Below are 229,888 nucleotides of genomic sequence, written 5' to 3'. Positions count from 1 at the left end.
AGACCAGTCCACCCAGGACAATTCGGAGTCCTGGCAGTACACGTTGTTGTTGCCCTGCTGGGTGCGGCCGATCTCGTCACCGTGGGCCAGCATCGGCGTGCCCTGCGACAGGAAGAGCGTCGCCAGGATGTTGCGCTGTTGCCGGGCACGCAGGGCGTTGATCTCGGGATCGTCCGTCGGGCCCTCGACGCCACAGTTCCAGGATCGGTTGTGGCTCTCGCCGTCGCGGTTGTCCTCACCGTTGGCCATGTTGTGTTTCTCGTTGTACGACACCAGGTCGCGCAGCGTGAAGCCGTCGTGGGCGATGACGAAGTTGATGCTCGCGAGTGGCCGCCGGCCGGTCGCCGCGTAGAGGTCCGACGACCCGGTGAGCCGGGAGGCGAACTCGCCCAGCGTCGACGGCTCGCCGCGCCAGTAGTCGCGCACCGTGTCGCGGTACTTCCCGTTCCACTCGGTCCACAACGGCGGGAAGTTGCCGACCTGATAACCGCCCTCGCCGATGTCCCACGGCTCGGCGATCAGCTTGACCTGGCTCACGACCGGATCCTGTTGCACCAGATCGAAGAACGCCGAGAGGCGGTCGACGTCGTGGAGTTCGCGGGCCAGCGTGGAGGCGAGGTCGAAGCGGAATCCGTCGACGTGCATCTCCAGGATCCAGTAGCGCAGCGAGTCCATGATCAGCTGCAGCGTGTGCGGATGCCGGCCGTTGAGGCTGTTGCCGGTACCCGTGTAGTCCATGTACATCTCGGGCTCGCCGTCGACGAGGCGGTAGTAGGCCGCGTTGTCGATGCCGCGGAAGCAGACCGTCGGACCCAGGTGGTTGCCCTCGGCGGTGTGGTTGTAGACCACGTCGAGGATGACCTCGATGCCCGCGTTGTGGAATTCGCGGACCATCGCCTTGAACTCGGTGACCGCGCTGGCGGGTTGATCCGGGGTCGACGAGTACTCGATGTGCGGCGCGAGGAATCCGAAGGTGTTGTATCCCCAGTAGTTTCGCAACCCCTGGTCGCGGAGGGTGAAATCCTGCATGAACTGGTGGACCGGCATCAGTTCGATCGCGGTGACACCCAGCGACTTCAGGTGATCGATGATCACCGGATGGCAGAGGCCCGCGTAGGTGCCGCGTAGGTTCTCGGGCACGCCGGGATGGGTGGCGGTCATGCCCTTGACGTGGGCCTCGTAGATGACCGTCTGGTGGTAGGGGCGATTGGGCGAGCGGTCGTTCTGCCAGTCGAAATACGGGTTGATGACCACCGAGACCATCGTGTGCCCGAGCGAGTCGAGCCCGGGCATCGGGTGCTCGGGAGCGGGCGGGTTCTCCGGAAGAGGTTCGAGTTCAACCGTTTCCGCATCGTCGGTGGCCTCGGCGACCTCGCCGTCGGTGGCCTCGGGTGCGGCCTCGTCCTCTGCCGCGTCGACCTCCGAAGCGTCGGCGTCCGCCACAGGTTCCTCGGTGGGGTCCTCGGGCGGGCCCTCCGCGTCGTCGGGCGTCGGCAGGGGGTAGGAGAACAGTGAGGCGTCACCGTCGAAGTCGCCGTGGAAAGCCTTGCCGTACGGGTCGAGAAGCAGCTTGCTCGGGTCGCATCGCAGTCCGCGGGAGGGGTCGTAGGGGCCGTGCACGCGGAAGCCGTAGAACTGTCCCGGCACCACGTTCGGCAGGTAGCAGTGCCAGCAGTAGCCGTCGACCTCTTCGAGACGGATGCGACGTTCCTTGCCGTCCCGGTCGATGAGGCACAGCTCGACGGCTTCGGCGACCTCGGAGAACAGCGAGAAGTTGGTTCCCGCACCGTCGTAGGTCGCCCCGAGCGGGTACGGGGTGCCCGGCCACACCGGGATCGGTGCGGGTTCGGGTTCGACGAGTGCGTCGGCCTGGACCGGGTCGTCCGGCATGGGGAGCGGCGGGGTGTCGCTCGTACCCGGATCCGGTTGTTCACCCGCGGTTGGCGAAGCGGTACTGCCCACCTTCGGAGACGACGTCATGGGTTGACCCTAGTCGTGTTGTGTCAGGTGGTCATCTCGGAGAGCGAAACGTCCGCCCGGAGCGGCCGGTCCGCCCGGCGGCTTATACGCGACACCGGAAGGAATGTGAAAGACGCAGGTCACGGCACCTGCGGGCCGGTCCAGGGCAGTTGGGCCTCCATCTGCCGGCCGAGCTCGTCGGTGAGACTCCGGACAAACGTGGCCGAGAGGTGATGGGGGTCCTTGTAGACGGTGATGTTGCCGATGATCGCCGGGCAGAAGTCGTCGGTGCAGATGCCGTTCGACATGTCCAGCGGGTGGAAGTCGGGGCGGGTGGCGGCGAGCTCGAGCGCCGGGTCCTCGGGTGCGAGGACGGCGGCACGTCGCGAACCGCAGCTCTCCGCGTCGCCGCCGTCGGCGAGGCAGATGGGCGTGTCGATGGTGCCCTTGCCGTTCTTCGGCCACGGCGTGTCCCGCATGCCGAACACCGGGACGCCGGCACCGAGGAAGCGATCGAAGATCGGGGTGTAGTCCGGCGGCACCCAGTCGCCGGGTTGGTAGTCGCGCGGTCGCGTCGAGTTGGTGAACACCGCGTCGGGTTTGTCGGCGATGACCTGTTCGATGACACGCTGGCCCCAGTCGTAACACTCGGGGTAGGGGACGCCGCGCTGTTTGGGGACCTCGTTGGTCGACAGCGGACAACCCATCTTCAGGTAGGTCTTGACCTTGAACCCGTTGCGCTTGCCGAGGGTGTCGAGCGCGGAGATCCACATCTCCGCGTGCGAGCCGCCGGCCAGTGCGATCGTGCGGGTGGCGTTCGGGTCGCCGTACACACCGACATGGATCTCGTTGTCGGTGAAGTCGCTCATGTATCCGTCGGTGGAGGTCTCCGGGTAGTCCTGGATGACTTCCAGCGCCGACGGTTGGGGATCGAGGGCGGGGACCGGCCACCCGTCGAGCAGGGCACGCGCACCCGGGTACGACCGCGGGTCGAGGTTCTTGGTGTCGACGACGATGTTGTCGACGTGGTTCTCCCACACCTTGATGGCGACGCCGGCCACCACGCTGCCGAGCAGCAGGATCGCCGTCACCACCGACGTGTAGGACAGCCACCGCGACCGTCCCGCGCGGTTGCCCCGGGGGAGGGCCGCCCGGTCACCGCCGCGGAGCGGGTCCTCGATGTAGCGCTTGGTGAGCCAGGCGAGACCGATCGACACCCCGAGGATGCCGACTCCCTCGAGGAAGTTCGCGTGGTTCTTGTCCCGCCAGGTGAGGTAGAAGATCAGCAGGGGCCAGTGCCACAGGTACAGCGAGTAGGCGATGGTGCCCAGCCACACCGGCCAGGTACTCGCCAGCATGCGGTTGGCGGCCGGCATCCCGTCCGGGGCGGCATGCGAACCGCGCGGCGCCTTCTGCAATGCGGTCGCGCCCGCCCAGATGATGATCAGCGTCGCCCCGACCGGAACGAGTGCCATCGGGCCCGGGTACTCGGCGACGCCGTCGATCCAGAACCCGCAGCTGACGATCAGCGCGAGGGCCGCGACGGTGGCGACGTTGCGCAGCCAGTTGGGGACGCGGAGGCTCGGCAGCCAGATCGCCAGCAGCCCACCGGCCAGCGGCTCCCACAGCCGCGAGAGCGTGGAGTAGTAGTTGTACGGCTGGTTGATGGCCATGCCGCGATGTGCCCACCAGAACGATCCCAGCGCGACCACGAAGACCGCGGCGCCGACCAGGAATCTGATGACCCGCGGGTCGGCGAACGGGCGCGCGAAGTGTGCGAGCAGCTTGAGGACGCCGGCGAACGCCAGGGCGACGAGCAGGGTCAGCAGGAAGAACTGTCCCTGCATCGACATCGACCAGATGTGCTGCAGGGGACTGTTGGCCGAACTCGCGGCCAGGTAGTCCTGGGAGTTCAGAGCCAGGTACCAGTTCTGGTAGTAGAGGGCGCTGGCCACGACCTCGTTGCCGATGTTGGCCCAGCGGGTCTGCGGCAGGACCACGACGGTGAGCACCGTGACCGCGAGGAGCACGGTGATCAGTGCGGGCAGCAGTCGCTTCAGTAGTCGCTTCAGTCGCGGCCACGGATCGAGGGTGTCGCGGAAGGTGACGTTCGGCTTCTGCGCGTAGATCGCATGCCGGAGGAGCGAACCGAGGAAGAAGTATCCCGACAGGGTGAGGAAGACGTCGACGCCGCCGGAGACCTTCCCGAACCACACGTGGAAACAGGCCACGAGGGTGATCGCGATGCCGCGCAGTCCGTCGAGGTCGGTGCGGTAGGCAGGGGTCGTCGGCGTCGAGGGGGCCGACTCCGGCGCCACTACTCGAGTCGTCGATGCCACAGAGAAGTCTTTCGGGTCGGGAACGGTTTCGGCCGGGTAGCAATGTACCCGCAGAAGCTGTGAATTCCTGAGTCGTGACGGTCGCGACACCCGGTGGAGTTGGTCACGGGGCGCAGGAATGTCAGCGACGCGCTCGGGTGCGGGCCCCGTCGAGGATGATCGTCAGTCCGTCGACGAACTCGCCGGTGAAGTCGCGGCCCGACGGTTCGATGACGCCGAGGCGTTCCATCTGTGCGCGGGTCTGTTCCTCGATGGTCAGGCCGATGACGAGCTGACAGATCGCGACGCCGGCGGCCTCCGCGTCACGCAGCGAGAGCCCGCCGGAATGTCCGGCCGCGACGATGTCTGCGGCGATGGCCTTGGTGGACAGGCCGCTGGCCCAGCTCGACGACACGACCTCGGCGCTGTCGGGCACCTCCAGCAGGGCCGCGCGCATCCCGGTGGCGAGCAGCCGCAGCCGCTCGTCCCACCGCAGATCGGCGGCGGGGATCGTCACCGCGCCCAGGATGTCGTCGGCCAGAGCGGCCAGCAGGGTCTGCTTGTTGGGGAAATGCCAGTACAGGGCGTTGGGGCGGACCCCGAGCTCCGTGGCGAGCCGGCGCATCGACAGGTCGGCCAGGCTGTGCTCGCGCAGGATGTCGCGGGCGGCGCGGAGGACGTCGGTGCGGCTGTTGCTCACGCGGTCAGCGTAGTGACCCCGATCGGGGCGCCCGCCGTGAGCCACCTGTACACCGTCCAGGCATTACCTGTACGGTGTTCAGGAATCCTGGACGGTGTCCAGGCGATCCGGGGGAGAGCAGGAGGAGCGCGCCGTGGACCAGGCCGAGATCAGCCGTGTCGACGCCGAGCACATCTGGCATCCCTACGGGGCGCTGCCCGCGACGACCGAACCCCTGGTGGTCGCGTCGGCGTCGGGGGTTCACCTGGAGCTGGCCGACGGACGATCGGTGGTCGACGGCATGAGTTCGTGGTGGGCCGCGATCCACGGTTACCGGCACCCGCGCCTCGACGCCGCGGCCGCCGTCCAGATGGGGCGCATGTCGCATGTCATGTTCGGTGGCCTCACCCACGAACCCGCCGCGCGGCTCGCGCAACTCCTCGTCGAACTCACCCCCGAACCGTTGCAGAAGGTGTTCTTCTGCGATTCGGGATCGGTCTCGGTCGAGGTCGCGGCGAAGATGGCATTGCAGTACTGGCGGAGCCGCGGGGAGACGCAGCGCACCCGTCTGCTGACCTGGCGCGGTGGCTACCACGGGGACACCTTCACCCCGATGAGCGTCTGCGACCCCGACGGCGGCATGCACGCGATGTGGTCGGCGGTGCTCGCACGGCAGGTCTTCGTCGACGCACCTCCGGCCGACTTCCGACCGGAGTACGTGGCCACCCTGGAGGACGCGGTCCGCGAGCACCGCGACGAGCTCGCCGCCGTCATCGTCGAACCGGTCGTCCAGGGCGCCGGCGGTATGCGCTTCCACGACCCTGCATATCTGTCCGCCCTGCGCGACATCTGCGACCGTCACGGCGTCCTGCTGATCTTCGACGAGATCGCCACCGGCTTCGGCCGGACCGGAACCCTCTTCGCCGCCGACGCCGCGCGGGTCGCCCCCGACATCATGTGTGTCGGCAAGGCGCTCACCGGCGGATACATGACGCTCGCGGCGACACTCTGCACGTCCCATCTCGCCGAGGTCATCAGCGCGGGGGAGGCCGGCGGACTCGCCCACGGCCCGACGTTCATGGCCAACCCGCTCGCCTGCGCGGTGGCCGTCGCCGCGATCGAGCTGCTGCTGGAGACGCCCTGGGCCGAGCGCGTGGCGGAGATCGGTGCGGGCCTCGCCGAGGGGCTGGCGCCGTTGCGGGACCTCGACGGCATTGTCGACGTCCGCGTACACGGTGCGATCGGCGTCGTCGAACTCGACCGTCCCGTCGACATGCCGGCGGCCACCGCGGCCGCGATCGACGCCGGCGCGTGGCTGCGGCCCTTCCGCAACCTCGTCTACACGATGCCGCCGTTCATCTGCACGCCCGAGGACGTCGCGACGATCGTCCGCGGAATCTCCGCAGCCGTGCGTGCCACGCTCGGCGAAACATCCTCTGCATCTTCCGAACTCGTGGGGGCGCGATCATGACGATCACCTCGGGACAGCCGGTGGCCGGCCAGGATGCCACCTCGGGTGAGGTCGGACTCGCCTGGCTCGCCCGTGCCGCACGTGATCGTGCCGAGGCCGGCCTGCATCGCGAGCCGCATGTCCGACGAGTCGGTGCCGACGCCGTCAATCTCGGCTCGAACGACTACCTCGGACTGTCGACGCACCCCGACGTCATCGCCGGTGCGCAGGCCGCGGCCGCGCAGTGGGGTGGCGGGTCGACGGCGTCGAGGCTCGTCGTCGGCACCACCGCGGCCCATGTCGACCTCGAGAACGAACTGGCCGATTTCCTTGGTTTTCCTGCAGCACTAACCTTTTCGTCTGGCTATCTCGCCAACGTCGGTGCGGTGACCGCACTCGCCGGACGCGGCGATTTGATTGTCAGTGACACCGGGTCGCATGCGTCGCTGATCGACGGGTGCCGCCTGTCTCGGGCACGCGTGGTGGTCGTCGACCGCGGCGATCACGAGGCAGTACGGGCCGCGCTTGCCGCGCGCACCGAGGAACGTGCTCTCGTGGTCACCGACTCGGTGTACAGCATCGACGGTGAGCCGGCCCCGGTCGCCGACCTGTACGCCGCGGCCCGCGCGCACGGTGCGGTGCTGCTCGTCGATGAGGCCCACGCCGTCGGCGTTCGCGGTCCCGGTGGACGCGGGCTCGTTGCCGAACAGGGACTTTCCGGTGCGCCGGATCTGGTGGTCACCACGGTCTTGTCCAAGTCCTTCGGGGCGCAGGGTGGGGTGGTCCTCGGACCGGAGATCCTCCGGTCGCACCTGATCGACTGCGCGCGCCCGTTCATCTTCGACACCGGACTGAATCCGGCGGCGGTCGGCGCGGCTCGTGCCGCACTACGAGTACTGCGGGCCTACCCCGCGCTGCCGGACCGGTTGCGGGACAACGCTCGCCACCTGGCGCGCGCTTGCGGCGTCGACGAGCCTGCCGCCGCCGTCATCTCGATCATCGTCGGCGATCCGCAGCGAGCCGTCGACGCGGCCGCGGCCTGCCGTGATCGCGGAGTCCTAGTCGGGTGCTTCCGCCCGCCGTCGGTCCCGCCGGGCACATCCCGCCTGCGGATCACCGTCCGCGCCGACCTCGACGCCGCGACTCTCGACCACGTCGCCGAGGTCGTCGACGCCGCGCTACGTGAGGTGGGTGCCCGATGAACGCACAGCCATCTCCGGCCCGAGGTCGCGTCCTTGCCGTCACCGGTACCTCGACCGACGTCGGCAAGACGGTCGTCACCGCCGCCCTCGCCGCTGCGGGACGCATGGACACCGTCGCCATCTGCAAACCCGTCCAAACCGGCATCGCCCCAACCGAACCCGGCGACCTCGCCGAAGTCGTGCGCCTGGCGGGGGACGTGAGTGCGGTCGAGTCCTATCGCTACCCCGAGCCGCTCGCACCGGACACCGCGGCGCGGCGTGCGGGTATGCCGCTCGCCGATCCGTCGGTGATCGTGCGCGCGGTCGACGACCTCGCGGCCACCCACGACCTCACCCTCGTCGAAGGGGCAGGTGGGGTCCTGGTGCGGCTGGGGGAGTCCGCGACGATCCTCGACATCGCCGCCGAGACCCTCGTGCCCGACACAGGCGACGGCGTCGTCATCGTCGTGGCTCCCGGCCTCGGTGCCCTCAACCACGCCGAGCTGACCGTGAATGCGGTGCGCGCACGGGGACTCCGGCCGGCGGGGCTCGTGATCGGCTGGTGGCCGGAGGAGCCCGACCTCGCCATGCGCTGCAACCGATCCGACCTGCCGCGGATCACCGGTGTCCCGGTGGTGGGTGTGCTGCCCGCCGGGGCTGCCTCCCTCGATCCCGCGGAGTTCCGTCGAACCGCCCCGACGTGGTTCGACCCCCACTGGCTGGCCGGATCACTCACCAGTCGTCCGGCCTCGTTCGCCCACACCCCGTAGCTCGATCCAGCCCGCCCGAACCGATTCCAGTACAAGGAGTTCAGCCCCGTGACACAGGCAACCGTCGACACCGCCCACGACGCACAGACGTCCGACGACATCCTCGCCATCGCCCGCGAACAGGTACTCGAGCGTGGTGAACCGCTCGACCGTGAGCAGGTCCTGGCCGTGCTGCGCCTGGACGACGATCGCCTGACCGAGCTGCTTCAGCTCGCCCACGACGTGCGCATGAAGTGGTGCGGTCCGGAGGTCGAGGTCGAGGGCATCATCTCGTTGAAGACCGGTGGCTGCCCGGAGGACTGTCACTTCTGCTCGCAGTCGGGACTTTTCGCCTCGCCGGTGCGCAGCGCCTGGATCGACATCCCGTCGCTGGTGGAGGCCGCCAAGCAGACCGCCAAGACCGGTGCGACCGAGTTCTGCATCGTCGCCGCCGTCCGTGGCCCCGACGAGCGTCTGCTGAGCCAGGTCGCCGCCGGCATCGAGGCGATCCGCAACGAGGTCGACATCCAGATCGCCTGCAGCCTCGGGATGCTCACCCAGGAGCAGGTCGACCAGCTCCGCGACATGGGTGTGCACCGCTACAACCACAACCTCGAGACCGCGCGCAGTCACTTCCCGAACGTCGTCACGACGCATACGTGGGAGGAGCGTTGGGACACGCTGCGCATGGTGCGCGAAGCGGGCATGGAGGTGTGCTGCGGCGGCATCCTCGGCATGGGGGAGAGCCTCGAGCAGCGCGCCGAGTTCGCCGCCGACCTGGCCGCACTCGAGCCCGACGAGGTACCGCTGAACTTTCTCAACCCCCGCCCGGGTACGCCCTTCGGTGACCTCGAGGTGCTCCCGGCGTCCGAGGCACTCAAGTCGGTGGCCGCCTTCCGCCTCGCCCTGCCGCGCACCATCCTGCGCTTCGCCGGCGGTCGCGAGATCACCCTGGGCGACCTCGGGGCCAAGCAGGGCATCCTCGGCGGCATCAATGCCGTCATCGTCGGCAACTACCTGACGACGCTCGGCCGGCCTGCGGAGGACGACCTCGACCTCCTCAGCGATCTGTCGATGCCGATCAAGTCGCTCAACGACACGATCTGACCTCTCCGCCACTCCCGACATCCCCAGACGATCGGTAGCGTGTTCTCTCATGATCGACACCGTCCCGGGGCCGCTCGCCGAACCGTGCAGGTTCGGCGTGTACACCGGCCTCGAACTGGAACTGCAGGCACCCGACGCCATCCCGCCGGCCGCGCGACTGGGGCTTGAACCGCCGCGTTTCTGCGGACAGTGCGGACGTCGCATGGTCGTGCAGGTCCGTCCCGACGGCTGGAGCGCACGATGCTCCCGCCACGGGACGGTCGACTCGGCCGAACTGGGTCGTCGGTGAGCGGTCCGGTGTCCGGACGGCGTCCCGCCCGGCCGGTCACGACCCTGCTCACCGTGACCGCGGTGGTGATCGTGCTCGGCGGGGTCGCCGGCGGGATCTGGGCGCTGGTTACGCCGCCGACCACCGGCGTCGTCCTGAAGGGTCTGACTCGCGACGGCATCTCGACCGATTTCGACGGTGTCGGTGCCTTCGCGCTGATCATGTTCACCTACGGCGGCATCGCCGCACTGGTCGCGTGGGCTGCGGCGCGGCCGTGGCGAGGCGTCACCGGTTTCCTGGTGCCGGCCGCCGGCACGGTGGCCGGCTCCGCGCTCGGCGCGCAGGTCGGAATGTGGCTGGCGGGCTTCCGGTTCGACGATGACCTCGCCGGACTTCCGCTGGAGTCGGTCTACCGCGTGGTGCCCGAACTCTGGCTCGACGGCGGTACACGCGCCGGACACAGCGCGCCCTGGACGCTGCTCATCTGCGCGCCGTTCGCGTGTGCGCTCGTCTACCTGGTCTGCGTCTTGTCCTCACGTACAGCAGATCTCGGCGTCGGGGATCTCGACGACGAGCACCCCGCCGACGATCCTCCCGGGTCGGCGGTCACATCGGCGGACGCAGCGTCGCGAACTCATCTGTGACGCGTAACTCGTTGTCGGCGAAGGCATAGAGCGCCGGCGGCCGCCCGCCGGACCGGCCCGTCTTGCCGACGGTACCGGTGGACACCACCACGGCGCGTCGGCTCAGGATGCGCAGCAGGTTGGTCGTATCCACCGGGTAACCGAGTGCGGCGCAATAGATCTCCGACAGCTCCGACATCGGGAACTGCTTCGGTGCCAGCGCGAAAGCGATGTTGGTGTAGGAGAGTTTGGCCGCCAGTCGATGCCGGGCGGTGTCGATGATCTCGGCGTGGTCGAAGGCCACCGGCGGCAACGCGTCGACGGCGAACCAGGCCGCCCCCTCGGGCAGGGTCACCGGGCTGTCCGAGCGGACGAGACCCATGTAGGTCGACGCGATCGTGCGGACTCCGGGAACGCGTGCCGGATCGGAGAAGACCGACAGTTGCTCGAGGTGAGCGATGTCGCGGACGTCCATCGTGTCGGCGACGAGGCGTCGCGCGACGACCGACAACGTCTCGTCGCCGGCGACATCGCCGCCCGGCAGTGACCAGCGGCCGGGTTCGGTGGCGGTGCGGGAGAGCAGGACGCAGAGCGCGGCGTGGACGTCGCAGCCGTCCGCGGAAGGCGGGGTGCGGACCTGGAAGACGACGCTGAGGACCTCGACCCGTAGACCGGTCGCGTTGTCCGACGCTTGTGAGCCGTCGGAACTGGAGGGATCGGACCCGGCGGCTGGCATGGCGTCGATTGTATGGCCCCCGACGCCGCGTGATCAGCGAACCTTCGACGTCAACACGCGTGCCGCGCCGTCGGTGACCGCGATGGTGTGTTCGCTGTGCGCACCGCGAGAGCCGTCGAACGATCGGATCGTCCAGCCGTCGGCGTCGAACTTGATGCGGTCGGTGCCGAGCGTGAACCAGGGTTCGAGCGCCAGTGTCAGCCCGGGCCGCAGTTTCATTCCGCGACCGGCCTTGCCGATGTTCGCCACATGCGGGTCCTCGTGCATGGTGCGCCCGAGGCCGTGGCCGCCGAACTCCGTGTTGACGCGGTATCCGTAGGACTTGGCGACGGTTCCGATCGCGGCGGAGATGTCGCCGAGCCGGGCGTCGGGGCGGGCGGCGTCGATGGCCGCCGCCAGGGCCTCCTCGGTCGCCCGGACGAGACGCTGATCCTCCGGGCGGGGTGTGCCGACGATGACGCTGCGGGCGGAATCGGCGACCCAGCCGTCGATCGAGACCGCGATGTCCATGGACAGCAGGTCGCCGTCGGCCAGGACGTAGTCGTGGGGGAGGCCGTGCAGGACCGCATCGTTCACCGACAGGCAGATGACGTTGCGGAAGGGGCCGTGGCCGAACGAGGGCGAGTAGTCCCAGTAGCAGGACTTCGCGCCGCGATCGGCGATGAGGTCGCGGGCGCGCTGCTCGAGGTCGAGGAGATTGACGCCGACGTCGGCCCGTTCCGCGAGGTCGGCGAGCAGGTCCGCGATGAACGCGCCGGTCACCGCCATGGCGTCGACCTCGGACGGTGACTTCAGCTCGACCATTCTCGTTGTCCCTTCGCTGACGATGGCGGTACGCGGTATAGAAATACCGGACTCTCGGTATATGTATACCGCATCGGTTAGGATCGTGGGCATGGTCCGCAACCCGTTGACGCCGGAACAGATCGACGCCGGCCGCCGTCTGGGCGCCCGGCTGCGCGAACTCCGCGGCGCCCGTCCCCTCGGTGAGGTGGCCGTGAGCGCGGGGATCTCCCCGGAGACGCTGCGCAAGATCGAGACGGGCCGCATGCCGACGCCCGCGTTCGCCACCATCGCCGCGCTCGCTCGGTCGCTGAACACCTCGCTCGACGACCTGGCGGCGGTGCATGACGACACCGTCCTCGACGCCGAGGTGGCGCGCGCCGGGTGACGCCGCGTCCGTCGGGCCTCACCTACGCGGAGGTCGGTGCGACCGCCGGAGAGCTGCCGGCGGGTTATCACCATCTGCGGCGATCGCGCGTGATCGGTGCGGGCGAGGGATGTTTCACCACCGCCGCAGACCGAATCCTGAACTGGGACATGCACCGTCGCGCCGGGATCGGCGTCGACGCCTCCACTCCTGCTGCCGAGGTCGGTGCCACGGTGTCGATGCGTCTGGGCGTGGGCCCCGTGCGGATCTCTGCCGCGTGTCGGGTCATCGAGGTGATCGATTCGGGGCCGATCGATTCGGGGGCTGAGCGCGGCTTCGCCTACGGGACCCTGCCCGGTCACCCGGAGATCGGGGAGGAGCGGTTCTGGGTTCAGCGACTCCCGGACGACTCCGTGGTCGCGCACATCGTCGCGTTCTCGAGACCGGGCCGCTGGTTCACGCGACTCGGTGGCCCGATCGGGCGGGTGGCGCAGTCGCGGATCGCCGAGCGGTACCTCGACGCCCTGATGTGCTCCTGACCGGTCGGCCTGCTCTGGCGCGAGGGACGACGGGAATGAACCGGGTGTGGTGAATGTTACGATGCATAGCGTTTTCGACCATGAGTCGAAAACCTGCTTCGGACACACGGCCCGTGCTCCGGGGACACCGATGACCCGGTGGTGGTAGACGCCCGCCGGGACAGCCAGAGGAGTGGCAATGAGCATCACCAGTGATCGCCCGGCGGCCGTGGCCGCCCCCGGGCTCCTCGATGCCGAATGGTTCGACGCACCGGGCGGCTACGCCGGCGTCGAACCGACTCAGGAGTGGGCGGACGAGGTCCGGCGCCTCGCTCGTGCCCGCAATGCGACGCTGCTCGCGCACAACTACCAGCTTCCCGCCATCCAGGACGTCGCCGATCACGTCGGTGACTCCCTTGCCCTGTCGCGCATCGCGGCCGAGGTGGACTCCGACGAGATCATCTTCTGCGGTGTCCACTTCATGGCGGAGACAGCCAAGATCCTCAGCCCTGAGAAGCGGGTACTCATCCCCGACGAGCGTGCCGGCTGCTCGCTGGCCGACTCGATCACCGCCGACGAACTGCGCGCCTGGAAGGCCGAGTTCCCGGAGGCGGTCGTCGTCTCGTATGTGAACACCACCGCCGAGGTGAAGGGTCTGACCGACATCTGCTGCACCTCGTCGAACGCCGTCGACGTCGTCGCCTCGATCGACCCGGACCGCGACGTGCTGTTCCTCCCGGACCAGTTCCTCGGTGCGCACGTCAAGCGGGAGACCGGCCGGGACAACATCCACATCTGGGCGGGCGAGTGCCACGTGCACGCCGGCATCAACGGTGACGAGCTGGCCGACCAGGCCGCGTCGCACCCCGATGCAGACCTGTTCATCCACCCCGAATGCGGCTGCGCCACTTCGGCTCTCTATCTGGCAGGTGAGGGTGCCGTGCCCGAGGATCGCGTGAAGATCCTCTCGACCGGCGGCATGCTCGACGCCGCGCGGGAGACCGGCGCCAAGCAGGTTCTCGTCGCCACCGAGATCGGCATGCTGCACCAGCTCCGCAAGGCCGCACCGGGGGTCGACTTCCAGGCCGTGAACGACCGCGCGTCGTGCCCCTACATGAAGATGATCACCCCTTCCGCACTGCTGCGCTGCCTGCGTGAGGGCCGCGACGAGGTATTCGTCGACGTCGACGTCGCGGAGAAGGCTCGCAAGAGCGTCGAGCGGATGATCGCGATCGGTAACCCGGGGTCGGGCGAGTGACCGGAAGCTCTGCGGTGAGTGAGGGTTTCATCGGTCAGGCTTCGGTCGGCGGTGCACTGGATCTGGTCGTCGACGATGAGATCCGTGCGCTGATCCGAACCGCACTCGACGAGGATCTGCGGTACGGCCCCGACGTCACCACCACGTCGACGGTCCCCGCCGGCGCTGTCGTCGACGCCGCGATCGTCAGCCGTGCACATGGCGTGATCGCCGGTGTGCCGGTGGTGGTCGCGGTGTTCGACGAGGTCATCGGTCCGGGCAACTTCGAGGTGACCGACGCCGTCGCAGACGGCAGCGTCGTCGAACCCGGCGATGTCGTCCTGCGCGTCCACGCTCCGACGGCCGCACTCCTGACGGCCGAACGCACCGCGCTGAACCTGATCTGCCATCTGTCCGGGATCGCGACCGCGACCCGGGCGTGGGTCGACGCGGTCTCCGGCACATCCGCGCAGATTCGTGACTCCCGTAAGACGCTCCCCGGCCTGCGACTGCTGCAGAAGTATGCGGTCCGCGCAGGTGGGGGAGTCAACCACCGCATGGGTCTCGGCGACGCCGCACTGATCAAGGACAACCACGTCGTCGCCGCCGGTTCCGTCGCAGCGGCGCTGGAAGCGGTTCGCGCCGCGGCTCCGGGCCTTCCCGTCGAGGTCGAGGTCGACTCCCTGTCCCAGCTGGACGAGGTCCTGCCGCTCGAGCCGCAGCTCGTGCTGCTCGACAACTTCGAGCCGTGGGAAACCCAGATGGCCGTGCAGCGACGCAACACCAGGTCACCGCAGACCAAGCTGGAGAGCTCCGGTGGTCTGACGCTCGACGTTGCCGAGGACTACGCCCGCACGGGCGTCGACTACCTGGCCGTCGGTGCACTCACCCATTCGGTCACGGTGCTCGACCTCGGGCTGGACATCCCCGCGCCGTAGTCTGACGACGTCAGTCCGCGGCGTCATAGGCCTCACTGAGCCACCGGCGGACCTCCAGGTGGTGCATCCACACGCGCGGTGAGGGGTGCGCGACTTCCTTGAAGCGGGCAGAGTCGATGCGGTGCGGAAGGGCGATCGACAACACCGCTGGTACTTCGGATCGCAGGTACAGGCCGGGACGCCACACGAAGGCGAAACCGGTCCGACGTCGAAAGTTGACTTGGCTCTTCGTAACTCGGACGGTGATGTCGTCTCCCAGTTCATGAATGGCGTCCTCGACCGCACGGTGGATCGACAGGCCCACCGGCGAGCCTGCAAAGAAGTCCTCGACCTTGTGCGGGGTGTCCATGGTCATTCTGGCTCCAGAATCGCACGGAATCCTCGACGACGGTCCACCACCTTCTTCACGACCGCGATTCTCACCGGTGCGGGTAGGCGGCGGCGAGGAGTATCGAGGCGAGGGTGGCTTCGGCGTCGGAGGCGTTGCGGAGGTCGATGATCTGGCGCATCTGGAGGCGTGGGGTATCGCCGGACTCCGGTTCGGGTCCGTGGATCTCGTTGCGTACCTGTTTGAGTTGTTCGTTGAATCGGCGGGGGATGTCAGGTCGGCGGTTGATGCGTTCGGGGTTGGGTGGTGCGCCGGGTTCGGCGTTCAACCGCCAGGCGCAGCGGCCTTCGTCGGGGCCTTCACGGACCATGCGGGTGGTGTAGCCGCCGGGTTCATTGCTGACCATGCGATTGTGTTTCGGGCACGCCGGTGCGAGGTCGGTGATGTCGGTGAGTCCACCGAGACCCCAATCCAGTTGCGCGTGGTGCATTTCCACGTGCGCGGCGGATATGCCGCAGTCGGGGGTGGAACAGACCTCGCCGTCGGGTCGGGCGAAGGACACGAGACGTTGTTCACGGGTGGCCAACCTCTTGCCGCGTCCGAAGTAGAGCGGGATTGCGGTGGCGTCTTTGAACACCGCCAGCCAGGGCTGGGTGTCGGCGGCCATGTTGACGAGGTCGGTGATCGGGATCAGGGTGCCGGTCGCGGTGGTGGCGAACCCGGCTTCGCGTCGTAGGTCGTTGAGATCGGCTTTGATGATCAGCTGGATGGGTAACCCGCGGTGGCTCTTACCCAGGAGTCCGTCGTCGAACACGGCTTTCAGGAGTGCGTTGAGGGCGTCGTGGTTGAGCTGGGCGGGGGTGCGGTCGTCGCGTGCGGCTGCGGCTTCGACCGCCTCGGGGTCGGCGTCCTCGATGGAACCGTGGGGGGAGTCGGGGTCGTCGGGGTTGTTCATGCCGGGTTTGGCCCAGACGGCGAGCAGCATGGTGATGCGGGCGAGGAGTTCGGGGGTGAGGTTGGCGGTCATCTTGGCGGTGCCGTCGGCGCGTTGCCGGTTGACCGACAGATTGCGGCGACGTTTGCGGTCGGTGTCGTCGGTCAGTGTGCCGTCTGGGTCGAGGTGGGCCAGCAGTCGTGCACCGAGGGCGGTGATGTCGGCGGGGGTGTGGTCGACGGCGATCTCGGCCATCTGTCGTTCGGCGGCGACCTTCACGTCGTGGTCGGTGGCGTGTGGGATCTGGTCGAGGACGTCGAGTACTGCCCGGACGTGGGAGGTGCTGACCTTGCCGTCGGCCAATGCCTCTGCCAGAGCGGGGCGTTCGGGTTCGAGTGGTTCGCCGGTCGGGCTGAGGTGGGTGGCGGTCGCGTGGCGTTGTTTGGTGCGGCGCATGGGGTCGGCCACACGTAGGCGGTGGGTCATGAACTGGGTGATGCTGCGGTGGCCGGTCTTGTGGGGTAGGTCGCGGTCGGCGATCTCGATGATCTGTCGGTCGCCGGCGAAAGTGAGTCGGGCGATGGCGCGTTCGGTTCCGGCGGCGACGTCGATGAGTTCGGCATCGGAGCACTGTGTCAGATCGACGGCCTGGAGTTCGGTGGTGAGCCGGTGCAGTTCCTGCACGAGCTCGGAGGCGCGGGCCGACGGAGTGCCGTCGGTGGTCGAGATTTCGGTCAAGACGGTCACCCCCCGATGCCGTGTGCGAATGTATATTCGACTGTACCCGGAATCATGCTGCGGTGCAACGCTTATCGAAAGCAGGTAGATGGCCCACGTTTGTCGGAGGTGTGTGCTATCGGGTCTCCCTCGGCGGGCTGGGTATCGGCGAACCTCGCAACGAAAATTGGCTCTTACGGTATACGGGTAGGGGGTATATAGTCGGTCGCATGAGTGCTACAGCGACCCATCCCGCGCACGACACGGGTACGCACGAAGGTCACCAGCACGCTGGTGGCGAACACGGCGGTCACGCCGACCACGTCGGCCGGTTCCGCCGACTGTTCTGGATCATGGTGGTACTGGCCATCCCGACGGTGGCGTTCAACGAGATGTTCGCCCACCTGATCGGATACTCGCTGCCTCACCACGGGTGGGTCTTGTGGATCTCGCCGGTACTTGGCACGGTCATCTACTTCTGGGGCGGCCGGCCGTTCCTCGCCGGTGCGGTCGGGGAGATCCGGTCCCGCCGGCCGGGGATGATGCTGCTCATCGGGTTGGCCATCACTGTCGCATTCGTGGCGTCGTGGGGCGCGAGTCTGGGGTTGTTGTCCGGTGAGCTGAACTTCTGGTGGGAGCTGGCGCTCCTTGTCGCGATCATGCTCCTGGGACATTGGGTCGAGATGCGTGCGCTGGCCCAGACGACATCGGCCATCGACTCGCTGGCGGCCTTGCTGCCCGATGAGGCGGAGAAGGTCGACGGCGCCGGAACGGTCACCGTCGCCGTCTCCGAGCTGGAGGTGGGCGACGTAGTACTGGTTCGGCCGGGTGCATCGATCCCGGCCGACGGTGACGTCGTCGACGGTACGGCGGATGTGGACGAGTCGATGATCACCGGTGAGTCGCGCCCGGTACGACGATCGGTCGGGGATCGCGTGATCGCCGGGACCGTCGCCACCGATTCCGCGGTTCGTGTCCGGGTCACCGCGATCGGTGATGACACCGCGCTGGCCGGGATCGAACGGCTCGTCGCCCGAGCGCAGGCGTCGACGTCGCGTGCCCAACGTCTTGCCGACCGCGCCGCCGGGTGGCTCTTCTGGTTTGCCCTCGCCGCGGCAGCTGTCACGGCAGTCGTCTGGACCTCGGTGGGAATGCCTGACTCCGCGGTGGTCCGGGTGATCACTGTCCTCGTCATCGCCTGCCCGCACGCTCTCGGTCTTGCCATCCCGTTGGTGGTTTCGATCGCGACGGAGCGCGCGGCGCGAGGGGGAGTGCTGATCTCCGACCGGCTCGCCCTCGAGACCATGCGGTCGGTCGACGCCGTCCTCTTCGACAAGACCGGGACGCTGACCCGTGGAGCTCCGACGGTCCGTTCCGTCGAACCAGCGGGCGGCCGCACGGCGGACGAGGTCCTGGTGCTGGCCGCGTCGGCCGAGGCGGACAGCGAGCATCCACTCGCCGTCGCAATAGTCGAGGCCGCCCGGGGGCGGGGACTGGAGGTGCCGGCGGCGCAGGACTTCACCTCCTCACCGGCGGTGGGTGTCTCGGCGAGAGTGGACGGAGTGCACATTGCGGTGGGCGGGCCGAGGTTGCTCGACAGCCAGGGTGTTGCAGAGCTGTCGATCGCGGGCACCTGGCGCGATGAGGGCGCGATCATCCTGCACGTCGTCGCCGACGGTGAGGTCGTCGGAGCGCTGGCGTTGACCGATGAGGTGCGACCGGAGTCGCGCGAAGCGATCGACGGCCTTCGGCGCCGTGGGGTCGAAGCGGTGATGGTCACCGGAGACGCGCGAGCGGTGGCCGAGGATGTGGCTCGCGAGCTGCGGATCGACCGCGTCTACGCAGGTGTCCGGCCAGAGGACAAGGCCGACAAGGTGGCCGAGCTGCAGCGCGAGGGTAAGCGGGTCGCGATGGTCGGTGACGGGGTGAATGATGCGCCGGCGCTCGCGCAGGCGGACGTCGGGATCGCCATCGGCGCCGGTACCGACGTCGCCATCGCCTCCGCGGGCGTGATCCTGGCGTCCTCGGACCCGCGGTCGGTGCTCTCGGTGATCGAGTTGTCGCGGGCGAGCTACCGGAAGATGGTGCAGAACCTGTGGTGGGCGGCCGGGTACAACCTGATCTCCGTTCCACTCGCGGCCGGTGTGTTGGCGCCGATCGGATTCGTGTTGCCGATGAGCGTCGGCGCGATCCTGATGTCGGTGTCGACGGTGGTCGTCGCGCTCAACGCCCAGTTACTCCGTCGGCTCGATCTGTCCCCCGATCGGCAAGCGTCACGGTGACTGCGATCGGGTGACCTGACGCCTGGTCTGCCCGAGGGCTCGGACCCGCTGTCTCCCGGCGGTTCCGGGCCGTCGCCGTGTCTGCGGAGGGCCTCTCAAGGTTCGTGATCGAGAACGGCTACGTCACGCTGGTGATCTCACTCACACAGGATCATTTGTCCAGCATGGCCCTACCTGCGATGTTATCTGAAATACACTGCACCACAACATGTTTCAGTTTCCTATATGAAACAGGGTTCTACGGGTCTTGAAAGTATTCTCTGGGATTCTTTGAAATCGTCCCGTAATAGTCGAATTTTCATATCTACTGCTAAGTAACAACAATGTGAAAAGGGGGGTCGAAAGACCCTCTCCGTCCGCACCTGTTGTTCCGTCTCCCCAACGATGTGAAGATTTGTGACATCCCCTCATGAAATACTCTTCCTCTGCGCGTAAGCCCCGACACGCGTGCGACAGAACCGGCAAAGCGTCTCAGTTCGTCGGTTTTCGATCTGCTCGTCAATGGGCAATTGGTCTGGGTGGAATAGCGCTCACTGCGAGTGTCGCGGCAACCGCATTCGGAGGGGCTGGTGCCGGCGTCGCCGCTCCGCCTCCGACGGTTTCGACCTTCAATCTCTTCATTCCCGGGACCTGGGAAACGGATGCGGCCGCTGACCCGACCCACGCCACCGGAGCGCTGGCGGGGGTGGCCGACTCGATCTCGCGGACGCATGGCGACTCGGCGACCATCTACTTCCTGCCTTACATGGCGCGGGCCTTCGACAACGGGCGGACGTACGGGGACAGCAAGGCCACCGCGATCGCGAACGCGTCGAAGGTCCTCGCCGACCGGGCGGAAGAGTAACGGAACCGCTGGTCAGAAGACCGTCGGCCCGAAGCCGCGCGGCATCGGGATCGCCGACCCGCGACCCGAGGGGATGGGGAAGCTGTCCGGGAAGGTCACGAGCATCTGTGCACCCTCCGACCTCTACTGCTCCATCGACAAGCGGCGCCATCCCGTCCTGGGCAAGATCGGCACCGTCCTCAGTGAGGGGCGGAGGAGGTGGCGGACGCCGTCGAGACCGCCATCGACGTCGTCGGCGCGATCGCCAGGATCGACTATGCCGGTCTGGGTGCGGACATCGGTCGATTGCCGCAGCTCATCGGGGTGGGAGACCTTCGCTCCGCCCATAAGGTCGCGGGGCGTGTGAACACGCAGTTGCGCCCATTCGTGAAGCTCGCGGACACGGTGGACTACGCGAAGACCGCCCGCATCCTCGACCTCATCCCGGATCAGACGGGTCTCGCCAAGGTCGGCGCCTCGATCTGCCGCGTACTCGATCGGGTGGACATCGAACGTAGCGCGGACCTGGTCGGGGAGGTTCAGGAGCTGACCTGGACGGCGGCAGGATCGGTGGGGGCACGAGTCGGTGCGGCATCGATCCCGGACACCGAGGTCTCGGCCGAGGAGGTTCTGGAGCTGGGGAAAGAACTCGCCTCGCTGGTCGCGGACACGACCGTCGATGCCTCTGACGACGAGGACGCGGGCGAGGGGAAGAACTCCGGGGTGTTGTCCGAACTGATCTCGCCCGAGTTCAGGGAGCTCGGCAAGGAGCTGGCCAGGATCGTCACGAAGCAGGCCATCACCGACCCGGCGTCGCTGATCCGCGACGCCGTCACGGCGAAGGACTTCTACTCCGGGAGCTCGCACACCGACTACGCGAAGCTCGTCGTGGATGAAGTGGGTCGGAGTGCGATCGCGTGGCTGGGCGTCTGGCTGGCAGACACCATCAACAAGGCCGGCTCGAAGGTGGAAGGTGACCCGGACTAGGCCGCTGCCGACGTGTGCCAATAACTGTTGTCGAATACCAATGACCATTGTCGTAAATTTCGGGACATTAACGATCTTGGTCGAATGTCCATTTGGATCTGTAGTTCAAACGGCCGACAGATACGACACGGATGTAATCAGAATTCTGGAACAAATGACCTAGAGGTGGTGAGTCACTTCACACGGCTAATCTCGAAAAACAGGTAACAAAAAATCCGAAACAATCTAAATTACTCGTGAGTAGCAATGAGCTACGCCCCCGCAGAATGATGGACGGAAGATGACCAACAACCAGACCCCCACCAGCGCCCCCCTGACCGACGAAGAGCGCAACCGCAAGAGCCGCAAGCGCAAGGCCATCCTCGCCTCCGGTGCAGTCCTCGGCGTTGGCGCTGTGGTCACCCTCGCCGCGTGGAACGACACCGTGTTCGGTTCCGGAACATTCGGTATCGGCGAGAGCGCTTGGAACGTGCAGGCCAGTACCGTGTCGGATACGGAGGGGTTCGCGGAGTATGCGGACAGCGCCGCCCCCGGCGTCATCTCGTTCCCAGTGGTCGCGGGTGTGAACCCGGTCAACCTGATGCCCGGGCAGACCACCAAGGGCAGCTTCTGGCTCAAAGAGACCAAGGGCAAGATGGACGCCGACATCACCATCCAGGCTCCTGCGAACGCGACCAACACTCTTGCCCAGGCGCTCTACGTGACCATCAAGGACGGGTCCACCACCCTGGTGAACAACCAGCAGCTGAGTAGCAGCGGCGTCGCAACGACATTCCGGGTCACCAAGAACACGGCCAAGAAGATCGACTTCGAGGTGACGTTGCCGGCCAGCGCCAATCCCAACAACATCCTCGACACGAGTGTCACCCCGCGCTGGGAGATGAGGGCACAGAGCGTCGACAACCCGTGAGTCGTCCTCGATCCGGCGGCAAAGCCTCCTTCCCATCCCCGGGCGCCGCCGGATCGAGGGTTCACGCGACCCGCAGAGTTGTGCTGCCTGCCAACCGAATCCGCACCCCTAGACCTCAGAGAGACGGCGCGATGACGACGACCTCGAGTCCCTGCACCGACCGACCCGACGCGAATGGGTCCGGCATTCGGGATTCGTGGACGGTGACCGCACCGATGAGCGTCGTGGCACCTGCCCCGCGGGTGGTCTGGACGTCGGCTCCGGCGGGCCACGTTCCGGCGTCGGAGGCCCCGACCCTGCCGATTCCGATCGTGCCGTCACCGCCGGCTGTGGACTCGGCTACTGCCGAACCGGCGCCCGTCGAATCGCACGTGGCGACGCCGGCGACGCGGTCGCTGGGCAGTCGGCTCGTCGACTGGGGGCTGAACATCCTCGCAGTGTTCGGCGTGATGTGTATTGCGCTGACAGTCCTCGCCTTCGTGGGCAACTACACGATCATCATGTTCAAGACAGGTTCGATGGATCCCACCATCCCGCAAGGATCCATCGCTGTCGTGCACGAGATCCCTGCGACCGAGGTGAAGGTCGGAGATGTCATCACCGTCGACCGTGGGATCGGTCTGAAGCCGATCACTCATCGGGCGATCGCGGTGAAGCAACTCGGCGGCGGCGAGGCCCTCATCGAGATGCAGGGCGATGCCAATCCGAACCCCGACCCGGAGCCCTACCGCGTGAGCCAGGTGCGCAAAGTCGTCTGGCATGCACCGGGTCTCGCAAAGCAGATCGTCTGGTTGTCGAATCCGTACGTTCTCGGGGCCATCACCCTCGGTGCGGCACTCCTCGTCCTCTGGGCGTTCTGGCCGAAGTCGACGACCGGTCGCCGCCGGGACGAGCACAACGAACCCTCTCGTTCTTGAACCCAGTTCCTCCGCAACTCATAGAGATACACGGCAAGCATGAACCTCACCAAGCGCAGCAAGATCCTGATCGCCGTCATCGGCATGATTGCGGTACTCGGCGTGGTCGCGCAGGCGACCGGCGTGCTCGCGGCGTGGAATGACAAGGTCTGGGGGAGTTCCACATTCCGTCTCGCTCCGGCCACTGACGGGTACGCCCGTTCGATCACCGCGCACACAAAGAACCAGCGGTTGATCAGCGGTGACACATGGGACGCCACGACTGCCACGCATACGTTTGCCAACCCGGGGACCACGGTGACCCCCGGTGCAACCACCTTCACCTCCAGGTACAGCGGGAGTGGCTTCTTCGGTGTGGGCATGGTCGCTGCGCGAGGGCGGTCGGAGGCGACGCTGACCCGCACCGCCGGCAACATTTCGGCATCCGCGACCTCAACGGCGCGGGACCTGAGGGCGTCCCCCACGCCGAACTGGTTGAATCCGTTCAGCTCGACCGTGTCGGTCCTGGACACGAAGGAGAACATCTACACGGCTGCGGTCAACTGCACTTCATCGAACTACGGCGAAACGGTCACACCCACGGCCACAGCTCCGACCGGCGGTGACATCTATATCGGCATCGGCTCAAACAACAATTACGCAATGCCCCCGCCGAACGGGTCGAGGTCCTTCACCGACAACGCGGTGGGGTACCGGGTAGAGGGGACGTTCCGCAGCATCGTTGCCACTACCGCGAAGACCGCTCTGTCGACGCTGATCCTGGACCTCGATATCCAGAACCTCTTGTGGCCGCACTCGACCGTCTGGACCGTCAGTATCCAGTTCGTCCGCGCCGAATGTGGTATCGGGGTTGCGCTTCCGGATGCAGGATCTTCTGTCCAGGCTGCGGGCGCGGCACGGATGGCGGCACGCCTCGCGCCGTCCTCGGAGAGCGCCACGCCGTCGGAGTCCGCGGAGAGTTCGGCCGCCGAGAGCTCCGAGAGTTCGGAATCGGAGTCCTCGAGCTCCGAGAGTTCCGAGAACTCCGAGAGTTCCGAGTCCGAGAGCTCCTCGTCCGGAAGCTCTTCCGAGAGCGAAGCCGCCGAAACCCCGGCGCTGAAGCAAGGTCCGACGACCCCGACCGACGTCGACGTCGGGGAGCAGTTCCCGGTGATCGCCACCGATGGCACCGACCTCGGTACGGCGACGATCCAGAAGGTCGGGTCCACCGCTCCCTCGGACGGTGCACGGGCGACAGTTGCGGTGAAGATGGCGGTGACCACGTCGGACACCGGGGGTGACGGCCGGTTGTCGTCGATCGCCTGGGATGACTTCGCCCCGATGGTCGGGGGAGTGCAACAGGCGTCAGGGCAGGCGACAACCGAGGGAGCGCAATTGCCGGATCAGCTGGCGCCGGGGCAGACCTACACCGGTTGGGTGGCGTTCACCGCGCCGAGCGCCGCCGGTAAGGCGATGTGGAAGCCCGCGGGCACAGCCGGATTCACGTTCGTCCTGCCGGACCCGGAGGTGCTGGTGACCTCGACGACGACGTCCGCACCCGCACCCGTCGCGAACGCGCCGGAGACCAGCGAACCGGAAGCGGCCCCGACCGACGACGCGCCCGCGGACGAGGCGCCTGCAGTCGAGGCCGAGGACTCCGACCCGGTGCCCACTCCCGAGAAGAAGAGCCGGTCGCGATCGAGTTCGGACGAGTCCTCGGCGGACTCCTCCGCGGACGACGAGTAACCGGTCTCTCGTCGTCAGGAGTCCTGCGTCAACCCGGCGAGAACGCTTGCGAGATAGTCGTCTTCGGCCTCGTTGCCGGGCAGCTCGAGCGCGCGACGGTAGGCGGCCGCTGCGCCGTCGTGATCGTCGAGTTCCGCGAGTGTCAGTGCCCGCGCCACATGGAACGGGCGATACCGGTCGAGCGAGGGGTTCGACGCCAACCGGTTGAGCATCTCGATCCCGCGTGACGGTCCGAACGCCCGTCCGACGGAGACGGCCCGGCCGATCCGCACGACCGGGCCGGGATCGTGCGCTTCCAACAGGCGGTAGAGAACCGCGATCTGCGCCCAGTCGGTGTCATCGGCGGTCCGCGCCTCCGCATGAACCGCGGCGATCGCTGCCTGGATCGTGTAGGCACCCGCGTCACGTTGTGCAGCAGCGGATTCGGCGAGTGCGGTGCCCTCTCTCACCATTGCCGTGACCCAGAGGGTCCGGTCCTGGTCGGACAGTGGGATCGGCCGGCCGTCGGGGTCCACCCGTGCGGGCCGCCGAGATTCGGTGAGCAACAGCAGAGCGAGCAGCCCGGCGGTCTCGGCGCAGGGGAGCAGGACATACAGAGTCCGCGCCAGCGCGATGGCCTCGGCGGTGATGTCGTCGCGGATGTGTGAGCTACCCGTCGACCGTGCGTAACCCTCCGAATACACCAGGTACACAACACGTAGGACGCCCCCGAGGCGGTCCGGTAGGTCGTCGGCACGCGGCGGATGGAACGGCACGCCGAGTGCCTTGATCCGCTTCTTCGCGCGCACGAGTCGCTGCTGTGCGGTCGGAACCGGGATCAGGAGTGCGTGCGCGACCTCGGGTGTGGTCAGCCCGGCGACGAACCGCAACATGAGCGCGATCCGGTCCTCGATCCGCAGAACCGGGTGGGTGCACGCGAAGTACATGCCGAGGCGTTCGTCGGGCAATGCCGGATGCGTGATGTCGGCGGGGTCGCCGAAGTCCGCCGGAACGGGCGCGCGGTCCGAATCGGTCTGCAGCTGCCCGAGTTTCCCGGCGAGGACGTTCTCCCGCCGCAGTTCGTCGAGCACCCGACGTTTCGCGGTCGTCGTGAGCCACGCCTCTGGTGACTCGGGGCCACCTGTCTGCGGCCAGGTGACCAGGGCCTGCGCCAGAGCGTCCTGCAGGGCGTCCTCGGCGCGATCGAGATCACCGAATCGTCTGGTGAGGGTGGCGATGACACGAGTGCGGATGCCGCGATCGATCGTGGCAACCGCTCGACGGGCCACGAGAGGCGCGCCCGCCGAGCGGTCCGGTGTTCCGGTCACGGCTCAGTACGGCGCGAGCGGCCGGATCTCCACGTGCCCACCCGGTGCCGAACCGGGACTACGGCGAGCCCACTCGATCGCCTCGTCGATGTCGGCGACGTCGATGACGTAGACGCCGCCGACGAACTCGCGAACCTCGGCGAACGGACCCGACGACGCCACGACGCGCTCGCCCGTGCCATTCGTGTGCACGACGGCGCGTTCGTCCTCGAGAGCGAAAGAGCTGACCACGACGCCGGCTTCGGTGATCTCCTGGTCGAACGCGAAGAACTCCTCGGGCGTCGCTCCGCCTTCTTCGCCGCATGCCGGGTCGTCGACGTGTCCCATGAGCAGCAGTGCGTATTTCATCGTTCCTCCAGTCATCTGCCGCCGGACCGGAGTGGTCCGACACCATGGTGACGTACGGGCGGACGCGATATCGACAGCCGCCGGAACTTCTCGTCGGAAACGAAAAATGGGAGGCCCGAAACTCGGACCTCCCACTCATCGGGGTGGATGACGGGACTCGAACCCGCGACAGCCAGGATCACAACCTGGTGCTCTACCAACTGAACTACATCCACCATCGGCATCCGACACCCGGGCTTTCGCGCCTGGTCTCAGAGCCAAGAACACTCTAGCGGGTAGATGCCGCAGAACTCCAATCGATTATCTGACCTGCGTTTTCAGGCGGGCCCGAGATCCTTGACGATGTTCGCGAGCGCATCGACGTCGGGGCCGGGAGCCGGCACGAAGGCGGCTGCACGGTAATAACGGAGCTCGCGGATCGATTCACGGATGTCGGCGAGGGCACGATGGGCGAGGCCCTTGTCGGGCTGGCCGAAGTACACCTTCGGGAACCAGCGGCGGCACAGTTCCTTGATCGAACTGACGTCGACCATCCGATAGTGCAGGTAGGCGTCGAGTTCGGGCATGTCGCGGGCGATGAAGCCGCGGTCGGTGGCGATCGAGTTGCCGGCCAGCGGGACGGCACCGGGCGACGTCACGTGCTTGCGGATGTAGTCGAGCACCATCTTCTCGGCCTCGGCGAGGGTGACGGTGGACGCGCGTACCTCTTCGGTGAGACCGGAATCGGCATGCATCTTGGTCACGACGTCGGGCATCGACGCGAGAGCCGCGTCGTCGGCGTGGATGACGACGTCGACGCCGTCACCCAGGATGTTGAGGTCACCGTCGGTGACCAGGGCCGCGATCTCGATCAACTTGTCCGACTCGAGTCGGAGGCCGGTCATCTCGCAATCGATCCACACCAGTTTGTCCTGCACCCGACAACCTTAGCCAACCGTCACGACGAGCCCGCGTCAGACGGAGAACAGGGGCACCTCGCGGGCTATTGTGTCCCTCGTGACCGAAGCCCTCAGCCCTGCTCAGACCATCGCCGCCGGCTACGCCTTCACCTCCACCTCGCTCGAACTGGGGACGGTGTCGGTGGACGGTCAGGTCGACGCGACCGCCTCGGTGCGCATCCCGCTCGCGATGATGAATCGGCACGGCCTCGTCGCCGGTGCCACGGGCACCGGCAAGACCAAGACCCTGCAATTGCTGGCCGAACAGCTCTCCGCCAATGGTGTGCCGGTGGTGATGGCCGACATCAAGGGAGACCTGTCGGGGCTGAGCCGCGAGGGCGTCAGCAACGACAAGATCGTCGAACGCGCACAGCAGACCGGCGATTCCTGGCAGCCCGCCTCTCATCCCGTCGAGTTCGTCTCGCTCGGTGACACCGGCATCGGCGTGCCCATCCGCGCCACCATCACATCCTTCGGCCCGATCCTGCTCTCCAAGGTGTTGGGCCTCAACGACACCCAGGAATCGACCCTCGGACTGATCTTCCACTGGGCGGACAAAAAGGGTCTGCCGCTGCTCGACCTGAAGGACTTACGGTCGGTGATCGCCTTCCTCACCGGCGACGAGGGCAAGGAAGAGCTCAAGAACATCGGCGGGGTCTCGCGCCAGACCGCGGGCGTGATCCTGCGTTCCCTGACCAATCTCGAGGCCGACGGCGGCGACACGTTCTTCGGTGAGCCCGAGGTCGAGCCCGCCGACCTCATCCGCCTCGCCGCCGACGGTCGCGGCATCATCACGCTCTTCGAGCTCGGCGCCCAGGCCGCCCGGCCTGCTCTGTTCTCCACTTTCCTGATGTGGATTCTGGCCGACCTCTTCGAGTTCCTGCCCGAGGTCGGCGATGTCGACAAGCCGAAGCTGGTCTTCATCTTCGACGAGTCGCATCTGCTGTTCGACGACGCGTCGAAGGCGTTCATCGACCAGGTCGTGCAGACGGTCAAGCTGATCCGCTCGAAGGGTGTGGGCGTCTTCTTCTGCTCGCAGCTGCCCACCGACATCCCCAACGAGGTGCTGTCGCAGCTCGGCGCCCGCATCCAGCATGCGTTGCGTGCCTTCACACCTGACGATCAGAAGGCGCTGAAGAAGACGGTCAAGACGTACCCGGTGTCGGAGATCTACAAGCTCGAGCAGGTCCTCACCTCGCTGGGCACCGGTGAGGCCGTGGTGACGGTGCTGTCGGAGAAGGGTGCGCCGACCCCGGTCGCCTGGACGGTCGTGCGTCCGCCGCGTTCGTCGATGGATGTCATCGGGGCGGAGGCGATCACCGCCGCCGCCGAGGCGAGTCCGCTGTATGCGAAGTACGGGCAGTCGATCGACCGCGAGTCGGCCTACGAGATGCTCGCCGCCAACATGCTGTCGCCCGGCGAATCCGCCGACGCGCCCGCACCGGCTCCGGTTCCCGTCCCGGCTCCGAAACGTAGTCCGGCACCGAAGCCCGTCCCCGAGGAGCCGGGCATCATCACCGAGGTGCTGACCAGCAAGCCGGTGCAGAGCTTCCTGCGGTCGGCGGCCAGCGCCGCGGGACGCGAGTTCAGTCGCGCGATCTTCGGTACGGGGCGGCGTCGGAAGCGGTGAGAAGTGTTCGGCGCCGGGCTACTCGGCGCTGAACTTTCGGTAGAACCCGCCGACGATCGGCGCGACGACGGCGCGCGGGGTGTACCCGCCGGCCACCGACATGGCCTTGGACAGGGTTCCGGGGACGACACGCATCTTGTTGTGCGCCAGGGCATCCAGACTCATCTCGGCGACCTTCGCGGATGAATGCCAGAGGAAGTCGGGGACGACCTTGTCCACGATCGACGCCTCGTCGGGCGACGGTGTGTGGGTGCGGACCGGGCCGGGAGCCAGAAGTGTGACGTGGACGCCCTGTGCCGAGACCTCACCGCGCAGCGATTCGCTGAACGTGTTGACGAAGGCCTTCGACGCGGCATAGGTGGCGTTGTTCGGGATCGGCATGTTGCCGGCTGCCGACCCCACCATGAGGATGCCGCCGGAACCGCGCTTCACCATCTGGGGGAGCACAGCGAGGGTCAGGTCGTGAACGGCGTTGACGTTCAGGAGGACCTGGGACTTCTCGTAGTCGGCGTCGAGTTCGGCGACGGGGCCGAAGGTGGCGATGCCGGCGTTGTTACAGAGGATCGAGATCTCGCGTCCGGCGAACTCGGCGGCAAGGACCTCGACCTTGGTCGGGTCGGACAGGTCGACCGCGCGGACCTCGACCGCGACCCGATGGGCGGCCCGCAGTTCGCCGGCGAGCTCTTCGAGGAGCTCACCGCGACGGGCGACGAGGACGACCGAGTGGCCACGGGCGGCCAGCGCCCGGGCGAGCTCGCGACCGATACCGGAGGAGGCCCCGGTGACGACGGCGCGGGCGTTTTCTGAAGGCGGCGGTACCGGCATGGGAGCAATCGTAGCGGCCGCTGCGGCCCGGCCCGAGAAGAGCCGGAGCGCAGCGACAGCTGGGTCGAGAGGTCAGTCGATACCGGCGGCGACCTCGGTGCCCTGCCGGATCGCGCGCTTGGCGTCGAGTTCGCCCGCGTAGTCGGCGCCACCGATCACGTGGGTGGTGACACCGGCGAGGGTCAGCGGATCGATGAGATCGCGTACCGATTCCTGGCCCGCGCAGATGACCACGTTGTCGACCTCGAGGACCCGGGTCTCCGTCACGTTGCCCTCGTCGTCGCGGAAGCTGAGGTGCAGACCCTGGTCGTCGATCTTGTCGTAGGTCGCGCCACTGATCTGCTCGACGCCCTTCATCTTCATCGTGGCGCGGTGCACCCAGCCGGTCGTCTTGCCGAGCGACTTGCCCTGCTTACCGGACTTGCGCTGCACCATGTAGACCTGACGCACCGGCGGCAGGGGGCGGGGCTTGGTGACGAAACCGGGCTTCTCCGGATCGTCGGTGACGCCCCACTCCTGTTCCCATTCCTTCAGATTCAGCGTCGGCGACTCGTCGGTGGTGAGAAACTCGCTGATGTCGAAGCCGATACCTCCGGCACCGATGACGGCGACCCGCTTGCCGATCTCGCGATGACCGAGGACGGCGTCGGCGTACGACATCGCCATCGGGTGGTCGACGCCGGGGAAGCTCGGGATGCGCGGCACGACACCGGTGGCGACGATGACGTCGTCGAACTTCTCTGCGATGAGCGTGTCGGCGTCGACCCGGGTGTTGAGTCGGACGTCGACGCCGAGGACCTCGAGCTTGCGGGTGAAGTAGCGGATCGTCTCGTTGAACTCCTCCTTGCCCGGGATGCGGGCGGCGATGGAGAACTGGCCGCCGATGGACTTGCCACCTTCGAACAGCGTCACCTTGTGGCCGCGTTCGGCACTCGAGACGGCAGCCGACAGGCCGGCCGGACCGGCACCGACGACGGCGACCCGCTTGGCCTTGCGCGTCGGGCTGAGGATCAGCGTGGTCTCGCGTCCCGCACGCGGGTTCACCAGGCACGACACCTTCTTACCGACGAAGGCGTGGTCGAGGCAGGCCTGGTTGCAGCCGATGCAGGTGTTGATCTCGTCGGCGCGACCCGCGCGGGCCTTGTTGGCCAGGTGGGGATCGGCGAGGAACGGACGGGCCATCTGGATGGCGTCGACGCGGCCGTTGGTGAGGATCTCCTCGGCGAACTCCGCGGTGTTGATGCGGTTGGCGGCGATCAGCGGGATCGACACCTCGTCGCGGAGACGCTCGGTGAACTTCACGAAGGCGCCGCGGGGGACCGAGGTCACGATCGTGGGGACCTGGGCCTCGTGCCAGCCGATGTCGGTGTTGATCGCATCGACGCCGTGCTCCTCGGCCTTGCGTGCCATCAGGGCGATCTCGTCCCAGGTCTGGCCCTTGCGGATCAGGTCGGCGACGGACTGACGCAGGATGATCGGAAAGTCGCGGGGAACCTGACGGCGGATCTCCTTGATGACCTCGACGAGGAAACGCTGCCGGTTCTCGGTGTTGCCGCCCCACTTGTCGGTGCGGTCATTGGTGTGCGGGCACAGGAACTGGTTGATCAGATACCCCTCGCCGCCCATGATCTCGATGGCGTCGTACCCGGCCTTGCGTGCCAGCTTCGCCGACTGGCCGAAGGTCTTGATGACGTGCCAGATGATCGGCTCGGTCATCCGCAGGTGCTTGAACGGATGGATCGGCGACGGATCCTTGCCCGGAGCGACCTTGAACGGGGTGTACCCGTAACGGCCGGCGTGGATGAGCTGCATGGCGATCTTGCCGCCCTCGTCGTGCACGGCCTTGGTGACGCGCTGATGTCGCTTCCAGTCGAGGGCGTTGGTCATCTTGCCGCCGGCGAAGGCGAGCAGGCCGGTGCGGCTGGTGCCGAAACCGCCCGTGATGATCAGTCCCGCACCGCCTTTCGCGCGCTCGGCGAAGTACGCGGCGAGCTTGTCGGTGTCCCAGAGGCGATCCTCGAGACCTGTGTGCATCGACCCCATCACCAGACGGTTCTCGATGGTCATGCCGCCGATCTGCAGCGGCGTGAACAGGTGCGGGTAATGCGGGTTGGGTTGTGCCGTGTGGGCTGACATGGCGCGACCTTTCATCTCGGTGTCGTGGTGACGCTGTGTGCGTGCAATGCTCTGTCTGGGTGGTGGTTCCGTGCCGTCACGGGTGTCGCTGGTTCATCCCGGCGAGTTCGCGTTCGAGTGCGGGAATGACCTCGTCGCACCACTCGATGTAGCCCTCCTCCTGCCGGATGCCGCCGCGCAGCACGAGGTACTGGTGGAGCTTGCGGCCGGTCAGGGTGTCGGGCTCGGGGTAGTAGTCCGCCTGGAATCCCTTGAACAACGTCAGTTGTGCGACGTGCTCGTCGCGGTGGGCCTTGAGCTCGCCGATGATGGCGGCGAGGTCGCCGAACTCGGCGGCGCGGAGTTTGACGCCGATGTCGCTGCGGAGTGCCTGCCGTGGTGTGGGGCTCATCGCCCACTGCGCCAGCGCATCTCGGCCCGAGTCGGAGATGGTGTAGACCTTCTTGTCCGGGCGGCCGTCCTGGCTGATCGACTCGACACTCACCAGGCCGTCGTCGAGGAGCTTCTTGAGCGTCCGATAGATCTGCTGGTGGGTGGCCGACCAGAAGTAACCGATCGACCGGTCGAATTGCTGACCGATCTCGTAACCCGTGCCGGGTCGCTCCGCCAGCGACACCAGAATCGCATGTTCGAGCGCCATGTGAGCACGCTAACACCGCAACAGGGCACTATGCAACAAGGTGCTTATGAGTCTTGTTGCATATGCGCCGAGTGAGCACCGGGGTAAGGGGAGCGGGCAAGCCGTGAGTGCCGCAAACTGTTGCGCATGACTGAACCGGGGACGAGATCCCAGAACCTGCTGTCGTGGAAGCTCACGACGAACACCGTGGTGGCACCGGAGGAACGGCTGACCTGGCCGCGGACTGTGAGCATCGGTTTGCAGCATGTGGTCGCGATGTTCGGCGCGACCTTCCTGGTGCCGGTCCTCACCGGGTTCCCGCCGTCGACGACCCTGCTGTTCTCGGGTATCGGCACCATCCTGTTCCTGCTGATCACCCGTAACCGTCTCCCCAGCTATCTGGGCTCGAGTTTCGCGATCATCGCGCCGGTGACGGCGGCGGTCGCCTCCGACGGGGCATCGTCGGCGCTCGGTGGCCTGGTCGCGGTCGGTGCGCTGCTCGTCATCATCGGTCTGATCAGTCATTTCGCCGGCGTGAAGTGGATCGAGACGCTGATGCCGCCGGTGGTGACCGGTGCGATCGTGGCACTGATCGGCCTGAACCTGGCCCCGGCCGCGAAGAACAACTTCGTCGCGGACCCCGTCCTCGCGACCATCGTTCTGGTCCTGCTCGTCGCCTCGGCGGTGCTGTTCCGCGGGCTGCTCGGTCGTCTGGCGATCTTCCTCAGCGTCGCGTTCGGCTATGTGCTGGCGCTCGTCCTCGACTGGATCGACTCCGACAACGACTACATCGACACCTCCGGTATCGCCGACGCCGCGTGGGTCGGCCTGCCCGACTTCCAGACCCCGACCTTCGATCTCGGTGTCCTGCCGCTGTTCCTTCCCGTCGTCCTGGTCCTCGTCGTCGAGAACATCGGTCACGTGAAGTCGGTCGCGATGATGACCGGCAGGGACTACGACGACACGATGGGCCGCGCGCTCGCTGCGGACGGTCTGGCGACGATGCTCGCCGGCAGCGGTGGCGGTTCGGCGACGACCACGTACGCCGAGAACATCGGCGTGATGTCGGCGACCAAGGTCTACTCGACCGCGGCCTACTGGGTGGCCGGTGCGGCCGCGATCCTGCTCGGCCTGTCGCCGAAGATCGGTGCGGTGATCGCCGCCATACCGCCGGGCGTCCTCGGCGGGGTCACGACAGCCCTCTACGGCCTCGTCGGCATCATCGGCGTGCAGATCTGGGTCAGCAACAAGGTCGACTTCTCCAAGCCGATCAACCAGTTCACCGCCGCGATCCCGCTCATCATCGGCATCGCCGACTACACCTGGCAGATCGGCGATCTCGTGTTCGCCGGTATCTCGCTGGGCTCGGTTGCCGCCCTGGTCATCTACCACTCGATGCGGATCATCGGTGGCTGGCGCGGGACGGTGGTTCCCGACAAGTCCTGAACAGGTCGGTCGTCACCACGGGAGTTTCAGCGGGATGTCGGGGATGGGGCCTGGTAGGTCCACATCTCCGTCGGCGCGGTCGTTGAGCAGATACAGCCCCCACAGGGGTGCCGGTGCGCCGAGCGGTGGTGGCGGGAGTTCGGGGACATCGGGTTTGCGCGCGACGTACAGGTCGGGTTGCTGACCGGTGATGACCTTCACCATGTTCCGGAAGGCCGTCGAGTGCGGGTCGTCCCAGTAGCCGCCGTGGGTCTTGATCCCGCTGTCGTAGGTGCGTCCGTCGATCTGGACCGTACCGGTGTCGAGACGCGTCACCCCGGGTGCGGAGTCGGGGTCGGAGCCATGCGGGTTCCCGGGTAGGGACTGCGCGTAGTGGATCGGGTCGCCGGGAAATGTCAGCGAGTACCGTTCGACGCCGCCGGGGTGCGTTAGATCGTGCACCCCGGTGTCGGCCGACGACGCGTAGATGACGCGGTCCGGAGTCAGGCCCAGCTGCTCGGCGGTGCCGACCACCACCCCGCCATAGGAGTGGCCGATGTAGGTGGTGCTCGCGCCGGGTGCGTGGCGGGCGATCTCGGCGTCGAGTTCGGTTCCGAACAGCTCGAGCCGCGCGGCCATGGCGCCGGCGAAGGCCGGACTCGTGGCCGCGCGGAGATCCGGAGGCAGATCGCCGTCGAGGTAGAGGAACACCGGGCCGTTGGTCTGGTCGGCGAGTTCGGCTGCGGCGCGGCGGTTGTCGCCGCCGGCGGTGTCGATGGTGGTGCCGGTTCCCGGTACATAGGTGGCGGCATTCCTGGTGCCTGGACGCAGCGTGCCGATCATCTCGACGACGCGTCCCTGCCGTGTGTTCACGAAGGTCACGAACTGCCGCTCGCGCCCGTCGCCGGGCGTCAGCATCTCCCGCAGCGTCCGGGCACGACGACCCTCGCTCCGGCCGGCCTGGATCTCGTCGACCAGGGCGTTGCGGATGTTGATCTCGTTGGCTTGGATGCGAAGGTCGAAGGGAACGCCTGGAAGGTTGCCCAGCACATGCGGATTCGCCTGGATGAGGCGTCGTATGTCGTCGGGTGCCATCTGTTCGAGGATGTCGCGGACCTGGCCGGGAGTGAGTGACTCGAGCACTCGGACGGCAGCGTCGGCGTCCAAGGGGCGATTCCCGGGAAGCGTCACATCGGGTTGTCCGTCGACCATTGACGCGAGGTCGGTCGCGAGCCCGTCGAGTCGCGAGCCGTAGCGTTCGTCGAGACCGTCGACGGCGGCCAGACCGGACTCGATCGAGCCGCTGAACTCGGCGGCCGCCGTGACCCGGCCGGGATCGGGGTGGGTGACCGTGCCGTCGTCGGCGACGCGAAAACCTGCGCCGGTTGCGGCGTCGACGAGACGCAACACGTGCTCGCGCGCATATGCGAGGTCGGTCCCGGCGTCGGATGCTTCGTCGGCGACCATCTGCAGCGCGTTGCGGACCTCGCCGGCGTGGTCGTGCTCCTGCCGGATACGGTCGTGTGCGGCGGCACGGGTGCGTCCACGCCACGAGTCGGATGACTCGAATGCCGTCCGGGCGCGGTCGATTCCGGTGTCGAGAGATTCGGCCGCGGTCGATGCGGCCGATCCCGCGTCGGCGAAGGACTGCGGATTCCAGGCGCGCAGCGCCGAGATCGTAGGGCGCATCAGCGGTCCCGCAGTGCTTCGAACGTCGCGGCAGCTCGGGCGTCCGCCGAGGTCGTCGTCGCTTCGAAGGTGGCCAGGATCTCGCTCATCGCGATGAGGCGGTCGCCGATCGACTCGACGGCGCGACCGGCAGGTCCGGCGGTGTCGCGGAGTGCACGGGCCACCCGACTCGATGAGCCCCGGGCGTCGCCGAGGGTCGCGGTATCGATCGCGTGGATGGCGATGCCATTGGCGCGCCACGACCTGACGACCGCCTCGATCTCGTCCGGCGAAACCCCGAAAACATCCTTCTCCGAGTCGTTTCCGCGATCAGATCGGGGAAACCACTGGGGGACGAGCGGAACGGGTGAGGGGATGGGGAACGGGAATGGCATGATCCTCCGTGACTCTTCGAGGACTGCGACCACCCGGAGAGGTGGCGCGATTCTTGGACGCGCCGCGCGCCTCGCCGGTTCCGAAAACCGCTTCTCCGCGACCACGCGCGGGGGCTACGTTGGGGGCACTCGACAGGACAGGGGAGCCGCCGATGCCGCAACAGGCTTGGCATACGAGGGCGGAACGGCCCGACGACGTCGCGTGTGTCCACGAGATCAATGCGGACGCCTTTCCCACGTCGGAGGAAGCCGAGCTGGTCGACGCGCTCCGCGCCGACCCGGCCTGGCTCGACGGGCTCTCCATCGTTTCCGTCGATGCCGACGATCGCCCGGTTGGTTTCGCGCTGCTGACACGCTGTCACGTCGACGATGCCCCCGCGTTGTGCCTCGCACCGTGTGCCGTGGCCACCGCATACCAGCGGACCGGAGCGGGTTCGGCCGCGATCATCGCCGCCCTCGACGCGGCGCGCGACATGGGGGAGAGCACCGTCGTCGTGCTGGGCCACCCCGACTACTACCCGCGCTTCGGTTTCCGACGAGCCGTCGACCATGGCATCCGGCTCAGCATCGAGGTGCCCGAAGAGGCGTTGATGGTGCTCAGCCTCGACGGCACCGACGTCCCGTCCGGGACGGTGCGCTACGCGGCGCCGTTCGGCATCTGATGCCGTAAGTGACGGTGCCCCCGGCAGGACTCGAACCTGCGACCTAGGGATTAGAAGGCCCTTGCTCTATCCACCTGAGCTACGGAGGCGTGCTCGGCGCGCTCGTGGCACAAGGACACGGGGCGCCGGGCACATGGAGTTTACGACATGCCCTCGAGCTCGCCGCGGATGTGCCCCAGACCACGGCGGTACCAGGTCGGAGGGTGTGGCGTCGGCCCCCGGACCTACAGTTGAGGAATGACCCGCACGTCGACGTCCGCCTCGCCGGATCAGAATCGCGACGCGATGAACGAACCGCGCGGCGTCGTCACCGCGGTCCTCTGGGCGTCGGGATGGCTCGCCGCGATCGTCGCCATCGCCGTCACCGCCATCTCCGCGTCCACTGCGCTCAAGCTGACCGGCGTCCCCGACCCCGGGCCGCTCACCACCTACGGTCTGCCGACCCTGACCGCGATCGGTGAGTTCGCGGCCGCGATCGCGCTGGGCTGCGCGGTGTTCGCCGCCTTCTTCGTGCCGCCGCAGTCCGACAACGTGCTCGACGTCGGCGGCTATCGCGCCATCCGGATCGCGGCGTCGTCGGCGCTGGTGTGGTCGGTGTGCGCGCTTCTGCTGATGCCGCTGTCGGCGTCGGAGGTCAGCGGATCGCCGCTGTCGGAGGCGATCAAACCGGCCAACCTGATCAACGCATACGGTCAGGTCGCCGAGGTGCGCACCTGGTTCTGGACGGCGGTGTTCGCGCTGGTCGCGGCGATCATCGCGCGGACGATCCTCAAGTGGGGGCCGACCGTCGCGGTCATCGCGTTTACGATCTTCAGCCTGATGCCGTCGGCACTGGCCGGGCACTCGTCGTCGGGCGGTAACCACGACATCGCCACCAACAGCCTCATCCTGCACCTGATCGGCGCGACCCTGTGGCTCGGCGGGCTCGCCGCGGTGGTCGTCTACGCGCTCGCGTCCGGGCGGTGGCGGGGACTGGCGGTCCGACGCTTCTCGCGCGTCGCGTTCTGGTGCATCATCGTCGTCGGCCTCAGCGGCGTGATCAACGCCGCCGTGCGCGTGCCCCTCGATCAGCTCTTCTCCGACACCTACGGGCGCCTCGTTGTGGCGAAGGTGGCGGCACTCGTCGTCCTCGGTGCGCTCGGTGCGTGGCACCGGCGAGTGACCATCGCCCAGCTCGAGTCGGAGGAGCGGCCGTCGCTGTTCGTGCGCTTCGGGCTTGTCGAGCTGGCCGTGTTCGCGGCCACCTTCGGTCTGGCGGTCGGCCTGAGCCGGACCCCGCCGCCGGCCCTCGACACCGCGAACGTCTCACCGGTCGAGAACGCCATCGGCTACGACATCGACGGTCCGCCGACCTTCGTCCGGTTCTTCACCGACTGGCGATTCGACCTGATCTTCGGTCTTGCCGCCATCGTCCTGGCCGCCGTGTACATCCGCGGCGTCGTGCGACTGAAGCGACGCGGCGACGACTGGCCGATCGGCCGCACCTTCGCGTGGCTTCTCGGATGTCTGCTGCTGCTCCTGGCGACCTCGTCGGGTCTCGGCCGGTATGCACCGGCGATGTTCAGCGTCCACATGATCGCCCACATGCTGATGTCGATGATGATCCCGGTCCTTCTGGTCCTGGGTGGTCCGGTGACGCTGGCGCTGCGCGCCCTCCCGCCGTCGGGCCGCGGCAACCCTCCCGGACCCCGCGAGTGGATTCAGGCGGGTGTGCACTCGGGGCCGTCGCGCTTCCTGACGCACCCGCTGATCGCGGCCATCATGTTCGTCGGCAGCTTCTACATCCTCTATCTCGGCGGGCTGTACGAGTCGGTGGTCGAGTACCACGCGGCTCACCTGCTGATGAACCTGCACTTCCTGCTCAGCGGATACCTGTTCTACTGGCTCGTCATCGGCATCGACCCCGCACCACGACAGGTCAAACCGGTCGCCAAACTCGGCATCGTCCTCGGGTCGCTGCCGTTCCACGCCTTCTTCGGCGTGGCACTGATGATGACCACGGCCGTCATCGCCGAGAACTACTACCGCGGACTCAATCTGCCGTGGACCTACAACCTGTTCGACGACCAGCGCGCCGGCGGCGGAATCGCCTGGGCGGCAGGCGAGATCCCGCTCGTCGTCATCATGCTGGCCCTGCTGGTCCAATGGCAGCGCAGCGACACCCGGCAGGCGAAGCGCTACGACCGCAACGCGGTCCGCGACCACGACGCCGAACTCGAGAACTACAACGACATGCTCAAGGAGCTCAACAAACGCGGCTGAGTTGCAACGGAACTCAGCTCGATCCGGTCGACACCGTGCAGACGGACGCCCCGGCCTGGACCAGCGCGGCGACGTGAAGCGGGTCGAATCCCGCGTCGGCGGCGGTCTGCGCGGTCGACACGGTCAGCTCCGGCGGGCAGCGCAGGGTCGTCACGATGTCGCGTGAGGCCGCGAGTTCGTCGACGATCGCCACATTGAGTTCGTTGATCGCCGCCCGGACCGGACCGAGATCCGGTGTCGCGGGTGGGGCCGTCTGCCCGGGTAGGCGCCACTGGGCGAACAGCCTGCGTTGTACCGTCTTGCTCGCCTCGATCTGATCGCGGAACACACCGCGAACGTAGCCGGGGTCGAGGTCCCGGTCGAGAGCGAGCTGCGACACGGTGTCGAGGACGACCTGTTCACGCGCGGGATCGTCGATGGCGGCGCCGGATGCCCACTTGGACGCGGCCACCGCGTCGGCCAGTGCGAGGCGACCGGCGATCGCGTCGGTCAGACCCGACATCGCCGGGGCCGGTGCCGCCGCGGACAGGGGTGGCGCGACCAGCATCGTGGCCGCCGCGATCAGACCGGTCAGGAACACTCGCATCCGCATTCCGCGATCCTATGGGCGGAACGCCAGGGGTACCCGCGATCTGTGGGTAATCCGTGGAGAGTTCTCCACAGCCCGATCATGTCCCCGTCTCCGGCGTATGTCGGGGGAGATGCTGATGCGGCCACACTTCCCGTGGCCGACACCAGTAGGAGACGACCATGTTTGAGACGTACACGACCGTCATCGGAACCGTTGTGTCCGAGCCCCGCCGACGCCAGACCACCACCGGCGAGGACGTGATCTCGTTCCGCGTGGCCTGCACCTCGCGCCGCATCGACAAGCGCAGCGGCGAGTGGGTGGACGGACCGACGCTGTATCTGACGGTGAGCTGCTGGCGCCGACTCCTCGCCGGCGTCGGCCTCGCCATCGCGAAGGGCCGGCCCGTCATGGCGCACGGTCAGATCAAGACCAACGAGTATCCGACGGCCGACGGCTCGCGCCGCTCCGATCTCGAGATGACCGCCGTCGCAGTGGGACTCGACCTGAGTCGCTGCATCGTCACCTACCGTGGCACGCCGTCGTCGGAGCGAGACATCGCGGCCGCCTTGCCGGTCGCCGCCGCGGAGAAGGCGGAAACCCAGACGGCTGCGTGAGTTTCACGCCGTCCGGTTGCGGACCAGTCGCCAGTGGTTGCGCCCGTCGGCGCGCCGGTAGGAGAGCTCGTCGAGGATCTGGATGGCGATGGCCAGTCCGCGACCGCGCTCGGCGAAGTCGTCGGGCAGGCTCACCGCGTCGAGGTCGACGCGGGCCGGATGACCGTCGTCGCTGTAACGGCCCTCGATCCGGTCCGCCGCGACCTCGAGTTCGAGCCGCATGGCCACCCGGCTGCCGTCACGGGCGTGTTCGACGATGTTCGAGCCGATCTCGGCCAGCGCGAGCTCGAACTGCATTGCGTCCATGTCGTCGACCGGGCAGTCGCGCAACAGATCTGCGAGCAGCTCGTGAATGTGCTCGAGGGTGGCGTCCGACGTGACCTCCTCGAGAACACGCGTCCCGGTGTTCTCGGTCATGAGGGTGGCCTCTCGGATCTCACTCGGCACCGTACGCGGCGTCCGCGGACTCGTGCACCCGCAACACGCGATTGAGGTTGGTCAGTTCCAGGACGGTGACGACCTGCTCGGTGGGGGCCGCGATCCGGAGATCGCCACCCGCCTGGCGTGCGACCTTCAGTCCGGAGACGAGCGCACCCAGCCCGGACGAGTCGATGAAATCGGTGCCGGATAGGTCGACGACGATCCGGGTCGTCCCGGCCCCGACGAGTTCGTGCAACTGATCGCGCAGCCTGGGTGCGGCGATCATGTTGAGCCGTCCGTCCGGCGTGATCGCCACGGCATCACCGGCGACGGGGCGAGTCGAGTATGTCGTCATCATGGCCTTTCTGGACGGGCGGGGTTGTCGCCGGTGGGCGAGTCTTCTGCCGTGTCGTCGTGACCGCGGTAGCGGACCGCCATGATGACGACGCTCAGGATCACCAGATCGAACAGTACCCAGAACAGGTTGACGCCCACGCCCAGAACAGAGATCGCGCCCCGCCACAACTGCACGATGCCGATGACCGATGCCACGACGAGGAGGACCATCGCGGCGAGCTGCGGGCGGACGAGATGCCACGGCAGCGCGTCCTGGGACTGTTTCGTCTTCGGCGTGACCGCGAATCCGAGTGGCCGGTTCAGGTAGACGTTGCGGAACGCGGTGGTGCAGGCCCGGATCCAGACCGGGAACAATGCGAGACTGTACTGTTGGCCCCGCCAGGTCGGGGTTCCTCTCGCCACGACGAGGAACAACACCTGGTTGATCACCAGGAACGGGATGAGGCGGAGGAAGAAGTCCCAGCTGTAGGCCTGCACCGGGAGAACCCCCAGCACGAGATACACCACCGGGGCGGCGATGTAGGCGATCGCCGCGAAACCGGCCAGGTAGCTCCACATCGTCGCCCAGTACATGAGTCGCTGGGCTACGGTCAGCCCCTTCTGGACCAGCGGGTTCTCCCGCAGCATCACCTGGATGGTGCCCTGAGCCCACCGAAGGCGTTGGGTGAGCATCGTTTTCAGGTCCTCGGGAGCGAGCCCGTAGGCGAGGTTCTCGTGGTGGTATGCCGAATTCCACCCCAGGGCGTGCAGCCGCATGCAGGTGGCCATGTCCTCGGTGACCGAGATCGTCGCGAGCGGCAACATCGGTTGCGCCTCATCGGATCTGCCGACATCGACCGCCGCGACCAGGGCACGGATCGACTCGATGGCGCCGAGTGGGGACCATTCGCGATCGGCCAGAACCGCCAGAGCATCGAAGTCGAGTGCCCCGGCACCGGTTTCCTGCTCGCTGAACTCGGTGAGGGCCTCGATGGCCTCGAGGTCGGCACGCATCGCCTCGACATCGGCGTCGACGAGTCCGCGGGCGGCCTCGTCGACCCACGCCTGGAATCGGTAGGTGATATCGGCCAGCGGTGCCCGATCCTTCAGCTGCTTCCGTGCCTCGGTGACCGCGGCGTCCACCCGGTCGAGCGCGGCGAGTGCCGGAGGGTTGTCGCGGACACGTCGTCGGGTCTTTCGGAGCACGGTCCGCGCGGTCCGCAGGGCGCGGTCGACGCCGTCCTCAACGGCGGTGACGTACTGGGTGATCCCGAGCTGCATCAGTGCTTCACGACGCAGGACCGCGTTCGAGCCGCAGAAGAATGCGGCGTTCCAGCCGTCCTTCCCCTGCTGGATCGGCCCGTAGAAGAGCGGTGCCTGCGATCCCAGCGGGTCCGAGGGTGGCACGTTGACGAAGTACTGCGGGGTCTGGACCACGGCCATCTTCTCGTCGTGGAAGTAACCGAGCGTGCGGTCGAGGATCTGCGGTTCGGGGACCTGATCGGCGTCGAGGATGAGGATGAACTCGCCCTCGGTCTGCATGAGCGCGTTGTTCAGGTTGCCGGCCTTGGCATGTCGTGGCTTGTCCAGCCAGTTCGACGACCGGGTCAGGTAACCCAGGCCGGCCTTGCGCGCGCACTCGGCGAGTTCGGCGCGGTCACCGTCGTCGAGGATCCAGGTGGTGTGCGGGTAGGTGATGGCCTTCGCGGCGAGCGCGGTCTTCATCACGAGGTCGATCGGTTCGTTGTAGGTGGTGATGAAGACATCGACCGTGGCGCCTGCGGGCGGCGGCGGGGGTTCGGGGCGGTGCTGCAGTTTCCACATGGTGAGCCCGAACAGCAGCGAGTCGATGAGGCTGTAGGTCTCGGCGACGACCAGCGGGACGGCGATCCACCACGCCTCCCAGTTCACCGATGCCAGCCAGCGCCACACGATGTAGTTGAGGCCGAGCACTGCTGCCACGACGATGAGCAGCCGTAACCACGGCGACGGGGCGGTGCGGGCGAGGGTGGCCTTCTCGATGCTCTCGCTCATCCGGCATCGTCCCGCCGGATCGCGACGAGTGTGACGTCGTCTACGGGTGGGAGACTGGCCACCAGTTCCTCGACCTTCGTCCGCACTGCGGCGGGAGTGCTTGTGCCGCAGAGCATTCGGAGGAGGTCGAGTGCGTCCCCGCCGGCGACGAGGTCGAGGAGGCCGTCCGAGGCGATCACGAGCATGTCGCCGGGGCCGAGATCGATTGCGGCCGAACGCCAGGTGTCCTCCGGCAGGATTCCGATGGGGAGTCCGCCGCCGTGTAGGACGGTGCAGTGGCCGTCAGCGCGGCGCACGGTGGCCAGCCCGTGGCCACCGTCGACGTAGTCGACGTGACCGTCCCGGGTGCGCAGCCGGGCGTGGAACAGGGTCGCGAAGGTTTCCGTGCCGGCGAAGTCCTCGGCGAGCTGACCGGCCACCGTACCCACGACCTCGCCGAGATCATGGTCTGCGCTCTCACCACCGGTGGCGTCGAAAGCCCGTGAGGCAGCACGCATCGCCGACCGCACGGTGGCGGTGAGGATCGCCGCCCCCAGACCTTTGCCCATGACGTCGGCGACGGTGAACACCAGTCCGTCGTGGCAGGGGTAGTGGTCGTAGAAGTCGCCGCCCACGGCGAACGCGGGGAGGCACATCGTCTCGATGGAGTAGCCGGGCACGATACCGAGCGGTGGGGGGAGCAACTGGCGTTGCACCTTCGCGGCGCGTTCGAGATCGTCGGAGTTCTCGATCTCGCGTTGCGCCCAGGCCGCCAGCTCGCGGAACGCGGCCAACTGGTCGGCGGTCAGCTGCCGCGGCCGGGTGTCGTAGACGCAGAAGGTGCCCACCGGGTGACCGCCCGGACCGTACAACGGATACCCGGCGTAGAAACGGATTCCGCCCTCCCCGCTGATCTGAGGTATCTCGGCGAAGAACGGGATCGTCGACACGTCCTCGATGACGAGCGCCGGGTCGGCAGGGCGCGTGTAGGCCCGCGCGACCGTCACCTGGCACACGGTCTGCTCGCGTGGCTGGTTCTGCAGTTCGATGCCGTCGACCGCCTTGAACCATTGCCGATCCCGGTCGAGGAGGGACACCGTCGACATCGGTACGCCGAACACCGCTTTGGCCATGCGGGTGATCTGCGCGAACCGGTCCTCGGGGGCGGAGTCGAGCAGGTTGAGCTGCTCCACCGCTCGGAGACGTGCTTCCTCGACGTCGGGGGCGATCAGCGCTTGCGTCTCATCCACCGTGACCCGACCCGGACGTTCCGACTCGGCTTCCGTCACCGCTCGACTCCTATCACCGCAACCCCACTTCTTCGAGTGCACGTGCCATCGCCCGGCCTGCCTCCGGCGAGCTGTTCAGACCCCAGTCCGATTCCTTGTCGTGGTCGAACCAGACGAAACCCGTGACCCCGTCGGCCTTGTCGAGGTAGTCGACGAGATCTGCGATCCAGTCGGCCTTGGACCCGCCCGCCTCGGCCGAACCGACCTCGGTGACGAGAATCGGCTTGTCCGGCGCGAGTTCGCGCAGCTGGTCGAGGGAGGACCCGAAGAGCTCGTTCGGCGACGTCCATCGGTGGCCGGGTACCGAGCCCCAGTTGTAACCGTCGATGCCGAGGACATCGACGTAGTCGGCGCCGGGGTACCAGCGGGACAGCGGAACGTCCGAGATCGGGACGTTCGGCGCCCACACCCACTTCACGTTCACCGCGTTCTTCGACGCAAAAAGGTCGTGGACGTGCCGCCACGCCGCGACGTACAGCTCGGGCGGCGTCCCACCCGCGGGACTCCACGGGTACCAGTCGCCGTTGGGTTCGTGGGCGAACCTCAGATAGACGGTCGAACCCCAGGCGACGAGCTCGTCGGCCCAGCGGTACAGGTAGTCGTCGTGCGTTCCGGCAACGATCGAGGACATCGAGAAGGCGGCGCGATCGTAGGTGCCGTCGCCGAGATGCCGCCAGGGTTCCCAGGTGACGATCGGCTCGGCCCCCGCGCCGATCACCGCGTTCAGCGCCGCGATCGGTGGGATGGCGGTGAAGTCCTCGAAGAACAGATTGATGGTCGGAGAGACCCCGGTCAGCGCGGTGACGCCGGCGACCTCCGCGGGCTCGAGCGGGCCGCTCGGTGTCGTGACCCCGAATCTCAAACATGGGCCGGCCGGACCGTACAGCGGTGAGATGGTTGGAGGACAATGCCGGGGCTCGGCCGCACAGGCGCCGACAGCACCCATCGACGTGACGATCACGCCCACGACCACCGTCACCACTGTCCACCTACCCACCGAGCGCATGACACTCCCATCGCGCCAACCCAGCGCCGCACTTGTGCTCGCCCGGCGCCGCAACTCACACCCCGTCGTCGGCCCTCGCCGACGCGAACCATTCTCGCGACAAACCGCGCGTCGCGCGCGGCATCCGCCCAATTGCGTGGCCGGTACCGGGCGGACCGGGTCACCGGGCGACGGGCCCGCCGGGGCCGACCACTAGGCTGGGACCCATGTATGCGCACCGACCGTGCGTGCGCCAGAGCATCTGAATTGCTGACATCCACCCGGCATCGAGCAGGTCCGAAGGAGTTTTCACGTGGCTGAGTTCATCTACACCATGAAAAAGGTGCGCAAGGCGCACGGCGACAAGGTCATCCTCGACGACGTCACCATGTCCTTCTATCCGGGCGCCAAGATCGGCGTCGTCGGCCCCAACGGTGCCGGTAAGTCGTCGATCCTGAAGATCATGGCCGGCCTCGACCAGCCGTCGAACGGCGAAGCCTTCCTCGACCCCGAGGCGACCGTCGGCATCCTGCTCCAGGAGCCGCCCCTCAACGAGGAGAAGACGGTCAAGGAGAACGTCGAAGAGGGCATGGGCGAGATCAAGGTGAAGCTCGACCGCTTCAACGAGATCGCCGAACTGCTCGCCACCGACTACTCCGACGAGCTGATGGAGGAGATGGGCAAGCTCCAGGAAGACCTGGACAACGCCGACGCCTGGGACCTCGACTCGCAGCTCGAGCAGGCCATGGACGCGCTGCGCTGCCCGCCCGCCGACTCACCGGTCACGCACCTCTCCGGTGGTGAGCGCCGCCGCGTCGCACTGTGCAAGCTGCTGCTGCAGAAGCCCGACCTGCTGCTCCTCGACGAGCCCACCAACCACCTCGACGCCGAGTCGGTGCTGTGGCTCGAGCAGTTCCTCGCGAGCTACCCGGGCGCCGTCCTGGCCGTGACCCACGACCGGTACTTCCTCGATCACGTCGCGCAGTGGATCTGTGAGGTCGACCGCGGCAAGCTGCACCCCTACGAGGGCAACTACTCCACCTACCTGGAGAAGAAGGCCGAGCGTCTCGAGGTCCAGGGCAAGAAGGACCAGAAGCTGCAGCGCCGCCTGAAGGAAGAGCTCGCGTGGGTTCGTTCCGGTTCCAAGGCCCGTCAGACCAAGAACAAGGCTCGCCTGTCCCGTTACGAGGAGATGGTGGCCGAGGCCGAGAAGACGCGGAAGCTCGATTTCGAGGAGATCCAGATCCCGACGCCACCGCGCCTCGGCGATGTGGTGGTCGAGGTCTCCCACCTCGACAAGGGCTTCGAGGGCCGCGTCCTCATCAAGGACCTGTCCTTCACGCTGCCGCGTAACGGCATCGTCGGTGTCATCGGCCCCAACGGTGTCGGTAAGACGACGCTGTTCAAGACCATCGTCGGCCTCGAGGCACCCGATTCGGGCACCGTGAAGGTCGGCGAGACGGTCAAGCTGAGCTACGTCGACCAGACGCGCGCCAACATCGACCCCAAGAAGAACGTCTGGGAGGTCGTCTCCGACGGACTCGACTTCATCGAGGTCGGCCAGAACGAGATGCCGTCGCGCGCCTACGTCAGTGCCTTCGGCTTCAAGGGGCCGGATCAGCAGAAGAAGGCGGAGGTCCTCTCCGGTGGTGAGCGCAACCGCCTGAACCTCGCGCTCACATTGAAGGAGGGCGGCAACCTCATCCTGCTCGACGAGCCGACCAACGACCTCGACGTCGAGACCCTGGGATCGCTGGAGAACGCGCTCGAGAACTTCCCCGGCTGTGCCGTGGTCATCAGCCACGACCGCTGGTTCCTCGACCGCACCTGTACCCACATCCTGGCGTGGGAGGGCAACGTCGAAGAGGGCAAGTGGTTCTGGTTCGAGGGCAACTTCGAGGCGTATGAGGCGAACAAGGTCGAGCGTCTCGGCGCCGACGCGGCACGTCCGCACCGGGTGACCCACCGCAAACTCACCCGCGATTAATACCGACCCCGTCCGGCGCGGGTGACTAGCATCGGCGATGTGACGTCACTCGTGCCGGACGCGGTGAACCACTACTTCAGGTCCCGGGCCGAAGGCTCGGGGACGGACAGCGCCGCCGAGCAGGTGGTGCGTCATCTTGACGTCGCGACCCGGCGGGATCCCGGACAGGCACTGGTCGAGGTCGTCGACGACGACGGCGGCGCGGTCGAGATCGTCGTCGTCAACGACGACATGCCGATGCTCGTGGAGGCGGTTCTGGCGACCGTTGAGGCACACGACCTATCCATCGAGCGCATGGACCATCCGGTCATGCCGGTGCAACGCGACACCGACGGCGGGCTCGAGGCGATCGACGACGTCCCCGGTGCCGCCTGGGAGTCCTGGATCTTCGTCGGCGGGCTCGCCGGACATCCCGGCGTCGATCCAGAGGCGCTCCGATCGGACCTCCTCGAGGTCGTGTTCCGGGTGGGCGACGTCGACCACGACGCCGCCCGGATGCGGTCGCTGATGACGTCGTGTGCGGCCGACCTGGCGGTAATGCCGGTGCGTGAGTCGACAGGCATGCGCAACACCGACCGGCACGAGTACGCCGAACTCCTCGAATGGTTCGCCGGGAACCACTTCCATCCCCTCGGATACACCCGGGTGGGTACCGACGGCGCCGGTGACGGTGACGAGCGGCTGGGGGTCTGGCGCACCGGCTCCATCACCCGGGACTTCCCGTCGGTGACCACGCAGCCACTGCTCCCGCGAGCGAGTCGGGTCTTCGTCGCCACCGGCATCCAGCGGTCGAATTTCCCGGTGCTGCTGCAGGTTCCCGCCTTCGACGCGCACGGCAACCACGACGGTGAGCACCGGTTCCTCGGCACCATGACCTCTTCCGGTCTGCACCAGACAGTGCTCGACGTCCCGGTGTTGCGCACCAAGGTGCACGACGTGCTCGCGCGCGTCGGCGTCGACGAGGACTCCTTCGCCGGACAGTCCATGATCGAGCTGCTGCAGAACTATCCGGTGGTGGAGATGTTCGCCTCCACCACCGACGAGCTCGCCCGTCGTGTCACCGAGATGCTCGACGCGGTCGCGACCCGGTCGTTGCGCCTGTTCGTGCGTACCAGTCTCGACGGCAAGACCGCGGTCGCCCTCATCTACCTGCCCCGGGACCGCTACAACACCCAGAATCGACTCGCCCTCGAACGTGCCTTGATGGATGAATTGAAGGGCAGCGCACTGGAATACACGGCCCGTGTGAGTGAGATGCCGCTCGCGCTCCTGCAGGTGCTGGTGTGTATCGAGCCGGGCGCCGCATCCGAACTCGGCTCGGTGGACACCGGATCACCCGCGCACGCACGGATGCAGGCGGCGCTCGCGGCGGCGATCCGAGGATGGGACGAGCGTGTCCGGGAACTCGCCGTGAACCTCGGCGACCGTTCCGGATCGGTCTCGGGTGGACCGGAACTCCTTCTGCGGCAACTGCCCTCACTCTCCGACGACTACAAGGAACTCCGCGAACCCCAGGACGCCCTCGCGGACCTGATCCACGTCGTCTCCCTCGAGCCGGGCGCGTTGGCGGTGACCCTCGACGCCATCGAGCAGCGCGGGCCGGGCGACCACCACAGCTGGCGGTTCACCCTCTACCTGTGCGGGGAGTCGGCGACCCTCACCGATGTCCTGCCGGTGCTGCACAGTCTCGGCCTCGATGTTCTCGAAGAACATCCGTACGAGATCCGGCGGTCCGACGACACCGTCTGCTGGGCCTACGAGTTCATCGTGCAGCTCGCCGCCGGGATGTCGGTGGACCTCGACCATGCCGACGACCTCGAGGAGCGCTTCACCGAGGCGTTCCGTCAGATCTGGCTCGCCGCAGCGGAAGTCGACGACTACAACGAGCTGATCATCCGGTGCGGACTGGACTGGCGGTCGGCGGCGATGCTGCGCGCCTACGGGCAGTACCTGAGGCAGTGCGGATTCTCTTACAGCACCGCCCATGTCGCGAATGTGCTGGGCCGTCATCTGCAGATCACGCGCGGGCTGGTCGAACTGTTCGTGACCTCCTTCGACCCGGCCGCCTCCGACCCCGAACGGCGCGAGCGGGTGAGCGCACAACTCCGGGCCGACATCGGCACGGTGCTGAGTCTCGACGCCGATCGCATCGTGTCGGCCTTCGCCGCGGTCATGACCGCGACGTCACGGACCAACTACTTCGTCACGACCGGTGAACGGGATCTCGAGCACCGCCCGGTCATCTCGTTCAAGCTCCGGCCTCGCGATATCCCGCAGACCCCCGAACCCCGTCCGTTGCACGAGATCTTCGTGTACTCGCCCCGTGTGGAGGGCGTCCATCTGCGGTTCGGCGCAGTGGCACGCGGCGGGCTGCGCTGGTCGGACCGCAAGGAGGATTTCCGCACCGAGGTCCTCGGTCTGGTGAAGGCACAGGCCGTCAAGAACGCCGTCATCGTCCCCCTCGGCGCGAAGGGCGGCTTCGTCGTCAAGCGTCCGCCGGCGCCGACCGGGGACACCGCTGCCGACCGGGATGCGCAGCGCGAGGAGGGGATCGCCTGCTACCGGCAGTTCATCTCCGGTCTGCTGGACATCACCGACAACATCGACCGCTCGACCGGGGAGGTCATCCCGGCGCGGGGTGTGGTCCGGCTCGACGAGGACGACACCTACCTGGTCGTGGCGGCCGACAAGGGCACCGCGGCGTTCTCCGACATCGCCAACGAGGTGTCACAGTCCTACGGTTTCTGGCTCGGTGACGCGTTCGCCTCGGGCGGCTCGGCCGGATACGACCACAAGGCCATGGGCATCACCGCACGCGGTGCCTGGGAGTCGGTCAAACGGCATTTCCGGGAGATGGGCGTCGACACCCAGTCGCAGGACTTCACCGTCGTCGGGATCGGCGACATGAGCGGGGACGTGTTCGGCAACGGGATGCTGCTCAGCGAGCACATCCGGCTCGTCGCCGCCTTCGACCACCGGCACATCTTCGTCGACCCGGACCCCGTCGCCGACCGGTCCTACCTCGAACGCCGCCGCCTGTTCGAGGTGCCGCGATCGTCGTGGGCCGACTACGACACCGATCTGATCGGTGAGGGCGGAGGGGTGTGGTCGCGGGACCGCAAGTCGATCCCCGTCAGCGCGGAGATGGCGGCAGCGCTCGGTATCGCGGAGGGCGTCGACGAACTCTCGCCGCCCGAACTGATCCGAGCGATCTTGCTCGCGCCCGTCGACCTGCTCTGGAACGGCGGCATCGGAACATACATCAAGGCGTCGACGGAGAACCACGGGGACGTCGGCGACAAGTCGAATGACGCGATCCGCGTCGACGGTGATCAGGTGCGTGCCAAGGTGATCGGGGAGGGCGGCAACCTCGGCGTCACCGAACGGGGGCGGATCGAGTTCGATCTCGCGGGTGGCCGGATCAACACCGACGCACTCGACAACTCGGCCGGAGTCGACTGTTCCGACCACGAGGTCAACATCAAGATCCTGCTCGACTCCGCGGTGTCGGGCGGTGCGCTGGAGACCGACGACCGGGACCCGTTGCTCGAGTCGATGACCGATGACGTCGCCGATCTCGTTCTCGCCGACAACATCTCACAGAACTCCGAGTTGGGCTTCTGCCGCACCTTCGAACTCACGCGCGTGGAGGTCCACGCCCGGATGCTCGACCAGCTGTCACGCGAACGCGGCGTCGACCTCAGACTGGAAGCCCTCCCGCAGGCACGCGAACTCCGCAAGCGGTTCGACGGTGAGTTGCAGCGCGGGCTGACCTCACCGGAGTTCGCGACCCTGATGGCGCACGTCAAACTCGAGGCGAAGTCGGACCTGCTGGCCAGTGACCTCCCCGACAACGACGTGTTCGCCGCACGCGTGGCCCGCTACTTCCCGGAGGCCCTGCGCGAGACGTACCGCGAGCAGATCAACTCCCACCGGCTACGCCGCCAGATCGTCACGACGACCCTCGTCAACGACGTCATCGATCACGCCGGGATGACGCATCTGTTCCGGTTGAGCGAGGGCACCGGGTGCACCACCGAAGAAGGTGTCCGCGCCTACGTCGTGTCCAACGAGATCTTCGGCATGAGCGACGTCTTCGAGAGCATCCGGCACGCACCGGCACCGGCCGAGGTCGTCGACGGAATGATGCTCTACGCCCGACGCCTGCTGTTCCGGGCGTCGCGGTGGCTGCTCGCGTTCCGTCCCCAGCCACTCGCCATGGCCGCCGAGATCACCCGCTACTCCGATCGGGTCACCCGGCTGTCCGCGGCCGTCGACGGCTGGCTGGGGGAGAGCTCCGCGAAAGACATCTCCGACCGGGTACACGCGTACGTCGACGAGGGGGTCCCCGACGACCTCGCCCGGACGGTGGCCGTCAGCCTCCACCGGTTCTGCCTGCTCGACATCATCGATGCCGCCGAGATCTCCGACCGCGACCCCGAGGAGGTCGGCGACCTCTACTTCGCGGTGATGGAGCACTTCGGACTCGAGGAACTGCTGACGGCGGTGTCGAACCTGGACTACGGCGACCGCTGGCACGCGCTCGCCCGGCTGGCGCTGCGCGACGACATGCACGGCGCGCTACGGGCGCTCACCCTCAAGATCCTCGAGGTCAGCGAACCCGACGAGTCGAGCGACGAGAAGATCGCCGAATGGGAGTCCTCCCAGTCGAACCGGCTCAGCCGCGTGCGCAGCGTCCTCGGAGAGATCGAGGAGACCGGGACCCTCGACCTCGCGACGCTGTCGGTCGCCGCGCGACAGCTCCGCAGTGTCATCCGCTGAATCCCTTTCGGCCCCTGATCCGTTTCGGCCCCTGATCCGTTTCGGCCACGCCGACCCGATGCCCGGGCCTAGCCTGGGCACATGACGCGCACGGCACCGCGAATCTGCCCACTCTGCGAGGCAACCTGCGGGTTGTCCCTCGTCGTCGACACCCACGGCGGCCCGATCGAGGAACACGCCGAGGCGGACGGGCATTTGCGTGAACACGTGACCGGTGCCCGCGGCGACGCCGACGACGTGTTCAGCCACGGCTACATCTGTCCGAAGGGGGCGAGCTTCCCTCAGCTCGACAACGATCCCGACCGTCTCGAACGTCCACTGGTCACACGGGACGGACGGTTCGTCGAGGTCGGCTGGGACGAGGCGCTCGACGAAGCCGTCACCCGTCTGCGCGCGGTCATCGACACCCACGGCGGATCGTCGGTCGGTTTCTATCTCGGCAACCCGTCGGCGCACACCATCGCGGGCACCATGTACGCGCCGCTGCTCGCGCGTGCGATCGGAACCCGCAACGTGTTCAGCGCCGGCACCCTCGACCAGATGCCCAAGCAGGCGGCGTCGGGATACCTCTTCGGTCACGCCGGGACCTTTGCCGTCCCCGACCTCGACCGCACCGATCACCTGGTGATCATCGGCGCGAATCCCGTTGTCTCCAACGGGAGCATGGCCACCGCCGCTAACTTCCCCGGCAAGCTGAACGCCCTCCGGCATCGCGGCGGGCGGCTCACGGTCATCGACCCGGCGCGTACCCGCACCGCCCGGCTCGCCGACACCCACCTCGCGCCACGGCCGGGAACCGATGCCGCGTTGCTGGCCGCCATCGTCACCTGCCTGTTCGACGAGGGACTGGTCGCCGACGACCTCGGCGGTATCGCGACCCACGTGCAGGGCGTCGACGAATTGCGCAGGGAGATAGGTGATCTCACGCCCGAGCGGGTGGCGCCGTACTGCGATGTCCCGGCCGAGGACATCCGCGGGCTCGCCCGTGCGATCGCGTCGGCACCGTCGGCGGCGGTCTACGGCCGTCTGGGTACCACCGTCGTCGAGTTCGGCACCCTCGGTAGCTGGCTCATCGACGTCGTGAACGTCCTCACCGGCAACCTCGATCGGCCGGGCGGAGTGATGTTCCCGACGGCGCCGACCGCCCCCGCACCGCGTCCGGCACGCCCGGGCCGGGGTTTCCGGACCGGCCGCTGGCGCAGCCGGGTGTCGGGACATCCGGAGGTCGCGGGGGAGTTGCCCGCCGTCGCGATGGCCGAAGAGTTCGAGACACCCGGCGAGGGGCAGTTGCGGGCACTGGTCACGGTCGCGGGCAACCCCGTCCTGTCGGCACCCAACGGCGGCCGCCTGGCCGCCGCACTCGACGCCGCCGACGTCGTCGTGTGCGTCGACCCGTATCTGAACGAGACCACCCGGCACGCCGATGTCATCCTGCCGCCCCCACGTCCGTCCCAGAGTCCGCACTTCGACGCGATCCTCAACAACCTCGCCGTGCGGGCGAACGCCCGCTATTCGCCGCGGGTGCTGCCGCTTCCCGACGGTCGGCCCGACGAGATCGACATCGTGTGTCGCCTGATCCTCGGTCTGTCCGGGGCGGGCATCGACGCCGATACGGGCCTGGTCGACGAGCAGGTCATCGCCGCGACCTTGTCCAAGGAGGTGACCGACCCGCATTCGTCTGTCGCCGGCCGGGACGTCGAGACGCTGGTGGCGATGCTGCCCGATGCGCCGGGCCATCAGCGCCGCCTGGACATGATGCTGCGTCTCGGCGCCTACGGTGACGGTTTCGGTGCGCGGGAGGGCCTCACGTTCGCCGATGTCCTGGCAGCCCCGCACGGCATCGACCTGGGTCCGATGTGCCCGCGTCTGCCCGGCGTGCTCCGTACCGCGTCGGGGAAGGTCGAGTTGGCGCCGGATCCGCTGATCGGGGACCTCGCCCGGCTGCGCGCCGCGGTCCACGCCGAACATGCGACAGGCGATCCGTCGCTCCTCCTCGTGGGGCGCCGGCACCTGCGGTCCAACAACAGCTGGATGCACAACCTGCCCGCACTCACCGGCGGCACCAATCGGTGCACCCTGCAGATGCACCCGGACGACGCCGCGCGGCTCGGCATCGACGGCGTCGCGACGATCCGCGGAGCGGGCGGGTCACTGACCGTCCCCGTGGAGATCACCTCCGACATCAAGCCGGGCGTCGCGTCGGTGCCGCACGGCTGGGGTCACGACGACGCGGAGACCCGACTCTCCGTGGCGGCCGCCGAACCCGGGGTCAACGTGAACATCCTCAACGACGGGACACGGATCGACCCGCTCTCGGGGACAGTCGTCCTCAACGGCCTGCGGGTCGTGGTCGGCCCCGCCTGAGCCCGTGCGGTCGTCGCCCGTCCGGAGCGCCGGGGCCCGTCGTGCGTAGGGTTGACTCCGCGGCGCCCGGCGTCGTACCAGCAGATCCGTATCGACAGGGGATGGAACGCACGTGCTCAACGAGGACTCGGGGACCGCGACGGCCGACGGCTACGTGGTGAAGGTCCCGGTGCGATGGTCGGACATGGACGTCTATCAGCACATCAACCACGCCCGGATGGTCACGCTGCTCGAAGAGGCGCGCATCCCGTGGCTGTTCCTCGACGGCCGGCCCACCGCGCCGCTGCGGGACGGCTGCCTGGTGGCCGACCTGCACGTGAAATACCAGGCCCAGCTGCGGCACTCGGAGGGCCCGATCGAGGTCACCATGTACGTCCAGCGGCTGCGTGCCGTCGACTTCACCGTCGGGTACGAGGTCCGCGCGGCCGGGACGGATCCCGCGGCGAAACCGGCGGTCGTCGCCAGCACCCAGCTCGTCGCCTTCGACGTCGCCGGGCAGCGCATCGCACGACTCACCCCGGAGCAGAAGGACTACCTGAACTCCTTCCGCCGCGGCGACGAGACGTCGACGAAGCAGCGCTGATGGAACGGTTCATCCAGATCGCGGAGTCCGATCGCTCCAACGCGTCGGCGTTTCTCGCCCATGCCCAGCGGCTCGACGACGCCGCGGTCGTGCGCGTCGTGGCGCGTCCCGACGGACTCGTCGCGCTCTGGACCCACACAGGGTTCGAGGTGCTCGCGACCCGCGCGGTCTCCGGACGGGTGGCGCCTGCCGACATCGTCTGCGACGCCGCGTCGCTGCACTCCGCGCTGGCCGCGTCTTCCGCAGGCGCACAGATCGATCCCGGGTTCTCCCTCGACTCTGCCTGGCGCGGTGCACTTCCCGCATCCGCCGGTTATCGCCACGTCGACGACGTGCCCGCGCGCAGCATCGTCGGCCTGGCGCGCAACGGTGCCCGCGTGGCGCGCGAGGAGGGAAGTGCTCACGGACCGGCCACCGGCGTGCTCGACCAGGACGTGCTGGAGGTCTCGACCGAGGACGGCGCGCTGCGCGCGGCCGTCACCATGCGGTCGCTCTTCGCCCTCACCGGAATGGGTTTCATCCGCGACCGCGACGGGCGCGCGGTCACCGAGGGCTCGCCGGTCGAGGACATCGACGCTGCCGAACCCGTCCGGATCCGCTTGTCGGCGGCCTGGATTCGGGTCGACGCCCGGTACGGCTCGGTGTACCAGCGGCGCCACCGCGATCTGTCGGTGACGGTTCTCTAGATGTACTGCCCAGGGACGTTGGTCAAGCGGCTGAAGGGAACGTTCCGGCCGATGGCGGAGTGTTGCCGGTGGTGATTGTAGGTGTGCAACCATCCTGGCAACGCTGCGCGTCGGGCTTGTTCGGACCGGTAGTGCCGGGCGAAAGCCCATTCGGCGGCCATGGTCCGGTGGAACCGTTCGATCTTGCCGTTGGTTTGCGGCCGGTAGGGGCGTGTGTACTTCGCCGTGACTCCGAGCTCGGTGCAGGTGCGCTTCCACAACGCTGAGCGGTAGCAGCCACCGTTGTCGGACAAGACTCGTTCGACAGTGACGCCGCGGGCCGCGAACCAGCCCACGGCTCGCTGAAGGACTCCGGCTGCGGTGACAGCGGTTTCGTCGTCATGGATCTCGGCATAGGCGACGCGAGAGTGATCGTCGATGACGGTGTGCACGAAGGCATGTCCGAGTAGTTCGTTGTGGTGCTTGCTCCGGCGGGTTCCCGGCGTGGCCTGCCGATTCTTGCGTCCTTTGGCGCGTCCGACGAACCGCCAGCCGCCACCGACGGGGATGTTGCCGAGTTTCTTGACGTCGACGTGGATCATCGAGCCCGGATGAGGGTGCTCGTAGCGGCGGATCACTTCCCCAGTGCGGATGTCGATGTGGGAGAGCCGGTTGAGCCGGCATCGGACCAGCACCGCGTGCACGGTCGAGGCCGGCATCGACAGTCGGGAGCCGATCGCCTGGGGTGAGAGGCGCTGACGCCACCGCAGGGCCACGATCTTGCGTTTGATCGGCTCGGGGGTGCGGTTCGGACTGCGATGAGGACGACTCGAGCGGTCGTACATGCCCTCTGGGCCCATCTCGACATAGCGAGTGGCCCAGCGTTTGGCGGTCGGCCACGAAACGTTGAAGTGTTCGGCTGCCCTGACGATGGGCCAGCCGTCATCGACGATGCGACGGGCCAGCAGTAGTCGGCCCTTGGGGGTCAAAGGTGCGTTAGCGTGAACCACGAAGGTCTCCCGGTTGTGAAGTGTGTGTCGTAGCAGCTCCACTTCACGACGGGAGACCTTCGCTGTTCAACGACCCACTACCGCGTGTCGTCGCAATCCCTCAACCAACCTGCCTGGGCAGTACATCTAGACCAGCCAGGCGGCGGCGTCGGGCGGCAGCATGCCGTCGGCCAGCGGCGAGCTGATCAGCAGGAGTTCGCCCGGCGGCAGCGGAACCGGGACCTCGCCCGCGTTCAGCGCGCAGATCAGGAAGCCCTCCGACCGCCGGAATGCCAGGCAGCCCTCGGGTGCTTCGTACCAGTCGATCGAGTCACCGGCGAATTCCGGGCGGTCGTAACGCAATTCGATGGCCGCCCGGTACAGCGACAGCATCGAGCCCACGTCCTCGAGTTGCGCCTCGGCGGTCAGCGATCGCCACGACTCCGGCATCGGCAACCAGGTGTCGGCCGACGTGCTGAAACCGAACGGCGGCTCGGTGCCCTGCCAGGGCAGCGGAACCCGGCATCCGTCGCGGCCGCGTTCGGTGTGACCCGACCGCTCCCACACCGGATCCTGGAGGACCTCCTCGGGCAGGTCGTCGACGTTGGGCAGGCCGAGTTCGGAACCGTTGTAGAGAAAGATCGAACCAGGCAGGGCCATTTCGACGACGAGCATCGCCCGCGCACGGCGCGTCCCGCGTGCGAGGTCGAGATCACCGGTCGCGGGGTCGACGGGGGCGTACCGCGTCACCTCTCGTTCGACGTCATGGTTAGACAGCGTCCACGTGGGCGTCCCGGACACCGACAGGACCGCGTCGAGAGAGTTCTCGATGGCCTCCCGGATCGCCTCGGGTTTGAAGGGAGCCTTGGCGAGTCGGAAGTTGAAACCCAGATGCAGTTCGTCGGGGCGCAGGTACTCGGCGAACCTCTCGTTGTCGTTCACCCAGATCTCGCCGACGTTCGCGGCGCCCGGGTACTCGTCGAGGACCTTGCGGATCTTGCGGTGGATGTCGTGCACCGCATAGTTGTTGAACCGCGGATCGTCGTCGTCGTTGGAGAGCAGAGCGGTGTTGGTCAGGTCCATGTCGGGCAGGTCGGCGGGCTTGGCCATCCCGTGCGCGACGTCGATCCGGAAACCGTCGACGCCGCGATCCAGCCAGAACCGCAGTGTCTTCTCGAGATCGTCGAAGACCTCGGGGTTCTCCCAGTTCAGGTCGGGCTGCTCGGCGGCGAAGATGTGGAGGTACCACTGGCCGGGGCTGCCGTCGGCCTCGGTGACACGGGTCCACGACGGTCCGCCGAAGATGCTGTGCCAGTTGTTCGGTGGCTCGTCGCCGTTCTCGCCGCGCCCGTCCCGGAAGATGTACCGTTCGCGCTCCGGACTACCCGGGCCCGCGGCGAGAGCGGCCCGGAACCACTCGTGCTGATCGCTGGTGTGATTGGGGACGAGGTCCATCGTCACCCGGATGTCGCGTGCGTGGGCCTCGGCGATGAGGGCGTCGAAGGTGGCGAGATCGCCGAAGAGCGGGTCGATGTCGCGCGGATCGGCGACGTCGTAACCGTGGTCGGCCATCGGGGAGGTCATGATCGGGCTGAGCCAGATCGCGTCGATGCCCAGCAGTTCGAGATATCCGAGCTTGCCGATGACACCGGCGAGATCGCCGACGCCGTCGCCGTTCGCGTCGCAGAACGACCGCGGGTAGATCTGGTAGAAGACCGCGGACTTCCACCAGGTGGTGTCGGTCGGGTCCAGCTGCGGCACCACGACGGACGCCGGTTCGTCTCGTGCGGCGGCGGTTTCGGCGCCCGGATCGTATTCGGCGCCCGGATCGAGTTCGGCATCTGCCTCGGCCTCGATGGCCTCGTCGTCGAGGGCATCCGGATCGGTTGTCGCGGATTCGATCTCGGGGGTGTCTCCCGACAAGTCACTCACGTTGCCCTCGGTACCCGTGGTCTCCGGTACGTCGGTGTGTGCGCCGTCGGTCTGACCCCCGTCAGATGGCTCGGCGGGGACAACACCTGGTGTCTCATCGCTCACCGTGGTCATTCTGCCCTACCTGAGTTTTCGGCGAGAAATCCTGGTCAATCGGCGAGTCGTGGGCGTGTCGAAACTGCGGGTGGCGAAAGGCGGAAGGTTTGCGCGGCTCTCAGATCGGCGAGTTCATCATCGACTGCGCGGCCATCTCCATGTAGTCGACGAGTGCCTGGCGGTGTGGCGGGTCCAGGGTCTCGTCGTCGATCGAGGCGATCGCGGTGTGCATGCAGCGCAGCCAGGCGTCGCGCTCGATCGGGCCGACGCGGTAGGGGTTGTGGCGCATGCGCAGTCTCGGATGGCCGCGCTCGTCGGAGTAGGTCCGCGGACCGCCCCAGTACTGCTCGAGGAACATCCGCAGCCGTCGCTCGGCGGGGCCGAGATCCTCCTCGGGGTACAGCGGGCGGAGCACCTCGTCCTTCGCCACCTCGGTGTAGAAGACCTCGGTGAGCCGTCGGAACGTCTCCGCGCCGCCGATCTCCTCGTAGAAGCTCCGCGGGGCCGGGTCGGGGGAGTTGCCGGATTCGCCAGTCACAGCCGCCATTGTCCCTACGACCGAGGGGCGCCTCAACGTCGCGTGCCGCCGGCGGGGCCCTGCCGAGGTGCCGTGCAGCGGGTTTTCCCTGCACGAGGTCGGCGTCCGTGGTGAACTTGTGCAGGTCAACCAGTTCGAGCAGGGCCGGCGGGAGGTCGAATGACGCACCGGTCACACCACCAGACGGGCGAGGTGACGAGACTGCACGGCGGTGCGGCCTCGCCGGCGGCCGGGTCGCGGTCGTGGACACGCCGCCGGGTGCTGCTGCTCAATGCCACCTACGAGCCGCTGAGCGCGGTCACCATCCGCCGCGCCGTCGTCCTGATCCTGCGTGGACGCGCCGACATGGTCCACGCCGACGAGTCCGGGGGAGCGTTCCACTCGGCCGCGACGGCGGTGCCGGTGCCGACGGTGATCCGGCTGCGGAACTACGTGCGGGTTCCGTACCGCGCGTCCGTGCCGATGACCCGGGCGGCGCTGATGCACCGCGACCGGTTCCGCTGCGGGTACTGCCGCAAGCCCGCCACCACCATCGACCACGTCGTGCCGCGCAGCCGGGGCGGGGCCCACAACTGGGAGAACTGCGTCGCCTGCTGCGCGTCGTGCAATCACCGCAAGGCCGACCGGCTGATCACCGAGTTGGGTTGGACGCTGCGGAACCGGCCGGTCGCCCCGAAAGGCCGGCACTGGGGGCTCATCGCCGCCGTCAAGGACATCGATCCGGCCTGGATGCAGTACATCGACGCGGGCGCCGCGTGAGGCGCCGGAAGGCGCCGCGAAATGTCCTTCGGAAGGCCGCTCGGCGACCGTCTACGACGCGCTGTAGGGGTCGCTGCACCGGTCGGTGTGATGTGGGCTAGATTGATCAACGATGACCTGTGCCGACAACCGGCCTGGTCCGGCGCGACCATCGAAAGGGTGACATGGACAGCCTGATCGTCCCCATCGGAGTGCCAGTCACGATCGTGACGGTGCTCTTTGTCGTGCTCTGCGTTGTCGCGATGGTGTTCTCCGGCGGGGTCAAGTACCCGGAGGTCAAGGAGTACACCCTCGATCAGCAATGGGAGCATGCTCCGCTTCTCTTCAGTGCCACCGACATCGAACCGATGGCACTTCCGCGGCACGCGGAACCCGGCGACGTTGATGGGAGCTCGGCAAGTGGCAAGTGGTGAGGTTTCGCACGCGAACGTGAGTGCAGAGGTCGCGGCCCGCTCGGCCGCCGAACTTCCGCTGGGCACCGTGATCACCAACAGCGGACGCATCTCGGCGGCCCGCTACCCGGGTGACGCCCCGACGACGCCGCCCTTCAGCAAGAAGGATCTGATCGCTCTCGACGACACCCTGAAGGCCGCGAGCGAGAAGGCTCTCGTGCGTTTCTCGGTCTACATCGGCGATCTCGACGGTGACCTCGACGCGAGCGCCCGTGCCGTCCTGGCGAAGGCTCCCGAGCCTGCCCACGGCACGCTGATCGCGGTGTCGCCGAACACGCGCGACGTCGTCATCGTCTCCGGCAGCGAGGTGTCGAGTCGTGTCAACGACCGTGTCGCCGCGCTCGGTGTGACCGCTGCGGTCACCGGTTTCCGTCAGGGCAACCTGATCGACGGCCTCATCGCGTCGCTGCGCGTGATGGCGACCGCTGCCGCCGCAGGTTAGTCCCGCAGACCACGAAGAAGGCCGCCCCACCTGCCGGTGGGGCGGCCTCTTTCGTGTTCGCGGAAGGCCGGGCCTGCTCAGGACCGCGGGGCAGAGCCCTCGAGCACCTTCTCGTGTGCCCCGGTCCCGGCCGACTCGAGCTCGTCGTCGACCATGTTGGACTCGTCGAACGGAATGCGACCCGCCAGCACCTCGTCGACCTGGTGCTTGTCCACCGTCTTGGTCCAGGAACCGACCAGCAGCGTCGCCACCGCATTGCCGGAGAAGTTGGTGACCGCACGCGCCTCGGACATGAACCGGTCGATACCGACGATCACTCCCACACCCTCGAGCATGTCCGGCCGGTGCGCCTGGAGACCGGCGGCGAGGGTCGCCAGTCCGGCGCCGCTGACGCCGGCGGCGCCCTTCGACGCGATGATCATGAACGCGAGCAGACCGATCTGCTCGCCGACCGAGAGCGGGTCGCCCATCGCATCGGCGATGAAGATCGACGCCATCGTCAGGTAGATGGCGGTGCCGTCGAGGTTGAACGAGTACCCGGTCGGCACCACGACACCGACGGTCGTCTTCTCGACGCCGAGGTGTTCCATCTTGGCAATGAGCCGCGGCAGGGCCGACTCCGACGACGACGTCGCGAAGATCAGCAGGTACTCGCGGGCCAGATACCGCACGAGCCGGAATATCGAGACCCCGGCGATCGTCCGGAGCAGGACCCCGAGCACTCCGAACACGAAGACCAGGCAGGTGAGGTAGAAGGCGAGCATCAGGGTCAGAAGCTGTTGCACGGCAGCCCAACCGGTCTGGCCCACGACGTTCGCGATGGCGCCGAACGCGCCGATCGGCGCGACCCACAGGACCATGGTCAGCACCTTGAAGACCAGCTTCTGGAAGTAGGAGACCGCGGTCAGGATCGGCTCGCCGGTGCGTCCCATCGCCTGGATCGCGAAGCCGACCAGGAGTGCGACGAACAACGCCTGCAGCACACTGCCGTCGGTGAGGGCCGAGAGCATCGACTCCGGGATGATCCCCTGGATGAAGTCCATGGTTCCGCCCGACTCGTGCGCCTCCTTCGCGAGTTCCTCACCCTTGCCCGACATCGACGAGATGTTCAGCCCCTCGCCGGGCTGGATGAGGTTGCCGACGACCAGACCGATTGCCAGCGCGACCGTCGACATGATGAGGAAGTAGACGAACGCGAGACCGCCGACCTTGCCGACCGTCGCGGCCTTGCGGACCGATCCGATGCCCAGCACGATCGTGCAGAAGATGACCGGGGCGATCATCATCTTGATGAGGCTGACGAACATGGTGCCCAGGACACCGAGTTCCTTGCCGACCTCGGGTGCCACGAGACCGACGACCACGCCGGCGACCACCGCGATGATGACCGCGATGTACAGCCAGTGCGTGCGGTCGCGCTTGGCCCGTGGGGCCTCGACCGCCTCGTCACCGGCCTTGGGATCTGCGTTCATCGGCGGTTCTCTCCTCGTATACCGGGAACATGGGTGGTCAGGATTGTGAACCGACGTGGTGATGACCGTCACGATTCTGTTCATTACGTTCACCGAGGCCGGGGGAATAGCCCGATATGGGGCTTTGCCGAGAACGAACGTCGGAAGACGAGGCTCGAAAGACAGATGAAAGGCCGAGCATGCGGTGGTATCCGCGGACGCTGGCCGGCCAGGTGGCGGCGCTCGCGCTGACCGTGGTGACGGTGGTGGTCGTGGCGGGCAGTGTGCTCGCGGCGATCGACGCCCGGGTCGACGGGGACCGGGCCGCCCGCGACGAGGTCACCGCGGTGGCGGTCAGCCTCGCGCAGGCGCCCTCGACGGTGTCCGCACTCACCTCGCCGGACCCGAGCGCGATTCTTCAGCCGGTCACCGACCGGATCCGGCGGGAGACGGGCATCGCCTTCATCACCGTGCTGGGTCCCGACCGGACGCGCTATACCCACACCGACCCGTACCTGATCGGGGCGCTCTATATCGGCAGCATCGATGCTGCGCTCCGTGGCGAGACGATCACCGAGACCTACACGGGCACCCTCGGTCCGTCCATCCGGACGATCACGCCGGTCCGGGGCCCCGACGGCCGGATCATCGGCATGGTGGCAGCCGGTATCACCCAGCGGTCCCTGACGTCGACCTGGCGCGGGGAGCTCCCTCGGATCGCCGTCACCGCCGTTGCGGCCCTGCTGACCGCGGCCGCCGGGGTCTGGTGGATCCGGCGACGACTGTTGCGGCAGACCGGCGGCCTGGCCCCGGGCGACCTGCGACTGATGTACGACCACCACGACGCGGTGCTCCACGCGATCCGCGAGGGACTGATCGTCGTCGAGGCCGGCCGGCCGGCCGGCGCTGGTCAATGCCGAGGCGCAACGTCTGCTGGGCATCGGAACAGACACGCCCGCAGGCGATCTGCCGGACTTCCTGACCCGCGGCGACGGGGTGTCCGACGAGTTGCACGCCGAGGGCGGACGGGTGTTGCTGGTCAGTCGGTCGCCGGTGTCCGGACGACGCGGCTCGTCGGTCGTCACGATCCGCGACCGGACCGAACTGGCCGAGGCGATGGGAGAGTTGGATTCGATGACCCGATTCGCCGAGGCGCTCCGCTCCCAGGCGCACGAGTCGGCGAACCGGCTCCACACCCTGGTCGCACTGGTGGAGATGGGGCGGTCGGAAGAGGCGGTCCGACTGGCGACCACCGAACTCGAACTGTCCCAACACCTCATCGACCGGATGACCCAGGCGGTCGCCGAACCGGCGCTGGTCGCGTTGCTCCTGGGTAAGAGTGCGCAGGCGGCCGAACGGGGAATCGCATTCTCGCTCACCGAGGATTCGCAGTTGAGTGACGACGCCACCCAGATCCTGTCACCGCGCGAGCTGATCACCGTCGCGGGGAACCTCGTCGACAACGCCCTCGATGCCTGCGATCCGGGCGACCCGTGGGTGGAGGTCGGGGTCGTCGGGGACCACGAGGCGCTCGAGATCGTCGTCGCCGACAGCGGACCCGGGATGGACGACGAACTGTTCGGCCGCGCGACTGCGCGCGGTTACTCCACCAAATCCGGTGGCGACGACGCCGGACGCGGACTGGGTCTGGCCCTCGTCGCGCAAGTGGTCTCCCGGCACCACGGGTCGTTGATCGCCCAGAACACCTACGGTTCGGTGGTCACTGTGCGCATCCGGGCGGTGTCGTCAGAGGCGGGGAGACCCGATGATCCGCGTACTGATCGTCGAGGACGAACCGGTGATCGCCGAGGCGCACCGCGACTACCTCGCGCGCATCGGCGGATTCGAGATCGTGGGCGCGGTCACCACCGCGCAGGAGGCGTTACGCGCCGCGCGGGCACACGGCGTCGACCTGGTGCTGCTCGACCTCGGTCTGCCCGACGCCCGCGGCACCGACCTCGCCTCCGCGCTCTCCGGGGTGCGCCCGGCCCCGGACGTCATCGCCATCACCGCGCAACGCGACCTGCCGACCGTGCGCGACGCGATGTCGCGCGGGGTGCTGCTCTACTTGCTCAAACCGTTCACGTTCGCGGCCTTCCGCGAGAAGATCGAGCAGTACCTGCGGTACCGGGAGGCGTTGACCGGCGAGGCGGAGGCGGTCAGCCAGCGCGACGTCGACCGAGCACTGGCCGAGTTGCGTTCCGGCGACTTCCGGCGGTCGGCGAAGAAGGGTTCCGCACCGCAGACCGAGGATGCGGTGTGCCGGGCCGTGCGGGACAGCGCCGACGGGCTCACCGCGTCGGAAGTCGCTCGCGCACTGGGATCTTCGCGGGTCACCGCATGGCGCTACCTGGAACGACTCGCCGACGACGGCGTCCTCGACCGCGACACCCAGTACGGTTCGGCGGGACGGCCACAGGTGCGGTATCGGTGGAGGCGGGCCCGTCGGTGACCGCCATCGGTACGCGGAGATGGCGCTGGTACTGGACAGACGGCGTAGACTGAAACTCATCGGGCTGCACGCCGAGGGAATCACCGTTGGCGGCCCCGGTCACTTCGGCCGCATCCAGACGGCGACCGAGTCAGGCGAATGCCATGATCACCACCACTCGAATTCTCGACTCGCTTCCGCGCAGCCGCCTCTTCGGGCACATACGCGACTATCACCGCGCCCGACCGGGTCACTCATCGAGGCCTCAGACCATCGTGAGCGGAATCCAAGAGCAGGATTCGCGCGATGTGCCGGGCGACCTCCTCGCCGAATGGGATGTCCAGTTCCATCCCGCGACCAGCGCCGAAACGAACGAAGCGAACGAAGTCGTCGGTGACGTCCTCGCTTGCCGGACCCTCCGGCGGGCCCGCCATTCACGGACCGAGGTTCTCGATGCCGACTCGCACCCGGTGATTCTGCTCGCCACAGATGTTCTCAAGGTCCGTGCCGGGGACGTCTGGGAAAAGGTGACGAGCACTGTCGAGGGTGGCGGAACCCTGTCAGATGTCCTGTTCGAAAACCAGAGACGGGAACCCTGATGTCCACACGCCTCGATCTGCCTCCCATTGCCCGCCGGCTCAACGAGCGACTTCTCGCGCGCTCCCGGGCCGGCCGAACCGATGACGACACCGCGGCCATGGTCGGTGACCTGCGTTCTCTGATCGTCGACGCGGTGACCGAGCTGGAGAATGACATGATCATCAGCAATAACCGATCTCGCAGTGCCGCAACGCAATCGACTGATTCTGCGGTCCCCTCCGACTCGTCGGGAGCCGGAACAACCCGGCGGTCCCGGAACCGAGAAGAGAGCTGATGTCGTGACAGTCATCATCGGAGTCATCATCCTGGTCGCCGCGGTGATCGCGACGGCGGCCGGATTTCTCGCCAACAACGGCAGCGCGAACGGCCTCGCACCTGACAGCTTCGCCGTCTTCGGCTACCACGTGAGTAGCAGGGCATGAACGCGCCGACCACGCACCCGCCTCGCCAGTTGCGGTTGCGGCTCAAGCCGGCCGATTCGGTCCGGGGGTCGGTCGATGGCGCGTGGTGGCCGCGATCCCGGGACCTGGCAACGGAACTCCCGGATATCGCGCAAGCACTCGACACCCGGTTGCCGCGGCTCGAACGGGTGGGCTACCGGATCGCCGACTGGGATGCCGCGCCGGACCGGAAGATTGCGGTCGACGGCCGGTCGGTGCACTTGGAGGGCTTCACCACGTGGCCGCCCGGGGTCGTTCGATTCTCTTGTCCGAGTGGGACACTCACGCTTGCCGTACTCGGTCCTGACACTGACTCGGATGCAGCGCACGAGACGATGATGCGTGCCGCCGAGCGGACCAACACCCAGTCGGCGGAGACTCTCATCGCGTCGGCGGCCGCTGTCGACGGACACCGGACCGGTCACGCCCCACCGGCGTGGGACACCCACGAGAAGCCTGCACCGATCGGCTGATCGGGCGCAGACTCGAGGTGAGCCGATGGGGCGGAGCCGGTCGCTAGATCTCAGCCCTGCGCGTCGAACTCGCGTGCCCGCAGCGAACGTGCCACGCCGTCACGGCCTTCGGAGATCAGCCGCTTGAGGGCAGGCGGATGATCACCCGCGACGAACTCCTCGGCGAGGTCGAGGGCCTGCTGCGTCATCGCCCAGCTCGGGTAGAGGCCGATGACGACGGTCTGGGCGACCTCGCTCGAACGGCGTGCCCACACCTCGGGGATCGCCTCGAAGTACTTCTCGACGTAGGGCTCGAGCAGCTCGCCCTGGCCGGGACGCGCAAAGCCCTCGATCATGGTGCGGGTGTAGATGTTCGACAGCGAATCGTCGTCGATCGCCTGCGACCACGTGTCGGCCTTGGCCTCGGGGAGCGGTCGCGACGAACGTGCCGCGGCGGCCTGCCGGGTGCCGGTGGCGGTGTTGTCGCGCTGGGCCTCGGCGTCGATGGTCGGGGTCGAAACCGCGTCGGCATCTATCGCACCGGCGGTCGCCAACGCGCGCACCAGCTTCCAGCGCAGGTCGGTGTCGACGGCCAGGCCGCCCAGACCCTGCTCGGCCGGGTCCCCTCCATCGAGAAGTGCCCGTGCCACGTCGATCTGGTCGTCGTTGAGCTTGCCGGCCAGCCAGGTGTTGACGAAGGCGAGCTGGTGGTCGGAGCCCGCATCGGCGCCCCGGGCGAGTTCCAGCAGGCGCGCGCTGAACGCGGGCCCGCCGGTCGAGGACACCCAGGTGGGGTCGGCGTAGGACTCGATCGCGGTGGTCGCCTGCATCAGAACACGCTGCACCACACCGATCTCGGTCTCCGACGCGATCCCGCGCTGCACGAGTTCGACGAAGTCGCGGGCACGCATCTCGGCCTGACGGGTCATCTCCCAGGCCGCCGACCACACGAGGGTGCGCGGCATGGAGTCGGTGATGTCGCCGATGCGGGCGGTCGCGGTCGCCAGCGACTCGGGGTCGATGCGGATCGACGCGTAGGTGAGGTCACCGTCGTTGAGCAGCACCAGGTCTCCGCGGTGCACGCCGACGAGTCCGGGCACGTCGGTGCGCTCACCCTCGACGTCGAGTTCCACGCTGTGGGTCTGTTCGATGGCACCGGAACCGTTGTCGGCGTAGATGCCGACGCGGAGCCGGTGCACGCGGGTCTCGCCGGCGCCCGGCGCGGCGCCGTCCTGGACGATGGTGAACCGGGTGAACGCCCCGGACTCGTCGACCTCGAAGTCGGGGCGCATGACGTTGATGCCGGTGGTGCGCAGCCACTGGTCGCCCCAGTCCGACAGATCACGACCGGACGACTTCTCCAGTGCGCCCAGCAGATCGGAGAACGTCGCGTTGCCGAACTTGTGGGCGGCGAAGTAGTCGCGCAGACCCGCGAGGAAATCGTCCACACCGACATAGGCGACGAGCTGTTTGAGCACCGAGGCGCCCTTGGCGTAGGTGATGCCGTCGAAGTTGACCTCGACGGCGGCGATGTCGGGGATGTCCGCGGCGACCGGGTGGGTCGAGGGCAGCTGATCCTGCCGGTACGCCCAGGACTTCTCGACGTTGGCGAACGTCGTCCAGGCGTTGGTGTACTCGGTGGCCTCGGACTGGCAGAGAACCGAGGCGAAGGTGGCGAAGGACTCGTTGAGCCACAGGTCATCCCACCACTGCATGGTGACGAGGTCGCCGAACCACATGTGCGCCATCTCGTGCAGCACGGTCTCGGCGCGACGCTCATAGAGGTACTTGGTGACGCGCGACCGGAAGACATAGTCCTCCAGGAAGGTCACCGCGCCGGCGTTCTCCATCGCGCCCGCGTTGAACTCGGGCACGAACAGCTGGTCGTACTTACCGAAGGCGTAGGGGATGCCGAAGTTCTTGTGGTAGAAGGCAAATCCCTGCTTGGTCTCGGTGAAGAGCCGATCGGCGTCCATGTGCTCGGCCAGCGAGGCGCGGCAGTAGATGCCCAGGGGGATGTCGCCGTGGTCGTCGGAGTAGACGTCGGTCCACTCGGCGTACGGCCCGGCGATCAGCGCGACGAGATAGGTGCTCATCGGCGCGGTCTCGCGGAAGCGATGGACACCCGGCTCGGCGGCGGCGGTCTCGACGTGTGCCGCGTTGGAGATGACCTTCCAGTCCTCCGGCGCCGTGACCGTGAGCGTGTAGGTGGCCTTGAGGTCGGGCTGGTCGAAGCAGGCGAACATGCGCTTGGCGTCGGCGGTTTCGAACTGCGAGTACAGGTACACCGATTCGTCGGACTGGTCGACGAAACGGTGCAGTCCCTCACCGGTGTTCGAATAGGCGCAGTCGGCCACCACGGTGAGGGTGTTCTCCGCTGCCAGCCCGGGCAGGGTGATGCCGACGGATTCGTCGAAGCCGGAGACGTCGAGGTCGACGCCGTTGAGCGTCGCCGAGTGCAGCGTCGGCGCGACGAGGTCGATGAAGGTCTCGGCGCCCTCGGTCGCGGTGAACGTGACCGTCGTGGTGGATCGGAACGTCTCGGTGCCGGAGGCGCCCTTCCCGGCGGTGCCGGGCGCACCGTTCCCGTCGGTGAGGTCGAGTTCGATCTGGTAGTTCGACACGTCGACGATCGCGGCGCGTTCGCGGGCCTGGTCTCTGGTGAGGTTCGGGGCAGTCACGCAGGCCAGCTTATCGAGAAGGGCGGTGCTCAGCCGTCCGACAGCAGATCGGCGGGCTGCAGGATCGCTGTCGCGAGGGCGGCGAGCGCTGCGGAGATCCCCGGTCGTGCGCGCAGTTCCGGCACTTGCACGACGTCGCCGGACACCCCGATGAACGCGCGGGTGAGACCTGCGGCGTCGCTCTCGGACAGCTCGGGCGACCGGGCGCGGATGGCGACGGCCCATTCGGCGATGTACGCGCGCTGGGCGGCACGCAGCGCATTCTGGTCGGCCTCGGGCAGGTAGACGAGGTCGCGGGTGAAGATGGGGATGATCCGTCCGTGCACACCCAGCGATTGCCGCACGTGCAGGGAGATGAGCACGTCGAGGGCATCGCGGGGCTCGACGCCGTCGAGGGCGTGGGTCGTGAGGAAGAGAATGCCTTCGAAGGCGCGGACCAGGATCGCTCGCAAGACCTCGGTCTTGCCGGGGATCTGTTGGTAGAAGGTGGCCACCGAGATGTCGGCCGCCCGCGCGATGTCGTCGATCCGGACGTCGTGGAATCCCCGCTCGGCGAACAGGTCGGTGGCCGCGTCGAGGATGCGCTCGTGCCGATCGGCGGGGCGCCGGGTGGCCGGCGCCGGCGGTGAGGCATCGGGTCCGGGCGCTGGCAGTTCGCCGTCGACGATCGACCGGGCGACGGCCCGCTGGATCTGCATCACGTGCGCCGGCGGCATCGTCCCGCGGATCACCGAGGTGTTGGAGTACAGGCTCAGGACGGCGAATCCGAGCAGACGGGCGTCGACGGCGGGCAGGTCGGGTCTCACAGCGGCGACCTTGTCGGCGATGTAGTCGCTGAACTTCGCGAAATAGACCCGCATGTCGGCGAGCTGGGCGGGGTGCAGGTGCCGTTGCTCGCGGCGCCAGAGGATCGACACGTCGTGGTTGGCGGTCTGGTCGCCGAGGCGATCGAGGAACCGCCACAGCTGGGCCTGCGGCGTCTCGCCGTACTCGTCGGCCTCGCGGACGAGTTCGTCCACCAGGTCGACCTGGGTCAGCAGCGCCTGTACGAGGATGTCGTGCTTGCCGGGGAAGTGGCGGTACACCGCGGGCCCGGTGAGACCGACCGCGGCACCGATCTGTTCGATGCTGACGTTGCGGTACCCGGCCTCCTGGAACAGGGTCGTCGCCGCCCGGACGATCTGCTCGGCCCGGAGGCCCCTGGGGTTCGCCCGCCCGCCCGCCGGACCGGGACCGGAGTCCGGATCGTGCGGCGTCGACGGCATGGACGTTTCCTTCCCGGGAACGGTGGCGGATCCGAGCGGTGACCCTTCCAACGAACGGTAACCGGATCCGGCGCAGAATTTCGCCGCTCACATGACAAACCGGGAACAGGCAGGCCCGTGCCGATGTCGAGCACGGTTGACAGTGCCGCCGGTACGGTCGAGATCGATCACCACTTCTGAGAGGACGTCGACGATGTCAGAGCAGGGCCAGTCCACCACCGATCGGGTCGACTTCTGGTTCGATCCGCTCTGCCCGTGGTGCTGGATCACCTCCCGGTGGATCCTCGAGGCCGAGAAGGTCCGGCCGATCGAAGTCAACTTCCACGTCATGAGCCTGGCTGTCCTCAACGAGGGCAAGGACATCCCCGACGAGTACCGCGAGGCACTGAAGAACGCGTGGCGTCCGGTCCGGGTGATCGCCGCCGCGGCTGCGGAGAAGGGCGACGAGATCCTCGCACCGCTCTACGCCGCGATGGGCACCCGCATCCACAACGAGGGGATCGAGGACTTCGACGCGGTCATCGCGGGCGCGCTCGCCGAACTCGGGCTCGACGCCTCGCTGGCGGAGGCCGCCGACTCCGAGGAGTTCGACGAGGCCGTCCGAAAGAGCCACCACGAGGGCATGGACAAGGTCGGCGACGACGTCGGCACCCCGACGATCCACGTGAACGGTGTCGCCTTCTTCGGCCCGGTGCTGTCGCGCATCCCGCGCGGCGAGGACGCCGGCAAGGTCTGGGACGGCGCGCTCGCACTCGCGTCCTACCCGCACTTCTACGAGCTCAAGCGCAGCCGCACCGAGGAACCCCAGTTCGACTGAACCACAGTCTGATTCGCCTCCCGCGAAGCCGCTGCGTCGAACCTCCGCTCAGAACCTGGGCGGGGGTTCGATGCCGTTCGGGAGCGAACCGGGCGGGACCGTCGCCGGGTGCGCCGGTGGTGGCACGGCCACGACGTTGCCGCTGCCGATGTCGCGCACGATCTGGCGCGGCCGCAGCAGCATCGCGCCGGCCCGGGTCCGGTTGCGGAGCGCGGCCGCGCGCCAGGTGAGGACCGGGTGGGTCGAGATCGCGTTCACCAGGTGCACGAAGAACCCGCGTTCGTGGGTGGCGCGGTCGGCGAACTCGTCGAAGTCGACCGCGGACAGCATGTACTTGCCGGCGGCCAGGACGCCGATCGCGCCCGGAGCGCCCGCCGGCTTCGCGTAGTAGCCGTAGTTGTCGGCGGTGTACTCCTGCGCTCGTGAGAGTGCGCTGCCGAGCAGGGGGATGCTGGTACCGAGGACCGTCGCCAGCTGACGCCAGTACGACGTGTGACCGGCCGCGATGTGCCCGACCTCGTGGCCGATGATGAACTCCAGGGCCTCGGGACTGCGAGCGGCGCCGCCGACCTCGAACAGGTCGGAGTAGACGACGACGAACCGCCGGAATCCGTGGCCGGAGGCGAAGGCATTGATCTGCCCGTTCCCGAGTACGACGTAGGCGTCGGGTACGTACTCCAGTCCGTAGCGGGCGGCGGCCTCGACCAGCATCCGGTAACCGTCCGGGAACTGGGTGGGCGTCATCTGCACGCCGTTCACGCGCGGCGTCGCATAGGTGAGACCGCGGATCACGAACAACACCAACGGAAATGCCAAGGCGGCCAACAGGATCTGGTCCAACATGCCGAGGGCGACGAGGACCACGATCGCCGCGTATCCCACCGTCGTGGTGAGGATGACGAGGACGAGGACGGGGATCTCCCACGGATGCAGCTGCGGGCGTGCGGCGAAACGAGCAGCGCGAAGCCAGCGTCGTGACGGGTCGGGAGGTGTCTCCGGGAGCGGGTCGGCGACCCCGGGCACGTTCGGGATCGGGTTCGGCAACGCTCGGGGGATGGGCGCAGGCGTGTCCACGCCCTCAATCTATAGTGGCGCCATGCGTGTCTATCTCGGTGCCGACCATGCCGGATTCGAACTCAAGAACCAGATCGCCGACCATCTGAAGGCGAACGGACACGAGGTGGTGGACTGTGGCGCCCACGTCTACGACGCCCTCGACGACTATCCGGCATTCTGCATCGACGCCGCGGCCCGGACCGTCGCGGATCCCGGCAGCCTGGGCATCGTCCTCGGCGGCAGCGGCAACGGCGAGCAGATCGCCGCGAACAAGGTGCCCGGTGCCCGCTGCGCCCTGGCCTGGAGCGTCGAGACCGCGCAGCTCGCGCGCCAGCACAACAACGCACAACTGATCGGCATCGGCGGCCGCATGCACTCCACCGAGGAAGCCCTGGCCATCGTCGACGCCTTCCTGGCCACCGAGTGGTCGGATGAGCCGCGCCACCAGCGCCGCATCGACATCCTCGCCGAGTACGAGCGCACCGGCGTGGCCCCCGAGGTCCCGCAGCCGCCGGCCTGATCGGTGCCCGAAGGTCACACACTGCACCGGCTCGCCCGCCGGCAACAGCGACTCTTCGGCGGCCGCCGGGTCCGGGTGACCAGCCCCCAGGGACGGTTCGCCGACGGTGCGGCCGCCGTGGACGGGATGACCTTCCACGCCGCGGAGGCGTGGGGTAAACATCTGCTCCACCGCTATCGCGACGGTCGTACCGAGCAGATGGTGCACATCCACCTCGGCCTCTACGGCGCCTTCACCGAACTGACGGCGCCGCTGCCCGAGCCCGTCGGACAGGTCAGGCTGCGTATCGAAACCGAGGACACCGGCACTGACCTGCGCGGACCGACGGCGTGTGAGATCTACCACCCCGTCGACCTCGACGCGCTGATCGCCCGTCTGGGTCCCGACCCCCTCCGCCGCGACGCCGACCCGGAGCGCGCCTGGGCGGCGATGTCCCGGTCCTCGCGTCCGATCGGCGCGCTGCTGATGGACCAGAAGGTCATCGCGGGCATCGGGAACGTGTATCGCGCCGAGGTCCTCTTCCGTGCCGGAATCGACCCCATGCGGCCCGGAAAACGCCTTCTCCGAACCGAATTCGACGAGATGTGGCTCGACCTGGTGGCACTGATGAAGGTCGGTGTGCGCCGCGGACGGATCCATGTGATCCGTCCCGAGGACGACCACGGGGCGCCGGCGTATGCCGCGAACCGTCCGCGGACCTATGTCTACCGCCGGGCGGGAGAGCCGTGTCGGATCTGTGGCACCCCGGTCCTGCTCGCCGAACTCGAGGCCCGGAAGCTCTACTGGTGTCCGGTTTGCCAGGAGTGACGATCCCCTCAATTGATGTATGGATAGGCGAACCTCAGTAACATCGCGGTAGTTCGGGATGCATGGCATCCGCGTCGCAATCTGTGGGGGTAGCGTGTCGATCGCCGAGGAAGCCCGTCTCCATGCCGGTCTGATCTCGCGCGGGGAGGTGTCGCCGCTGAAGGACGTGCCGTTCCACGGTGCATCCGACGCGCCGATCACCCGACGCGTCCTCACCGGCGGTGATCTGTTCCCCGAGGCCGAGAAGCGCGTCGTCGCTCACGAGATGCGAGCCGTCTCGGCCGCGACCCGGGACTACTGTGAACCCCACGTGCACGACTGCCCCGAAATCAACATCCTGCTCTCGCTCGACCACCTGGTCTATGAGATCACCCTGGGCGACGAGTCGTACGTGGTGGAGGCGCCGGCGAGCATCTACATCCCGGCCGGCCTGACCCACAGCGCGAACGTGATCGAGGGGAGCGGTTTCTTCATCGCGATCATCGAAACCGCGGACTACGTCGCCAAGCCGCCGCCCGGCGCCACCTTCTGACGTCCGTTCGTCGCGAGCTCCCGCCGCCGATCTCAGCGAACCCACAGCGTCGTCTGACGTCCGCTCACATGTGCGGTCGTCACGATGGATGAGGTGTACAGCGACGAGCAGGCCCTGCACGACGTCCTCGGCGACGCCGACCAGCCGGAGATCACTGTCCTCGTGGTCGGCGGAACCGGTGAGTCGTACCCGGGTGATGTCCGCACCGAGGTGACCGGACTCCTCGCGGGGGTGGCCGACGAACTCGACGATCGATTCTCCAGTCGCTGGGTCGCCTATCCGGCCAGTTACGGCCCGGCGCCCCATCCCGGTGGCATGAGCTTCGCCGACAGTGTCGCGATCGGCGCCCGGCGGTTGTCCGAGCTGCTCGAGCGGACCACGGGGCCGGTGGCGTTGCTGGGATATTCGCAAGGAGCCGTGGTGATCCGGGCGGCGCTAGCCGAGCTGGGGACACGCCGTCATCACGTCGTCGGGCGAGTACTGGGCGTCGGACTCGTCGCTGACCCGCACCAGCCGGCGGGCGTCATACCCGGTTGTGACGGATGGGGTGTCGCGGGTCCCGGTGAACAGCTACCGACAGGCCTGCCCGTGGTGTGGGTGGGCGCTCCCGACGACATGATCTGCAACGCGCGTGCCGATTCCCTCGTCCGCGACATCGCCGACCTGACACGGGCGATGACGTTCGCTGCGCTGGGTCGTTGGGGAGGCAGTGCATTCGGGGTGCTGCGCCGCAACGCCTTCCAGAACGCCCGCCGCACCGCGGTGCGCCCGTCGCAGTGGCGGCGAGACGTCCACCGACTCGCATCGGCGTGGTGGGAGATCCGCTGCTACCTGCCGTCGATGATCCGGTTCCTCGGTGTCGTGTGGACGAATTCGCCGGGCGGACGCCACACCTCGTACCGGCACGAGCCGTACCGGCGCGGTTCCGTGACCGATCCCGCATCGACCGGATGCCAGGTGATCGCGGGCTGGTTGCAGGTGCAGGCGACGTTCACAACACTCGCTGCTGATCCCGCGGATGACGTCCGCGCTGCGTGACGATCAACCGCTTCGACGACGAAGGCCGGTCACCGTGTCGGTGACCGGCATTCGAGGTCGGATGTCGCGGAGGTCAGTCGCCCTGGAACTGACCGCCAATGGTGTTGCGGACCACGATCGGGGTTCCGCGCGGGACGTTGTCGTAGACCCACTTGCCGAACTCGGTGGTGACGTTGATGCAGCCGTGGCTCACATTGCTGTTGCCCTGCTGCGCGACGGACCACGGCGCCGCATGGATGAAGATGCCGTCCCAGGACATGCGGGTCGCGTACTCGACGTAGGTGCGGTAGCCCTCGGCGGAGTCGACCGGCACACCGTACGTGGACGAGTCCATGTACATGTCGCGGTACTTCTCCTTGGTGTAGTAGACACCGTTCGGGGTCGGGTGCTTGTCCGAACCCATCGAGATCGGCATGGTCTTGACGACCTCGCCGTTCTTCCACCAGGTGATGGTGTGGGTGTTGTCGTCGGCCAGGGCGATGTACCCGGTCGGGGTCTTCACGTTCGGGATGGCCGGACCCGCGGGCTTCTCCGGGGTGGTGCTGCTCGACGGCGGCTCCGGGGCCTTCGGGGTGCTCGGTGCCGGCGGCGTCGGCAGTCCGGGGATCACAGGGATCTCGACCGGCGGCAGGCCCGGGATCACGGTGACGGGTGCAGCGTTCGCAACGCCGGGGAGGGCGAGAGCCATGGCCAGGACGCCGACGACGATCCCGCTGAGGCGTCGAGTGGAGCGTCGACGAGACCGCGAGGTCGGCACTTTGTTGGTCTGCACTAGTCGTACCTTCGGTTCGATGAATATCTCGCGCATTACATCTGAAAGCGCTAATCCATCGTTACACAACCGTTGTCTAGCGGCCAAGGAGTGCGGACGTCTCATCGGCGCCACGATCGCGAACGGGGGGTGCGAGCTGGCAAAAAGCCGTGGTGAACGCATCGACCATAGCTCGTGTGACGGTAGTCACACTCGGATGACATACTGCGCCGATCATCTCATTGGCGTACATCATCGCCCCAGTTGTGGCGATGTCAACAGGATCGGTTGTCCCACTGGGGCGTCGGGGATCAGGCAGGTTGCGGGTGCTCCGTGCGCACGTGTCGCACGGGCTGCGCACATGCCTCGTCGCGACAGACGAGCATGACGTCGACGCGTTCGAGTCCCGTCTCGGATTCGGTGACGTCCCTGCGTATATAGAGCGGCGCGCCGCAGGTCTGACACTTTCGCTGGGTTTTCGTGTGTGAAGAGGGCATGCACCCACCCTACGCGAGTGTGTCGTGGGTCACATCCAGGTTTCGGCTTCGCGAACTGCTCAAACATGGCTGCCGGGCGGAGGAACGTATATGTCGGCACCCGGGAAGGAGAGGGCGCGTGCACGAGAGTGCACGCAGGTCGGGAGACATTTCCGCGCGGAGGGGGGTGCTGACGTCTGCGAATGGAAGACCGAGAGCAATGAACCGACCCTTGACCACCTTGACGTTCGCTGTCGCCACCGCCACCGCCGGGCTTTTCGGTGGCGCGGCACTTGCGAGCGCCGACGCACCATGCACGATGCCCATCGCCAACGGGCAGACAGCTCCGTGTCCGCCACCCGTCATCTCGACGGGTCCGGGGGAGAACGGTCCGCTGAAGGAAACCCCGACGACACCGCCACTGCCGGAACTCCCGCCGTTCTACGACTATCCGTACGACTTCTACGAGTTCGGCGACGGCTTCCCGTTCTTCGAATTCTGAGGTCTGCCGTGATCCGCGGTAGCTGACCGGCCGGAGAAACGAAACGACCCTGGTCCGTTCGTCTTTCGACGGACCAGGGTCGGGTCGTGTCCTCGACCGGGATCGAGGACTGTGGTGGAGCGGGTGACGGGAATCGAACCCGCGTAGCTAGTTTGGAAGACTAGGGCTCTACCATTGAGCTACACCCGCGTGCGATGAGTGACTGTACATGGCGGCGCGCCGGATTTCTAAATCGGGATGGGTGGCGCTGCGTCCGGCACCCGTTGGTCGCGTCGCAACAGGCGCCACGTACTATCTTCTGTTGGCCCTGATGCGCGGTCGGCCGTGAGGCCTCCACCGCGTGCGCAGGACCGCGGGATGTGGCGCAGCTTGGTAGCGCATCCGCTTTGGGAGCGGAGGGTCGCAGGTTCAAATCCTGTCATCCCGACTTGTCGATTGTGGCCGTGTGGGTCACGGGGGCACACCACCCGAAACCGAACTTTCATCACCACCGCAGATATAAGGAGCAGTAGGCGTGAAGAGCACTGTCGAGCAACTCACCCCGACCCGAGTGAAGCTCAATGTCGAGGTCCCGTTCGAGGAGCTGTCCGCAGACTTCGACCGGGCATACCGGTCGTTGGCCCAGCAGATCCGGATCCCCGGCTTCCGTCCGGGCAAGGCGCCCGCCAAGCTGATCGAGGCCCGCGTCGGTCGCGACTCGGTCCTGGCGCAGGTCGTCAACGACGCCATCCCCGCCAAGTACTCGGAGGCCGTCGCCGAAACCGAGACCAAGGCCATCGGCCAGCCGGAGATCGATCTGTCGGAGCTGAAGTACGGCGAGTCCGTCACCTTCACCGCCGAGGTCGACGTCCGCCCGGAGATCACCCTGCCCGACTACTCGACCCTCTCGGTCGAGGTCGACGCCATCGAGATCGACGAGGCCGCCGTCGACGAGCAGCTCGAGGGCCTGCGGGCCCGCTTCGGCACCCTCAAGGGTGTCGAGCGCGGCATCGAGAACGGCGACTTCGTGTCGATCGACCTCGAGGCCACCGTCGACGGCGAGCCCGTCGAGGAGGCCACCACCGAGGGCCTGTCCCACGAGGTCGGCTCCGGCCAGCTCATCGACGGACTCGACGATGCCCTCATCGGCCTGAAGGCCGGCGAGAGCAAGGAGTTCACCACCAAGCTCGTCGCCGGCGACCACGCCGGTGACGAGGCACTGGTCAAGGTCACCGTGCAGTCGGTCAAGGAGCGCGAGCTCCCCGAGGTCGACGACGAGTTCGCCCAGATGGCCAGCGAGTTCGACACCGTCGAGGAGCTGCGTGCGAGCCTGGCCGAGCGCGTCGAGCAGTCGGCGAAGCTCGAGCAGGCCAACAAGATCCGCGACGCCGTGCTCGAGAAGCTGATCGAGACCGTCGATGTCCCGTTGCCGGAGAAGGTCGTCGCCGAGGAGATCGAGGGTCAGCAGCACCAGATCATCCACGCTCTCGGTCATGACGACGAGCAGGTCGCGAAGTTCCTCGAGGCGCAGGGCAAGACCCGCGAGGAGTGGGACGCCGAGGCGCGCGAGGAGGCCGAGAAGTCGGTCAAGCAGCAGCTGCTCCTCGACGCGATCGCCGATCAGCAGGAGACCGAGGTCAGCCAGGACGAGCTGACCCAGCAGATCATCTTCACCGCGCAGCGCTACGGCATGCAGCCGCAGGAGTTCATCCAGCAGCTGACCCAGGCCAACCAGGTCGGCGCGGTCTACGCCGACGTCCGTCGCGGCAAGTCGCTGGCCGGCATCGTCGGCGAGTTCACCGTCACCGACACCAAGGGCGCGACCGTCGACACCGCCGACTTCTTCGGCGGCAACGACGAGGACGCCGAGTCGGACGAGGCGGCCGACGCCGACAACTGAGTCGACCCGGAACCTCACCACGCATCACCGATCGCCGGTCCCCGTTCGCGGGGGCCGGCGATCGGCGTCGGGTGCACCGTTCTGCATTCGCCGTTCACTGTGACGACCCGTTCTGCTCTCAGCGAATAGACGTGTCCTCGGGAGTGCCGGTGGGTGTGGATTGGTTAGTGTCGGTGAGGACGCCATCAGAGAAGAGAACATGTGCGACGCCCGAGACGGCGCGCACAGGTCATGACAACAAGGCAAAGGTAGGAACCCGTGAGTGAGCCGACCATCCACACACCCTCGATGAGTTCGGGTGTGGCTGGGTTGAACCTGACCGATTCGGTGTTCGAGCGTCTGCTGCGCGAACGCATCATCTTCCTGGGCACCCAGGTCGACGATGACATCGCCAACCGGCTGTGCGCACAGATCCTGCTGCTCGCCGCCGAGGACCCCACCAAGGACATCCACCTCTACATCAACTCGCCTGGTGGCTCGGTCACCGCGGGCATGGCCATCTTCGACACCATGCAACTCGCCGAGTGCGACGTCGCCACCTACGCGATGGGCATGGCGGCATCCATGGGCCAGTTCCTCCTCGCGGCCGGCACCAAGGGCAAGCGCCATGCCCTGCCGCACGCGCGGATCATGATGCACCAGCCGTCGGCGGGTATCGGCGGCACCGCGGCCGACATCGCCATCCAGGCCGAGCAGTTCGCGCTCACCAAGAAAGAGATGAACAAGCTCAACGCCGAGTTCAGCGGTCAGCCGCTCGAGAAGATCGAGGCCGACGCGGATCGCGACAAGTGGTTCACCGCAGAAGAGGCCAAGGAGTACGGCTTCGTCGACAAGGTGATCTCGCGTCCGGGTCAGTGACCCGGTCGATCGCGCGACCCAGCCACCCTCGAGCCACACCTACTCATTTGGAGCAACAGATGACCAACTCCCTTTCCCTGGACGGCATGCCCGCCGAGGTCGCCGCCGGTATCCCCGCGTCGGCGTTGGCGCTCAAGAACATCGAGGCGCGCTACATCCTGCCGTCGTTCATCGAGCACACCCCCAACGGTCAGCGCCAGTACGATCCGTACGCCAAGCTGTTCGAGGAGCGCATCGTCTTCGTCGGTACGCCGATCGACCAGGTCGTGTCCAACGATGTGATGGCGCAGCTGCTCGTCCTCGAATCGCAGGACCCGGATCGCGACATCACCATGTACATCAACTCGCCCGGCGGCAGCGTGCCCGACATGCTCGCCATCTACGACACGATGCAGTACGTCCACTGCGACATCGTGACCGTGTGCCTCGGCGAGGCGGCCTCGGCCGCGGCGATCCTGCTCGCCGGTGGAACCCCGGGTAAGCGTGCGGCCCTGCCGAACGCGACCGTGCTGATCCACCAGCCGCGCACCGGCGGTGCCTACCAGGGTCAGGTCTCCGACCTCGAGATCCAGGCCGCCGAGATCGAGCGCATCCGCGACCGGCTCGACGAGATCCTGTCCAATCACACCGGCCAGGACAAGGCGAAGATCCGCAAGGACACCGATCGCGACAACATCCTGACCGCTCACGCGGCCAAGGAATACGGAATCATCGACGAGGTCTTCGAATACCGCAAGAAGTCGATGAAGAAGTCCTAGCGACAACCCACAACCAGCACAGAAGTCGCGGGGATTTTCTGTCGCGACATTTGGCCTTATCGGTCGAAGTTCGAGCGGTGCGCGGGTACCGTCGGGTTACTGGGCATTCGGAGGTCGTCAGATCATCCGTGCCCGACTGCGCGCGACGCGACGGACCACGACGACAGTCCGGCAACGAGGAAGTAGGTACTACGCGAGATGGCACGAATCGGAGACGGTGGCGACCTGCTCAAGTGCTCTTTCTGCGGGAAGAGTCAGAAGCAGGTGAAGAAGCTCATCGCCGGCCCAGGCGTGTACATCTGCGATGAGTGCATCGACCTGTGCAACGAGATCATCGAGGAGGAGCTCGCCGAGAACGGCGACGTGAAACTCGACGAACTCCCGAAGCCCGCGGAGATCCGCGACTTCCTCGAGAAGTACGTCATCGGTCAGGACACGGCCAAGCGCACGCTCGCGGTGGCCGTCTACAACCACTACAAGCGCATCCAGGCGGGGGAGAAGAAGGACTCCCGCACGGGTGAGACCGTCGAACTGATGAAGTCGAACATCCTCATGCTCGGCCCGACCGGTTGTGGCAAGACGTACCTCGCGCAGACGCTGGCCAAGATGCTGAACGTGCCGTTCGCCATCGCCGACGCCACCGCCCTCACCGAGGCCGGCTACGTGGGTGAGGATGTCGAGAACATCCTGCTGAAGCTGATCCAGGCCGCCGACTACGACGTCAAGCGCGCCGAGACCGGCATCATCTACATCGACGAGGTCGACAAGATCGCCCGCAAGAGCGAGAACCCGTCGATCACTCGGGACGTGTCCGGTGAGGGCGTGCAGCAGGCGCTGCTGAAGATCCTCGAGGGCACTCAGGCATCGGTGCCGCCGCAGGGCGGTCGCAAGCACCCGCATCAGGAATTCATCCAGATCGACACCACCAACGTGCTGTTCATCGTGGCGGGTGCGTTCGCGGGTCTCGAGAAGATCGTGTCCGAGCGAATCGGCAAGCGCGGCTTGGGGTTCGGCAACGATGTGGCGAGCAAGGACGAGGTCGACACCACCGATCAGTTTGCCGACGTCATGCCGGAGGACCTGATCAAGTTCGGGCTGATCCCCGAGTTCATCGGCCGTCTGCCGGTCGTCGCCTCGGTCACCAACCTCGACAAGGACTCGCTGGTGAGCATCCTGTCGGAGCCGAAGAACGCACTGGTGAAGCAGTACACCCGCCTGTTCGACATGGACAACGTCGAACTCGAGTTCACCCAGGACGCCCTCGAGGCGGTCGCCGACCAGGCGATCCATCGCGGCACCGGTGCTCGTGGTCTGCGCGCCATCATGGAAGAGGTACTTCTGCCGGTCATGTACGACATCCCGAGCCGCGACGACGTCGAGAAGGTCGTCGTCACCGGTGAGACGGTGCGCGACAACGTGTTGCCGACCATCGTGCCGCGCAAGGCCTCGAACGACGAGCGCCGCGACAAGACCGCCTGACGCGATCTCTTCGTAGACGACGAGAATCCCCGCCCGGATCGCCGGGCGGGGATTCTGTTCTCTCGCCTGAGGTCCGGCGGGTCAGGCCGGTTCGAGCCGGATGACCACGGCCTTGGACACCGGGGTGTTGGATTCCTTCGCCACCGAGCCCAGCGGCACCAGCGGGTTGGTCTCCGGGTAATAGGCGGCCGCGTTGCCCTGCGGGGTGTCGTACGCGACGATCTCGAAGCCGCGCACGCGACGCTCTTCGAGGCCGTTCTCGCCCTCGAACTCCGACACGATGTCCACGCGCTGGCCGTCGTGCAGTCCGAGTGCGGAGAGGTCCGCGGGACTGACCATGACCACATGCCGGTTGCCCTTGATCCCGCGGTAGCGGTCGTCGTGGCCGTAGACGGTGGTGTTGTACTGATCGTGGCTGCGCAGCGTCTGCAGGATGAGACGCCCCTCCGGGATGTGCACCCATTCGAGCGGATACGTCGCGAAGTTGGCCTTGCCGTTCGGGGTGTCGAAGGTCCGGTCGTCGCGGGGTGGATGCGGCAGGACGAAACCGTCGCTGCGCCGGACACGGATGTTGAAGTCCTCGAACCCCGGGATCACCCGTTCGATGCGATCGCGGATCGCGTCGTAGTTCCCCTTGAGTTCCTGCCACGGAACCGGATGATCGGCGCCGAGGGCGGCGGTGGCCAGGTCGCAGACGATGGCGACCTCGCTGCGCAGGTCGGCCGACACCGGCGGCAGCGAGCCCCGGGACAGGTGCACCACCGACATCGAGTCCTCGACCGAGACACGTTGGGCCACACCGTTGATGACGTCCCGGTCGGTCCGTCCGAGCGTCGGCAGGATGAGCGCCGCGCGACCGGTGACGGTATGCGATTCGTTGAGCTTGGTCGACACCTGCACGGTCAGGGCGCAGCGACGCAGCGCGTCTGCGGTGGCCTCGGTGTCGGGGGTGGCGGAGACGAAGTTGCCGCCCATCCCCATGAAGACCCGCACCTTGCCCGCGGCCATCGCGTTGATCGCCGCGACGGTGTCGTACCCGTGCTCGCGCGGGCTGACGATCCCGAACTCGGCATCCTGTGCGGCGAGGAAGGATTCGGGCATCTTCTCGAAGATGCCCATCGTGCGGTCGCCCTGGACGTTGGAATGGCCTCGCACCGGGCACAGTCCGGCCCCGACCTTGCCGATCATCCCGCGCAGCAACAGCACATTGGTGCCCTCGGCGATCGTCGCGACCGCGTGACGGTGCTGGGTGAGTCCCATCGCCCAGCACAGCACGATGCGCTGCGAGGTCCGTACGGCGTCGGCGAGGTCGACGATCTGGGCTCTCGTCAGTCCCGTGATGGCGGCGACCTCGTCGATGTCGACGTCGTCGAGCAGGGCGAGGTAGTCCTCGGTGCCGGCGCACGACCCGGTGAGGAACTCGTGGTCGAAGACGGTGCCGGGGTTCGCCTGCTCGGCGTCGCGTAGCAGTCGGGCGACGCCCCGGAACAGGGCCATGTCCGAGCCGAGCCGGACCTGGAGGTAGTCGTCGGCGAGTTTGGTGCCCTCACCGATGACGCCGCCGATCTTCTGCGGGTCCTTGAACCGCATCAGGCCCGCCTCGGGCAGCGGGTTGATCGCGACGATCCGCGCCCCGTTGTTCTTGGCCTTCTCGAGGGTGGCCAGCATCCGTGGATGGTTGGTGCCGGGATTCTGGCCGGCGATGAGGATGAGGTCGGCGGCCTCGAGGTCGGGAACGGTCACCGACCCCTTGCCGATGCCGATGGACGTACCGAGCGCGGCGCCCGACGATTCGTGGCACATGTTCGAGCAGTCGGGGAGGTTGTTGGTCCCGAGGCTGCGTGCAAACAGCTGGTAGACGAAGGCGGCCTCGTTGCTGGTCCGCCCGGAGGTGTAGAAGACGGCCTCGTCGGGGGAGGCCATCGCGGCGAACTCGTCGGCGATGATGCGGTTGGCGTCGTCCCAGCTCACCGGGCGGTAGTGGGTGTCGCCGGGGGCGAGATACACCGGATGCGCCAGCCGGCCCTGCTGCGAGAGCCAGTAGCCGCTGCGGGTGGCGAGATCCTCGACGCTGTGGGCGGCGAAGAACTCGGGGGTCACCGAGCGCTTGGTGGCCTCCTCGGCGACGGCCTTCGCGCCGTTCTCGCAGAACTCGGCGTGTTTGCGGTGACCGGGGGTCTCCGGCCAGGCGCAGCCGGGACAGTCGAATCCGTCGCGCTGGTTGAGTTTGACGAGCGTCTGCGCGGACCGCACCGGGCCCATCTGCTCGAGTCCGCGCTTGAGCGCCACGGCCACCGCGGGTACGCCGGCGGCCCAGGTCTTCACATGCTTGCGGTGGACATCGGTGGGCTCGTCGACGCGGGGGTCACCATCGGGGGTGTGGCTCATGATGTCCATCTTGCCTCGCCGAGGTGATGGATCACGCACACTGGGTGCTGTGACTCAAGACACGGGATCAGACGGTTCGAAACTGGCGGCGATCGTTCTGGCCGGCGGGCGTTCGCGGCGGATGGGCAGCGACAAGGCGGCACTGGACTGGGAGGGTGAGCCGATGCTCGCCCGCGTGGTGCGGGTCGTCGCGCAGCGGTGCGATCCGGTGCTCGTCGTGGCCGGTGCGACGTCGGCGGCGTTCCGCGGCATCGACGACATCCGGGACCGCGCGGCACCCGGCATCGACCGGTCCAGGGTGCACTGGGTGACCGATGAGCAGGAAGGGGCCGGCCCGCTGGGCGGGCTGGTGGCAGGCCTGGCCAAGGCCGCGGCCGACGGCGCCGACCTCGCTTTCGTGTGCGCCACCGACATGCCGCTGATCGCGCCCGAGCTCATCGACGAACTCCGACTGGGACTCACCGACTCCGCTCAGGCGGTGATCGCGCGCGACGCGCAGCGCGACCACCCGATGGCCGGGATCTACCGGACCGACGCGGGACCGGTGATCGCCGATCTGGTGGCCGGTGGTGAGCGCCGGATGCTCGGTGCGGTCGAGGCACTCAACACTCACCGCGTGGGCGTGTCCGACCCCGAGTGGCTCGTGAACGTGAACGCGCCCGAGGACCTGCATCGTCTGCGTGTGACGACGGGCTGAGCGCAGTTGAACGCCGGCCGAGGAGTTCAGTCGCCGGTGGGCGTCCGCGGCGTTGCCGTGGCGTATCGGCTCGGCGAGCCGGTCGACGTGACCCGGCTCCTGCTGTTCCTCACGTCGCCGGAGGCGTCGTTCATCACGGGGGCGGAGTACGTCATCGACGGCGGACTCCTCCTCGGTCCGGCACTTCAGGCCGAGACCGCATGAACCCGTCCGCGAGTGAGGACCGGGGCGAGGTCACACCCGGCGGAAACATAGAATGGCGGCCGTGACATCACTCGACCCGACATCCGCGCCGCCCGAGAACGAGTTGCCGAAATCCTGGGACCCCGCCCAGCACGAGGCGACGCTCTACCAGGGCTGGGTCGATGCCGGCTACTTCACCGCCGACGCGAAGAGTGACAAGCCCCCGTTCTCGATCGTGATCCCGCCGCCCAATGTCAACGGGTCGCTGCACATGGGTCACGCCTACGAGCACGTCCTCATGGACGCGTTGTCGCGTCGTCGCCGGATGCAGGGCTACGAGGTGCTGTGGCTGCCCGGCATGGACCATGCCGCGATCGCCATGCAGACGATGGTCGAGCGCAAGCTGGCCGCCGAGGGCAAGACCCGCGACGACCTCGGCCGCGAGGCCTTCATCGAGCGCGTCTGGGCCGAGAAGGCCGAGATCGGCGGCAACATCGGTGAACAGATGCGCCGGCTCGGCGACAGCGTCGACTGGTCGCGCGAGCGCTTCACGATGGACGAGGGTCTGTCGCGTGCGGTGCACACGGTCTTCAAGAAGATGTTCGACGACGGGTTGATCTATCAGGCGGAGCGCCTGGTCAACTGGTCGCCGGTCCTCAAGACGGCGGTCAGCGACATCGAGGTCAGCTACGCCGACGTCGAGGGCGAACTCGTCAGCTTCCGTTACGGCTCGCTCGACGACTCCGAACCCCACATCGTGGTCGCCACGACGCGTCTGGAGACCATGCTCGGCGACACCGCGATCGCCGTGCACCCCGACGACGAGCGGTACAGGCACCTGATCGGCACCGAACTGCCGCACCCGTTCCTCGACCGGAACATCCCGATCGTCGCCGACGACTACGTCGACCCCGAATTCGGCAGCGGCGCAGTCAAGATCACCCCGGCGCACGACCCCAACGACTTCGCGCTCGGCCAGCGGCACAACCTGCCGATGCCGACGATCATGGACGAATCGGCCCGGATCGCCGACACCGGAACGCAATTCGACGGAATGGACCGTTTCGAGGCGCGCGTCAAGGTCCGCGAGGCGCTCGCCGAGCAGGGCCGCATCGTCAAGGAGGTGCGCCCGTATCTGCACAGCGTCGGACACTCCGAGCGCACCGGTGAGCCGATCGAACCGCGCCTGTCGATGCAGTGGTGGGTCGACGTCTCGTCGCTGGCGAAGTCCGCCGGCGACGCCGTCCGAGACGGCTCGACCGTGATCCATCCGAAGTCGATGGAGCCGCGCTGGTTCGGTTGGGTCGACGACATGCACGACTGGTGCATCTCGCGGCAGCTGTGGTGGGGCCATCGCATCCCGATCTGGTACGGCCCCGACGGCGAGGTCGTCTGCGTCGGACCCGACGAGAAGGCGCCGGAGGGTTACGTCCAGGAGACCGACGTCCTCGACACCTGGTTCTCCTCGGGCCTGTGGCCGTTCTCCACGATGGGCTGGCCGGATGAGACCGACGATCTCGAGAAGTTCTATCCCACTTCGGTTCTCGTCACCGGATACGACATCCTGTTCTTCTGGGTGGCGCGGATGATGATGTTCGGCACCTACGTCGGCAAGGACCTGGGCCCGGGCCGCGAGATCCCGTTCCACAACCTGTTCCTCCACGGCTTGGTCCGCGACGAGCACGGCCGCAAGATGTCGAAGTCGAAGGGCAACGGCATCGACCCACTCGACTGGGTGGAGCGCTTCGGCGCGGACGCACTGCGCTTCACGCTGGCGCGCGGCGCCAACCCGGGTGCCGACATCTCGGTGGGCGAGGACCATGCCCAGTCGTCGCGGAACTTCGCGACCAAGCTGTACAACGCGACGAAGTTCGCGCTGATGAACGGCGCCAAGGTTGCCGAGCTGCCCGCCGCGGAGGCACTGACCGACGCCGACCGCTGGATTCTCCGGCGCCTCGGCGAGGTGCTCGCCGAGGTCGACGCCGGTTTCGAGTCCTACGAGTTCTCCAAGGCGTGCGAGTCGCTCTACCACTTCGCCTGGGACGAGGTGTGCGACTGGTACCTCGAGCTGGCCAAGGTCCAGTTCGCCGAGAACGACGAGAAGCGTTCGGAGACGACCTCCATCGTGCTCGGCGCGGTCCTCGAGCCGCTGCTGCGGGCGCTGTCGCCGGTGATGCCGTTCGTCACCGAGGTGCTCTGGAAGACGCTCACCGGGGGCGAGTCGCTGGTGATCGCCGAGTGGCCGACGCCGTCCGGGCAGGACTGGTCCGCCGATTCGGCGGCCCGTGTCGCCGACCTGCAGCGACTCATCACCGAGGTCCGCCGCTTCCGCAGCGACCAGGGACTCCGCCCCGGTCAGCGGGTGGCCGCACAGTTCGACGGACTGGGGGAGTCGGGCATCGAGCCGCTGCTGCCCTATGTGCAGTCGCTGGCACGTCTCGATCCCGCCGGGCCCGGCTTCGGGGCCACCGCGACCATCGAGGTCCGGCTGTCCGTCGCGACCGTCACCGTCGCGATCGACACGTCGGGAACCGTGGACGTCGAGGCCGAGCGGAAGCGTCTCACCAAGGACCTGGCGGTCGCCGAGAAGGAGCTGGCGACCACCTCGGCCAAGCTCGGCAACGAGCAGTTCCTGTCCAAGGCCCCCGACCACGTGGTCAGCAAGATCCGTGATCGCCAGCGGATCGCGACCGAAGAGGTCGAGCGTCTGAACGCGAAACTGGCGAGTCTGGCCGGCGGCGCGTGAGCGACGAGACCGGCTTCCCCGAAGAGGATCCCGCCGTCGTCGGCGAGGATCCGCTGGGATTGTCGGAACTGCTCGACTCGGAGGGGCGGGCGGCGGACGCCGAGAACGACCGCCCACCGCTGACCGTCCACGACAGCGCCGACGATCTCGCCGAACTCGCCGAGGTCGAGGCCGAACTCGACACCCGCTGGCCCGAGACCAGGATCGAACCGTCGCTGACACGTATCGCGGCGCTCATGGATCTGCTCGGCTCGCCGCAGCACAGTTATCCGGCGATCCACGTCGCGGGCACCAACGGCAAGACGTCGGTGACGCGGATGATCGATGCGTTGATGACCGCGCTGCACCGGCGGACCGGACGCATCACCAGCCCGCACCTCCAGCGCGTCACCGAGCGGATCTCGGTGGACGGCAAGCCGATTCGTGCCCGGACCTACATCGACACCTACCGCGAGCTCGAGCCGTACATCACGATGGTCGACGACAGCTCGACCGCGGCCGGCGGGCCGCGCATGAGCAAGTTCGAGGTGCTGACCGCGATGGCCTATGCGGTGTTCGCCGAGGCGCCGGTCGACGTCGCGGTGGTCGAGACCGGCATGGGCGGACGCTGGGACGCCACCAACGTCATCGACGGCATCGTCTCGGTTATCACGCCGATCGCCATGGACCACGCCGACTATCTCGGTGACACGCTCTCCGCCATCGCGGGGGAGAAGGCCGGCATCATCAAGCCCGGTGAGCCGGATGCCGTCGGTGCCGTCGACCCGGTCACGATCATCGCCGAGCAGAACCCCGAGGTCATGGAGGTGCTGCTGCGCGCGGCGGTCGATGCGGGCACGGTCGTGGCCCGTCAGGGTTCGGAGTTCGCGGTCCTCGGATCGGCCACCGCCGTCGGTGGCCAGATGCTCACGATTCAGGGGTTGGGCGGCGTCTACGACGAGGTGTTCCTCCCGCTGCACGGTGCGCATCAGGCCGCCAACGCGTCGCTGGCGCTCGCCGCGGTCGAGGCGTTCTTCGGTGCCGGTCAGGACCGTCAGCTCGACATCGACGCGATCCGGAGCGGCTTCGCCACGGTCGGTAATCCCGGCCGCCTCGAGCGGCTCCGCAGCGCACCGACGGTCTTCGCCGACGCCGCGCACAATCCGCACGGCGCGAACGCACTGGCCCAGGCGCTGGCCGAGGAGTTCGACTTTCGGCGCCTCATCGGCGTGGTCGGCGTGCTCGGTGACAAGGACGCGCGGGGACTGCTCGAGGCGCTCGAGCCGGTGCTCGACACCGTCGTCGTCACCAACAACGGTTCGCCGCGTGCCCTCGACGCCGAGACGCTCGCGGAGTACGCGACCGAGGTGTTCGGCGAGGAACGGGTCGTCGTCCAGCCGTTCCTGCCCGACGCCGTCGAAGAAGCCATCGCCCTCGCGGAGGAAGCCGAGGGCCAACGAGTCTCGGGTGCGGGCGTCGTCATCACCGGCTCGGTCGTGACCGCCGGTGCCGCGCGCACCCTGTTCGGTAAGGAACCCTCATGACCCGGTACACCCCACCCGCCAACGACCCGTGGAAGGGCCTGCGCGGCGTGATGGCCGGGACGATGATCCTCGAGGTCATCGTCGTCATCCTGGCGTTCCCCATCGTCTGGCGTCTCGGCGGCGGTCTGACCTGGGTGTCCGGCGGATACCTGATCCTCCTCGTGCTCGCGATGATCGTGGCCGCCGGGATGCAGGGCCGCCCGTATGCGCTCAAACTCGACCTCGCCCTACAGGTGGCGGTGATCGCCGGTGGTGTCTTCCATTGGTCCATCGCCGCGGTCGGCGTGGTCTTCGGGTCGGTTTGGCTCTACATCGTCTACATCAAGCGGGATGTGGAGAAGCGCGTCGAAATGGGCATGCTCCCCGGTCAGGAACCGATCGACTGACCGGCCCCCACCTGGGTGGTCAACGCTGTCGGAGACCCCGGTTTGGTGGTCGCAAGACCTGTGGCCGGACCGTTATCGGCGAAGCGGAGCGGACTGCGGGAGTTGCTGCAACAATGGCGCAAGCCGAGGGGGAGCGGACCGGTTCCCGCCCGGCTTCCTTTTCATCGCGACCCGCAATCGCAGCGCCATCCAACGTGAGGACGTACGTGCAGTTCCTGTTTTCCCGGACACCCGCCGGTATCGATCGCCCCCGCACCTCCGCCCGTCTCGGCCGCACGGCCGGAACGGCGCTGCTCGGGGCGGCCGCCTTCGCGCTGAGCGCTCCCGCCGTCGCGTCGGCGGAACCCGCGCCCCAGCAGACGCCCCCGGCGCTCGAGGCGTTCGCGGTGCCCGAGGCAGGCGCGCCGGTCCCCGTCTCGCAGGGTGAGTTCAGCTACGTCGCGACCCATGCCATCACCAAGCGCGCAGCGGGGATGAAGGCGCCTGAGGCCATCGCGACCATGCCGGTGCCCGCCCAGTACCGTCCGGCGAATCTCGCTCTGGCGCAACAGTTCGACCTCGCTCTCGCCGGTGCGCTCGCGTCACCCGGTGGGTGTCTGCAGATCGTCGTCGACCCGCAGGCACGCTCCGGCAGCCTGTTCAACTACGGGTTCTTCCCGGTCGCCGGTGAGTACTGCTCCTGACCGTCGGAATCCTCCGGCCGGTCGATAAGGTGTCAGTCGTGACTGAACGCACTCTCGTACTCATCAAGCCGGACGGCGTCGAACGCTCGCTCGTCGGCGACATCATCAGCCGTATCGAGCGCAAGGGGCTCACCCTCGTCGCTCTCGAGCTCAAGACCGCAAGCGACGAGGTCGCCCGCGGCCACTACGCCGAACACGCGGACAAGCCCTTCTTCCCCTCGCTGCTGGAGTTCATCACCTCCGGCCCGCTGGTCGCCGCCGTCCTGGAGGGTCCGCGCGCCATCGCGGCCTTCCGCCAGATCGCCGGCGGCACCGATCCCGTGGAGAAGGCAGTGCCCGGCACCATCCGCGGCGACCTCGCCCTGAACACGCAGTACAACCTGGTCCACGGCTCGGACTCCCCGGAATCGGCCGAGCGTGAGATCGCCATCTGGTTCCCCGAACTCGCTGGCTGACCGGGGTCACCTCGGTTCGACTCGGTTCGACTCGGTTCGACGCGCGTGTCAAACGCGCATACTTTGCGGTCATCCGACCCCCGTGTGGGATACTTGCAGGGTTATCGCCGACACACTTTGTCGACGATGGCCGGATGACGCGCCTTGGTTCGGCGCGTCGCGGTGCGGCAGTCTCGCACCGCGACGCCCACAACCACAGCTGACCCCGCCGAGGTTCGTACTGCTGCCAGCAGCCGAACACTCAGGCTTCGCCCTGTGCCCGGTGTCGTGGAAGGCGCCCGGGATGCGGTCATCGACACAGCAAGAGCGTTCTCTGCTGAACCGACACTCGGCTCAGCGTGATGACGCGCAGACCACACAACACCGGCCATACGTGGACCGGGACACAGAGCAGACCCTCGCGTGGCCGCGTCAGCCCGACGCGCCCGGGGGTTCGAGGAGACTGAGTGACCGACAACGGGTCACCGGCTGACGCGAACGCAGCGCCAGAACCGGTGGAAGAATTTCCCAGCAAACTTCGTGTGCACGCACTGGCCCGCTTCCTGGGCCTGACGAGTCGGCAGGTGCTTGCGCACCTGGCCAATCTCGGGGTGCAGACACGCAGCCCCCAATCGAGCGTCGACCGTGAGTTGGCGCAGGCCGTGGCCGAACGGGTGCGGGCGAACGTCGATGCGGACGAGCCCGGCGTGACGCCGGCCGCCGCCGAGGAGGCCGCCCCCGAGGCGGCAGCCGACGTAGCCGCCACGACGGCAGAACCGGTCGCCGAGGAACCGGCCGCCCAGGAGCCCGCCCCCGAGGCGGAGGCCCCGACGGCCGACGAACCGCCGAGCCTGTTCTCGGCCGCCTCGACGCGATACGACGAGCCGGTTGCCACGCCCGCCGCCGAGTCCGACGCGTCCTACGGCACCCAGCCGCTGTTCCTGCAGCCGCAGGCCCCGGCCGACAAGCCGAAGGCAACCCGCGCGGCCAAGCAGGCGGACAAGACCGAGCAGGTCGACAAGCCCGCGAAGGCCGACGACTCGGACAAGCCGGAGGAAGCGTCGTCCACCGACGCCGATTCCGGCGCGACGACTCAGGAAGCCAAGGCACCCGAGACGAAGGTTGCCGAGACGAAGATTGCCGAGACGAAGGCTCCCGAAGCGGAGACCGTCGACTCGGATGTCTCCGACGAGACCGGCGCGGAGAACACCGACAGCTCCGACTCCGAGAGCGGTGACAACTCCGACACCGACGACTCGGGATCGGGTCGTAACCGTCGTCGGCGTCGCGGACGTCGTGGTCGCGGCCGCGGTCGCGGTGACCAGGGCGGTGACGGCGAGTCGGGCGATGCCTCGGACGACGACAACACCGACGACACCGACGACAAGGCCGAGGACACGACCCCCGACGTCGACTCCTCGACCGAGTCCGGCGAGACGACGACGGACGAGGCTGCAGACGATTCGAAGTCGGACGAGCCGACTTCTCGCCGCCGACGCCGTCGTCGGTCGGGGTCGGACACCTCGGAGGAGGCCGACCGCAAGGACTCTGCCTCCGACGACTCGTCGAAGGGCGAGTCGAAGGACGACGATTCCGATGACGACTCGGACGACAACGACGACGAGTCCGGTGACGATTCGGGTGAGGCGTCCTCGACCCGCCGCCGGCGTCGGCGTCGCCGCCGCAAGGGCGGGGGAGAGCCCGACGAGGGTTCGCCGGACGATCCGCCGAACACCGTCGTCCACGAGCGTGAACCCCGCAGCAAGCGGGCGCGCGACGAGGTGCAGGGCATCTCCGGTTCGACGCGACTCGAGGCCAAGCGTCAGCGCCGCCGCGACGGCCGCGACGCCGGTCGCCGGCGTCCGCCGATCCTGACCGAGTCGGAGTTCCTGGCCCGTCGTGAGGCCGTGGACCGCGTGATGGTGGTGCGCGAGCGCAGCGCCAACAGCAGCATCACCGACAGCGACGGCCACGACCATGCCGCGGTGGAGGACTACACCCAGGTCGCGGTCCTCGAGGACGGTGTCCTCGTCGAACACTTCGTCACCACGGCGACGTCGTCGTCGATGGTCGGCAACATCTACCTCGGCCGCGTCCAGAACGTGCTGCCCGGCATGGAGGCGGCCTTCGTCGACATCGGTCGCGGTCGCAACGGCGTGTTGTACGCCGGCGAGGTCAACTGGGACGCCGCCGGACTCGACGGCGGCTCGCGGAAGATCGAGCAGGCGCTCAAGCCCGGCGACCACGTGCTCGTACAGGTCAGCAAGGACCCGGTGGGACACAAGGGTGCCCGCCTGACCACGCAGATCTCGCTGGCCGGCCGGTACCTCGTCTACGTGCCCGGCGGGTCGTCGACCGGTATCAGCCGCAAGCTGCCCGACGTCGAGCGCAAGCGTCTCAAGCAGATCCTGTCGAAGCTGGTCCCCGAGGACGCCGGCGTGATCATCCGCACCGCCTCCGAGGGAGTGAGCGCCGAGGAGCTCGGTGCCGACATCGCCCGCCTCGAGGCGAAGTGGAAGTCGATCGAGGAGTCGGTCGAGAGCGTCAAGAAGTCCGGCTCCGGCGCGCCGAAGGCCCTCTACGAGGAGCCCGACCTGCTGGTCCGCGTGGTTCGCGACCTGTTCAACGAGGATTTCAAGAAGCTCGTCGTCGAGGGCGACAAGGCGTGGAACCTCGTCGAGGGCTACGTCAGCTCGGTTGCGCCCGACCTCATGGAGCGGGTGGAGAAGTTCAGCAAGCCGCATGCGGATGCCCCGGACTCGTTTGTGGTCCACCGCATCGACGAGCAGCTCGCGAAGGCGCTCGACCGCAAGGTGTGGCTGCCCTCGGGCGGCACGCTGATCATCGAGCACACCGAGGCGATGACGGTCGTTGACGTCAACACCGGCAAGTTCACCGGTTCGGGCGGAAACCTCGAGGAGACGGTCACCCGTAACAACCTCGAGGCGGCCGAGGAGATCGTGCGGCAGATGCGTCTGCGCGACATCGGCGGCATGATCATCGTCGACTTCATCGACATGGTCCTCGAGTCGAACCGGGACCTGGTGCTGCGTCGCCTCACCGAGGCGCTGGCGCGGGACCGCACCCGTCACCAGGTGTCCGAGGTGACCTCGCTCGGCCTGGTCCAGATGACCCGCAAGCGTCTCGGAACCGGTCTGCTCGAAGCATTCTCGACCCCGTGCACCTCGTGTGGCGGGCGTGGACTCATCGTGCACGCGAATCCGGTCGAGGTGCGCGGCGACGATTCGGCGAAGTCGGACGGCGCGGGCTCCAAGCGTTCGCGCCGCGGCAAGAAGAAGTCGGAGGCCCCCGCCGAGGTGGCGGCGCCCAAGGCGGCTCCTCCGGCGATCCCGCCGCACAAGCCCGCCGCCGAGCACCCGTTGTTCCGGGCGATGGCCGCGAATCACCACGACGACGAACATCCCGAGGGCGAGCACCACGAGGGTGAGCACGTCGAGGTCGAGCAGGCTGTCGCGACTGCCGCCGAGACCCCGCCGGAGACGGAGCCAGCGCAGGCCCAGGAACCCACCAGGGCTGACGAACCCACCAAGGCCGACGAACCCACCAAGGTCGAAGAACCCGCCGAGGCCGCGGAACCGGCCGCGTCGACCGACGGCCAGGCGCCTGCGGCGAAGCGTCGCCGACGGGTGGTCCGGCGTCCGGCGCAGACGACGACCGCACCGGAGAACGTGGTGATGACGGCCGTGGACGCGGCTCCGGAAGCGCCCAAGACCACCTTCGGTCCCGTCTCCACGGGAGAGCCGGTGGTTGCGGTGCGTCGACGCCCACGGAAGCGGACGGCGGGCAGGCCCGCCGGACCGCCGCCGGCAGAAAGCTGAGGTCCGAGGTGAGGGACCGGCGGGGCGAGTTTGACCCGGCCGCCGCCGTTCCCGTAACCTTGGAAAGTCGCCTCCCGCGGAGGGTCTGCGCTGTTCTGCGTGCCACGTGCACCGGCAGCGGCGTGAATCCCGTGGCAGGCCCTCTGGTGTGATCTACAGCCACTCCCGGTCAGCTGACTGGGTCGACTGCGGCCCGCACCGGCATGCACACAACGAACGCCTTCGAGAGTGCCTCGGCGCTGGCGAAGGGCCCGACCAGACGAGTAAGAGGAAGAACTTCGATGGCAACGTACGCGATCGTCAAGACCGGCGGTAAGCAGTACAAGGTCGCTGAGGGCGACATTGTCAAGGTCGAGAAGATCGACGGAGAGATCGGCGCCACGGTGAGCCTGCCGGTCGCGCTTGTCGTCGACGGATCGAACCTGACCACCGACGCCGACAAGCTGGCCAAGATCTCGGTCACCGGCGAGGTCGTGGAGCACGTCAAGGGCCCCAAGATCCGCATTCACAAGTTCAAGAACAAGACCGGCTACCACAAGCGCCAGGGTCACCGTCAGAAGCTGACGGTCCTGAAGGTCACCGGCATCAAGTAGTTCGACAAGCTTCGCGAAGACCTCAGGAGGACTGACACATGGCACATAAGAAGGGCGCATCCAGCTCCCGCAACGGTCGCGATTCCAATGCCCAGCGACTCGGCGTGAAGCGCTTCGGTGGCCAGCAGGTGAGCGCAGGAGAGATCCTCGTTCGTCAGCGTGGCACCAAGTTCCACCCCGGCGTGAACGTCGGTCGCGGTGGCGACGACACCCTGTTCGCGCTCGCCGCGGGCGCGGTGGAGTTCGGCAGCAAGCGTGGCCGCAAGACGGTCAACATCGTCCCGGAAACCGCTCAGGTCTGACCCGAGCACTCCGGCACGACAAGCCTTTTCGCAGGGCGGGCAGGGTCATCACGTACCCGGCCCGCTCTGTTCTTTTTTGACGGAAGAAGGATTCGATGTCACGGTTCGTCGACCGCGTGACCATTCACGTCGCGGCGGGCAACGGTGGCCACGGTTGCGCCTCGGTTCACCGGGAGAAGTTCAAACCTCTCGGCGGCCCGGACGGCGGCAACGGCGGTAACGGCGGGTCGGTGCGACTCGTCGTCGACCCGCAGGTGCACACCCTGCTCGATTTCCACTTCCGTCCGCATGCCAAGGCGGGCAACGGCAAGCCCGGCGCCGGTGACAACCGCGACGGTGCCATGGGTGAGGACCTGGTCCTCAACGTGCCCGACGGTACGGTCGTCCTCGACGAGAACGGCACGATCCTCGCCGACCTCGTCGGCACCGGTACGACCTTCGAAGCCGCTCAGGGTGGCCGCGGTGGTCTCGGCAACGCCTCGCTCGCGTCGAAAGCCCGTAAGGCTCCCGGGTTCGCACTCCTGGGTGAGGAGGGCCAGCAGCGTTCGCTCGTCCTCGAGCTGAAGTCGGTGGCCGACGTCGGCCTCGTCGGCTTCCCGTCGGCGGGCAAGTCGTCGCTGGTGTCGGTGCTGTCGGCGGCCAAGCCGAAGATCGCCGACTACCCGTTCACCACGCTCGTGCCGAACCTCGGTGTGGTCCAGACCGCCGGTGACGTGTTCACCATCGCCGATGTGCCGGGTCTGATCCCGGGCGCCTCGACCGGTCGTGGTCTCGGCCTGGAGTTCCTGCGCCATCTCGAGCGGTGTGCTGTCCTCGCGCACGTCGTCGACTGCGCGACCCTCGAGCCCGGACGCGACCCGGTGTCCGACATCGACGCCCTCGAAGCCGAACTCGCCGCCTACAAGCCGGCACTCGACGCCGATCACGGTCTCGGTGACCTGGCCGAGCGGCCGCGTGTGGTGATCCTCAACAAGGTGGACGTCCCCGACGCCGCCGAACTCGCCGATCTCGTGGAACCCGAACTCGCCGAACGCGGTTGGCCCGTGTTCCGGATCTCGGCAGTGGCCCACGAGGGTCTGCGGGAACTGACCTTCGCGCTGGCGAAGATGGTCCGCGAGTACCGGGAAGCCCAGCCCGCCAAGACACCTCGCCGGGCGATCATCCGTCCGAAGGCCGTCGACGACACCGGTTTCACCATCGTCCGCGACCCCGAGATCGAGGGCGGCTTCATCGTCTACGGCACGCGGCCGGAGCGCTGGATCGCCCAGACGCAGTTCGACAACGACGAGGCCGTCGGTTACCTGGCCGATCGTCTCAACCGCCTCGGCGTCGAGGACGAACTGGTGAAGATGGGTGCCGAAACCGGCGCCCCGGTCACCATCGGTGCGGTCACCTTCGACTGGGAGCCGAGCACGCCCATGGGCGACGACGTCCCGGTCACCGGGCGTGGCACCGACATCCGACTCGACCGCAACGACCGTGTGGGTGCCGCCGAACGCAAGCAGGCCCGCCGGTTGCGGCGCGGACTGCCCGTCGAGGACGGAGAGCAGGACCAGTCGTGACCGCGGAGGTCGGCATCGAGGTGCGCGGCGTGCGGGAACAGATCGCGCACGCGCGCAGCGTGGTGGTGAAGATCGGCTCGTCGGCGCTGACCGACCTGGCCGAGGGACTCGACCGGGACCGGCTCGACGCCCTGGCGGACGCGCTCGAGGCGCGGATGCGCGCCGGCTCCGACGTCATCGTCGTGTCGTCGGGTGCGATCGGCGCGGGCATCGCCCCGCTCGGTCTCAAGAAGCGTCCGACCGACCTCGCCACCAAGCAGGCCGCGGCCAGCGTCGGACAGCTCGCCCTGGCGCACGCATGGGGTACTTCCTTCGCTCGGTACGGTCGCACCGTCGGGCAGGTCCTGCTGACCGCCGACGACATCTCGAACCGCTCGCATCACGCCAATGCCCAACGCACACTTGACCGTCTGCGGTCGCTCGGTGCGGTTGCCGTGGTCAACGAGAACGACACGGTCGCGACCAACGAGATCCGGTTCGGCGACAACGACCGGCTCGCCGCGCTCGTCGCCCACCTCAGCGGGGCGGACGCCCTGGTGCTCCTCTCCGACGTCGACGGCCTGTACGACGGCGACCCGCGCAAGGTCGGCGTGGACGGTCGGCGGGCGCGTCTGATCCCTGAGGTGAACGGGCCCGAGGACCTCGACGGCGTCATCGCCGGATCCGGGGGAACGCTCGGCACCGGCGGGATGGCCTCGAAGCTCGCCGCGGCCCGTCTGTCCGCGGACGCCGGTGTCCCGGTTCTGCTCGCCGCCGCGTCGTCCGCCGCGCAGGCGCTGGCCGATGCCTCGGTGGGCACGGTGTTCGCTGCCCGCGAGGAGCGGTTGTCCGCACGTCGCTTCTGGGTGCGTCACGCCGCCGACGCGCGGGGGAGGATCGTCCTCGACGACGGTGCGGTGGCAGCCGTATCCCGCAGGCGCCGTTCGCTTCTCGCAGCCGGCGTGGTCGGCGTCGAGGGCCGGTTCTTCGACGGCGACGTCGTCGAGCTGGTGGACCAGCGGGGCGTCGTGAAGGCGCGCGGGGTGGCATCCTATGACTTCGACGACATCACGTCGATGATCGGCCGTCAGACCGACGAACTCCCGCCCGAACTGCAGCGTCCCGTGGTGCACGCCGACGACCTCGTCGTCGTCTCGCGCTGAGCGTTGCCCGCTCGCGGACCTAGCGGTTCGCGAGCGCCGGTAGCACCACCCCGGCCCGGTGGTCGATCTTGAGCGATGCCAGCTCGTCGGCGCGGGTGTGGCCGCGATTGACGATGATCAACGGTTTGCCGGCGCGATGCGCCCTCCGAGCGAACCGAAGGCCCGACATGACCGTCAGCGACGATCCGACCACGAGTAGGGCATCCGCCTCGTCAACCGCCGAGAATGATTGCTCGACAAGAGGTTTGGGAACCGTCTCGCCGAAGTAGACGATGTCGGGTTTGAGGATGCCGCCGCAGTGCGGGCAGTCGATCATCCGGAAGTCCGTGGTGTCGGCGAGCATCGCGTCGGCGTCTGGCGCGACCTCGATGGCCCCACGCCCAGCCACGCGTTCGGCGAATCCGGTGTTGATCTCCTCGAGCTGTTGCGCGAGACGGTGCCGGGAGATCCGCCAGTCACACCGCAGGCAGCGCACGCGGCCGTAGCAGCCGTGCAGCTCCAGCACGCCCCTCGTCCCGGCCTTGGTGTGCAGCATGTCGACGTTCTGGGTGATCACCGCGGACACCCGGCCCTGGTCCTGCAGGCCGGTGAGTGCGAGGTGTGCCGGGTTGGGGAGGGCGGCGTCCATGTGGCGCCAGCCGACGTGGTTGCGTGCCCAGTAGTGCCGCCGGAACTCGGGGGAGGACAGGAACATCTCCAGGGTCATCGGCGTGCGCGGCGGCGACCCCGGGCTGCGGTAGTCGGGGATGCCCGAGTCGGTGGAGATGCCGGCGCCGGTCAGGACCGCGGTTCGGCGGCCGGCCAGGATGTCCGACGCGAGATCGATACGCTCGGCGACGTCGTCGTCGAGCGGTGTGTGGTCGGCCGGGGCGTGGCCGAGCTGAAGACGAGTGCGCACCCTGCCCAGGATAGGCGCGACTCAGACCGCGTCGACCTGGTCCAGCGCCGCGGTGGTCTGCGCGACAAACCATCGTTCCCACCGGTCGGGGGTCCACCCCCGATCTCCGACGAGGCGGAGCCAGGCGGTGCGCGAGGCGAGCATCCACATCGAGTCCACGTGCTCGTCGGCCGGCTCTTCTCCGAGGATCAGCGTGAGCGCCCAGCGCACCTCGGCCCAGCGGGTCTGTTCACGCTGGTCCCGCAGGATCGCCGCGTCGTCGTCGGTGACCGCGGCCTGGTCGAGAACGTGCTGGATGGCGGCCGACCGGAGGTGCGCGGCACTGAGCCAGCTCGCGGCAGCCCGGATGCGTGTGGCTCGATCGCCGTGTCCCATCGCCTGGTATTCAGTGGTCTCGCGGACCGGAACGGTCTCGTCGCGGCGCAGTGCCGAGACGATGCACGCGTCGAGCAGGTCGAGTTTGTCGGCGAACTGCCGGTAGACGGTGGGCCGTGTCAGCCCGGCGCGGGCCGCGACGGCGGCCATCGTCGTCGTCACCCAGCCTTCCTGGCAGAACATGGTGGTGGCGGTGTCGATGACCAGGGCGCGATTCTCGCGGGCGCGTGTCATTCGTAAAGCCGACGAGTAGGACCTGACCACGGGGATCAGTCTAGACATAATTCGAAATACACGGTGTAATGCCAATTATGGGTGACCCGCTCCGGGTGACCACCACGGGCGGGAGCGGCCATGACCGAATTCGATGTACCGACGCGTTTGGGGCGCATACGCGTTCGCGACGTCGGCGAGGGGCCGCCGGCGGTCCTGTGGCACAGCATGTTCGTCGATTCGGGTAGCTGGGATCGGATCGTTCCCGGGCTCGCGGGCCGACGACGGCTGTTCATCGTCGACGCCCCGTGGTGCGGTGCGAGCGAGAAGTCAGCCGCCGCCGCCGACATCGAGGCGTGTGCGGATGCCGCGCGGGAGATCATCGCGACGGTGGGGGATGTGTGCGGTGCCGAGGCCGTCGACTGGGTGGGCAACGCGTGGGGCGGTCACGTCGGCATGCATCTGGCCGCCGTCGAGCCGGAGCGGATCAACACACTGGTCGCGATGAGTGCGCCGACCCGTCCGATCGACCGGGCACTGCGGCGCCGGATCGGACTCCTGTTGCCGATGTACCGCGTCATCGGTGCGCGAGGCCCGGTGTGGTCGGCGATCTCGACCACGCTGTTCACCGACCGGACACGCAGCGACGATCCGGAGGCGATCGCGGTGTTGCGGCGCGGACTCCGGGCTTCCGGGCGGTCGATGATCCCGGCCATCCGCACAGCCATTCTGAACCGCACGGACCTCACGTGGGCGGCTGCGCGGATCACCTGTCCGGTGCTGTTCGTGACGACCGACGACCGCGGCGAGTGGACACCCGAGGAGGCCCGCGAGGTCGCGGCCACCATGCTCGATGCCCGTGAGGTCACCATCCGGGAGGCCCGGGTGATCCCGGCTCTCGAGCAGCCGGGCCAGACCGTTGACGCGGTGCTGGACTTCTGGGCGCAGAAGGCAGAAGAATCGCCACTCCCGGCGACAACCGCTGATAGCTAGCGATTGTCACCGGAAGTGGCGATCCTGGTGGGTCTTCTCAGGGGGCCGATCAGGAGGCCGCGGTCTCCTCGATGGCATCCTCGGCATGCTTGCCGGTCGGCTGCGGGACGGCGACCAGGGGGTACACGCCGTTCTCGTCGTGGACCTCGGTGCCGACCACCGGGGGATTGAACACGCACAGCATGCGCATCGGCGTGTCGGCGGTGACCGTGTGGCGTTCGTGGCCGTCCAGCAGATACATCGTGCCGGGGGCCAGGGGATGGGTCTCACCGGTCTCCCGGTTGAGCAGGGTGCCGGTGCCCTCGACAAGCCAGACGGCCTCGATGTGGTTGGCGTAGTGGAACTCGTTGACGCTGCCGGCTTCGATGGTGGTCTCGTGGAACGAGAACCCCACACCGTCGCCGCCGAGGACGATTCGCTTGGAGCGCCAGTGGCCGTCGGCCACGTCACGCTCGGTTCCGGTGATCTCTTCGGTGGTTCGGACGATCATCCGATCACCTCCTTGACTGCGTCGGAAAGGATGGACAGGCCGCGGTCGAGGTCCTCGCGCGAGATGGTCAACGGCGGGAGCAGCTTGACGACCTCGTCGGACGGACCCGACGTCTCGGCCAGCAAACCTGCGCCGAAGGCCAGCGCGCAGACCTTGCCTGCTGCCGTGTGTTCCTCGAACGCCAGGCCGCGGACCATGCCGCGACCGCGCGTCGAGATTCCCTCGTAGCGGTTGCAGAGGTCGGAGAAGACCTCGTGGATGCGCTCACCCTTTGTGTGGATGTCACGGCTCAGGGTGTCGTCGGACCAGTAGGCCTCGATGGCCTTGGCGGCGGTGACGAACGCGGGGTTGTTGCCGCGGAAGGTTCCGTTGTGCTCCCCGGGGGTCCAGACGTCGAGCTCCGGCTTGAACAGCGTCAGGGCGAACGGCAGACCGTAGCCGCTGATCGACTTCGACAGGGTGACGATGTCGGGCTTGATGCCGGCTTCCTCGAAGGAGAAGAACTCGCCGGTGCGGCCGCAACCCATCTGGACGTCGTCGACGATGAGCAGGATGTCGCGGCGCTCACACAGGTCGGCCAGGGCGCGCAGCCATTCGGCGCGTGCGACGTTGACGCCGCCCTCGCCCTGCACGGTCTCGACGATGACTGCGGCGGGGCGGTTGAGGCCACTGCCCGAGTCGTCGAGGACGCGCTCGAACCAGGCGAAGTCTTCCATGACGCCGCCGAAGTAGTTGTCGAACGGCATCGGGGTCGCATGGACCAGGGGGATGCCGGCGCCGGCACGCTTCATCGAGTTGCCGGTCACCGACAGCGAGCCCAGCGTCATGCCGTGGAAGGCGTTGGTGAAGCTGATGATCGACTCGCGGCCGGTCACCTTGCGGGCCAGCTTGAGTGCCGACTCGACGGCATTGGTGCCCGTGGGTCCGGGGAACTGGATCTTGTAGTCGAGTCCGCGGGGCTCGAGAATGTGCTTGGTGAACTTCTCGATGAAGTTGCCCTTGGCGACGGTGGCCATGTCCAGTCCATGGGTGATGCCGTCGGACTGGATGTACTCGATCAGAGCTTTCTTGAGCACGTCGTTGTTGTGGCCGTAGTTCAGCGAACCTGCGCCGGCGAAGAAGTCCAGGTACTCCCGACCGTTCTGGTCGGTGATGTAGGAGCCCTTGGCGGTGGTGAAGACCGCCGGCCAGTTGCGGCAGTAGCTGCGGACCTCGGACTCGTGCGTGGTGAACACAGAGTCGTCGAAAGTCTTGTCGAGAACAGGGGTGGTGTCGAGAAGTTGCATGACCTGCTTCCTTCTTCCTGGTATAACCGCGCTACAGCTATGTGAGCGCAGGAGTTCCGGTGCGGTTCGACGACCGCGTGTACCCAGAACTCGGAAATTTATGCCGGTTGTCGGCAACTTTTTCTGACTAGTGCCAACGACGTTGGGGCACTGCGTATTTCGATGGTGATCGGACTTACAACCCTCGACACGGGTGTGCCGGGATCACGCGCGAGCGCTCAGGGCTCGGGGATCTCCGGTTCGAGCATGTAGAGATCCTCGGGCTCGTGCGAGTCCGGAAAAGTGTTGGCGGCGAACAGGTCACGGCGCTCGAAACGGAGACCGCGGGCCTTCGCGACCGACTCGAACAGTCGCTGCGACGGGATGTTGTCGGGACTGATCGTGGTGTGCATCGCCACCATTCCGTGGCGGTTCGCACGATCGAACAGGTGATGCAGCATGGACGCGGCGACGCCGTGTCCACGCATCGAATCGTCCACGGCGACCTGCCACACCATGAGTGTGGAGGGGTCGCTCTGGCGGCGATATCCGGTGACGAAACCGACCGGACGGCCGTCTACTTCGGCGACGATCGAGGTGTCGGCGAAGTCGTGGCACCACAAGACGTAGGAGTACGACGAGTTGACGTCGAGAACCTTTGAGTCCGAGGCGATTTCCCAGAGGCGGGTACCGTCGGCGACAGTCGGCATCCGATAGTCGACGGTGAGGACAGTTGTTGGGGCCGTTCCTGCTTGTGAAGGGCTCATAACGCTCTCGACGTTAACAACGGGTATCCGGGAAGTCACCCACCAGCGGAAATTGCCTCATCGAACCCCTACCTTCTACCTGTTCAGACATGCAATGTGAAGTGAGTCACAAGAGTGTCACCCACGCGTCGATTCGGGGGTTCCCGGGGGAGCAGAATGGCCCCATGACGAGGATCATCGCGGGCGAGCTACGGGGTCGACGGCTCCGCGTTCCGGACGAGGGAACTCGTCCCACTTCCGACCGTGTGCGGGAGTCGGTCTTCAACATGCTCGACGCCCGATTCGATCTCGGCGGGCTCTGGGTCCTCGATCTGTACGCCGGGTCCGGGGCCCTCGGCATCGAGGCGGTCTCGCGTGGTGCGGCCGGCGCGACGTTCGTCGATTCCGCACGGAAGGCCGCCACCGTCATCGGCGCGAATGTGAAGGCCTGCGGGATCGCCTCGTCGGCCACCGTACTGACACGACCGGTGTCCGCCTACCTGTCCTCGCTGCCCGAGCGGAGATACGACCTCGTGTTCTCCGACCCGCCGTACGCGGTCGATGCGGCCGCACTGTCCGAGGATCTGACCAAGCTGGCCGCGTCCCGGCTCGCCGACGGCGCGCTGGTGGTGGTGGAGCGCTCGGCGCGCTCGACCGGTGACATCTGGCCCCGCGACTTCGAGGTCGTCGTCGACAAGAACTACGGCGACACCCGCGTCGAGGTCGGGGAGTTCATCGGCTCCTGACGCGCCTGATGTGTGGGGCCGGACGGTAAGTTCAGGCCATGACGACGGCAGTGTGTCCCGGTTCCTTCGATCCCTTCACCCTCGGCCACCGCTATGTGGTCGAACGCGCCGCGGCGTGTTTCGACGAGGTGGTCATCACCGTGGTGGTCAATCCGAACAAGCGAGGCATGTTCGGTGTCGACGAGCGGATCGCGCTCATCGAGGAGGACTGCGCGGATCTGCCCGGCGTGCGGGTCGATCGCTGGGAAGGCCTTCTCGTCGACTATCTGAAGCAGGAGTCGATCCACACCATCGTCAAGGGCCTGCGTTCGGCGGTCGACTTCGACTACGAGGTCCCGATGGCCCAGATGAACCGCGCACTCGCCGACGTCGAGACGGTCTTTCTGCTCACCGACCCCCGGTTCGCGCATGTGTCCAGCTCGCTCGTCAAAGAGGTGGCCAAGCTCGGCGGTGACGTCACGCCCTTCCTGTCGCCGCACATCCACAAGAACCTGACCGCGAAGCTCACCGGGGAGCGTTCCGTCTAGGACCCACCTGCGGGAATTGCGACACACCCCACGCGCTTCACTAATCACAGGCGCAACATTCGGCACAATAGTCACAGATTCACCAACTGTTGCAAACAGGCAAGCGCCGGATTGGGGTGGCTGTGTACCGGGTATTTGAGGCTCTCGACGAACTCGTGGCGATTGTCGAGGAGGCGCGGAGTGTGCCGATGACCGCGGGCTGTGTCGTGCCGCGCGGTGACGTGCTCGAACTCCTCGACGACATCAAGGACTCCATCCCGGGCGAACTCGACGACGCGCAGGACGTCCTCGATCAGCGCGACACCCTCATCGGCGATGCGCGCGAGCACGCCGAGACGACGGTGGCCAAGGCCGACTCCGAGTCCGAGGCCGTGCTGGCGCACGCCCGCGCCGAGGCCGACCGCATCCTGTCCGAGGCCAAGGCGCAGGCCGACCGCATGGTCGACGAGGCGAGCTCGCACTCGCACTCGCTCGTCGAGGACGCCACCGAGGAGGCGCGCCGGCTGCAGACCAGTGCCGCCCGCGAGTTCGAGGCCGTCACCGGTCGCGCCCGCGCCGAGGCGCAGCGCACCGTCGATGCGGCGAACAACACCTACGACAAGTCGGTGGCCGACGGCATCGCCGAGCAGCAGCGCCTGGTGTCGGAGACCGAGGTCGTCGGTGCGGCCAAGTCCGAAGCCGAACGCATCATCGACGCGGCCCACGCGGAGGCGGATCGCCTGCGCGGCGACTGCGACGTGTACGTGGACGAGAAGCTGGCCCAGTTCGAGGAGATCCTCACCGGCACACTGCGTTCGGTGAACCGTGGACGTCACCAGCTGCGCACCGGTGCGGGCATGCACGACTACGTCGAATACCCCCGCAGCGTCGACGAAGCGACCCGCAACTCCTACGACCGCGACCAGGGATCCCCGCTGGCGGTGTGACCTGCCCGACGGCCGATCCGGCGCATACCGTGGCGTCAGTCGATGATTCGCGATCGCGAGCGTATGGTGCAGTTTGTGTCTGATCATGCTGTGACATCAGAAGCGTCGCACGGTCCCGATTCGGCGTCGCGTCGCGATCCCTTCGTCCTCGACGTCCGGCCGCTGGGTCGGCGCCCGGGCACCATGTCCGAGGTGCACCGGACGGTCACGACCCCCGACAAGCTCGGGGTCGAGATGATCGGCATCCCGGCCGGCTCGGATGTCGATCTCGACCTCCGGCTCGAGTCGGTGAGCGAGGGAATCCTGGTGACCGGCACCGCGTGCGGTGAGACCGCCGGTCAGTGTTCGCGCTGCATCGAACCGATCGACGGCACGGTGACTGTCTTCCTGACCGAGCTCTTCGCGTACCCCGACAGTGTGACCGAGCAGACCACCGAGGAAGACGACGTGCATCGCATCGTCGACGACCGCATCGACCTCGAGCAGTCGATCATCGACGCGGTCGCGCTGGAACTGCCGATGTCCCCGCTGTGCTCGGAGGACTGCCCGGGACTGTGCCAGGTGTGTGGCATCCGTCTCGCGGTCGCCGAACCGGGCCATGCGCACGAACTGATCGATCCCCGCTGGGCCGGTCTCGCGAACAAGTTCTCCGAACTCGCAGAAGACGGGAACCCGGACGACCAGGAAAGTCGTGACTGAAAGCACACGTGAGGAGGGTCGGCGGGCGCTGCTCGCCGCACTCGACACCGACATCCCCGAAGACCTTCTGACGCTGGCGCTCACGCACCGCTCGTACGCCTACGAGCACGGCGGTCTGCCGACCAACGAGCGCCTCGAGTTCCTCGGTGACTCCGTCCTGGGCGTGGTGATCACCGAGCGCCTGTACCTGCATTTTCCTGACCGTCCCGAGGGCGAACTCGCGAAGATCCGTGCGAGCGTGGTCAACATGCACGCGCTCGCCGACGTGGCACGCGGTCTCGGCGACGAGGGTGGCCTGGGCAAGTACCTGTATCTCGGCCGTGGCGAGGAGATGACGGGCGGTCGAGACAAGGACTCGATCCTCGCCGACGGTCTCGAATCCCTGTTCGGCGCGGTGTTTCTCAGCCACGGCCTGGAGACCTCGCAGCGGATCATCCTGCGCCTCTTCGACGAACGCATCGAGAAGGCCGGACAGCTCGGCGCCGGTCTGGACTGGAAGACCTCGCTGCAGGAGCTGAGCTCCGAACGCGGCTATGGCCCACCGCAGTACCAGATCTCGTCCACCGGCCCGGATCACAACAAAGAGTTCACCGCGATCGCGATGATCGCGGGGGAGAACCTCGGCGAGGGCGTCGGACGCACCAAGAAAGAGGCCGAGCAGCAGGCGGCGGCCCACGCGTGGAAGGCGCTCACCGAACGCGCCGAAGCGTCGTCGTGACAACAGCGTCGTGACAACAACTCTTCATGCCTGAACTACCCGAGGTCGAGACCGTCCGCATGGGTCTCGAGAAGCATCTGACCGGACGGACCGTGACCGCGGTCGAGGTGCTGCATCCGCGTGCCGCCCGCCGCCACGTCGGCGGCGAACCGGACCTGATCGGTCGCCTCGCGGGCAAACACGTCACCGGAGTGCGGCGTCGCGGCAAGTACATGTGGATCGACGTCGCCGACGACACCGACCGTGCCGCTCTCGTCGTGCATCTCGGCATGAGCGGGCAGATGCTCATCGCCCGCGACGGGGCGCCCGACCACACCCATCTCCGCATCCGCGCACACCTCGACGACGACAACGAACTGCGGTTCGTCGATCAGCGGACCTTCGGAGGTTGGCATCTCGACGACTATGCGGTCTCCGATGACGCGGCCGACATCCCGGTGTCGGTGGCGCACATCGCTCCCGACCCGTTCGACCCCGCCTTCGACTCGGCGGGCGTCGTAACGCGCATGCGCGCCAAGCACTCCGAGATCAAACGTGTCCTGCTCGACCAGACGGTCATCTCCGGGGTCGGCAACATCTACGCCGACGAGGCGCTGTGGCGGGCCCGACTTCACGGTGCGCGTGTCGCCGAGACGATCTCGCGTAAGAAGCTCCTCGAACTTATCGACGCCGCCACCGCGGTGATGACCGAGGCGGTCGAGGTCGGGGGCACGTCCTTCGACGCGCTGTACGTCAACGTCAACGGCCAGTCGGGGTACTTCGAACGCTCCCTCAACGCCTACGGGCGTGAGGGGCAGCCGTGCCGGCGATGCGGGGCGATCATGCGCCGGGAATCTTTCATGAACCGCAGCTCTTACTTTTGCCCGAAGTGCCAGACTGCTCCACGGCGTCGCACACGTTGAGTCCGTAGTGCTCCCTGCGCTTACGTGCGGAGCGTGACCGCGGCGAAGCCGCTGTGCAGGCATCGACGAGTCCGGTGAAGGCTACGAGCGTTCCGCGGAACGCTCGAAGAGCCTTGGCCAGCTGTTTTGTCGGTGGGCGCCGCTAAGTTGTTCGTATATCCGTTCGAACAGCTGGGGGCTTGGGGTGTCTGTTTCGGTGCTGCACGGTGAGAATGTGTCGTCGATGTTCGATGGCGCGGATCCGGCGTCCTTGTCCGATGACGTGTTGGAAAGCAGAGTGCTGGGTTATGCCGCGCAGATCACCGCGCTCACGGCCGAGTTCTTGTCTCTGGTGGCGGAATTGGATGAGCGGGAGTCGTGGCGGGGGCCGGGTGTGCATTCGCTCGCGCACTGGCTCTCGTGGAAGGCGGGTGTCTCTCAACGCACAGCGCAGGAGCAGGTACGGGTGGCGAAGGCTCTGACGGAGTTGCCGTTGATTCGGCAGGCGTTCGGTGCGGGGCGGTTGTCGTATTCGAAGGTGCGGGCGTTGACGCGGGTCGCGACCGCGTTGCGGGAGAAGGAACTGGTGAATCTGGCGTTGTCGTGTACGGCGTCGCAACTGGAGCGGGCGGTCCGTGCGATAGGACAGATCGACCGGGATCGTGGCATCGAGTCGGAGAATCGCCCACCGGTGGAGTCGACAGGCCGGTGGAAGTGGAATGCGGATGGCTCCTTGTCTGTGTCGCTGACGCTGTCTCCGCTAGACGGTGCCCGGCTTCTTGCCGGTGCGGTCCGGGCAGAGTACGAACGCACCCGGACCTGCGACGATGCGGATCTGTCCGCGGTGTCGAGCGTTCCGCGGAACGCTGCAAGCGAGTTGGAAACCGTGGATGGGGAACCGGACTCCGAGGTCAAACCGGCGAATCGTCGGGACCTGTGGCGAAATGTGCCGTCGAATCTGGCGCCGGCGTTGGTGGCCATGGCAGACATGGTGCACGAGGGGATCGCGATGCCTGATCTCGCACCGGGAGCCGAGATCCTGATACATACCGACGAGGGTGGGCAGCAGGCACACCTTGATGACGGGCCGGCACTGTCGGAGGCTGAGTTGGACGAGGCGCACTGCGGTGCTGCGGTTCGGAAGGCGTTGTCCAGCAGGGTTTCCGGAGCGCCGGGGAAGTTGGCGTTGCTGGGGTTGGGGCGTAAGTCGCGGACGCCGAACAAGGCACTCGTCAGGGCGTTGTTCGTGAGAGACCGGTGCTGTCAGATGCCCGGCTGTGAACGCACACGGCATCTGCACGCCCATCACGTGGTGTTCTGGTCGGCCGGTGGGGAGACCGAGTTGGACAATCTGATCTTGTTGTGTGGAAGCTGTCACCGTGCGTTGCATCGGGGTGAGTTCAGTATCACCGGGCATGGGTCGCAACGGTTTTCGTTCCACCGGCCGGGCGGTTCAGTGATCGACGTGAGTCCCGCGACACACGTGCCGGGGCAATGGTCGCCTGATGCGCGGGTGGCCGCGGATTCGACGGTGCCCGTGGGCGGCGGCAAGCCCGACCTCGGGTATGCGACCGAGGTGATCCACGCGGTGCGGGAATGGAAAGAACGCAACGCAAGCCGAGAGGCGGGAGCTGCCTGACGACGTCGGGCACGACCGGTTCGGGAATTCGTCCTGATCCACGGCTCTTACTATGGTCAGCGGTGCCAGCGCCGCCCCGCCGCCTGAGAGGACTCATCCCAGCATGACGATCGAACAGAACACAGCCACTCCGGCCCAGCCCGCGGAGCCCGCGCACACCGACCTCTGGGTCGAGCGCACCGGGACCCGGCTCTATACCGGCCGCAGCTCGCGCGGTGCCGAGGTGCTGATCGGCTCGCAGGATGTCGAGGGTGTCTTCACGCCGGGCGAGCTGCTGAAGATCGCGCTGGCGGCCTGCACGGGCATGTCGTCGGACCGTCCGCTGTCGCGCCGCCTCGGCGACGACTACGACGCCACGATCCGGGTCAGCGGTGACGCCGACCGTGAGAACGAGGTGTACCCGCGGATCTCCGAGATCCTCGAGGTCGACCTCTCCGAACTCGACCCCGACGCCGCGCAGCGCCTGCTCGTCGTCGTCGAGCGCGCCATCGACGCGGTGTGCACGGTCGGCCGCACCATCAAGGCCGGCGCCGAGGTCGACCTGAAGATCGAGACGGACTGACACCATGACCACCGACCGGGTCCGACTGTCGGCGTTCGTGCACGGCCACGTCCAGGGTGTGGGCTTCCGATGGTGGACGCGGTCGCGGGCCCTGGAGCTCGGTCTGGTCGGCTACGCGTCCAATCAGGCCGACGGACGGGTGCACGTCGTGGCCGAGGGACCCCGCGAGGAGGTGCAGGCGCTGCTCGATGCGCTGCGGTCCGGAGAGACCCCGGGCCGGGTGGATCTGGTCGTCGACAGTCTCGAGTCGGCACGCGGAGACCTGACCGGCTTCCTCGAGCGGTGAGCGCTGAACGGTGAGCGTTGCCCGAAACGCATCGCGATGGTGAGTACTCTGTACCGTCGTGCACCTCAAAAGCCTGACCCTGAAGGGCTTCAAGTCGTTCGCCTCGGCGACGACCCTGCGCTTCGAGCCGGGTATCACGTGCGTCGTCGGTCCCAACGGCTCGGGTAAGTCCAACGTCGTCGACGCCCTGACCTGGGTCATGGGCGAACAGGGCGCCAAGGCGCTGCGCGGCGGGAAGATGCAGGACGTGATCTTCGCCGGCACCTCCGGACGTCCGCCGCTGGGGCGTGCGGAGGTCACGCTGACCATCGACAACGCCGACGGTGCGCTGCCCATCGAATACTCCGAGGTCTCGATCACCCGCCGCATGTTCCGCGACGGCGCCGGCGAATACGAGATCAACGGCAGCACCTGCCGCCTCATGGACGTGCAGGAATTGCTCTCCGACTCCGGTATCGGCCGCGAGATGCACGTCATCGTCGGCCAGGGCCGCCTGTCGGCGATCCTGGAGTCGCGTCCCGAGGACCGTCGCGCGTTCATCGAGGAGGCCGCAGGCGTCCTCAAACACCGCAAACGCAAGGAAAAAGCGGTCCGCAAGCTCGACGCGATGCAGGCCAACCTGGCGCGCCTCACCGACCTCACCGCCGAGCTACGGCGTCAGCTCAAGCCGCTCGGCCGACAGGCCGAGGTCGCCCGCCGGGCGCAGACCGTGCAGGCCGATCTCCGCGACGCCCGGCTGCGCCTCGCCGCCGACGACCTGGTGATCCGCCGAGCCGAGATGGCCGAACACGCCGCCGTCGAGGACGAGGTCCGGCGCCGCCAGGACGAGGTGGCCGAGCAACTCGACGAGGCCAACGCGCAGGTCACCGAACACGAACAGCATCTCGCCGAGGTCACCCCGGCCGCCGCGGCGGCGAGCCGCGCCTGGTTCCGGCTGTCGGCGCTGGCCGAACGCGTCGACGCGACCCGCCGGGTCGCCGCCGAACGCAGCCGCTACCTCAGCGAGACCGCCACCGAGGCCACCGGACCCGATCCCGAGGAACTCGAGGAACAGGCCCTCGAAGCCGCCGAACTCGAGGCCGAACTGACCGAGGGCGTCGAGATCGCCGCCGAACAGCTCGAGACGGCACGCGAGGTGCTCCGCGAGCGCGAATCGATCGCCGAGGCCGCGGAAGCGGCACACCTGGCCGCCGTCCAGGCCATCGCCGACCGTCGGGAGGGTCTGGCCCGTCTGGAGGGCCAGGTCGACAACCTGCGGACGCGGTCGGAATCGGTCGACGCCGAGGCCGACCGCTTGACCGCTGCCATCGCCCACGCCACCGAGCGTGCGGAAAATGCTGCCTCACAACAAGATTCGGCGGCCAGTGAACTCGCGCAGCTGGAATCCTCCGAGCAGGCCCTCGACGAACACCACGAACGGTGCGTCGCCGCGCTGAACCTGTCCAACGAACGCGTCGCGACCCTGCAGGCCGAGCACCGCGAAGCCGAGCAGTCCATCGCCTCGCTGTCGGCGCGCGTGGAAGCCCTCGCCATGGGTCTCGAGCGCAACGACGGCGGTGCCTGGCTGCTCGACAACGCGCCCGACGGGTTACTCGGACCGATGTCGGAACTGCTCACCGTCGAGCCCGGTTTCGAGACCGCGATCGCCGGCGCCCTCGGCCCCGCGGTCGACGGCATCGTCACCGTTGACGGCATGGCGGCCATCCGTGCGCTCGAGGCCCTCAAATCCGGCGACGGGGGACGGGCCGCGCTGATCTGCGGTGGCCTCACCGAATCCGTCCGACCACGAGACGTCGCACTGCCCGACGGTGTGCGGTGGGCGGCTTCGGCGGTGACCTGCGGGCCGGAGATCCGCAACGCGATCGACACCGTCCTCGCCGACACCGTCGTCGTCGACGATCCGGCCCAGGGACTCGAGATCGCCCGTCGCCACGGCGTGCGCGTGGTCACCCACGCCGGCGACCGCATCGGCCCCGCGTCGATCGAGGGTGGCTCGTCGCGTCGCCCGTCGACGCTCGAGGTGCAGTCGGCCATCGACGCCGCGACCGAGGAACTCGCCGCCACCCGCCGCCGCGTCGAAGAGCTGGAGGCGGCACTCGACGGTGCTCTCACCGAACAGCGCGAACGCCGCGAAGCGGCGGAGGAAGCGCTCGCCGCGCTGCACGAATCGGATTCCAGTGTCGGCGCCGCCTATGAGCAGATGGCCCGGCTCGGCCACGAGATCCGCACCGCCCGTGCGGAGGCCGATCGCTTCACGCGTCAACGCAACCTCTTGGAAAAGGGTCGCGCCGAGACCCTGGAATCCCTGCACGAACTCGAGGAACGGTTGCGGCTGGCCCGCGACGAGTCGGATTCCGGACCGGAGATGGCGGCCGACGACTCCGAGCGGTCCACGGCCGCGGCAGCGGTCGGGATCGCCCGCGGCACCGAGATGGAGGCCCGTCTGGCACTGCGCACCGCCGAGGAACGTCTCGCCTCGGTGCGTGGGAAGGCCGACTCGTTGCGTCGAGCCGCCCAGCGTGAGCGGGAAGCACGGGAACGGGCGCGTCGTCAGGACGAGATCCGCCGGCAGGCCGCGGGTGTCGCGGCGGCGGTCGAGCGGGCCGGTGCCCGGGTCGCCGAACGTCTCGCGGCGGCGGTCGCGTCGGCGCAGGCGGGTCGCGACGAACTCGAGGAGATCCGGATCGCGCGGTCGGCGACTCTCGACGAGCTGCGCGTGCGGGCCGGTGAACTGACCACCACGCTGAACTCGTTGCGCGACACCGTGCATCGCGACGAGGTGGCCCGCGCCCAGGTGGCACTGCGCATCGAGCAGCTCGAGGAGCAGATCCTCGAGACGTTCGCGATGTCACCCGACGACCTGATCGCCGAATACGGTCCCGACGTACCGATGCCGCCCTCGGCACTGGAGATGCAGGAGTACGAGGAGGCCAAGGCGCGCGGCGACCAGGTGGTGGCCCCGGCGCCGATGCCGTACGACCGCGCCACCCAGGAGGCGCGCGCGAAGAAGGCGCAGAAGGACCTCAACACCCTCGGCCGGGTCAACCCGCTCGCGCTCGAGGAGTTCGCGGCGCTGGAGGAGCGCTACAACTTCCTGTCCTCGCAGCTCGAGGACATCAAGGCCGCCCGCAAGGACCTGCTCGACGTCATCGAGGAGGTGGACGCCCGCATCCTGCAGGTGTTCACCGAGGCCTACGCCGATGTCGAGCGAGAGTTCGGCCAGGTCTTCCAGACGCTGTTCCCCGGCGGTGAGGGCCGCCTGGTGCTGACCGAGCCCAACGACATGCTCACCACCGGCATCGAGGTGGAGGCCCGGCCGCCGGGTAAGAAGGTGAAGAGGCTGTCGCTGCTGTCGGGCGGGGAGAAGTCCCTGACCGCGGTCGCGATGCTCGTGGCGATCTTCCGCGCCCGCCCGTCGCCGTTCTACGTCATGGACGAGGTCGAGGCGGCGCTCGACGACACCAACCTGCGCCGACTCATCAAGCTGTTCGAGCAGCTGCGGGAGAAATCGCAGCTGATCGTCATCACACATCAGAAGCCCACGATGCAGATCGCCGACGCCCTCTACGGCGTCAGCATGCGCGGGGACGGCATCACGACCGTCATCTCGCAGCGCATGCGCGGCGTGAACATGCCCGTGGCTCAACAGGAGGACACCAGCCAGTGAACACCGGAATCATCATCGGGATCGTCATCGCGGTGGTCGTCATCGCCGCGCTGATCGTGATCGGACTGGTGCTGGCGCGTCGTCGTCGCATCTCGCTGTCCGACACGACGACGCAGCCGGAGATCGTCGACGGCACCACCCGTCAGGTCGACCGGTCCGGGGGATACCAGGCGGGGTCGGGCTTCAGTTTCAGTCGCGGTGACACGGCTCTGGCCGAACCGCCGGCCCGCAAGCCGGAACCACCGCGTGAGCCGGAACCGCAGCCCAAGCCGGAAGCGCCGGTCCAGCCGGTGGCGGAGCGCACCGACGTCGACGGCCAGCCCGCGATCGGCGACGACGCCGCGGTACCGCGTGACTCCCATCGCCGCGGGATCACCGAGGTGTCCCTCCCGGATGTGATCGAACCGGCCGAGGCGGAGCCGGAGACTGTCGAGCCGGAGACGACCGAGCCGGAGGCGAAGGTCGCAGAACCGGAAACCACCGAGCCGGAGGCGCCGGAGGCAGCCCAGGCCCCGGCGGTCGAGACTCCGGCGGTCGAGGAGCCGGTGGTCGAACCTCCAGTGACCACAGCGCCCGACGATGCGTCGGGTGCGGTGGCGGCACCGCCGCGCGAGGAGATCGCGCCGACTGCGGGGCGTCTGGGCAAGCTGCGCGGACGGCTGTCGCGGTCGCAGGGTGCGATCGGCAAGAGCGTGCTCGGTCTGCTCGGCGCGGGTGACCTCGACGAGGACAGCTGGGAGGAGATCGAGGACACCCTGCTGATGGCCGACCTCGGTACGGCCACCACCATGACCGTCGTCGAGAACCTCCGTACGGAACTGGCCGCCAACCCGGTGAAGAACGCGGGGGAGGCGCGGGCTCTCCTGAAACGGGTGCTCGTCGAGCAGCTCGATCCGACCCTGGACCGGTCGATCCGCGCGCTGCCGCATGCGGGGCGTCCGGCCGTCGTGCTGGTGGTCGGGGTCAACGGCACCGGAAAGACCACGACCACCGGCAAGCTGGCCCGTGTTCTCGTCGCCGACGGGCGTCGCGTACTGCTGGGGGCCGCCGACACCTTCCGTGCGGCCGCCGCCGATCAGCTGCAGACCTGGGGTGAGCGGGTCGGAGCGGAGATCGTGCGCGGCAAGGAGCAGGCCGATCCGGCCGCCGTGGCGTTCGACGCGGTCGACCGCGGGATCGCCACGGGTGTCGACGTCGTCATGATCGACACCGCGGGCCGACTGCACACCAAGACCGGCCTGATGGACGAGCTGGGCAAGGTCAAGCGAGTGGTGGAGAAGAAGGCGCCCGTCGACGAGGTGCTGCTCGTGCTCGACGCCACCGTCGGCCAGAACGGTCTGATGCAGGCGCGGGTGTTCGCCGAGGTCGTCGACATCACCGGCGTGGTGCTGACCAAGCTCGACGGCACGGCCAAGGGCGGCATCGTCTTCCATGTCCAGAAGGAGCTCGGGGTGCCGGTGAAACTGGTGGGTCTGGGCGAGGGCGCGGACGATCTGGCACCGTTCGAGCCGGAGGCGTTCGTCGACGCACTGCTGTGAAGTCGATTCACGATCGGCAAACCGGGGCGCAGTAGTGCCGGGATGAAACTGAGACAGGCCTCAGAGGCAACCTCGTATTTTACCTGAGCGAAATATAAATCGTTCATCGGGTTACGTGCCCGAAACGTCAAGGCACCACTGCCGAAACCGAGTGCCGACAAAGTCTTGGGAGGCGCCGAGCCGTCGGCGCATCCTGAGGAGGTTTTCACAGTGGTTTTGGCTCAGTTGCCAAACGAATCGTTTGGCCCGATCGACACGGGCAACACGGCATTCATGCTTGTGTCGGCCGCGCTTGTGTTGCTGATGACCCCAGGTCTCGCGTTCTTCTACGGGGGGTTGGCGCGCGGCAAGTCCGTCCTGAACATGATGATGATGTCGTTCGGTGCGTTGGCGTCGATCAGCGTCGTCTACGTCCTGTGGGGCTTCTCGATGTCGTTCAGCGACGGCATCACCGGTGAGAGCGATATTCTCGGTCTCTTCGCCAACCCGTTCGCGCTGTTCGGCTCAGATCAGCTCATGAGCACGATCGGCGAGGGAGACACCGAGCAGTACGTCACTGCCGGACTGTCGGTGCCCGCCGTCATCTTCATGGGATTCCAGCTGACCTTCGCGGTCATCACCGTCGCCCTCATCTCCGGTGCGCTCGCCGAGCGCGTCAAGTTCTCGACCTGGATGGTCTTCACCGTCATCTGGTCGACGATCGTCTACTTCCCGCTGTCCCACATGGTGTGGGGCGGACTCGTCGGTGGTGGCGGACTCCTCGGCGCCGGCGAGGACAGCATCGCGGCGAAACTGTTCGGAACCACCGACGGTGAGGCGAATGTCGCACCGATCGACTTCGCGGGTGGCACCGTCGTGCACATCAACGCCGGTATCGCGGCGCTGGTGCTGGTCCTCATCATCGGCAAGCGAGTCGGCTTCGGTCGCACCGCCTACCGCCCGCACAACATCCCGTTCGTGATGCTCGGCGCGGCACTCCTGTGGTTCGGCTGGTTCGGTTTCAACGTCGGGTCCGAGCTGGGTGCCGACCTTCTCGCCGGCCAGGTGTGGGTCAACACGACCGCAGCGACCGCCGCCGCGATCATCGGCTGGCTCGCAGTCGAACTCATCCGCGACAAGCACGCCACCAGCGTCGGCGCCGCGTCGGGCATCGTGGCCGGCCTGGTCGCGATCACCCCGGCCTGTGGTGCGCTGACCCCGGTCGGCTCGCTGATCCTGGGTGTCATCGCCGGTGCTCTGGCTGCCCTCGCCATCGGCATGAAGAACAAGTTCGGCTACGACGACTCGCTCGACGTCGTCGGCGTCCACCTGGTCGCCGGCCTGTGGGGCACCCTCGCCATCGGTCTCCTGGGCAAGGACGTCGGTCTCCTCTGGGGTGGCGATTACAAGCAGCTCGTGGTGCAGGCGGTCATCGCCTTCTTCGCGCTGGCCTTCACCGCTGTGCTCACCGCGATCATCGCCTTCGCCCTCAAGCCGCTCGGCTGGCGTGTCAGCGATGAGGACGAGAAGAGCGGCATCGACGAGGCAGAACACGCCGAGACTGCCTACGAGCTGGCATGACGCTCACGCCAAATCGCTACTACGCTGACACCCGTGGAGAGGGATAACAAATGAAGCTGATCACTGCAATCGTCAAGCCGTTCACGCTCGAGGACGTCAAAGCCGGCCTGGAGCAGGCGGGAATCCTGGGTATGACCGTCAGCGAGGTCCAGGGTTACGGACGCCAGAAGGGCCACACCGAGGTCTACCGCGGCGCCGAGTACTCGGTCGACTTCGTGCCGAAGGTCCGCGTCGAGGTCGTCGTCGACGACTCGGCCGTGGACAAGGTCGTCGACGTGATTGTCGAGGCCGCCCGTACCGGCAAGATCGGTGACGGCAAGGTGTGGGTCTCGCCGGTCGAGTCGGTGGTGCGCGTCCGCACCGGCGAGCGCGGCGGCGACGCTCTGTAAGTGAGCTCGTGCCCTTTCTGAACCCCAGCGCGGCCCCGCGTCCGACGACGAGTCGGGCGCGGGGCCGCACCGTTCAACCCCCGAGACCGAGGAGCCTCCCGTAGCCGCCACCGACCTGGCCAAGACCCGCCGGCAGCTCACCGAGTCGAGCCGGAACGGGAAACTCGACGCACCGGCGCTCCGCCAGGTGCTCGTCGACCTGCACGAGTTCTGGCTCACCAGCAAGGGCGCCGAGCTCGGCATCAAGTCCCACAGCGGATTCGCGATCGTCGCGGTCGGCGGTCTGGGACGCGGCGAACTGCTGCCGTACTCCGACCTCGACCTGATCCTGCTGCACGACGACATGCCCGTCGAGCGGGTGTCCGAGGTCGCCGACGGGCTCTGGTATCCGTTGTGGGACGCCAACATTCCCCTTGACCACAGCGTCCGGACCGTGCCGCAGGCGCTGCAGGTCGCAGGCGAGGACGTGACCGCCGCCCTCGGCCTGCTCGAGGCCCGCCACATCGCAGGCGACGAGGACCTGTCGAGCCTGCTGATCGGTGGCGTACGCCAGCAGTGGCGCAACGACATCCGTAATCGTTTCCCCGACGTGGTCGCCCATGCGCAGGATCGCTGGCGTCGTGCCGGCGACATCGCGCACCGCGCGGAACCCGACCTGAAGAACGGTCGAGGAGGGCTGCGCGACGTCCAGCTCCTCGGTGCCCTGGCGATCGCCCAGCTCACCGACGGAATGGCGAATCTGCGGCCGGATTCCCCCGGCGCCGGACCGCAGGTCGCGTACGAGCGTCTCCTCGACATCCGGACCGAGCTGCACCGCATAGCTGGTCGCCCGCGCGAGCAGGTCCGCGCCCAGGACGCCGACGAGATCGGTGCCGCGCTGCGGATCGGGGACCGGTTCGACCTGGCGCGCGTCATCAGCGACTCCGCCCGAACCATCAGCTATTCCATCGACGTCGGTCTGCGGACCGCGGGGAATGCTCTCCCGCGTCGCGGGCTGGCCAAGCTGCGCCGTTCACCGCTGCGTCGGCCGCTCGACGAGGGCGTGGTCGAGCACAACGGTGAGATCGTGTTGGCGCGCAACGCGATTCCGAGCAAGGACCCCGGACTCATCCTCCGGGTGGCCGCCGCGTCGGCGCGGACGGGTCTGCCGATCAGCGCATCGACCCTGAGCCGACTGGCCGACTACGCACCGGAACTGCGGGAGCCGTGGCCGGTCGAGGCGTTGAGCGACCTGCTGGTCCTGCTCAGCTCGGGTCACCACATGGTCGACCCGATCGAGGCGCTCGACCGCACCGGACTGTGGGGCAGACTGCTCCCGGAATGGGGTGCGGTTCGCGACCTCCCGCCGCGCGACGCGATCCACACCTGGACAGTCGACCGTCACCTCGTGGAGACGGCGGCATATGCGAGTTCGATGACGACGCGGGTCTCGCGGCCCGATCTCCTCGTTCTCGGCGCGCTCATCCACGACCTCGGGAAGGGGCGCGGCGCCGACCACAGCATCGTCGGCGCCGAGCTCGCCGTCCAGATCGGCAATCGCTTCGGCCTGTGGCCGCAGGATGTGACGATCCTGTCCGACATGGTGCGGCACCACCTGCTGCTGCCGCAGGTCGCGACGCGCCGCGACCTCGACGACCCGGCCACCGCCGAATTCGTCGCCACCACCCTGGGTCACAACCGGGTGCTGCTGGAACTCCTTGCGGCACTGGCCGAAGCGGATTCGCTGGCAACGGGTCCCGGCGTGTGGGGAGAATGGAAGGCCTCACTCATCGGCGAGCTCGTCCGGCGGTCCATGCGCCACATCGACGGCATCCCGCCCGCGGTGCCCGAGCCGCTCACCCCCGAGCAGTTGGCGATCGCCGCCGAGGGGGACTACGCGGTCCGGCTCGTCCGCGCCGACGGTCAGCACACCTACGACGTCACGATGGTGGCACCGGACCAGCCCGGTCTGCTGTCGAAGATGGCCGGGGTGCTCGCGCTCGGCGGTCTGCGCTCGCACAAGGCCTGCGCCCAGAGCGTCGACGGCAAGGCGATCAACTCCTTCATCGTCGTGCCGATGTTCGGCAGTCCGCCCGACGCGGGTCTGCTCCGCCAGCAGCTCATCGCCGCGGTGAACGGCAAGCTCGACGTCCTCGCGCGTCTCGACGCGCGCGAGCGGGATTCGCCGATACCCACGATCGCCTCGGTCAGCACTCTCCCTGGGACGATGGTGAGCCTCGGGGCGAGTGCCGGCAGCACCGATCCCGACGTCGACGGGGCGGGTCACCCGAAGAACGCCGTGCCCGCACTGTTCGCGGTCGCGCCGCCGCGGGTGACCTGGCTCGATGCCCCGGAGCCCGACGCCGCCGAGGGTGCGGTGCTGCTCGAGGTCCGGTCCGACGACCGGATCGGGTTGCTGAGCCGAGTGAGTTCGGTGCTGGAGAAGTTCGGTGCCGACATCCGGTGGGCGAAGGTCTCGACCCTGGGTGCGACCGTCGTCGACATCTTCAGCCTGCGGTTGGCCCCGAATGCCGAAACCGCCGACACCGAGCAGTTGCGTGCGACGATCACCGACGCGATCATCGCGGTGTGCCCGCCGCCGCAGCCCAAGCGTGACGAGGAGGACGGCCCGCAGACGCCCGGCGGGACGGGACGGTCCGGAGTGCCGATCTCCTAAATGGAATGACCGGGGAACCACATGGAAGGATGGGACCCATGTTCGATTCCCTCTCCGACCGGTTGACCGGTGCCCTGAAGGACCTCCGCGGCAAGGGGCGGCTCTCCGATGCCGACATCGACCGCACCTGCCGCGAGATCCGGCTCGCCCTGCTCGAGGCCGACGTCTCGCTGCCGGTGGTGCGCGCCTTCATCGCGCGGATCAAGGAACGGGCGAAGGGTGCGGAGGTCTCCGCGGCGCTGAACCCGGCCCAGACGGTCGTCAAGATCGTCAACGAGGAACTCATCGGCATCCTCGGCGGCGAGACCCGCCGGGTGCGGTTCGCGAAGAACCCGCCCACGGTCATCATGTTGGCCGGTCTGCAGGGCGCCGGTAAGACGACCCTCGCCGGCAAGCTGGGCAACTGGCTCAAGCAGCAGGGACACACGCCGCTGCTGGTGGCCTGTGACCTCCAGCGTCCGGGCGCGGTCTCGCAGCTGCAGATCGTCGGCGAGCGTGCGGGCGTGCCGGTCTTCGCGCCGCACCCCGGCACGGGCGTCGGCGGCGAGGGAACACTCGGCGTCACCTCCGGCGACCCGGTCTCGGTCGCCCGAGCCGGTGTCGAGGAGGCGAAGGCCAAGCACTACGACGTCGTCGTCATCGACACCGCGGGCCGCCTCGGTATCGACGCCGAGCTTATGAAGCAGGCCTCCGACATCCGCGACGCCACCACGCCCGACGAAGTGCTGTTCGTCGTCGACGCGATGATCGGTCAGGACGCGGTCACCACCGCCGAGGCCTTCGCCGACGGCGTCGGTTTCACCGGTGTCGTGCTGACCAAACTCGACGGCGACGCCCGCGGCGGTGCCGCCCTGTCGGTACGCGAGGTCACCGGTCAGCCGATCATGTTCGCGTCCTCCGGCGAGAAGCTCGAGGACTTCGACGTTTTCCACCCCGACCGCATGGCCAGCCGGATCCTCGGCATGGGCGACGTGCTCAGCCTCATCGAGCAGGCCGAGCAGCACTGGGACGCCGAGCAGGCCGAGGCCGCCGCGGCCAAGATCACGCAGGGTGAGCTGACCCTCGAGGACTTCCTCGAACAGATGCTGATGATCCGCAAGATGGGACCCATCGGCAACATCCTGGGCATGCTCCCCGGCGCGGGCCAGATGAAGGACGCGCTGTCGCAGGTCGACGACAAGCAGCTCGACCGGGTCCAGGCGATCATCCGCGGCATGACCCCCGCCGAGCGGGACAACCCGAAGATCATCAACGCCTCGCGCCGCCTGCGTATCGCCAACGGTTCGGGCGTGACCGTCAGTGAGGTCAACCAGCTCGTCGACCGCTTTTTCGAGGCCCGCAAGATGATGGCCCAGATGTCGGGGCGCATGGGCATGGGCGGGATGAACCGGAAGTCCAACCGCAAGGGCAAGAAGGGGAAGAAGGGCAAGGGACGCGGTCCCACGCCGCCGAAGGTGCGCGGTGGCTTCCCGGGGATGCCGGGTGGTATGCCCGCCGGCTTCCCGGACCTGTCCAACATGCCCGCCGGACTCGACCAGCTGCCGCCGGGCCTCGAGGGCATCGACGTCTCCCAGTTCCAGCCCAAGAAGAAGAAGTAGCCGATGGGCGGCACGGCGGAGGGTGACACGGCCCGCCACTACCGCGGCACCGATCCGCTCACCGGCGAACCGATCGAGTTCTGGGTGTCCGGTGAGACCATCAGCCACACGGCCATCGCCGATGCCGAGACCGCTGTCGACGGCGGCTGGATTCTGCCCGGTCTCGTCGACGCCCACAATCACGTCGGCATCGCACCCGGCCTCGGCGTCGACATCGAGCAGGCCCGCGGTTTCGCGTACGCCGACGCCCGGGCCGGGACGCTCCTGATCCGCGAGGTCGGCTCACCGCTCGACACCCACCCGCTCGACGATGATCCGGCGTGTCCGCGGTTCATCCGCTCCGGCAAGCACATCGCCCGGCCCAAGCGCTATCTGCGCGACTACGGAGTCGACCTCGACGACCCAGACGAGCTGGCCGCCGAGGTGGCACGCCAGGCGCGGGCCGGCGACGGCTGGGTGAAGATCGTGGGGGACTGGATCGACCGCGACGCCGGCGACCTCGCGCCGCTGTGGACGCGGGACCAGATCGAGGCCGCCGTCGCCGTCGCACACGAACACGGCGCCCGGATCACCGCGCACGTCTTCGGCACCGACGCCCTCGTCGACCTCATCGGAGCCGGTGTCGACTGCATCGAACACGGCACCGGGCTCACCGCCGATCTGATCGATCAGCTCGTCGAACGCTCGATCGCGTTGGTGCCCACCATGATCCAGGTGGAGAACTTCCCGGGCATCGCCGACGGCGCCGAGCGGTTCCCGACCTACGCCGCCCACATGCGCCGGTTGCACGCCGACGCGCCGAAGGTGTTCGAATCCGCCCGCGAGGCCGGGGTCGCGATCTTCGCCGGGACCGACGCCGGCGGGTTCGTCGAGCACGGGCGCATCGTCGACGAGATCGAGGCGCTCTCGAAGGTCGGTCTGGGCAACGCCGGGGCGATCGCAGCAGCGTCCGTGCAACCTCGACAGTGGCTCGGCGCCGACCTCCTGGCCGACGGCGACCGCGCCGATTTCGTGGTCTACGGCGAGAACCCTTGCGATGACCTGGGGGTCCTGCGTCATCCGCAGGCAGTGGTGTCGTCGGGCCGAAACATTCTGTGAGCAACGCCACAAGGTGACTGCTGGTTGCGTTTACCTACTGCCGCGTAAGGTAGCAACCGCGTTGCACAGGTTCGTAAGGGGACGAACCGATCAGCTCAGTGCAGACCCGCCGAAACCGGGGGTGAAAACGGGGTTTCGGTGAGGGTCGCGCAAGCCTGGGGGCCGAATTCATCGGTAGGCAAGTGGCGTTGGCGACGTACGGCATGTGGTTGTTCTCGCGGGGTGGACAACCACATGCCGGATTTCTTTCCGGAGCCTCTGGTCTGGCAGAATGGCTCGACGGTTCGTCGGATGCGGTCACGGCCGCCCGACGGTCACACCGAAACAGACGCAAAACCGGGTCCACCATTCCGGGTGGGTCGCAGAATTGCGCAGTGACCACACGAAAGTAGAAGAAGACATGGCTGTCAAGATCAAGCTCACGCGGCTCGGCAAGATCCGCAACCCGCAGTACCGCATCGTCGTCGCCGACGCTCGGACCCGCCGCAACGGCCGGGTGATCGAGACCATCGGCAAGTACCACCCGAAGGAAGAGCCCTCGCTGATCGAGGTCGACTCCGAGCGCGCCCAGTACTGGCTGGGTGTCGGCGCACAGCCGACCGAGCCTGTGGCCGCGATCCTCAAGGTCACCGGTGACTGGCAGAAGTTCAAGGGCCTGCCGGGCGCCGAGGGCACCCTGAAGACCGCCGAGGCGAAGCCGTCCAAGCTCGACGTGTTCAACGCTGCGCTCGCCGCCGCCGAGAACGAGCCGGTCGCCGCGGCCACCACCCCGAAGAAGAAGGCCGCCAAGAAGGACGAGGCCCCGGCAGAGGAAGCTGCCGCCGAGGCTCCTGCCGCCGAGGGTGACGCGTGAGCGCTGTGGTCGCCGACGCGGTCGAGCATCTCGTCCGCGGAATCGTCTCGAACCCTGACGACGTCCGGGTCGACCTCGTCACCGGTCGTCGCGGCCGGCTCGTCGAGGTCCACGTGAGCCCCGACGATCTGGGTAAGGTCATCGGCCGCAACGGTCGGACGGCCACCGCCCTGCGCACCCTCGTCTCCGGTATCGGCGGACGCGGCATGCGCGTCGACATCGTCGACACCGACCGCTGACGGCCGACTCGCAGGACGAACGCATCGTGGATCTCGTCGTCGGACGCGTCGTGAAGTCGCACGGCATTCGTGGCGAACTCGTCGTCGACGTCCGTACCGACGAACCCGAACTGCGTTTCGCTCGCGGCTCGGTGCTGCGCGGCCGACTGCCGCGCGGTGGCGGAGAACGTGGATTCACCGTGACAGCCGCCCGGGAACACTCCGGGCGGCTGTTGGTGTCTCTCGAGGGCGTCGCCGGACGCGATGCGGCCGACGCCCTGCGCGGCACCCTGTTTCTCATCGACTCCTCGGAGGTCGAACCGTCCGACGATCCGGACGAGTTCTACGACCATGAACTCGAAGGCGTTCCCGTGCAGCTCACCGACGGGACCGAGGTGGGTGTCGTCGAATCGGTCCTGCACATGCCCGGCGGCGAACTGTTGTCGGTGCGCACCCCCGACAGACGTGAGGTCCTCATCCCGTTCGTGCGGCAGATCGTCCCGACGGTGACCCGCGAACTCATCGTGATCGACCCGCCCGAGGGTCTCCTCGATCCGGACTCGGCCGACGGCGCGCAGTGATGCGCCTCGACGTCGTCTCGATCTTCCCCGAATATCTCGATCCGCTCCGGGTTGCATTGCTGGGCAAGGCAATCGACGCCGGCCGCATCAGCGTCGACGTCCACGACCTGCGCGACTGGACACACGATGTGCACCGCAGCGTCGACGACTCGCCGTACGGCGGCGGACCCGGCATGGTCATGAAGCCCGAGGTGTGGGGGCCGTGTCTCGACGACGTGTGCCCCGACGGCGCGCTTCTCGTCGTCCCGACCCCGGCCGGTGTGCCGTTCACCCAGGCGACCGCTCAGCGGTGGAGCGCCGAGAGACATCTCGTCTTCGCCTGCGGCCGCTATGAGGGCATCGACCAGCGTGTCTTCGACGACGCGGCGCGCCGGGTGCGTGTCGAAGAGGTGTCTCTCGGCGACTTCGTCCTCATCGGCGGCGAGGTCGCGGTCATGGCGATGATCGAGGCGACGGTCCGGCTGATCGACGGTGTCCTCGGGAATCCTCGCTCGCACCAAGAGGATTCGTTCTCCGACGGGCTCCTCGAAGGGCCAAGCTACACGCGCCCGGTGAGCTGGCGCGGGCTCGACGTCCCGCCGGTGCTGCTCAGCGGCGATCATGCGAAGGTCGCGCGGTGGCGGCACGAGCAGGCTCTCGAACGGACCCGTGCCCGCCGGCCGGATCTTCTCTCCGAGCCTGTGAATCCCCACGATGGCCCCGAGTCCGATCCCCGCTAGGATTCGGCACAACTCGAGCGCACGGGGGAGGGCAGATGCAGGGCTATGAGGCCATGGTCGACGAACTCGACCGTCAACGTGCCGAACTCGCGCAGACCCGTGCCGCGCTGTCGGCGTTGACCTCCCGTGCGATCAGTCGCGACCGGCTCGTCGCCGTCACCGTCAATGCACGCGGCCTCGCCGTCGACATCTCGATCGATCCCACCGCGTTGCGTCGCTACCGTGCGGATCAGCTCTCCGAACTCCTCACCACCCTCATCGCCGAAGCCGATCATGCGCTGAGTACCCGGCGCAGTGAACTTCTCGCTGCCGCAACGGGTTCCGGAGTGGACTACGCCGACGCCCGTCTCGACACCGCCCGGACCACCCGATGACGGCCGGAGGGCGCCGGAACCGGATCGCCGCGGACGTGGGCACCGCGGCGGATCTGTCCGCGCGCCTGGCCAACGCCGAGTCGCGGCTGGGTGCGGTGCACTCCGAACTCGTCGAACTGCTCGCCGACATCGACACCGCGGTCGGGGTCGGGGAGGGGGCGATGGCCTTCCGCCGGGGTTTCGGTCCCGCGAGCATCGAGTCGAGTGACCTGCTGCGGACCGCGGTCGCGCGCCTCGCCGAACATCGGCGGGCGCTGACCTCCGGTGTCGAGTCGCTCGCCGCCGCCGATACCGACGCCGCAGCAGCCTTCGAACTCGGTGACCCGCGGTGAACTCTGCGCCCCGACAGATCGCGGACGAACTCGCACCGGGGGTGTGGCCGGGCGCGGACCCGAGGTCGCTCCGTGAGGCCGCACGACGGGCACGCGCCCTCGCCGAATCCGTGGAACGGGTGACCGACGTGGTCGTCTCGGCCACCGCCGCGTACTCATCGCCGGCCGCCGGCGGCGCGGCCGTCGAGGGGGAGTTCGGCGACGCCGTCGTCGACGGGCTGGCCGAGGTCACCGGCGCCGGACCACAGTCCCTGCCCCACGTCGCCGAACGGCTTCGCGCCATGGCCGCGTCATTGGACACCTATGCCGATGTCGTCGTGGAGACCGAGCAGCAGCTGACGACGATCGCCCTCGTCGCCGACCGTGACCGGCATCGTGCGGAGGTCTTCGCCGAGGTCGGGGACGATTCGTGGCGGGTGAGTGCGGCAAGCGCCGGACGTCTGGCCCTGACGGCTGCCGGCGACGACTACACCCAACGATCCGAGGAGGCCGGACAATCCGCCGGCGGAACCCCGCCCGCGGCGACCAGCGGGATGATGCCGTTCGCCCCGATGGGTGCGATGGGCGGTGCCGGAGCGATGGCCGCGGGCCTGGGTGCCGCAGTGGGCGCCGCCGCGTCGGGCGCCGACCGGGACACCGCCGGGGGAGACCTCACCTGGTTGCGCCGCCGCGCCGACGCCCTGCAGTCGACGGTGCCGCCGACCATCGCGGGCTGGTTCCGGACCGCGGTCGGCGTCGGCGTCGGAGCCCGTGGGCGCCGCGTGGTCGTCGTCGGGACCAACGATCCGCAGCCGTACCAGCGCGCGGGGCTCGAACTCGCCGACGACGAGGCGCTGACCGCGAACGGGCGCGCACCCGAACTCGCGATCGTCGAACACATGACGAGCTCGGGGATCACTCCCACGGCGATCGCCGCAGCCACCCCGATGGACTCGGCCACCGTGTCGGCGCTGCGGGCCGCCGACGTGGTCGCGATGGCGCCCGGTTCACAGCGCTGACCGGCGATTTCGTCCGACCGGGGTGTCTCTGGCACAATAGTCGGGTTGCCTGTCCCGTGTGACGGGCACCGACGACTCGGAGTATGAACCGGTCCGAAGCCGCAAGGCCCGCCAGGTTCCTCTGCTCAACGTTCACGCCAGAATAGGACCCAACCAATGAACACGCTCGACTTCCTCGACAAGCAGTCCCTTCGCGACGATGTCCCGGAGTTCGGCCCCGGCGACACCCTCGACGTCCACGTCAAGGTCATCGAGGGCAGCAAGGAACGCGTCCAGGTGTTCAAGGGTGTCGTGATCCGTCGCCAGGGTGGCGGCGTCCGCGAGACCTTCACCGTCCGCAAGGTGTCCTTCGGCGTCGGCGTTGAGCGCACCTTCCCGGTGCACAGCCCGAACATCGCCAAGATCGACGTCCTCACCCGCGGTGACGTCCGTCGCGCCAAGCTCTACTACCTGCGTGATCTGCGCGGCAAGGCCGCAAAGATCAAGGAAAAGCGCTGACGCGTCTACCCTGACGAGGTGGCCGACACACAGCGACCCAGCGACGATCGCGACCTTGACACCGAAGGCAACGACGGTGAGAAGCGTCCCTGGCGGTTGAAGTCCGATCCGGACGAGGCCGAGGACGGCAATCGCAAGTCGGGTTCCGGCTCGTTCTTGCGCGAGGTCGCGATCATCGTGGGGTGCGTCCTGCTCCTCACCTGGCTGCTGCAGACCTTCATCGGCCGGCAGTACGTCATCCCGTCGGAGTCGATGGAGTCGACTCTGATCGGTTGCGACGGGTGCACCAACGATCGCATCGTCATCGACAAGTTGGTCTACCGCTTCGGGGACCCCGAGCCCGGTGACGTCGTCGTCTTCAAGGGACCGTCGGAATCATGGAACGGTGCCTGGGTGTCCCCGCGATCGACCAACCCGGTCATGCACAAGATGCAGGATGCGCTGTCGTGGTTCGGTTTCGCACCGCCCGACGAGAACAATCTGGTCAAGCGCGTGATCGCGACCGGCGGGCAGACCATCGAGTGCCGCAACGACGAGGGTGTCGGCGTGAAGGTCGACGGCAAGCCGTTGCGCGAGCCGTACATCAACATGGAGCTGCAGCGCGAGACCCTGGCGGCCTTCGGGCCCGCTTCCGGGGTCAGCGACAAGCTGCCGCCGTGCCTCGGCCCCGACTTCGGTCCGATCAAGGTGCCCGAGGGCAACGTGTGGGTGATGGGCGACAACCGCCTCAACTCGCAGGACTCGCGGTACCACGTCGACGACCAGTACCAGGGCACCGTTCCGGTCAGCGACATTCGCGGCAAGGTCCGGACCATCATCTATCCCTTCTCGCGGATCGGTGGTGTCGGGTCGATCAATCCTCAGCAATGACCGTGTGGGGATTGCAGACACCATGAGCCGCTGGCCACCGCGTTCGCCCGTCCGTCGGGCAGCCGGACTGCGGACCTTCGAGTTCGCGCTCCACCGGCAGGGCCTCGGCCCGGTCGCGGGGGTCGACGAGGCCGGTCGCGGTGCGTGCGCCGGGCCGCTGGTGGTCGCGGCATGCGTGCTGAAACCGACGCAGCTGGCCTCCCTCGCCGACCTCGACGACTCCAAGCGGCTCACCGAGAAGACCCGTGAGACGCTGTACCAGTCGGTGACCCGGTACGCGCACGCCTGGAGCGCGGTGATCATCGACGCCGCCGAGATCGACCGGATCGGCATCCATGTCGCGAACATCGAGGGGATGCGCCGAGCGGTCGCCGCACTCGACGTGACTCCCGGATACGTGCTGTCCGACGGATTCGTGGTCCCCGGTCTGACCGCGCCGTCACTCCCCGTGATCGGCGGTGACGGGGCCGCGGCCTGCATCGCGGCCGCGAGCATCATCGCGAAGGTGACGCGGGATCGGATCATGGTCGCGATGGACGCCGACCTGCCCGGCTATGATTTCGCGATCCACAAGGGATACAGCACTGCTCTTCACATGTCCCGCATCGATGCGGCGGGACCGTCACCACAACACCGCATGTCGTACCGGAACGTCGCGGCACGAGTGGTCTCCAGCGCAAACGACGACAGAGATAGGCTTACAGGATGAGTGCTGAGGATCTCGAGAAGTACGAAACCGAGATGGAACTCTCTCTGTACCGCGAGTACAAGGACATTGTCGGCCAGTTCACCTATGTGGTGGAGACCGAGCGGCGCTTCTACCTTGCCAACGCGGTCGAGATGATTCCCCGCAACACCGACGGCGAGGTGTACTTCGAGCTTCGGATGAGTGACGCCTGGGTCTGGGACATGTACCGGCCGGCGCGTTTCGTCAAGCAGGTTCGGGTGATCACCTTCAAGGACGTCAACATCGAGGAGCTCGAGAAGCCGGAGCTACGGCTTCCCGACGAGCCCTGAACTCTCATGGGGTGATCCGGCCACCCTGTGCGTGGTGGGGTGGTTCTCCACAGATTCGGCCGCGGCGGGTGTGTTCCCGCCGCGGCCGAGTCGTGTTCGGGGAACCTTCAGCGCATGAGCAATCGCCGCGCGCACGTGGGCAAGCTGGGGGAGGACATCGCCGCCGAGTTCGTCGGCTCACTCGGTTGGGTTGTGCTGGAGCGCAACTGGCGCAACCGGTATGGCGAGCTCGACCTGATCGCCGTCGACCCGCAAGACCGGGCCGGTCCCACGCTGGTGGTCGTCGAGGTGAAGACGCGTGCCAGCCGCACCTTCGACGACGCCGTGATGGCCGTGACCCCGGACAAGCTCGCCCGGATGCGCCGGCTCGCCCGGACCTGGCTCACGGGGCAGGAACGACGATGGCATCAGATCCGGTTCGACGTCATCAGCGTGCAATTGGATGGCTTCACTCCCGACGACGCCGCGGCGGTGCGTGTGAGGCACCACCGCGGAGTCCACGAGTGAGTCTTCGAAGCGTGGGCTACAACTTGCCGAGGTCGGAGCGGATCAGCATGACGTTGTAGTCGCTCCAGCGGGAGGCGTTGAAGTACAACTCTTTTCCCGTGCCCGTCAGTGCCGGCGAGCTCGGCAACATCATCGGTCCGTAGACCACCGGGTTGCCGGGGGCCACGATGTTGCGCGGCGAGCTCCATGGGCCTTCCGGATGGTCCGCGGTGCGGAGCCGGATCCCGTTGTCCCCGTCGAGCATGAGGTATTTGTTCAGGGAGGGGCTCCACGCCACGGACAGTTCGCTGACCGGCTGGCGGACGACGACCCCTTCGGTGTCATGGATCTTGCTGATGTCGTCAACCCATCCGATCCGCTCGCCCGACCAATACTCGTAGTTGTCCAGGTTGCGGATGTCGCCGGGTTCGAACCGCGCCAGGAATGCGGCGCCGAAACGGCCGTTGGGCGTACCGAACTGGTAGACGTACTTCGCTTCGTTGGCGGTGTCGGGGCGTCCGCGCATGTACGCGTTCTGCTGGAACTTTCCGTTGTTGACGTCGATCGCGCGGAGGTTGCCGGGGAGGGCGAGGTCGATCGGCGCGTTGATGAGGATGGTGTCAGGGTCGCTGTTCCACGTCTGACCGTTGTCGTCGGAGTAGGCGATACCCGAGTAGTTGGTGATCCAGTTGCCTGCCGAGCCCCAGGACCGTACCGACATGTAGTTGATGTACTGCCGGAATCCGTTGTCGTGGGGGAGCGAGATGGCCGCGGTGGGGATCGTGGTGACCTCGATGTTCGCGATGCCCAGCGAGGGGATGAGTTCCTCGGCGTAGTTCGCTCGACCCCTGATCACGGTGCCCGAGTTCACGTCGCCGGCGACGCCGTCGGGGATGGTGATCTTCCCGTCGGTGAAGTCGTCGTCGTTCGTGCGCAGCAGGACGTTGTGCCGCCATTCCTGACCGGCGACACTGCAATTGCCGAAGGTGTCGCCGAACGCCATCAACGTCTGCCCCCGGCCGTTGTCCCAGGCGATGCCGAGGTCGGTGCCGCTGATGCCGAAGCGGTCGTAGGTGTCGTTGTTGCTGCGCGGCCCGGTGACCCAGCTGAGAACCTTCGAGATGTTCCCGTTGTAGACGGGGAGCGGGCCCTGCGGCCCACGCTCGGGGCTGGTGGAACTTCCGGACGAACCCGAGGAACCGAACAAGCCGGACCCCGCACCGGGGTTGCCGCACGGTGCGGCCTCGGCGACGCCGGTACCGGCGGTCAGGACGATCGCGGAGGTACCGAGTGCGAAAGCTCCCGCCAGCGCCAGTCGGACACCCTTGGTGAAACGGCTGGGCACTCAGACCTCCGTGTGACAGGTGTTGCTGAAGTTGTGGACGTGACTATTGTTACTAGAGTTGTGTCACAGAAGGCCCCGAGATGGGTCACGATCCGGTGTCAGCGGATGAGGTGCCGCTTCTCCGACTCGGTGCGCGACTGCCAGCCGACGCGTTCGAGTTCTGGAATGTCGTTCTTCTGTTCGGGATATCCGACGCAGAGGTAGGCCACGAGCTTCCAGGTGGACGGGACCGCGAGGGCGGCGGCCACCTCGTCGGGCTCGAGGATGGACACCCACCCGATGCCGACGCCACGGGCCCGAGCCGCCAGCCACATCGTGGTGATTGCTGTGACGACGGAGTACTCGAGTGTCTCCGGCACGGTCTGGCGACCCAAGCCGTGGCCCTGGTCGGCATCGGGCTCGCAGAACACGGCCAGGTGGACCGGAGCGTCGTCGAGGCCGGCGAGTTTGAGTGACGAGTACAGCTGTGCGCGTTCGCCGGTGTACCCGTCGAGCGCTTCGGCGTTGCAGCGGACGAAGCTGTCGCGCACGGCCTCCCGCGCCGACCAGGTCTGCACCTCGACCCACCGCCAGGGCTGACTGTTGCCGACGGACGGTGAGAGCTCTGCCGCTTCGAGGATCTGGGGGAGGAGATGCGGCTCGAGCGGTTCACGACTGAACCGGCGGACGTCGCGGCGCCAACGGAAGAGTCGGTTCAGGTCGTCGACGAACGCGTCGTCGAAAGTTCCGTCACTCATCGGTTGTCGAGCCTAGCGAGGGCGATCGATCAGAACGGCGCCGGTCCGTCGATTTGCCCGCGGCGTTCGCGTTCGCGCCGGTTACGGGCACGTTCGGCCCTCCGCCGGGCGTGCTTCGCGGCGGTTCGGTTGTTCGGTGGCGGGGTGTCGTCACCGGTGATGACCCGCGGGGTGGGTGGGGCCTGGGCGGGTTGCTCGAAGCGGATGCGGCGCAGGTTGGGGAAGAGGTCTTCCAGGGTTTCGGCGTCACCGAGGATGCGGTGTCCCTCGGGGGTGATGCACTCGGTGATCAGGCGGCCGTCTTCGTCGCGGTACTGGACGTCGATCCAGTCGCCGAAGGTCTTGTGCAGGTGCCCGTACCGGCATTTTGGGTTGAGGTTCTCGCTCGAAGTCGCGCCGCCCCGGGAGGGGTTCTGGCGGTCGAATTCGGCGACGTGGTCGAGGTCTGAGTCGAATGCCGAGTGGTCGCAGAAGGGTTCGCCACAGTAGCCGTGCCGGCTGCGCACGAAATCCGCGCACGCTTGGGTTGGCCGGTACGGATCTGACGGCAGGGAGCCCGGGTAGACGATGACCAGCTCGGTCGACGGCGCGGGAGTGTCGTCTGTGTCGGGACCGTCGGTCTCGGCGACCACGCCCATCGGAGGGGTCCTGACCGGGGTCAGCGGTGTGATGACGGCATCGGGTCGGGCGGCGAGGTCACGGACATGTTCGTCGATGACGACGCCGTGTCCGTCCATCCAGCCGATCCCGGGTGCGCCGTTCAGTGTGGCTGCGTCGGTGACCACGTGGATGCGGACCTCGGAGCTAACCGACGCGACGACGTCCCCGAGGTCACGGACCTGGGCGGTGCAGTCGTCGCGACCGCAGAGGCATTCGAACGCGGTGCCCGTACACAGGGCGAATACCGCATCGGAGTTGCGTTGCCCGACGGTGCGGCCGTCGTGTTTGCACACCGAGTCCGCGAGTGCGCGGACGGCTTTGGCAGCGATGCGGGTGTTTTCCGCGGACATGACCGCGGAGAACACGCCGGTGCCGTCGTCGAGGATGTCGATCCACATGCCCCGGTTGTCGAGGGCTTCTTTGCGGCGTTCGCGTACCAGGTCGGGGTCGTGGCGGAACACCAGGCGGTCGACCATGTCTCGCAGGCGTGCGCGGCTCCACGCGCCCTTCTTGGTGCGGAGGTTGGCGGCGATGTCGGCGTCGAGGATCGGGATGATCGACGAGTCGGCGGGGATGAGTGCGGTGCGGGATGCGATCACCTGCAGCTGCCAACGGGTCGTGATGCCATCGCGCAGGGTGTCGAGTACCTCGGGCAGGTTCTCGTGCAGGGTGATGGTTTCGTCGATGAGGATCTCGGCTTGGCGTCGTGTCAAAGACAACTGGCGCGACACCCGCTGGACGCAGTCGGCCTCACCGGTGACGACGATCCCGCCGTCGAAGGTGTTGCGGGTGCTTATGCAGCGTTCGGCGATCGCGTGCACCGTCTGATAGCGGATCCACTGCTCGTGAGATTCGCGACGCTGGGACGCTTTGAGTTCGTCCATAAGGGAGTACATGTCGGCGTCGTAGGGGTGGGCGGGGTCGTAGGGGTGGGCAGAATCGATCCCGGCGAGAACCTCGCCCGATGGATCAATCCGCTTCCCCGACACCCTGCCCCCAGAAGTGTTGCAGTACCGGCCTGGTCGGCCGCCTCACCTGCTGACAACCAATGTAAACCCGGCCACCGACAAGATTCGATTCTGATCCACAGCCGTCTCCTCGTTACGGAGTTGTGCATCAACGGTATTCACCGAGCCGGAGTCGGAGAAAACCGCTCGACTCGGAGGTATGCAGGCGCGACAATTGCCCGATGTCCGAGTACGAGAAGGTCACACGCTTCGAGGTCATCGATCACACGACCGGTGGTCGCGGTCGCGTCTACAGCAGGCACGACGTCTCGATCGAACTGAGCTATCAGGACGACGGCCGGACGCTCAAGGTCTTCGTCGACGATCCCAAGCCATAGTCCGGGGCGGTGGACAACCCGTCTTCCTTCCACAGATAGCGCGTCGGGGAGTCGCTACGCCGTTTCAATCCGCGATTCCCGAAGAGACTGACTCGCATGTTGGGGCAAACACAGTCGGTGGGGCTCAATGCCTTTGCGGCGCGGGTCGTTGACGTGCAGGCGAGCGTCGGGTCGGGGTTACCGGGTTTCGCGGTGACCGGTAACCCGGACCCGTCGGTGCGTGAGGCGCGCGACCGGGTGCGGGCGGCGGTCAAGAACTCGGGGTTCAAATTCCCCGACCTGAAGGTGACGGTGGCGTTGTCGCCGGCGGACATGCCGAAGGTCGGTTCGGGTTTCGATCTGTCCATGGCAGTCGCGATTCTTGCTGCGACAGAACAGGTGTCGTCGGAGAAGCTGACGTCGACGATCTTCCTCGGTGAGCTCGGGCTCGACGGGAACGTCCGGCCGATCCCGGGAGTACTGCCCGCGGTGATCGCCGCCCGTCAGGCGGGTTATCGACGTGCGGTGGTGCCGATCGAGACCGTGGCCGAGGCGACGCTGGTCGAGGGGGTGGACGTCGGGGGAGCGTCGAGTCTCAAGGAGGTGGCCGCCTGGCTCGCCGGTGACCTCGTACTGGACAATTTTCAGCGGACGCCGCCCACGAAGCCGCCGCCGATACCGGACATGGCCGACGTGGTGGGTCAGCACGAGGCGCGGCATGCACTCGAGATCGCAGCGGCAGGAGCACATCACGTTCTCATGACCGGGTCGCCCGGCATCGGGAAGACCATGCTCGCACGTCGGCTCCCGGGCATACTGCCACCGCTGGGCATCGAGGACTCGCTAGAAGTGACGGCGATCCACTCGCTGGTCGGGGAGTTGTCACCGGGACGCCCGCTGATCACCGAGCCGCCGTTCGTCGCGCCGCACCACAGTTCCTCGACGACGGCGCTGCTCGGCGGCGGAACCGGATTCGCCCGGCCGGGCGCGGTCTCCAAGGCACACCGGGGCGTCTTGTTCCTCGACGAATGCGCCGAGATGAGCGCGAAAGTCCTCGAATCCCTGCGGGAACCCCTCGAAGACGGCGAGGTGCGGGTGCCGAGGCGGGACGGCGTCGCGTCGTACCCGGCGCGGTTCCAGCTCATCCTCGCCGCGAATCCGTGCCCATGCGCACCCGCGCACGATGTCGACTGTGTATGCACCGCAGTCGTGCGACGCCGGTACCTCGGCAAGCTGTCGGGGCCGCTGCTCGACCGTGTCGACATCCGCGTCCGCATGGATCCGCCGGGCAACGCCGCGCTGATGAGCGGGACGGGGGAGTCGAGTGCCGAGGTCCGTGCCCGGGTCACCGCGGCGCGTGCGGCAGCGGTCGAGCGATGGTCCGAGTTCGGCTGGCGAACCAACGCCGAGGTGCCGGGAGCCGCACTCCGGCAGAAGTTCCGGCTCCCGCCCGATGTTCTCCGGCCCATCGAGTTGTTTCTCCGCGACGGGCGCGTGACGGCCCGTGGCGCCGACCGCGCGCTGCGACTGGCCTGGACCCTGAGCGATCTACGCGGCACTGATCAACCCGTCGAAGATGATGTCGCGCAAGCACTTCTGTACCGAGACCGAGGAGCAACGTGGTGAGTGGCAAGTACCCGGCGGAGATGACGGCATGGGCGTACCTGGCGCGCGTGGCCGAGCCGCCGTGTGCGGACGTGATCGCGCTGGTGGATCAGGTCGGTCCGGTGGACGCAGCATCGGCGATCCGCAACCGGGCTGTCCCGGACGGTCACGAACCGGTCCTGGCCGCGACGGCAGCCCGACACGAATCCGACCGTGCGACCGAGGATCTCGACGCGGCCGCCGCGATCGGTGCACGGCTGGTCACCAGATCCGATCCGGAGTGGCCGGCCTGGGCGCTCCTCGCCCTCGGCCAGGCCGACACCGCCGCACGCGGCGGCGAGCCACTGGCGCTCTGGGTGCGTGGCCCCGCCCGGCTCGACGACCTCGCCACCGCATCGGTCGCGCTCATCGGGTCCCGCGCGGCGTCGCCGTACGGCGGGCACGTCACGCAGATGTTGGCATCGGGGCTCTCGGGCGAGGGCTTCGCGGTGATCTCCGGTGGCGCCTTCGGCATAGACGGGGTGGCGCACCGCGCCGTCGTCGCGGCCGGTGGGGTGACCGCGGCCGTGATGGCCTGTGGTATCGACCGCGACTATCCGGCTGCGCACTCCGCGCTGTTGGCGGAGATCGCCCGGACCGGCGCGATCATCAGCGAGTACCCGCCGGGCACGACCGCCGCCAAACATCGCTTCCTCACCCGTAACCGGCTGGTCGCGTCACTGTCGGGTGCGACCGTCGTCGTAGAGGCCGGCAGACGTTCGGGCGCGGCGAACACGGCCGCCTGGGCGCGGAAACTCGGCCGACCGCTGGGTGCGGTGCCCGGGCCGGTGACGTCGGCGACGTCGGTCGGGTGTCATCGGATGATCGCCGACGGACTGGCGGTGCTGGTCTCCGACGTCGCGTCGGCGGTGAACCTCGTCCGGCCCGACGGCGGGGGAGACATCGGTCGGGGGAGGGCGAAACCGACCGACGGGCTCAGCGCCGAGCAGTTGCGCGTGCACGACGCGATTCCGGGTAGGGGTGGCGTGGGTATTCAGGAGATCGCCTTCGCGGCGGGGCTCGAGGTGCCGGCCGTCCGGGCGGCGTTGGCACGGCTGGACATCGACGGGCTGGTGGAAAACGTCGGCGGTCAGTGGCGGCTGGCCACCGGGTGACTCACTTCCGCGTCAGGATGTCCAGGAAGATGCGCAGATCGTCGGCCGTTGCCTCGCCGAGCCGTCCGTGAGCGTGCACGAAGCCGATACCTGCGTAGAGCAGCGTGGTGGCGCGGGCGTGGGCCTCGGCCTCGTCGAAGCCGAGTTCCCGCATCGCCTGATGGGAGATCTGGAAGATCTGTCCGTCGAGCTCGGCGATCGAGTCGGCGATCGACCCGTCGGTCTCTGCCCACCGGCGCATCGCGGCTTCCATCCGCCAGCGCCGGGGATCGGAGATGAGCCCTGCCATACCCTCTATCCGCTCGACCGGAGGGAGCTCCTCGAGGTTCGCGAGCCGGGTGACGGCCGCGGCCTGGACCTTCCGGCAGTGGTCGGCGAGCTCGGACTTCATCGTCGCGATGTCGGTGAAGTGCCAGTAGAAGCTGCCCTTGGTGACCCCGAGCCGGGAGCTGAGCCGCGAGATCTTCAGCCCGCCGATGCCGTCCTCGAGCAGGACCTCCACGGCCGCGTCGAGCCAGTCGTCGGCCCCGAGACGCGATCCGCGGACGGGAGCGCTGTCTTCTACGGGCTGGGGTTCCACTGGTTGGTCCGGCATGGAATCGCCTCTGGTCGGGGTCTCGCGACGTCTGATCTCAAGAATTGCGAACTCTCGGATCACATCGCTTGATCGTGAGAAAACCTTACAAAGGGCCACCAGTGCCTTCCCCGGACGAACCCGCACCGGCTCTTAGGCTCACCTAAGTTGAAGGCGTAAGGTGAACGCGACAAGGAGGTCCCATGGCCAAGCGTGTGAACACGATGACGGTGCTCCGTCGCGAGCAGATCAGCCCGCACTTCGTCCGCCTGTACCTCGGTGGCGAGGGTTTCGACGACTTCCAGGCGGCGGTCGGTACATCCGGTGACCCCGACACGGACATGTACGTGAAGTTCATCTTCGCGCCGGAGGGCGTGACCTACCCGGAGCCGTTCGACCTCCAGGAAGTCCGGACGACACTCCCGCCCGAACAGCAACCGGTCCTGCGCACCTACACGGTTCGCCGCGTCGACCCGCAGGCTCGCGAGATCCTCGTCGACTTCGTCGTCCACGGCGACGAGGGCATCGCCGGACCGTGGGCCGCATCGGTGGAGCCGGGCGAGACCGTTCGGTTCATCGGCCCGGGCAGCGGATACCGGCCCAAGTCCGACGCCGCGTGGCATCTCCTCGCGGCCGACGAGGCGGGACTGCCCGCCGTGGCCGCGGCACTCGAGGCGCTGCCCGCCGACGCGATCGCCAAGGTGTTCATCGAGGTCGCCGGACCCGAGGACGAACTCGACCTCATCGCACCCCCGGGTGCGGAGATCGTCTGGGTCCACCGCGGTGGAGCGGCCGGCGAGGTCGACGACTCGGTCGCCGGCGACAACGCGCCCCTCATCGCCGCCGTCCGCAACGCGGAATGGCTCGACGGCGAACCCCACGTCTTCATCCACGGTGAGGCGCAGGCCGTCATGCACAACCTGCGCAGCTACATTCGCAAGGAACGCAAGGTCAGTCCGGCCAACGCCTCGATCTCCGGGTACTGGCGCCGCGGCCGCACGGAAGAGGGCTTCCGGACATGGAAGGCCGAACTGCGCGCCGCCGAGGAAGGCGCGCCGGCCGGCCGGCCACCGAGTACGTAGGCATCGATCCGGCCACGGCACCGCGTGTGGGGTTGCACCCGCTCCAGTCGCGCGCTGTGCTGACGGGCATGCTCGACGACTTCGCCGATCACCTGCGCCTGGAGAAGGGTCGCAGTGAACACACCATCCGCGCCTATGTCGGTGGTGCACGTGCGCTGCTGTCGTTCGCGGGTGCCCGGGGAATCGCTGCGGCCGACATCGACCTCGCCCTCCTGCGTGCCTGGCTGGCCGAACTGACGCGGCGCGGCGCCGCCCGCACGACGATCGCGCGGCAGGTCTCCGCGGCGAAGACCTTCTGCGCGTGGGCGGTTCGCGAGGGCATCATGGCCGCCGACCCCTCACAGCGACTCAAGGCCCCGAAGGCCCATCGCACACTGCCGGCCGTCCTCGCGCCCGGCCAGGCCGACGCCGCGATCGGTGCGACCGCACAGGATCGTGACCCCGACGACCCGATCTCACTCCGGGACAGGTTGATCCTGGAGTTGTTGTACGCCAGCGGGATTCGCGTCGGCGAACTGTGCGGGCTGGACATCGACGACATCGACACGGGGCGTCGAATCCTGCGCGTGATCGGCAAGGGCGACAAGGAACGGTCCGTGCCCTACGGCGAACCCGCGGCCAAGGCCATCGACGACTGGTTGCGACAGGGGCGTCCCGCACTGGCCACCGACACCTCGGGAGCTGCACTGCTACTGGGAGCACGTGGCGGCCGGCTCGACCAGCGGATGGCACGGTCGGTGGTGTCCGGCGCGGTCCAGGCCGCCGGTGGCCCGGCGATGGGGCCGCACGGCCTCCGGCACAGCGCCGCGACGCATCTCCTCGAAGGTGGCGCCGACCTACGCGTCGTACAGGAACTGCTCGGACACTCCTCGCTGGCGACGACGCAGATCTACACCCATGTGAGCGTCGAACGCCTCCGCGCAGTGCACCGTCAGGCGCATCCCCGGGCCTGATCAGGGTTCTCCGGCGTTCAGCGGTTTGAGCCGCACCCGCACGGCCCCGAGCAGACCCAGGGGATTCAGGTACTCGGCATCGCGCCCCACCCCGCGTCGAGCGCCCCAGTGCAGGCACGTGAGCGTCGGACATCCGGGATGCCCAGCGACGAGTGTGCCGATCGTGTCGCCCCGGGACACGGGGTCGCCCTCGCCGACGGTGGCCTCGACGGGCTCATAGGTGGTGATCAGCCCGTCCGGATGCTGCACCGAGACCACCGGCCGACCCGCCACCCGGCCGGCGAACCGCACACGACCGGCACCCGCCGTGGAGACCGCGACACCGGGTACGGCCGCCAGGTCGACGCCCCGGTGCCCCGGCTGCCACCGTTTCTCCGGCGCATCGAAGCCGGTCACGACGGTGGGACGGGGCGGCAGCGGCGCTGAATAGGGACGAGGCGCGGCGGTAACCTGGGGCGGCGTCGAGTACAGCACGACCAGGAACAAGGACGCCGCCAACGCGGTGCGGGAACCCGAGGTCTGCATTCCTGTTGGACGCACCGGAACGCGATCCGGATCCGTCGCCCGGGCAGGGGACCGGAGCGTTTTGGTTTTCGCTGGTCGACGCGCGTAAACTCTGGTCCGCACCTCATCGGTTGTTGATGGGGTGACTTCGCGCGCCTGCGACAACACGCCGAATGTGCAGTCCCGACCCGGTCATCGACCGAAATCGGGTGACATCCGCCGGCAGGCGCCAGGGTCGACACCAACCCGGTGCCGACAGACAACTGCGACAAAAGGAAATCTCATGGCTGTCGTGACCATGAAGCAGCTGCTTGACAGCGGCGCACACTTCGGGCACCAGACCCGCCGTTGGAACCCGAAGATGAAGCGATTCATCTTCACCGACCGCAACGGCATCTACATCATCGATCTGCAGCAGACGCTGACCTACATCGACAAGGCCTACGAGTTCGTCAAGGAGACCGTCGCCCACGGCGGCACCATCCTCTTCGTCGGCACCAAGAAGCAGGCTCAGGAGTCCATCGCCGCTGAGGCCACCCGCGTCGGGATGCCTTACGTCAACCAGCGTTGGCTCGGCGGCATGCTCACCAACTTCAACACCGTGCACAAGCGTCTCCAGCGCATGAAGGAGCTGGAGACCATGGAGCAGACCGGTGGCTTCGAGGGTCGCACCAAGAAGGAGATCTTGATGCTGACCCGCGAGAAGAACAAGCTCGAGCGCACGCTCGGCGGTATCCGCGACATGGCCAAGGTTCCCTCGGCCGTGTGGGTCGTCGACACCAACAAGGAGCACATCGCCGTCGGTGAGGCTCGCAAGCTGAACATCCCGGTCATCGCGATCCTGGACACCAACTGCGACCCCGACCTCGTCGACTACCCGATCCCGGGCAACGACGACGCCATCCGTTCGGCTGCTCTGCTGACCCGCGTCGTGGCCTCGGCCGTCGCCGAGGGCCTGCAGGCCCGCGCCGGTGCTGCCGGTGGCGACGCCAAGCCGGAGGCAGCCGCAGGCGAGCCGCTCGCCGAGTGGGAGCAGGAGCTGCTGACCCAGGCCGCCGCTCCGGCCGGTGGCGAAGCAGCCACCGACGCGCCGGCTGCCCAGTAACACCTGCCGCAGCAATTCGGTCCCACCACACTCTTTCGAAGGAGGCTCGCCAACGATGGCGAACTACACCGCAGCCGACGTGAAGCGACTTCGCGAACTCACCGGTTCTGGAATGCTGGACTGCAAGAACGCGCTGGCCAACAACGACGGTGATTTCGACAAGGCCGTCGAGGAGCTGCGCATCAAGGGCGCCAAGGACGTGGGCAAGCGCGCTGAGCGCTCCACCGCCGAGGGCCTGGTCGCCGCCAAGGGCGGTGCGCTGATCGAGATCAACTCCGAGACCGACTTCGTCGCCAAGAACGACGAGTTCCAGAAGCTCGCCGATGACATCGTCACCGCCGCCGCCGAGGCCAAGACCAACGATGTCGAGGAGCTGAAGAAGGCTGCTCTCGGCAGCGGCACGGTCGACGAGGCCATCGCCGCGCTCTCGGCCAAGATCGGCGAGAAGCTCGAGCTCCGTCGCGTCGTCTTCTACGACGGCCCGGTCGCCGTGTACCTGCACAAGCGTGCTTCGGACCTCCCGCCCGCCGTCGGCGTGCTGGTGTCCTACACCGGTGAGGGCGAGGGTGCCGAAGAGGCCGCTCGCGGCGCCGCCATGCAGGTCGCAGCTCTCAAGGCCAAGTACGCCACTCGCGAAGAGGTCCCCGCGGACGTCGTCGAGAACGAGCGTCGTATCGCCGAGCAGACCGCCAAGGAGGAGGGCAAGCCGGAGCAGGCTCTGCCCAAGATCGTGGAGGGTCGGGTCAACGGCTTCTACAAGGACGTCGTGCTGCTCGACCAGCCGTCGGTCCAGGATTCGAAGAAGACCGTCAAGGCTCTGCTCGACGAGGCCGGTGTGACCGTCAACGGCTTCACCCGCTTCGAGGTCGGACAGGCCTGATCGCCTCCGGGGTCTCCCCGGACGACGACTCGACCGCCCCGTCTCCCATCGTGGAGGCGGGGCGGTTGTCGTTGCGCCGCAACACGAATGTCAGACCGCCGACGCCGATGGCGAGTGCGGCCAGCACCCACAGCGTCGTGCGGAACGCACCCAGGAAGGTGCGCGCGGTGACGGCCCGCGCCGCCTCCTGCGTGTACGGCTGCGCGTCGGCGGCGATCGCCGCGACGGCGCTGTTCGCCGGGGTGTCGGCGCATCCCGGGACCGGTCGCTCCGGATGCGGTGAGGTGAGCTGTTGCGTCGCACACCAGGCGAACCGGTCGGCGACGGTCGGCCGGAACATCGGGTCGACCGGCGAATCCTCCAGGGCGACGGCGAGTTCGGCGCGTACCGCGGGCACACTGGTGTCGGTCTGCCCGGCCACCTGGCCGAAGAAGAACATCGTCACCAGCGCCAGGCCGATCGACGCCCCTATCTGCTGCACGGTGGGGATCGTGCCGCTGGCCGACCCGACCGTTTCCGGCGAGGTGTCGGAGAGGATGACCGCCTGAAGGGGTGCGACGAACAATCCCGTGCCCACCCCGCCGAGTACCAGGGGAGCCAGGATCGCGCCCACCGGAAGGATTTCCGACGCCGGGTCGAGGGTCATCGCGATCCATGCGAACGCCACCCCGACGGTGACCACACCGCCGAGCAGCACCCGGGGCGCGCCCATCCGGGCGACGGCCCACGGCGACGCGACCGACCCCACGGCCGCCCCGCCGGCGAACGGCAATGCGAGAAGTCCGGTGTCCAGTGCCGAGTACCCGAGACCGAACTGCGCGGAAATCGACACGGTGAAGAAGAATCCCGCGAAGACACTGAAGAACAACAGCGACATGGCGAGCCCGGCCGTGAACCGGCGCGAGGAGAAGAGCGTCATGCGTAGCAACGGCGTCCCGCCCTGTGCGGCAAGGCGTTTCTGCTGCCAGACGAAGGCCGCCGACAGGACGACGGCGGCGCCGAGCGTGATCCACAGCGGTGCCGGCCACTGTTGTTCCCGGCCCACGGCCAGCGGGTACAGCAGCAGGAACAGCGCGGAGGCCGAGAGCATCATCCCGACGATGTCCGGCCGGTCCGGATCAGGGTCGAGGGCAGCGGGGAGTCGACGCCACGCCAGCACGCAGGCGAGTATGCCGAGCGGGAGGTTGACGAAGAAGATGGTGCGCCAACCCCATCCGGCGACGTCGGCGTGCACCAGCAGTCCGCCGACGACGGGACCGAGGATCGCGGCGAGTCCGGCGACCGCGCCGTAGATCCCGAAGACCAGGCCGTGGCGCTCCCTGGAGAACAGGGCGGCGATCAGGGCCAGCGTCTGGGCCGACATCAGCGCAGCACTGACTCCCTGCGCACCGCGGAACACGATGAGCATCACCGGATCCGTTGCGAGACCGCACAACATCGAGGTGGCGGTGAACGCGACCATCGCGATCACGAACAGACGTCGACGCCCATACCGGCCGCCGAGAGTGGCCGCGGTGAGCAGGGTGCACGCGAACGACAAGGTGTACACCGTCAGCACGAGGAGCTGCTGTGAGGTCGATGCACCGAGGTCGACAGTGAGATCGGGCAGCGCGATGTTGACGATGGTCGTGTCCAGCATCTGCATGAACACGCCCAGCAGGCACCCGGCGAGGGCGAGCCACGCCGGGCCCACCGTCACGATGTGAGTGCGGGCAACGACGGTCGGTAGTCACCCTGGTCGGCCACCGCGCTGATGACCTCGACGAAGCGTTCGACGTAGCGCTGCACCGACTCCCGGGCGATGTCGGTGTTCGGGTAGAGGAACGTGATCGAGGTGGTGGTGGGGAACCGGTTGACCCACATGTAGACCTCCTCGCTGCTCCCGCGGTTGCCGAAGAGGCAACCGTTCCCGGCCTCGAAGATCTCCACGCCCGGCAACTTGCGCACGTCGACGTAGGAGATCATCGGCACCGACCAGCCCGGCTTGACGCTGATCCCGTCCGCGGGTTCGGCGAGTTCCAGTACCCGGTGGAAAGAGATGTCGGTCAGCTCTTTTCCGGCGGCGTAGCTCTGCGCGGCCAGCGGTGCGAGGCTGCGGAACGTCGTCGTGTCGTCGACCGTCAACGAAACCGGGATGAGGCTGGTGAACCAGCCCACCGAGTTCATCTCCTCGGCACCGGACCGGGTGCTCTTCGGCGTCATGCCGAAATAGTCGTTCTTGCCGGTGAATTCGGCGTAGACCAGTGCGGCGGTGGCCATGATCCCGGCGATCACGTTGGAACCGAGTTCACGGCAGACGTCCTCGAAGCGCTGGGCGGCGGCCTCGTCGAACACCGTCGCGTTCATGAGCGCACTCCTCGTGTACCCCTCGGTGTCCGTGCCGAGGGGGAGCGGGAAGCTCGGCAGTCGGCCCTCGTTGGCCCGGACCAGGTCGATCCACCGTTCGACGTGGGGTGAGTGACGGGTGAGCTGCCGCGAGATGGCGCGCTCACGTGCGCAGTAGTCGATATAGCTTCCGACGGGCGGTAGTTCGGCGCCGGCGTCGAAGGCGGCGTTCATGTAGAGCGTCATGAGCTCCAGGCAGGTGGATGCCTGGGAGATGCCGTCGGTGTTGAGGTGGTCGACGGCCGCATAGATCGTGAAGCCGCCCTCCCATTCGATCGCACCGAAGGTGAAGCAGTCCCAGTTGAACGGTCCCGAGGTCTCTTCCTGTACGAGCGTACAAAGACGCTCGGCGTCGAGATCGCCGTGATCGACAGGCACCATCTCGATGTCCTCGGTCGGCACGAGGTGACGAAGCACCGAACCGTCGTCCTCCATGGAGAACCACGAACGGAAGCTGTCGTGACGCCGGACGAACTGGTTGACCGCAGTGGTCATCGCATCGACGTCCAGCGGGGCGTTGACGTCGAACGCCATGAGGCACAACCGGGCGAACCGGAACCCCGCAGATTCGTTGCGCCACGCAACCTTCAGGTATTCCTCTTGCTGATGCGAGGCGGGGACGGGGTGGACGGGCGCGTGGCCGGCAGCGGTAACCGAGGCGAGCGAGGCCACCCAACTCGTCAGGTGACCGGGGCGAGGCTCCCACTCCTCGATCAGTCCGAACTTAATCATGGTGTGACCACCTCTTTGCTGAAGGGGATTTTCTTACGGGCGAACCAATTTGGTTACGCGCGTTGTCATTCGGTTGACTTACATGTTTGGACGATCGCACGGACGGTACCCGAGATTGGGGTCGCCGGAACAGGCTTCCGGCGAAAGTGTCGCTTATGTGTGAGAATGCCCGGATTCCTGGACATTTGACCACAGTGGACACCGTTGAGATTGTCCGGCAGACTGCCTCCGCATCGATGTGATGCGGCTCGCATCGGCGGTTGTGCTGCAGGAAAGCGGAGTGGATGAAGAAACAGGGTCTCACGGTGGGTCTCGTCGCGCTGTCGGTGCTGGCGATGGTGGTCGGTTTGTCGGGTCATGCTGCGGCGGAACCGAATCCGGCGTCGATCGTCGCCGAACGCGTGCAGCCTGCGGGCGAGATCGACCTGGCGGTGCGATCGACGGCCATGCGAACGACGATGACAGTGAAAGTGCTTCCTGCCAAGGGGGATCGACCCGCTCCCACCCTGTACCTGCTGAACGGCGCCGCCGGTGGTGACGGCGGTAGCAGCTGGTTCGACCGCACCGACATCCGGACGTACTTCGCCGATCAGCACGTCAACGTGGTCGTCCCCATGGGCGGCGCCGCGAGCTACTTCACCGATTGGCAACGGCCGGATCCCGTCCTCGGGGTGCAAAAATGGGCCACGTTTCTCACCAAAGAGCTGCCCGCCGTGATCGACCGTCGTCTCGACGCCAACGGCCGCAACGCGGTCGCCGGGATCTCGATGGCCGGCACCTCGGTGTTCCAGCTCTCGCTGCACGCGCCCGAACTGTACGAGGCGCTCGGTTCGTTCAGCGGGTGCGCGCAGACGAGCGATCCGCTGGGTCAGGCCGTGGTGCGCATGGTCGTGGAGGGGCGCGGCCACGGCAACACCCTCAACATGTGGGGGCCGCCGACGAGTCCGGCGTGGCGCGCCAACGATCCCTTCGTGCACGCGGAGTCGTTCCGCGGCAAGTCGATCTACGTGTCCAACGGTTCCGGTGCGCCGGGGCGTTACGACACGATCGACGGGCCGGGCATCGACGGCAACGGTTCCAAGCTCTTCGACCAGCTCGCCGTGGGCGCGGTGATCGAGACCGCCACGGCGGAGTGCACCCGCAATCTGCAGCGCCGGATGCGGGAGCTCGGGGTGCCGGCGACCTTCCATCTGTACGAGGGCGGCACCCACTCATGGCCGTACTGGCAGGACGAACTGCACCGCGCCTGGCCCCAGTTCCGCGCGGCACTCGCCGGGTGACCCCCGACGACCTCGTCGTCTTCGTCGATGCCGACGTCGTCGACCCTGAACCGGAGGATGTCTCCCGGATGCTCGGCCCGCTGCTCACCACCCCGGGCCTGCAGCTGGTCAAGGGGTACCGCCGGGATCCGGCCGGTGGCGGTCGTGTCACGGAGTTACTGGTGCGGCCCCTGGTCGCGTCGCTGTGTCCCGAGCTGGCGGGGATCATCCAACCGATCGGCGGTGACCTCGCCGGGACACGCGACCTGCTGACGTCGATCCCGTTCGCGCCCGGCCACGGCGTCGACATCGGCATCCTCCTCGACACCGTCGCGGAGTTCGGGACAGATGCCGTCGGTCAGGTCGATCTGGGCGTCCGGGAATCGCGGAGTCGCCCGCTGGTGGAGCTCGGCCCGGTGGCGCGCCAGATCGTCGCCACCCTGCTCGAACGGCTCGGGATCGAGGACTCGCAGGCCCCCCTGGCACAGTTTCTGCCCGACGGCGACGGGTATCGGTGTGTGCGGACGTTTCCGATGCCGGCCCGGGCCGAGGAGTACGCGTGTCGCGAGTCGCATTCGGTGAGGACGTAACATAGTCCACCGAACCGACGAGTGAGGAAGCGAATGAGCGAAGCGCCCGATCCCACCCCATCCGATCTCAAGAAGGCCGAGCGTTCCGGATTCAAACGAGTCCTGTTGAAGCTGGGCGGTGAGATGTTCGGCGGGGGAGAGGTCGGTCTGGACCCGGACGTCGTGGCGACCGTGGCCGATCAGATCGCCGACGTCGTGAACTCCGGCGTCCAGGTGGCCGTCGTCATCGGCGGCGGCAACTTCTTCCGCGGGGCCGAACTGCAGCAGCGCGGCCTCGACCGCAGCCGCTCGGATTACATGGGCATGCTCGGCACCGTGATGAATTGCCTTGCTCTGCAAGACTTCCTGGAGAAGCGCGGCATCAGCACCCGCGTGCAGACCGCCATCACCATGGGCCAGGTCGCCGAGCCGTACCTGCCGCTGCGCGCCCAGCGCCACCTCGAGAAGGGGCGCGTGGTCATCTTCGGCGCCGGCATGGGCATGCCGTACTTCTCCACCGACACCACCGCGGCCCAGCGTGCGCTGGAGATCAAGGCGGAGGTGGTCCTCATGGCCAAGGCCGTCGACGGTGTCTACGACGCCGACCCGCGGACCGATCCGAACGCCAGGCTGTTCACCGAGATCACCCACCGCGAGGTCCTCGACAAGGAACTCAAGGTCGCCGACGCGACCGCCTTCAGTCTGTGTATGGACAACAAGATGCCGATCTTGGTGTTCAATTTGCTCCAACAGGGCAACATCGCCAGGGCGGTGGCCGGTGACCGGATCGGCACGCTGGTCAGCACCTAGCAGCCCGCGACCCCACGAGAACACGGCCCGCACGAGAACCGGCCTGCCAGGCCCTACGGAACGGAACAAGGACGAAGATGATCGACGACGCGCTGCTCGACGCCGAGGAGAAGATGGAGAAGGCGGTCAACGTCGCCAAGGAGGACATGGGCTCCATCCGCACCGGACGTGCGAACCCGGCCATGTTCAACAGGATCAACATCGAGTACTACGGCTCCATGACCCCGGTGACGCAGGTCGCGTCGATCAACACGCCCGAGCCGCGCCTGGTCGTCATCAAGCCGTACGAGGCGTCGACGCTCCGTGACATCGAGACCGCGATCCGCAACTCCGATCTCGGCGTGAACCCGACCAACGACGGCACGATCATCCGCGTCGCCATCCCGCAGCTCACCGAGGAGCGTCGCCGCGACCTGGTGAAGCAGGCCAAGGGCAAGGGTGAGGACGCGAAGGTCGCCATCCGCAACGTGCGCCGCAAGGCCGCCGACGAGCTCAAGCGCATCCAGAAGGACGGCGAGGCGGGCGAGGACGAGGTCACCCGTGCTGAGAAGGAACTCGACAAGACCACGGCCACGTATGTGCATCAGGTCGACGAATTGGTGAAGCACAAAGAAGACGAATTGCTCGAGGTGTGAGCGAGAAGGCATCCGACCCCGAGAACAAGACCGGCCCCGAGAAGAAGTCACGGGCAGGTCGTGACCTGCCGGCCGCCATCGCGGTCGGAGGCACTCTCGGCGTCAGCATCATCCTGATCCTGCTGTTCGCGCCGATGCTCTGGTACGTCCTCGTCGCGGTCGCCTTCGCGATCGCGACCTGGGAGGTCACCAAGCGGCTGCAGACCGCGGGGTACAACGTCGCGTTCTGGCCGCTGCTCATCGGCGGTCAGGCCATCATCTGGGTCAGCTGGCCGTACGGGCCCACCGGCGTGCTGGTCGCGTTCGTCGCGACCGTGCTGGTGTCGATGGTGTGGAAACTGCTCGCCCAGGGCATCTCGAACGCACCGGAGAACTACCTCAAGGACCTCGCCCTCACGGTGTTCGTGCTGGCCTGGCTACCGCTCCTGGCGTCTTTCGGCGTCCACCTCGTCACGCAGGAGGACGGCGCCGCCCGGGTCGCGACCCTCATGGTGGTCGTCGTCTGCTCCGACGTCGGCGGATACGCCGCCGGTGTCATGTTCGGCAGGCACCCGATGGCGCCGGCGATCAGCCCCAAGAAGTCCTGGGAGGGTCTCGTCGGTTCGCTGCTCGTCGGCACGATCGGCGCGGTCGGCTGCATCACGTTCCTGATCGGCAGCCACTGGTGGATCGGTCTGATCCTCGGACCCGTGCTGGTCGTGTGCGCAACGCTCGGCGACCTGGTGGAGTCGCAGGTCAAGCGTGATCTCGGCATCAAGGACATGGGCACGCTGCTGCCGGGCCACGGCGGCATCATGGATCGCCTCGACAGCCTGCTGCCCTCGGCGTTCGTGGTGTGGGCGGTGCTGACGGCTCTGCTGTAAGGAGCCCGACCTACCCGGCGGCCCTCTTCAGCGCCCGACGCAGCTGCAACATGCGCAGACCGCCGATGATGGCGACGATCAACGCACCCGCGATCGCGGCGATCAGCAGGCTCACCCCGAGCGGGAGGTTGACCTCCCAGAAGATCAGCTCGATCCGCTGACTCTCCAGGTTCTGCACGATGAACACCAGCAGCAGGACCAGGATGATCGCGCCGATGACGACGCCGAACCAGGTCGCGCGGGTGCGGGTGTGCTCGACGTCGGCGACGGTCTGGCGCAGACGGTCGCGCTCGGCCAGCACGGCGTCGTGATCATCCGCGGTCGGCACCGGGGTCACGGCTGCGGGCTCGGGGACGGGCACGGTGTCATGAGCAGGGTGGGGCTCGCCCTGCGAACCCCACTGGGGGACCGGATTCCCGGTTCGTCGGCGATCGGGTGTGGTCATGGGTTCATCATGACATGCGACAATGGCCCGATGACCTCATTACCGCTGGTGTTCGACGCGCCCAAACGTGGGCTGCCGCCGACACACTTCGCCGACCTCGACGCCGCCGGCCGCGTCGCGGCGCTGGCCGAATTGGGTCTCCCGAAGTTCCGGGCCGATCAGCTGGCCCGGCAGTACTACGCGCGCCTCAACGGCGACGTCGAGGAGATGACCGATCTGCCCGCGGCCTCCCGCGACGCCGTGCGAGAAAAGCTCTTCCCGCAGCTCCTCACGCCGGTGCGGCACATCTCGTGCGACGGCGACTCGACCCGCAAGACCCTGTGGCGCCTGCACGACGGCACTCTCCTCGAGAGCGTGCTGATGCGCTACACCGAGCGCAACACGCTGTGCATCTCCAGTCAGGCCGGCTGCGGCATGGCCTGCCCGTTCTGCGCCACCGGACAGGGTGGCCTCGACCGCAACCTGTCGACCGCCGAGATCGTCGACCAGGTGCGGGCCGCGGCGCGTGCCCTGCGCGACGGGGAACTCGGCGAGCCGGGACGCCTGTCGAACGTCGTGTTCATGGGCATGGGCGAGCCGCTCGCGAACTACAAGCGCGTCGTCAGTGCCGTCCGCCAGATCACCTCGCCGGCACCCGACGGGCTCGGGATCTCGGCGCGATCGGTGACCGTCTCGACCGTCGGTCTCGCCCCGTCGATCCGGCGTCTCGCCGATGAGGGTCTCGCGGTCACGCTCGCGCTGTCCCTGCACACCCCCGACGACGAACTGCGCGACACCCTCGTGCCGGTCAACAACCGTTGGTCGGTGGCCGAGGTGCTGGAGGCCGCGCGCTACTACGCCGACACCACCGGACGCCGCGTCTCCATCGAGTACGCGCTGATCCGCGACGTCAACGACCAGCCCTGGCGGGCCGACATGCTGGGACAGAAGCTGCACAAGGCGCTCGGCTCCCTCGTGCACGTGAACCTCATCCCGCTCAACCCCACACCGGGCTCGGAGTGGGATGCCAGTCCCAAGCCGGTGGAACGGGAGTTCGTGCGCCGCGTCCGCGAACAGGGCGTGTCCTGCACGGTGCGCGACACCCGCGGGCAGGAGATCGCCGCGGCCTGCGGCCAGCTCGCCGCCGAAGAGCGCTAGCCCGCTGGAGGCTGTGGACACAACAAACGCTGAACGGCAAAGCCGTTCAGCGTTTTTCGAATGTCTGGGTCAGGGGTGCGTCAGGACCACTTGCCGCGGTTCATCCACCAGCCGCGCACCACGAAGTACAGGACTCCGACCGCGAAGGCGATGAGCCAGAGGTCCTCGACGTGGCCGGTGTGGTTGCCGATCATCATGAGCAGCAGGAAGGCCGCGAAGAAGATGGCGGCACCGTAGAAGGTCTTCGTCGCCGATCCGAACCAGCCGAAACGAGCCGACGGTGCATCGGCGGGCTCACGACGCCAGCCGGTGTCGATGACGTCGGCGTGTCCGCCAGTGTGCTCCACATCGGTGCTTGCCACAGCCACTCCTCACAGCGCGGGTCGTCAGAAGTCTGACGAACGGTAGTAGTTCTCGATCAGCATAGCGGCACGGTGATCTCGCCGACCGAGCCCGGTGGGTGATTCGGTGACAGAATGCGGCACATGTCTTCGTCCGAGTTCCGCGCCGGCCCGGGTGCGGGCCGTTCCCTGGCCGACTACCGCGCCGAGGCCTATCCCCGCGACATGGTCGGATACGGTGCCACGCCACCGAATCCGCAGTGGCCCGGCGACGCGAAGATCGCCGTCCAGTTCGTTCTCAACTACGAGGAGGGCGGCGAGAACAACGTGCTCGAGAACGACCGCGGCAGTGAGACCTTCCTGTCGGAGATGGTCGGCGCCCAGCCTTTCCCGAACCGGCACATGAGCATGGAGAGCATGTACGAGTACGGCTCGCGGGCCGGGGTGTGGCGGGTCCTGCGCGCCTTCGACCGCCGCGGGTTGCCGCTGACGATCTTCGCGGTCTCCCAGGCGATGGCCCGTAACCCCGAGGTGGCGGCGGCCTTCGTCGATCGCGGCCACGAGATCGCGTGCCACGGCTACCGGTGGCTCAACTATCAGCTGATCGACCCCGAGGTCGAACGTGATCACATGCGCGCAGGCATCGAACTGCTCACCGAGATCACCGGTGAACGCCCACGCGGCTGGTACACCGGCCGGGACTCACCCAACACGCGGCGCCTCGTCGTCGAACAGGGCGGATTCACCTACGACTCCGACAGTTACGCCGACGATCTGCCGTATTGGGTGAAGGTCCCGCGCGGCGACGAACTCGTCGATCACCTGGTCGTGCCCTACACCCTCGACACCAACGACATGCGGTTCTCCTCGCCCGGCGGCTTTCCGTCGGGGGAGCAGTTCTTCGCGCATCTGCGCGATGCCTTCGACGTGCTCTACCGCGAGGGCGTCGAGGGTGCGCCGAAGATGCTGTCTGTCGGACTGCACTGCCGGCTCGTGGGCCGGCCGGCACGGCTGGCGGCTCTCGAGCGGTTCCTCGACCACATCGGGTCCCACGACGACGTGTGGATCACCCGCCGGATCGACATCGCCGAACACTGGCGGAAGGTGCACCCGGCCGGCTGACACAATGGACAACGTGCCCACACGTGTCTTGATCCTCGGTTCGACCGGCTCCATCGGCGTTCAGGCGCTCGAGGTGATCGCCGAACATCCCGACCGCTTCGAGGTCGCCGGTCTCGGCGCGGGTGGCGGGAACCTCGACCGGCTGGCCGATCAGGCCGCGGCCTTCGGGGTCCCCGCATCTCGGCTGGCCGTCGCCGACGAGGCTCGCGCCGCCGAGCTCGCCGAACGACTCGGAGCGCCGGTTCTCGGTGGCACCGAAGCCATGTGCGACCTGATCGATGCGGTCGCCGCCGACGGCGGAACCGATGTGGTGCTGAACGCCGTGGTCGGTTCGATCGGCCTGGCGCCCTCGCTCGCCGCGCTGCGGACGGGTGCGCGTCTCGCGCTCGCGAACAAGGAGTCCCTCGTCGCCGGCGGGTCGCTCGTCCTCGATGCGGCGGCTCCCGACCAGATCGTCCCCGTCGACTCCGAGCATTCGGCCATTGCCCAGTGTCTGCGCGCCGGAACCGCCGCCGAGGTGGACCGCTTGGTCCTCACCGCGTCGGGCGGACCGTTCCGCGGCTGGTCGGCCGAACAGCTCCACAACGTCACCCCCGAGCAGGCCGGGCGCCATCCCACCTGGTCGATGGGCCCGATGATCACCCTCAACTCGGCGACCCTGGTCAACAAGGCCCTCGAGGTCATCGAGGCGCACCTGCTCTTCGACGTCGACTACGACCACATCGACGTCACCGTCCATCCGCAGTCGATCGTGCACTCGATGGTGACCTTCGTCGACGGCGCGACCGTCGCCAAGGCGTCGCCGCCGTCGATGAAGCTGCCCATCGCGCTGGCACTGGGCTGGCCGGATCGTGTCCCCGGATCGTCGACCGCGTGCGACTTCTCCACCGCCTCGGCGTGGACGTTCGAGCCCGTCGACGACAAGGTCTTCCCGGCGATCGAGCTCGCCCGGGAGGCGGGACGGGGTGGCGGGAGTCTCACCGCGGTGTACAACGCCGCGAACGAGGCGGCCGCCGCGGGCTTCTTCGCAGGTACGATCCGTTTTCCGCGGATCGTCGAGATCATCGGTGAGGTGCTCGGCGAGGCGGATCAGTGGCGAGTCGAGCCAGGTACTGTGGAGGAGGTCTTCGCCGCCGATCGGTGGGCCCGGGAGCGCGCCGCACAGCTGGTCGCCGCCTCGTCGTGATCGGTGCGCATCGTGATCTGGATGGAGTGAGTACGTGAGTTTCGCGATCGGTGTCACGCTCTTCGCGGTGGCGCTGTTGCTGTCGGTCGCCTGGCATGAGTGCGGTCACATGTGGGCCGCACAGGCAACCGGCATGAAGGTCCGTCGCTACTTCGTTGGCTTCGGGCCGACGATCTGGTCGACGCGCCGCGGCGAGACCGAGTACGGACTCAAGGCGATCCCGCTCGGCGGCTTCTGCGACATCGCGGGCATGACCCCGCACGAGGAGCTCACCGCCGACGAGCAGGACCGGGCGATGTACAAGCAGAAGGCCTGGAAACGCCTCGTCGTGCTGTTCGCCGGTCCCGCGCAGAACTTCATCCTCGGCTTCGTCCTGATCATCATCGTCGGCCTCACCTTCGGGCTGCCCGATCTCAGCCCGCCGCCGACCCCGGCGAAGGTCGCCGAGACCCAGTGCGTGTCGTCGACGATCACCATCGCCGACGGCGAGCAGACCAACTCGCCCTGCACCGGCGGCGGACCTGCGGCCGCCGCGGGTCTGCGCCCGGGCGACGAGATCGTGGCCATCAACGGGACACCCGTCGGCAAGGCCGCGGACCTGACCCCGGTCATCCGTGAGTCCACGGGCCCGGTGGTCCTCACCGTCGACCGCGCCGGTGAACGCCTCGACCTGACGATGACGCCCGAGCCGGTCACCGTCACCGCCAAGCGCGCCGACGGCACCACCGAGAGCGTGTCCTACAACATGGTCGGCATCGCCTACGACGCCCCGCCGGCGATCAAGGACTTCAGCGGCCTCGACGTGATCCCGGGTGCTTTCGTCTTCACCGGCGACCTGATCAAGGAGACCTGGAACGCGCTCCTGTCGCTGCCCACCAAGATCGGTGCACTGTGGACCGCGGTGACCGGTGGCGAGCGCGCGCTCGACACCCCGGTCAGCGTCTACGGTGCCTCGGTGCTCGGCGGCCAGGCGGTCGAACGCGGCCTGTGGGACATGTTCTGGATGCTGCTGATCAGCATCAACTTCTTCCTCGGCCTGTTCAACCTGGTCCCGCTGCTGCCGCTGGACGGCGGACACATGGCGATCGTCGGCTATGAGAAGGGCCGCGACACCGTCCGTCGCTGGTTCGGCCGGGCCCCCGGCGCGGCAGTCGACTACTACAAGCTGCTCCCGATCACCTACGCCGCGGTGGTGGTGATGGCCGGCTTCATGGTGCTCACCCTCACCGCCGACATCATCAACCCGATCAATCCGTGGTGACCTCCCACAACGAATTCCCACCCGACACCCGACACCCGACACCCGACACACCCACACCCGAATCCCAGAGGTGAATGCGATGAACGCCCCGACTCCTGCCAACGCCGTGCCGATCGGGCTCGGCATGCCGGCCGGACCCCCGCCGGTGCTGGCCCCGCGCCGCAAGACCCGGCAGCTGTTCGTCGGCTCGGTCGGCGTCGGCAGTGACCACCCCATCTCGGTGCAGTCGATGACGACCACCAAGACCCACGACATCAACGCGACCCTGCAGCAGATCGCGGAACTCACCGCGTCGGGCTGCGACATCGTGCGCGTGGCCTGCCCGCGACCCGAGGACGCCGAGGCGCTGCCGATCATCGCGAAGAAGTCCAAGATCCCGGTCATCGCCGACATCCACTTCCAGCCGAAGTACATCTTCGCCGCGATCGACGCGGGGTGTGCGGCGGTGCGCGTGAACCCGGGCAACATCAAGGAATTCGACGGCCGCGTGAAAGAGGTCGCGAAAGCCGCCGGGGACGCGGGCATCCCGATCCGCATCGGCGTGAACGCGGGCTCCCTGGACAAGCGCATCCTGCAGAAATACGGCAAGGCGACGCCCGAGGCGCTCGTCGAGTCGGCGCTGTGGGAGGCGGGTCTGTTCGAGGAGCACGGCTTCGGGGACATCAAGATCTCGGTCAAGCACAACGACCCGGTGATCATGGTCGAGGCCTACCGCCAGCTGGCCGCCCAGTGCGACTACCCGCTGCATCTCGGCGTCACCGAGGCCGGTCCGGCGTTCCAGGGCACCATCAAGTCGGCCGTGGCCTTCGGTGCACTGCTGAGCGAGGGCATCGGCGACACCATCCGCGTGTCGCTGTCGGCGCCGCCGGCCGAGGAGATCAAGGTCGGCGACCAGATCCTGCAGTCGCTCAACCTGCGTCCCCGCAAGCTCGAGATCGTGTCGTGCCCGTCGTGTGGCCGTGCCCAGGTCGACGTCTACAAGCTGGCCGACGAGGTGACCGCCGGCCTCGAGGGCATGGAGGTCCCGCTGCGTGTCGCCGTCATGGGCTGCGTGGTCAACGGACCGGGTGAGGCCCGCGAGGCCGACCTCGGCGTCGCCTCCGGAAACGGCAAGGGTCAGATCTTCGTCAAGGGCGAGGTCATCAAGACCGTGCCGGAGGCGCAGATCGTGGAGACATTGATCGAAGAAGCGCTGCGGATTGCCGAGGAATCAGGGGAAACTGGAGACGGCACGCACGTCGGCCCGCCGGTGGTCACCGTCTCCTAGGGTCCGCGACCCGAACCGAACGGGCGCTGTCGCGAGTCCCCATGGGGAAGTGAGGAGCGGTGGTGCTGAAGCTACTGGGCGACAAACCGCTCGGCGCGCGTGACTCGGCGGCCGTCGAACGCGTCCTCATGTCCGACCCGGTGGCGATGTGCATGGTCGCCGCGAGGTTCGAAACCCACGGCATCAACCCGCGCCTGCTCGGCGGTGAACTCTGGACCGCGCACGATCCGTCGACGTCGCTGTGCTTCTCCGGCGCCAACCTGATCCCGCTGATCGGGTCCGCCGACGACCTCGACTACTTCTCCGATCGCGCGGTCGCCGCACCCCGCGCCTGCTCGTCGATCGTCGGCCGCGCCGACCTGGTGTTGCCGATGTGGCAGCAGATCGAGCCCGTTTGGGGTCCGGCGCGAGAGGTACGTCCGGTCCAGCCGCTGCTGGTCCTGTCCGGGAATCCGGCGGTCCCGTCGGATCCGGCCGTGCGGCTGGTGACCCTCGACGATCTCGACGCCTACATGCCGGCCGCGGTCGACATGTTCATCGGTGAGGTCGGCGTCGACCCGACGGCCGGCGACGGCGGACGTTCGTATCGCAGACGGCTGGCGTCGCTGATCTCGGCGCAACGTGTCTTCGCGCGTTTCGACGGTCCCGATGTCGTGTTCAAGGCGGAGATCGGGTCGCTGTCCCGGCGCGTCGGCCAGATCCAGGGTGTGTGGGTGTCGCCGGACCGACGCGGTGAGGGTCTGGGCCTGGGTGGCACCGCGGCCGTCGCCGAGGCGGTCGCCGCCCACGGACGACTTCCGAGCCTGTACGTCAACAGCTTCAACGAGACCGCCCGTGCGGTGTACGACCGTATCGGGTTCACCGAGGTCGGTACCTTCGCGACCGTCCTCGTCGACTGAACGGATCTCCGGGCGACGTCACACCGTGGCCTCCCGCGTGGCTTCCCGGGATCGGCCCGTCGCGGCCCTAGACTCGACCGCGATGTGGCGCACGCGAACTCGATGGACCCCGGCGGTGATCGTCGCGGTCTGTGCTGTCGTGATCACCGCGACCGCCGCCTGCTCGTCCGCGGAGGACGACGGCCCGCGCCGGGCCGCAGAACGATTCCTCGAGGCGTACTCGCAACAGGAACTCGACGCCGCGGCCGCCCTCACCGACGTGCCGCAGACCTCCCGCTCGGCGATGGAGTCGGCGTGGTCGGGACTCGCCGCGGAAGAGCTCGAGGCGAAAGCCGGCCGGGTCCGCGTCACCGGTGACACCGCCGAGGTGCAGGTCGACTACACCTGGGCGCTGCCGCGCGGTCGTGACTGGTCGTACGACGCGACGCTGCGCCTGGGCCGATCCGACTCCGGCTGGGCGGTGCGCTGGGCGTCGACCGCGGTCCATCCGAAACTCGGCGCCGACCAACGACTCTCGCTGCAGATCATCGAGGCGCCCCGGGCGACGGTGAACGAGGCCGACGGTTCGGAGGTCATGGTCAACGGCACTGTCGTCGGCGTGAACTTCGACCCGGAGAAGGCCACCGAACTGGGGGCCTCGGTCGCGTCCTCGGTCACGAGCGCGGTCGCCGTGCTGCGTCGGTTCAACCGCGACCTCGACGAGCAGCTGATCACCGAACAGGTCACCTCGAACGGTCAGCAGTATCCACTGGCCCGCCTCACCCACGCCCAGTTCGACCGGCTGCGCGACCAGCTCGCGATCCCCGGCGTCGTCACCAACGAACAGGCCGAGCTGGTCCCCAAGGACCCGAAGTTCGCGCCGGCGCTGCTGACCGAGGTCAAGAAGGTCGTCGACGGCGAGGTCGCCGGACGTGCCGGCTGGCGGGTGGTCTCGGTGAACCCCAACGGACTCGACGCCGACGTGCTGGCCGACCACGACGCCGACCCGTCGCCCGCCGTGTCGCTCAGCCTGTCGCGGACCGTGCAGAACGCCGCTCAGCGAGCGGTCAACGCCGCCAACAGGTTCCAGGTCGCGATGGTCGTCGTGCAGCCGTCCACCGGCCGAATCCTCGCCGTCGCACAGAACCCCAACGCCGACCGGCAGGGTCCGATCGCGACGACCGGCCTGTACCCGCCCGGTTCGACCTTCAAGATGGTCACCGCGGCTGCCGCCATCAACCGCAAGATGGCCGGACCCGACACCACCGTCGGCTGCCCGGGGGAGATCCAGATCGGTCCGCGCCTGATCCCGAACTACAACGGCTTCTCGCTCGGCACGGTGTCGATGCTGCAGGCGTTCGCCGCGTCCTGCAACACCACGTTCGCCAAGCTCGCCAGCCAGATGGGTCCGTCGGACCTCGCCCACGCCGCCGCGGCGATGGGGATCGGTCAGCGGTACTCGATCGCCGGCCTCGACGCGGTGTCCGGGTCGGTGCCCATCGAGAACGAACTGGTCGCACGCAGCGAGGACGGCTTCGGCCAGGGCAAGGTGCTGGTGTCACCCCTCGGCCTGGCGCTCGTCGCCGCAACCGTCGCCAACGGTTCCAAAGCCCCGGTGCCGCAACTGATCCTGGACAAGCCCACCGAAATCGAGGGGCCGACCCCGACGATGCCGCCGGAGGTCTACCAGCAACTGCGGCCGATGATGCGCGCGGTCATCACCAGCGGTACCGCGTCGGTCATCGACGGTCGCGGAGCGGTGTTCGGCAAGACCGGTGAGGCCGAATTCGCCGGCGGATCACACGCCTGGTTCGCCGGCTACCGCGGCGACATCGCCTTCGCGACGCTCGTCGTCCGCGGTGGCGACTCGAACAACGCGGTCGCCGTCACCCGCGACTTCTTCGACGGGCTGGGCCCGGGGTACGCGATCCGTACGCCCTAGCTGCGTTCGGGCAGGATCACCCGGCGCCCGCCGTGGTCGATGACCTCGACCGGATGGTCGTAGGTGCGGCTCAGCAGTTCGGCCGTCATCACCTCGTCGGTGGAACCGATGGCGAGCAGCTCACCGTGTTTCATCACCGCGATGCGGTCGGCGTAAGCCGCGGCGAGGGTCAGGTCGTGCACGACGAGCAGCACGGCGTTTCCGGCATCGCGGTGGATGCGCAGGATCTCGAGGACCTGTTCCTGGTGGTGGATGTCGAGGGCGGCGGTCGGCTCGTCGAGCATCATCACCGGGGTGTCCTGGGCCAGCGCCCGCGCCAGCGACACCCGGGCCTGCTGTCCGCCGGACAGCTGGGCGAAGGGGCGGTCGACGATGTCGGAGAGTTCGCACAGGTCGACGGCGTCGGCGATGACCGCGGGGGAGTCGGCGGCCCGCGGGGTCCGCAACCAGGGATAGCGGCCCATGGCGACGACCTCGGCAACGGTGAACGGGGTGTCCACGCGGTTCTGCTGGGTGACCACGCTGCGGTGTCGTGCGAGCTCGCGCAGCGAGGTGGTCGACACGTCCCGTCCGTCGATGGTCACGCGACCGCTCTTCGGGGGACGCGTGCCCGACAACACCGACAGCAGCGTCGATTTGCCGCATCCGTTGGGGCCGACCAGCGCGACGAGTTCGCCGGCATGGACCTCCAGGGACACACCGCGGACGACCTCACGGCCGCCGAGCTCGACCCGGACGCTCTCGGCGGCGATGCCCGGCGTACCCGGGGGTTGCACGACGGCGGTCACCAGCCCGCTCCCGCACGACGGCTGCGGCGCAGCAGAATGAAGAAGACCGGCCCGCCGATCAGTGCGGTGAACATGCCGAGGGGGAGGTCGGCGTCGCCGAGTATCGTGCGGGCCGCGAGGTCGGCGCCGGTGATGACCAGCGCGCCACCGATCACGCTGGTGGGCAGCAGGATCGAGTGTTTGGGGCCGACGATGAGTCGCATCACGTGCGGGACCACGAGGCCGACGAAGGCGATGATCCCGGCGAAGGCGACGGCCGCGGCGGTGAGGATCGCGGTCAGCACGATCGCCTGACGTCGAACCGATTCCACGTTGACGCCGAGCGACGCCGCCTGGATCTCACCGAGGGCGAGCAGGTCGAGTTTGTGGACCAGCAGTACGCAGGCGGCGACGCCCACGACCACGAGTGGCGCCACCACCCAGATCTCGCTCCAGGTGCGGCCGGCCAGCGAACCGAGCTGCCAGAAGATGATCTGCTCGCGGGCGGCGGTGGAGGCGACGAAGGTCAGGAAGGCAATGACGCCCGCGGCGAACGCGTTCACCGCGATACCGGTCAGCACCAGCATGATCGCCGACGACGATCCGTCGCGCAGCGAGAGCAGGTAGACCGCGGCGGCGGTGACGAGTCCGAAGAGGAAGGCCGCGCCGGCCAGCGCCCAGTTCCCGGCGGCCCCACCGGCTCCCGCCGATCCACCCGCGAGGACGATCACCAGGCAGGCGCCGATGGCCGACCCGGAGGACACCCCGATGATGCTCGGCTCGGCGAGCGGATTGGCGAGGACGCCCTGCAGCAGGCACCCCGCGGCGCCGAGTGCGGCACCGACGAACAGTCCGAGCACGATGCGCGGGAACCGGACGTTCCAGAGCGCCCCTTCGCCGTTGGGATGTGAGGGCAGCGGCCCGATCTCGAGGTGGAAGTGGTGCGCGATGCTGCCGAGCACCTCCAACGGTGGGATCTCCACCTGACCGATCCCGGCGGAGACGATCGCGAGCGTCGCGGTCGCGAGAAGCATCACGGCGACGACGACGGTGTTGCGCATCCGGTGCGAGCGGGCGGCGACTGGTGCCGCGGCGTCGGTCCTGGTCTCGGCGGTCGGGATGCTCACGTGTAGATCGCCTTCGCCAGCGCCGAGAGGACGAGTCCGACATCGGGGCCGAAGGCCAGGATCTTGCTCTCGTCCATCTGCACGACGCGGCGGTTGCGGCCCGCCTCGGTGTCGGCGATCCCGGGAAGCGTCAGCACCCCGTCGGGTCCGCCGACGGTGTCGGCGCCCTGGGTCATGACGATGAGGACGTCGGGGTCGGCGGTGATCATCGACTCGGCGGTGACGGCGGTGAACGCACCGGTGAGCCGGGCCGCCTCACCGGCGTCCCGGCCGCCGAGTTCGGCGATCAGATCGTCGGCGCCCGAACCGGGACCGGCGAGGAGCAGGAGATTGCGGCCGCGGATGTAGAGGAAGGCCATCGTCGGGTCGCCGGAGGGGTCGGGGACGAGATCGCGGGCCGCCTCGATCTGCGCATCGGTGCGGTCGACGAGCTTCTCACCCGCCTCGGGAACGCCGAGTGCCTTGGCGACCGACCGCATCAACGTGTCGTTGGACGCGAGGTCGCGAGTGGCGGGGAACACCACGACGGTGACCCCGGAGTCGCGGATCTGGTCCACCGCGGTCACCGGTACCGTCGACTCGCTGACCAGCAGGACCGTCGGTGCAAGGGCCAGAACGGATTCGGCGTTGAGGCTGTGCCCGCGGTTCGTCACCACCGGGAGTCCGATCGCGGACGGGAAGGCCGTCGAGGTGTCGCGGCCGACGACCCGCGAGCCCATGCCGAGAGCGAAGACGATGCTGCCGAGGGTGCCGCTGACGTCGACGGCGATGATCCGGCTGGTGTCGGTCACGGTCACCGGTCCGTAGCGAACGGAATCGACGGTGACCGGCAGTGCCGATCTCGGATCGTCGGCGACGGGTGTCACGTCGTTTCCGTCGAGGGCGGCCGTCTGCGGCCCGTTGCGAAGGTGCGCACCGGGGGAGTGCCGGTCCTGTTCGATCGGGGTGACGAAGCACGCCGAGACGGTCACCATGGTGAGGACCACCACCAGCAAGGCCCGCACCGATCTGATCGACGCGCCCACCGTCACCACCTTCGAATCGGTTTCCGACGCCCAGTGGCGTGGAAGTCTTAGGGCGAGCTTAGTTGTCGCGAGCTTGCCGTCCGCGCGCCGGTCCTCCTCGGACGGGCGGATAAAGTGGTTCGCATGCCAGTTCGCAGTGTCCTGACCCCCGGTACCCCGACGCCGATCCGGACCGTGCCCGACTTCATCGAGCGGCCGGAATACGTGTGGAAACCCACCGTGAACGAGGGCCACGAACCCTGGGTGCAGACGCCGGAGACCATCGAGAAGATGCGCCTCGCCGGCAAGATCGCCGCGAATGCGCTCGCCGAGGCCGGCAAGGCCGTCGCACCCGGCGTGACGACCGATGAACTGGACCGGATCGCGCACGAGTACATGGTCGACCACGGCGCCTACCCGTCGACGCTGGGCTACAAGGACTTCCCGAAGTCCTGCTGCACCTCGCTCAACGAGGTGATCTGTCACGGCATCCCGGACTCGACCGTCATCGCCGACGGCGACATCGTCAACATCGACGTCACCGCCTACATCGACGGCGTGCACGGCGACACCAACGCGACCTTCCTCGCCGGGGACGTCGAGCAGGAGGTCGTGGATCTCGTCGAGCGCACCCGTACCGCCACCGAGCGGGCGATCAAGGCGGTCAAGCCGGGACGCGAACTCAACGTCGTCGGTCGCGTCATCGAGGCGTACGCGAATCGCTTCGGCTACAGCGTCGTCCGCGACTTCACCGGGCACGGCATCGGCGAGACCTTCCACAACGGGCTCGTGGTGCTGCACTACGACGAGCCCAACGTCGACACCGTCCTCGAACCCGGCATGGTGTTCACCATCGAGCCGATGATCAACCTCGGCGGCCTCGCCTGGGAGATGTGGGACGACGGCTGGACCGTGGTGACCGCCGACCGGAAGTGGACCGCGCAGTTCGAACACACCCTCGTGGTCACCGAGGACGGCGCAGAGATCCTGACCCTGCCGGACGCCTGATCGGCATTCCCCTGACTAGGCCGGGAAGCGCACGGGCTGCGGCTCGTTGCTGGTCGTCGTGGTCCCGTTGCCGAGCTGTCCCTTGCCGTTGAGTCCCCAGCAGTACATCTCGGCGCCCGCGACCGCGCAGACGTTGGCCGAGCCGGTGGTCACCTGGGTGACGCCCGACAGCCCGTTGATCCGGCTCGGGGCGTGGTCGGGGAGCGTGCTCCGCGAACCCCAGCAGTAGGCGGAACCGCTCGCCGCGGCGCAGGCGGCGTAACCCGCGGTGGAGACCTGTGTCGCGCCCCGCACATCGATCGGGGTCGGTCGCTGTCGGCTGACCTCGGTGCCGTCGCCGAGTTGACCGGAACCGTTCTCGCCCCAGCAGAACACGGTCCCCGAGCCGCCGGAACCGTTCGCCACCGCGCACGTCGAATAGAGACTCGTGCTGATCGAGGAGGGGGAGTCCAGGTCGAGCCTGGTCGGGGTGGGCCGGTTGGTGGTGGTGCCATCGCCGACCTGCCCGTCGGCGTTGTTGCCCCAGCAGTAGGCGGAGCCTGCGGCGATGGCACAGGTCGTCGTGTGCGAGGTCGAGACCGCCGTGACATCGGACAGACCCGAGACCCGCGTCGGGGTGGGGATGGTGGGGTCGGTGCCCGCACCGGTCTGCCCGTTGAGATTGTTGCCCCAGCAGTAGAGGTCGCCGGAGCTGATCGCGCAGGTGGTGAGGCCGACGGCCACCGCTCTCACGTCGGTCAGGCCGGACACCTTGGTCGGCAGCGTGACGTTCTGGGCGGTCGGCCCGGCACCCTGGCCCCAGCAGTAGAGGTCGCCCGAGGCGATCGCGCAGGTTCTACCGAGGCCGCCCATGCCGACCGCCGACACGTCCTCGAGACCGGACACCTTCTCCGGGCGCGCCCGGTCCGTCGTCGAACCGTCGCCGAGGGTGCCGTACAGGTTTCCGCCCCAGCAGAACAGCTCGCCGCCACGCACCGCGCAGGTGCTGTCGCCGCTCGAGGCGATGGACTCGAAGTCGCCCGAACCCGTTGTGGCACTGGTCGATCCGGCGGACGAACGCGAAGGCGTCGAGGTCCCTGAGGTCGTGGTCGCCGGGGCGTCGTCGGAGCCGACCAGGACGATCGCGGTGATCACGAGCGCCAGGACGAGGACGAAGACACCGGCGCCGACGCCGACGAGGAGTCCGGTGCGCTTCTCGGACGGTGCCGGGGTGAAGCCGCCGGCGAAGACCGGGGCCGAGGTGTGTGGCCGGTGCGGGTGGTAGCCCGGTGGCGGGAGCGGGGGGCGCTGCCGGGTAGGCGGGTGTTGCCGAGCCGGAGGGTGATGGCCGACGCGTGGCGGAAACGCCGGGGCCGGCGTGGTGGGCGCCGCACGACGCGGGCCCGCGGCCGCCGCCTGCTCGAGTGCCCGCGCGAAGTCCGTGCACGAGGCGAACCGGTCGCCGGGCTGCTTGGCCAGCGCCCGGGCGAAGACCGGATCGAGATGCGGCAGAGCCGGATCGTGGTCCGACGGCCGGGGCACGGGGGAGTTCACGTGACCCGAGATGAGTGCCATCGGCGTCGTGCCCGGGAACGGCTGACGGCCGGTGAGCAGCTGGAAGACGGTGCAGGCCAGGGCGTACTGGTCCGAGGCGGGGATCGCGGCCTCGCCGGTGAGCAGCTCGGGGGCGGCGTAGGCCAGGGTGCCGACGAACAGGTTGGTCGCGGTCATCTTGTTGCCGTCGACCAGTCGGGCGATACCGAAGTCGAGAACCGTGACGCGGGTGATGCGGCCGTCCGGTCCGCGGGCGACGACGATGTTCGCCGGCTTGATGTCGCGGTGGATGACCCGCTGACCATGCGCGTAGTCGAGAGCGTCGGCGACGCGACCGGCGATGGTGACGACCTCGTCGACGGGCATCGGGCCGGCGCCGGTGAGGTCTTTGCCGTCGAGGTAGGTCATCGAGAACCACGGGCTGCCGTGCTCGACGCCGTGGGTGAAGACGGTGACGATGCCCGGGTGATCGAGGGCCGCCGCTGTCCGGGCCTCGTTGCGGAACCGCTCGTGGAAGCTGGGGTCCGCAGGATTCGGCGAGATGATCTTCAGGGCCTCGCGACGGCCCAGTGTCGGGTGTTCGACGAGCCAGACCTGGCCCATCCCGCCGCGCCCGAGCAGGGAGACCACGCGATACCCGGCGAACACCGATCCGGGTTCCACGATCTCCACGCCCGACGACCCCCCTGTCCCGACCTGCTCGCACAGGCCCTCCCGGCCACGCCCTCGCAGGCGTTGCCGTCACTGTAACCAGCCGGAGCGGCCGGCGAGGCAAGTGGTGCGTCGTGTGAACGACCCCACCACTACGCTGTCGTGGTGGCCGATCTCGGTGGTGCGTTGCTCGTGGGCGGGACCAGTAGTGACGCCGGTAAGAGTCTCCTCGTCGCAGGTCTCTGTCGTGCTCTCGCGCGCGACGGCGTCCGGGTCGCGCCGTTCAAGGCGCAGAACATGTCCAACAACTCGGTGGTGACGCTCGACGGCGGTGAGATCGGCCGCGCCCAGGCCCTGCAGGCCTTCGCCTGCGGGCTCGAACCCTCGACGCGGTTCAATCCTGTTCTGCTGAAACCCGGCAGCGACCGGCGCTCCCATGTCGTGCTGCGAGGGCGCCCGGCCGGGGACGTCGGTGCCCGGGACTACATGGCCTGGCGGTCCCGGCTGAGGGAGGTCGTCACCGAGGAGCTCGCCGCGCTCCGCCGCGACTTCGACGTCGTGCTCTGTGAGGGAGCGGGTTCGGTCGCCGAGATCAACCTCCGCCGCAACGACATCGCCAACATGGGGCTCGCGCAGGCCGCACGGCTCCCGGTGCTGCTGGTCACCGACATCGACCGCGGTGGCTCGTTGGCGTCGCTGTTCGGCACCACCGCGATCCTCGAACCCGCAGACCAGGCGCTGATCGCGGGCTACGTCGTCAACAAGTTCCGGGGCGACCCGAGCATCCTCGAACCCGGGCTCCGGCAGGTCGAGGAGATCACCGGCCGCCCGACCCTCGGTGTCCTGCCGTTCGCCGACGACCTGTGGCTCGACGCCGAGGACTCCCTGGCGGCGCCCGTCGGCCGGCGGGTCGGACCGCCGCTGAACCCGGCCGGTCCGGGCGCGCGGCTCCGCGTCGCCGCGATCCGGTTGCCCCGCATCTCCAACTCCACCGACGTCGAGGCGCTCGCCTGCGAACCGGGCGTCGACGTGACCTGGGTCGACGACCCGGGCAGTGTCGCCGCCGCCGACCTGGTGGTGATCCCGGGAACCCGTGCCACGGTCTCCGACCTCGCCTGGATGCGCGACCGCGGGATCGCCGACGTGGTCACCGCCCGCGCGGCCCGGGGCGCCCCGGTCGTCGCCATCTGCGGGGGTTTCCAGATGCTGGCCCGCACCATCGACGACGCGATCGAATCCGGTCGTGGCCGCGTCGACGGCCTCGGTGTGTTCGATCTCGACATCTCCTTCGCCACCGACAAGACGTTGCGTCAGGTCAGCGGCACCAGCCGCGGTGGAGAGGTGATCAGCGGTTACGAGATCCACCACGGGCGGGTCGTCGGGTCGCGGGAGGACACCTGGATCGTCGACGACGCCGCGGGTCCCGAAGGTGCGGTGCGAGGCGCGATCCGTGGGACGCACTGGCACGGACTGCTGGCCAACGACGCCTTTCGGCGTCGGCTGCTCACCGAGGTGGCCGCCGAGGCCGGTGTGCCGGACTTCCGGGTCGCGGGCGACACCGAGGTGGAGGCGATCCGGCGGCGACAGGTCGACACGATGGCCGACCTGGTCAGCGAGCATCTCGACATGGACGCGGTGATGCATCTCATCGAGGACGGTCCGCCCGTGTCGGCGTCCGTCATCCGCCATCACCTGGACCCCGACACCGGTTCGGCGCAGACGCTATCGTGGCCCAATGACTGAAGATCAGCGTCAGGTGACCGTCAACGGCCTCACCTTCGACGTCCGGATCGGGGGACCGGAACGGGGCCCGTGGGTCCTGCTGCTTCACGGATTCCCGGTGGACGGATCCTGCTACGACGCGGTGCTCCCGCGACTCCACGAATCGGGCCTGCGGACGTTGGTCCTGAACCAGCGCGGCTACAGCCCCGGCGCACGACCCGAGGCCGTCGAGGACTATCACCTCAGCCACCTGGTGTCGGATGTGATCGCCGTGCTCGACGAACTGAAGGTCGGGTACGCGATCCTCGTCGGGCACGACTGGGGCGGCATCGTCGCGTGGCATCTCGCGGGCAAGTACCCCGACCGGTTCACCGGTCTGGTGGTCGCCAGCACCGGCCACCCGTCGGCGATGCGGGATGCACTCGCGGCGAGCGATCAGCGCGAACGATCGTCCTACATCCTCGATTTCGTCGCCGACGGCGCCGAGGAGACACTCCTCGCCGACGACGGCGCCAAGCTGCGCGCGGCCGGGGTCACCGCCGATGAGCTCGCCCCGCTGCGCGAACCGGGCGCCCTGCGGGCTGCATTGAACTGGTACCGGGCCAACTTCGTCGGCGACATCAAGGGCACCATGGCGTGCCCGCCGGTGGAGATCCCGACGACGCTCGTCTGGAGCGACGCCGACGCCGCGCTCGGCCGTGAGCAGGCGCAGGGCAGCGGCCGGTACGCCTACTCCGACTTCCGGTTCTGCGAACTGGCCGGCGTCGACCACTGGATTCCGCAGAACGCTCCCGCCGAACTGGCCAGCGAGATCGCCCTGCGGTCGACGGTGTTCTAGATCGCCACTAGATCTCCAGACCCAACAGCGCGTTCTCGAGCACCTCGGGCATCGCCGGGTGGATCCAGTACTGCCCCTTGGCGACCTCGAGGGCGGTCTGGCCGAAGGACATCGCCTGGATGACCGGCTGGATCACGGTCGGGGCCTGCGGGCCGATGATGTGCGTGCCGAGGATCTTGCCGGTGCCGCGTTCGGCGATCACCTTGCAGAAGCCGGTGGTGTCCTCCATCGCCCAGCCGTAGGCGACGTCACCGTAGGCCTGGACCTTGACCGTGATGTCGTACCCGGCGTCGCGGGCCTCGTCCTCGGTCATCCCGACCGAGGCGATCTGCGGGTGCGTGAAAACGGCCGCGGGGACGAACCGGTGGTCGAATTCGACGAGATCGTCTGCGTCCCAACCTTTGAGCAGGTTGGCCTGCACCACCCGCTCCTCGTGGTTGGCGACGTGCTTGAGCTGGTAGGGCGAGCTGACGTCGCCGAGCGTCCACACCCCGCGCGCGGCGGTGCGGCCGCGAGTGTCGCAGCGCACCCGGCCCTCCTCGTCGAGTTCGATGCCGACCGAGGACAGATTGAGGCGGTCGCCGTTGGGTTTCCGGCCGGTGGCGACGAGCAGGACATCGGCCTCCAGTTGGGTCCCGTCGTCGAACTGCAGGCGTACCCCGCCGTCGGGCAGATCCTCCGCACCGGTGATCCCGGTGTCGAGGTGGACGTCCCACTTCTCCTTCGCCACCTGGGTGAAGCGGTTGGAGATGTCGGCGTCCTGTTTCCGCAGCAGCGCGGGGCCGCGGGCGATGATCGACACCTTGGAACCGAGGGCACCGAAGACATGCGCGAATTCGGCTGCGATGTAACCGCTGCCGACGATGACGAGTCGCTCCGGCAGTTCCGGCAGCCGCATCACGTCGTTGTTGGTGTAGTACGTGACGCCGGAATCGGCGATGACCGGTGGGATGACCGCGCGGGAGCCGGCGGCCAGGACGACCTCGCGCGCGAGAACCGTTGCACCGTCGGCGGTGACGAGACGGTAGAGGCCGTCATCGTCCCGGCCGTCGAACTCGACATGGGAGCTGTACACGGTGATGTTCTCGCACCGGTCGACGCGATATTCCTTGCCGCCCTCGGAGATCGGGTCGATCCGTCCGAACACGCGCTCGACGATGCCGGGCCAGTCCACCGAGTCCACCTTGGCGTGCACACCGAGACGTGCTCCCTGCGTGGCGATCTCGGCGACCTCCGCCGCGTAGACGAACATCTTGGTCGGGATGCAGCCGACGTTGAGGCAGGTGCCGCCGTACACGCCTTCCTCGAAGATGGCGATCGTCTTGTCGACGTAGCGCTCGTCGGGGATGGAGTTGCCGCTGCCGGAGCCGATGATGGCCAGGTCGACGACCTGCGTGGCGGTCATAGGGTGCTCTCTTTCCTACTGGTTTCCGAGGATTCGGTGGCGGGCCGGATGGTGTGGGTGAGCCAGTCGTCGACCTCGCGATAGGCCTGCTCACGCGCATGTGGCACGGAGAGGAAGACGTCGTGGCGGGCATCGGGGATGGGGACGGTCGACACGCGTCCGCCGAGGCAGCCGCTCCAGCGGGCGATCTGGCGGACGTCGAGGACGACGTCGGCGCGATCGGTCGACGCCGAGTAGCTTTTCGCGAAATGGGTCTTGTCCGACCGCAACACGAGTGCCGGCGTGCCGACGTCGATGCCGCGGTGCAGCCGCCGTTGCCCGCTGCGGACGGCGTTCAGGAACCCGAAGGTGACCGGAAAACCGCCCATCGGTTTGAGGGCGAGGTCGTAACTCCACTCGCCGTGCGCACTCTCGTGAAGACTCTCGCCGTAGGCCGAGGAGAGTTCCTGCGGGATCACGCGGGTGGGTTGCACCGCGGCCACCGCCTTGATCAGCATCGTCACCGGCAGCGTCCGCAGGACGGCGTCGCCCTGGAGATCCAGCCACGGCGAGTTGAGCAGCAGGCCGTCGACGAGCCCGTGCCGGGCCGGGTCCTGCTCGCGCAGCCGGTCGAGCCACAGCGCGGTGATCAGGCCACCCGTCGAATGTCCGGCGATGATCGTGCGGGTGTCCGCACCCACCTCCTCGGCGATCAGCTCGAGCGCGAGGCCGAGTTCCTCGTCGTATCGAGCGAGGTCCGTCGTGAAGTGGGCGGTGTGGTGGCTCTCCCGCGACCGTCCGCACTTACGCAGGTCGATCGCGTAGAACGCGTAGCCGCGGGCGGTGAAGAAATCGGCCAGCGGCTCGTGGAAGAAGTAGTCGGTGAAGCCGTGGACATAGAGCACCGCGCCGGCCACGGGCCGCGGACCGGCGATCCGCGCACCCGCCTCGGCGCGGCGGATCAGGGTCGCGGTGACGGGTGATTCCCCGTCCGGATCGTCGCCCAGCGGGATGGTGCGGAGTTGGTAGTGGTCCAGGAAGCGGTCGGGTTGCCAGCCGGTGCCTGCGGATACGCTCACAGCAGCCAGCTTAGTGACCCGTCTGCTCGGGCAGGGGACGCCGCGGAAGTGTCACGGATGCCACAGTTGAGCAGGTCGATTCTGTGACAGGACGTGCCATGCTGGACAATGGCCGATGTAGAGATCGTTGATCAGGTTGAAGTGGAGTCCAGGTGTCGAAAACGGTGATCAAGACCGACGTGGCGTTGGTGGGTGCAGGCATCATGAGTGCCACCCTGGGAGCGCTGCTCCGTCAGCTGCAGCCCGATTGGTCCATCAGCCTGTTCGAACGGCTCGACGCCGCTGCGGCGGAGAGCAGCGACCCGTGGAACAACGCGGGCACCGGGCACTCGGCGCTGTGTGAGCTCAACTACACGCCCAAGACCGCCGACGGCGACGTCGACATCACCAAGGCGCTCAACATCAACGAGCAGTTCCAGGTGTCGCGTCAGTTCTGGGCACATGCGGTCGACAAGGGCATCCTCGGCGATCCCTCGGAGTTCATCAACCCGATCCCGCACGTCGCCTTCACCCACGGCGACGCCGGCGTGAAGTACCTGCGCAAGCGCTACGACAACCTCGCAGGACAGACCCTGTTCGAGGGCATGGAGTTCATCGACGATCCCGCCGAGTTCACCAAGCGTCTCCCGCTGATGTCGGCCGGTCGCGACTTCTCCGACCCGGTCGCGCTGAACTGGTTCGACCAGGGCACCGACGTAGACTTCGGCGCGCTGACCCAGCAGCTGCTCAACTATGTCGCGCAGGGCGCCGACATCTACTTCGGTCACTCGGTGACCAACCTGTCCAAGCAGTCCGACGGCAGCTGGATCGTCAAGGTCCGCAACGGCCGCACCGGCGACGTCCTGAAAGTCCATGCGAAGTTCGTCTTCGTCGGCGCCGGCGGCGGTGCGCTGCACCTGCTGCAGAAGTCGGGCATCAAGGAGGCCAAGGGCTTCGGTGGCTTCCCGGTCTCGGGCGAGTTCTTCCGCTGCACCAACCCCGACCTCATCGGTGAGCACCAGGCCAAGGTCTACGGCCAGGCCGCCGTCGGCGCACCGCCGATGTCGGTGCCGCACCTCGACACCCGTGTGATCAACCACAAGCCGGGCCTGCTGTTCGGCCCGTACGCCGGCTGGTCGCCCAAGTTCCTCAAGTCGGGAAAGATCACCGACCTGCCCGCCTCGATCAAGCCCGGCAACCTGCTGCCGATGGTCTCGATCGCGCCGCAGGAGTTCGGCCTGCTCAAGTACCTCATCAGCGAGCTCGCCGCGAACAAGGCCGACCGCGTCAACACGCTGTCGGAGTTCGTGCCGCGTGCGCTCGGAGCCGACTGGGAGCTCATCACCGCAGGTCAGCGCGTCCAGGTCATTCGCAAGACGGGTGTCGGCGGCAAACTCGAGTTCGGTACGGCCGTGGTGACCTCCGAGGACGGCACCATGTCCGGCCTGCTCGGTGCGTCCCCGGGTGCCTCGACCGCGGTTCCGGCGATGCTCTCGGTGCTCGAGAAGTGCTTCCCGGCCGAATACGCCGGCTGGTCGCCGAAGCTCACCGAGATCATCCCGTCGTTCGGTCAGACGCTCAACGACAACCGTGACCTGTACCGACAGGTGTGGGATTGGACCAACAAGTCCCTGCGGCTGACCGGTCGCGATGCGAGCACCGTCCAGACCGACGCGCTCGCCCCCGCCACCGCGGGGTGATCCCGGGCGGTCAACTGTGCTAACCACGACACATGAGTCCTGAACCGCAGCACGACCGGCGCCCGCAGGTACACCGCAGTACGTCTGCCGAGATCGACGCGGCCACGCTGTACCGGCTCCTGCGGCTCCGGGTCGACGTGTTCGTCGTGGAGCAGGCCTGTCCGTACCCGGAGATCGACGGCCGTGACCTCGAGCCGACGACGCGTCAGTTCTGGATCACCGAGAGCGGCGAACCCGACGACGACGCCGTGCTGGCGACCCTGCGACTCCTCGAAGAGCCGCCGGGGCCGGACGGTGGGACCGTCTACCGGATCGGGCGTGCCTGCACGGCACGGGCGCATCGCGGCCATGGGCTGGTCGCCCGGCTCCTGACGGTTGCGCTCGACGAGGTCGGGGACCGACCCTGCCGGATCGAGGCGCAGGCCTACCTCACCGAGATGTACGGCAAGTTCGGTTTCGTCGCCGAGGGCGACGAGTACCTCGAAGATGGGATCCCGCACGTGTCGATGCTCCGATCCGGTTCCCGATGACCGACGTCCAGGATTCGGCCCCGGTCCGCTATCCGTTCAGCGCGGTCGTCGGACAGGAACAGCTCAAGCTGGCCCTCGTCCTGTCCGCCATCTCGCCGGGCATCGGCGGCGTCCTCATCCGCGGCGAGAAGGGCACGGCCAAGTCGACCATCGTGCGCGGGCTCGGCCCGCTGATCGGCGGAGACGACCGATCCGGGCGCGTCGTCGAACTGCCGATCGGCGCGACCGAGGACCGGGTGATCGGTTCACTCGACCTGACCTCCGTGCTGCGCGACGGTCGCGCGGAGTTCACCCCCGGGCTCCTCGCCCGCGCCCATCGGGGTGTTCTCTACATCGACGAGGTCAACCTGCTCGCCGACCATCTCGTCGATGTCCTCCTCGATGCCGCCGCGAGCGGGCGCGTCACCATCGAGCGTGACGGCGTATCCCACACGCAGGAAGCAGATTTCGTGCTCGTCGGCACCATGAACCCGGAAGAGGGGGAGTTGCGCCCGCAGCTCCTCGACCGTTTCGGGCTGGCGGTCGACGTCGCCGCGGGAAAGGATCTCGACGAACGTGTCGAGGTCATCCGGCGGCGGATGGCGTTCGACGCCGACCCGGACGGGTTCGCGGCCGAGTACCTCGAAACCGAACATGAACTGGCACAACGGATTCATGCGGCCCGGGAAGCGGTGAGCGGAGTCGAGATCCCGACGCGCGAACTGCGCCGCATCGCCGGCATCTGCGCCCACCTCGACGTCGACGGACTCCGCGGCGACATCGTCGTCGCGCGCACCGCCGCCGCACACGCGGCTTGGCGCGGGGCTCCGACGGTGGACGAGGAGGACGTGCGGGCCGCCGTCGAACTCGCCCTGCCGCACCGCAGGCGCCGCAACCCCTTCGACGAGTCCGGTCTCTCGAACGACCAGCTCGACGACGCCATGTCGGCCGGCCAGGACGCCGCCGGCCCCGGCTCTCCCGATTCCCCGGACGACGATCCGACACCGCCGGAGGGTGGACCGGGCGGCGGTGCCCCGGAGCCGGGGGAGTCCTCGGAATCCTCCGGGGCCTCGGAAGAGGCCAATACGCACGAAGACTCGGAGCCCGGGTCGCAGCGGGCCCCCGGGCCCGCTTTCGGTGCCGCCCCGACGCCGACGGGGCGCCGGGTGCGTGCGCTCCGCGTGACCGGGGTCGGAGACGGAGACCCCGGCCGCCGGTCGAAGGCGCGCAGCCGGCGCGGGCACACGACCCACGCCGTCGACTTCGCCGACGGCCGGCCGGTGCACCTGTTCGCCACCGTCCTCGCCGCGGCGGGCCGGGCGCCGCAGTCGTCGGTCCGCATCGCGGCACCCGATTTGCGCGCAGCCGAACGCATCGGCCAGGAATCCAATCTCGTCGTCTTCGTGGTGGACCTGAGCGGATCGATGACCGCCCGCCGCCGGCTCACCGCGGTCGCAGAACTGTGCGTCGAGATGCTGCGGGACTCCTACACGCGTCGTGACCGGGTGGCCGTGGTCGTCGCCCGCGGCGGTACCGCGACGCTGGCCGTGCCGCCCACCAAGTCGGTGGACATCGCGGTGCGCCGCCTCGCCGAGATCCGTACCGGTGGCCGGACGCCACTGGCCGAGGGGCTGACCCTGGCCGGCGACGTCGTCGAACGCTGTCGCCGCACCGAACCGAATCGTCGGCCGCTCGTCGTCGTCCTCACCGACGGTCGCGCCACCTCCGGCCGGGATGCCCCGGCACGGGCGCGGCTCGCGGCGTCGGCGATCCGGCGCCGGGGGATCGAGTCGGTGGTCGTCGACTGCGAGCAGGGGCTGGTGCGGCTCGGCCTCGCCGCCGACCTCGCCTCCCACCTCGGCGCCGAGTTGCTGACCATGGACGAGCTGTCCGCGACCGCGCTGACCCGCGGTGCGGCCTGATACCGGTTACTGAAGGAGACATCCAGTGCCCCAAGGGGTTCCCGCCTCGGTTCCCGACGACGGCCTGACCACCCGCCAGCGCCGGAACCAGCCCGTGCTGGCAGTCCACACCGGTGACGGGAAGGGGAAATCCACCGCTGCCTTCGGCATGGCCATGCGCGCGTGGAACGCCGGTCTGCGGGTCGCCGTCTTCCAGTTCGTGAAGAGCGCGAAGTGGAAGGTCGGGGAGGAGTCGGCGTTGCTGGCTCTCGGGCAGTGCCACACCGACACCGGTGCGGGTGGTCCGGTGGAGTGGCACAAGATGGGCCAGGGATGGTCGTGGTTGCGAGCCAACACCGAGCACGCCGACAACCACGCCGCCGCCGCGCGCGCCGGTTGGGCCGAGATCGCCCGGCGGCTCGATGCCGGCGAACACGACTTCTACGTGCTCGACGAGTTCACCTATCCGCTCGACTGGGGCTGGGTCGACACCGACGAGGTCATCGAGACGCTCGCCCGGCGCCCCGGACGTCAGCACGTCGTCATCACCGGCCGCCGTGCACCGCAGGCGCTGGTCGACGCCGCGGACCTCGTGACCGAGATGCGCAAGATCGCCCACCCGATGGATGCCGGCCGCAAAGGCCAGAAGGGCATCGAGTGGTGACCGTGTCCCGCGCGACACCGGCGGTCGTGATCGCCGCGCCGTCCTCGGGCAGCGGCAAGACGACGGTGACGACCGGACTCATCGGCGCGTTGCGTGCAGCCGGTCACCGGGTTGCACCGTTCAAGGTCGGTCCCGACTACATCGACCCCGGGTATCACGCCGTCGCCGCCGGGCGTCCCGGTCGCAACCTGGACCCCAACCTGGTGGGCGAGAAGCTGATCGCACCGCTGTTCGCCCACGGTTCGGCCGGTGCCGACATCGCCGTCGTCGAGGGCGTGATGGGGCTGTTCGACGGCCGTATCACCAGCGACGACCCCGACGCCGCCGACACCGACGCGCTGGGCATCGGCTCGACCGCGCACGTGGCGTCGATCATCGGTGCGCCCGTCGTGCTGGTCGTCGACGCGGGTGGGCACAGTCAGTCGCTCGCCGCGGTGCTGCACGGGTTCCTGTCCTACGACACCTCGGTCCACATCGCCGGCGTCATCCTCAACCGGGTCGGCTCGCCGCGCCACGAGATGGTGCTGCGACAGGCGTGCGCCCGCGTGGGTGTCCCGGTCTTCGGCGTGCTGCGTCGCGACCCGTCGCTGACCGTGCCGTCCCGCCATCTCGGACTCATCCCCGCGGCCGAACGCAGCGCCGACGCGGTCGCCGCCGTCGCGTCGATGACCGATCACCTGCGCGACGCACTCGACCTTCCCGCGATCGTGGCCGCGGCCCGGCAGCGTCGGATTCCCGACGCCGCGCCGTGGTCGGCGACCGACGCACTCGCGCCCTACGTCGACGGCGCTCCGGCCCCGTCCTCGCGGCCCGTCATTGCGGTGGCCGGGGGCGCGGCGTTCACGTTCGGCTACGCGGAACATACCGAGATGCTGCGGGCCGCGGGTGCCGAGGTCGTGGCGTTCGACCCGCTGTGCGACCGGCTTCCGCCGGACACCGCCGGTGTCGTCATCGGCGGCGGTTTCCCGGAGGAACATGCCGAGGAACTCGGCGCCAATCACGAACTGCGGGCCGACCTGCGTGCACACGCGGCCGCGGGCAGGCCCATCCACGCCGAGTGCGCCGGCCTGGTCTACCTGGCCGACCGCCTCGACAATCGCCCGATGAGCGGCGTCCTCGACATCGCCGGCAGCTTCGGGCCCACACTGACGCTCGGCTACCGCGACGCGGTGGCCCTCGGCGACTCGGTCCTGTTCCGTGCCGGCGAGCGCGTCACCGGGCACGAGTTCCACCGCAGCACCGTGCACGTGGGAGACGCGTCGACGCCCGCGTGGGCCTGGCGTGACGTCGAGGGCCGGCCGGCCACCGACGGCGTCGTCACCGATGCTGTCCACGCCTCGTATCTGCACGTGCATCCGGCGGCCATCCCGGAGGCGCTGAACCGCTTCGTGTCCCGAGTAGGCTCCTCGTCGTGGACGATGCCGACAAACTCCTCGACGCAGGCTCACCGATGACGGCACAACGGCTCCGCGAGACCCTCGACGCGCTGGCGACCCACGGCGCCGACGACCCCGAACTGCTGCGTCAGTTGCTCGAGGCGGTGCTCGTCGTCGGACAGGGTGTCGAACTCGACCGGGCGCTGCAGCGCATCGTCGAGGTGGCCGCCGGTCTGGTGGACGCGCAGTACGGTGCGCTGGGCGTGCGCGGTCCCGATGGCGGTCTGAGCGAGTTCGTGCACATCGGGATCACCGAGGCCCAACGGGCGACGATGGGGCACCTGCCGGTCGGCCGCGGCGTGCTGGGTCTGCTGATCGACGACCCGCGACTGCACCGCATCCACGACCTCGGGTCGCATCCGACCTCGGTCGGGTTTCCGCCGAATCACCCGCCCATGCGCACCTTCCTCGGTGCGCCGATCCTGGTGCGCGGTGAGGTCTTCGGCAGTATCTACCTCACCGAGAAACGGTCGGCCGACGACTTCTCCGAGGTCGACGAGACGGTCGTGGCGGTGCTCGCGGTGGCCGCCGGTATCGCCATCGACAACGCCGGACTCTTCGAACGTGCGCGTACCCGGCACCGCTGGATGCAGGTTCTGGCCCGCCGCGGATCGGAGCCGCTCGCCGGAATCGCTTTGTCGGACACCATGTCCCGGATGTGTGTCGACGTCGCCGACCTGGTGGATGCGGTCGACGTCTTCCTCCTCACCGAACTCGACGGCGAGGTGGAGTTGCGCGGTCACACCGGGGAGCGGATCGAGATCGACAGCTTCACCGCGCCGCACGCGAACGCGCCCACCGTCCTGCGCGCCGGCACCATCCCGCCGTCTCTGGTGCGCCGGGGCGCCCGCTGGACGACGGTGCAACCGCTGCAGCGGGCATCAGGTGCCTTCGGCTGGATGCTCATCACCCACCGCAATCGTCCGTACTGGGACGACGAGGAGATCGCCGGACTGGCGGGCGTCGCCGAGATCGCCTCGCTGGCCGTCGTCTACGCCGAACAGCAGCAGATCGCCCGCGACCTCGAGGTGCTCGAGGACCGTCACCGCATCGCCCGTGACCTGCACGACCACGTGATCCAACGTCTGTTCGCGGTGGGTATGTCGGTGCAGACGCTGCTGGCCGGGTCGACCGATCCCGCCGCCGCCACCGCGCGACTCGAACAGATCATGACCGACCTCGATCGCACGATCGCGCAGATCCGGACGTCGATCTTCGACCTGCAGACGGTGACCGCCGACGCCGACGGGTCTACCCTGCGGCGTCGAGTACTCGACATCGTCTCCGAACTGTCCGGACACGCGTCGATCTCACCGAGCGTCCAGTTCGACGGCCCCGTCGACACCGTGGTGCCCGACACGCTGGGACCCCACATCGACGCGGTGCTGCGTGAGGGGCTGAGCAACGCGTTGCGGCACGCGCAGGCCGAACACATCGCCGTCGCGGTCCGCGCCGACGACGTGCTGACGGTCGAGATCACCGACGACGGTGTCGGTATCGGCACCGACGTCACCTACCGCGGGCTGGAGAACCTCACCCGTCGCGCCGAGGACTGCGACGGGACGTTCAGCGTGATGACCCGCCCGCGCGGTAACCGCGACGAGGGCGGGACGACCCTCACCTGGTCGGTACCCCTGATCGGTTAGTCCTTGCCGTCGCGCAGTTTGGTCGCCATCACCGCGACCTGGGTGCGGCGCTGCATGTCCAGCTTGTCGAGGATACGGGACACGTAGTTCTTGATCGTCTTCTCCGCCAAGAACATCCGTCCGGCGATCTGCCGGTTGGTCAGACCCTCGCCGATGAGGTTGAACACCTCGCGCTCCTGGTGGGTGAGATCGGCGAGCGGGTCCTTCTCCTGCTGCTTGCCGTCGCGCAGCTTTGCCAGCAGGGCGGCGGTCGACCGGTCGTCGAGCAGCGAACCGCCCTGTCCGACGGTGCGGACCGCGGCCACCAGGTTGTGGCCGAGGATCTGCTTGAGCACGAAGCCCGACGCGCCGGCGAGGACCGCGGCGAGCAGGGCGTCGTCGTCGGCGTAGCTGGTCAGCATCAGGCACTTCACGTCCGGTTCGGCCGCACGGACGTCGCGGCAGAGTTCGACACCGTTGCCGTCGGGCAGCCGGACGTCGAGCACGGCCACGTCGGGCTTGGTCGCGAGGATGCCGACCAGCGCCTCACCGACGGATGCGGCCTCGCCGACGACCTCGATGTCGCCTGCGGTGCCGAGGAGGTCGCGGAGTCCGCGTCGGACGAGTTCGTGGTCGTCGACGAGGTAGACGCGAACCGGGGTGGGGGTCGAATCGTCAGCCATGGTCTGAACGTACCGGACCTTCTCAGCTGCGAGAACTCACAGCCGGCGTTGTGTCGGCGGAGAGGAGGGTCCCGGCCGGATTCGCGACGTCCGCCCCCATGGAAGCGGGACTTTCTCCCCACGAGCAGCACCCGTCCCGGCGCGCAGAGTGGTTGTCGACGGATTCTCGATCCGCCTGTCCCACCCGACCTTCGGACCAGGAGAGCACGTGACCACCCTCATCGGACCCCCCGAACTGACCAACAGCGGGATGACCGGATCGGACCTGCTGCGCGAACTGCTACCCGTGTGCGAGACCGAGGTGGAGCGTCACATGCGGATGACCAAGGACTGGCATCCGCACGACTACGTGCCGTGGGACTCCGGCCGCAACTTCGCGATGCTCGGCGGCATCGACTGGGACCCGGAACAGTCGCAGCTGTCGGAGACCGCCAAGGCCGCGATGATCACCAACCTGCTCACCGAGGACAACCTGCCGTCGTACCACCGGGTCATCGCCGAGAACTTCAGCCTCGACGACGCGTGGGGCTGGTGGGTCGGCCGTTGGACCGCCGAGGAGAACCGCCACTCGGTGGTCATGCGCGACTACCTCGTCGTCACCCGCGGCGTCGACCCGGTCGAACTCGAAGAGATCCGGATGGCCCACATGACGTCCGGCTTCAACCCGCTGCCCGAAGATGACGGACAGCGCGACCACAGCTTCGACATGCTCTATGCCGTCGCCTATGTCAGCTTCCAGGAGCTCGCCACCCGCGTCTCGCACCGCAACACCGGCAAGGCCTGTGGCGACCCCATCGCCGACCGTATGCTGCAGCGCGTGGCGGCCGACGAGAACCTGCACATGCTCTTCTACCGCAACATCGTCGCCGGCGCCCTCGACCTGGTTCCCGACCAGACGATGGCCGCAATCTACGCGATCGTCTCCAACTTCCAGATGCCCGGCGCCACCATGCCGAACTTCCGGCGCAACGCGGTGCTGATCGCCAAGGGCGGCATCTACGACCTGCCGCAGCACATGTCCGAGGTGGTCATGCCGGTGCTGCGCAAGTGGCGCATCTTCGAGCGCGAGGACTTCGGGCCGCTCGGTGAGCACTACCGCGAACAGCTCGCGGCCTTCCTCGATGAGATGAACGTCAAGGTCGAGAAGTTCGAGGCCTCGCGTGAGCGCGCCCTGCAGCGCGAGCGGGCACGGAGCCGGGCATGACGCTCACACAGCCGATGGAGGTGGACGAGCTCGCGTGCGGGTGCGAGTCCGGGTTCGCCACGGCGATCTCGATGGCCGAGGCGGCCGCCGACCGGAACCCGGCATGGTGGAACGAGATCCGGACGGGCGCCGACGACGCGCTCGACGCCGCCTACTGCAGTTCCAAGCTGCTCGGCGCGCTGCTGCAGTCGGCCGCGCACCGGCTCGGTGTGCCATCCGCCGACATCTGGGCCCACATCCGCCGGACCGGCGAACTGCCGCTGCAGATCACACCGGACGGGCAGCTGTAGATCACACCGGCGGGCGCCGGGGACGGGGCGACCGCCCGGTAGTGTTCCGTGCCATGTCTGGTCACTACCTCGTCGGCCTCGATCTCGCGGGCCGCAGGGTGGTCGTCGTCGGCGGCGGTTCCGTCGCACAGCGTCGGCTGCCGAACCTCATCGCGGCCGGAGCCGACGTGCACGTCATCGCCATCGACCCGACGCCGGCCGTCGAGTCGTTCCAGGGCATCACCGTGACCCGCCGCGCGTACGCCGACGGCGACCTCGAAGGCGCCTGGTACGCGATGGCCTGCACCGATGATCCGGCGGTCAATGCGGCGGTCGTCGCCGAGGCCGAACGCCGCCACACCTTCTGTGTGCGCGCCGACGACGCACAGTACGGAACCGCGGTCACCCCGGCGTCCGCCCGGCACCGCGACGTCCAGTTCGGTGTCCTCGCCGGTGGCGACCACAAGCTGTCGGCCGCGTTGCGTGCCGCGATCAGCCGTGCGTTGGCGGAGGGCTCGCTGTCCGTGGACGACGTCGAACCGCACGCCCCGGGTGTCGCGCTGGTCGGCGGCGGTCCCGGCGATCCCGACCTCATCACGGTGCGTGGCCAGCGCCTCCTCGCCGAGGCCGACGTCGTCGTCGCCGACCGTCTCGCGCCGGCCGAACTGCTCGAATCCCTCGGCCCACAGGTGGAGATCATCGACGCCGCGAAGGTTCCCTACGGCCGCGCGATGAAGCAGGAGGCCATCAACGACGTCCTCGTGGCGCGCGCCAAGGAGGGCAAATTCGTCGTCCGGCTCAAGGGCGGCGACCCCTATGTCTACGGTCGCGGCTTCGAGGAGCTGCAGGCCTGCGTCGCCGCCGGTGTACCGGTGACCGTGGTGCCCGGCATCAGCAGCTCGATCGCCGCACCCGCGTCGGCCGGCATCCCGGTGACCCACCGCGGCGTCACCCATGAGGTGGTCATCGCCTCCGGTCACGTCCCGCCCGGCCACCCCGACTCGCTGATCGACTGGTCGGCGATGGGCAAGCTGCGCGGCACGCTCGTGCTGATGATGGCCGTCGAACGGGTCGACGTCTTCGCCGACGCCCTGCTCGAGGGCGGCCGGCCCGCCGACACCCCGGTGGCCATGATCGAGAACGGATCGCTGCCGACGCAGCGCCTGCTGCGCACCGACCTCGCGCATGCCGCCGAGGTCGCCGAGGCCGAGGGGTTGCGCCCGCCGGCCATCGTCGTCATCGGCCAGGTGGCCGCTTTCACCGAAGGCGCCTGAACCGGGCAGTTCGGGACATCGAACCAACAGGGATTGGCACATCGGCGCGCTCGGCCGGTACCGTCGTGCCTTATGTCGAATCCCGGATCAGTGCACGCTGGAACTGTGGACACCGCCCAGTTCCGTCCGGTCTTCGGACTGCCGATCCTGGTGCTGTCCGGAATGCAGCTGCTCATGGTGCTCGATGGCACCGTCGCGGCGCTGGCCCTCCCACGGATCCGCGACGCCCTCAGCCTCTCCGAGTCGAGCGCCAACTGGGTCATCTCCAGCTACGTCCTGGCCTTCGGTGGCCTGATGCTGCTCGGCGGCCGCCTCGGTGACACCTTCGGCCGCAAGCGGATGTTCATCGTCGGCGTCGTGGCCTTCACCCTGACCTCACTTCTGTGCGGTCTCGCGTGGAACGAGGCCAGCCTGATCGTCGGCCGCGCACTGCAGGGGGCGTCGGCCGCCATCGCCGCCCCGACCGCGATGGCCCTGGTCGCGACCACCTTCGCGCCGGGCAAACCCCGCAGCCAGGCCTTCGCCGTCTATGCGGCGATGACCGGCGTCGGTTCGGTCGCCGGCCTGATAGTGGGCGGCGTGCTGACCGAGGTGTCGTGGCGACTCGTGTTCCTCATCAACGTGCCGATCGGCCTGGTCGTCGTGATCGGCGCGATCATCGCGCTGCGCGAATCGCAGGGCGAGCGTCTGCCGCTCGACGTTCCCGGCGCGGTGCTCGGCACCCTCGGCTGCACCTTGCTGGTCCTCGGCGTCAACGAGGGTCCCAACGGCTGGGGTTCGCCCGTCGTGATCGGCTCGTTCGTGCTCGGCGTGCTGGCGCTGATCGCCTTCGTGGTGGTCGAGCGACGCGCCGCCAACCCGATCCTGCCGTTCTCGCTGTTCGACAACACCTCACGCGTCGCGGCACTCGGGGCGATCCTGTTCGCCAGCATGATCATGATGTGCATGGCGGTGTTCATCTCGCTGTATCTGCAGGGGATTCTGAAGTACTCGCCGATCCAGAGTGGTCTGGCCGTCGTGCCCTTCGCCTTCGGCCTCGGCATCGCCGCGGCGATCGCGTCGAAGCTCTCGCTGATGACCCAGCCGCGCTGGCTGGTCCTGGTCGGCGGCGCGGTGATCCTCGCCGGCTGCTTCTACGCCTCGTCGATCGCCACCGATGCCCCCGACTACTTCCCGAGCATCTTCCTGCCGGTCATCGTGATCGGCTTCGGCGTGGGCCTCGCCGTCATCCCGCTCACCCTGTCGGTGGTCGCCGGCGTCGGACCGAACGAGATCGGTCCGCTGACCGCCCTCGCGCAGGTCGCGCAGAACCTCGGCGGAGCGGTCGGCCTCGTCGTGGTGGGGGCGATGGTGACGTCGCGGGCACTGTCCAAGGGCGGCACCACCGAGCCCGTCGAGACCATGAACCCGACTCAGCTGGCCGCTCAGGCCGAGGGCTACGGCCTCGCCTTCGCGGCGTGTGCCGGCATCGCGGTCATCGCCGCGATCGTCGTCCTGTTCATGCGGTTCACCCCGGAACAGGTCGCCGAGGGCCAGGCCGCCCAGGAAGCAGCCGACGCGGGCGTCGAATAGTCAGTCCGTCAGCACCACGATCTGGTCGGGTGCGGGGATCTCGACGCGCTGACCGGCGTCGGACAGGACCGCGGCAAGGCCGTTGATGTCGCGCACGTTGCGTCGTGTGCGGACCAGTTCGCGCGCCATCAGGCCCTTGTAGTGCTTGTTGAAGTGGCTCACGACCTTGCGTGATCCATCGGGCTGTTCGGTCATCACCGTCGCGGTGACCGCACCCTTGACGGGCCCGAGCTGCTGGTAGACGCCGGAACGCAGATCCACCACGAAGTCGTCGACGGCGTCGAGCGTGGGGGACAGCTCCGGCTTCCAGATCGACGCCAGCGTCGGCATGCCGGGGAGCTTGGATCCACCCGACAGCCGGTAGGCGGGAATCGGGTCGGCAGCGCGCACCACACCGAACAGTGCCGAGCCGATGGCCAGTCGTTCGGCTGCCTTGGTCTTGCCGGCCTTGGTCAGCGCGGCGTGGTCGAGGGCGTCGTAGAGCACGCCGGTGTAGCGCTCGATCGCCGGGCGGGTGGGGGAGAGCCACAGGTCGGCGTTGCGGTCCACCTCGGAGAGCTGGGTGGCGCCGAGGCCGAGCGCCGTGCGGCTCGCGTCGAGGTCGCCGGCGAGGTCGACGATGGCCTCACCGATCCGTTTGCGGACGGGGTTCAGCTCGGAAAACGACAGGGTGTCCAGATCGAGGGGAGCCCCGCGCCCACCGTCGGATTTGGTCTCGGAGGGAGGGAGGATGACGAGCACCGGAACACCATAACTAAGCTGGTTTGTCGTGATCACACGCATGTCGACCCTGTTCCTGCGGACCCTGCGCGACGACCCGGCCGATGCCGAGGTGCCCAGCCACAAGCTGCTGGTGAGAGCGGGCTACGTCCGCCGCGTCGCGCCCGGCGTCTACTCCTGGCTCCCCCTGGGTCTGCGCGTGCTCAAGGCCATCGAGAACGTCGTGCGCGAGGAGATGAACGCGATCGGCGGTCAGGAGATCCTGCTGCCGGCGCTCCTGCCGCGCGAACCCTACGAGGCCACCAACCGATGGACCGAGTACGGCGACGCGCTGTTCCGTCTCAAGGACCGCAAGGGCGCCGACATGCTCCTCGGACCCACGCACGAGGAACTCTTCGCGACGCTGGTCAAGGGCGAGTACTCGTCCTACAAGGACATGCCGGTCATCCTGTACCAGATCCAGACCAAGTACCGCGACGAGGAGCGTCCGCGCGCGGGCATCCTCCGCGGTCGCGAGTTCGTGATGAAGGACGCCTACTCCTTCGACCTCGACGACGCCGGCCTCAAGAAGGCCTACAACGCCCATCGCGAGGCGTACCAGAAGATCTTCGAACGCCTGCAGATCAAGTACGTCATCGTCTCCGCCACCTCCGGCGCGATGGGCGGCAGTGCCTCCGAGGAGTTCCTGGCCGAGTCCGAGGTCGGCGAGGACACCTTCGTGCGATGCCTGGAGTCGGGGTACGCGGCGAATGTGGAGGCGGTCGTCACGCATGCGCCCGCCCCGAAGCCGATCGACGGTCTGCCCGAGGCAGTCGTCCACGACACCCCGGACACCTCGACCATCGACACGCTCGTGGCGTGGGCCAACGAGACCCTCGACGGTGAGTACACCGGTGCCGACACACTGAAGAACGTGATGGTGAAACTGCATGCGCCGGGCAAGGATCCGGAGATCATCGGTGTCGGCGTCCCCGGCGACCGCGAGGTCGATCTCAAGCGTCTCGAGGCATCCGTGTCGCCGGCCGAGGTCGAGCTGCTCACCGAGGCCGACTTCACCGCCAACCCGTTCCTCGTCAAGGGTTACATCGGTCCGAAGGCGTTGCAGGCCAACGGTATCCGCTACCTCGTCGACCCGCGCGTGGTCGACGGGACGTCGTGGATGACCGGTGCCGACGAGCCCGGACGCCACTACGTCGGTCTCGTCGCCGGCCGCGACTTCACGCCCGACGGCACGGTCGAGGCCGCCGAGGTCCGCGACGGCGACCCGTCGCCGGACGGCGCCGGGGTGCTGGTGAGCGCCAAGGGCATCGAGATCGGGCACATCTTCCAGCTCGGCCAGAAGTACACCGACGCCTTCGAGGTCGACGTGCTCGGCGAGAACGGCAAGCCGGTCCGGCTGACCCAGGGTTCCTACGGTGTCGGTGTGTCGCGCCTGGTGGCGGTCATCGCCGAACAGTCGCACGACGACAAGGGTCTGCGCTGGCCGAAGACCGTGGCGCCGTTCGCCGTTCACCTCGTCATCGCCAACAAGGACGAGGCCGCGATCGCCGGTGCCGAGCAGCTCGCCGCGGACCTCGACGCCGCCGGGCTCGAGGTGCTCCTCGACGACCGCAAGGCCTCGCCCGGTGTGAAGTTCAAGGATGCCGAGCTCCTCGGCATGCCGACGGTCGTGGTGGTCGGACGCGGCTATGCCAACGGCACCATCGAGATCCGCGACCGGTTCACCGGTGAGGCCGCGGAGGTGGCCGTCGACGGTGCGGTGGACGCGGTCGTCGCGGCGGCACGCGCCTAGCCTGAGACGGGAGACCCCGGGAACGCCACCGTGACCGGGGTTTCCTGCAGCAGCGCTCGCCACGTGGCGGCGCGGACCGCACAGTCCGACAGGCCGTCGACCCCGATCCGGCGGCCGGCTTCGTCGTCGGCCTGTTCGAGCAGGGCCCGGTATGCGGTCGTGCAGTCGATCTCGGCCGCGAGTGCCGCCCGAGCGGCGGTCTCGGGGTCGGTGACCTGCACCGGCAGCGTGTAACCGGCTGCGGCCAGCGGCGATGTGCCGCCGGCGGCGGTGATGGCCCGGTCGATCTCGTCCCGGCGGGCGCGGTGCTCGGCGGCGTAGTCGCCGACCATGCGACGGCGCGCGGCCGTGACGAACGCGGTGATCACCCCGTAGGTGAAGATCGCGGCGTTCTCGGCGTCCGCGGCGACGACGAGCGGGTCGCCGGTGTCGGCCACCGGGGAGGGGACGGGGCTGGTCATGCCAGTTGCACCTCTCGCATCGAGGTCACGGCGGCCGCGACCGATCCGGCCAGACCGGCCGGGTATCCGGGCAGGGAGATCGCCACATCGCGCGCTTCACCCGAGGACTGCTCGAGTCCGGCGCGCAGGCCCACCAGGGTCGGCGGTTCGGCCGGAGTGGGTGTCGTCGAGGGGCCCGGCTCGTCGACGGTGGTCGCGACGTCCTGGTCCAGGCGGATGATCTCCTCACGCAGCGCCCGTGCGTGCTCGGCGCGCTGATCTGCGACGACCGCGAGGGCTGCGGCATATCTGGGCTCGGCGCCGGCGAGCGATCGAGCGCTCTTCTCGTCGGCGAGGGCGCTGCGCACGAGGGGTACCAACCGCTCGGCGGTGATGGTTTCCTCCGACGGTCCCGTGCTGCAGCCCGACACGCCGACGGCTCCCAGGCCGGCCACCGCGACCCCTGCCACGAGTCCTCCGCGCAACACGGTGCGCCGATCCAATGTGGTCACGCGACACATGATGCCAGCCGCGAAACGAAGGTGGTCGGGGCATGCCCGGCGATCCACTAGGATGTGTCGAAGCAACTTCGTGCGAGACCTGGCACGGCCCGACAACTGAAGACGAGGGGAGTGGCATGCCGATCAGCCCGCCGCAGGTGAGTGAACTCGTCGAAAAGCTTGTCGTAGAGCAAGGTTTCGACCTCGAAGACGTCATCGTCAACCGACGCGACGGCCAGGACGAACTGACGATCGTCGTCGACCGCGACGGCGGTGGCGATCTCGACGTCCTCGCCGACCTGTCCAACCGGATCTCCGAGCTCCTCGACGCGGTTCCCGAACTCACCGACGAGGATGCCTACGTCCTCGAGGTGACCTCGCCCGGCGTCGACCGTCCCCTGACCCTTCCGCGGCACTGGCGTCGCAACACCGGACGCCGCGTCGCCGTCGACGTGGCCCCGCTCGAGGGGAGCGAGGAGCGGTCTCTCACCGGTCGCATCGGCAAGCTCGACGAGACGAACGTCGAGATCGTGATGAACCTCCGCGGACGGATCGCGGTGGAGACCATCCCGCTCGAGGCCGTGACGAGAGCCGTCGTGCAGGTCGACTTCTCGCAGCCGAGCGTCGCCGAACTCGAACTCTGCGGACTCGACGCCGAGGAGATCGAGCGTCGGCGGGCGCGGGACCGCACGCAACTGAACGACTGAAGACCGAAGAACCGAACAAGTGACAAGTGAAGAGCGGCGACAAGTGAATAGGAGCCAGACCCCATGAACATCGACATCGGCGCACTGCGCATGATCGAGGCCGACAAGGGCATCTCGATCGAGACGGTCATCACCGCCATCGAGACCGCCCTGCTGACCGCCTACCGTCACACCGACGGCTTCGCGCCGCATGCGCGTGTCGACATCAATCGCAAGTCCGGTGCCGTCCGCGTGATGGCACAGGAACTCGACCAGAACGGCGACGTCGTCCACGAGTGGGATGACACCCCCGAGGGCTTCGGCCGGATCGCGGCCACCACGGCGCGTCAGGTCATCCTGCAGCGCCTCCGCGACGCCGAGAACGAGAAGAACTTCGGCGACCTCGTGGCCCATGAGGGCGAGATCGTCGGCGGCGTGGTCCAGCAGGACTCCCGCGCCAACGCCCGAGGCATGGTCGTGGTGCAGATCGGCAGCGACGCCAACAGCACCGAGGGCGTCATCCCGCCCGCCGAGCAGGTGCCCGGCGAGGTCTACACCCACGGCGACCGCATCAAGTGCTATGTCGTCGGCGTCAGCCGCGGCCCCCGCGGACCGCAGATCACGCTGTCGCGCACCCACCCGAACCTGGTCCGCAAGCTGTTCTCGCTGGAGGTGCCCGAGATCGAGGACGGTTCGGTCGAGATCGTCGCGGTCGCCCGCGAGGCCGGTCACCGCTCCAAGATCGCCGTGCACACCGGTGTCGCCGGGCTCAACGCCAAGGGCGCCTGCATCGGCCCGATGGGCCAGCGCGTGCGCAACGTGATGAGCGAACTTGCCGGCGAGAAGATCGACATCATCGACTTCGACTCCGATCCCGGTGTGTTCGTCGGGAATGCGCTGTCTCCGGCGAAGGTTGTATCGGTCACCGTGGTCGACGAGGCCGCGAAGGCGGCCCGGGTCGTCGTGCCGGACTATCAGCTCTCCCTCGCCATCGGCAAGGAAGGACAGAACGCCCGTCTCGCCGCCCGGCTGACCGGTTGGCGGATCGACATCCGCTCCGACGCCGCCCCCGCGGCCGAGGAGGGAGCCGAGTGACACGGGTGACAGCCGATTGTTCGCAACCCGCCCGGTCGCGCTAGACTGATCGATGGTTCAGCGATCCGCCCCCCGCACGTCAACCAATCACAGGCCGGTACGGATGTGTGTCGGTTGCCGGCAACGGGCACAGGCCGCCGAGTTGGTTCGTGTCGTCGCGCAACAGCGCGAGGACGCCACCGTGCTCGTGGCCGATCCCGCGAAGACCATGCCGGGACGTGGCGCTTGGTTGCATGCGAGGGCGGAGTGCATCTCCGTCGCGACGCGACGCAGGGCCTTCGCCGCGGCACTCCGGACTCCCGGTCTGACCGCGGACCCGGACGATCTCGCCGAACAGCTCGGCGTGATCACCCACTAAAGATGGCTCCTCGGAGCCGGAACAGGTTGCAGAAGACATGAGCACACCGTGAAGTCCCCACGATGAGCATGTACCGGACATAAATCGAGGCCGTAGCGGGTTAGCCGCTTGGCCTCCAGCAAAGGAGAGCAGTGGCAGGCAAAGCCCGCGTGCACGAACTGGCCAAAGAGCTCGGTGTTACGAGCAAGCAGGTGCTCGAGCGCCTGAAGGAACAGGGCGAGTTCGTCAAATCGGCGTCGTCGACGGTAGAGGCCCCAGTGGCCCGTCGACTGCGTGAATCATTCCCCGGCACGGACGGGGGAGCCAAGGACGGCGGTTCGTCGTCGGCACCCAGTCCTCGTCAGTCGGCCAAGCCCGGACCCAAGCCGTCCGGTGCGCCGAAGCCCGGTGCCGCCCCGGCAGCGCCGGCCGAGCGTCCCGCCCCGGGACCCCAGACCAGCGCGCCCCAGTCGGGCGCACCCAAGCCGGGCGGCCCGAAGCCGGGTCCCGCCCCGGTCGAGACACCCGCACCGGCGGCGGCCGAGCGTCCGAGCACGGCCCCGACCCCCGGTGCACCCAAGCCCGCGGCACCGGCACCTGAGGCGCCGGCGCCTGCGGCAGCTCAGGCGCCCGCCGCCTCGGCAGCACCCACGCCGCCGACCAAGGCGCCGGGTCCTCGTCCCGGCCCCAAGCCCGGCCCGCGTGCTCCGCGTGTCGGCAACAACCCGTACTCGTCGGCCCCGGCTCCCGCGCCGCGCCCGGCGGCTCGTCCCGGCCCCGGCCAGGGCGGTCCGCGTCCCGGTGGCGGCCGTCCCGGACCTGCCGGTCAGGGTGGCCCCCGCCCCGGTGGCGGTCGGCCCGCTCCCGGTCAGGGCGGTCCGCGTCCCAACCCGGGCAACATGCCCCCTCGTCCCAGCCCCGGCGCGATGCCCTCGCGTGCGGCACGTCCTGACGCCCGACCGGGTGGTCGCGGCGGCGGTGCCGGTGGTGGCCGTGGCGGAGGCGGCGGCGGTTACCGCGGCGGACCCGGCGGTGGCGGCGGCGCTCCCGGCGCACCCGCCGGTGGTGGCTTCCGCGGTCGTCCCGGTGGCGGCGGCGGTCGTGGCCGCGGCGGTGCAGCCGGTGCGTTCGGTCGTCCCGGTGGCGCTCCCCGCAAGGGTCGCAAGTCGAAGCGGGCAAAACGCGCCGAGTACGAGAGCATGCAAGCTCCGTCCGTCGGTGGCGTCCGTCTGCCGCGCGGCAACGGCGAGACAATCCGTCTCGCCCGTGGTGCCTCGCTGTCCGACTTCGCCGACAAGATCGACGCCAACCCGGCATCGCTGGTCCAGGCGCTGTTCAACCTCGGCGAGATGGTGACGGCGACCGAGTCGGTCAACGACGAGACGCTCGAGCTGCTCGGCTCGGAGATGAACTACCGTGTCCAGGTCGTCAGCCCGGAGGACGAGGACCGCGAGCTGCTCGACAGCTTCGACCTCACCTACGGCGAGGACGAGGGCGGCGAGGACGACCTCGCACAGCGTCCGCCGGTGGTCACCGTCATGGGCCACGTCGATCACGGTAAGACCCGATTGCTCGACACGATCCGTAAGGCCAACGTCCGCGAGGGCGAGGCCGGCGGCATCACGCAGCACATCGGTGCCTACCAGGTGAACACCCACCTCAACGGTGAGGATCGCCTGATCACCTTCATCGACACCCCGGGTCACGAGGCGTTCACCGCCATGCGTGCCCGCGGTGCGAAGGCCACCGACATCGCGATCCTCGTGGTCGCGGCCGACGACGGTGTCATGCCGCAGACGGTGGAGGCGGTCAACCACGCCCAGGCGGCAGATGTGCCGATCGTGGTCGCGGTGAACAAGATCGACAAGGAAGGCGCCGATCCGCAGAAGATCCGCGGACAGCTGACCGAATACGGTCTGGTGCCCGAGGAGTACGGCGGCGACGCCATGTTCGTCGACATCTCGGCCAAGCAGGGCGAGAACATCGACGCACTGCTCGAAGCCGTGCTGCTCACCGCGGACGCATCGCTCGACCTGCGTGCCAACCCGGACATGGACGCCCAGGGTGTCGCCATCGAGGCGCACCTCGACCGCGGCCGTGGCCCGGTGGCGACCGTGCTGGTACAGCGCGGCACGCTCCGCGTCGGCGACTCGATCGTCGCCGGTGACGCCTACGGTCGTGTCCGTCGCATGGTCGACGAGCACGGCGAGGACGTCCCCGAGGCGCTGCCGTCGCGACCGGTCCAGGTCATCGGTTTCACCTCGGTCCCCGGCGCAGGCGACAACCTGCTCGTGGTCGAGGAGGACCGCATCGCCCGGCAGATCGCCGACCGCCGCAATGCGCGCAAGCGCAACGCGCTGGCCGCGCGCAGCCGCAAGCGGATCAGCCTGGAAGACCTGGATTCGGCTCTCAAGGAGACCAGCCAGCTCAACCTCATCCTCAAGGGTGACAACTCGGGCACGGTCGAAGCCCTCGAAGAGGCCCTGCTGGGCATCGAGATGGGCGACGAGGTGTCGCTGCGCATCATCGACCGCGGTGTCGGTGGCGTCACCGAGACCAACGTCAACCTGGCGGCGGCCTCGGATGCGATCATCATCGGCTTCAACGTCCGTGCGGAGGGCAAGGCCACCGAGCTGGCCAACCGCGAGGGCGTCGACATCCGGTACTACTCGGTGATCTACCAGGCCATCGACGAGATCGAGAGCGCGCTCAAGGGCATGCTCAAGCCGATCTACGAAGAGGTGGAGCTCGGCCGCGCCGAGATCCGCGCCATCTTCAAGTCGTCGAAGATCGGCAACATCGCCGGTTGCCTCGTCCAGTCGGGCATCATGCGCCGCAACGCCAAGGCGCGCCTGCTGCGTGACAACGTCGTGGTCGCCGAGAACCTCACCGTGTCGTCGCTCAAGCGCGAGAAGGACGATGCCACCGAGGTTCGCGAAGGCTACGAATGTGGTCTCACGCTGACCTACTCGGACATCAAGGTGGACGACGTGATCGAGACCTACGAGCTGCGGGAGAAGCCGCGCGACTGATGCGCGTCAGCTTCTGAGCTCTCTCGACCCACGTCCGTGCGCGTCGGCCCGACACCGGGCCGGCGCGCACGGCACCGCTCACGGAAGGACTCCCGATGGCTGATCCAGCACGGGCACAACGTCTGGCCAAGCGGATCTCGACGATCGTCGCGTCGGCGATCGCCACCGAGATCAAGGACCCGCGCCTGGCCTACGTGACGGTCACCGACACCCGCGTGACCAACGATCTGCACGACGCGACCGTCTACTACACGGTGATGGGCGAATCCATCGACGCCGACCCCGACTACGAGGCGGCGGCCGCGGGACTGGCCAAGGCGACCGGCGTGCTCCGGTCCAAGGTCGGCGCCGGCACCGGCGTCCGCTTCACCCCGACCCTGCGCTTCATGCTCGACACGGTCCCAGACGCGGCCCGTCAGATGGAGGAGCTCGTCGCGCGCGCCCGCGCCAACGACGAGCTCGTCGCGCGGCGGGCGGCCGAGGCATCACCGGCCGGTGACGCCGATCCCTACCGCTCGGCAGACGACGCCGGCGACGACGAGTGAACGCTTCGGCGAGTGCGGCGATCGCCGCAGAGCTGGCGTCCGCGTCGGCGGTGACCATCTGCTGTCACATCCGACCGGATGCGGACACCATCGGCAGCGGTCTCGCACTGGGACTGGCCCTCGACCGGCGCGGCGTCGACGTCGAGGTGTCCTATCCCGGTTCCGAGCAGCTGCCGGCCTCCCTCGGCGGGTTGCCCGGCAGCAAACTCCTGTGTTCCCCGAACCAGGTGGTCGGGCACCCACTGGTGGTGTCGGTCGACGCCGCGAACCTCGAGCGCCTCGACTCGCTGGGCGAGGTCTTCACTGCGGCCGACACGTCGATCACCATCGACCATCATGCGTCGAATCCCGGTTTCGGTGACCTCGACCTGATCGATCCCGCTGCCGACTGCACGTCGGTCCTGGTGCTCGACGTACTCGACGAGCTCGGGGTCGAACTCGACGCCGACATCGCCACCTGCATCTACGCCGGGCTGACCACCGACACCGGTTCCTTCCGCTGGGCCCGGCCGCAGTCCTTCCGGATCGCGGCGCGCCTGCTGGAGACCGGCGTCGACGCACGCCGGTGGAGCCGCATCCTCTTCGACTCCCACCCGTTCGAGTGGTTCGCCATGATGTCCGGCGTCCTCGCCTCGGCGAAGCTGGTCCCGTCGGCGTGCAACGGCGAGGGACTCGTCTACGCGATCGTCGACCAGAAGGCCCTCGCCGGCATGAGCTGGGAGGAGTCCGAGAGCGTCGTCGACACCATCCGGACCGCCCGCGACGCCGAGGTGGCGGCGGTGTTCAAGGAGAGCGAACCGCAGGTGTGGACGGTGTCGCTGCGGTCCAAGGAGGTCGTCGACCTCGTCCCGATCGCCCGCGCCCATGGAGGCGGCGGGCATCGTCAGGCCTCCGGCTACAGCGACACCGGCACCGCCGACGAGGTGGTCGCGAGGTTGCTGGAGTCGCTCTGAGCGACACCCGCGACGAGGCCGCGACATCTGACGAGACAGGTGTCGCCCGTATCGCGACGCTGACCGTCTCGGCGCTCGCGGTCCTCATCGCTCCACCCCTCTACCTGCTCCTCGACCTCGCGGTCGTCGGCCGCCTCGGTGGCGAGCAGCTCGCCGCGCTCGGTGTCGGCACGCTGGTGCTCTCGATCGTCAGCACCCAGCTCACCTTCCTGTCGTACGGCACGACGGCCCGCTCGGCGCGCAGGTTCGGTGCGGGTGACCGTGCCGGCGCGGTGCGCGAGGGCGTGCAGGCCAGCTGGATCGCGGTCGCCGTCGGCGTGGTGATCGTGGCGGTCTCCTATCCGCTCGCGCCGATGGTCATGCGGCTCCTCGTCGGGGCGTCGTCGCCGGAGTCGGCCGCGGTGGCCGCCGATGCCGCGCACTGGATGCGCATCGCGATGTTCGGGGTGCCGCTGATCCTGCTGTCGATGGCCGGCAACGGCTGGATGCGCGGTGTGCAGGAGACGCGCCGGCCCGTGGTCTACGTGGTGATCGGGCTGTCCCTCGCGGCCGTTCTCGTGGTCGGCCTCGTGCACGGCATCGGGCCGTTTCCGCGGCTCGGCCTCCCGGGCAGCGCCGTCGCGAACGTGATCGGCCAAGGCGTCACGGGCGTGCTGTTCGCGGTGCGGGTGATCCGCGAGGCGGGCTCGTCACCGGAATCGAAGGGGTTCCGCCCCGACCGGACGATCATCGTCGCGCAGCTGGCGATGGCACGCGATCTCATCGTGCGCAGCCTGTCGTTCCAGATCTGCTTCGTCTCGGCCGCCGCGGTGGCCGCCCGATTCGGCGTCGCGCAGGTCGCGGCGCATCAGCTCGTACTGCAGCTCTGGGAGTTCATGGCGCTGTTCCTCGACTCGGTGGCGATCGCCGCGCAGGCGCTCGTCGGCGCCGCGCTCGGGGGCGGCCGCCTCAAGGTCGCCGACACCGTGGCGCGCCGCGTGACCGGGGTGTCGGTGGTCGCCGCGACCGCGATGGCCGCGGTCTTCGCGGCCGGCGCGACGCTCATCCCGCGCGTCTTCACCTCCGACGACGCCGTGCTCGACGCCATCGGTGTGCCGTGGTGGTTCTTCGTCGGCATGCTGCCGATCGCCGGCGTGGTCTTCGCCCTCGACGGCGTGCTGCTCGGCAGCGGCGATGCCGCCTTCCTCCGCACTGCGACCCTGACCGGCGCGCTCGTCGGGTTCCTGCCGCTGATCTGGCTGTCGCTGATCTTCGACTGGGGACTGGCCGGGGTGTGGTCGGGCCTGGTGGTCTTCATGGTCGTCCGCCTCGCGACCGTCGTGTGGCGCATCCGCTCCGGCCGCTGGCGGCAGACGGGAGCCGTACCCGCCTGACCCTCAGCGCTCGTCCCGGTTGTCGCCGGGGGTTCCGTCGCCGCGGGGCCGTCGGATCTGCGTCGTCCGGAAGCTCGGGTCGTCGGGTCGCCGTTGCGGCTGGGCGAGCGGGGGCGGCGGTGGCCGGTACCGCTCGGTCTCCCGCAGATCCGTCTGGCCGGCCTGCGTCCGGTAGAGCTGGGTGGTCCGGAAGCTCTCCACGTTCGGCGTGGTCGACGGCGTGCTCGTCGCGGGCGATCGGCGGGTGGCGAGGCCGATCGCGTCGCACGCCCACAGGACGAGGACGGCCGCGACGCCGAACATGGTCTCGAACGCGATCACGCCGATCCAGTAATGCAGGGGCAGGGCGACCTCGGTGGCCGTGAGGTCGACGCCGAAATCCGGTTGGTGATAGTAGGTGGCCCAGGTCCCCAGGGCGACCAGCCCGGCGGACGGGAGCAGACCCACCCAGGTCATGGCCGTCTGTCGCCGGGCGATCGACCACACGAGGATCAGGCCGGTGAGCAGCATCGCGGTCGCGGCCATCGAGGCGAGCCGGAACACCTCCGACGACCAGTCCTGGGTGACCGAGAGATCGAGGTAGAACGGGAGCAGCGCGAGTCGCTCCAACCCGACGAACAGCAACCCGAGCAGTACTGCAACGGTGACCCGCCATCCCGACCGCGCCCACGCCGCGGTGATCACCACGAAGATCACCAGGACGCCCGCGCTCAGGCCGTACTGCGTCCACCGCTCGGTGGTGTCGCCGACGGCGAATGCCGTCACCTGCGCGACGAGGTAGGCGAGCAGGATCAGGGAGCTCACGACGACCTGGACCCACCAGGGTCCGCGACTGCCCGGGAGGCGTGATCCGCTCGGGGCGACGGGTGCGCCGTACACCGCTCGATCGTCCCACGCCGACCCGCCCCGGGCACGGTGGAATCACGACCTCTGGCACGATGGATCCTCGTGGCAACTTTGTGGGCGATCAGCGATCTGCACGTCGCCCATCGGGGCAACGAGCACATCATCGACGAGATCCGGCCGACGTCGTCGGCGGACTGGCTCATCGTGGCCGGTGACGTCGCCGAACGCACCGACGACATCGTCGACACCCTGCGCCGCCTCCGGACCCGTTTCCACACGGTTATCTGGGTCCCGGGCAACCACGAGTTGTACACCACGGCCAAGGACCCGCTGCAGGTGTTCGGTGTGGCACGCTACGACTATCTCGTGCAGGCGTGCCGCGACATCGGCGTGGTGACCCCCGAGGACATCTACCCGCTGTTCGACCCGGGCGACGGCAGCGATCCGGTCCGCGTCGTCCCGATGTTCCTGCTGTACGACTACACCTTCCGGCCGGAGGGCACCGCCAATAAACTCACCGCGCTGGCGCTCGCGCGCGAGCGCAACGTGGTGGCCACGGATGAGTTCCTGCTCTCGCCCGAGCCGTTCCCGACCCGCGACGCCTGGGGTCGTGCGCGGATCGAGATCACGCGTCGCCGGCTGCAGGCCCTCGACCCGTCGGAGAAGACGGTCCTGATCAACCACTGGCCGTTGCGCCGCGAACCGTGTGATGCGCTCATCTACCCGGAGTTCGCGCTGTGGTGCGGCAGTGAGCTGACCGCGCACTGGCACACCGAGTTCAATGCGTCGTGTTGCGTGTACGGGCACCTGCACATCCCGCGCACCACCTGGTACGACGGCATCCGGTTCGAGGAGGTGTCGGTCGGCTATCCCCGCGAGTGGAAGCGGCGCGGCCTGCCGAACCCGTTGATGCGCAACATCGTGCCGGGTGACGGCCTCGGCGAGTCCGACCTCCCCGAGCACGGGGTGCGGTTCGACCTGCCGCCCGACTACGCCGAGCGTGCCGCGGAATTCCGGGCACGGGTGGAGCAGAGGCAGGCAGAGCGCCGGACGCGACAGGCGGAACGGCAAGAACGAAAGGGCGAGCAGTGATCGAACAACTCCTCCCATCCGGGGTCGCCTCGGCGGAGGCGTTCGACGATCCGCCCGGACTGATCGCGATGCCCGCCGAGCAGGCGCTCATCGGCAAGGCCGTGGAGAAGCGTCGCCGCGAGTTCACCACCGTCCGGCACTGTGCCCGGCAGGCGCTGGGTCAGCTGGGTTACGACCCGGTGCCGATCCTCAAGGGCGACAAGGGCGCCCCCATCTGGCCCGCGGGCATCGTCGGCAGCCTGACCCACTGCGACGGATACCGCGCCGCGATCGTCGCCCACGCGATGGGGGTTCGATCCCTCGGCATGGACGCCGAACCGCACGACGCGCTGCCCGACGGCGTCCTCGAGCACACCAGCCTGCCCGCCGAGCGAGAGGTCCTCGCGACCCGGCCGGCCGGACTGCACTGGGACCGCCTGCTGTTCTGCGCCAAGGAGGCCACCTACAAGGCCTGGTTCCCGATCACCAAGCGGTGGCTGGGATTCGAGGACGCCCTCATCACCTTCGAACAGACCGTGGATACGTCCGGGACGTTCGTCTCGCGCATCCTGATCGACCCGGCCGCCTCCGACGGCGGTGCTCCGGTGATCGAGTTCCACGGCCGCTGGCTCGTCGAACGGGGCATCATCACCACGACGATCGCGATGGTCTGACATGGCCGACGCAACCATCGAGAAGGCCGGCCTGCTCATCGTCGACAAGCAGGCCGGGATCACCAGCCACGACGTCGTGTCGCGGTGCCGCAAGATCTTCGACACCCGCCGGGTCGGCCACGCCGGCACCCTGGACCCGATGGCCACCGGCGTTCTCGTCGTCGGGATCGAGAGGGCGACAAAGCTTCTCGGCCTGCTATCGTTGACCACCAAGTCCTACACGGCGACCATCCGGCTGGGCGCCTCGACCACCACCGACGACCGCGAGGGGGAGATCCTCACCACCGCGGACGCCTCCGGTGTGACCGACGACGAGATCGCCTCGGGCGTCGCCGATCTCACCGGCGACATCCAGCAGGTCCCGGCGAAGGTGTCGGCGATCAAGGTCGACGGCCGGCGAGCGCACGCCCTGGTCCGCACCGGCGCCGACTTCGACCTCGAAGCCCGCCCGGTCACCGTGTCACGATTCGACGTGCTCGCCATACGGCGCGACGGCGACACCGACAACGGCACCCCGGGCGTGGTGGATCTCGATGTCGCGGTGGACTGTTCGTCGGGTACCTACATCCGGTCCCTGGCCCGTGACCTCGGCGCCGCACTGGGGGTCGGGGGACACCTCACCGCACTCCGACGCACCGCGGTCGGGCCCTTCACCCTTGAACACGCCCGCACGCTCGACGAGGTCCGCGAGGACGGCCGCGTCAGCCTCGACATCGACGAGGCCGTGAAGCTGTCCTTCCCGCGCCGCGACATCAGCGACGACGAGGCCGAATCCATCAGCCAGGGACGGTGGCTCGAGCCGATCGGCATGAAGGGCGTCTACGTGGTCGTCGACCCGCACGAGCAGGCCATCGCGCTGATCCAGGAGAAGGGCAAGCGGGCGAGTTCGGTGATGGTGGTACGACCCGCGACCCTGCGTTAGCGCGGGACGACGAAGATCGCGCGGGCGGCGATGTCGCCCAGGTCGATCGGCGCCGCGTCGTCGAGGGACACCGAGATGGTGCCGGCGAACGGCCGCTTCTCGGCGACGGTCACCACGCGGTCGAGGGCCACGCCCACCTCGTCGAAGTAGCGCAGCATCTCCGGATCGGTGTCGGAGATGCGTGCGATGCATCCCGACGCCCCGACCTCGAGGTCGGCGAGCAGGGCCGCGGCGGGAGTGGGGATCGAACCGTCGAGTGCGGGGATCGGGTCGCCGTGCGGATCCCGGTCGGGGAAGCCGAGTTTGGCGTCGAGCCGGGCCATCAGGCGGTCGGACACCGCGTGCTCGAGGATCTCGGCCTCGTCGTGCACCTCGTCCCAGCGGTAGCCGAGTTCACGGACGAGGAAGGTCTCGATGAGACGGTGGCGCCGCACCATGAGGATCGCGGCCTCGCGGCCGTGATCGGTGAGTGTCACCGCGCCGTAGGGCTCGTGGGAGACCAGACCCTGGTCGGCGAGCTTGCGGATGGCCTCCGACGCGGTGGACGGGGACACTCCGAGGGACTGGGCCAGCAGCTTGGTGGTGACCTTGACGTCCTCCCACTCCTGGCTGGTCCAGATGACCTTCAGATAGTCCTGGGTGACCTGTGACAGCTCGGTCACCGGACGGTCTGATCGCCATGGCATGGATCGAGCTTAGCGTCCCCTTGTCGCCTCGCCGACACCTCGTCGTCGGCATCGTGTCCGCTCGTAGGCGTGTGGCGGTGGTGGTTTGGAACTGGTGCTCCCCGTAGGCTGGTCGCGTGTTGCGATGGCGAGGTCTTGATGACATCCCCGCGGACTGGGGACGGTGCGTGGTCACCATCGGTGTCTTCGACGGTGTGCACCGTGGGCATGCCGAACTGATCCATGCCGCCACGAAGGCGGCGAAGGAACACGGGGTGCCCTCCGTGCTGATGACCTTCGACCCGCATCCGTCGGAGGTCGTGCGGCCGGGATCCCATCCGCCGCAACTGACCACGCTGACGCGACGGGCAGAACTGGCCGAGGAGCTCGGGATCGACGTCTTCTGCGTCATGCCGTTCACCCCGGAGCTCGCGGCCCGCTCGCCCAAGGACTTCGCCCACGACATCCTCGTGGAGACACTGCATGCCGCCGACGTGGTGGTGGGGGACAACTTCACCTTCGGACGCAAGGCCGCCGGCGATGTCGCGAAACTGACCGAGCTCGGCGCCAAGTTCGGCTTCGAGGTGCAGGCCATCTCGCTGTTCGGCGAACACGCGGTGACCTACTCGTCGACCTACATCCGGTCCTGCGTCGCCGCCGGCGACATGGACCGCGCCGCCGAGGCCCTGGGCCGCCCGCATCGGGTGGAGGGCGTCGTCGTCCGCGGTGACGGTCGCGGACGCGATCTCGGCTATCCGACCGCCAACGTCGCGCCGCCGATGTACGCCGCGATCCCGGCCGACGGCGTGTACGCGGCCTGGTTCACGATCCTCGGCGTCGGCCCGGCCGTCGGTGAGGTCGTCCCGGGGGAGCGCTATCAGGCCGCGGTGTCGGTGGGCACCAACCCGACCTTCTCCGGACGCACCCGCACGGTCGAGGCCTTCGTCCTCGACAAGAACGCCGACCTCTACGGCCAGCACGTCGCCGTCGATTTCGTCCACCGCATCCGCGGCATGGTCCAGTTCGACGGGATCGACGCCCTCATCGACGAGATGGGGAACGACGTCGCCAAGACCAGGGAGATCCTGGCGGCGGCCGAGACATCGTGAGCGCTCTCGGCAAGAGTCCCGCTCAGACGTCGGCGATCGCCGCGGCCCTCGCGTCGGTCGTGCTCGGCCTGGTGGTCGTGGCCGCGACGTTCATGCAATGGGTGGACCTCGCCGCGGTGGGACTCGCACCGCTCAACCCGAACGGTTTCGGCGTCCACGACGGGCGCTACGCGCAGACGCTCGGAACCCAGCTGACGCTCGGGTGGTTCACCGTCCCCCTCGGTCTGCTGATCATCGTCGGTGGTCTCGCCGCCCTCTACGGCCTCGTGCGGCGGGTGGGTGCACCCCACCCGGGTTTCGCCACGGTCGCCGGGGCAGGTGTCGGCGTCGTCGTCATGGCCGGGGCGGTACCCGTGCGGCCCCTCGGGCTGACGCTGCCGCTGGGGCAGATCGGGGCGACATCGGCGGCCGCCGACGTCGGTGAACCGACCGTCGGCTTGTTCCTGATGCTCGCCGCGGCCCTGACCTCCGTTGTTCTCGGACTGATCGGCGTCTCGCTGACCGGGCGAGGCGCCGAGCGTCAACCGGCCCGACGCCTGCTCGCCATCGCGATCGTCGTCGGTGCGGTCATCGGCGTGGTCGCCGTCGCCCTGGTGTGGTGGTGGCTCGGCCGTGACGCGGCCATCAGCATCCATGGACTCGGGCCGGTCCCGCACGGATTTGGGGCGGGCCCACTCCGGCAGGTAGCCTGATCAGTCGGTGTTGCTGCAGTCCGCAGTGGCGCACCGGATGTATCTGAGACGCGGCACTGAGAAACAGGAGTATCTCCATGGCTTTGACTGTCGAGCAGAAGAAGGAAATCCTCAGCGAGTACGGTCTGCACGAGACCGACACCGGTTCGCCCGAGGCCCAGGTCGCTCTGCTGACCAAGCGCATCGTCGACCTCACCGAGCACCTCAAGCAGCACAAGCACGACCACCACAGCCGCCGCGGTCTGCTGCTGCTCGTCGGCCGTCGTCGTCGCCTGCTGAAGTACGTCGCCAAGGTCGACATCAACCGCTACCGTTCGCTCATCGAGCGCCTCGGCCTGCGTCGCTGATCGCAGACCGCGACAACAGACTCACCACCGGCCATCTCCCGAACGGGAGGTGGCCGGTTTGTCATATTGAGGTATTGACACGGCGCGGTGATAGGCTGACAACGGATCGTTGCCGTGAACTGATGGCAGTGCGTGACGAGCCAGATCGGTCCTCGGTAGTGGCCGCCGGAACAATGGTTCCGGCCGCTTCGATCGAAGGCCGTCTGAGCACTCAACCGGGCGCGAAACGTCGCGCCATTCACCCGCTGCCGTATTTTCTCGGCGCGTTCTGGGTCGGTCCGATCCGCGCGTGCGACGAGCTCCACAGCACGACTGCACCGGCATTCGGTGCACGCTGCGCACCTCGCGATGACCACCCTCAACCGCACAAGCGGCCATCTCTGCGTGGCCGCGCATCACGACGGCCGCTAACGGCAGCCGCTACGAAGGGATTCCACCCCACATGACAGATGTGAACACCACCGAAGAATTCACCGACGAGTACGACGACGCCATCACCGAGGCCACCGCGATCATCGACAACGGGAGCTTCGGCACCCGCACGATCCGCTTCGAGACCGGACGCCTCGCCCTGCAGGCCGCCGGCTCGGTGACCGCGTACCTCGACGACGAGAACATGCTGCTCTCGACCACCACCGCGTCGAAGCACCCGAAGGAGCACTTCGACTTCTTCCCGCTGACCGTGGACGTCGAGGAGCGGATGTACGCCGCCGGCCGCATCCCCGGATCGTTCTTCCGTCGTGAGGGCCGTCCGTCGACCGACGCGATCCTCACCTGCCGTCTGATCGACCGCCCGCTGCGCCCGTCCTTCGTCGACGGCCTCCGCAACGAGATCCAGGTCGTCGTGACCGTGCTGTCGCTCGACCCGAACGACCTCTACGACGTCGTGGCCATCAACGCCGCGTCGGCGTCGACCCAGCTCGCGGGTCTGCCGTTCTCCGGCCCGGTGGGCGGCGTGCGTGTCGCGCTCATCCCGACCGAGGAGAACAAGGCCGGCCAGTGGGTGGCGTTCCCGACCGTCGAACAGCTCGAGGGCGCCGTGTTCGACATGGTCGTCGCGGGCCGTATCGTCAGCGGTGAAGGCGATTCCGCCGACGTCGCGATCATGATGGTCGAGGCCGAGGCCACCGACAACGTCATCGACCTGATCGCCGGCGGTGCTCAGGCGCCGACCGAGGCGATCGTCGCCGAGGGCCTCGAAGCCGCCAAGCCGTTCATCGCCCGCCTCTGCGAGGCACAGAAGTCGCTGGCCGCAGCCGCTGCCAAGGACACCGGGGAGTTCCCGCTGTACCCGCCGTACCAGGACGACGTCTACGAGGCCGTCGCCGCCGCCGCGACCGAGCGCCTCTCGGAGATCCTCACGATCCCCGGCAAGCAGGAGCGCGACGACAAGACCGACGAGCTCAAGGCCGACATCCTCGCCCAGCTCGGCGAGCAGTTCGAGGGTCGTGAGAAGGAGATCGGCGGCGCCTACCGTTCGCTGACCAAGAAGCTGGTGCGCCAGCGCATCCTGACCGACCACTTCCGCATCGACGGTCGTGGCATCACCGACATCCGCGCACTCTCCGCCGAGGTCGGCGTGATCCCGCGCGCCCACGGCAGTGCGCTGTTCGAGCGTGGCGAGACCCAGATCATGGGCATCACCACACTCGACATGGTCAAGATGGCGCAGCAGATCGACTCGCTCGGACCCGAGACGTCCAAGCGGTACATGCACCACTACAACTTCCCGCCGTACTCGACCGGTGAGACCGGCCGCGTCGGTTCGCCCAAGCGTCGCGAAATCGGACACGGAGCGCTCGCCGAGCGTGCCCTCATGCCGGTGCTCCCGAGCGTCGAGGACTTCCCGTACGCGATCCGTCAGGTCTCGGAGGCCCTGGGCTCCAACGGTTCCACCTCGATGGGTTCGGTCTGCGCCTCGACCATGTCGCTGCTCAACGCCGGTGTGCCGCTGCGCGCCCCGGTCGCCGGCATCGCCATGGGCCTGGTCTCCGACACCGTCGACGGCGAGACCCGCTATGTCGCACTGACCGACATCCTCGGCGCCGAGGATGCCTTCGGCGACATGGACTTCAAGGTCGCGGGCACGAAGGACTTCGTGACCGCTCTGCAGCTCGACACCAAGCTCGACGGCATCCCGTCGCCGGTGCTCGCGGGTGCGCTCAGCCAGGCCAAGGACGCCCGGCTGACCATCCTCGACGTCATGGCCGAGGCCATCGACGAGCCCGACGAGATGAGCCCGTTCGCACCGCGGATCACCACCATCAAGATCCCGATGGACAAGATCGGCGAGCTGATCGGCCCCAAGGGCAAGACGATCAACGGCATCACCGAGGAGACCGGCGCCAACATCTCCATCGAGGACGACGGCACCGTGTTCGTCGGCGCCTCCGACGGGGTGAAGGCACAGGCTGCGATCGACCGCATCAACGCGATCGCCAACCCGCAGCTCCCCAAGGTCGGCGAGCGTTTCCTCGGCACCGTCGTCAAGACCACCGCCTTCGGTGCGTTCGTGTCGCTGCTGCCGGGTCGTGACGGCCTGGTGCACATCTCGAAGCTCGGTAAGGGCAAGCGCGTCAACAAGGTCGAGGACGTCGTGAACGTGGGCTCCAAGCTCCGCGTGGAGATCGCCGACATCGACGAGCGCGGCAAGATCAGCCTCGTCCCGGTCGACGAAGAGGCCGACAAGGCAGAGGCCGCAGGCGCCGAAGCGGCCACCGCCGACGCCTGAGCCGTTCTGAACTGAGGTACCCCATCGGGCCCGCCGTCCATCCGGACGACGTGCCCGATGTTCGTCCTCTTCGGCCTAAGATCTTCAGAGATGAACGGTCCGCCTGACCAGCTGACGGTCGCGCACCGCCGCGACGCCGCGCGCACACCCGCGTCGCGCACCGTGGCCGACCTGCTGCGAACCGCGCCGGTGATCGGACGGGCCGACATGACCGTGCGTCAGGCCGCGACGCTGATGACCGAGCGCGACCAGGACTACGTCGTGATCCCGCAGCCCGGCCACGGTCTCGGGCTGCTCACCGACGCCGACATCCGGGCGCGCGTCGTCGCCGCCGGACGAAACCTCGACACCCCGGTGGGGGAGGTCGTCGACGGTCCGGCGTTCGTCGTCGACGCCCGGACGTCGGCGATCGACGCCCTCACCGAGCTCGTCGACCGCGACCTCACGGTGATCCCGGTACGCGACGCCGACGGCACCGTCCTCGGCGTTGTCGGCGCGAGTGATTTCGTCGCCGACCCGGCCGGTTCGAGCATGCCGCTGCGCGAACAGATCTCACGGTCGCAGACGGTGGAGGAACTGCAGGGACACGCGCAACGCATCCCGCAACTGGTCGCCGATCTCGTGCGGCGCGATCGACCGGCACACGAGGTCACCCAGGTCGCCTCCCTCATCGTCGACGCCGTCGTGCTGCGGGGACTGCGGCTGGTCGTCGACTCCCGTCCCGACGTCGATCCCGCCGCGTACACCTGGTTGTCGCTCGGCAGCAATGCGCGTCGGGAGCCGGTGCTGAGTTCGGATGTCGACTCCGCGGTCGTGTTCGACGACTCGCTGGGAGGGTCCGAGCTCGACGGCTACCGTGGGGCTTTCGCGGAGCTCGACGACCTGTTGCGCGGTGCCGGCCTGACCGTGGACACCAAGGGCGCCGTCGCGTCGAAGCCGTTGTTCTCGCGGACCCGCAGCCAGTGGCAGACGGCGGCACGAGGGTGGATCGACACGCCGCTGGAAGACAAGGGGATGATCTTCACGTCGCTGATCCTCGACGGCCGGCCGCTGGCCGGGCCGCGTCGTGGTTCGGCGGCACCGACGCCGGGAGTCGAGATGATCGGCGCCCTGCGCGCCGACCCGCGCACCATGCGGTTGCTGCTCGAGGAGTCGTTGTCGACCAAGGCGCGACTGCGCTCGATGCGTGACGTCCTGACCCGGCGCCCGGGGGCGTTCGACGTCAAGGCCAATGCGCTGACGCCGCTGATCAACATCGCCCGCTGGGTGGCGTTGAGCGTCGAATCCACCGAGGTGAACACACGCGCGCGTCTCCAGGCGGCGTCGGGGAGCGCCTTGCTCACCGACGACGATGCGACGACGCTGACGGAGGTGTTCGACGTCCTGCAACGGGTGCGGTTGCGGTATCAGGTCGCGCAGTTCGATCGTGGCGAGACACCGACGGACGTGCTGGAGATGGGGCGGCTGTCGCCGCTGGACCGGAGCCTGGTGGCGCAGGCGGTGCGAGAGATCGCCGGTGTCCAGCGCAGAATGGCGGGTATGAGCCACTACCAGGTGAACTGAGATGCCATGTGCCTGATCCTCTTCGCGTGGAACGCACATCCCGAGCACCGGCTGATCGTCGCGGCCAACCGCGACGAGTACCACCGGCGGCGCACGTATGCGCTGTCCCGGTGGGATGAGCTGCCGATCATCGCCGGACGCGACGCCCTCGCCGGCGGCACCTGGATGGGTGTGTCCGCCGACGTCCCCGGCCGGGTCGCGATGGTGACGAATGTGCGGGTCGGTCCGCCCGAACGCGCCGGGGTCCGCTCGCGCGGGCAGTTGCCGGTGGACTTCCTTGACGGCGACGAGGACCCGAAGGTGTTCGCCGATCGCGTCGTGGAACAGGCCGCCGACTACGACCCGGTGAACCTGCTCATCGGTGATGCCACGGATCTGTGGTGGGTGACGAATCGACCGGCTCCGCACGCCGAGCGGGTGGCCGACGGCGTGCACGGCGTGTCCAACGGTGCGCTCGACAACGACTGGCCGAAGGTCGCCGACGGTACTGTTGCACTCCGTGACCTGATCTCCGCCGGCGCCTCCGACGACGACTACTTCTCGATGCTGGCCGACCAGGACCGCCCCGACCCGGTGCGGCTGCCCGACACCGGCGTCGGAGCCGAGTTCGAGGCGGCCCTGTCGTCGAAGTTCATCAACATCCCGGGATACGGGACGCGGGCGTCGACCCTGCTGCGCATCGGTCACGACGGCCACGGCGCGATCGTCGAACGCCGCTACGGGTACCGCGGGAAGCGGCGGGGAACCACCCGCATCGCCTTCTGAACGCGGGTGGCCGCGCTGATCAGTTGTGTGCGAACGGCATCGCCGCGACGGGGAGACCGAGCGCCTCGCCGACCTCGGCGGTGAACAGCTCGCCGCGATGGGTGCTCAGACCCGATGCCAGTGCCGGATCGGTGTCGCAGGCCTTCTTCCAGCCCTGATCCGCCAGGCGCAGCACGTAGGGGAGGGTCGCCCCGGTGAGCGCGTGCGTGGATGTGCGGGCGACGGTGCCGGGCATGTTGGCCACGCAGTAGAAGGTGGTGTCGTGCACGGTGAAGGTGGGGTCGGCGTGGGTCGTGGGATGCGAATCCTCGAAGCAACCGCCCTGGTCGATCGCGATGTCGACGAGAACCGCACCCGACTTCATCTGCGCGACAAGGCTGTTGGGCACCAGGACCGGCGCCTTGGCGCCCGGGACGAGGACGGCGCCGATGACCAGGTCGGCCTTCTTGACCGCGTCGTCGAGCGCGAGCTTGGTGCTGTAGCGGGTGTGGACGCGGCCGGCGAACCGGGCGTCGATCGCGCGGAGCTTGGCGATGTCGAGGTCGAAGACGGTGACCTGGGCGCCCATGCCGACGGCGATCGTCGCCGCGTTGACGCCGCTGACCCCGCCGCCGATGACGACGACCTCGGCCGGCTCGGTGCCGGGGACGCCGCCCATGAGGACGCCGCGGCCACCCTCGGACTTCATCAGGTGATAGGCGCCGACCTGAGGTGCGAGCCGTCCGGCGACCTCACTCATCGGCGCGAGAAGGGGGAGCGCGCCGTCTGCGGTGCGGACCATCTCGTAGGCGATGGACGTGGTGCCGGAGGCGAGCAGCGCATCGGTGCACTCCTTGCCGGCGGCCAGGTGGAGGTAGGTGAAGATCGTCTGGCCCGCGCGCATGAGGTCGAACTCGGAGGCGATCGGTTCCTTGACCTTGAGCAGCAGATCGGCCTGCTCCCAGACCCCGGCGGCGGTGCCGAGGATCTGCGCGCCGGCGGCCTTGTAGTCGTTGTCGGTGATGGCCGACCCCTCACCGGCGCCCGCCTGGACGATGACGTCGTGGCCGCGGTGGTGCAGCTCGGCGACGCCCGCCGGGGTGACGGCGACGCGGTACTCGTGGTTCTTGATCTCGGTGGGGACGCCGACGCGCATGATGCTCCCTCTCTTGTCGAAGTTTGTGCAGGAAACCTGTCCTGAGGGTGAAGGAACTTCAGAAGTGACACAATGCGGGTGAAGAAGATTCTTGACCAGCCGAATCTGACGAAGATGTTTCTATCGAGGAGGGTTCGATGCCTGCCGCACCGAAGGATGTTCAGCCCGGGGAGCTCGACGCGACGGACCGTGAACTGCTGAAGCTCCTGCAGTCCGACGCGCGCATGCCCAACAGTGAGCTGGCACAACGCGTGGGGATCGCCGCGTCGACGTGTCACGGCCGCATGCGCAGGCTCGTCGAACTCGGTGTCATCCGTGGTTTCTTCGCCGACGTCGATCCCGCCGCCGTCGGTCGCCCGCTGCGCGCGATGGTGGCGGTCAGTCTCCAGTCCGATGCGCGTGGGCAGATCCGGCGCTTCGTCGGCGAGATCGCCGCGTACGACGAGGTGATCGACGTGTTCTTCCTCGCCGGCGCCGACGACTACATGCTCCACGTGGCGACCGCCGACACCGAGACGCTGCGCCAGTTCGTCGAGCGGCTCAACAGCCGTCGCGAGGTCGCGGGCACCACCACGTCGCTGGTCTTCGAGCATCGCCGCGGCGATGCGCCGATCTATTGAGAATGTCCTCGCCACTAGACTGAGACCCGTTGGCACGTCGAGATCGAAGAGGGTGGACATGAGCGGTATCACGGTGGGCGTCCTGGGCAGTCAGGGCAAGGTCGGGCAGGCGATCGTCACGGCGGTCGAGAAGGCCGACGACCTCACCTACACCGTGGGCGTGGACAAGGGTGACTCGCTGGAGTTCTTCTCCGACACCGACACCCAGGTCGTCGTCGACTTCACCCACCCCGACGTCGTGATGGACAACCTCAAGTACCTCATCGCCAACGGGATTCACGCCGTCGTCGGTACCACCGGTTTCACCGAGGAACGCCTCGAGACCGTCCGCGGCTGGCTCGCCGAGAACCCGAAGGTCGGCGTGCTGATCGCCCCGAACTTCGCGATCGGCGCCGTCCTGTCGATGCGTTTCGCCGCGCAGGCCGCCAAGTACTACGACTCGGTCGAGGTCGTCGAACTGCACCACCCGCAGAAGGCCGACGCCCCGTCGGGCACCGCTTACCGAACCGCCGAACTGATCGGCCGCGCACGTGCCGAGGCGGGCGTCGGACCGAGCCCCGATGCGACCACCTCCGAACTCGACGGTGCGCGAGGGGCCGTGGTCGACGGTGTGCACGTCCATTCGGTGCGCCTGGCCGGCCTCGTCGCCCACCAGGAAGTGCTGCTAGGGACCGAGGGTGAGACGCTCACCATCCGCCACGACTCGCTCGACCGGTCGTCGTTCGCGCCCGGTGTGCTCCTCGGGGTGCGCAGCATCGCGGACCGTCCGGGTCTGACCATCGGACTCGAAGAACTGATGGACCTCTGATCACCATGGTCGATGACGGCACTCACGACGAGGGCACCCACACCGGCGACACCGAGGGCGGCGCGCCGCAGCTGGGGCCGAAGAAGAAGGACGCGCGACCGATCGTCTGGATGATCGGGTTCCTCGTCGTGGCGCTGATCGTCTACTTCGTGCTGCTCGGCTGGCGTGGCTTCCAGCTCATCGCCACGGGGACCGCAGCGGGAATCGGGTTGGGGCTCGGTGTCATCGCCCTACCGCTCATCGGCGCCTGGCTGATCTACGCGACGCTCCGCGCAGGCCTGGAACACCAGAAGCTCGCCGCGATCATGGCCGAGGAGGGTCGCGAGCTCGACATCTCGAACCTTCCGCACCGCGCCTCCGGCCGCATGGAACGCGGCGCCGCCGACGAGCTGTTCGCCCAGGTCAAGGCCGAGTGGGAGGCCGATCCGAACGACTGGCGGAACACATACCGCATCGCCCGCGCCTACGACTACGCCGGCGACCGCCCCCGAGCCCGCGCGATGATGAAACGCGCGGTCGCGCAGTTTCACGGCAGCGAGCAGTAGGGACCCGGGAGGGCCAGATGGTTCTGCTCGAGGGTGCGAACGCGGCTGATAGGTTGCTGGCGTTCGCGGGGAGGTCGTGATGTCCGACGATGCCAAGCGACTCCTGATCGTTCACCACACGCCGTCGCCCCACTGCCAGGAGATGTTCGAGGCCGTCATCTCCGGTGCGACGGACCCGGAGATAGAAGGCGTCGAGGTGGTCCGTCGAGCCGCGCTGGCGGTGACCGCGAGCGACTTCCTGGAGGCCGACGGTTACATCCTCGGCACCCCCGCCAACCTCGGATACATCAGTGGCGCACTGAAACACGCCTTCGACGTCAGCTACTACCAGATCCTCGACTCGACGCAGGGTCGCCCGTTCGGTGCGTACTTCCACGGCAACCAGGGAACCGAGGGCGCGGAGAAGGCCCTCACCTCCATCACCACCGGCCTCGGCTGGGTGAAATCCGCTGAGTACGTGGTGGTTTCGGAGAAGCCGACCAAAGTCGACCGCGAAGCGTGCTGGGAGTTGGGCGCGACGGTTGCGGCGCAGCTCATGGGCTAGTGTCCTCGGCCGCGTCCCCTGGGCCGGCGGCTTCGTTCCTTTTCGCCTCGATCAACCCCCGTCGTCCATTGGCGCCGTGTGTTCCGCGGAACACTTGCGAGTCTGTGACCTGCAGAATTGTCGGTGCCCGGCGATAGCTTGTTCGTATACCTGTTCGAACTGGCTGGGGGGTCGGGATGTCTGTTACCGCGTTACGTGCCGAGGGTGTGTCGTCGATGTTCGATGGCGCGGATCCGAAGTCGTTGTCGGACGAGGTGCTCGAGGTTCGGGTGCTCGGTTACGCCGCACAGATCACAGCGTTGACGGCCGATCTTCTTGATTTGGTGGCGGAGTTGGATGAGCGGGAGTCGTGGCGGGGGCCGGGGATTCACTCACTGGCGCACTGGCTTTCCTGGAAGGCGGGGATTGCGCCGCGGACGGCGCACGAACAGGTGCGGGTCGCGAAGGCATTGCGCGAGCTCCCGCTGATCCGGCAGCACTTCAGCGAAGGTCGGCTGACGTATTCCAAGGTGCGAGCGTTGACGCGGGTGGCCACGCCGATGCGGGAGCCGGAGTTGGTGAATCTGGCGTTGTCGTGCACGGCGTCGCAGCTGGAGAAGGCGGTGCGGGCGATGCGGCAGATCGACCGGGGCTACAGCGATGGTGGGGAGTTGACGCCGCCGGCGGAGTCGTCGGCTCGGTGGAAGTGGAATGCGGATGGATCGTTGTCGGTGTCGATGACACTGACGCCTCTTGATGGGGCGCGGTTTCTGGCGGGGACGGTGCGCGCGGAGTATGAACGCGCCCGCACGATGGGCGATCCGGACCTGCCGAGTGTTCCGCGGAACACTCCCGGCGAACTGGAAACCGAATCCGGGGAGACGGATTCGGAGGTGAAGCCGGCGAATCGTCGGGATCTGTGGCGAAACGTACCGTCAAATATTGCTGCGGCGGTGGTGGCGATGGCCGATGCGGTGCATGAGGGAATCGCGATGCCCGACCTCGCTCCCGGGGCCGAGATCTTGATCCATGTCGGAGACGGGGTGGAGCATGCGCATCTGGATGACGGTCCGGCGTTGTCGGAGGCCGAGGTAGAGGAAGCGGCGTGTGGTGCGTCGTTGCGGGAAGCGTTGTCCCGCCGGGTGGCGGGGAGTCCGGGGAAGCGGGCGTTGTTGGGGTTGGGGCGCAAGCAGCGGGCTCCGTCCAAGGCGATGATTCGGGCGTTGTTCCTGCGGGATCGGTGTTGTCAGACGCCGGGATGTGGGCGGACGCGGCATCTGCATGCGCATCATGTGGTGTTCTGGTCGGCCGGTGGGGAGACCGAGTTGGACAACCTGATTCTGTTGTGCGGCTCGTGTCATCGAGCATTGCATCGGGGCGAGTTTGCGATCAAGGGACTTGGGCAGCAACGGTTTTCGTTCCATATGTCCGATGGTTCGGTGATTCAGTCGAGTCCACCGACAGGCGCGTCCGGACAATGGCGACCGGACGGACGGATTGCCGCGGGTGCGACGGTGCCGATCGGTGGCGGGAAGCTCGATCTCGGGTACGCCACCGAGGTGATCTACGCGGTGTGGGAATGGAAGGAGCGCCAGTCGACGGCCAATCCTGCGGCTGCTTGATTCCGGCCGGCCCGCCCAGAGTGCAGAGCGTTCCGCGGAACGCTCGTGACGCCGATTGTCCGGTGCGCTGTTAAGCTTTCTCCCGGAGTGCCGGGAAGTCTGGTCGGCTGCGTGTTTGTCGTTGGTCGTGATCCGCGGTCGGCGGCGACGCGTACGTTGCCGCACCACTGAGGACGACCATGCACTCACTTCAGCACCCTGAACCGAAACCACGCCTGTTCGCGCGAGGCTCCTGGCCGGAGACCTCCCGCATCACCGACATCCTCCGCAAGGAAACCGTCGGCGGGATGCTCCTCCTCGTTGCCACCGTGGCGGCGTTGGCGTGGGCGAACTCCCCATGGTCGGCGGCGTACTTCGATCTCGCCGATGTTCGAGTCGGTACCGACGCCCTCGGCCTGCACCTCGACCTCACCCTCGCCACCTGGGCGGCCGACGGCCTCCTCGCGATCTTCTTCTTCATCGTCGGCCTGGAGTTGAAGCGAGAATTCGTCGCCGGCGACCTGCGTGACCCCGCCCGGGCCGCGCTGCCGGTGGTCGCCGCCATCGGGGGCATGGCGGTACCGGCCGTCATCTTCGTCGCATTCACCGCACGAGCCGGCGACGGCGCAGTACAGGGGTGGGCCATCCCGACGGCCACCGACATCGCCTTCGCGGTCGCGGTGCTGGCGGTGATCTCCACACACCTGCCCGCGGCGCTGCGTACCTTCCTCCTGACCCTGGCAGTGGTCGACGACCTGCTCGCGATCACCGTCATCGCGGTGTTCTACAGCGACACGATCAACGGCTCGGCCCTGGCGCTCGCGCTGCTGCCACTCGCGGCGTTCGCGATCTGTGTACAGCGGGGGATACGCGCCTGGTGGATCCTGCTTCCGCTCGCGGTGCTGACATGGGCGTTCGTCCACGAGTCAGGAGTGCACGCAACCGTCGCGGGGGTGTTGCTCGGGTTCACCGTCCCGGTCCTGCACCGGATATCCGACGACTCGGCCAAGCCAGGTCTCGCCGAACAGTTCGAGCACCGGATCAGGCCCCTCTCAGCAGGTTTCGCGGTCCCGGTGTTCGCCTTCTTCGCCGCAGGCGTCGCCATCGGCGGGCTCGACGGTCTCCGCGACGCCCTCGGCGATCCCATCGCGCTCGGCATCGTCTTCGGGCTCGTCATCGGCAAGGTGGTGGGGATCGTCGGCACCAGCGCCCTGCTGGCCACCTTCACCCGCGCATCGCTCGACGCCGACGTGCGGTGGATCGACGTGGTCGGCGTCGCGATGCTGGCCGGAATCGGATTCACGGTGTCGCTACTCATCGGTGACCTCGCCTACGAATCGGGCACCGAACGCGACGAGCTGGTGAAGATCGGGGTCCTGGCCGGCTCCCTCATCTCCGCGTCGGCGGCCGCGGTTCTCCTTCGCCTACGAAATCGTCACTACCGCGCAGTCGCTCGCGAAGAGTCGCGTGACGACGACCACGACGGAATACCCGACGTCTACCAGCGAGAGCAGTGACATGCAGCAGACCGGACTCGGCGTGATCAACGTTCCCGAACGCGCACAGAATCCAGTACGTGCGATCGGTATACGCGTCGCCATCGCCGTCGGCGTCATCTCGATCGCGACGGCGGTGGTCTACGTCGACCGGGATGCCTACAGCCACGCACTGGATGCTCCACTCACACTCCTGGACTGTCTGTACTACGTCACCGTGTCGCTCTCGACCACAGGTTACGGCGACATCGCTCCCATGACCCCGGGAGCTCGAGTCGTCAACGTTCTCGTGGTCACGCCGTTGCGCGTCCTGTTCCTGGTGGTGCTGATCGGGACGACTCTCGAGGTGCTGACCGAACGGTCTCGTCGGGCGTGGCGGATTCAACGGTGGCGGCACAACCTGCGCGACCATCACGTGATCGTCGGCTTCGGCACCAAAGGTCGAAGTGCGGCCCGCGCGCTCATCGACGCCGGCGTGGACACCGCGAGTCTCGTGGTGGTCGACAGCGACCCGAATGCGCTCGACGCCGCGGAATCGCTCAACCTGGTGGCTGTTCGTGGAGACGCCACACGGAGTGAGGTCCTCAAGCTGGCCGAGGCCGGCGCGGCCCGTGCCATCCTCATCGCTGTTCACAGCGACGCGACAGCCGTCCTCATCACCCTTACCGCCCGCCAGCTCAGTCCCGGGGCCAACATCGCGGGTGTGGTCCGCGACGCGCAGAACGTGTCGCTGCTGCGCCGATCGGGTGCCGACACCGTCGTCGTCTCCGCGGCGACCGCGGGGCGCCTCATGGGAATTGCGACTCGGACACCACATGTCGTCGAGGTGGTGGATGACCTGTTGACTCCGGGAACACGGCTGTCGATGGTCGACAGGCCCGAGGACCGTTGACCGCGGCAATGTTCCGCGGAACACCTACCTGGGGGTCAGCTTGATGATCGGCAGTTCTCGATCGGTCTTCTCCTGATACCCGGCGAACCGCTCGTTCTTGCTGATCTGATTCCAGGCCTGGGCGCGTTCGTCGCCGTGGAGCTGCTGGGCGCGGACCTCGACGGTCTTGCCGCCCACCTCGATCCGGGCCTTCTCGGGGTTCGCTTTCAAATTGTGGTACCAACCGGGGTTGTTCACGGCTCCGTTCGCCGACGCCACGATCAGCCAGCTGCCGTCGGGGCCCGGGAACCAGGCGAGCGGGGTGGCCCGCTCCTGACCGCTCTTGCGGCCGACGGTCGTCAGCACGAGCGCATTCATCCCGCCGAACTGTCCCTTACGGCGGATCATCGGCGCGACGACCTTGTTCACGATGCGCATGAAGGGGCCCTTCGGCACCCGGCCGCCGCGCGTACCCGCCGAGGTCTCGAAACTCATCGTCGAACTCTCCTTCGCCAGATGGTCTCAGTGTGCGCCTCCCGAGTGTTCCGCGGAACACTTCGGACCTGCCAGATCGGGCTCCGCACTACTCGACGTCGGCGAGGAGCCTGCTCACCTCGTACTGCCGCACCAGGAACGCCTTCTCGTCGAGCTTCTTGCGGCGCATCCAGGAGGTGACCTCGGAATTGCACTTGCTGGCATTGCACGAACCGCAGCACGGGACGACGTTGGTCACGGTGTAGCGGCCGCCCCGCGAGATCGCCAGCATGCAGTCGCGCTGGAGGGCGACGCCGTCCGCGCCGCAGTACGCGCACCCACCCCAGGCCTCCTGGAGTGCGAGCCACTGGGTGTCGGTGAGGTCGTTGTCGCGGGAGGCGACGCGCTTGCGACGCCGCTTGGCATAGCGGTTGGCGCGGGTGGTGCTGCGAGTGGCCACGGGAGGAGGATACCCCCGACGCCACATGCGTCACTGCAGTCACAGCAGGTGGTTGCCGCGTGTCGTGCGGGCGGCGACGTGTCGGGGGCTTTGCCTAGACTGACACCCGTGAGTACGGCCATCCGCGACATCTCATCGACCGGGACGATCCCCACTCCTTACGAGGACCTGCTGCGCCTCGTGCTCGAGACGGGCACCCCGAAGGCGGATCGCACCGGCACGGGCACAAAAAGTCTCTTCGGGCATCAGCTGCGCTACGACCTCGCCGAGGGCTTTCCGCTGATCACCACCAAGAAGGTGCACCTCAAGTCGATCATCTACGAGCTCCTCTGGTTTCTGCGCGGCGACTCCAACGTCCGCTGGCTCCAGGAGCGCGGCGTGACGATCTGGGACGAGTGGGCCGACACGAACGGTGAGCTCGGACCGGTGTACGGCGTCCAGTGGCGCAGCTGGCCGACTCCGTCAGGGGAGCAGATCGACCAGATCTCCGCAGCTCTCGAGATGCTCAAGACCAATCCGGATTCACGACGCAACATCGTGTCGGCGTGGAACGTGGGGGAGATCCCGCAGATGGCGCTGCCGCCCTGCCACGCGTTCTTCCAGTTCTACGTCGCCGACGGCAAGCTCTCCTGCCAGCTCTACCAGCGCTCGGCCGACCTGTTCCTCGGCGTGCCGTTCAACATCGCGTCGTACGCGCTGCTGACCCACATGATGGCGCAGCAGGCGGGCCTCGAGGTCGGCGAGTTCGTGTGGACCGGCGGCGACTGCCACATCTACGACAACCACCTCGACCAGGTGAACCTGCAGCTCTCGCGCGAACCCTACCCGTATCCGAAACTCGAGCTACGCAAGCGGGATTCGATCTTCGACTACGAGTACGACCACATCGAGATCGTCGGCTACCAGTCGCATCCCGGGATCAAGGCGCCGGTGGCGGTGTGACCCGCCGAGTCCGGCTCGTCTGGGCGCAGGGCCGCGAGGTCACCGGTGAAGGGGCCACGATCGGACGGGACAACACCATCCCCTGGCGCGTCCCCGAGGACATGGCCCGGTTCAAGGAGAAGACCCTCGGCAACCCGGTCGTCATGGGCCGCAAGACCTGGGATTCCCTTCCACCGAAGTTCCGGCCGTTGCCGGGCCGCACCAACATCGTGGTGACACGCAATCCGGACTGGTCCGCCGACGGTGCGGTGGTGGCCCGATCCGTCGAGGAGGCGTTGGATCTCGCCGACGGCGACACCGTCGGTGTCATCGGCGGTGGCGAGATCTACCGGGCGGCAATGCAGTTCGCGACCGAACTCTGCCTCACCGAGATCGACGTCGACGTCCCCGGAGCCGACGCGTTCGCGCCGGAGATCGGGCCGGGATGGACGGTGGCCGACAAGGGGGAGTGGCAGACCTCGACCACCGGTACGCCCTACCGCTTCATCGACTACACCCGCTGATGGCACCGGAACGGCTGTCTGTGGCACAGGCGCGTCGAACCGCGCTGGCGGCACAGGGTTTCGCCGATCGAGCACCGTCGGGCACCCCGACCATGGCCCACCTCAAGCGCGTCGTCGGCCGGACGGGTCTGCTCCAGATGGACTCGGTCAACATCGTCGCGCGGGCGCACTTCATGCCGCTGTACAGCCGGCTCGGTCCCTATGACCCCGACCTCCTCCATCGCGCCGCGTGGCAGCCGACGAGGGGCCGACGGCTCCTCGTCGAGTACTGGGCTCACGAGGCCGCACTCATCCCGGTCGAGGACTGGCCGCTGTTCCGTTGGCGCATGGACGAATTCGCCGACGGGCGGTACCGACACACGCGTGAGGTCATGCGCCGCAACAAAAGTCTCGCCGCGGACGTCCGCAGCGTGATCGAGGAGACCGGTGCCGCGATGCCGCGGACCATCGAGGAGAAGCTCGGCATCGAACGCGAGCCGGGCACGGCGGGGAGCTGGTGGCAGCGCGGCGAGGTCAAGCACCTGTGCGAGGCGATGTTCGCCGCAGGCGACCTGTCGGCGGTGCGGAACGGCAACTTCATGCGCCACTACGACCTCACCGAACGGGTCGTGGGCGCCGACATCGCCGCGCAGCGTCCGGATCGCGCGCAGGCACACCGGGATCTTCTCGCCCGGGCCGCGCGTTCACTCGGCGTCGCGACCGTCGCCGACCTCGCCGACTACTACCGCATCAAACCTGCCGACGCCCGGCCGGCCGTTGCCGACCTGGTGGATTCGGTTGTGCTGCACGAGGTCTCGGTGGACGGATGGCGCGACCCCGCCTATCTCGCCGACGGTGCGCCGATGCCGCGAAGCATCGACACCTCGGCGATCCTCTCGCCGTTCGACCCGCTCGTGTTCTTCCGGCCGCGAGCCGAGCGCCTCTTCGACTTCCACTACCGCATCGAGATCTACGTCCCCGAGCACAAACGCATCCACGGTTATTACGTGCTGCCCTATCTGCTGGGCACCGACATCGCCGCACGCGTCGACCTCAAGGCCGACCGCAGGTCCCGAACCCTGTTGGTACTCGGTGCCTTCTGTGAGTCCGGGCACGATCGCGGCACCGTCGCCGAACGATTGGCCGCCGACCTGCGGACTTTCGCGCGGTGGCTCGACCTCGACGACGTGTCGGTCGGCACGAAGGGTGACCTCGCGCGCGATCTCCGAGTCGTGATGGGATGCTGAGCACCGGGAGAACGCGAACCAGCGGAACAAACATCCGGGGACCAGAAGGAGAGTAGCGACGATGACCGTGTCGTATGAAGGCAACGACTACCGCTTGGTGATGTTCGACCTCGACGACACACTTGCCCCCTCGAAGAGCCCGCTCGATGACCAGATGGTGGACCTGCTCCATCGAATGCTCGACGTGAGCCTCGGGTGCATCATCTCCGGCGGCAACTTCACCCAGTTCGAGAAGCAGGTCCTCGCGCGCCTCGGCACCTTCGACTCCGTCGGCAACCTCCATCTGATGCCCACCTGCGGCACCCAGTACGTCCGTTGGGCGGGCAGCGAGTGGGAGACCGTCTACGCCGAGTACCTGACCGACGATGAGAAGAAGCGCACGGTCGACGTCCTCGAGACCGGTGCCAAGGCGCTCGGCATCTGGGAGAGCGAGACCTGGGGCGAGATCCTGGAGGACCGCGGCAGCCAGATCACCTTCAGTGCGCTCGGGCAGAAGGCCCCGGTCGACGCCAAGGCCGCCTGGGACCCGGATGGCGCGAAGAAGGAGTCGCTGCGCGCCTACGCTGCCGAACGTCTGCCCGACCTCGAGGTCCGCAGCGGCGGTTCGACGTCGGTCGACGTCACCAAGAAGGGCATCGACAAGGCGTACGGCGCGCTCAAGCTGATGGACATCCTCGGCCTGACCACCTCCGACATCCTGTTCTTCGGCGACCGCCTCGACGAGGGTGGCAACGACTACCCGGTCAAGGCACTCGGCATCACCTCGATCGCCGTGCACGGCTGGCCCGACACCCACGCCAAGCTGTCGGCGATCCTGGATCAGAGCTAGACCGCGGGTCGCCCGACCGGCTGGACCCGCTGCGTTCCGCTGCGCACCCGGAAGGACTTGGCGTAATACTGCCCCGAACGCGGGTTGGTCTTGTCGTTGAGGAAATACCAGTCCATCTGGGTGGCGGACGGCGTGACGGTCAGCACCGAGTATCCATGCGAGTCCAACTCGCAGTAGCGGATGTGGTGATTGGCGGCCCCGAACGCGGCCGCGATCGTCGGACCGGCGGTGTTCTCCGGCACGTTGAACATCTCGTCGATGTTGGTCGACGTCACCGACGTCCCGACCAGTTCTGTCGCGACGGTTCCGGCGCCGGGATAGTTCGCGACGTCGACGGGGATGTCACAGGCCCACGACGAGTGGATGTCGCCGGTGATGAACACGACGTTGTCGACGCCGTTGCTCGTGATCGAGTCGAGCAGACGCCGGCGGTCGGCGGCGTAGCCGTCCCACTGATCGGCGTTGTAGGGGATGCCTTCCCGCGGAACGCCGAGCAGCTCGGTGACCGCGCCGGTGGTCTGCGGGTCGAGCGGCGGGATCAGCACCGGCGTGATCATCACCGGGTTGCCGACGATCCGCCACCGGGTCTCCGACGACGCGAGTCCGTTGGTCAGCCACGACATCTGGGCGCGGCCCATCATCGTGCGGGCGGGATCGTCGATGCGTGACGACACCGCGTCGACCTGGAGGTCGCGGTAGGAACGCAGATCCAGCATCGACAGCTCGAGCAGCTTTCCGAACCTGAGTCGGCGGTACAGATGTCGGCCCTGCGGGTCGACGCCCGGTCGGATCGGCATCCACTCGGAGTAGGCGCGCAGGGCCGCGCTGCGGCGCACGATCCACGAGCCCTCGCCGGGCTGATGGTTCTCCGCGCCGTCCCGCCAGCTGTCGTTCGACGACTCGTGGTCGTCCCAGATGCAGATGAACGGCGTCGACCGGTGCAGTGCGGTGAGGTCGGGATCGGTCTTGTACTGCCCGTGGCGGGTTCGGTAGTCGCGCAGTGTGCGGATCTCGTGGCGCGGGTCGTGGATGCGGACCGCGCCGGTCTTCCCGGTGTACCGGCCGGTTTGGTACTCGTAGTAGTAATCGCCCAGGTGCACCACGGCGTCGAGGTCCGGCTGGTTGTTCAGATGCCGGTAGGCCGAGAAGTACCCGGCCTCCCAGTTGGCGCAGGACACGACGCCGAAGCGGAGCCGCGCGACGTCGGCCCCGGTCGCGGGAGCGGTGCGGGTGTGGCCGACCGGCGAGACGGCCCCGGCGGCCGGTCCGGACGTCACGGTGAACCGGTAGTGGTAGGTCGTCCGCGGACTCAGCCCGGTGGCGTCGACCTTGACGGTGAAGTCCTTCTCGGCCGACGTCTGCTCGACCCCGGAACCGACGATCGCACCGAAACCAGCGTCCCGAGCGATCTCCCAGCGGACCGAACATGGTTGTCCCACACCGGAACCCGGTGTCGATGCGGGGGACTGGGTGATGCGGGTCCACAGGATGACCGCGTCGGGCAGCGGGTCGCCGGAGGCCACGCCGTGAGCGAAAACGTTTCGCGGGGCGGCTTGCGCCGAGCCGGATTCGGCGACGGCGGGCAAGGTGAGGGCGGCGCCGGTGACGACCGCACCGGTTCGCAGGAAAGTCCGTCGGGTGGACTCATGCCGAGTGGACACATAGGGACCTTACCCACCGCGGACCGCGACTTCAGGCCGAATCCACGCCCCGTGGAGCGGTGGGGGACAATCAGGGCACACAAACGTCGAACGGAGGGGACTGCGTGTCCGAGTTGGTGCCACTGAAGGTGCAGATGGTCGCCATGACCCAGTTCACCCCGCCCGAGGACGTGCCGTGGAGCACGGATGCCGAGGGCGGCGAGGCGCTCGTCGAGTTCGCGGGCCGCGCCTGCTACCAGAGCTGGGACAAGCCCAACCCCCGTACCGCCACCAACGCCGGCTACCTCCGACACATCCTGGAGGTCGGGCACCTGTCGCTGCTCGAGCACGCCTCGGTGACCTTCTACATCTCCGGCATCTCGCGCTCGTGCACCCACGAGCTGATCCGCCACCGGCACTTCTCCTACTCGCAGCTGTCGCAGCGGTTCGTGCCCGAACACGACTCCAACGTCGTGGCGCCGCCGGCGATCGTCGGCGACGAGCACCTCGAGGAGCTCTTCACCGCCGCCACCGACGCGAGTCGCGAGGCCTACACCGAACTCCTCGATGCGCTGGAGGCGAAGTTCGCCGACGTGCCGAACGCGATCCTGCGCCGCAAGCAGGCACGTCAGGCGGCACGATCGGTGCTGCCGAACGCCACCGAGACCAAGATCGTCGTGACCGGCAACTACCGGGCGTGGCGGCACTTCGTCGGCATGCGCGCCACCGAGCACGCCGACGTCGAGATCCGGCAGCTCGCCGTCGAATGTTTGAGGCAGTTGATGCAGGTGGCGCCCACGGTTTTCGGCGATTTCGAGATCGGCACGCTCGCCGACGGCACCGAGGTCGCGACCTCACCGTTCGTGCTGGAAGGGTGAGACCCGTCACGGATACGGAGGCGGTAGCCTTTAGCACCATGAACGCAGTCCAGGAACCGCTGCACGAGCATCCCTTCGGGACGAACGTGGTGGCGATGGTGACCCCCTTCCGTCCCGACGGAAGTCTCGATCTGGACAAGGCCGCCGTCCTGGCCGACCACCTCGTGTCGAAGGGTTGCGACGGGCTTGTCGTGTCCGGCACCACCGGCGAATCGCCGACCACCACCGTGCGCGAGAAGCTCGACCTGCTGCGCGTCGTGCTGGACGCCGTGGGCGACCGCGCCCGGATCACCCAGGGTGCCGGTAGCTACGACACCGCCGAGAGCGTGCGGTTCGCCATCGAATCGGAGAAGATCGGCGCCCACGGTCTGCTCGTGGTGACCCCGTACTACTCCAAGCCGCCCCAGGCCGGCCTCCTCGCGCACTTCCGGACCGTCGCCGACGCCACCGCACTTCCCGTGCTGCTCTACGACATCCCGCCGCGCTCGGTCGTGCCCATCGCCAACGAGACGATGCTGGCGCTGGCCGAACACCCGAACATCCGCGGCGTCAAGGACGCCAAGGGCGACCTGCACTCGGCCGCCGGCCTCATCGCCACCACCAAGCTCGAATACCTGTCGGGCGAGGACGCACTCAACCTGCCGTGGCTGTCGATCGGTGCCACCGGTTTCGTCAGCGTGATCGGGCACCTAGTTCCGGATCGCCTGCGCGAGATGCAGATCGCGGTGGAGAAGGGGGATCTCGCCACGGCGCGGACCCTCAACACGTCGATGCTTCCGCTCGTCAACGCCATGGGACGCCTCGGAGGTGTCACGATGGTGAAGGCGGCGCTGCGCATTCTCGGACTCGAGGTGGGCGATCCGCGCCTGCCCCAGGTGCCCGCCTCCGGGCCTCAGATCGAGGAGCTGATCGTGGATCTACGTGCGGCAGGTGTTCTCGCCTGATGTCTGACAACACCGGCACTGACACCAACGGTCCCGAAGCACGGACCACGCGCCCCCGACGCCGTGCCGCCTCCCGTAAGGCCGGACCGCCGAGTACGCCGCCGGTGGAAGCGGTCCCGGTCGACACGGTTCCGGCCACCACCGCGCCCGACGCGGGCCCGGCTCGCCAGGCCCCCGCGAAGACCGAGACCGCACCCAGGCATTCCGCCAAGCAGAAGTCCGGTTCGTCGTCCGGTGGCCGGCGCGGCCGGCACGAACGCGGCGGCGACTCTCGCGGTCGCCGCAACGAGCAGGCGACCCCGGCGCCGGTCGATCGCCTCGGCACCCCGCGCCGCCTGCCCAAGGGTGGACTGCGGATCGTCGCGCTCGGCGGTATCGGCGAGATCGGCCGCAACATGACCGTCTTCGAGTACGACGGACGTCTGCTGATCGTCGACTGCGGTGTGCTGTTCCCCGAGGACCAGCAGCCCGGCGTCGACCTGATCCTGCCGGACTTCCGCTACATCGAAGACCGCATGGACGACGTCGACGCGGTGATCCTCACCCACGGCCACGAGGACCACATCGGCGCGATCCCGTTCCTGCTGCGGCTGCGCAGCGACATCCCCGTCGTCGGTTCGAAATTCACGCTCGCCCTCGTCGAGGCCAAGTGCCGGGAACACCGCCTGCGGCCCAAGCTCGTCGAGGTCGCCGAGGGGGAGCGGACCGACCACGGCCCGTTCGAGTGCGAGTACTTCGCCGTCAACCACTCGATCCCAGACGCCCTCGCGGTCGCGATCCGCACCCCCGCGGGTCTCGCGCTGCACACCGGAGACATCAAGCTCGACCAGCTGCCCCTCGACGGTCGGCTCACCGACCTCGCCGGCTTCAGCCGCCTCGGCGACGAGGGTGTGGACCTGTTCCTCGTCGACTCGACCAACGCCGAGGTCCCCGGCTTCGTCACCCCCGAACGCGAGATCGGCGGCGTGCTCGACCAGGTCATCGGCAAGGCCAGGCAGCGTGTCATCGTCGCGTCCTTCGCCAGCCACGTGCACCGCATCCAGCAGATCATCGACGTCGCGCACACCCACAATCGGCGCGTCTGCTTCGTCGGCCGGTCGATGGTGCGCAACATGCAGATCGCGCAGGACCTGAACTACCTGTCGGTGCCGGACGGTGTCGTCGTCGACCTCGACACCGCCGCGACGCTTCCCGACCACCGCATCGTGCTGATCTCCACCGGTTCGCAGGGCGAGCCGTTGTCGGCGCTGTCGCGGATGGCGCGCGGCGAGCACCGCCAGATCAACATCCGCGCCGACGACCTCGTCGTGCTGGCGTCGTCGCTGATCCCGGGCAACGAGAACTCGGTCTTCGCCGTGGTCAACGGTCTGGCCAAGCGCGGTGCCACCGTGATCACGCAGCAGAGCGCGAAGGTGCACGTGTCCGGCCACGCCTCGGCCGGCGAGTTGCTCTACCTGTACAACGCGGTGCGCCCGTCGAACGTGATGCCGGTGCACGGCGAATGGCGTCATCTGCGCGCGAACGCCGCACTCGCGGTCGCGACCGGCGTGCCGGAGGACCGCGTCGTGCTGGCCGAGGACGGTGTGGTGGTCGACCTCGTCGACGGCCGCGCCGACATCGTCGGCCGCGTCCCGGTCGGACACGTCTACGTCGACGGACTGTCCGTCGGCGACGTCGGCGAGTCGACCCTGTCCGAGCGTCTCGTGCTCGGCGAGGGCGGCTTCATCGCGATCACCGTCGCCATCGATGCCACGACGGGTCGCGCGGTCAGCTCGCCGGAGGTCTCCGGCAGAGGCTTCTCCGACGACCCGGACGCGCTCAAGTCGGCCGCCGACCTGGTCAACCAGGTCCTCGACTCGCTCGCTGCCGAGGGCGTCAACGACGCGCATCGCATCGCGCAGGGAATCCGGCGCGCCGTGGGCCGCTGGGTCTCCGACGTCTACCGTCGCCGGCCGATGATCGTGCCGACGGTGCTCGCCGTGGGCGCCGACTAGTTCTCGCTACTGTGGGCTGGGTGACCGGTGCACAGGAGGAACGAGCGGCTCTCGTCGAGACCATGAAGAAGGTGGGCCCGGACGCGCCCACCCTCTGTGAAGGTTGGACCACCCGCGATCTGTTGGCTCATCTCGTCGTCCGCGAACGACGCCCCGACACCGGGCCGGGCATCCTGATCCCGGCCTTCGCCGGCTACACCGAGAAGGTGAGGACCAAGGCCGCCCGGCGGGACTTCGACGAACTTCTCGACGAACTCGCATCCGGGCCGCCGGTCTACTCGCCGTTCAAACTCGTCGACCGGTTCGCCAATCTCGCCGAGATGTTCGTCCACCACGAGGACGTGCTGCGTGGGGGAGCGGACCCGGCGGGGCGCTGGACGCCGCGGATGCTGTCGCCCGAACTCGAGGCCGAGCTGCGCGGTCCGGCCACGTCGATGGCGAAGATGACCCTCAAGAAGATCCCCGCGCGCGTCACCCTGCGCACGACCGCCGGCGAGGACCTCGTCACCGTCGGCTCCGGGAAAGAAGTCGTGGTCACGGGATCGATCGGCGAACTCGTCCTGTTCGCGTTCGGACGCGCCCCCGTCGCAGTCACCTTCGACGGCGATCCGAGCGCGATCGCCGCGGTTCGTGACAGTTCTCACGGCCTGTAGGGCGTGTCGGCGATGCAGGCGGGTAACAACTTCGACACGTCGCCGTTATCAGTGTTGCCCGTGTGACTGAAGTGAACAGAGCCGACTAGTCTGTCGGTATGGCTTCGAAGGCAAGCACGGGTACGCGCACGTCCGCGTCGAAGGCATCCGGCACACGGTCGGGTGGCACGAGCACCGGACGGTCGACCGGGTCGGCGGCACGTTCCGGCGCGAGCCGGTCAGGCAAGAGCACTGCGAACAGCCGCGGGGCGAGCAAGTCGTCGACCCGTGCCGGTTCCGCACGGTCCGGTGCGGGCAAGTCCGGGGCCTCGCGCACGTCGAGCCGATCCACGAGCACCGGGTCCCGCAGCCGGCAGTCCGCCACCGCGACACCGCGTCGCCGGAACACCTCCGCGTCGGCCGAGTCGGTCGATCTGCACCGCCGTTCGGTGGCCGCCGCCGGCGCCTCCGCGGTGGGGAAGGGGATCGGCGCAGGCTGGTCGCTGTTCGCCCGCGGTGTCGGCAGCGCGGCTCGCGTGGGTTCCGGCGTCGGCCGGGGGCCGCGCACCGAGTCGCGACCGTTCGACGACGATGATCTCGAACTGGATGCCGTCGACGCCGACTACGACGACGAGGTCGACGCCGATGGTGCGCCCGGTCCGCGTGGACCGGCTCCGCGCGGGCAGGGACACAGTCATCGCCGCGACGGTGTTGCTCTGGGACTGCTCGCGCTGGGTCTGTTGTTCGCGGCCAGTGTCTGGTTCGGGGCCGCCGGACCCGTCGGCGCATTCATCGAGGCGCTGATCCGCGCGATCGTCGGCTCGGCGGCGGTCGTGGTGCCGGTGGCGCTCGTCGTGGTCGCGATCATGCTGATGCGACGCCCCGCGGCACCCGAACGACGTGGCCGCTATCTCGGCGGCGGGTCCCTCGTCGTGCTGCCGCTGCTGGGCATCATGCATCTCATCGCCGGTGCACCGCTGGATCTGCCGGGCCGATCGTCGGCGGCGGGTTTCGTCGGTTTCGCCATCGGCACGCCGCTCACCACGGGCGTCACCGCCTGGGTGTCCGTCCCGATCCTGTTGCTGTGCATGGCCTTCGGCGTCCTGATCCTCAGTGGACGCACGGTGCGTGAGGTCGTCGACGCCGCCGCCGGATATCTCGGACTGGGTGTGCCCGGTGCCGACGACGCGCCGTGGGAGAGCGACCTCGACTGGGACGAGGACGCGGAGAACTACGAGGATCCCGACTTCGGCGATCCCGCGGCGGACGACGCCGACGATGACGCCTTCGGCTCCCGCGCGACACGTCGCTCGTACTCGTCGAACCCGTACGACAACTACCCGCCCGACGAGACCCCGTCGCGGCCGGTGAGCCGATCGCGCCGCAAGCCGGCCAAGGTCGCCGAGGAGCCGATCGAGGAAGCGGTCACCGAGAACTTCGCCGACGCCTACACCGAGCCGTTCGGCGACAACGCCGCCGACGAGCAGATGACCGAGGTCATCGAGCCACCGGCCCGCCCGGCCACTGCACGTCGTACGACGCCGGCCGCGCGTCCGGCGCCCAAGCCGGCACCCGCAGCGGAGCCGGAACCAGAGCTCGACGACGAGGCGTTCGCACCCTCGGAACCGGCAGCCGAGGGTGACTACATCCTGCCGCCCCCGCACCTGCTGCTCGAGGGCGATCCGCCGAAGGCCGGCACCAGCGCCAACGACGAGATGATCGACCGGATGACCGGCGTGCTCGAACAGTTCAAGATCGACGCGGCCGTCACCGGCTACACCCGCGGACCGACGGTCACCCGCTACGAGGTCGAGCTCGGACCGGGCGTGAAGGTCGAGAAGATCACCGCGCTCCAGCGCAACATCGCCTACGCCGCGGCGACCGACAACGTCCGCCTGCTCGCGCCGATCCCGGGCAAGTCCGCGGTCGGTATCGAGGTGCCCAACGCCGACCGCGAGATGGTCCGCCTGGCCGACGTCCTCAGCGCGCCGTCGACCCGCAAGGACAAGCATCCGCTCGTCATCGGTCTCGGCAAGGACATCGAGGGTGACTTCGTCAGCGCGAACCTGGCGAAGATGCCGCACCTGCTCGTCGCCGGTTCGACCGGCTCGGGTAAGTCGAGCTTCGTCAACTCGATGCTGGTGTCGCTGCTCAGCCGCGCCACTCCCGAGCAGGTCCGGATGATCCTCATCGACCCGAAGATGGTGGAGCTCACCCCGTACGAGGGCATCCCACACCTGATCACCCCCATCATCACGCAGCCCAAGAAGGCTGCCGCCGCCCTCGCGTGGCTGGTGGAGGAGATGGAACAGCGCTACCAGGACATGAAGGCCTCGCGGGTTCGCCACATCGACGACTTCAACACGAAGGTGCGTTCCGGCGAGATCACCACCCCGCTCGGCAGCGAGCGGGTGTACAAGCCGTACCCGTACATCCTCGCGATCGTCGACGAGCTGGCCGACCTGATGATGACCGCACCGCGCGACGTCGAAGAGGCGATCGTGCGCATCACCCAGAAGGCGCGCGCGGCCGGCATCCACCTGGTCCTCGCGACCCAGCGTCCGTCGGTCGACGTGGTCACCGGTCTGATCAAGACCAACGTGCCGTCTCGCCTCGCCTTCGCCACGTCGTCGCTGACCGACTCGCGAGTCATCCTCGACCAGCCCGGCGCCGAGAAACTCATCGGCATGGGCGACGGACTGTTCCTGCCGATGGGCGCCAACAAGCCCATCCGCATGCAGGGCGCCTACATCTCCGACGAGGAGATCGCGGCCGTCGTCGACTTCGCCAAGGAGCAGGCCGAGCCCGAGTACACCGAGGGCGTCACCGCGGCGAAGGCCGGCGAGAAGAAGGACATCGACAGCGACATCGGCAACGACCTCGACGACCTGCTGCAGGCGATCGAACTCGTCGTCTCCAGCCAGTTCGGTTCGACGTCGATGCTGCAGCGCAAGCTACGCGTCGGCTTCGCCAAGGCCGGCCGCCTGATGGATCTCATGGAAACCCGCGGCGTCGTCGGACCGAGTGAGGGCTCCAAGGCGCGCGAGGTGCTCGTGAAGCCCGACGACCTCGCCGGGGTCATCGCCTCCATCACCGGCGGCGGGGACGACGAGTCGGCCGAGAGCTGAGGAAGTGGCTGAACAGGGATTTCCGTGGCCGCCTACCGGCATCCGGTAGGCTGGCCGCCAGATCCATGAGGGGAGTATCCCCGACGCGGCGTCTCCGTCAGTACGGTGCCGATCCGCGGTGATGCCGATCATCACCGCCTCGGTGACCCGGAGCGTCGGCCCCCGAATCCCGGGTGGGAGAGACCTCTGGCTCGTCAGCTGATGCTGCCTGCTGGAGGACTACTGTGGACGTTTCTTTATCCCTATGGCTGATCACCGTTGCGGTGATCCTCGGATTGTTCGTGTTCGACTTCTTCTCACACGTGCGCGTGCCCCATGCACCGTCACTCAAGGAGTCGGGCACCTGGTCGGCGGTTTACATCTCGCTCGCCATTGCCTTCGGTGTCTTCGTCTGGTGGAAGTGGGGCGGAACGTTCGGTGGCGAGTACTTCGCCGGGTACGTCACCGAGAAGGCGCTCTCGGTGGACAACCTGTTCGTCTTCGTCATCATCATGGCGAAGTTCGCGGTGCCGCCGGAGTACCAACAGAAGGTGCTGCTGCTCGGCATCGTGATGGCGCTCGGCATGCGCGCCGTCTTCATCGCCGTCGGTGCGGCCGCCATCAACGCCTACAGCTGGGTGTTCTACCTGTTCGGGGCCTTCCTGATCTTCACCGCGGTCAAGCTGCTCCGCGAGAGCGACGACCCCGTCGAACACGAGGAGCAGCGGGAGACCAGGCTCGAACGCTTCGTCAAGCGGTTCCTGCGCACGCATGACTCCTACGACCGCGACAAGCTCTTCACCCGCGTCAACGGCAAGCGGCTCGCGACGCCGATGCTGATGGTGCTCATTGTCATCGGCTTCACCGACTTGCTGTTCGCACTCGACTCGATCCCGGCGATCTACGGCCTGACCTCCGAGCCGTACCTGGTGTTCACCGCCAACGCCTTCGCGCTCATGGGCCTGCGCCAGCTGTACTTCCTGCTCGGCGGACTGCTCGACCGGCTGGTGTACCTCTCGATCGGCCTGTCGATCATCCTGGCGTTCATCGGCACCAAGCTGGTCCTGCACGCCCTGCACGAGAACACGCTGCCCTTCGTCAACGGCGGCGAGCACGTGAGCGTCCCGGAGATCTCGACGCCGCTGTCGCTGTCGGTGATCCTGGGTGTCCTCGTCGTCACCACCGTCGCGAGTCTGGTGAAGAGCAGGTCAGGGGCTGACAAGGATCAGGCGCAGACCTGACGCGACCCGTCAGAACGGTCCGAAGACCTGGTTCCACTCGTCGATCCGCACGGCGTCGACGGCCTCGTGAGCCTGGAACGGGTCGTTGGCGAGGAAGGCCTCGGCGGCCTCGAGGTCGGCCGCGCTGATGATGATCAGCGCGCCCGACCCGTCCGGGTACGGCCCGGCGAGGAGCACGTTGCCCGCCTTGTTCTCCTCGCCGAGCCACTCCCGATGCAGCGGACGGTGCTGGTCGCGGAGTGCGGCCTTGGCCGGACGGTAGGTGTACTGGACGGCGAAAAAGGGCATCTGCTCACTCCTCGGAGATGGTGGCCAGCATCCTGGTGTTCCCCAGGGTGTTGGGTTTGACGTAACTCAGGTCCAGGAACTCGGCGACACCGGTGTCGTAGGAGCGGCACATCTCCTCGAACACCTCACGCGTGACCGGGGTGCCCTGGATCTCGCTGAACCCGTGCTTGGCGAAGAAGCTCGTCTCGAAGGTCAGCACGAAGACGCGGGACAGTTCGAGTTCGCGGGCGATCTCCATCAACCGGCCGACGATCTTGTGACCGATCCCGCGACCGGAGAACGTGGGGTCGACCGCGACCGTGCGGACCTCACCGAGATCGGCCCACAGCACGTGAAGGGCCCCGCAGCCCACGACCTCCCCGTCGAGTTCGCCGACCCAGAACTCCTGCACCGACTCGTACAGGGTGACGAGGTTCTTCTCCAGGAGGATCTTGCCCGCGTACTCGTCGATCAGTTCCTTGATGCGCGGCACGTCCGAGGCACGCGCGCGTCGCACCACGACATCGCCAGTAGTCGATTCGGGCGCAACGGGATCCGCCGTGGATTCGGGTTCGGCGGGCTCCGGGGAGACGGGGGACATGGGACATCACCTTAGTCCTGTGCGGACATGCGCATCGGCCCGGTTTACCTTCTGCGCGGCGTGGGCCGATACCCTGTTGAGCGTGCGTATGAGAATTCCCGTGTATCGCGGAACCCGTCCGCGCCCGGGGGTGTGCTCATGACCGATCGCATTCGGCGGGCCGTCGACGAAAAAGGTATCGCGAATGTGGGCCGCGGGCCGGATCACATCACCGATCCGGTCGACCCGGTCCCGGTGGTCAACATCGCGAACGCACTGACTGTCTTCCGGATCCTCCTGGTCCCGGTGTTCCTGGCGGCCCTGTTCATGGAGTCCGGTGAATCCACGCTGTGGCGCACGGTGGCCACGGTCGTCTTTGCGGTCGCGGCCCTCACCGATCGGTACGACGGGCGCATCGCCCGGCAGCGCGGCCTGATCACCGACTTCGGCAAGATGGCCGACCCGATCGCCGACAAGGCCCTCATCGGCGGTGCGCTCGTCGGGCTCTCGATCCTCGGCATCCTGCCCTGGTGGGTCACCGCGGTCATCATCGCGCGCGAACTGTGGGTCACGGCGCTGCGCTTCTGGGTGCTGCGCCACAAGGTGATCCCCGCCAGCCGCGGCGGGAAACTCAAAACCCTGCTGCAGGCGGTCGCGATCGGTCTGTACCTCGCGCCGCTCGGCGGGGGATGGCAGATCGCCGCCGGGATCCTGATGGGTCTCGCGGTGGTCGTGACCATCTACACCGGGCTCGACTACACCTGGCAGGCGATCAAGGTCCGCTCCGGCGGGTCCGGCACCGGCACCCCCGATCCGGGGTCGGCGCCGCAGGCGCGACGGGCCGTCGGAGGAACCGGCGCGGGCCGCTGAGTTCGACTACTGTCGGGGGAACCGCGGCCGGGGAACGATCCGGCCGCGTGAGGCGTTGGCTGAGGAGTGAACAGGGAGAGGAGACTCGATGGCGATGCTCTTACGTGAGGCGCTCGGCGACAGCCTTCGTCGGGTCCGCACGCAGCAGGGTCGGACCCTTCGTGAGGTGTCCACCGGTGCACGCGTGAGTCTCGGTTACCTCTCCGAGGTCGAGCGCGGTCAGAAGGAGGCCTCGAGCGAACTGCTCGCGGCCATCTGCGACGCACTCGACGTGGAGATCGCCGACCTCCTCCTCGACGTCGGGCACGCGATGCGTCCCGCCGAGACGGTGGCCCCCGAGGTCGCCGAGGCCGGTCTCACCGCGACCAAGGTGGTCATCCCCGCGCCTGCCGGACGCCGCGACGCGACCGCGCTGGCCGCGGCCTGAACGCGCAGCCACTAGATTGGTCTGCACAGTCCTCAAACCCTTGAATGGAGTGACGTAGAGCATGGCGAACCCGTTCGTGAAGTTGTGGCGCTACCTGACGGCACTCGGTAACGCGAAGATCGACGAACACGCCGACCCGAAGGTCCAGATCCAGCAGGCGATCGAAGATGCTCAGCGTCAGCATCAGGCGTTGTCGCAGCAGGCCGCCTCGGTCATCGGCAACCAGCGACAGCTCGAGATGAAGCTGAACCGGCAGCTCGAGGACATCGAACGCCTGCAGGCCAACACCCGTCAGGCGCTGACGCTCGCCGATCAGGCCGCGGCCGCCGGGGACACCCACAAGGCCACCGAGTACACGAACGCCGCCGAGGCGTTCGCAGCCCAGCTGGTGACCGCGGAGCAGAGCGTCGAGGACCTCAAGTCGCTGCACGATCAGTCGCTTCAGGCTGCCGGCCAGGCCAAGAAGGCCGTCGAGCGC

217 protein-coding genes, 4 tRNA genes and 1 pseudogene (2 of these 222 cut by a window edge) are annotated in these 229,888 nt (G+C 68.0%); 155 read left to right on the top strand and 67 right to left on the bottom strand.

The genetic code is table 11. The features are described from left to right. From glgX to GKZ92_RS14275, 3 genes are all read right to left on the bottom strand, one after another. Positions 1-1,980: the 5' portion of a glycogen debranching protein GlgX gene (glgX, locus tag GKZ92_RS14285; RefSeq protein ID WP_035752618.1), read on the bottom strand. 462 nt of this gene lie to the left of the window's left edge; the window shows 1,980 of its 2,442 coding nt (coding positions 1-1,980); its start codon is at positions 1,978-1,980; its stop codon lies off the left edge, out of view. A 119-nt stretch (positions 1,981-2,099) separates the two neighbouring features. Then, positions 2,100-4,277, bottom strand: coding sequence for an acyltransferase family protein (locus GKZ92_RS14280; RefSeq protein ID WP_006359649.1), 2,178 nt, complete (start codon positions 4,275-4,277; stop codon positions 2,100-2,102). 142 nt (positions 4,278-4,419) lie between these two features. Then, a complete protein-coding gene (locus GKZ92_RS14275; RefSeq protein WP_006359648.1) occupies positions 4,420-4,977 on the bottom strand; it encodes a TetR family transcriptional regulator in 558 nt (185 codons plus the stop codon). 133 nt (positions 4,978-5,110) lie between these two features. Here GKZ92_RS14275 and GKZ92_RS14270 point away from each other — a divergent pair, with 133 nt between their 5' ends. The 6 genes from GKZ92_RS14270 to GKZ92_RS14245 are packed head-to-tail and all read left to right on the top strand — an operon-like array spanning position 5,111 to position 10,355. Beyond that, the gene (locus GKZ92_RS14270; protein WP_155225720.1) at positions 5,111-6,427 is read left to right on the top strand and encodes an adenosylmethionine--8-amino-7-oxononanoate transaminase; all 1,317 of its coding nucleotides are present in this window, start codon (positions 5,111-5,113) and stop codon (positions 6,425-6,427) included. Further along, positions 6,424-7,608: an 8-amino-7-oxononanoate synthase gene (locus GKZ92_RS14265; RefSeq protein WP_155225368.1), complete on the top strand. Its 1,185-nt coding sequence runs from the start codon at positions 6,424-6,426 to the stop codon at positions 7,606-7,608. Before GKZ92_RS14270 ends, GKZ92_RS14265 begins: the two co-directional genes overlap by 4 nt. After that, positions 7,605-8,357, top strand: coding sequence for a dethiobiotin synthase (gene bioD / locus GKZ92_RS14260; protein WP_155225367.1), 753 nt, complete (start codon positions 7,605-7,607; stop codon positions 8,355-8,357). Before GKZ92_RS14265 ends, bioD begins: the two co-directional genes overlap by 4 nt. Positions 8,358-8,405: 48 nt before the next feature. Further along, positions 8,406-9,443, top strand: coding sequence for a biotin synthase BioB (bioB, locus tag GKZ92_RS14255; protein ID WP_035752615.1), 1,038 nt, complete (start codon positions 8,406-8,408; stop codon positions 9,441-9,443). A gap of 49 nt (positions 9,444-9,492) precedes the next feature. Beyond that, positions 9,493-9,732 (top strand): biotin synthase auxiliary protein BsaP, encoded by a 240-nt coding sequence (gene bsaP, locus GKZ92_RS14250; RefSeq protein WP_005198868.1) that lies wholly within the window; start codon positions 9,493-9,495, stop codon positions 9,730-9,732. Continuing rightward, the gene (locus tag GKZ92_RS14245) at positions 9,729-10,355 is read left to right on the top strand and encodes a DUF2567 domain-containing protein (protein WP_155225366.1); all 627 of its coding nucleotides are present in this window, start codon (positions 9,729-9,731) and stop codon (positions 10,353-10,355) included. Before bsaP ends, GKZ92_RS14245 begins: the two co-directional genes overlap by 4 nt. On the opposite strand, the gene GKZ92_RS14240 is transcribed toward GKZ92_RS14245, so the two are convergent. Beyond that, positions 10,318-11,070, bottom strand: coding sequence for an NUDIX hydrolase (locus GKZ92_RS14240; RefSeq protein WP_006359642.1), 753 nt, complete (start codon positions 11,068-11,070; stop codon positions 10,318-10,320). The genes GKZ92_RS14245 and GKZ92_RS14240 overlap by 38 nt on opposite strands. 33 nt (positions 11,071-11,103) lie before the next feature. Continuing rightward, positions 11,104-11,874: a type I methionyl aminopeptidase gene (map, locus tag GKZ92_RS14235; RefSeq protein WP_035752613.1), complete on the bottom strand. Its 771-nt coding sequence runs from the start codon at positions 11,872-11,874 to the stop codon at positions 11,104-11,106. A 91-nt stretch (positions 11,875-11,965) separates the two neighbouring features. Between map (GKZ92_RS14235) and GKZ92_RS14230 the strand changes: the two genes are divergently transcribed. The 4 genes from GKZ92_RS14230 to nadC all read left to right on the top strand — a co-directional run bounded on the left by GKZ92_RS14230 (position 11,966) and on the right by nadC (position 14,913). Further along, the gene (locus GKZ92_RS14230) at positions 11,966-12,241 is read left to right on the top strand and encodes a helix-turn-helix domain-containing protein (protein ID WP_040004234.1); all 276 of its coding nucleotides are present in this window, start codon (positions 11,966-11,968) and stop codon (positions 12,239-12,241) included. Then, positions 12,238-12,759, top strand: a complete 522-nt coding sequence (locus GKZ92_RS14225) for a DUF1990 family protein (protein WP_155225365.1) — start codon at positions 12,238-12,240, stop codon at positions 12,757-12,759. Before GKZ92_RS14230 ends, GKZ92_RS14225 begins: the two co-directional genes overlap by 4 nt. 178 nt (positions 12,760-12,937) lie before the next feature. Further along, on the top strand, positions 12,938-13,996 hold the full coding sequence (gene nadA / locus GKZ92_RS14220) for a quinolinate synthase NadA (protein WP_006359638.1): 1,059 nt from the start codon (positions 12,938-12,940) through the stop codon (positions 13,994-13,996). Between the two features lie 14 nt (positions 13,997-14,010). Continuing rightward, positions 14,011-14,913 (top strand): carboxylating nicotinate-nucleotide diphosphorylase, encoded by a 903-nt coding sequence (gene nadC / locus GKZ92_RS14215; protein ID WP_155225719.1) that lies wholly within the window; start codon positions 14,011-14,013, stop codon positions 14,911-14,913. 10 nt (positions 14,914-14,923) lie between these two features. Here nadC and GKZ92_RS14210 read toward each other — a convergent pair whose 3' ends face one another. Beyond that, positions 14,924-15,268 carry a DUF5655 domain-containing protein gene (locus GKZ92_RS14210; RefSeq protein ID WP_155225364.1) on the bottom strand — a complete coding sequence of 115 codons (345 nt, stop codon included), beginning with the start codon at positions 15,266-15,268 and terminating at the stop codon, positions 14,924-14,926. 64 nt (positions 15,269-15,332) lie between these two features. Further along, positions 15,333-16,913 (bottom strand): DUF222 domain-containing protein, encoded by a 1,581-nt coding sequence (locus tag GKZ92_RS14205; RefSeq protein ID WP_442903307.1) that lies wholly within the window; start codon positions 16,911-16,913, stop codon positions 15,333-15,335. Positions 16,914-17,122: 209 nt separating this feature from the next. Between GKZ92_RS14205 and GKZ92_RS14200 the strand changes: the two genes are divergently transcribed. From GKZ92_RS14200 to GKZ92_RS14190, 4 genes are all read left to right on the top strand, one after another. Further along, on the top strand, positions 17,123-19,174 hold the full coding sequence (locus tag GKZ92_RS14200) for a heavy metal translocating P-type ATPase (RefSeq protein WP_230461806.1): 2,052 nt from the start codon (positions 17,123-17,125) through the stop codon (positions 19,172-19,174). 685 nt (positions 19,175-19,859) lie between these two features. Next, the gene (locus tag GKZ92_RS23765) at positions 19,860-20,018 is read left to right on the top strand and encodes a hypothetical protein (RefSeq protein WP_230461805.1); all 159 of its coding nucleotides are present in this window, start codon (positions 19,860-19,862) and stop codon (positions 20,016-20,018) included. 198 nt (positions 20,019-20,216) lie between these two features. Further along, the gene (locus tag GKZ92_RS23760) at positions 20,217-20,984 is read left to right on the top strand and encodes a hypothetical protein (protein WP_230461804.1); all 768 of its coding nucleotides are present in this window, start codon (positions 20,217-20,219) and stop codon (positions 20,982-20,984) included. Positions 20,985-21,264: 280 nt separating this feature from the next. Further along, positions 21,265-21,894: a SipW-dependent-type signal peptide-containing protein gene (locus tag GKZ92_RS14190; RefSeq protein ID WP_006360065.1), complete on the top strand. Its 630-nt coding sequence runs from the start codon at positions 21,265-21,267 to the stop codon at positions 21,892-21,894. Positions 21,895-22,009: 115 nt separating this feature from the next. Here GKZ92_RS14190 and GKZ92_RS23755 read toward each other — a convergent pair whose 3' ends face one another. Further along, a complete protein-coding gene (locus GKZ92_RS23755) occupies positions 22,010-22,324 on the bottom strand; it encodes a hypothetical protein (protein WP_230461803.1) in 315 nt (104 codons plus the stop codon). Positions 22,325-22,343: 19 nt separating this feature from the next. Between GKZ92_RS23755 and GKZ92_RS14185 the strand changes: the two genes are divergently transcribed. Both GKZ92_RS14185 and GKZ92_RS14180 read left to right on the top strand, forming a co-directional pair. Further along, the gene (locus GKZ92_RS14185; protein WP_230461802.1) at positions 22,344-22,811 is read left to right on the top strand and encodes a signal peptidase I; all 468 of its coding nucleotides are present in this window, start codon (positions 22,344-22,346) and stop codon (positions 22,809-22,811) included. 39 nt (positions 22,812-22,850) lie between these two features. Next, positions 22,851-24,536 carry a hypothetical protein gene (locus tag GKZ92_RS14180; protein WP_155225362.1) on the top strand — a complete coding sequence of 562 codons (1,686 nt, stop codon included), beginning with the start codon at positions 22,851-22,853 and terminating at the stop codon, positions 24,534-24,536. 14 nt (positions 24,537-24,550) lie between these two features. Here GKZ92_RS14180 and GKZ92_RS14175 read toward each other — a convergent pair whose 3' ends face one another. The 4 genes from GKZ92_RS14175 to orn all read right to left on the bottom strand — a co-directional run bounded on the left by GKZ92_RS14175 (position 24,551) and on the right by orn (position 27,108). After that, positions 24,551-25,843: an RNA polymerase sigma factor gene (locus GKZ92_RS14175; protein WP_155225361.1), complete on the bottom strand. Its 1,293-nt coding sequence runs from the start codon at positions 25,841-25,843 to the stop codon at positions 24,551-24,553. Between the two features lie 3 nt (positions 25,844-25,846). Beyond that, on the bottom strand, positions 25,847-26,191 hold the full coding sequence (locus tag GKZ92_RS14170; RefSeq protein WP_006360061.1) for a YciI family protein: 345 nt from the start codon (positions 26,189-26,191) through the stop codon (positions 25,847-25,849). Positions 26,192-26,333: 142 nt separating this feature from the next. After that, positions 26,334-26,406 (bottom strand) — tRNA-His (locus GKZ92_RS14165). A gap of 102 nt (positions 26,407-26,508) precedes the next feature. Continuing rightward, entirely contained in the window at positions 26,509-27,108 is a 600-nt protein-coding gene (gene orn, locus GKZ92_RS14160; protein ID WP_006360060.1) for an oligoribonuclease, read from the bottom strand. 70 nt (positions 27,109-27,178) lie between these two features. On the opposite strand from orn, the gene GKZ92_RS14155 reads away from it, so the two are divergent. Further along, on the top strand, positions 27,179-28,759 hold the full coding sequence (locus GKZ92_RS14155) for a helicase HerA-like domain-containing protein (RefSeq protein WP_196222007.1): 1,581 nt from the start codon (positions 27,179-27,181) through the stop codon (positions 28,757-28,759). Between the two features lie 18 nt (positions 28,760-28,777). Here the strand turns inward: GKZ92_RS14155 and cmrA are convergent, their stop codons facing one another. The 3 genes from cmrA to GKZ92_RS14140 form a co-directional block, all read right to left on the bottom strand. Then, positions 28,778-29,584 (bottom strand): mycolate reductase, encoded by an 807-nt coding sequence (gene cmrA / locus GKZ92_RS14150; RefSeq protein WP_006360058.1) that lies wholly within the window; start codon positions 29,582-29,584, stop codon positions 28,778-28,780. 72 nt (positions 29,585-29,656) lie between these two features. Continuing rightward, the gene (locus GKZ92_RS14145; protein WP_035754063.1) at positions 29,657-31,720 is read right to left on the bottom strand and encodes an NADPH-dependent 2,4-dienoyl-CoA reductase; all 2,064 of its coding nucleotides are present in this window, start codon (positions 31,718-31,720) and stop codon (positions 29,657-29,659) included. 76 nt (positions 31,721-31,796) lie between these two features. Beyond that, positions 31,797-32,360, bottom strand: a complete 564-nt coding sequence (locus tag GKZ92_RS14140; protein ID WP_006360056.1) for a PadR family transcriptional regulator — start codon at positions 32,358-32,360, stop codon at positions 31,797-31,799. 126 nt (positions 32,361-32,486) lie between these two features. Between GKZ92_RS14140 and GKZ92_RS14135 the strand changes: the two genes are divergently transcribed. After that, the gene (locus tag GKZ92_RS14135) at positions 32,487-33,785 is read left to right on the top strand and encodes a uracil-xanthine permease family protein (RefSeq protein ID WP_035754064.1); all 1,299 of its coding nucleotides are present in this window, start codon (positions 32,487-32,489) and stop codon (positions 33,783-33,785) included. A 12-nt stretch (positions 33,786-33,797) separates the two neighbouring features. Here GKZ92_RS14135 and GKZ92_RS14130 read toward each other — a convergent pair whose 3' ends face one another. Both GKZ92_RS14130 and GKZ92_RS14125 read right to left on the bottom strand, forming a co-directional pair. After that, positions 33,798-35,453 (bottom strand): hypothetical protein, encoded by a 1,656-nt coding sequence (locus tag GKZ92_RS14130; RefSeq protein ID WP_155225359.1) that lies wholly within the window; start codon positions 35,451-35,453, stop codon positions 33,798-33,800. Beyond that, on the bottom strand, positions 35,453-35,827 hold the full coding sequence (locus tag GKZ92_RS14125; RefSeq protein ID WP_006360053.1) for a hypothetical protein: 375 nt from the start codon (positions 35,825-35,827) through the stop codon (positions 35,453-35,455). The genes GKZ92_RS14130 and GKZ92_RS14125 overlap by 1 nt, the downstream gene beginning before the upstream one ends. Before the next feature lie 152 nt (positions 35,828-35,979). Here GKZ92_RS14125 and GKZ92_RS14120 point away from each other — a divergent pair, with 152 nt between their 5' ends. After that, positions 35,980-36,489: a GNAT family N-acetyltransferase gene (locus GKZ92_RS14120; RefSeq protein WP_006360052.1), complete on the top strand. Its 510-nt coding sequence runs from the start codon at positions 35,980-35,982 to the stop codon at positions 36,487-36,489. 15 nt (positions 36,490-36,504) lie between these two features. Here GKZ92_RS14120 and GKZ92_RS14115 read toward each other — a convergent pair. Continuing rightward, positions 36,505-36,578: transfer RNA gene (locus tag GKZ92_RS14115), tRNA-Arg, on the bottom strand. 148 nt (positions 36,579-36,726) lie between these two features. Here GKZ92_RS14115 and GKZ92_RS14110 point away from each other — a divergent pair. Continuing rightward, entirely contained in the window at positions 36,727-38,751 is a 2,025-nt protein-coding gene (locus GKZ92_RS14110) for a cytochrome c oxidase assembly protein (RefSeq protein ID WP_006360051.1), read from the top strand. Positions 38,752-38,764: 13 nt separating this feature from the next. Here the strand turns inward: GKZ92_RS14110 and GKZ92_RS14105 are convergent, their stop codons facing one another. Beyond that, positions 38,765-39,343, bottom strand: a complete 579-nt coding sequence (locus GKZ92_RS14105; RefSeq protein ID WP_006360050.1) for a chorismate mutase — start codon at positions 39,341-39,343, stop codon at positions 38,765-38,767. A 158-nt stretch (positions 39,344-39,501) separates the two neighbouring features. Between GKZ92_RS14105 and GKZ92_RS14100 the strand changes: the two genes are divergently transcribed. After that, complete coding sequence (locus GKZ92_RS14100; protein ID WP_005198896.1) at positions 39,502-39,936, top strand: single-stranded DNA-binding protein; 435 nt, start codon at positions 39,502-39,504, stop codon at positions 39,934-39,936. Between the two features lie 3 nt (positions 39,937-39,939). Here GKZ92_RS14100 and GKZ92_RS14095 read toward each other — a convergent pair whose 3' ends face one another. From GKZ92_RS14095 to GKZ92_RS14075, 5 genes are read right to left on the bottom strand one after another with little or no spacing between them, the layout of a single operon-like run. Further along, positions 39,940-40,353 carry an ATP-binding protein gene (locus GKZ92_RS14095; protein ID WP_035754143.1) on the bottom strand — a complete coding sequence of 138 codons (414 nt, stop codon included), beginning with the start codon at positions 40,351-40,353 and terminating at the stop codon, positions 39,940-39,942. Positions 40,354-40,372: 19 nt separating this feature from the next. Beyond that, positions 40,373-40,711 (bottom strand): STAS domain-containing protein, encoded by a 339-nt coding sequence (locus tag GKZ92_RS14090; RefSeq protein ID WP_006360048.1) that lies wholly within the window; start codon positions 40,709-40,711, stop codon positions 40,373-40,375. Then, positions 40,711-42,726: a glycosyltransferase family 2 protein gene (locus GKZ92_RS14085; protein WP_006360047.1), complete on the bottom strand. Its 2,016-nt coding sequence runs from the start codon at positions 42,724-42,726 to the stop codon at positions 40,711-40,713. Before GKZ92_RS14085 ends, GKZ92_RS14090 begins: the two co-directional genes overlap by 1 nt. After that, on the bottom strand, positions 42,723-43,994 hold the full coding sequence (locus GKZ92_RS14080) for a PP2C family protein-serine/threonine phosphatase (protein ID WP_006360046.1): 1,272 nt from the start codon (positions 43,992-43,994) through the stop codon (positions 42,723-42,725). The genes GKZ92_RS14085 and GKZ92_RS14080 overlap by 4 nt, the downstream gene beginning before the upstream one ends. Before the next feature lie 13 nt (positions 43,995-44,007). Then, positions 44,008-45,000, bottom strand: coding sequence for a glycoside hydrolase family 26 protein (locus GKZ92_RS14075; protein WP_035754066.1), 993 nt, complete (start codon positions 44,998-45,000; stop codon positions 44,008-44,010). Between the two features lie 292 nt (positions 45,001-45,292). Between GKZ92_RS14075 and ettA the strand changes: the two genes are divergently transcribed. The 5 genes from ettA to GKZ92_RS14050 all read left to right on the top strand — a co-directional run bounded on the left by ettA (position 45,293) and on the right by GKZ92_RS14050 (position 55,381). Continuing rightward, a complete protein-coding gene (gene ettA / locus GKZ92_RS14070) occupies positions 45,293-46,966 on the top strand; it encodes an energy-dependent translational throttle protein EttA (RefSeq protein WP_006360044.1) in 1,674 nt (557 codons plus the stop codon). A 39-nt stretch (positions 46,967-47,005) separates the two neighbouring features. Continuing rightward, the gene (locus tag GKZ92_RS14065; protein ID WP_035754067.1) at positions 47,006-51,748 is read left to right on the top strand and encodes an NAD-glutamate dehydrogenase; all 4,743 of its coding nucleotides are present in this window, start codon (positions 47,006-47,008) and stop codon (positions 51,746-51,748) included. Positions 51,749-51,829: 81 nt separating this feature from the next. Then, on the top strand, positions 51,830-54,112 hold the full coding sequence (locus GKZ92_RS14060) for a molybdopterin-dependent oxidoreductase (RefSeq protein WP_035754068.1): 2,283 nt from the start codon (positions 51,830-51,832) through the stop codon (positions 54,110-54,112). A gap of 112 nt (positions 54,113-54,224) precedes the next feature. Then, positions 54,225-54,695 carry an acyl-CoA thioesterase gene (locus GKZ92_RS14055; protein ID WP_035754069.1) on the top strand — a complete coding sequence of 157 codons (471 nt, stop codon included), beginning with the start codon at positions 54,225-54,227 and terminating at the stop codon, positions 54,693-54,695. Next, complete coding sequence (locus GKZ92_RS14050; protein WP_155225358.1) at positions 54,695-55,381, top strand: hypothetical protein; 687 nt, start codon at positions 54,695-54,697, stop codon at positions 55,379-55,381. Before GKZ92_RS14055 ends, GKZ92_RS14050 begins: the two co-directional genes overlap by 1 nt. Here the strand turns inward: GKZ92_RS14050 and GKZ92_RS14045 are convergent. The 3 genes from GKZ92_RS14045 to GKZ92_RS14035 all read right to left on the bottom strand — a co-directional run bounded on the left by GKZ92_RS14045 (position 55,378) and on the right by GKZ92_RS14035 (position 58,924). Next, entirely contained in the window at positions 55,378-56,370 is a 993-nt protein-coding gene (locus GKZ92_RS14045; protein WP_155225357.1) for an IS481 family transposase, read from the bottom strand. The genes GKZ92_RS14050 and GKZ92_RS14045 overlap by 4 nt on opposite strands. 126 nt (positions 56,371-56,496) lie before the next feature. Next, positions 56,497-58,395, bottom strand: coding sequence for a glycoside hydrolase family 13 protein (locus GKZ92_RS14040; protein WP_075862601.1), 1,899 nt, complete (start codon positions 58,393-58,395; stop codon positions 56,497-56,499). A 100-nt stretch (positions 58,396-58,495) separates the two neighbouring features. Continuing rightward, positions 58,496-58,924, bottom strand: coding sequence for a globin (locus GKZ92_RS14035; protein ID WP_006360039.1), 429 nt, complete (start codon positions 58,922-58,924; stop codon positions 58,496-58,498). Positions 58,925-59,074: 150 nt separating this feature from the next. On the opposite strand from GKZ92_RS14035, the gene GKZ92_RS14030 reads away from it, so the two are divergent. The 3 genes from GKZ92_RS14030 (at position 59,075) to GKZ92_RS14020 (ending at position 60,568) form a co-directional block, all read left to right on the top strand. Further along, positions 59,075-59,674 carry an HNH endonuclease gene (locus tag GKZ92_RS14030; RefSeq protein WP_035754071.1) on the top strand — a complete coding sequence of 200 codons (600 nt, stop codon included), beginning with the start codon at positions 59,075-59,077 and terminating at the stop codon, positions 59,672-59,674. A gap of 164 nt (positions 59,675-59,838) precedes the next feature. Beyond that, entirely contained in the window at positions 59,839-60,087 is a 249-nt protein-coding gene (gene ctaJ / locus GKZ92_RS14025) for an aa3-type cytochrome oxidase subunit CtaJ (RefSeq protein WP_005198911.1), read from the top strand. After that, positions 60,074-60,568 (top strand): DUF5130 domain-containing protein, encoded by a 495-nt coding sequence (locus GKZ92_RS14020; RefSeq protein WP_006360037.1) that lies wholly within the window; start codon positions 60,074-60,076, stop codon positions 60,566-60,568. Before ctaJ ends, GKZ92_RS14020 begins: the two co-directional genes overlap by 14 nt. 77 nt (positions 60,569-60,645) lie before the next feature. Here the strand turns inward: GKZ92_RS14020 and GKZ92_RS14015 are convergent, their stop codons facing one another. Then, positions 60,646-62,040 carry a C4-dicarboxylate transporter DctA gene (locus GKZ92_RS14015; protein ID WP_006360036.1) on the bottom strand — a complete coding sequence of 465 codons (1,395 nt, stop codon included), beginning with the start codon at positions 62,038-62,040 and terminating at the stop codon, positions 60,646-60,648. Positions 62,041-62,219: 179 nt separating this feature from the next. Here GKZ92_RS14015 and GKZ92_RS14010 point away from each other — a divergent pair. From GKZ92_RS14010 to GKZ92_RS13990, 5 genes and pseudogenes are all read left to right on the top strand, one after another. Further along, a pseudogene (locus GKZ92_RS14010) lies at positions 62,220-63,780 on the top strand (sensor histidine kinase); the annotation flags it as partial. A 4-nt stretch (positions 63,781-63,784) separates the two neighbouring features. After that, complete coding sequence (locus GKZ92_RS14005) at positions 63,785-64,471, top strand: response regulator (RefSeq protein ID WP_035754074.1); 687 nt, start codon at positions 63,785-63,787, stop codon at positions 64,469-64,471. Between the two features lie 143 nt (positions 64,472-64,614). Beyond that, the gene (locus GKZ92_RS14000) at positions 64,615-65,049 is read left to right on the top strand and encodes a hypothetical protein (protein WP_006360033.1); all 435 of its coding nucleotides are present in this window, start codon (positions 64,615-64,617) and stop codon (positions 65,047-65,049) included. Between the two features lie 279 nt (positions 65,050-65,328). Further along, entirely contained in the window at positions 65,329-65,472 is a 144-nt protein-coding gene (locus GKZ92_RS13995) for a hypothetical protein (protein ID WP_006360031.1), read from the top strand. Next, on the top strand, positions 65,469-65,963 hold the full coding sequence (locus GKZ92_RS13990) for a DUF5994 family protein (protein WP_006360030.1): 495 nt from the start codon (positions 65,469-65,471) through the stop codon (positions 65,961-65,963). The genes GKZ92_RS13995 and GKZ92_RS13990 overlap by 4 nt, the downstream gene beginning before the upstream one ends. A gap of 50 nt (positions 65,964-66,013) precedes the next feature. On the opposite strand, the gene pepN is transcribed toward GKZ92_RS13990, so the two are convergent. Beyond that, complete coding sequence (pepN, locus tag GKZ92_RS13985; protein WP_155225356.1) at positions 66,014-68,623, bottom strand: aminopeptidase N; 2,610 nt, start codon at positions 68,621-68,623, stop codon at positions 66,014-66,016. A 29-nt stretch (positions 68,624-68,652) separates the two neighbouring features. Continuing rightward, positions 68,653-69,888: a TetR/AcrR family transcriptional regulator gene (locus GKZ92_RS13980; protein WP_035754076.1), complete on the bottom strand. Its 1,236-nt coding sequence runs from the start codon at positions 69,886-69,888 to the stop codon at positions 68,653-68,655. Between the two features lie 193 nt (positions 69,889-70,081). On the opposite strand from GKZ92_RS13980, the gene GKZ92_RS13975 reads away from it, so the two are divergent. Next, a complete protein-coding gene (locus tag GKZ92_RS13975; RefSeq protein ID WP_035754077.1) occupies positions 70,082-70,705 on the top strand; it encodes a mycothiol-dependent nitroreductase Rv2466c family protein in 624 nt (207 codons plus the stop codon). A 48-nt stretch (positions 70,706-70,753) separates the two neighbouring features. Here GKZ92_RS13975 and GKZ92_RS13970 read toward each other — a convergent pair whose 3' ends face one another. Continuing rightward, a complete protein-coding gene (locus GKZ92_RS13970) occupies positions 70,754-71,779 on the bottom strand; it encodes a M48 family metallopeptidase (RefSeq protein ID WP_006360026.1) in 1,026 nt (341 codons plus the stop codon). Positions 71,780-71,801: 22 nt separating this feature from the next. Here GKZ92_RS13970 and GKZ92_RS13965 point away from each other — a divergent pair, with 22 nt between their 5' ends. The 4 genes from GKZ92_RS13965 (at position 71,802) to GKZ92_RS13950 (ending at position 74,658) form a co-directional block, all read left to right on the top strand. Beyond that, a complete protein-coding gene (locus GKZ92_RS13965) occupies positions 71,802-72,281 on the top strand; it encodes a ribose-5-phosphate isomerase (protein ID WP_006360025.1) in 480 nt (159 codons plus the stop codon). 3 nt (positions 72,282-72,284) lie between these two features. Continuing rightward, positions 72,285-73,088, top strand: a complete 804-nt coding sequence (locus GKZ92_RS13960) for an Fpg/Nei family DNA glycosylase (protein ID WP_006360024.1) — start codon at positions 72,285-72,287, stop codon at positions 73,086-73,088. A 94-nt stretch (positions 73,089-73,182) separates the two neighbouring features. After that, positions 73,183-73,620: a hypothetical protein gene (locus GKZ92_RS13955; protein ID WP_035754078.1), complete on the top strand. Its 438-nt coding sequence runs from the start codon at positions 73,183-73,185 to the stop codon at positions 73,618-73,620. A gap of 84 nt (positions 73,621-73,704) precedes the next feature. After that, positions 73,705-74,658 carry a PE-PPE domain-containing protein gene (locus GKZ92_RS13950; protein ID WP_006360022.1) on the top strand — a complete coding sequence of 318 codons (954 nt, stop codon included), beginning with the start codon at positions 73,705-73,707 and terminating at the stop codon, positions 74,656-74,658. A 73-nt stretch (positions 74,659-74,731) separates the two neighbouring features. On the opposite strand, the gene GKZ92_RS13945 is transcribed toward GKZ92_RS13950, so the two are convergent. Together GKZ92_RS13945 and GKZ92_RS24010 are read right to left on the bottom strand one after the other, a co-directional pair. Then, positions 74,732-75,466 (bottom strand): L,D-transpeptidase, encoded by a 735-nt coding sequence (locus GKZ92_RS13945; protein WP_281430766.1) that lies wholly within the window; start codon positions 75,464-75,466, stop codon positions 74,732-74,734. A 254-nt stretch (positions 75,467-75,720) separates the two neighbouring features. Then, complete coding sequence (locus GKZ92_RS24010) at positions 75,721-75,906, bottom strand: hypothetical protein (RefSeq protein WP_006360020.1); 186 nt, start codon at positions 75,904-75,906, stop codon at positions 75,721-75,723. 211 nt (positions 75,907-76,117) lie between these two features. On the opposite strand from GKZ92_RS24010, the gene GKZ92_RS13935 reads away from it, so the two are divergent. Further along, the gene (locus tag GKZ92_RS13935; RefSeq protein WP_230461801.1) at positions 76,118-76,387 is read left to right on the top strand and encodes a hypothetical protein; all 270 of its coding nucleotides are present in this window, start codon (positions 76,118-76,120) and stop codon (positions 76,385-76,387) included. Between the two features lie 115 nt (positions 76,388-76,502). Here GKZ92_RS13935 and GKZ92_RS13930 read toward each other — a convergent pair. Then, positions 76,503-76,576: transfer RNA gene (locus GKZ92_RS13930), tRNA-Gly, on the bottom strand. 164 nt (positions 76,577-76,740) lie between these two features. On the opposite strand from GKZ92_RS13930, the gene GKZ92_RS13925 reads away from it, so the two are divergent. The 5 genes from GKZ92_RS13925 to clpX all read left to right on the top strand — a co-directional run bounded on the left by GKZ92_RS13925 (position 76,741) and on the right by clpX (position 81,361). Continuing rightward, positions 76,741-76,814 (top strand) — tRNA-Pro (locus GKZ92_RS13925). An 87-nt stretch (positions 76,815-76,901) separates the two neighbouring features. After that, a complete protein-coding gene (gene tig / locus GKZ92_RS13920; RefSeq protein ID WP_155225355.1) occupies positions 76,902-78,266 on the top strand; it encodes a trigger factor in 1,365 nt (454 codons plus the stop codon). 258 nt (positions 78,267-78,524) lie between these two features. Continuing rightward, on the top strand, positions 78,525-79,124 hold the full coding sequence (locus tag GKZ92_RS13915) for an ATP-dependent Clp protease proteolytic subunit (RefSeq protein ID WP_006360017.1): 600 nt from the start codon (positions 78,525-78,527) through the stop codon (positions 79,122-79,124). Positions 79,125-79,183: 59 nt separating this feature from the next. Next, entirely contained in the window at positions 79,184-79,882 is a 699-nt protein-coding gene (locus GKZ92_RS13910) for an ATP-dependent Clp protease proteolytic subunit (protein ID WP_005198934.1), read from the top strand. 198 nt (positions 79,883-80,080) lie between these two features. Next, a complete protein-coding gene (gene clpX, locus GKZ92_RS13905) occupies positions 80,081-81,361 on the top strand; it encodes an ATP-dependent Clp protease ATP-binding subunit ClpX (RefSeq protein ID WP_006360016.1) in 1,281 nt (426 codons plus the stop codon). Between the two features lie 81 nt (positions 81,362-81,442). On the opposite strand, the gene GKZ92_RS13900 is transcribed toward clpX, so the two are convergent. Next, complete coding sequence (locus tag GKZ92_RS13900) at positions 81,443-83,749, bottom strand: FdhF/YdeP family oxidoreductase (RefSeq protein ID WP_155225354.1); 2,307 nt, start codon at positions 83,747-83,749, stop codon at positions 81,443-81,445. Positions 83,750-83,798: 49 nt separating this feature from the next. Here GKZ92_RS13900 and mobA point away from each other — a divergent pair, with 49 nt between their 5' ends. From mobA to proB, 12 genes are all read left to right on the top strand, one after another. Beyond that, entirely contained in the window at positions 83,799-84,446 is a 648-nt protein-coding gene (gene mobA, locus GKZ92_RS13895; protein ID WP_155225353.1) for a molybdenum cofactor guanylyltransferase, read from the top strand. Between the two features lie 36 nt (positions 84,447-84,482). Then, a complete protein-coding gene (locus GKZ92_RS13890; protein WP_006357951.1) occupies positions 84,483-84,650 on the top strand; it encodes an SDR family oxidoreductase in 168 nt (55 codons plus the stop codon). A gap of 52 nt (positions 84,651-84,702) precedes the next feature. Beyond that, on the top strand, positions 84,703-87,375 hold the full coding sequence (locus GKZ92_RS13885; RefSeq protein ID WP_006357950.1) for a valine--tRNA ligase: 2,673 nt from the start codon (positions 84,703-84,705) through the stop codon (positions 87,373-87,375). Next, positions 87,372-88,898, top strand: coding sequence for a bifunctional tetrahydrofolate synthase/dihydrofolate synthase (gene folC, locus GKZ92_RS13880; protein WP_035754081.1), 1,527 nt, complete (start codon positions 87,372-87,374; stop codon positions 88,896-88,898). Before GKZ92_RS13885 ends, folC begins: the two co-directional genes overlap by 4 nt. Then, positions 88,895-89,284, top strand: coding sequence for a DUF4233 domain-containing protein (locus tag GKZ92_RS13875; protein WP_006357948.1), 390 nt, complete (start codon positions 88,895-88,897; stop codon positions 89,282-89,284). The genes folC and GKZ92_RS13875 overlap by 4 nt, the downstream gene beginning before the upstream one ends. Before the next feature lie 206 nt (positions 89,285-89,490). Continuing rightward, positions 89,491-89,967 (top strand): hypothetical protein, encoded by a 477-nt coding sequence (locus tag GKZ92_RS13870; protein ID WP_006357947.1) that lies wholly within the window; start codon positions 89,491-89,493, stop codon positions 89,965-89,967. Between the two features lie 38 nt (positions 89,968-90,005). Then, on the top strand, positions 90,006-90,422 hold the full coding sequence (gene ndk / locus GKZ92_RS13865; protein ID WP_006357946.1) for a nucleoside-diphosphate kinase: 417 nt from the start codon (positions 90,006-90,008) through the stop codon (positions 90,420-90,422). A gap of 446 nt (positions 90,423-90,868) precedes the next feature. Next, positions 90,869-94,240 carry a translation initiation factor IF-2 N-terminal domain-containing protein gene (locus GKZ92_RS13860; RefSeq protein WP_035754082.1) on the top strand — a complete coding sequence of 1,124 codons (3,372 nt, stop codon included), beginning with the start codon at positions 90,869-90,871 and terminating at the stop codon, positions 94,238-94,240. Between the two features lie 281 nt (positions 94,241-94,521). Then, entirely contained in the window at positions 94,522-94,833 is a 312-nt protein-coding gene (gene rplU, locus GKZ92_RS13855) for a 50S ribosomal protein L21 (protein ID WP_006357944.1), read from the top strand. A 38-nt stretch (positions 94,834-94,871) separates the two neighbouring features. After that, positions 94,872-95,135, top strand: coding sequence for a 50S ribosomal protein L27 (rpmA, locus tag GKZ92_RS13850; RefSeq protein ID WP_005198946.1), 264 nt, complete (start codon positions 94,872-94,874; stop codon positions 95,133-95,135). Between the two features lie 95 nt (positions 95,136-95,230). Continuing rightward, positions 95,231-96,697 (top strand): GTPase ObgE, encoded by a 1,467-nt coding sequence (obgE, locus tag GKZ92_RS13845; protein WP_155225352.1) that lies wholly within the window; start codon positions 95,231-95,233, stop codon positions 96,695-96,697. Then, complete coding sequence (gene proB, locus GKZ92_RS13840) at positions 96,694-97,839, top strand: glutamate 5-kinase (protein ID WP_035754084.1); 1,146 nt, start codon at positions 96,694-96,696, stop codon at positions 97,837-97,839. Before obgE ends, proB begins: the two co-directional genes overlap by 4 nt. 19 nt (positions 97,840-97,858) lie before the next feature. Here the strand turns inward: proB and GKZ92_RS13835 are convergent, their stop codons facing one another. Further along, the gene (locus GKZ92_RS13835; RefSeq protein ID WP_006357941.1) at positions 97,859-98,737 is read right to left on the bottom strand and encodes a Sir2 family NAD-dependent protein deacetylase; all 879 of its coding nucleotides are present in this window, start codon (positions 98,735-98,737) and stop codon (positions 97,859-97,861) included. A 21-nt stretch (positions 98,738-98,758) separates the two neighbouring features. Beyond that, complete coding sequence (locus GKZ92_RS13830) at positions 98,759-99,346, bottom strand: TetR/AcrR family transcriptional regulator (protein WP_006357940.1); 588 nt, start codon at positions 99,344-99,346, stop codon at positions 98,759-98,761. A gap of 120 nt (positions 99,347-99,466) precedes the next feature. On the opposite strand from GKZ92_RS13830, the gene GKZ92_RS13825 reads away from it, so the two are divergent. Further along, complete coding sequence (locus GKZ92_RS13825; RefSeq protein ID WP_006357939.1) at positions 99,467-100,318, top strand: alpha/beta fold hydrolase; 852 nt, start codon at positions 99,467-99,469, stop codon at positions 100,316-100,318. 49 nt (positions 100,319-100,367) lie between these two features. Here the strand turns inward: GKZ92_RS13825 and GKZ92_RS13820 are convergent, their stop codons facing one another. The 3 genes from GKZ92_RS13820 to ectA form a co-directional block, all read right to left on the bottom strand. Next, entirely contained in the window at positions 100,368-100,808 is a 441-nt protein-coding gene (locus GKZ92_RS13820) for an ectoine synthase (protein ID WP_042375860.1), read from the bottom strand. Continuing rightward, on the bottom strand, positions 100,805-102,094 hold the full coding sequence (gene ectB, locus GKZ92_RS13815) for a diaminobutyrate--2-oxoglutarate transaminase (protein ID WP_035754087.1): 1,290 nt from the start codon (positions 102,092-102,094) through the stop codon (positions 100,805-100,807). Before ectB ends, GKZ92_RS13820 begins: the two co-directional genes overlap by 4 nt. A gap of 218 nt (positions 102,095-102,312) precedes the next feature. Then, positions 102,313-102,840, bottom strand: coding sequence for a diaminobutyrate acetyltransferase (ectA, locus tag GKZ92_RS13810; RefSeq protein ID WP_035754088.1), 528 nt, complete (start codon positions 102,838-102,840; stop codon positions 102,313-102,315). 164 nt (positions 102,841-103,004) lie between these two features. On the opposite strand from ectA, the gene rsmD reads away from it, so the two are divergent. The 28 genes from rsmD (at position 103,005) to GKZ92_RS13670 (ending at position 129,276) form a co-directional block, all read left to right on the top strand. Next, complete coding sequence (gene rsmD, locus GKZ92_RS13805) at positions 103,005-103,565, top strand: 16S rRNA (guanine(966)-N(2))-methyltransferase RsmD (protein WP_035754089.1); 561 nt, start codon at positions 103,005-103,007, stop codon at positions 103,563-103,565. 38 nt (positions 103,566-103,603) lie between these two features. Further along, entirely contained in the window at positions 103,604-104,092 is a 489-nt protein-coding gene (coaD, locus tag GKZ92_RS13800) for a pantetheine-phosphate adenylyltransferase (RefSeq protein ID WP_006357934.1), read from the top strand. Between the two features lie 122 nt (positions 104,093-104,214). Further along, positions 104,215-105,018, top strand: coding sequence for a DivIVA domain-containing protein (locus tag GKZ92_RS13795; RefSeq protein WP_006357933.1), 804 nt, complete (start codon positions 104,215-104,217; stop codon positions 105,016-105,018). 42 nt (positions 105,019-105,060) lie between these two features. Next, positions 105,061-105,717 carry a YceD family protein gene (locus GKZ92_RS13790; protein ID WP_196222006.1) on the top strand — a complete coding sequence of 219 codons (657 nt, stop codon included), beginning with the start codon at positions 105,061-105,063 and terminating at the stop codon, positions 105,715-105,717. Further along, positions 105,710-106,435, top strand: coding sequence for a ribonuclease III (rnc, locus tag GKZ92_RS13785; RefSeq protein ID WP_006357931.1), 726 nt, complete (start codon positions 105,710-105,712; stop codon positions 106,433-106,435). The genes GKZ92_RS13790 and rnc overlap by 8 nt, the downstream gene beginning before the upstream one ends. Positions 106,436-106,461: 26 nt before the next feature. Next, entirely contained in the window at positions 106,462-107,337 is an 876-nt protein-coding gene (mutM, locus tag GKZ92_RS13780; protein ID WP_042375862.1) for a bifunctional DNA-formamidopyrimidine glycosylase/DNA-(apurinic or apyrimidinic site) lyase, read from the top strand. Positions 107,338-107,560: 223 nt separating this feature from the next. Then, positions 107,561-108,955, top strand: a complete 1,395-nt coding sequence (locus tag GKZ92_RS13775) for an HNH endonuclease signature motif containing protein (RefSeq protein ID WP_042375907.1) — start codon at positions 107,561-107,563, stop codon at positions 108,953-108,955. Positions 108,956-109,058: 103 nt separating this feature from the next. Then, positions 109,059-109,517, top strand: a complete 459-nt coding sequence (locus GKZ92_RS13770; protein WP_042375863.1) for an OsmC family protein — start codon at positions 109,059-109,061, stop codon at positions 109,515-109,517. A gap of 4 nt (positions 109,518-109,521) precedes the next feature. Then, positions 109,522-109,803, top strand: a complete 282-nt coding sequence (locus GKZ92_RS13765) for an acylphosphatase (RefSeq protein ID WP_042375867.1) — start codon at positions 109,522-109,524, stop codon at positions 109,801-109,803. 58 nt (positions 109,804-109,861) lie between these two features. Then, on the top strand, positions 109,862-113,470 hold the full coding sequence (smc, locus tag GKZ92_RS13760; RefSeq protein WP_006357924.1) for a chromosome segregation protein SMC: 3,609 nt from the start codon (positions 109,862-109,864) through the stop codon (positions 113,468-113,470). Further along, the gene (gene ftsY, locus GKZ92_RS13755; RefSeq protein ID WP_042375873.1) at positions 113,467-115,008 is read left to right on the top strand and encodes a signal recognition particle-docking protein FtsY; all 1,542 of its coding nucleotides are present in this window, start codon (positions 113,467-113,469) and stop codon (positions 115,006-115,008) included. Before smc ends, ftsY begins: the two co-directional genes overlap by 4 nt. Before the next feature lie 210 nt (positions 115,009-115,218). Continuing rightward, positions 115,219-116,568, top strand: a complete 1,350-nt coding sequence (locus tag GKZ92_RS13750) for an ammonium transporter (protein ID WP_035754093.1) — start codon at positions 115,219-115,221, stop codon at positions 116,566-116,568. Between the two features lie 50 nt (positions 116,569-116,618). After that, a complete protein-coding gene (locus GKZ92_RS13745) occupies positions 116,619-116,957 on the top strand; it encodes a P-II family nitrogen regulator (RefSeq protein WP_005198965.1) in 339 nt (112 codons plus the stop codon). 115 nt (positions 116,958-117,072) lie between these two features. Beyond that, positions 117,073-119,613: a [protein-PII] uridylyltransferase gene (locus GKZ92_RS13740; protein ID WP_075862614.1), complete on the top strand. Its 2,541-nt coding sequence runs from the start codon at positions 117,073-117,075 to the stop codon at positions 119,611-119,613. Positions 119,614-119,651: 38 nt separating this feature from the next. Beyond that, positions 119,652-121,211, top strand: a complete 1,560-nt coding sequence (ffh, locus tag GKZ92_RS13735) for a signal recognition particle protein (protein ID WP_006357920.1) — start codon at positions 119,652-119,654, stop codon at positions 121,209-121,211. A 3-nt stretch (positions 121,212-121,214) separates the two neighbouring features. Next, on the top strand, positions 121,215-122,309 hold the full coding sequence (locus tag GKZ92_RS13730; RefSeq protein ID WP_006357919.1) for an amidohydrolase family protein: 1,095 nt from the start codon (positions 121,215-121,217) through the stop codon (positions 122,307-122,309). Positions 122,310-122,709: 400 nt separating this feature from the next. Beyond that, positions 122,710-123,162, top strand: a complete 453-nt coding sequence (rpsP, locus tag GKZ92_RS13725) for a 30S ribosomal protein S16 (RefSeq protein WP_006357918.1) — start codon at positions 122,710-122,712, stop codon at positions 123,160-123,162. Then, a complete protein-coding gene (locus tag GKZ92_RS13720) occupies positions 123,159-123,401 on the top strand; it encodes an RNA-binding protein (protein WP_006357917.1) in 243 nt (80 codons plus the stop codon). Before rpsP ends, GKZ92_RS13720 begins: the two co-directional genes overlap by 4 nt. Positions 123,402-123,427: 26 nt before the next feature. Then, positions 123,428-123,961: a ribosome maturation factor RimM gene (rimM, locus tag GKZ92_RS13715; protein ID WP_006357916.1), complete on the top strand. Its 534-nt coding sequence runs from the start codon at positions 123,428-123,430 to the stop codon at positions 123,959-123,961. Next, complete coding sequence (gene trmD / locus GKZ92_RS13710) at positions 123,961-124,680, top strand: tRNA (guanosine(37)-N1)-methyltransferase TrmD (protein ID WP_006357915.1); 720 nt, start codon at positions 123,961-123,963, stop codon at positions 124,678-124,680. Before rimM ends, trmD begins: the two co-directional genes overlap by 1 nt. A gap of 35 nt (positions 124,681-124,715) precedes the next feature. Beyond that, positions 124,716-125,054, top strand: coding sequence for a YbaB/EbfC family nucleoid-associated protein (locus GKZ92_RS13705; RefSeq protein ID WP_006357914.1), 339 nt, complete (start codon positions 124,716-124,718; stop codon positions 125,052-125,054). Beyond that, the gene (locus tag GKZ92_RS13700) at positions 125,051-125,386 is read left to right on the top strand and encodes a hypothetical protein (protein WP_006357913.1); all 336 of its coding nucleotides are present in this window, start codon (positions 125,051-125,053) and stop codon (positions 125,384-125,386) included. Before GKZ92_RS13705 ends, GKZ92_RS13700 begins: the two co-directional genes overlap by 4 nt. Further along, positions 125,383-126,384, top strand: a complete 1,002-nt coding sequence (locus tag GKZ92_RS13695) for a hypothetical protein (RefSeq protein ID WP_006357912.1) — start codon at positions 125,383-125,385, stop codon at positions 126,382-126,384. The genes GKZ92_RS13700 and GKZ92_RS13695 overlap by 4 nt, the downstream gene beginning before the upstream one ends. 156 nt (positions 126,385-126,540) lie before the next feature. Next, positions 126,541-126,882, top strand: a complete 342-nt coding sequence (gene rplS / locus GKZ92_RS13690; RefSeq protein ID WP_005198975.1) for a 50S ribosomal protein L19 — start codon at positions 126,541-126,543, stop codon at positions 126,880-126,882. 18 nt (positions 126,883-126,900) lie between these two features. Then, a complete protein-coding gene (gene lepB, locus GKZ92_RS13685) occupies positions 126,901-127,752 on the top strand; it encodes a signal peptidase I (RefSeq protein ID WP_006357911.1) in 852 nt (283 codons plus the stop codon). 22 nt (positions 127,753-127,774) lie between these two features. Then, positions 127,775-128,461, top strand: coding sequence for a ribonuclease HII (locus GKZ92_RS13680; protein ID WP_035754153.1), 687 nt, complete (start codon positions 127,775-127,777; stop codon positions 128,459-128,461). Next, positions 128,458-128,769 carry a DUF2469 domain-containing protein gene (locus tag GKZ92_RS13675; protein WP_005198978.1) on the top strand — a complete coding sequence of 104 codons (312 nt, stop codon included), beginning with the start codon at positions 128,458-128,460 and terminating at the stop codon, positions 128,767-128,769. Before GKZ92_RS13680 ends, GKZ92_RS13675 begins: the two co-directional genes overlap by 4 nt. A gap of 114 nt (positions 128,770-128,883) precedes the next feature. Next, on the top strand, positions 128,884-129,276 hold the full coding sequence (locus tag GKZ92_RS13670; RefSeq protein ID WP_006357909.1) for a YraN family protein: 393 nt from the start codon (positions 128,884-128,886) through the stop codon (positions 129,274-129,276). A gap of 16 nt (positions 129,277-129,292) precedes the next feature. Here GKZ92_RS13670 and GKZ92_RS13665 read toward each other — a convergent pair whose 3' ends face one another. From GKZ92_RS13665 to GKZ92_RS13655, 3 genes are all read right to left on the bottom strand, one after another. Next, a complete protein-coding gene (locus tag GKZ92_RS13665; protein WP_006357908.1) occupies positions 129,293-130,600 on the bottom strand; it encodes a DUF4185 domain-containing protein in 1,308 nt (435 codons plus the stop codon). 98 nt (positions 130,601-130,698) lie between these two features. Beyond that, complete coding sequence (bluB, locus tag GKZ92_RS13660) at positions 130,699-131,337, bottom strand: 5,6-dimethylbenzimidazole synthase (RefSeq protein WP_006357907.1); 639 nt, start codon at positions 131,335-131,337, stop codon at positions 130,699-130,701. A 29-nt stretch (positions 131,338-131,366) separates the two neighbouring features. Continuing rightward, positions 131,367-132,986, bottom strand: a complete 1,620-nt coding sequence (locus tag GKZ92_RS13655; protein ID WP_006357906.1) for a DUF222 domain-containing protein — start codon at positions 132,984-132,986, stop codon at positions 131,367-131,369. A gap of 200 nt (positions 132,987-133,186) precedes the next feature. Between GKZ92_RS13655 and GKZ92_RS23570 the strand changes: the two genes are divergently transcribed. The 3 genes from GKZ92_RS23570 (at position 133,187) to dprA (ending at position 136,080) form a co-directional block, all read left to right on the top strand. After that, positions 133,187-133,342 carry a hypothetical protein gene (locus GKZ92_RS23570; protein ID WP_006357905.1) on the top strand — a complete coding sequence of 52 codons (156 nt, stop codon included), beginning with the start codon at positions 133,187-133,189 and terminating at the stop codon, positions 133,340-133,342. 96 nt (positions 133,343-133,438) lie between these two features. Beyond that, positions 133,439-134,947, top strand: coding sequence for a YifB family Mg chelatase-like AAA ATPase (locus GKZ92_RS13650; RefSeq protein WP_006357904.1), 1,509 nt, complete (start codon positions 133,439-133,441; stop codon positions 134,945-134,947). A 20-nt stretch (positions 134,948-134,967) separates the two neighbouring features. Then, positions 134,968-136,080, top strand: coding sequence for a DNA-processing protein DprA (gene dprA, locus GKZ92_RS13645; protein ID WP_196222050.1), 1,113 nt, complete (start codon positions 134,968-134,970; stop codon positions 136,078-136,080). A gap of 1 nt (position 136,081) precedes the next feature. Here the strand turns inward: dprA and GKZ92_RS13640 are convergent, their stop codons facing one another. Next, positions 136,082-136,675 (bottom strand): TetR/AcrR family transcriptional regulator, encoded by a 594-nt coding sequence (locus tag GKZ92_RS13640; RefSeq protein ID WP_035754097.1) that lies wholly within the window; start codon positions 136,673-136,675, stop codon positions 136,082-136,084. 182 nt (positions 136,676-136,857) lie between these two features. Between GKZ92_RS13640 and GKZ92_RS13635 the strand changes: the two genes are divergently transcribed. Together GKZ92_RS13635 and GKZ92_RS13630 are read left to right on the top strand one after the other, a co-directional pair. Beyond that, entirely contained in the window at positions 136,858-137,736 is an 879-nt protein-coding gene (locus tag GKZ92_RS13635) for a siderophore-interacting protein (RefSeq protein ID WP_006359264.1), read from the top strand. 68 nt (positions 137,737-137,804) lie between these two features. Then, positions 137,805-138,689 (top strand): tyrosine recombinase XerC, encoded by an 885-nt coding sequence (locus tag GKZ92_RS13630; RefSeq protein WP_040004204.1) that lies wholly within the window; start codon positions 137,805-137,807, stop codon positions 138,687-138,689. On the opposite strand, the gene GKZ92_RS13625 is transcribed toward GKZ92_RS13630, so the two are convergent. Next, positions 138,690-139,214 (bottom strand): M23 family metallopeptidase, encoded by a 525-nt coding sequence (locus GKZ92_RS13625; RefSeq protein WP_006359266.1) that lies wholly within the window; start codon positions 139,212-139,214, stop codon positions 138,690-138,692. It lies immediately after the preceding gene. Positions 139,215-139,476: 262 nt separating this feature from the next. Between GKZ92_RS13625 and rpsB the strand changes: the two genes are divergently transcribed. Continuing rightward, complete coding sequence (gene rpsB, locus GKZ92_RS13620) at positions 139,477-140,298, top strand: 30S ribosomal protein S2 (protein WP_005198990.1); 822 nt, start codon at positions 139,477-139,479, stop codon at positions 140,296-140,298. A gap of 55 nt (positions 140,299-140,353) precedes the next feature. Beyond that, entirely contained in the window at positions 140,354-141,178 is an 825-nt protein-coding gene (tsf, locus tag GKZ92_RS13615; RefSeq protein WP_005198991.1) for a translation elongation factor Ts, read from the top strand. Here the strand turns inward: tsf and GKZ92_RS13610 are convergent. Together GKZ92_RS13610 and GKZ92_RS13605 are read right to left on the bottom strand one after the other, a co-directional pair. Beyond that, positions 141,150-142,877, bottom strand: a complete 1,728-nt coding sequence (locus GKZ92_RS13610) for an MFS transporter (protein ID WP_042375880.1) — start codon at positions 142,875-142,877, stop codon at positions 141,150-141,152. The two genes, tsf and GKZ92_RS13610, sit on opposite strands and share 29 nt — an antisense overlap. After that, complete coding sequence (locus GKZ92_RS13605) at positions 142,874-144,295, bottom strand: condensation domain-containing protein (RefSeq protein ID WP_042375882.1); 1,422 nt, start codon at positions 144,293-144,295, stop codon at positions 142,874-142,876. The genes GKZ92_RS13610 and GKZ92_RS13605 overlap by 4 nt, the downstream gene beginning before the upstream one ends. Before the next feature lie 284 nt (positions 144,296-144,579). On the opposite strand from GKZ92_RS13605, the gene GKZ92_RS13600 reads away from it, so the two are divergent. The 5 genes from GKZ92_RS13600 to GKZ92_RS13580 all read left to right on the top strand — a co-directional run bounded on the left by GKZ92_RS13600 (position 144,580) and on the right by GKZ92_RS13580 (position 148,431). After that, positions 144,580-145,575, top strand: coding sequence for an alpha/beta hydrolase (locus GKZ92_RS13600; RefSeq protein WP_042375883.1), 996 nt, complete (start codon positions 144,580-144,582; stop codon positions 145,573-145,575). After that, entirely contained in the window at positions 145,572-146,144 is a 573-nt protein-coding gene (locus tag GKZ92_RS13595) for a glucosyl-3-phosphoglycerate synthase (protein ID WP_316042965.1), read from the top strand. The genes GKZ92_RS13600 and GKZ92_RS13595 overlap by 4 nt, the downstream gene beginning before the upstream one ends. A 33-nt stretch (positions 146,145-146,177) precedes the next feature. Then, a complete protein-coding gene (pyrH, locus tag GKZ92_RS13590) occupies positions 146,178-146,933 on the top strand; it encodes a UMP kinase (RefSeq protein ID WP_006359271.1) in 756 nt (251 codons plus the stop codon). Between the two features lie 77 nt (positions 146,934-147,010). Beyond that, on the top strand, positions 147,011-147,568 hold the full coding sequence (gene frr, locus GKZ92_RS13585) for a ribosome recycling factor (RefSeq protein WP_006359272.1): 558 nt from the start codon (positions 147,011-147,013) through the stop codon (positions 147,566-147,568). Beyond that, positions 147,565-148,431 (top strand): phosphatidate cytidylyltransferase, encoded by an 867-nt coding sequence (locus GKZ92_RS13580; protein WP_006359273.1) that lies wholly within the window; start codon positions 147,565-147,567, stop codon positions 148,429-148,431. The genes frr and GKZ92_RS13580 overlap by 4 nt, the downstream gene beginning before the upstream one ends. Before the next feature lie 10 nt (positions 148,432-148,441). On the opposite strand, the gene GKZ92_RS13575 is transcribed toward GKZ92_RS13580, so the two are convergent. Next, positions 148,442-148,876 carry a LapA family protein gene (locus GKZ92_RS13575; protein ID WP_035754099.1) on the bottom strand — a complete coding sequence of 145 codons (435 nt, stop codon included), beginning with the start codon at positions 148,874-148,876 and terminating at the stop codon, positions 148,442-148,444. A gap of 30 nt (positions 148,877-148,906) precedes the next feature. Here GKZ92_RS13575 and rlmN point away from each other — a divergent pair, with 30 nt between their 5' ends. Beyond that, positions 148,907-150,013: a 23S rRNA (adenine(2503)-C(2))-methyltransferase RlmN gene (gene rlmN / locus GKZ92_RS13570; protein ID WP_035754100.1), complete on the top strand. Its 1,107-nt coding sequence runs from the start codon at positions 148,907-148,909 to the stop codon at positions 150,011-150,013. A gap of 80 nt (positions 150,014-150,093) precedes the next feature. Here the strand turns inward: rlmN and GKZ92_RS13565 are convergent, their stop codons facing one another. Next, entirely contained in the window at positions 150,094-150,375 is a 282-nt protein-coding gene (locus GKZ92_RS13565) for a DUF2631 domain-containing protein (RefSeq protein ID WP_006359276.1), read from the bottom strand. 114 nt (positions 150,376-150,489) lie between these two features. Here GKZ92_RS13565 and puuE point away from each other — a divergent pair, with 114 nt between their 5' ends. The 6 genes from puuE to GKZ92_RS13535 all read left to right on the top strand — a co-directional run bounded on the left by puuE (position 150,490) and on the right by GKZ92_RS13535 (position 158,010). Continuing rightward, the gene (gene puuE / locus GKZ92_RS13560) at positions 150,490-151,476 is read left to right on the top strand and encodes an allantoinase PuuE (RefSeq protein ID WP_042375886.1); all 987 of its coding nucleotides are present in this window, start codon (positions 150,490-150,492) and stop codon (positions 151,474-151,476) included. 13 nt (positions 151,477-151,489) lie between these two features. After that, entirely contained in the window at positions 151,490-152,662 is a 1,173-nt protein-coding gene (gene dxr / locus GKZ92_RS13555; protein WP_035754162.1) for a 1-deoxy-D-xylulose-5-phosphate reductoisomerase, read from the top strand. Between the two features lie 34 nt (positions 152,663-152,696). After that, positions 152,697-153,923 (top strand): M50 family metallopeptidase, encoded by a 1,227-nt coding sequence (locus GKZ92_RS13550; RefSeq protein WP_035754101.1) that lies wholly within the window; start codon positions 152,697-152,699, stop codon positions 153,921-153,923. 79 nt (positions 153,924-154,002) lie between these two features. Further along, positions 154,003-155,190 carry a flavodoxin-dependent (E)-4-hydroxy-3-methylbut-2-enyl-diphosphate synthase gene (gene ispG / locus GKZ92_RS13545; RefSeq protein ID WP_006359280.1) on the top strand — a complete coding sequence of 396 codons (1,188 nt, stop codon included), beginning with the start codon at positions 154,003-154,005 and terminating at the stop codon, positions 155,188-155,190. A 62-nt stretch (positions 155,191-155,252) separates the two neighbouring features. Further along, complete coding sequence (locus GKZ92_RS13540; RefSeq protein WP_035754163.1) at positions 155,253-156,089, top strand: GNAT family N-acetyltransferase; 837 nt, start codon at positions 155,253-155,255, stop codon at positions 156,087-156,089. 82 nt (positions 156,090-156,171) lie between these two features. Next, positions 156,172-158,010 (top strand): penicillin-binding transpeptidase domain-containing protein, encoded by a 1,839-nt coding sequence (locus GKZ92_RS13535; RefSeq protein WP_042375889.1) that lies wholly within the window; start codon positions 156,172-156,174, stop codon positions 158,008-158,010. Here GKZ92_RS13535 and GKZ92_RS13530 read toward each other — a convergent pair. From GKZ92_RS13530 to GKZ92_RS13520, 3 genes are read right to left on the bottom strand one after another with little or no spacing between them, the layout of a single operon-like run. Continuing rightward, the gene (locus GKZ92_RS13530) at positions 158,007-158,798 is read right to left on the bottom strand and encodes a heme ABC transporter ATP-binding protein (protein WP_006359283.1); all 792 of its coding nucleotides are present in this window, start codon (positions 158,796-158,798) and stop codon (positions 158,007-158,009) included. The two genes, GKZ92_RS13535 and GKZ92_RS13530, sit on opposite strands and share 4 nt — an antisense overlap. Then, positions 158,795-159,904: a FecCD family ABC transporter permease gene (locus GKZ92_RS13525; protein WP_035754103.1), complete on the bottom strand. Its 1,110-nt coding sequence runs from the start codon at positions 159,902-159,904 to the stop codon at positions 158,795-158,797. Before GKZ92_RS13525 ends, GKZ92_RS13530 begins: the two co-directional genes overlap by 4 nt. Beyond that, complete coding sequence (locus tag GKZ92_RS13520; protein WP_042375910.1) at positions 159,901-160,878, bottom strand: heme/hemin ABC transporter substrate-binding protein; 978 nt, start codon at positions 160,876-160,878, stop codon at positions 159,901-159,903. Before GKZ92_RS13520 ends, GKZ92_RS13525 begins: the two co-directional genes overlap by 4 nt. A 174-nt stretch (positions 160,879-161,052) precedes the next feature. Here GKZ92_RS13520 and map (GKZ92_RS13515) point away from each other — a divergent pair, with 174 nt between their 5' ends. Beyond that, positions 161,053-161,916 (top strand): type I methionyl aminopeptidase, encoded by an 864-nt coding sequence (map, locus tag GKZ92_RS13515; protein ID WP_042375891.1) that lies wholly within the window; start codon positions 161,053-161,055, stop codon positions 161,914-161,916. Positions 161,917-161,931: 15 nt separating this feature from the next. Here map (GKZ92_RS13515) and GKZ92_RS13510 read toward each other — a convergent pair whose 3' ends face one another. Beyond that, positions 161,932-164,121: a protein kinase domain-containing protein gene (locus tag GKZ92_RS13510; RefSeq protein ID WP_042375892.1), complete on the bottom strand. Its 2,190-nt coding sequence runs from the start codon at positions 164,119-164,121 to the stop codon at positions 161,932-161,934. A 144-nt stretch (positions 164,122-164,265) separates the two neighbouring features. Between GKZ92_RS13510 and GKZ92_RS13505 the strand changes: the two genes are divergently transcribed. Both GKZ92_RS13505 and GKZ92_RS13500 read left to right on the top strand, forming a co-directional pair. Then, positions 164,266-165,843, top strand: coding sequence for a cobyric acid synthase (locus GKZ92_RS13505; RefSeq protein ID WP_187346507.1), 1,578 nt, complete (start codon positions 164,266-164,268; stop codon positions 165,841-165,843). Between the two features lie 13 nt (positions 165,844-165,856). Then, entirely contained in the window at positions 165,857-166,660 is an 804-nt protein-coding gene (locus tag GKZ92_RS13500; protein WP_081724851.1) for an alpha/beta fold hydrolase, read from the top strand. 7 nt (positions 166,661-166,667) lie between these two features. Here GKZ92_RS13500 and mtr read toward each other — a convergent pair whose 3' ends face one another. Together mtr and GKZ92_RS13490 are read right to left on the bottom strand one after the other, a co-directional pair. Continuing rightward, positions 166,668-168,065 carry a mycothione reductase gene (gene mtr / locus GKZ92_RS13495; RefSeq protein ID WP_035754108.1) on the bottom strand — a complete coding sequence of 466 codons (1,398 nt, stop codon included), beginning with the start codon at positions 168,063-168,065 and terminating at the stop codon, positions 166,668-166,670. Continuing rightward, entirely contained in the window at positions 168,062-169,123 is a 1,062-nt protein-coding gene (locus GKZ92_RS13490; RefSeq protein WP_035754109.1) for an alpha/beta hydrolase, read from the bottom strand. Before GKZ92_RS13490 ends, mtr begins: the two co-directional genes overlap by 4 nt. Positions 169,124-169,275: 152 nt before the next feature. Here GKZ92_RS13490 and mqo point away from each other — a divergent pair, with 152 nt between their 5' ends. Genes mqo through GKZ92_RS13460 form a run of 6 tightly spaced genes read left to right on the top strand, consistent with a single transcriptional unit; the run spans position 169,276 to position 176,958 of the window. Further along, positions 169,276-170,802, top strand: coding sequence for a malate dehydrogenase (quinone) (mqo, locus tag GKZ92_RS13485; protein ID WP_035754111.1), 1,527 nt, complete (start codon positions 169,276-169,278; stop codon positions 170,800-170,802). A gap of 32 nt (positions 170,803-170,834) precedes the next feature. Further along, positions 170,835-171,332, top strand: a complete 498-nt coding sequence (locus tag GKZ92_RS13480) for a GNAT family N-acetyltransferase (protein ID WP_006359294.1) — start codon at positions 170,835-170,837, stop codon at positions 171,330-171,332. Continuing rightward, a complete protein-coding gene (locus GKZ92_RS13475; protein ID WP_035754112.1) occupies positions 171,329-173,233 on the top strand; it encodes a VWA domain-containing protein in 1,905 nt (634 codons plus the stop codon). Before GKZ92_RS13480 ends, GKZ92_RS13475 begins: the two co-directional genes overlap by 4 nt. A 25-nt stretch (positions 173,234-173,258) precedes the next feature. After that, entirely contained in the window at positions 173,259-173,876 is a 618-nt protein-coding gene (gene cobO / locus GKZ92_RS13470; RefSeq protein ID WP_035754113.1) for a cob(I)yrinic acid a,c-diamide adenosyltransferase, read from the top strand. After that, entirely contained in the window at positions 173,870-175,330 is a 1,461-nt protein-coding gene (locus GKZ92_RS13465) for a cobyrinate a,c-diamide synthase (RefSeq protein ID WP_035754114.1), read from the top strand. Before cobO ends, GKZ92_RS13465 begins: the two co-directional genes overlap by 7 nt. Continuing rightward, complete coding sequence (locus tag GKZ92_RS13460; protein ID WP_035754165.1) at positions 175,327-176,958, top strand: GAF domain-containing sensor histidine kinase; 1,632 nt, start codon at positions 175,327-175,329, stop codon at positions 176,956-176,958. Before GKZ92_RS13465 ends, GKZ92_RS13460 begins: the two co-directional genes overlap by 4 nt. Here the strand turns inward: GKZ92_RS13460 and GKZ92_RS13455 are convergent. Then, positions 176,955-177,620: a response regulator gene (locus GKZ92_RS13455; protein ID WP_155225351.1), complete on the bottom strand. Its 666-nt coding sequence runs from the start codon at positions 177,618-177,620 to the stop codon at positions 176,955-176,957. The genes GKZ92_RS13460 and GKZ92_RS13455 overlap by 4 nt on opposite strands. Before the next feature lie 208 nt (positions 177,621-177,828). On the opposite strand from GKZ92_RS13455, the gene GKZ92_RS13450 reads away from it, so the two are divergent. The 4 genes from GKZ92_RS13450 (at position 177,829) to GKZ92_RS13435 (ending at position 181,939) form a co-directional block, all read left to right on the top strand. Beyond that, positions 177,829-178,824 carry an acyl-ACP desaturase gene (locus tag GKZ92_RS13450; protein ID WP_006359300.1) on the top strand — a complete coding sequence of 332 codons (996 nt, stop codon included), beginning with the start codon at positions 177,829-177,831 and terminating at the stop codon, positions 178,822-178,824. Beyond that, positions 178,821-179,114 carry a hypothetical protein gene (locus GKZ92_RS13445; protein ID WP_006359301.1) on the top strand — a complete coding sequence of 98 codons (294 nt, stop codon included), beginning with the start codon at positions 178,821-178,823 and terminating at the stop codon, positions 179,112-179,114. Before GKZ92_RS13450 ends, GKZ92_RS13445 begins: the two co-directional genes overlap by 4 nt. A gap of 53 nt (positions 179,115-179,167) precedes the next feature. Beyond that, on the top strand, positions 179,168-180,367 hold the full coding sequence (gene cobA, locus GKZ92_RS13440) for a uroporphyrinogen-III C-methyltransferase (RefSeq protein ID WP_187346506.1): 1,200 nt from the start codon (positions 179,168-179,170) through the stop codon (positions 180,365-180,367). Between the two features lie 72 nt (positions 180,368-180,439). Further along, a complete protein-coding gene (locus GKZ92_RS13435) occupies positions 180,440-181,939 on the top strand; it encodes a DHA2 family efflux MFS transporter permease subunit (RefSeq protein ID WP_035754115.1) in 1,500 nt (499 codons plus the stop codon). On the opposite strand, the gene yaaA is transcribed toward GKZ92_RS13435, so the two are convergent. After that, entirely contained in the window at positions 181,940-182,722 is a 783-nt protein-coding gene (yaaA, locus tag GKZ92_RS13430; RefSeq protein WP_187346505.1) for a peroxide stress protein YaaA, read from the bottom strand. It lies immediately after the preceding gene. Here yaaA and GKZ92_RS13425 point away from each other — a divergent pair. Further along, positions 182,721-184,451 (top strand): proline--tRNA ligase, encoded by a 1,731-nt coding sequence (locus tag GKZ92_RS13425; protein WP_035754166.1) that lies wholly within the window; start codon positions 182,721-182,723, stop codon positions 184,449-184,451. The genes yaaA and GKZ92_RS13425 overlap by 2 nt on opposite strands. On the opposite strand, the gene GKZ92_RS13420 is transcribed toward GKZ92_RS13425, so the two are convergent. Together GKZ92_RS13420 and GKZ92_RS13415 are read right to left on the bottom strand one after the other, a co-directional pair. Continuing rightward, the gene (locus GKZ92_RS13420) at positions 184,448-184,912 is read right to left on the bottom strand and encodes a ferritin-like domain-containing protein (RefSeq protein WP_006359306.1); all 465 of its coding nucleotides are present in this window, start codon (positions 184,910-184,912) and stop codon (positions 184,448-184,450) included. The two genes, GKZ92_RS13425 and GKZ92_RS13420, sit on opposite strands and share 4 nt — an antisense overlap. Beyond that, positions 184,909-185,412 (bottom strand): hypothetical protein, encoded by a 504-nt coding sequence (locus tag GKZ92_RS13415; RefSeq protein WP_006359307.1) that lies wholly within the window; start codon positions 185,410-185,412, stop codon positions 184,909-184,911. Before GKZ92_RS13415 ends, GKZ92_RS13420 begins: the two co-directional genes overlap by 4 nt. A gap of 116 nt (positions 185,413-185,528) precedes the next feature. On the opposite strand from GKZ92_RS13415, the gene rimP reads away from it, so the two are divergent. The 7 genes from rimP (at position 185,529) to GKZ92_RS13380 (ending at position 193,412) form a co-directional block, all read left to right on the top strand. Then, positions 185,529-186,098 carry a ribosome maturation factor RimP gene (gene rimP / locus GKZ92_RS13410; RefSeq protein WP_006359308.1) on the top strand — a complete coding sequence of 190 codons (570 nt, stop codon included), beginning with the start codon at positions 185,529-185,531 and terminating at the stop codon, positions 186,096-186,098. A gap of 63 nt (positions 186,099-186,161) precedes the next feature. Next, entirely contained in the window at positions 186,162-187,172 is a 1,011-nt protein-coding gene (gene nusA, locus GKZ92_RS13405) for a transcription termination factor NusA (protein ID WP_006359309.1), read from the top strand. Positions 187,173-187,275: 103 nt separating this feature from the next. Beyond that, on the top strand, positions 187,276-187,530 hold the full coding sequence (locus tag GKZ92_RS13400; protein WP_006359310.1) for a YlxR family protein: 255 nt from the start codon (positions 187,276-187,278) through the stop codon (positions 187,528-187,530). A 131-nt stretch (positions 187,531-187,661) separates the two neighbouring features. Then, positions 187,662-190,541 (top strand): translation initiation factor IF-2, encoded by a 2,880-nt coding sequence (infB, locus tag GKZ92_RS13395; RefSeq protein ID WP_035754117.1) that lies wholly within the window; start codon positions 187,662-187,664, stop codon positions 190,539-190,541. 95 nt (positions 190,542-190,636) lie between these two features. After that, positions 190,637-191,086, top strand: coding sequence for a 30S ribosome-binding factor RbfA (gene rbfA, locus GKZ92_RS13390; RefSeq protein WP_006359570.1), 450 nt, complete (start codon positions 190,637-190,639; stop codon positions 191,084-191,086). Further along, positions 191,083-192,039, top strand: a complete 957-nt coding sequence (locus GKZ92_RS13385) for a DHH family phosphoesterase (protein ID WP_006359569.1) — start codon at positions 191,083-191,085, stop codon at positions 192,037-192,039. The genes rbfA and GKZ92_RS13385 overlap by 4 nt, the downstream gene beginning before the upstream one ends. Further along, positions 192,036-193,412 (top strand): MATE family efflux transporter, encoded by a 1,377-nt coding sequence (locus GKZ92_RS13380; protein ID WP_075863345.1) that lies wholly within the window; start codon positions 192,036-192,038, stop codon positions 193,410-193,412. The genes GKZ92_RS13385 and GKZ92_RS13380 overlap by 4 nt, the downstream gene beginning before the upstream one ends. Before the next feature lie 3 nt (positions 193,413-193,415). On the opposite strand, the gene GKZ92_RS13375 is transcribed toward GKZ92_RS13380, so the two are convergent. Further along, on the bottom strand, positions 193,416-194,291 hold the full coding sequence (locus tag GKZ92_RS13375) for a hypothetical protein (RefSeq protein WP_035754118.1): 876 nt from the start codon (positions 194,289-194,291) through the stop codon (positions 193,416-193,418). 69 nt (positions 194,292-194,360) lie between these two features. Here GKZ92_RS13375 and GKZ92_RS13370 point away from each other — a divergent pair, with 69 nt between their 5' ends. Genes GKZ92_RS13370 through truB form a run of 3 tightly spaced genes read left to right on the top strand, consistent with a single transcriptional unit; the run spans position 194,361 to position 196,925 of the window. Then, positions 194,361-195,350, top strand: a complete 990-nt coding sequence (locus tag GKZ92_RS13370) for a metallophosphoesterase family protein (RefSeq protein ID WP_035754169.1) — start codon at positions 194,361-194,363, stop codon at positions 195,348-195,350. Then, positions 195,347-196,003 (top strand): 4'-phosphopantetheinyl transferase family protein, encoded by a 657-nt coding sequence (locus tag GKZ92_RS13365; protein ID WP_006359565.1) that lies wholly within the window; start codon positions 195,347-195,349, stop codon positions 196,001-196,003. Before GKZ92_RS13370 ends, GKZ92_RS13365 begins: the two co-directional genes overlap by 4 nt. 1 nt (position 196,004) lies before the next feature. Continuing rightward, the gene (truB, locus tag GKZ92_RS13360) at positions 196,005-196,925 is read left to right on the top strand and encodes a tRNA pseudouridine(55) synthase TruB (RefSeq protein ID WP_006359564.1); all 921 of its coding nucleotides are present in this window, start codon (positions 196,005-196,007) and stop codon (positions 196,923-196,925) included. On the opposite strand, the gene GKZ92_RS13355 is transcribed toward truB, so the two are convergent. Further along, entirely contained in the window at positions 196,922-197,611 is a 690-nt protein-coding gene (locus GKZ92_RS13355; protein ID WP_164905319.1) for a metal-dependent transcriptional regulator, read from the bottom strand. The two genes, truB and GKZ92_RS13355, sit on opposite strands and share 4 nt — an antisense overlap. Before the next feature lie 116 nt (positions 197,612-197,727). On the opposite strand from GKZ92_RS13355, the gene GKZ92_RS13350 reads away from it, so the two are divergent. The 6 genes from GKZ92_RS13350 (at position 197,728) to GKZ92_RS13325 (ending at position 204,797) form a co-directional block, all read left to right on the top strand. Next, a complete protein-coding gene (locus tag GKZ92_RS13350; protein ID WP_075863320.1) occupies positions 197,728-198,699 on the top strand; it encodes a bifunctional riboflavin kinase/FAD synthetase in 972 nt (323 codons plus the stop codon). Continuing rightward, complete coding sequence (locus GKZ92_RS13345) at positions 198,696-199,391, top strand: hypothetical protein (RefSeq protein WP_006359561.1); 696 nt, start codon at positions 198,696-198,698, stop codon at positions 199,389-199,391. Before GKZ92_RS13350 ends, GKZ92_RS13345 begins: the two co-directional genes overlap by 4 nt. 77 nt (positions 199,392-199,468) lie before the next feature. Further along, positions 199,469-199,738, top strand: a complete 270-nt coding sequence (rpsO, locus tag GKZ92_RS13340; protein WP_005199046.1) for a 30S ribosomal protein S15 — start codon at positions 199,469-199,471, stop codon at positions 199,736-199,738. A 442-nt stretch (positions 199,739-200,180) separates the two neighbouring features. Continuing rightward, positions 200,181-202,469: a polyribonucleotide nucleotidyltransferase gene (locus GKZ92_RS13335; protein WP_155225350.1), complete on the top strand. Its 2,289-nt coding sequence runs from the start codon at positions 200,181-200,183 to the stop codon at positions 202,467-202,469. 90 nt (positions 202,470-202,559) lie between these two features. Then, the gene (locus GKZ92_RS13330; RefSeq protein WP_155225349.1) at positions 202,560-204,032 is read left to right on the top strand and encodes a putative nucleotidyltransferase substrate binding domain-containing protein; all 1,473 of its coding nucleotides are present in this window, start codon (positions 202,560-202,562) and stop codon (positions 204,030-204,032) included. A gap of 6 nt (positions 204,033-204,038) precedes the next feature. Further along, on the top strand, positions 204,039-204,797 hold the full coding sequence (locus GKZ92_RS13325) for an NRDE family protein (protein ID WP_006359558.1): 759 nt from the start codon (positions 204,039-204,041) through the stop codon (positions 204,795-204,797). A 19-nt stretch (positions 204,798-204,816) separates the two neighbouring features. On the opposite strand, the gene ald is transcribed toward GKZ92_RS13325, so the two are convergent. Beyond that, positions 204,817-205,932 (bottom strand): alanine dehydrogenase, encoded by a 1,116-nt coding sequence (ald, locus tag GKZ92_RS13320; RefSeq protein ID WP_006359557.1) that lies wholly within the window; start codon positions 205,930-205,932, stop codon positions 204,817-204,819. 137 nt (positions 205,933-206,069) lie between these two features. Here ald and GKZ92_RS13315 point away from each other — a divergent pair, with 137 nt between their 5' ends. The 7 genes from GKZ92_RS13315 to GKZ92_RS13285 all read left to right on the top strand — a co-directional run bounded on the left by GKZ92_RS13315 (position 206,070) and on the right by GKZ92_RS13285 (position 212,417). After that, a complete protein-coding gene (locus GKZ92_RS13315) occupies positions 206,070-206,552 on the top strand; it encodes an Lrp/AsnC family transcriptional regulator (RefSeq protein ID WP_006359556.1) in 483 nt (160 codons plus the stop codon). Between the two features lie 58 nt (positions 206,553-206,610). Beyond that, positions 206,611-207,360, top strand: coding sequence for a 4-hydroxy-tetrahydrodipicolinate reductase (dapB, locus tag GKZ92_RS13310; RefSeq protein WP_006359555.1), 750 nt, complete (start codon positions 206,611-206,613; stop codon positions 207,358-207,360). A gap of 5 nt (positions 207,361-207,365) precedes the next feature. Then, positions 207,366-207,905, top strand: coding sequence for a hypothetical protein (locus GKZ92_RS13305; RefSeq protein ID WP_006359554.1), 540 nt, complete (start codon positions 207,366-207,368; stop codon positions 207,903-207,905). 79 nt (positions 207,906-207,984) lie between these two features. Continuing rightward, entirely contained in the window at positions 207,985-208,449 is a 465-nt protein-coding gene (locus GKZ92_RS13300) for a flavodoxin family protein (RefSeq protein ID WP_006359553.1), read from the top strand. Positions 208,450-208,664: 215 nt separating this feature from the next. Next, on the top strand, positions 208,665-210,050 hold the full coding sequence (locus GKZ92_RS13295) for an HNH endonuclease (protein ID WP_187346504.1): 1,386 nt from the start codon (positions 208,665-208,667) through the stop codon (positions 210,048-210,050). Positions 210,051-210,229: 179 nt separating this feature from the next. Continuing rightward, complete coding sequence (nhaA, locus tag GKZ92_RS13290; protein WP_006359551.1) at positions 210,230-211,546, top strand: Na+/H+ antiporter NhaA; 1,317 nt, start codon at positions 210,230-210,232, stop codon at positions 211,544-211,546. A gap of 1 nt (position 211,547) precedes the next feature. Beyond that, on the top strand, positions 211,548-212,417 hold the full coding sequence (locus GKZ92_RS13285; protein WP_006359550.1) for a potassium channel family protein: 870 nt from the start codon (positions 211,548-211,550) through the stop codon (positions 212,415-212,417). 24 nt (positions 212,418-212,441) lie between these two features. On the opposite strand, the gene GKZ92_RS13280 is transcribed toward GKZ92_RS13285, so the two are convergent. Further along, positions 212,442-212,891, bottom strand: coding sequence for a nitroreductase family deazaflavin-dependent oxidoreductase (locus tag GKZ92_RS13280; RefSeq protein WP_006359549.1), 450 nt, complete (start codon positions 212,889-212,891; stop codon positions 212,442-212,444). 88 nt (positions 212,892-212,979) lie between these two features. Further along, a complete protein-coding gene (locus tag GKZ92_RS13275) occupies positions 212,980-213,357 on the bottom strand; it encodes an HNH endonuclease (protein ID WP_187346503.1) in 378 nt (125 codons plus the stop codon). A gap of 81 nt (positions 213,358-213,438) precedes the next feature. Between GKZ92_RS13275 and GKZ92_RS13270 the strand changes: the two genes are divergently transcribed. The 4 genes from GKZ92_RS13270 (at position 213,439) to GKZ92_RS13255 (ending at position 216,830) form a co-directional block, all read left to right on the top strand. After that, positions 213,439-214,272, top strand: coding sequence for a thymidylate synthase (locus GKZ92_RS13270; protein ID WP_155225348.1), 834 nt, complete (start codon positions 213,439-213,441; stop codon positions 214,270-214,272). Next, positions 214,269-214,775, top strand: a complete 507-nt coding sequence (locus GKZ92_RS13265) for a dihydrofolate reductase (protein ID WP_075863303.1) — start codon at positions 214,269-214,271, stop codon at positions 214,773-214,775. Before GKZ92_RS13270 ends, GKZ92_RS13265 begins: the two co-directional genes overlap by 4 nt. After that, positions 214,775-216,001, top strand: coding sequence for a winged helix-turn-helix domain-containing protein (locus GKZ92_RS13260; protein WP_155225347.1), 1,227 nt, complete (start codon positions 214,775-214,777; stop codon positions 215,999-216,001). The genes GKZ92_RS13265 and GKZ92_RS13260 overlap by 1 nt, the downstream gene beginning before the upstream one ends. 61 nt (positions 216,002-216,062) lie before the next feature. After that, the gene (locus GKZ92_RS13255) at positions 216,063-216,830 is read left to right on the top strand and encodes an HAD-IIB family hydrolase (RefSeq protein ID WP_006359544.1); all 768 of its coding nucleotides are present in this window, start codon (positions 216,063-216,065) and stop codon (positions 216,828-216,830) included. On the opposite strand, the gene GKZ92_RS13250 is transcribed toward GKZ92_RS13255, so the two are convergent. Beyond that, entirely contained in the window at positions 216,827-218,491 is a 1,665-nt protein-coding gene (locus GKZ92_RS13250) for an alkaline phosphatase D family protein (RefSeq protein ID WP_006359543.1), read from the bottom strand. The genes GKZ92_RS13255 and GKZ92_RS13250 overlap by 4 nt on opposite strands. Positions 218,492-218,595: 104 nt before the next feature. Between GKZ92_RS13250 and thyX the strand changes: the two genes are divergently transcribed. The 6 genes from thyX (at position 218,596) to GKZ92_RS13220 (ending at position 227,266) form a co-directional block, all read left to right on the top strand. Then, the gene (gene thyX, locus GKZ92_RS13245; protein ID WP_006359542.1) at positions 218,596-219,348 is read left to right on the top strand and encodes an FAD-dependent thymidylate synthase; all 753 of its coding nucleotides are present in this window, start codon (positions 218,596-218,598) and stop codon (positions 219,346-219,348) included. A gap of 38 nt (positions 219,349-219,386) precedes the next feature. Continuing rightward, positions 219,387-220,292: a 4-hydroxy-tetrahydrodipicolinate synthase gene (dapA, locus tag GKZ92_RS13240; protein WP_155225346.1), complete on the top strand. Its 906-nt coding sequence runs from the start codon at positions 219,387-219,389 to the stop codon at positions 220,290-220,292. Beyond that, positions 220,292-222,286 (top strand): ribonuclease J, encoded by a 1,995-nt coding sequence (locus GKZ92_RS13235; protein ID WP_006359541.1) that lies wholly within the window; start codon positions 220,292-220,294, stop codon positions 222,284-222,286. The genes dapA and GKZ92_RS13235 overlap by 1 nt, the downstream gene beginning before the upstream one ends. 20 nt (positions 222,287-222,306) lie before the next feature. Next, complete coding sequence (locus GKZ92_RS13230) at positions 222,307-222,939, top strand: TIGR03085 family metal-binding protein (protein WP_035754172.1); 633 nt, start codon at positions 222,307-222,309, stop codon at positions 222,937-222,939. A 98-nt stretch (positions 222,940-223,037) separates the two neighbouring features. Continuing rightward, entirely contained in the window at positions 223,038-226,046 is a 3,009-nt protein-coding gene (locus tag GKZ92_RS13225; RefSeq protein ID WP_196222005.1) for a DNA translocase FtsK, read from the top strand. 224 nt (positions 226,047-226,270) lie between these two features. After that, complete coding sequence (locus tag GKZ92_RS13220) at positions 226,271-227,266, top strand: TerC family protein (protein ID WP_006359537.1); 996 nt, start codon at positions 226,271-226,273, stop codon at positions 227,264-227,266. A 9-nt stretch (positions 227,267-227,275) separates the two neighbouring features. Here GKZ92_RS13220 and GKZ92_RS13215 read toward each other — a convergent pair whose 3' ends face one another. After that, positions 227,276-227,554 carry a YciI family protein gene (locus tag GKZ92_RS13215; RefSeq protein WP_006359536.1) on the bottom strand — a complete coding sequence of 93 codons (279 nt, stop codon included), beginning with the start codon at positions 227,552-227,554 and terminating at the stop codon, positions 227,276-227,278. A 4-nt stretch (positions 227,555-227,558) separates the two neighbouring features. Beyond that, entirely contained in the window at positions 227,559-228,134 is a 576-nt protein-coding gene (locus GKZ92_RS13210) for an amino-acid N-acetyltransferase (RefSeq protein WP_006359535.1), read from the bottom strand. A gap of 138 nt (positions 228,135-228,272) precedes the next feature. Here GKZ92_RS13210 and pgsA point away from each other — a divergent pair, with 138 nt between their 5' ends. The 3 genes from pgsA to pspA form a co-directional block, all read left to right on the top strand. After that, positions 228,273-228,983 carry a CDP-diacylglycerol--glycerol-3-phosphate 3-phosphatidyltransferase gene (gene pgsA, locus GKZ92_RS13205; RefSeq protein WP_006359534.1) on the top strand — a complete coding sequence of 237 codons (711 nt, stop codon included), beginning with the start codon at positions 228,273-228,275 and terminating at the stop codon, positions 228,981-228,983. Positions 228,984-229,071: 88 nt separating this feature from the next. After that, positions 229,072-229,410 (top strand): helix-turn-helix domain-containing protein, encoded by a 339-nt coding sequence (locus GKZ92_RS13200; protein WP_005197401.1) that lies wholly within the window; start codon positions 229,072-229,074, stop codon positions 229,408-229,410. Between the two features lie 61 nt (positions 229,411-229,471). Continuing rightward, positions 229,472-229,888, top strand: the 5' portion of a protein-coding gene (pspA, locus tag GKZ92_RS13195; protein WP_006359533.1) for a phage shock protein PspA. Its footprint extends 405 nt past the window's final position; only the first 417 of its 822 coding nucleotides appear in the window; the start codon lies at positions 229,472-229,474; its stop codon lies off the right edge, out of view.

Origin of the sequence: Gordonia sp. 135 (assembly GCF_009720185.1) — a bacterium.
In the GTDB taxonomy this organism is placed as follows: Bacteria; Actinomycetota; Actinomycetes; order Mycobacteriales; family Mycobacteriaceae; genus Gordonia; species Gordonia alkanivorans.
Note: the sequence above shows the minus strand (reverse complement) of the source record. Positions and strands in the feature narration are given on the sequence as shown.

Coding starts and splice junctions, on each gene's coding strand:
- GKZ92_RS14265 (WP_155225368.1), top strand. CDS start 6,424: ATGACGATCACCTCGGGACAGCCGGTGGCCGGCCAGGATGCCACCTCG.
- bioD (WP_155225367.1), top strand. CDS start 7,605: ATGAACGCACAGCCATCTCCGGCCCGAGGTCGCGTCCTTGCCGTCACC.
- bsaP (WP_005198868.1), top strand. CDS start 9,493: ATGATCGACACCGTCCCGGGGCCGCTCGCCGAACCGTGCAGGTTCGGC.
- GKZ92_RS14240 (WP_006359642.1), bottom strand. CDS start 11,070: ATGCCAGCCGCCGGGTCCGATCCCTCCAGTTCCGACGGCTCACAAGCG.
- map (WP_035752613.1), bottom strand. CDS start 11,874: ATGGTCGAGCTGAAGTCACCGTCCGAGGTCGACGCCATGGCGGTGACC.
- GKZ92_RS14230 (WP_040004234.1), top strand. CDS start 11,966: ATGGTCCGCAACCCGTTGACGCCGGAACAGATCGACGCCGGCCGCCGT.
- nadA (WP_006359638.1), top strand. CDS start 12,938: ATGAGCATCACCAGTGATCGCCCGGCGGCCGTGGCCGCCCCCGGGCTC.
- GKZ92_RS14210 (WP_155225364.1), bottom strand. CDS start 15,268: ATGACCATGGACACCCCGCACAAGGTCGAGGACTTCTTTGCAGGCTCG.
- GKZ92_RS14200 (WP_230461806.1), top strand. CDS start 17,123: ATGAGTGCTACAGCGACCCATCCCGCGCACGACACGGGTACGCACGAA.
- GKZ92_RS14190 (WP_006360065.1), top strand. CDS start 21,265: ATGACCAACAACCAGACCCCCACCAGCGCCCCCCTGACCGACGAAGAG.
- GKZ92_RS23755 (WP_230461803.1), bottom strand. CDS start 22,324: ATGTTCAGCCCCCAGTCGACGAGCCGACTGCCCAGCGACCGCGTCGCC.
- GKZ92_RS14185 (WP_230461802.1), top strand. CDS start 22,344: ATGTGTATTGCGCTGACAGTCCTCGCCTTCGTGGGCAACTACACGATC.
- GKZ92_RS14180 (WP_155225362.1), top strand. CDS start 22,851: ATGAACCTCACCAAGCGCAGCAAGATCCTGATCGCCGTCATCGGCATG.
- GKZ92_RS14170 (WP_006360061.1), bottom strand. CDS start 26,191: ATGAAATACGCACTGCTGCTCATGGGACACGTCGACGACCCGGCATGC.
- cmrA (WP_006360058.1), bottom strand. CDS start 29,584: ATGCCGGTACCGCCGCCTTCAGAAAACGCCCGCGCCGTCGTCACCGGG.
- GKZ92_RS14145 (WP_035754063.1), bottom strand. CDS start 31,720: ATGTCAGCCCACACGGCACAACCCAACCCGCATTACCCGCACCTGTTC.
- GKZ92_RS14140 (WP_006360056.1), bottom strand. CDS start 32,360: ATGGCGCTCGAACATGCGATTCTGGTGTCGCTGGCGGAGCGACCCGGC.
- GKZ92_RS14135 (WP_035754064.1), top strand. CDS start 32,487: ATGACTGAACCGGGGACGAGATCCCAGAACCTGCTGTCGTGGAAGCTC.
- GKZ92_RS14130 (WP_155225359.1), bottom strand. CDS start 35,453: ATGCGCCCTACGATCTCGGCGCTGCGCGCCTGGAATCCGCAGTCCTTC.
- GKZ92_RS14125 (WP_006360053.1), bottom strand. CDS start 35,827: ATGCCATTCCCGTTCCCCATCCCCTCACCCGTTCCGCTCGTCCCCCAG.
- GKZ92_RS14120 (WP_006360052.1), top strand. CDS start 35,980: ATGCCGCAACAGGCTTGGCATACGAGGGCGGAACGGCCCGACGACGTC.
- GKZ92_RS14110 (WP_006360051.1), top strand. CDS start 36,727: ATGACCCGCACGTCGACGTCCGCCTCGCCGGATCAGAATCGCGACGCG.
- GKZ92_RS14105 (WP_006360050.1), bottom strand. CDS start 39,343: ATGCGGATGCGAGTGTTCCTGACCGGTCTGATCGCGGCGGCCACGATG.
- GKZ92_RS14100 (WP_005198896.1), top strand. CDS start 39,502: ATGTTTGAGACGTACACGACCGTCATCGGAACCGTTGTGTCCGAGCCC.
- GKZ92_RS14095 (WP_035754143.1), bottom strand. CDS start 40,353: ATGACCGAGAACACCGGGACGCGTGTTCTCGAGGAGGTCACGTCGGAC.
- GKZ92_RS14090 (WP_006360048.1), bottom strand. CDS start 40,711: ATGACGACATACTCGACTCGCCCCGTCGCCGGTGATGCCGTGGCGATC.
- GKZ92_RS14085 (WP_006360047.1), bottom strand. CDS start 42,726: ATGAGCGAGAGCATCGAGAAGGCCACCCTCGCCCGCACCGCCCCGTCG.
- GKZ92_RS14075 (WP_035754066.1), bottom strand. CDS start 45,000: ATGCGCTCGGTGGGTAGGTGGACAGTGGTGACGGTGGTCGTGGGCGTG.
- GKZ92_RS14060 (WP_035754068.1), top strand. CDS start 51,830: ATGACGCGCACGGCACCGCGAATCTGCCCACTCTGCGAGGCAACCTGC.
- GKZ92_RS14050 (WP_155225358.1), top strand. CDS start 54,695: ATGGAACGGTTCATCCAGATCGCGGAGTCCGATCGCTCCAACGCGTCG.
- GKZ92_RS14040 (WP_075862601.1), bottom strand. CDS start 58,395: ATGACCACGGTGAGCGATGAGACACCAGGTGTTGTCCCCGCCGAGCCA.
- GKZ92_RS14035 (WP_006360039.1), bottom strand. CDS start 58,924: ATGGCGGCTGTGACTGGCGAATCCGGCAACTCCCCCGACCCGGCCCCG.
- GKZ92_RS14030 (WP_035754071.1), top strand. CDS start 59,075: ATGACGCACCGGTCACACCACCAGACGGGCGAGGTGACGAGACTGCAC.
- ctaJ (WP_005198911.1), top strand. CDS start 59,839: ATGGACAGCCTGATCGTCCCCATCGGAGTGCCAGTCACGATCGTGACG.
- GKZ92_RS14015 (WP_006360036.1), bottom strand. CDS start 62,040: ATGAACGCAGATCCCAAGGCCGGTGACGAGGCGGTCGAGGCCCCACGG.
- GKZ92_RS14005 (WP_035754074.1), top strand. CDS start 63,785: ATGATCCGCGTACTGATCGTCGAGGACGAACCGGTGATCGCCGAGGCG.
- GKZ92_RS14000 (WP_006360033.1), top strand. CDS start 64,615: ATGATCACCACCACTCGAATTCTCGACTCGCTTCCGCGCAGCCGCCTC.
- GKZ92_RS13990 (WP_006360030.1), top strand. CDS start 65,469: ATGAACGCGCCGACCACGCACCCGCCTCGCCAGTTGCGGTTGCGGCTC.
- GKZ92_RS13980 (WP_035754076.1), bottom strand. CDS start 69,888: ATGCCGTCGACGCCGCACGATCCGGACTCCGGTCCCGGTCCGGCGGGC.
- GKZ92_RS13975 (WP_035754077.1), top strand. CDS start 70,082: ATGTCAGAGCAGGGCCAGTCCACCACCGATCGGGTCGACTTCTGGTTC.
- GKZ92_RS13965 (WP_006360025.1), top strand. CDS start 71,802: ATGCGTGTCTATCTCGGTGCCGACCATGCCGGATTCGAACTCAAGAAC.
- GKZ92_RS13950 (WP_006360022.1), top strand. CDS start 73,705: ATGGATGAGGTGTACAGCGACGAGCAGGCCCTGCACGACGTCCTCGGC.
- GKZ92_RS13945 (WP_281430766.1), bottom strand. CDS start 75,466: ATGCGCGAGATATTCATCGAACCGAAGGTACGACTAGTGCAGACCAAC.
- GKZ92_RS24010 (WP_006360020.1), bottom strand. CDS start 75,906: ATGCCCTCTTCACACACGAAAACCCAGCGAAAGTGTCAGACCTGCGGC.
- GKZ92_RS13910 (WP_005198934.1), top strand. CDS start 79,184: ATGACCAACTCCCTTTCCCTGGACGGCATGCCCGCCGAGGTCGCCGCC.
- clpX (WP_006360016.1), top strand. CDS start 80,081: ATGGCACGAATCGGAGACGGTGGCGACCTGCTCAAGTGCTCTTTCTGC.
- GKZ92_RS13900 (WP_155225354.1), bottom strand. CDS start 83,749: ATGAGCCACACCCCCGATGGTGACCCCCGCGTCGACGAGCCCACCGAT.
- GKZ92_RS13885 (WP_006357950.1), top strand. CDS start 84,703: ATGGCGGCCGTGACATCACTCGACCCGACATCCGCGCCGCCCGAGAAC.
- GKZ92_RS13875 (WP_006357948.1), top strand. CDS start 88,895: ATGACCCGGTACACCCCACCCGCCAACGACCCGTGGAAGGGCCTGCGC.
- rplU (WP_006357944.1), top strand. CDS start 94,522: ATGGCAACGTACGCGATCGTCAAGACCGGCGGTAAGCAGTACAAGGTC.
- rpmA (WP_005198946.1), top strand. CDS start 94,872: ATGGCACATAAGAAGGGCGCATCCAGCTCCCGCAACGGTCGCGATTCC.
- obgE (WP_155225352.1), top strand. CDS start 95,231: ATGTCACGGTTCGTCGACCGCGTGACCATTCACGTCGCGGCGGGCAAC.
- GKZ92_RS13830 (WP_006357940.1), bottom strand. CDS start 99,346: ATGACACGCGCCCGCGAGAATCGCGCCCTGGTCATCGACACCGCCACC.
- GKZ92_RS13825 (WP_006357939.1), top strand. CDS start 99,467: ATGACCGAATTCGATGTACCGACGCGTTTGGGGCGCATACGCGTTCGC.
- GKZ92_RS13820 (WP_042375860.1), bottom strand. CDS start 100,808: ATGATCGTCCGAACCACCGAAGAGATCACCGGAACCGAGCGTGACGTG.
- ectB (WP_035754087.1), bottom strand. CDS start 102,094: ATGCAACTTCTCGACACCACCCCTGTTCTCGACAAGACTTTCGACGAC.
- ectA (WP_035754088.1), bottom strand. CDS start 102,840: ATGAGCCCTTCACAAGCAGGAACGGCCCCAACAACTGTCCTCACCGTC.
- rsmD (WP_035754089.1), top strand. CDS start 103,005: ATGACGAGGATCATCGCGGGCGAGCTACGGGGTCGACGGCTCCGCGTT.
- coaD (WP_006357934.1), top strand. CDS start 103,604: ATGACGACGGCAGTGTGTCCCGGTTCCTTCGATCCCTTCACCCTCGGC.
- GKZ92_RS13790 (WP_196222006.1), top strand. CDS start 105,061: ATGATTCGCGATCGCGAGCGTATGGTGCAGTTTGTGTCTGATCATGCT.
- mutM (WP_042375862.1), top strand. CDS start 106,462: ATGCCTGAACTACCCGAGGTCGAGACCGTCCGCATGGGTCTCGAGAAG.
- GKZ92_RS13775 (WP_042375907.1), top strand. CDS start 107,561: ATGTTCGATGGCGCGGATCCGGCGTCCTTGTCCGATGACGTGTTGGAA.
- GKZ92_RS13770 (WP_042375863.1), top strand. CDS start 109,059: ATGACGATCGAACAGAACACAGCCACTCCGGCCCAGCCCGCGGAGCCC.
- GKZ92_RS13765 (WP_042375867.1), top strand. CDS start 109,522: ATGACCACCGACCGGGTCCGACTGTCGGCGTTCGTGCACGGCCACGTC.
- GKZ92_RS13745 (WP_005198965.1), top strand. CDS start 116,619: ATGAAGCTGATCACTGCAATCGTCAAGCCGTTCACGCTCGAGGACGTC.
- ffh (WP_006357920.1), top strand. CDS start 119,652: ATGTTCGATTCCCTCTCCGACCGGTTGACCGGTGCCCTGAAGGACCTC.
- GKZ92_RS13730 (WP_006357919.1), top strand. CDS start 121,215: ATGGGCGGCACGGCGGAGGGTGACACGGCCCGCCACTACCGCGGCACC.
- rpsP (WP_006357918.1), top strand. CDS start 122,710: ATGGCTGTCAAGATCAAGCTCACGCGGCTCGGCAAGATCCGCAACCCG.
- trmD (WP_006357915.1), top strand. CDS start 123,961: ATGCGCCTCGACGTCGTCTCGATCTTCCCCGAATATCTCGATCCGCTC.
- GKZ92_RS13705 (WP_006357914.1), top strand. CDS start 124,716: ATGCAGGGCTATGAGGCCATGGTCGACGAACTCGACCGTCAACGTGCC.
- GKZ92_RS13700 (WP_006357913.1), top strand. CDS start 125,051: ATGACGGCCGGAGGGCGCCGGAACCGGATCGCCGCGGACGTGGGCACC.
- rplS (WP_005198975.1), top strand. CDS start 126,541: ATGAACACGCTCGACTTCCTCGACAAGCAGTCCCTTCGCGACGATGTC.
- GKZ92_RS13680 (WP_035754153.1), top strand. CDS start 127,775: ATGAGCCGCTGGCCACCGCGTTCGCCCGTCCGTCGGGCAGCCGGACTG.
- GKZ92_RS13675 (WP_005198978.1), top strand. CDS start 128,458: ATGAGTGCTGAGGATCTCGAGAAGTACGAAACCGAGATGGAACTCTCT.
- GKZ92_RS13670 (WP_006357909.1), top strand. CDS start 128,884: ATGAGCAATCGCCGCGCGCACGTGGGCAAGCTGGGGGAGGACATCGCC.
- bluB (WP_006357907.1), bottom strand. CDS start 131,337: ATGAGTGACGGAACTTTCGACGACGCGTTCGTCGACGACCTGAACCGA.
- GKZ92_RS23570 (WP_006357905.1), top strand. CDS start 133,187: ATGTCCGAGTACGAGAAGGTCACACGCTTCGAGGTCATCGATCACACG.
- GKZ92_RS13650 (WP_006357904.1), top strand. CDS start 133,439: ATGTTGGGGCAAACACAGTCGGTGGGGCTCAATGCCTTTGCGGCGCGG.
- dprA (WP_196222050.1), top strand. CDS start 134,968: ATGACGGCATGGGCGTACCTGGCGCGCGTGGCCGAGCCGCCGTGTGCG.
- GKZ92_RS13640 (WP_035754097.1), bottom strand. CDS start 136,675: ATGCCGGACCAACCAGTGGAACCCCAGCCCGTAGAAGACAGCGCTCCC.
- GKZ92_RS13635 (WP_006359264.1), top strand. CDS start 136,858: ATGGCCAAGCGTGTGAACACGATGACGGTGCTCCGTCGCGAGCAGATC.
- GKZ92_RS13630 (WP_040004204.1), top strand. CDS start 137,805: ATGCTCGACGACTTCGCCGATCACCTGCGCCTGGAGAAGGGTCGCAGT.
- GKZ92_RS13625 (WP_006359266.1), bottom strand. CDS start 139,214: ATGCAGACCTCGGGTTCCCGCACCGCGTTGGCGGCGTCCTTGTTCCTG.
- rpsB (WP_005198990.1), top strand. CDS start 139,477: ATGGCTGTCGTGACCATGAAGCAGCTGCTTGACAGCGGCGCACACTTC.
- tsf (WP_005198991.1), top strand. CDS start 140,354: ATGGCGAACTACACCGCAGCCGACGTGAAGCGACTTCGCGAACTCACC.
- GKZ92_RS13605 (WP_042375882.1), bottom strand. CDS start 144,295: ATGATTAAGTTCGGACTGATCGAGGAGTGGGAGCCTCGCCCCGGTCAC.
- GKZ92_RS13600 (WP_042375883.1), top strand. CDS start 144,580: ATGAAGAAACAGGGTCTCACGGTGGGTCTCGTCGCGCTGTCGGTGCTG.
- pyrH (WP_006359271.1), top strand. CDS start 146,178: ATGAGCGAAGCGCCCGATCCCACCCCATCCGATCTCAAGAAGGCCGAG.
- frr (WP_006359272.1), top strand. CDS start 147,011: ATGATCGACGACGCGCTGCTCGACGCCGAGGAGAAGATGGAGAAGGCG.
- GKZ92_RS13575 (WP_035754099.1), bottom strand. CDS start 148,876: ATGACCACACCCGATCGCCGACGAACCGGGAATCCGGTCCCCCAGTGG.
- rlmN (WP_035754100.1), top strand. CDS start 148,907: ATGACCTCATTACCGCTGGTGTTCGACGCGCCCAAACGTGGGCTGCCG.
- puuE (WP_042375886.1), top strand. CDS start 150,490: ATGCGGCACATGTCTTCGTCCGAGTTCCGCGCCGGCCCGGGTGCGGGC.
- ispG (WP_006359280.1), top strand. CDS start 154,003: ATGAACGCCCCGACTCCTGCCAACGCCGTGCCGATCGGGCTCGGCATG.
- GKZ92_RS13535 (WP_042375889.1), top strand. CDS start 156,172: ATGTGGCGCACGCGAACTCGATGGACCCCGGCGGTGATCGTCGCGGTC.
- GKZ92_RS13520 (WP_042375910.1), bottom strand. CDS start 160,878: ATGGTGACCGTCTCGGCGTGCTTCGTCACCCCGATCGAACAGGACCGG.
- map (WP_042375891.1), top strand. CDS start 161,053: ATGCCAGTTCGCAGTGTCCTGACCCCCGGTACCCCGACGCCGATCCGG.
- mtr (WP_035754108.1), bottom strand. CDS start 168,065: ATGACCGCCACGCAGGTCGTCGACCTGGCCATCATCGGCTCCGGCAGC.
- GKZ92_RS13480 (WP_006359294.1), top strand. CDS start 170,835: ATGAGTCCTGAACCGCAGCACGACCGGCGCCCGCAGGTACACCGCAGT.
- GKZ92_RS13475 (WP_035754112.1), top strand. CDS start 171,329: ATGACCGACGTCCAGGATTCGGCCCCGGTCCGCTATCCGTTCAGCGCG.
- GKZ92_RS13460 (WP_035754165.1), top strand. CDS start 175,327: ATGACGGCACAACGGCTCCGCGAGACCCTCGACGCGCTGGCGACCCAC.
- GKZ92_RS13455 (WP_155225351.1), bottom strand. CDS start 177,620: ATGGCTGACGATTCGACCCCCACCCCGGTTCGCGTCTACCTCGTCGAC.
- GKZ92_RS13445 (WP_006359301.1), top strand. CDS start 178,821: ATGACGCTCACACAGCCGATGGAGGTGGACGAGCTCGCGTGCGGGTGC.
- cobA (WP_187346506.1), top strand. CDS start 179,168: ATGTCTGGTCACTACCTCGTCGGCCTCGATCTCGCGGGCCGCAGGGTG.
- GKZ92_RS13435 (WP_035754115.1), top strand. CDS start 180,440: ATGTCGAATCCCGGATCAGTGCACGCTGGAACTGTGGACACCGCCCAG.
- GKZ92_RS13425 (WP_035754166.1), top strand. CDS start 182,721: ATGTCGACCCTGTTCCTGCGGACCCTGCGCGACGACCCGGCCGATGCC.
- yaaA (WP_187346505.1), bottom strand. CDS start 182,722: ATGCGTGTGATCACGACAAACCAGCTTAGTTATGGTGTTCCGGTGCTC.
- GKZ92_RS13420 (WP_006359306.1), bottom strand. CDS start 184,912: ATGACCAGCCCCGTCCCCTCCCCGGTGGCCGACACCGGCGACCCGCTC.
- GKZ92_RS13415 (WP_006359307.1), bottom strand. CDS start 185,412: ATGTGTCGCGTGACCACATTGGATCGGCGCACCGTGTTGCGCGGAGGA.
- rimP (WP_006359308.1), top strand. CDS start 185,529: ATGCCGATCAGCCCGCCGCAGGTGAGTGAACTCGTCGAAAAGCTTGTC.
- nusA (WP_006359309.1), top strand. CDS start 186,162: ATGAACATCGACATCGGCGCACTGCGCATGATCGAGGCCGACAAGGGC.
- GKZ92_RS13400 (WP_006359310.1), top strand. CDS start 187,276: ATGTGTGTCGGTTGCCGGCAACGGGCACAGGCCGCCGAGTTGGTTCGT.
- rbfA (WP_006359570.1), top strand. CDS start 190,637: ATGGCTGATCCAGCACGGGCACAACGTCTGGCCAAGCGGATCTCGACG.
- truB (WP_006359564.1), top strand. CDS start 196,005: ATGGCCGACGCAACCATCGAGAAGGCCGGCCTGCTCATCGTCGACAAG.
- GKZ92_RS13355 (WP_164905319.1), bottom strand. CDS start 197,611: ATGCCATGGCGATCAGACCGTCCGGTGACCGAGCTGTCACAGGTCACC.
- rpsO (WP_005199046.1), top strand. CDS start 199,469: ATGGCTTTGACTGTCGAGCAGAAGAAGGAAATCCTCAGCGAGTACGGT.
- GKZ92_RS13335 (WP_155225350.1), top strand. CDS start 200,181: ATGACAGATGTGAACACCACCGAAGAATTCACCGACGAGTACGACGAC.
- GKZ92_RS13330 (WP_155225349.1), top strand. CDS start 202,560: ATGAACGGTCCGCCTGACCAGCTGACGGTCGCGCACCGCCGCGACGCC.
- GKZ92_RS13325 (WP_006359558.1), top strand. CDS start 204,039: ATGTGCCTGATCCTCTTCGCGTGGAACGCACATCCCGAGCACCGGCTG.
- ald (WP_006359557.1), bottom strand. CDS start 205,932: ATGCGCGTCGGCGTCCCCACCGAGATCAAGAACCACGAGTACCGCGTC.
- GKZ92_RS13315 (WP_006359556.1), top strand. CDS start 206,070: ATGCCTGCCGCACCGAAGGATGTTCAGCCCGGGGAGCTCGACGCGACG.
- dapB (WP_006359555.1), top strand. CDS start 206,611: ATGAGCGGTATCACGGTGGGCGTCCTGGGCAGTCAGGGCAAGGTCGGG.
- GKZ92_RS13305 (WP_006359554.1), top strand. CDS start 207,366: ATGGTCGATGACGGCACTCACGACGAGGGCACCCACACCGGCGACACC.
- GKZ92_RS13300 (WP_006359553.1), top strand. CDS start 207,985: ATGTCCGACGATGCCAAGCGACTCCTGATCGTTCACCACACGCCGTCG.
- GKZ92_RS13295 (WP_187346504.1), top strand. CDS start 208,665: ATGTTCGATGGCGCGGATCCGAAGTCGTTGTCGGACGAGGTGCTCGAG.
- nhaA (WP_006359551.1), top strand. CDS start 210,230: ATGCACTCACTTCAGCACCCTGAACCGAAACCACGCCTGTTCGCGCGA.
- GKZ92_RS13285 (WP_006359550.1), top strand. CDS start 211,548: ATGCAGCAGACCGGACTCGGCGTGATCAACGTTCCCGAACGCGCACAG.
- GKZ92_RS13280 (WP_006359549.1), bottom strand. CDS start 212,891: ATGAGTTTCGAGACCTCGGCGGGTACGCGCGGCGGCCGGGTGCCGAAG.
- GKZ92_RS13275 (WP_187346503.1), bottom strand. CDS start 213,357: ATGTGGCGTCGGGGGTATCCTCCTCCCGTGGCCACTCGCAGCACCACC.
- GKZ92_RS13260 (WP_155225347.1), top strand. CDS start 214,775: ATGGCACCGGAACGGCTGTCTGTGGCACAGGCGCGTCGAACCGCGCTG.
- GKZ92_RS13255 (WP_006359544.1), top strand. CDS start 216,063: ATGACCGTGTCGTATGAAGGCAACGACTACCGCTTGGTGATGTTCGAC.
- dapA (WP_155225346.1), top strand. CDS start 219,387: ATGAACGCAGTCCAGGAACCGCTGCACGAGCATCCCTTCGGGACGAAC.
- GKZ92_RS13235 (WP_006359541.1), top strand. CDS start 220,292: ATGTCTGACAACACCGGCACTGACACCAACGGTCCCGAAGCACGGACC.
- GKZ92_RS13225 (WP_196222005.1), top strand. CDS start 223,038: ATGGCTTCGAAGGCAAGCACGGGTACGCGCACGTCCGCGTCGAAGGCA.
- GKZ92_RS13215 (WP_006359536.1), bottom strand. CDS start 227,554: ATGCCCTTTTTCGCCGTCCAGTACACCTACCGTCCGGCCAAGGCCGCA.
- GKZ92_RS13210 (WP_006359535.1), bottom strand. CDS start 228,134: ATGTCCCCCGTCTCCCCGGAGCCCGCCGAACCCGAATCCACGGCGGAT.
- pgsA (WP_006359534.1), top strand. CDS start 228,273: ATGACCGATCGCATTCGGCGGGCCGTCGACGAAAAAGGTATCGCGAAT.
- GKZ92_RS13200 (WP_005197401.1), top strand. CDS start 229,072: ATGGCGATGCTCTTACGTGAGGCGCTCGGCGACAGCCTTCGTCGGGTC.